The 230,686-nt window shown below is 40.0% G+C and carries 235 protein-coding genes, 1 pseudogene and 4 riboswitches (1 of these 240 only partly in view); of the genes and pseudogenes, 171 read left to right on the forward strand and 65 right to left on the reverse strand.

Going from position 1 to position 230,686, the window contains the following annotated elements; translation table 11 throughout:
- Nucleotides 1-60: 60 nt before the first annotated feature.
- The 4 genes from ABE41_RS04060 to ABE41_RS04075 all read left to right on the forward strand — a co-directional run bounded on the left by ABE41_RS04060 (nt 61) and on the right by ABE41_RS04075 (nt 4,471).
- Nucleotides 61-843, forward strand: coding sequence for an undecaprenyl-diphosphate phosphatase (locus tag ABE41_RS04060; RefSeq protein ID WP_066286767.1), 783 nt, complete (start codon nt 61-63; stop codon nt 841-843).
- Nucleotides 844-921: 78 nt separating this feature from the next.
- A riboswitch (cyclic di-AMP (ydaO/yuaA leader) is annotated at nt 922-1,078 on the forward strand.
- Nucleotides 1,079-1,215: 137 nt separating this feature from the next.
- Nucleotides 1,216-1,872, forward strand: coding sequence for a potassium channel family protein (locus tag ABE41_RS04065; protein ID WP_066286770.1), 657 nt, complete (start codon nt 1,216-1,218; stop codon nt 1,870-1,872).
- A gap of 3 nt (nt 1,873-1,875) precedes the next feature.
- The gene (locus tag ABE41_RS04070) at nt 1,876-3,222 is read left to right on the forward strand and encodes a TrkH family potassium uptake protein (RefSeq protein ID WP_301336199.1); all 1,347 of its coding nucleotides are present in this window, start codon (nt 1,876-1,878) and stop codon (nt 3,220-3,222) included.
- Between the two features lie 130 nt (nt 3,223-3,352).
- Nucleotides 3,353-4,471, forward strand: a complete 1,119-nt coding sequence (locus ABE41_RS04075) for a GerAB/ArcD/ProY family transporter (RefSeq protein ID WP_066286772.1) — start codon at nt 3,353-3,355, stop codon at nt 4,469-4,471.
- An 8-nt stretch (nt 4,472-4,479) separates the two neighbouring features.
- Here ABE41_RS04075 and ABE41_RS04080 read toward each other — a convergent pair whose 3' ends face one another.
- Nucleotides 4,480-4,938, reverse strand: coding sequence for a hypothetical protein (locus tag ABE41_RS04080; RefSeq protein ID WP_066286774.1), 459 nt, complete (start codon nt 4,936-4,938; stop codon nt 4,480-4,482).
- Nucleotides 4,939-5,374: 436 nt separating this feature from the next.
- Here ABE41_RS04080 and hutP point away from each other — a divergent pair, with 436 nt between their 5' ends.
- From hutP to ABE41_RS04115, 7 genes are all read left to right on the forward strand, one after another.
- On the forward strand, nt 5,375-5,809 hold the full coding sequence (gene hutP, locus ABE41_RS04085; RefSeq protein WP_066286775.1) for a histidine utilization transcription antiterminator HutP: 435 nt from the start codon (nt 5,375-5,377) through the stop codon (nt 5,807-5,809).
- A 330-nt stretch (nt 5,810-6,139) separates the two neighbouring features.
- Nucleotides 6,140-7,666 (forward strand): histidine ammonia-lyase, encoded by a 1,527-nt coding sequence (hutH, locus tag ABE41_RS04090; protein ID WP_066286777.1) that lies wholly within the window; start codon nt 6,140-6,142, stop codon nt 7,664-7,666.
- A 15-nt stretch (nt 7,667-7,681) separates the two neighbouring features.
- Nucleotides 7,682-9,343, forward strand: coding sequence for a urocanate hydratase (hutU, locus tag ABE41_RS04095; RefSeq protein WP_066286779.1), 1,662 nt, complete (start codon nt 7,682-7,684; stop codon nt 9,341-9,343).
- 284 nt (nt 9,344-9,627) lie between these two features.
- Entirely contained in the window at nt 9,628-10,899 is a 1,272-nt protein-coding gene (gene hutI, locus ABE41_RS04100; protein WP_066286781.1) for an imidazolonepropionase, read from the forward strand.
- Nucleotides 10,874-11,839, forward strand: a complete 966-nt coding sequence (hutG, locus tag ABE41_RS04105) for a formimidoylglutamase (protein WP_066286783.1) — start codon at nt 10,874-10,876, stop codon at nt 11,837-11,839. The genes hutI and hutG overlap by 26 nt, the downstream gene beginning before the upstream one ends.
- Before the next feature lies 1 nt (nt 11,840).
- A complete protein-coding gene (locus ABE41_RS04110) occupies nt 11,841-12,098 on the forward strand; it encodes a helix-turn-helix domain-containing protein (protein WP_066286785.1) in 258 nt (85 codons plus the stop codon).
- Between the two features lie 489 nt (nt 12,099-12,587).
- Nucleotides 12,588-14,273: a S8 family serine peptidase gene (locus tag ABE41_RS04115; protein WP_253805432.1), complete on the forward strand. Its 1,686-nt coding sequence runs from the start codon at nt 12,588-12,590 to the stop codon at nt 14,271-14,273.
- A gap of 59 nt (nt 14,274-14,332) precedes the next feature.
- Here ABE41_RS04115 and ABE41_RS04120 read toward each other — a convergent pair whose 3' ends face one another.
- From ABE41_RS04120 to ABE41_RS04130, 3 genes are all read right to left on the reverse strand, one after another.
- A complete protein-coding gene (locus ABE41_RS04120; protein WP_066286787.1) occupies nt 14,333-15,373 on the reverse strand; it encodes an acyltransferase family protein in 1,041 nt (346 codons plus the stop codon).
- Nucleotides 15,374-15,833: 460 nt separating this feature from the next.
- The gene (ytvI, locus tag ABE41_RS04125) at nt 15,834-16,868 is read right to left on the reverse strand and encodes a sporulation integral membrane protein YtvI (RefSeq protein WP_066286788.1); all 1,035 of its coding nucleotides are present in this window, start codon (nt 16,866-16,868) and stop codon (nt 15,834-15,836) included.
- 160 nt (nt 16,869-17,028) lie between these two features.
- Nucleotides 17,029-17,841, reverse strand: a complete 813-nt coding sequence (locus ABE41_RS04130; RefSeq protein ID WP_172827328.1) for a YihY/virulence factor BrkB family protein — start codon at nt 17,839-17,841, stop codon at nt 17,029-17,031.
- Between the two features lie 513 nt (nt 17,842-18,354).
- Here ABE41_RS04130 and ABE41_RS04135 point away from each other — a divergent pair.
- Together ABE41_RS04135 and ABE41_RS20895 are read left to right on the forward strand one after the other, a co-directional pair.
- A complete protein-coding gene (locus ABE41_RS04135; RefSeq protein ID WP_066286789.1) occupies nt 18,355-19,071 on the forward strand; it encodes a TerC family protein in 717 nt (238 codons plus the stop codon).
- A gap of 62 nt (nt 19,072-19,133) precedes the next feature.
- Nucleotides 19,134-19,277 carry a hypothetical protein gene (locus tag ABE41_RS20895; RefSeq protein ID WP_156774216.1) on the forward strand — a complete coding sequence of 48 codons (144 nt, stop codon included), beginning with the start codon at nt 19,134-19,136 and terminating at the stop codon, nt 19,275-19,277.
- A 398-nt stretch (nt 19,278-19,675) separates the two neighbouring features.
- On the opposite strand, the gene ABE41_RS04140 is transcribed toward ABE41_RS20895, so the two are convergent.
- Genes ABE41_RS04140 through ABE41_RS04150 form a run of 3 tightly spaced genes read right to left on the reverse strand, consistent with a single transcriptional unit; the run spans nt 19,676 to nt 22,363 of the window.
- The gene (locus ABE41_RS04140) at nt 19,676-20,656 is read right to left on the reverse strand and encodes an ABC transporter permease (RefSeq protein ID WP_066286791.1); all 981 of its coding nucleotides are present in this window, start codon (nt 20,654-20,656) and stop codon (nt 19,676-19,678) included.
- Nucleotides 20,649-21,563, reverse strand: a complete 915-nt coding sequence (locus ABE41_RS04145) for an ABC transporter ATP-binding protein (protein ID WP_066286793.1) — start codon at nt 21,561-21,563, stop codon at nt 20,649-20,651. Before ABE41_RS04145 ends, ABE41_RS04140 begins: the two co-directional genes overlap by 8 nt.
- Complete coding sequence (locus ABE41_RS04150) at nt 21,560-22,363, reverse strand: SGNH/GDSL hydrolase family protein (protein ID WP_066294596.1); 804 nt, start codon at nt 22,361-22,363, stop codon at nt 21,560-21,562. Before ABE41_RS04150 ends, ABE41_RS04145 begins: the two co-directional genes overlap by 4 nt.
- A 145-nt stretch (nt 22,364-22,508) precedes the next feature.
- On the opposite strand from ABE41_RS04150, the gene ABE41_RS04155 reads away from it, so the two are divergent.
- The 7 genes from ABE41_RS04155 (at nt 22,509) to copZ (ending at nt 30,350) form a co-directional block, all read left to right on the forward strand.
- On the forward strand, nt 22,509-23,720 hold the full coding sequence (locus ABE41_RS04155) for a DUF418 domain-containing protein (protein ID WP_066286794.1): 1,212 nt from the start codon (nt 22,509-22,511) through the stop codon (nt 23,718-23,720).
- Between the two features lie 120 nt (nt 23,721-23,840).
- Nucleotides 23,841-24,155 (forward strand): ArsR/SmtB family transcription factor, encoded by a 315-nt coding sequence (locus tag ABE41_RS04160; protein ID WP_066286796.1) that lies wholly within the window; start codon nt 23,841-23,843, stop codon nt 24,153-24,155.
- Nucleotides 24,156-24,173: 18 nt separating this feature from the next.
- Nucleotides 24,174-26,231 (forward strand): heavy metal translocating P-type ATPase, encoded by a 2,058-nt coding sequence (locus tag ABE41_RS04165; protein WP_066286798.1) that lies wholly within the window; start codon nt 24,174-24,176, stop codon nt 26,229-26,231.
- Nucleotides 26,232-26,572: 341 nt separating this feature from the next.
- Nucleotides 26,573-27,118, forward strand: a complete 546-nt coding sequence (locus tag ABE41_RS04170; protein ID WP_066286799.1) for a TVP38/TMEM64 family protein — start codon at nt 26,573-26,575, stop codon at nt 27,116-27,118.
- Nucleotides 27,119-27,197: 79 nt separating this feature from the next.
- Nucleotides 27,198-27,485 (forward strand): metal-sensing transcriptional repressor, encoded by a 288-nt coding sequence (locus ABE41_RS04175; RefSeq protein WP_066286800.1) that lies wholly within the window; start codon nt 27,198-27,200, stop codon nt 27,483-27,485.
- Between the two features lie 18 nt (nt 27,486-27,503).
- The gene (locus tag ABE41_RS04180) at nt 27,504-29,897 is read left to right on the forward strand and encodes a heavy metal translocating P-type ATPase (protein ID WP_066286803.1); all 2,394 of its coding nucleotides are present in this window, start codon (nt 27,504-27,506) and stop codon (nt 29,895-29,897) included.
- 243 nt (nt 29,898-30,140) lie between these two features.
- Nucleotides 30,141-30,350 (forward strand): copper chaperone CopZ, encoded by a 210-nt coding sequence (gene copZ / locus ABE41_RS04185; RefSeq protein ID WP_066286805.1) that lies wholly within the window; start codon nt 30,141-30,143, stop codon nt 30,348-30,350.
- A 62-nt stretch (nt 30,351-30,412) separates the two neighbouring features.
- Here copZ and wrbA read toward each other — a convergent pair whose 3' ends face one another.
- The 3 genes from wrbA to ABE41_RS04200 all read right to left on the reverse strand — a co-directional run bounded on the left by wrbA (nt 30,413) and on the right by ABE41_RS04200 (nt 32,373).
- Nucleotides 30,413-31,039 (reverse strand): NAD(P)H:quinone oxidoreductase, encoded by a 627-nt coding sequence (gene wrbA, locus ABE41_RS04190; protein WP_066286807.1) that lies wholly within the window; start codon nt 31,037-31,039, stop codon nt 30,413-30,415.
- Between the two features lie 97 nt (nt 31,040-31,136).
- Nucleotides 31,137-31,583 (reverse strand): hypothetical protein, encoded by a 447-nt coding sequence (locus ABE41_RS04195; protein ID WP_066286809.1) that lies wholly within the window; start codon nt 31,581-31,583, stop codon nt 31,137-31,139.
- A gap of 124 nt (nt 31,584-31,707) precedes the next feature.
- A complete protein-coding gene (locus ABE41_RS04200; protein ID WP_066286810.1) occupies nt 31,708-32,373 on the reverse strand; it encodes a phosphatase PAP2 family protein in 666 nt (221 codons plus the stop codon).
- 341 nt (nt 32,374-32,714) lie between these two features.
- Here ABE41_RS04200 and ABE41_RS04205 point away from each other — a divergent pair, with 341 nt between their 5' ends.
- The 8 genes from ABE41_RS04205 (at nt 32,715) to ABE41_RS04245 (ending at nt 38,436) form a co-directional block, all read left to right on the forward strand.
- A complete protein-coding gene (locus ABE41_RS04205) occupies nt 32,715-32,939 on the forward strand; it encodes a hypothetical protein (protein ID WP_066286812.1) in 225 nt (74 codons plus the stop codon).
- Nucleotides 32,940-33,014: 75 nt separating this feature from the next.
- Complete coding sequence (locus tag ABE41_RS04210) at nt 33,015-33,227, forward strand: hypothetical protein (protein WP_066286814.1); 213 nt, start codon at nt 33,015-33,017, stop codon at nt 33,225-33,227.
- 411 nt (nt 33,228-33,638) lie between these two features.
- The gene (locus ABE41_RS04220; RefSeq protein ID WP_066286818.1) at nt 33,639-34,880 is read left to right on the forward strand and encodes an MFS transporter; all 1,242 of its coding nucleotides are present in this window, start codon (nt 33,639-33,641) and stop codon (nt 34,878-34,880) included.
- 181 nt (nt 34,881-35,061) lie between these two features.
- On the forward strand, nt 35,062-35,619 hold the full coding sequence (locus tag ABE41_RS04225) for a DJ-1/PfpI family protein (protein ID WP_066286819.1): 558 nt from the start codon (nt 35,062-35,064) through the stop codon (nt 35,617-35,619).
- A gap of 219 nt (nt 35,620-35,838) precedes the next feature.
- Complete coding sequence (locus ABE41_RS04230; RefSeq protein WP_066286824.1) at nt 35,839-36,483, forward strand: FMN-dependent NADH-azoreductase; 645 nt, start codon at nt 35,839-35,841, stop codon at nt 36,481-36,483.
- 93 nt (nt 36,484-36,576) lie between these two features.
- Entirely contained in the window at nt 36,577-37,188 is a 612-nt protein-coding gene (locus ABE41_RS04235) for a nitroreductase family protein (protein WP_066286826.1), read from the forward strand.
- Between the two features lie 106 nt (nt 37,189-37,294).
- Nucleotides 37,295-37,480 carry a YtzI protein gene (gene ytzI / locus ABE41_RS04240; protein ID WP_066286831.1) on the forward strand — a complete coding sequence of 62 codons (186 nt, stop codon included), beginning with the start codon at nt 37,295-37,297 and terminating at the stop codon, nt 37,478-37,480.
- Between the two features lie 32 nt (nt 37,481-37,512).
- Nucleotides 37,513-38,436, forward strand: coding sequence for a DNA-3-methyladenine glycosylase family protein (locus ABE41_RS04245; RefSeq protein WP_066286832.1), 924 nt, complete (start codon nt 37,513-37,515; stop codon nt 38,434-38,436).
- A 271-nt stretch (nt 38,437-38,707) separates the two neighbouring features.
- Here ABE41_RS04245 and ABE41_RS04250 read toward each other — a convergent pair whose 3' ends face one another.
- The 7 genes from ABE41_RS04250 to ABE41_RS20500 all read right to left on the reverse strand — a co-directional run bounded on the left by ABE41_RS04250 (nt 38,708) and on the right by ABE41_RS20500 (nt 45,387).
- Nucleotides 38,708-39,640, reverse strand: coding sequence for an ATP-grasp domain-containing protein (locus ABE41_RS04250; RefSeq protein ID WP_066294599.1), 933 nt, complete (start codon nt 39,638-39,640; stop codon nt 38,708-38,710).
- Nucleotides 39,641-39,738: 98 nt separating this feature from the next.
- A complete protein-coding gene (locus ABE41_RS04255) occupies nt 39,739-40,950 on the reverse strand; it encodes a DUF4129 domain-containing protein (RefSeq protein WP_066286835.1) in 1,212 nt (403 codons plus the stop codon).
- Nucleotides 40,944-42,158, reverse strand: coding sequence for a DUF58 domain-containing protein (locus ABE41_RS04260; protein ID WP_066286837.1), 1,215 nt, complete (start codon nt 42,156-42,158; stop codon nt 40,944-40,946). The genes ABE41_RS04255 and ABE41_RS04260 overlap by 7 nt, the downstream gene beginning before the upstream one ends.
- Nucleotides 42,159-42,160: 2 nt before the next feature.
- Nucleotides 42,161-43,108, reverse strand: a complete 948-nt coding sequence (locus ABE41_RS04265; protein ID WP_066286839.1) for an AAA family ATPase — start codon at nt 43,106-43,108, stop codon at nt 42,161-42,163.
- Between the two features lie 372 nt (nt 43,109-43,480).
- Nucleotides 43,481-44,281 (reverse strand): undecaprenyl-diphosphate phosphatase, encoded by an 801-nt coding sequence (gene bacA / locus ABE41_RS04270; protein ID WP_066286840.1) that lies wholly within the window; start codon nt 44,279-44,281, stop codon nt 43,481-43,483.
- A 136-nt stretch (nt 44,282-44,417) separates the two neighbouring features.
- Nucleotides 44,418-45,005 (reverse strand): 3D domain-containing protein, encoded by a 588-nt coding sequence (locus ABE41_RS21585; protein ID WP_066286842.1) that lies wholly within the window; start codon nt 45,003-45,005, stop codon nt 44,418-44,420.
- A gap of 226 nt (nt 45,006-45,231) precedes the next feature.
- On the reverse strand, nt 45,232-45,387 hold the full coding sequence (locus tag ABE41_RS20500) for an aspartyl-phosphate phosphatase Spo0E family protein (protein WP_083207652.1): 156 nt from the start codon (nt 45,385-45,387) through the stop codon (nt 45,232-45,234).
- 212 nt (nt 45,388-45,599) lie between these two features.
- Between ABE41_RS20500 and ABE41_RS04280 the strand changes: the two genes are divergently transcribed.
- A complete protein-coding gene (locus ABE41_RS04280; protein WP_066286844.1) occupies nt 45,600-47,177 on the forward strand; it encodes a cation:proton antiporter in 1,578 nt (525 codons plus the stop codon).
- Nucleotides 47,178-47,201: 24 nt separating this feature from the next.
- On the opposite strand, the gene ABE41_RS20505 is transcribed toward ABE41_RS04280, so the two are convergent.
- Nucleotides 47,202-47,369: an aspartyl-phosphate phosphatase Spo0E family protein gene (locus tag ABE41_RS20505; RefSeq protein ID WP_083207653.1), complete on the reverse strand. Its 168-nt coding sequence runs from the start codon at nt 47,367-47,369 to the stop codon at nt 47,202-47,204.
- A 41-nt stretch (nt 47,370-47,410) separates the two neighbouring features.
- Nucleotides 47,411-47,496: riboswitch (cyclic di-GMP riboswitch) on the reverse strand.
- Nucleotides 47,497-48,016: 520 nt separating this feature from the next.
- Between ABE41_RS20505 and ABE41_RS04285 the strand changes: the two genes are divergently transcribed.
- From ABE41_RS04285 to ABE41_RS04335, 11 genes are all read left to right on the forward strand, one after another.
- Nucleotides 48,017-49,327, forward strand: coding sequence for a hypothetical protein (locus ABE41_RS04285; protein ID WP_066286846.1), 1,311 nt, complete (start codon nt 48,017-48,019; stop codon nt 49,325-49,327).
- Nucleotides 49,324-52,110, forward strand: a complete 2,787-nt coding sequence (locus ABE41_RS04290) for a DEAD/DEAH box helicase (RefSeq protein WP_066286848.1) — start codon at nt 49,324-49,326, stop codon at nt 52,108-52,110. The genes ABE41_RS04285 and ABE41_RS04290 overlap by 4 nt, the downstream gene beginning before the upstream one ends.
- 281 nt (nt 52,111-52,391) lie before the next feature.
- Nucleotides 52,392-53,321 (forward strand): hypothetical protein, encoded by a 930-nt coding sequence (locus ABE41_RS04295; RefSeq protein WP_066286850.1) that lies wholly within the window; start codon nt 52,392-52,394, stop codon nt 53,319-53,321.
- 12 nt (nt 53,322-53,333) lie between these two features.
- Nucleotides 53,334-54,104, forward strand: coding sequence for an SDR family NAD(P)-dependent oxidoreductase (locus tag ABE41_RS04300; RefSeq protein WP_066286852.1), 771 nt, complete (start codon nt 53,334-53,336; stop codon nt 54,102-54,104).
- Between the two features lie 127 nt (nt 54,105-54,231).
- Nucleotides 54,232-54,510, forward strand: a complete 279-nt coding sequence (locus ABE41_RS04305; protein WP_066286854.1) for an HU family DNA-binding protein — start codon at nt 54,232-54,234, stop codon at nt 54,508-54,510.
- A 288-nt stretch (nt 54,511-54,798) separates the two neighbouring features.
- Nucleotides 54,799-56,643 carry a PAS domain-containing sensor histidine kinase gene (locus ABE41_RS04310; RefSeq protein WP_066286855.1) on the forward strand — a complete coding sequence of 615 codons (1,845 nt, stop codon included), beginning with the start codon at nt 54,799-54,801 and terminating at the stop codon, nt 56,641-56,643.
- Nucleotides 56,644-56,697: 54 nt separating this feature from the next.
- Nucleotides 56,698-56,946, forward strand: a complete 249-nt coding sequence (locus ABE41_RS04315; RefSeq protein WP_066286859.1) for a hypothetical protein — start codon at nt 56,698-56,700, stop codon at nt 56,944-56,946.
- A gap of 73 nt (nt 56,947-57,019) precedes the next feature.
- Nucleotides 57,020-57,463, forward strand: a complete 444-nt coding sequence (locus ABE41_RS04320; RefSeq protein WP_066286860.1) for a helix-turn-helix transcriptional regulator — start codon at nt 57,020-57,022, stop codon at nt 57,461-57,463.
- A 107-nt stretch (nt 57,464-57,570) separates the two neighbouring features.
- The gene (locus ABE41_RS04325; protein WP_066286861.1) at nt 57,571-59,316 is read left to right on the forward strand and encodes a metallophosphoesterase family protein; all 1,746 of its coding nucleotides are present in this window, start codon (nt 57,571-57,573) and stop codon (nt 59,314-59,316) included.
- A gap of 149 nt (nt 59,317-59,465) precedes the next feature.
- A complete protein-coding gene (locus ABE41_RS04330; RefSeq protein WP_066286862.1) occupies nt 59,466-59,906 on the forward strand; it encodes a chemotaxis protein CheW in 441 nt (146 codons plus the stop codon).
- Between the two features lie 13 nt (nt 59,907-59,919).
- The gene (locus ABE41_RS04335) at nt 59,920-61,608 is read left to right on the forward strand and encodes a methyl-accepting chemotaxis protein (RefSeq protein ID WP_066286864.1); all 1,689 of its coding nucleotides are present in this window, start codon (nt 59,920-59,922) and stop codon (nt 61,606-61,608) included.
- 203 nt (nt 61,609-61,811) lie between these two features.
- Here the strand turns inward: ABE41_RS04335 and ABE41_RS20510 are convergent, their stop codons facing one another.
- From ABE41_RS20510 to ABE41_RS04350, 3 genes are all read right to left on the reverse strand, one after another.
- Complete coding sequence (locus ABE41_RS20510; RefSeq protein WP_083207654.1) at nt 61,812-62,042, reverse strand: hypothetical protein; 231 nt, start codon at nt 62,040-62,042, stop codon at nt 61,812-61,814.
- Nucleotides 62,039-62,359, reverse strand: coding sequence for a YbjQ family protein (locus ABE41_RS04345; RefSeq protein ID WP_066286868.1), 321 nt, complete (start codon nt 62,357-62,359; stop codon nt 62,039-62,041). The genes ABE41_RS20510 and ABE41_RS04345 overlap by 4 nt, the downstream gene beginning before the upstream one ends.
- Nucleotides 62,360-62,422: 63 nt before the next feature.
- Nucleotides 62,423-63,766 carry an FAD-binding oxidoreductase gene (locus ABE41_RS04350; RefSeq protein WP_066294603.1) on the reverse strand — a complete coding sequence of 448 codons (1,344 nt, stop codon included), beginning with the start codon at nt 63,764-63,766 and terminating at the stop codon, nt 62,423-62,425.
- Between the two features lie 144 nt (nt 63,767-63,910).
- On the opposite strand from ABE41_RS04350, the gene ABE41_RS04355 reads away from it, so the two are divergent.
- Nucleotides 63,911-64,450 (forward strand): BsuPI-related putative proteinase inhibitor, encoded by a 540-nt coding sequence (locus tag ABE41_RS04355; protein WP_172827329.1) that lies wholly within the window; start codon nt 63,911-63,913, stop codon nt 64,448-64,450.
- Between the two features lie 418 nt (nt 64,451-64,868).
- Nucleotides 64,869-67,010: an ATP-dependent Clp protease ATP-binding subunit gene (locus tag ABE41_RS04360; RefSeq protein WP_066286872.1), complete on the forward strand. Its 2,142-nt coding sequence runs from the start codon at nt 64,869-64,871 to the stop codon at nt 67,008-67,010.
- Between the two features lie 149 nt (nt 67,011-67,159).
- Here the strand turns inward: ABE41_RS04360 and ABE41_RS21500 are convergent, their stop codons facing one another.
- Nucleotides 67,160-67,243, reverse strand: a complete 84-nt coding sequence (locus ABE41_RS21500) for a putative holin-like toxin (RefSeq protein WP_226536613.1) — start codon at nt 67,241-67,243, stop codon at nt 67,160-67,162.
- A gap of 412 nt (nt 67,244-67,655) precedes the next feature.
- On the opposite strand from ABE41_RS21500, the gene ABE41_RS04365 reads away from it, so the two are divergent.
- The gene (locus ABE41_RS04365; protein ID WP_253805433.1) at nt 67,656-68,285 is read left to right on the forward strand and encodes a hypothetical protein; all 630 of its coding nucleotides are present in this window, start codon (nt 67,656-67,658) and stop codon (nt 68,283-68,285) included.
- A gap of 202 nt (nt 68,286-68,487) precedes the next feature.
- Here the strand turns inward: ABE41_RS04365 and ABE41_RS04370 are convergent, their stop codons facing one another.
- Nucleotides 68,488-68,676, reverse strand: a complete 189-nt coding sequence (locus ABE41_RS04370) for a hypothetical protein (protein WP_066286874.1) — start codon at nt 68,674-68,676, stop codon at nt 68,488-68,490.
- 264 nt (nt 68,677-68,940) lie between these two features.
- On the opposite strand from ABE41_RS04370, the gene ABE41_RS04375 reads away from it, so the two are divergent.
- The 3 genes from ABE41_RS04375 to ABE41_RS04380 all read left to right on the forward strand — a co-directional run bounded on the left by ABE41_RS04375 (nt 68,941) and on the right by ABE41_RS04380 (nt 72,348).
- The gene (locus ABE41_RS04375; RefSeq protein WP_066294607.1) at nt 68,941-71,283 is read left to right on the forward strand and encodes a penicillin acylase family protein; all 2,343 of its coding nucleotides are present in this window, start codon (nt 68,941-68,943) and stop codon (nt 71,281-71,283) included.
- An 86-nt stretch (nt 71,284-71,369) separates the two neighbouring features.
- The gene (locus ABE41_RS20900) at nt 71,370-71,654 is read left to right on the forward strand and encodes a hypothetical protein (RefSeq protein WP_156774218.1); all 285 of its coding nucleotides are present in this window, start codon (nt 71,370-71,372) and stop codon (nt 71,652-71,654) included.
- Nucleotides 71,655-72,009: 355 nt separating this feature from the next.
- Entirely contained in the window at nt 72,010-72,348 is a 339-nt protein-coding gene (locus tag ABE41_RS04380; protein WP_066286875.1) for a VOC family protein, read from the forward strand.
- Nucleotides 72,349-72,720: 372 nt separating this feature from the next.
- Here the strand turns inward: ABE41_RS04380 and ABE41_RS04385 are convergent, their stop codons facing one another.
- Nucleotides 72,721-72,975, reverse strand: a complete 255-nt coding sequence (locus ABE41_RS04385) for a hypothetical protein (RefSeq protein ID WP_066286877.1) — start codon at nt 72,973-72,975, stop codon at nt 72,721-72,723.
- Nucleotides 72,976-73,163: 188 nt separating this feature from the next.
- Between ABE41_RS04385 and ABE41_RS04390 the strand changes: the two genes are divergently transcribed.
- Nucleotides 73,164-73,415, forward strand: a complete 252-nt coding sequence (locus ABE41_RS04390) for an HPr family phosphocarrier protein (protein ID WP_066286878.1) — start codon at nt 73,164-73,166, stop codon at nt 73,413-73,415.
- Between the two features lie 61 nt (nt 73,416-73,476).
- On the opposite strand, the gene ABE41_RS20905 is transcribed toward ABE41_RS04390, so the two are convergent.
- Nucleotides 73,477-73,626: a hypothetical protein gene (locus tag ABE41_RS20905; protein ID WP_156774219.1), complete on the reverse strand. Its 150-nt coding sequence runs from the start codon at nt 73,624-73,626 to the stop codon at nt 73,477-73,479.
- Nucleotides 73,627-73,865: 239 nt separating this feature from the next.
- Between ABE41_RS20905 and ABE41_RS04395 the strand changes: the two genes are divergently transcribed.
- A complete protein-coding gene (locus ABE41_RS04395; RefSeq protein WP_066286880.1) occupies nt 73,866-74,456 on the forward strand; it encodes a YitT family protein in 591 nt (196 codons plus the stop codon).
- 47 nt (nt 74,457-74,503) lie between these two features.
- Here ABE41_RS04395 and ABE41_RS20515 read toward each other — a convergent pair whose 3' ends face one another.
- Nucleotides 74,504-74,677: a YjcZ family sporulation protein gene (locus tag ABE41_RS20515; RefSeq protein ID WP_083207658.1), complete on the reverse strand. Its 174-nt coding sequence runs from the start codon at nt 74,675-74,677 to the stop codon at nt 74,504-74,506.
- A 182-nt stretch (nt 74,678-74,859) separates the two neighbouring features.
- Between ABE41_RS20515 and ABE41_RS04400 the strand changes: the two genes are divergently transcribed.
- On the forward strand, nt 74,860-75,159 hold the full coding sequence (locus ABE41_RS04400) for a hypothetical protein (RefSeq protein ID WP_083207659.1): 300 nt from the start codon (nt 74,860-74,862) through the stop codon (nt 75,157-75,159).
- A gap of 265 nt (nt 75,160-75,424) precedes the next feature.
- The gene (locus ABE41_RS04405; protein WP_253805481.1) at nt 75,425-75,562 is read left to right on the forward strand and encodes a Spo0E family sporulation regulatory protein-aspartic acid phosphatase; all 138 of its coding nucleotides are present in this window, start codon (nt 75,425-75,427) and stop codon (nt 75,560-75,562) included.
- Here ABE41_RS04405 and ABE41_RS04410 read toward each other — a convergent pair whose 3' ends face one another.
- A complete protein-coding gene (locus ABE41_RS04410; protein WP_066286883.1) occupies nt 75,563-75,757 on the reverse strand; it encodes a hypothetical protein in 195 nt (64 codons plus the stop codon).
- Between the two features lie 299 nt (nt 75,758-76,056).
- Here ABE41_RS04410 and ABE41_RS04415 point away from each other — a divergent pair, with 299 nt between their 5' ends.
- The 8 genes from ABE41_RS04415 (at nt 76,057) to ABE41_RS04450 (ending at nt 87,210) form a co-directional block, all read left to right on the forward strand.
- The gene (locus tag ABE41_RS04415) at nt 76,057-76,893 is read left to right on the forward strand and encodes an aldo/keto reductase (protein ID WP_156774334.1); all 837 of its coding nucleotides are present in this window, start codon (nt 76,057-76,059) and stop codon (nt 76,891-76,893) included.
- A 275-nt stretch (nt 76,894-77,168) separates the two neighbouring features.
- Nucleotides 77,169-78,116 (forward strand): ring-cleaving dioxygenase, encoded by a 948-nt coding sequence (locus ABE41_RS04420; protein WP_066286887.1) that lies wholly within the window; start codon nt 77,169-77,171, stop codon nt 78,114-78,116.
- Nucleotides 78,117-78,725 (forward strand): alpha/beta hydrolase, encoded by a 609-nt coding sequence (locus ABE41_RS04425; protein ID WP_066286888.1) that lies wholly within the window; start codon nt 78,117-78,119, stop codon nt 78,723-78,725.
- A gap of 12 nt (nt 78,726-78,737) precedes the next feature.
- On the forward strand, nt 78,738-79,349 hold the full coding sequence (locus ABE41_RS04430; protein WP_066286889.1) for a flavin reductase family protein: 612 nt from the start codon (nt 78,738-78,740) through the stop codon (nt 79,347-79,349).
- Between the two features lie 621 nt (nt 79,350-79,970).
- On the forward strand, nt 79,971-84,317 hold the full coding sequence (locus tag ABE41_RS04435; RefSeq protein ID WP_066286890.1) for a S8 family peptidase: 4,347 nt from the start codon (nt 79,971-79,973) through the stop codon (nt 84,315-84,317).
- Between the two features lie 175 nt (nt 84,318-84,492).
- A complete protein-coding gene (locus tag ABE41_RS04440) occupies nt 84,493-85,515 on the forward strand; it encodes a Delta(5) desaturase DesA (protein ID WP_066286892.1) in 1,023 nt (340 codons plus the stop codon).
- 122 nt (nt 85,516-85,637) lie between these two features.
- A complete protein-coding gene (locus ABE41_RS04445) occupies nt 85,638-86,132 on the forward strand; it encodes a ParB N-terminal domain-containing protein (protein ID WP_066286893.1) in 495 nt (164 codons plus the stop codon).
- Nucleotides 86,133-86,397: 265 nt separating this feature from the next.
- Nucleotides 86,398-87,210: an alpha/beta hydrolase family protein gene (locus ABE41_RS04450; RefSeq protein WP_066286895.1), complete on the forward strand. Its 813-nt coding sequence runs from the start codon at nt 86,398-86,400 to the stop codon at nt 87,208-87,210.
- Nucleotides 87,211-87,254: 44 nt separating this feature from the next.
- Here the strand turns inward: ABE41_RS04450 and ABE41_RS04455 are convergent, their stop codons facing one another.
- Nucleotides 87,255-87,482: a hypothetical protein gene (locus tag ABE41_RS04455; RefSeq protein ID WP_066286900.1), complete on the reverse strand. Its 228-nt coding sequence runs from the start codon at nt 87,480-87,482 to the stop codon at nt 87,255-87,257.
- 383 nt (nt 87,483-87,865) lie between these two features.
- On the opposite strand from ABE41_RS04455, the gene ABE41_RS04460 reads away from it, so the two are divergent.
- On the forward strand, nt 87,866-88,309 hold the full coding sequence (locus tag ABE41_RS04460; protein WP_066286902.1) for a MarR family winged helix-turn-helix transcriptional regulator: 444 nt from the start codon (nt 87,866-87,868) through the stop codon (nt 88,307-88,309).
- A 400-nt stretch (nt 88,310-88,709) separates the two neighbouring features.
- Here the strand turns inward: ABE41_RS04460 and ABE41_RS21435 are convergent, their stop codons facing one another.
- A complete protein-coding gene (locus ABE41_RS21435; RefSeq protein WP_264191238.1) occupies nt 88,710-88,832 on the reverse strand; it encodes a hypothetical protein in 123 nt (40 codons plus the stop codon).
- A gap of 245 nt (nt 88,833-89,077) precedes the next feature.
- Between ABE41_RS21435 and ABE41_RS04465 the strand changes: the two are divergent.
- The 3 genes and pseudogenes from ABE41_RS04465 to ABE41_RS04475 all read left to right on the forward strand — a co-directional run bounded on the left by ABE41_RS04465 (nt 89,078) and on the right by ABE41_RS04475 (nt 92,090).
- Nucleotides 89,078-90,820, forward strand: a pseudogene (locus tag ABE41_RS04465) (carbon starvation CstA family protein).
- A 62-nt stretch (nt 90,821-90,882) separates the two neighbouring features.
- A complete protein-coding gene (locus ABE41_RS04470) occupies nt 90,883-91,146 on the forward strand; it encodes a cory-CC-star protein (protein ID WP_066286904.1) in 264 nt (87 codons plus the stop codon).
- Nucleotides 91,147-91,157: 11 nt separating this feature from the next.
- Nucleotides 91,158-92,090 (forward strand): ArsA family ATPase, encoded by a 933-nt coding sequence (locus ABE41_RS04475; protein ID WP_367642140.1) that lies wholly within the window; start codon nt 91,158-91,160, stop codon nt 92,088-92,090.
- Nucleotides 92,091-92,309: 219 nt separating this feature from the next.
- On the opposite strand, the gene ABE41_RS04485 is transcribed toward ABE41_RS04475, so the two are convergent.
- Nucleotides 92,310-93,083, reverse strand: coding sequence for an rRNA adenine N-6-methyltransferase family protein (locus ABE41_RS04485; RefSeq protein WP_066286911.1), 774 nt, complete (start codon nt 93,081-93,083; stop codon nt 92,310-92,312).
- Nucleotides 93,084-93,286: 203 nt separating this feature from the next.
- Between ABE41_RS04485 and ABE41_RS04490 the strand changes: the two genes are divergently transcribed.
- A complete protein-coding gene (locus ABE41_RS04490; RefSeq protein ID WP_083207660.1) occupies nt 93,287-93,997 on the forward strand; it encodes a vanadium-dependent haloperoxidase in 711 nt (236 codons plus the stop codon).
- A gap of 58 nt (nt 93,998-94,055) precedes the next feature.
- On the opposite strand, the gene ABE41_RS20520 is transcribed toward ABE41_RS04490, so the two are convergent.
- From ABE41_RS20520 to ABE41_RS04510, 3 genes are all read right to left on the reverse strand, one after another.
- Nucleotides 94,056-95,218 (reverse strand): IS3 family transposase gene (locus ABE41_RS20520; protein ID WP_156774220.1). Its coding sequence is split into 2 segments (ribosomal slippage): nt 94,056-94,942 and nt 94,942-95,218, totalling 1,164 coding nucleotides; the frame shifts between segments, so codons are not numbered across the junction.
- A gap of 98 nt (nt 95,219-95,316) precedes the next feature.
- Complete coding sequence (locus tag ABE41_RS04505; RefSeq protein ID WP_066286913.1) at nt 95,317-96,177, reverse strand: TIGR03943 family putative permease subunit; 861 nt, start codon at nt 96,175-96,177, stop codon at nt 95,317-95,319.
- Between the two features lie 17 nt (nt 96,178-96,194).
- The gene (locus ABE41_RS04510) at nt 96,195-97,106 is read right to left on the reverse strand and encodes a permease (RefSeq protein WP_066286915.1); all 912 of its coding nucleotides are present in this window, start codon (nt 97,104-97,106) and stop codon (nt 96,195-96,197) included.
- 205 nt (nt 97,107-97,311) lie between these two features.
- Here ABE41_RS04510 and ABE41_RS04515 point away from each other — a divergent pair, with 205 nt between their 5' ends.
- The 15 genes from ABE41_RS04515 to ABE41_RS04585 all read left to right on the forward strand — a co-directional run bounded on the left by ABE41_RS04515 (nt 97,312) and on the right by ABE41_RS04585 (nt 112,497).
- Nucleotides 97,312-98,139, forward strand: coding sequence for a VanW family protein (locus tag ABE41_RS04515; protein ID WP_066286917.1), 828 nt, complete (start codon nt 97,312-97,314; stop codon nt 98,137-98,139).
- Between the two features lie 211 nt (nt 98,140-98,350).
- Nucleotides 98,351-99,304: a magnesium/cobalt transporter CorA gene (gene corA, locus ABE41_RS04520; RefSeq protein ID WP_066286919.1), complete on the forward strand. Its 954-nt coding sequence runs from the start codon at nt 98,351-98,353 to the stop codon at nt 99,302-99,304.
- A gap of 65 nt (nt 99,305-99,369) precedes the next feature.
- On the forward strand, nt 99,370-99,801 hold the full coding sequence (locus ABE41_RS04525) for a general stress protein (RefSeq protein ID WP_066286921.1): 432 nt from the start codon (nt 99,370-99,372) through the stop codon (nt 99,799-99,801).
- 105 nt (nt 99,802-99,906) lie between these two features.
- Nucleotides 99,907-100,530 (forward strand): phosphatase PAP2 family protein, encoded by a 624-nt coding sequence (locus ABE41_RS04530; protein ID WP_066286923.1) that lies wholly within the window; start codon nt 99,907-99,909, stop codon nt 100,528-100,530.
- Between the two features lie 82 nt (nt 100,531-100,612).
- A complete protein-coding gene (locus tag ABE41_RS04535) occupies nt 100,613-101,134 on the forward strand; it encodes a hypothetical protein (RefSeq protein ID WP_066286924.1) in 522 nt (173 codons plus the stop codon).
- A gap of 86 nt (nt 101,135-101,220) precedes the next feature.
- Nucleotides 101,221-101,451, forward strand: a complete 231-nt coding sequence (locus ABE41_RS04540) for a hypothetical protein (protein ID WP_066286927.1) — start codon at nt 101,221-101,223, stop codon at nt 101,449-101,451.
- Nucleotides 101,452-101,538: 87 nt separating this feature from the next.
- Entirely contained in the window at nt 101,539-102,186 is a 648-nt protein-coding gene (locus ABE41_RS04545) for a nitroreductase family protein (protein WP_066286929.1), read from the forward strand.
- Between the two features lie 244 nt (nt 102,187-102,430).
- Nucleotides 102,431-103,537 carry a hypothetical protein gene (locus ABE41_RS04550; protein ID WP_066286931.1) on the forward strand — a complete coding sequence of 369 codons (1,107 nt, stop codon included), beginning with the start codon at nt 102,431-102,433 and terminating at the stop codon, nt 103,535-103,537.
- A 176-nt stretch (nt 103,538-103,713) separates the two neighbouring features.
- A riboswitch (SAM riboswitch) is annotated at nt 103,714-103,830 on the forward strand.
- 189 nt (nt 103,831-104,019) lie between these two features.
- Nucleotides 104,020-105,810 (forward strand): PLP-dependent aspartate aminotransferase family protein, encoded by a 1,791-nt coding sequence (locus ABE41_RS04555; protein WP_066286933.1) that lies wholly within the window; start codon nt 104,020-104,022, stop codon nt 105,808-105,810.
- Between the two features lie 56 nt (nt 105,811-105,866).
- Nucleotides 105,867-106,853 (forward strand): aliphatic sulfonate ABC transporter substrate-binding protein, encoded by a 987-nt coding sequence (locus ABE41_RS04560; RefSeq protein WP_066286935.1) that lies wholly within the window; start codon nt 105,867-105,869, stop codon nt 106,851-106,853.
- 24 nt (nt 106,854-106,877) lie between these two features.
- The gene (locus ABE41_RS04565; protein WP_066286937.1) at nt 106,878-107,723 is read left to right on the forward strand and encodes an ABC transporter permease; all 846 of its coding nucleotides are present in this window, start codon (nt 106,878-106,880) and stop codon (nt 107,721-107,723) included.
- A 15-nt stretch (nt 107,724-107,738) separates the two neighbouring features.
- Nucleotides 107,739-108,467, forward strand: a complete 729-nt coding sequence (locus ABE41_RS04570) for an ABC transporter ATP-binding protein (protein WP_066286939.1) — start codon at nt 107,739-107,741, stop codon at nt 108,465-108,467.
- Nucleotides 108,464-110,155 (forward strand): acetate--CoA ligase, encoded by a 1,692-nt coding sequence (gene acsA, locus ABE41_RS04575; protein ID WP_066286941.1) that lies wholly within the window; start codon nt 108,464-108,466, stop codon nt 110,153-110,155. Before ABE41_RS04570 ends, acsA begins: the two co-directional genes overlap by 4 nt.
- Complete coding sequence (gene metX, locus ABE41_RS04580) at nt 110,133-111,230, forward strand: homoserine O-acetyltransferase MetX (protein ID WP_066286943.1); 1,098 nt, start codon at nt 110,133-110,135, stop codon at nt 111,228-111,230. Before acsA ends, metX begins: the two co-directional genes overlap by 23 nt.
- Nucleotides 111,217-112,497, forward strand: coding sequence for a homoserine dehydrogenase (locus ABE41_RS04585; protein ID WP_066286944.1), 1,281 nt, complete (start codon nt 111,217-111,219; stop codon nt 112,495-112,497). The genes metX and ABE41_RS04585 overlap by 14 nt, the downstream gene beginning before the upstream one ends.
- A 278-nt stretch (nt 112,498-112,775) precedes the next feature.
- Here ABE41_RS04585 and ABE41_RS04590 read toward each other — a convergent pair whose 3' ends face one another.
- Nucleotides 112,776-116,888 (reverse strand): phosphodiester glycosidase family protein, encoded by a 4,113-nt coding sequence (locus ABE41_RS04590; protein ID WP_066286946.1) that lies wholly within the window; start codon nt 116,886-116,888, stop codon nt 112,776-112,778.
- Between the two features lie 364 nt (nt 116,889-117,252).
- A complete protein-coding gene (locus ABE41_RS20525) occupies nt 117,253-117,381 on the reverse strand; it encodes a YjcZ family sporulation protein (protein ID WP_083207661.1) in 129 nt (42 codons plus the stop codon).
- Between the two features lie 201 nt (nt 117,382-117,582).
- On the opposite strand from ABE41_RS20525, the gene ABE41_RS04595 reads away from it, so the two are divergent.
- The 4 genes from ABE41_RS04595 (at nt 117,583) to ABE41_RS04610 (ending at nt 119,531) form a co-directional block, all read left to right on the forward strand.
- Nucleotides 117,583-117,849, forward strand: a complete 267-nt coding sequence (locus ABE41_RS04595; protein WP_066286948.1) for a hypothetical protein — start codon at nt 117,583-117,585, stop codon at nt 117,847-117,849.
- Nucleotides 117,850-117,853: 4 nt separating this feature from the next.
- Nucleotides 117,854-118,396, forward strand: coding sequence for a 2'-5' RNA ligase family protein (locus tag ABE41_RS04600; protein WP_066286950.1), 543 nt, complete (start codon nt 117,854-117,856; stop codon nt 118,394-118,396).
- A 64-nt stretch (nt 118,397-118,460) separates the two neighbouring features.
- Nucleotides 118,461-118,922, forward strand: coding sequence for a large conductance mechanosensitive channel protein MscL (gene mscL, locus ABE41_RS04605; RefSeq protein WP_066286952.1), 462 nt, complete (start codon nt 118,461-118,463; stop codon nt 118,920-118,922).
- Nucleotides 118,923-119,048: 126 nt separating this feature from the next.
- The gene (locus ABE41_RS04610) at nt 119,049-119,531 is read left to right on the forward strand and encodes a hypothetical protein (RefSeq protein ID WP_066286954.1); all 483 of its coding nucleotides are present in this window, start codon (nt 119,049-119,051) and stop codon (nt 119,529-119,531) included.
- Nucleotides 119,532-119,820: 289 nt separating this feature from the next.
- Here the strand turns inward: ABE41_RS04610 and ABE41_RS04615 are convergent.
- Both ABE41_RS04615 and ABE41_RS04625 read right to left on the reverse strand, forming a co-directional pair.
- Nucleotides 119,821-120,983, reverse strand: a protein-coding gene (locus tag ABE41_RS04615) for an IS3 family transposase (protein WP_156774198.1) whose coding sequence is annotated in 2 segments (ribosomal slippage) — nt 119,821-120,707 and nt 120,707-120,983 — 1,164 coding nt in all. Because the reading frame shifts where the segments join, the coding sequence is not laid out codon by codon here.
- A 108-nt stretch (nt 120,984-121,091) separates the two neighbouring features.
- Nucleotides 121,092-122,051, reverse strand: coding sequence for an isopenicillin N synthase family dioxygenase (locus tag ABE41_RS04625; RefSeq protein ID WP_066286959.1), 960 nt, complete (start codon nt 122,049-122,051; stop codon nt 121,092-121,094).
- Between the two features lie 214 nt (nt 122,052-122,265).
- Between ABE41_RS04625 and ABE41_RS04630 the strand changes: the two genes are divergently transcribed.
- Nucleotides 122,266-124,548, forward strand: a complete 2,283-nt coding sequence (locus ABE41_RS04630) for an ATP-dependent DNA helicase (RefSeq protein ID WP_066286961.1) — start codon at nt 122,266-122,268, stop codon at nt 124,546-124,548.
- A 203-nt stretch (nt 124,549-124,751) separates the two neighbouring features.
- Here ABE41_RS04630 and ABE41_RS04635 read toward each other — a convergent pair whose 3' ends face one another.
- Nucleotides 124,752-125,447, reverse strand: a complete 696-nt coding sequence (locus ABE41_RS04635) for a class I SAM-dependent methyltransferase (RefSeq protein ID WP_066286962.1) — start codon at nt 125,445-125,447, stop codon at nt 124,752-124,754.
- Between the two features lie 117 nt (nt 125,448-125,564).
- On the opposite strand from ABE41_RS04635, the gene ABE41_RS04640 reads away from it, so the two are divergent.
- A complete protein-coding gene (locus ABE41_RS04640) occupies nt 125,565-126,074 on the forward strand; it encodes a GNAT family N-acetyltransferase (RefSeq protein ID WP_066286965.1) in 510 nt (169 codons plus the stop codon).
- Between the two features lie 319 nt (nt 126,075-126,393).
- On the opposite strand, the gene ABE41_RS04645 is transcribed toward ABE41_RS04640, so the two are convergent.
- The gene (locus ABE41_RS04645) at nt 126,394-127,020 is read right to left on the reverse strand and encodes a class I SAM-dependent methyltransferase (protein WP_066286967.1); all 627 of its coding nucleotides are present in this window, start codon (nt 127,018-127,020) and stop codon (nt 126,394-126,396) included.
- 258 nt (nt 127,021-127,278) lie between these two features.
- On the opposite strand from ABE41_RS04645, the gene ABE41_RS04655 reads away from it, so the two are divergent.
- Nucleotides 127,279-128,847 carry an AbgT family transporter gene (locus ABE41_RS04655; protein ID WP_066286971.1) on the forward strand — a complete coding sequence of 523 codons (1,569 nt, stop codon included), beginning with the start codon at nt 127,279-127,281 and terminating at the stop codon, nt 128,845-128,847.
- A 25-nt stretch (nt 128,848-128,872) separates the two neighbouring features.
- The gene (locus ABE41_RS04660) at nt 128,873-130,075 is read left to right on the forward strand and encodes a M20 family metallopeptidase (protein WP_301336200.1); all 1,203 of its coding nucleotides are present in this window, start codon (nt 128,873-128,875) and stop codon (nt 130,073-130,075) included.
- 106 nt (nt 130,076-130,181) lie between these two features.
- On the opposite strand, the gene ABE41_RS04665 is transcribed toward ABE41_RS04660, so the two are convergent.
- The 4 genes from ABE41_RS04665 to ABE41_RS04675 form a co-directional block, all read right to left on the reverse strand.
- The gene (locus ABE41_RS04665; protein ID WP_066286973.1) at nt 130,182-131,537 is read right to left on the reverse strand and encodes an IS1182 family transposase; all 1,356 of its coding nucleotides are present in this window, start codon (nt 131,535-131,537) and stop codon (nt 130,182-130,184) included.
- Nucleotides 131,538-131,692: 155 nt separating this feature from the next.
- A complete protein-coding gene (locus ABE41_RS20910) occupies nt 131,693-131,863 on the reverse strand; it encodes a hypothetical protein (protein ID WP_156774222.1) in 171 nt (56 codons plus the stop codon).
- Nucleotides 131,864-132,224: 361 nt separating this feature from the next.
- On the reverse strand, nt 132,225-132,440 hold the full coding sequence (locus tag ABE41_RS04670; protein ID WP_066286975.1) for a hypothetical protein: 216 nt from the start codon (nt 132,438-132,440) through the stop codon (nt 132,225-132,227).
- A 145-nt stretch (nt 132,441-132,585) separates the two neighbouring features.
- The gene (locus ABE41_RS04675; protein ID WP_066286978.1) at nt 132,586-132,765 is read right to left on the reverse strand and encodes a hypothetical protein; all 180 of its coding nucleotides are present in this window, start codon (nt 132,763-132,765) and stop codon (nt 132,586-132,588) included.
- A 171-nt stretch (nt 132,766-132,936) separates the two neighbouring features.
- Between ABE41_RS04675 and ABE41_RS04680 the strand changes: the two genes are divergently transcribed.
- Both ABE41_RS04680 and ABE41_RS04685 read left to right on the forward strand, forming a co-directional pair.
- Nucleotides 132,937-134,370, forward strand: coding sequence for an FAD-binding oxidoreductase (locus tag ABE41_RS04680; protein WP_066286980.1), 1,434 nt, complete (start codon nt 132,937-132,939; stop codon nt 134,368-134,370).
- A complete protein-coding gene (locus ABE41_RS04685; RefSeq protein WP_066286982.1) occupies nt 134,367-134,939 on the forward strand; it encodes an MFS transporter in 573 nt (190 codons plus the stop codon). Before ABE41_RS04680 ends, ABE41_RS04685 begins: the two co-directional genes overlap by 4 nt.
- A 426-nt stretch (nt 134,940-135,365) precedes the next feature.
- Here the strand turns inward: ABE41_RS04685 and ABE41_RS04690 are convergent, their stop codons facing one another.
- Nucleotides 135,366-135,866 (reverse strand): hypothetical protein, encoded by a 501-nt coding sequence (locus ABE41_RS04690; RefSeq protein WP_066286984.1) that lies wholly within the window; start codon nt 135,864-135,866, stop codon nt 135,366-135,368.
- 21 nt (nt 135,867-135,887) lie between these two features.
- Complete coding sequence (locus ABE41_RS04695) at nt 135,888-136,124, reverse strand: transporter suffix domain-containing protein (protein ID WP_066286986.1); 237 nt, start codon at nt 136,122-136,124, stop codon at nt 135,888-135,890.
- Between the two features lie 200 nt (nt 136,125-136,324).
- Between ABE41_RS04695 and ABE41_RS04700 the strand changes: the two genes are divergently transcribed.
- From ABE41_RS04700 to ABE41_RS04730, 7 genes are all read left to right on the forward strand, one after another.
- The gene (locus ABE41_RS04700; RefSeq protein WP_066286988.1) at nt 136,325-136,831 is read left to right on the forward strand and encodes an NUDIX hydrolase; all 507 of its coding nucleotides are present in this window, start codon (nt 136,325-136,327) and stop codon (nt 136,829-136,831) included.
- Entirely contained in the window at nt 136,832-137,233 is a 402-nt protein-coding gene (locus ABE41_RS04705) for an HIT family protein (protein ID WP_066286990.1), read from the forward strand. It begins immediately after the preceding gene.
- A 56-nt stretch (nt 137,234-137,289) separates the two neighbouring features.
- Nucleotides 137,290-138,135 carry an aldo/keto reductase gene (locus ABE41_RS04710; protein WP_066286992.1) on the forward strand — a complete coding sequence of 282 codons (846 nt, stop codon included), beginning with the start codon at nt 137,290-137,292 and terminating at the stop codon, nt 138,133-138,135.
- Between the two features lie 63 nt (nt 138,136-138,198).
- Complete coding sequence (locus tag ABE41_RS04715) at nt 138,199-138,384, forward strand: hypothetical protein (RefSeq protein ID WP_066286993.1); 186 nt, start codon at nt 138,199-138,201, stop codon at nt 138,382-138,384.
- A 60-nt stretch (nt 138,385-138,444) separates the two neighbouring features.
- Complete coding sequence (locus ABE41_RS04720; RefSeq protein WP_066286994.1) at nt 138,445-139,107, forward strand: type 1 glutamine amidotransferase domain-containing protein; 663 nt, start codon at nt 138,445-138,447, stop codon at nt 139,105-139,107.
- A 109-nt stretch (nt 139,108-139,216) separates the two neighbouring features.
- Nucleotides 139,217-140,026 (forward strand): alpha/beta fold hydrolase, encoded by an 810-nt coding sequence (locus ABE41_RS04725; protein ID WP_066286998.1) that lies wholly within the window; start codon nt 139,217-139,219, stop codon nt 140,024-140,026.
- Between the two features lie 58 nt (nt 140,027-140,084).
- Nucleotides 140,085-140,570, forward strand: a complete 486-nt coding sequence (locus ABE41_RS04730; RefSeq protein ID WP_066287000.1) for a GNAT family N-acetyltransferase — start codon at nt 140,085-140,087, stop codon at nt 140,568-140,570.
- 7 nt (nt 140,571-140,577) lie between these two features.
- Here the strand turns inward: ABE41_RS04730 and ABE41_RS04735 are convergent, their stop codons facing one another.
- Nucleotides 140,578-141,279, reverse strand: a complete 702-nt coding sequence (locus tag ABE41_RS04735; RefSeq protein ID WP_066294631.1) for a DUF421 domain-containing protein — start codon at nt 141,277-141,279, stop codon at nt 140,578-140,580.
- A gap of 143 nt (nt 141,280-141,422) precedes the next feature.
- Nucleotides 141,423-141,533: riboswitch (SAM riboswitch) on the forward strand.
- Between the two features lie 231 nt (nt 141,534-141,764).
- Here ABE41_RS04735 and sfnG point away from each other — a divergent pair.
- The 12 genes from sfnG (at nt 141,765) to ABE41_RS04795 (ending at nt 155,544) form a co-directional block, all read left to right on the forward strand.
- A complete protein-coding gene (sfnG, locus tag ABE41_RS04740) occupies nt 141,765-142,853 on the forward strand; it encodes a dimethylsulfone monooxygenase SfnG (RefSeq protein WP_066287002.1) in 1,089 nt (362 codons plus the stop codon).
- A 329-nt stretch (nt 142,854-143,182) separates the two neighbouring features.
- Nucleotides 143,183-144,529 carry an aspartate aminotransferase family protein gene (locus tag ABE41_RS04745; protein ID WP_066287007.1) on the forward strand — a complete coding sequence of 449 codons (1,347 nt, stop codon included), beginning with the start codon at nt 143,183-143,185 and terminating at the stop codon, nt 144,527-144,529.
- Nucleotides 144,530-144,538: 9 nt separating this feature from the next.
- Nucleotides 144,539-146,032, forward strand: a complete 1,494-nt coding sequence (locus ABE41_RS04750) for a pyridoxal phosphate-dependent decarboxylase family protein (RefSeq protein WP_066287009.1) — start codon at nt 144,539-144,541, stop codon at nt 146,030-146,032.
- Complete coding sequence (locus ABE41_RS04755; protein ID WP_066287013.1) at nt 146,029-147,810, forward strand: IucA/IucC family protein; 1,782 nt, start codon at nt 146,029-146,031, stop codon at nt 147,808-147,810. Before ABE41_RS04750 ends, ABE41_RS04755 begins: the two co-directional genes overlap by 4 nt.
- A gap of 16 nt (nt 147,811-147,826) precedes the next feature.
- Entirely contained in the window at nt 147,827-148,378 is a 552-nt protein-coding gene (locus ABE41_RS04760) for a GNAT family N-acetyltransferase (RefSeq protein WP_066294632.1), read from the forward strand.
- A complete protein-coding gene (locus tag ABE41_RS04765; protein ID WP_066287015.1) occupies nt 148,353-149,702 on the forward strand; it encodes a lysine N(6)-hydroxylase/L-ornithine N(5)-oxygenase family protein in 1,350 nt (449 codons plus the stop codon). The genes ABE41_RS04760 and ABE41_RS04765 overlap by 26 nt, the downstream gene beginning before the upstream one ends.
- A complete protein-coding gene (locus ABE41_RS04770) occupies nt 149,678-150,883 on the forward strand; it encodes an MFS transporter (protein ID WP_083207663.1) in 1,206 nt (401 codons plus the stop codon). The genes ABE41_RS04765 and ABE41_RS04770 overlap by 25 nt, the downstream gene beginning before the upstream one ends.
- Nucleotides 150,867-152,666 (forward strand): IucA/IucC family protein, encoded by a 1,800-nt coding sequence (locus ABE41_RS04775; protein WP_066287019.1) that lies wholly within the window; start codon nt 150,867-150,869, stop codon nt 152,664-152,666. The genes ABE41_RS04770 and ABE41_RS04775 overlap by 17 nt, the downstream gene beginning before the upstream one ends.
- 338 nt (nt 152,667-153,004) lie before the next feature.
- Complete coding sequence (locus tag ABE41_RS04780; protein ID WP_083207664.1) at nt 153,005-153,418, forward strand: DUF2500 domain-containing protein; 414 nt, start codon at nt 153,005-153,007, stop codon at nt 153,416-153,418.
- Nucleotides 153,419-153,435: 17 nt separating this feature from the next.
- Nucleotides 153,436-153,738: a DUF2087 domain-containing protein gene (locus ABE41_RS04785; protein ID WP_066287020.1), complete on the forward strand. Its 303-nt coding sequence runs from the start codon at nt 153,436-153,438 to the stop codon at nt 153,736-153,738.
- A gap of 4 nt (nt 153,739-153,742) precedes the next feature.
- Complete coding sequence (locus ABE41_RS04790) at nt 153,743-154,747, forward strand: phosphotransferase (RefSeq protein ID WP_066287023.1); 1,005 nt, start codon at nt 153,743-153,745, stop codon at nt 154,745-154,747.
- 110 nt (nt 154,748-154,857) lie between these two features.
- Entirely contained in the window at nt 154,858-155,544 is a 687-nt protein-coding gene (locus tag ABE41_RS04795; RefSeq protein ID WP_156774336.1) for a YqcI/YcgG family protein, read from the forward strand.
- A 42-nt stretch (nt 155,545-155,586) separates the two neighbouring features.
- On the opposite strand, the gene ABE41_RS04800 is transcribed toward ABE41_RS04795, so the two are convergent.
- Nucleotides 155,587-155,808, reverse strand: a complete 222-nt coding sequence (locus ABE41_RS04800) for a hypothetical protein (protein ID WP_066287027.1) — start codon at nt 155,806-155,808, stop codon at nt 155,587-155,589.
- Nucleotides 155,809-155,930: 122 nt separating this feature from the next.
- Between ABE41_RS04800 and ABE41_RS04805 the strand changes: the two genes are divergently transcribed.
- The 3 genes from ABE41_RS04805 (at nt 155,931) to ABE41_RS04815 (ending at nt 159,095) form a co-directional block, all read left to right on the forward strand.
- Nucleotides 155,931-156,773 carry a DUF4037 domain-containing protein gene (locus ABE41_RS04805; protein WP_066287031.1) on the forward strand — a complete coding sequence of 281 codons (843 nt, stop codon included), beginning with the start codon at nt 155,931-155,933 and terminating at the stop codon, nt 156,771-156,773.
- 196 nt (nt 156,774-156,969) lie between these two features.
- Complete coding sequence (locus ABE41_RS04810) at nt 156,970-157,836, forward strand: dimethylarginine dimethylaminohydrolase family protein (protein WP_066287034.1); 867 nt, start codon at nt 156,970-156,972, stop codon at nt 157,834-157,836.
- A gap of 119 nt (nt 157,837-157,955) precedes the next feature.
- Nucleotides 157,956-159,095, forward strand: a complete 1,140-nt coding sequence (locus ABE41_RS04815) for a zinc-dependent alcohol dehydrogenase (protein ID WP_066287036.1) — start codon at nt 157,956-157,958, stop codon at nt 159,093-159,095.
- Nucleotides 159,096-159,137: 42 nt separating this feature from the next.
- Here ABE41_RS04815 and ABE41_RS04820 read toward each other — a convergent pair whose 3' ends face one another.
- Nucleotides 159,138-160,274, reverse strand: coding sequence for a histidine kinase N-terminal domain-containing protein (locus tag ABE41_RS04820; protein WP_253805434.1), 1,137 nt, complete (start codon nt 160,272-160,274; stop codon nt 159,138-159,140).
- A 404-nt stretch (nt 160,275-160,678) separates the two neighbouring features.
- Between ABE41_RS04820 and ABE41_RS04825 the strand changes: the two genes are divergently transcribed.
- From ABE41_RS04825 to ABE41_RS05020, 39 genes are all read left to right on the forward strand, one after another.
- Nucleotides 160,679-161,428, forward strand: a complete 750-nt coding sequence (locus ABE41_RS04825; protein ID WP_066287042.1) for an IclR family transcriptional regulator — start codon at nt 160,679-160,681, stop codon at nt 161,426-161,428.
- Nucleotides 161,429-161,466: 38 nt separating this feature from the next.
- On the forward strand, nt 161,467-162,486 hold the full coding sequence (locus ABE41_RS04830; protein WP_066287044.1) for a TRAP transporter substrate-binding protein: 1,020 nt from the start codon (nt 161,467-161,469) through the stop codon (nt 162,484-162,486).
- Nucleotides 162,487-162,509: 23 nt separating this feature from the next.
- A complete protein-coding gene (locus ABE41_RS04835) occupies nt 162,510-163,061 on the forward strand; it encodes a TRAP transporter small permease (protein WP_253805435.1) in 552 nt (183 codons plus the stop codon).
- Entirely contained in the window at nt 163,058-164,341 is a 1,284-nt protein-coding gene (locus ABE41_RS04840) for a TRAP transporter large permease (RefSeq protein WP_066287046.1), read from the forward strand. The genes ABE41_RS04835 and ABE41_RS04840 overlap by 4 nt, the downstream gene beginning before the upstream one ends.
- 455 nt (nt 164,342-164,796) lie before the next feature.
- Entirely contained in the window at nt 164,797-166,284 is a 1,488-nt protein-coding gene (locus tag ABE41_RS04850) for a 4-hydroxyphenylacetate 3-hydroxylase family protein (RefSeq protein ID WP_066287048.1), read from the forward strand.
- Nucleotides 166,285-166,299: 15 nt separating this feature from the next.
- Nucleotides 166,300-166,842, forward strand: coding sequence for a 3-hydroxyanthranilate 3,4-dioxygenase (nbaC, locus tag ABE41_RS04855; RefSeq protein ID WP_066287050.1), 543 nt, complete (start codon nt 166,300-166,302; stop codon nt 166,840-166,842).
- Nucleotides 166,830-167,876 (forward strand): amidohydrolase family protein, encoded by a 1,047-nt coding sequence (locus ABE41_RS04860; protein WP_066287052.1) that lies wholly within the window; start codon nt 166,830-166,832, stop codon nt 167,874-167,876. The genes nbaC and ABE41_RS04860 overlap by 13 nt, the downstream gene beginning before the upstream one ends.
- A complete protein-coding gene (locus ABE41_RS04865) occupies nt 167,848-168,318 on the forward strand; it encodes a RidA family protein (RefSeq protein WP_066287054.1) in 471 nt (156 codons plus the stop codon). Before ABE41_RS04860 ends, ABE41_RS04865 begins: the two co-directional genes overlap by 29 nt.
- A gap of 3 nt (nt 168,319-168,321) precedes the next feature.
- Entirely contained in the window at nt 168,322-169,791 is a 1,470-nt protein-coding gene (locus ABE41_RS04870) for an aldehyde dehydrogenase (RefSeq protein WP_066287056.1), read from the forward strand.
- Between the two features lie 295 nt (nt 169,792-170,086).
- A complete protein-coding gene (locus ABE41_RS04875) occupies nt 170,087-170,872 on the forward strand; it encodes a 2-keto-4-pentenoate hydratase (protein ID WP_066287064.1) in 786 nt (261 codons plus the stop codon).
- A gap of 27 nt (nt 170,873-170,899) precedes the next feature.
- On the forward strand, nt 170,900-171,811 hold the full coding sequence (locus ABE41_RS04880; protein ID WP_066287066.1) for an acetaldehyde dehydrogenase (acetylating): 912 nt from the start codon (nt 170,900-170,902) through the stop codon (nt 171,809-171,811).
- Nucleotides 171,798-172,826, forward strand: a complete 1,029-nt coding sequence (dmpG, locus tag ABE41_RS04885) for a 4-hydroxy-2-oxovalerate aldolase (RefSeq protein ID WP_066287068.1) — start codon at nt 171,798-171,800, stop codon at nt 172,824-172,826. The genes ABE41_RS04880 and dmpG overlap by 14 nt, the downstream gene beginning before the upstream one ends.
- 3 nt (nt 172,827-172,829) lie before the next feature.
- Nucleotides 172,830-173,630 carry a 2-keto-4-pentenoate hydratase gene (locus tag ABE41_RS04890; RefSeq protein WP_066287070.1) on the forward strand — a complete coding sequence of 267 codons (801 nt, stop codon included), beginning with the start codon at nt 172,830-172,832 and terminating at the stop codon, nt 173,628-173,630.
- 16 nt (nt 173,631-173,646) lie between these two features.
- A complete protein-coding gene (locus ABE41_RS04895) occupies nt 173,647-173,829 on the forward strand; it encodes a 4-oxalocrotonate tautomerase (RefSeq protein WP_066287072.1) in 183 nt (60 codons plus the stop codon).
- A 500-nt stretch (nt 173,830-174,329) separates the two neighbouring features.
- A complete protein-coding gene (locus ABE41_RS04900) occupies nt 174,330-175,226 on the forward strand; it encodes a manganese catalase family protein (protein WP_066287073.1) in 897 nt (298 codons plus the stop codon).
- Nucleotides 175,227-175,308: 82 nt separating this feature from the next.
- Nucleotides 175,309-176,127 carry a sensor histidine kinase gene (locus tag ABE41_RS04905; RefSeq protein ID WP_066287075.1) on the forward strand — a complete coding sequence of 273 codons (819 nt, stop codon included), beginning with the start codon at nt 175,309-175,311 and terminating at the stop codon, nt 176,125-176,127.
- Nucleotides 176,124-176,756: a response regulator gene (locus tag ABE41_RS04910; RefSeq protein ID WP_066287076.1), complete on the forward strand. Its 633-nt coding sequence runs from the start codon at nt 176,124-176,126 to the stop codon at nt 176,754-176,756. Before ABE41_RS04905 ends, ABE41_RS04910 begins: the two co-directional genes overlap by 4 nt.
- A gap of 121 nt (nt 176,757-176,877) precedes the next feature.
- Nucleotides 176,878-178,251 carry a PepSY-associated TM helix domain-containing protein gene (locus ABE41_RS04915; protein WP_066287078.1) on the forward strand — a complete coding sequence of 458 codons (1,374 nt, stop codon included), beginning with the start codon at nt 176,878-176,880 and terminating at the stop codon, nt 178,249-178,251.
- A gap of 30 nt (nt 178,252-178,281) precedes the next feature.
- Nucleotides 178,282-178,917, forward strand: a complete 636-nt coding sequence (locus tag ABE41_RS04920) for an SCO family protein (RefSeq protein WP_066287079.1) — start codon at nt 178,282-178,284, stop codon at nt 178,915-178,917.
- A 206-nt stretch (nt 178,918-179,123) separates the two neighbouring features.
- Nucleotides 179,124-179,405 (forward strand): DUF3817 domain-containing protein, encoded by a 282-nt coding sequence (locus ABE41_RS04925; RefSeq protein WP_156774223.1) that lies wholly within the window; start codon nt 179,124-179,126, stop codon nt 179,403-179,405.
- A 342-nt stretch (nt 179,406-179,747) separates the two neighbouring features.
- A complete protein-coding gene (gene egtB, locus ABE41_RS04930; protein ID WP_066287082.1) occupies nt 179,748-181,022 on the forward strand; it encodes an ergothioneine biosynthesis protein EgtB in 1,275 nt (424 codons plus the stop codon).
- Nucleotides 181,019-181,984: an L-histidine N(alpha)-methyltransferase gene (gene egtD / locus ABE41_RS04935; protein WP_066287084.1), complete on the forward strand. Its 966-nt coding sequence runs from the start codon at nt 181,019-181,021 to the stop codon at nt 181,982-181,984. The genes egtB and egtD overlap by 4 nt, the downstream gene beginning before the upstream one ends.
- A 76-nt stretch (nt 181,985-182,060) precedes the next feature.
- A complete protein-coding gene (locus ABE41_RS04940; protein WP_066287086.1) occupies nt 182,061-182,387 on the forward strand; it encodes a YnfA family protein in 327 nt (108 codons plus the stop codon).
- A gap of 97 nt (nt 182,388-182,484) precedes the next feature.
- Nucleotides 182,485-183,456 (forward strand): ring-cleaving dioxygenase, encoded by a 972-nt coding sequence (locus ABE41_RS04945; RefSeq protein ID WP_066287089.1) that lies wholly within the window; start codon nt 182,485-182,487, stop codon nt 183,454-183,456.
- Between the two features lie 355 nt (nt 183,457-183,811).
- Nucleotides 183,812-184,750 carry a VanW family protein gene (locus ABE41_RS04950; protein ID WP_066287091.1) on the forward strand — a complete coding sequence of 313 codons (939 nt, stop codon included), beginning with the start codon at nt 183,812-183,814 and terminating at the stop codon, nt 184,748-184,750.
- A gap of 52 nt (nt 184,751-184,802) precedes the next feature.
- Nucleotides 184,803-185,660 carry an MBL fold metallo-hydrolase gene (locus tag ABE41_RS04955; protein ID WP_066287093.1) on the forward strand — a complete coding sequence of 286 codons (858 nt, stop codon included), beginning with the start codon at nt 184,803-184,805 and terminating at the stop codon, nt 185,658-185,660.
- A 352-nt stretch (nt 185,661-186,012) separates the two neighbouring features.
- Nucleotides 186,013-186,783, forward strand: a complete 771-nt coding sequence (locus ABE41_RS04960) for an alpha/beta hydrolase (RefSeq protein ID WP_066287095.1) — start codon at nt 186,013-186,015, stop codon at nt 186,781-186,783.
- Nucleotides 186,784-186,796: 13 nt separating this feature from the next.
- The gene (locus tag ABE41_RS04965) at nt 186,797-187,030 is read left to right on the forward strand and encodes a hypothetical protein (RefSeq protein WP_066287097.1); all 234 of its coding nucleotides are present in this window, start codon (nt 186,797-186,799) and stop codon (nt 187,028-187,030) included.
- Nucleotides 186,982-187,251, forward strand: a complete 270-nt coding sequence (locus tag ABE41_RS04970) for a GNAT family N-acetyltransferase (RefSeq protein ID WP_083207665.1) — start codon at nt 186,982-186,984, stop codon at nt 187,249-187,251. The genes ABE41_RS04965 and ABE41_RS04970 overlap by 49 nt, the downstream gene beginning before the upstream one ends.
- Before the next feature lie 25 nt (nt 187,252-187,276).
- A complete protein-coding gene (locus tag ABE41_RS04975; protein ID WP_066287102.1) occupies nt 187,277-188,029 on the forward strand; it encodes a sugar phosphate isomerase/epimerase family protein in 753 nt (250 codons plus the stop codon).
- A gap of 12 nt (nt 188,030-188,041) precedes the next feature.
- Nucleotides 188,042-188,440 carry a GNAT family N-acetyltransferase gene (locus ABE41_RS04980; protein ID WP_066287105.1) on the forward strand — a complete coding sequence of 133 codons (399 nt, stop codon included), beginning with the start codon at nt 188,042-188,044 and terminating at the stop codon, nt 188,438-188,440.
- 23 nt (nt 188,441-188,463) lie between these two features.
- Nucleotides 188,464-188,856 (forward strand): VOC family protein, encoded by a 393-nt coding sequence (locus ABE41_RS04985; RefSeq protein WP_066287106.1) that lies wholly within the window; start codon nt 188,464-188,466, stop codon nt 188,854-188,856.
- Nucleotides 188,857-188,875: 19 nt separating this feature from the next.
- On the forward strand, nt 188,876-190,282 hold the full coding sequence (locus ABE41_RS04990) for a bifunctional metallophosphatase/5'-nucleotidase (protein ID WP_066287110.1): 1,407 nt from the start codon (nt 188,876-188,878) through the stop codon (nt 190,280-190,282).
- A gap of 3 nt (nt 190,283-190,285) precedes the next feature.
- Nucleotides 190,286-190,618, forward strand: coding sequence for a hypothetical protein (locus tag ABE41_RS04995; protein WP_066287114.1), 333 nt, complete (start codon nt 190,286-190,288; stop codon nt 190,616-190,618).
- Between the two features lie 127 nt (nt 190,619-190,745).
- A complete protein-coding gene (locus tag ABE41_RS05000; protein WP_253805436.1) occupies nt 190,746-192,416 on the forward strand; it encodes a M3 family oligoendopeptidase in 1,671 nt (556 codons plus the stop codon).
- 409 nt (nt 192,417-192,825) lie between these two features.
- Complete coding sequence (locus ABE41_RS05005) at nt 192,826-193,011, forward strand: hypothetical protein (RefSeq protein ID WP_066287121.1); 186 nt, start codon at nt 192,826-192,828, stop codon at nt 193,009-193,011.
- Between the two features lie 489 nt (nt 193,012-193,500).
- Nucleotides 193,501-194,253 carry a gamma-glutamyl-gamma-aminobutyrate hydrolase family protein gene (locus ABE41_RS05010; protein WP_066287123.1) on the forward strand — a complete coding sequence of 251 codons (753 nt, stop codon included), beginning with the start codon at nt 193,501-193,503 and terminating at the stop codon, nt 194,251-194,253.
- A 180-nt stretch (nt 194,254-194,433) separates the two neighbouring features.
- Nucleotides 194,434-194,757 carry a hypothetical protein gene (locus tag ABE41_RS05015; RefSeq protein WP_066287125.1) on the forward strand — a complete coding sequence of 108 codons (324 nt, stop codon included), beginning with the start codon at nt 194,434-194,436 and terminating at the stop codon, nt 194,755-194,757.
- A 302-nt stretch (nt 194,758-195,059) separates the two neighbouring features.
- Nucleotides 195,060-195,446, forward strand: a complete 387-nt coding sequence (locus ABE41_RS05020) for a gamma-glutamylcyclotransferase family protein (protein ID WP_066294638.1) — start codon at nt 195,060-195,062, stop codon at nt 195,444-195,446.
- Nucleotides 195,447-195,519: 73 nt separating this feature from the next.
- Here the strand turns inward: ABE41_RS05020 and ABE41_RS05025 are convergent, their stop codons facing one another.
- Nucleotides 195,520-195,747 (reverse strand): hypothetical protein, encoded by a 228-nt coding sequence (locus ABE41_RS05025; RefSeq protein WP_066287127.1) that lies wholly within the window; start codon nt 195,745-195,747, stop codon nt 195,520-195,522.
- Nucleotides 195,748-195,879: 132 nt separating this feature from the next.
- Nucleotides 195,880-196,326 (reverse strand): OsmC family protein, encoded by a 447-nt coding sequence (locus ABE41_RS05030; protein ID WP_066287129.1) that lies wholly within the window; start codon nt 196,324-196,326, stop codon nt 195,880-195,882.
- A 258-nt stretch (nt 196,327-196,584) separates the two neighbouring features.
- On the opposite strand from ABE41_RS05030, the gene ABE41_RS05035 reads away from it, so the two are divergent.
- The gene (locus tag ABE41_RS05035) at nt 196,585-198,108 is read left to right on the forward strand and encodes an MDR family MFS transporter (RefSeq protein ID WP_066287130.1); all 1,524 of its coding nucleotides are present in this window, start codon (nt 196,585-196,587) and stop codon (nt 198,106-198,108) included.
- 43 nt (nt 198,109-198,151) lie between these two features.
- On the opposite strand, the gene ABE41_RS05040 is transcribed toward ABE41_RS05035, so the two are convergent.
- The 4 genes from ABE41_RS05040 to ABE41_RS05055 form a co-directional block, all read right to left on the reverse strand.
- Nucleotides 198,152-198,430 carry a DUF3784 domain-containing protein gene (locus ABE41_RS05040; RefSeq protein ID WP_066287132.1) on the reverse strand — a complete coding sequence of 93 codons (279 nt, stop codon included), beginning with the start codon at nt 198,428-198,430 and terminating at the stop codon, nt 198,152-198,154.
- A gap of 19 nt (nt 198,431-198,449) precedes the next feature.
- The gene (locus ABE41_RS05045) at nt 198,450-198,821 is read right to left on the reverse strand and encodes a hypothetical protein (RefSeq protein WP_066287134.1); all 372 of its coding nucleotides are present in this window, start codon (nt 198,819-198,821) and stop codon (nt 198,450-198,452) included.
- Nucleotides 198,822-198,842: 21 nt separating this feature from the next.
- Nucleotides 198,843-199,055 carry a helix-turn-helix transcriptional regulator gene (locus ABE41_RS05050; RefSeq protein WP_172827331.1) on the reverse strand — a complete coding sequence of 71 codons (213 nt, stop codon included), beginning with the start codon at nt 199,053-199,055 and terminating at the stop codon, nt 198,843-198,845.
- Nucleotides 199,056-199,403: 348 nt separating this feature from the next.
- Nucleotides 199,404-200,054, reverse strand: coding sequence for a hypothetical protein (locus tag ABE41_RS05055; RefSeq protein WP_083207667.1), 651 nt, complete (start codon nt 200,052-200,054; stop codon nt 199,404-199,406).
- Between the two features lie 245 nt (nt 200,055-200,299).
- On the opposite strand from ABE41_RS05055, the gene ABE41_RS05060 reads away from it, so the two are divergent.
- Nucleotides 200,300-200,611, forward strand: coding sequence for a hypothetical protein (locus ABE41_RS05060; protein ID WP_066287137.1), 312 nt, complete (start codon nt 200,300-200,302; stop codon nt 200,609-200,611).
- A gap of 38 nt (nt 200,612-200,649) precedes the next feature.
- Here the strand turns inward: ABE41_RS05060 and ABE41_RS05065 are convergent, their stop codons facing one another.
- On the reverse strand, nt 200,650-201,459 hold the full coding sequence (locus ABE41_RS05065) for an undecaprenyl-diphosphate phosphatase (RefSeq protein ID WP_066287139.1): 810 nt from the start codon (nt 201,457-201,459) through the stop codon (nt 200,650-200,652).
- Nucleotides 201,460-201,700: 241 nt separating this feature from the next.
- Between ABE41_RS05065 and ABE41_RS05070 the strand changes: the two genes are divergently transcribed.
- The 3 genes from ABE41_RS05070 (at nt 201,701) to ABE41_RS05085 (ending at nt 205,800) form a co-directional block, all read left to right on the forward strand.
- The gene (locus ABE41_RS05070) at nt 201,701-203,050 is read left to right on the forward strand and encodes a hemolysin family protein (protein WP_066294642.1); all 1,350 of its coding nucleotides are present in this window, start codon (nt 201,701-201,703) and stop codon (nt 203,048-203,050) included.
- An 87-nt stretch (nt 203,051-203,137) separates the two neighbouring features.
- Nucleotides 203,138-203,371, forward strand: coding sequence for a hypothetical protein (locus ABE41_RS05075; protein ID WP_066287141.1), 234 nt, complete (start codon nt 203,138-203,140; stop codon nt 203,369-203,371).
- Between the two features lie 590 nt (nt 203,372-203,961).
- On the forward strand, nt 203,962-205,800 hold the full coding sequence (locus ABE41_RS05085) for a PAS domain S-box protein (protein WP_066287145.1): 1,839 nt from the start codon (nt 203,962-203,964) through the stop codon (nt 205,798-205,800).
- 32 nt (nt 205,801-205,832) lie between these two features.
- Here the strand turns inward: ABE41_RS05085 and ABE41_RS05090 are convergent, their stop codons facing one another.
- Nucleotides 205,833-206,540, reverse strand: coding sequence for a DNA alkylation repair protein (locus ABE41_RS05090; RefSeq protein WP_066287146.1), 708 nt, complete (start codon nt 206,538-206,540; stop codon nt 205,833-205,835).
- Nucleotides 206,541-206,662: 122 nt separating this feature from the next.
- Between ABE41_RS05090 and ABE41_RS05095 the strand changes: the two genes are divergently transcribed.
- Nucleotides 206,663-208,078 carry a VWA domain-containing protein gene (locus ABE41_RS05095; RefSeq protein ID WP_253805437.1) on the forward strand — a complete coding sequence of 472 codons (1,416 nt, stop codon included), beginning with the start codon at nt 206,663-206,665 and terminating at the stop codon, nt 208,076-208,078.
- Nucleotides 208,079-208,114: 36 nt separating this feature from the next.
- On the opposite strand, the gene ABE41_RS20915 is transcribed toward ABE41_RS05095, so the two are convergent.
- Nucleotides 208,115-208,273, reverse strand: coding sequence for a hypothetical protein (locus ABE41_RS20915; RefSeq protein WP_156774224.1), 159 nt, complete (start codon nt 208,271-208,273; stop codon nt 208,115-208,117).
- Between the two features lie 523 nt (nt 208,274-208,796).
- On the opposite strand from ABE41_RS20915, the gene ABE41_RS05100 reads away from it, so the two are divergent.
- Nucleotides 208,797-210,545 carry an alkaline phosphatase D family protein gene (locus ABE41_RS05100; protein WP_066294649.1) on the forward strand — a complete coding sequence of 583 codons (1,749 nt, stop codon included), beginning with the start codon at nt 208,797-208,799 and terminating at the stop codon, nt 210,543-210,545.
- 543 nt (nt 210,546-211,088) lie between these two features.
- On the opposite strand, the gene ABE41_RS05105 is transcribed toward ABE41_RS05100, so the two are convergent.
- Nucleotides 211,089-213,185, reverse strand: a complete 2,097-nt coding sequence (locus ABE41_RS05105) for a DNA topoisomerase III (protein WP_066287148.1) — start codon at nt 213,183-213,185, stop codon at nt 211,089-211,091.
- 190 nt (nt 213,186-213,375) lie between these two features.
- Between ABE41_RS05105 and ABE41_RS05110 the strand changes: the two genes are divergently transcribed.
- The 12 genes from ABE41_RS05110 to ABE41_RS05170 all read left to right on the forward strand — a co-directional run bounded on the left by ABE41_RS05110 (nt 213,376) and on the right by ABE41_RS05170 (nt 224,796).
- Nucleotides 213,376-214,593: an MFS transporter gene (locus ABE41_RS05110; protein WP_066287150.1), complete on the forward strand. Its 1,218-nt coding sequence runs from the start codon at nt 213,376-213,378 to the stop codon at nt 214,591-214,593.
- Between the two features lie 689 nt (nt 214,594-215,282).
- On the forward strand, nt 215,283-215,837 hold the full coding sequence (locus tag ABE41_RS05120) for a bifunctional transcriptional activator/DNA repair enzyme AdaA (protein ID WP_156774337.1): 555 nt from the start codon (nt 215,283-215,285) through the stop codon (nt 215,835-215,837).
- Nucleotides 215,824-216,732, forward strand: a complete 909-nt coding sequence (locus ABE41_RS05125) for a DNA-3-methyladenine glycosylase family protein (protein ID WP_066287158.1) — start codon at nt 215,824-215,826, stop codon at nt 216,730-216,732. Before ABE41_RS05120 ends, ABE41_RS05125 begins: the two co-directional genes overlap by 14 nt.
- Entirely contained in the window at nt 216,725-217,210 is a 486-nt protein-coding gene (locus tag ABE41_RS05130; protein ID WP_066287162.1) for a methylated-DNA--[protein]-cysteine S-methyltransferase, read from the forward strand. Before ABE41_RS05125 ends, ABE41_RS05130 begins: the two co-directional genes overlap by 8 nt.
- 193 nt (nt 217,211-217,403) lie before the next feature.
- Complete coding sequence (locus tag ABE41_RS05135; protein WP_066287164.1) at nt 217,404-217,943, forward strand: hypothetical protein; 540 nt, start codon at nt 217,404-217,406, stop codon at nt 217,941-217,943.
- Between the two features lie 69 nt (nt 217,944-218,012).
- Nucleotides 218,013-218,531 (forward strand): GNAT family N-acetyltransferase, encoded by a 519-nt coding sequence (locus tag ABE41_RS05140; protein ID WP_066287167.1) that lies wholly within the window; start codon nt 218,013-218,015, stop codon nt 218,529-218,531.
- A 60-nt stretch (nt 218,532-218,591) separates the two neighbouring features.
- On the forward strand, nt 218,592-219,101 hold the full coding sequence (locus tag ABE41_RS05145) for a DUF1572 family protein (protein WP_066287168.1): 510 nt from the start codon (nt 218,592-218,594) through the stop codon (nt 219,099-219,101).
- 294 nt (nt 219,102-219,395) lie between these two features.
- Nucleotides 219,396-220,406, forward strand: a complete 1,011-nt coding sequence (locus ABE41_RS05150; RefSeq protein ID WP_066287170.1) for a phosphotransferase enzyme family protein — start codon at nt 219,396-219,398, stop codon at nt 220,404-220,406.
- Complete coding sequence (locus ABE41_RS05155; protein ID WP_066287175.1) at nt 220,403-220,960, forward strand: cysteine hydrolase family protein; 558 nt, start codon at nt 220,403-220,405, stop codon at nt 220,958-220,960. Before ABE41_RS05150 ends, ABE41_RS05155 begins: the two co-directional genes overlap by 4 nt.
- An 81-nt stretch (nt 220,961-221,041) precedes the next feature.
- Complete coding sequence (locus ABE41_RS05160) at nt 221,042-221,515, forward strand: DinB family protein (protein WP_066287177.1); 474 nt, start codon at nt 221,042-221,044, stop codon at nt 221,513-221,515.
- Between the two features lie 428 nt (nt 221,516-221,943).
- Nucleotides 221,944-224,256, forward strand: coding sequence for an RNA polymerase recycling motor HelD (gene helD, locus ABE41_RS05165; protein WP_066287180.1), 2,313 nt, complete (start codon nt 221,944-221,946; stop codon nt 224,254-224,256).
- A 93-nt stretch (nt 224,257-224,349) separates the two neighbouring features.
- On the forward strand, nt 224,350-224,796 hold the full coding sequence (locus ABE41_RS05170) for a DUF4385 domain-containing protein (RefSeq protein WP_066287182.1): 447 nt from the start codon (nt 224,350-224,352) through the stop codon (nt 224,794-224,796).
- Nucleotides 224,797-224,824: 28 nt separating this feature from the next.
- Here ABE41_RS05170 and ABE41_RS05175 read toward each other — a convergent pair whose 3' ends face one another.
- The 4 genes from ABE41_RS05175 to ABE41_RS05190 form a co-directional block, all read right to left on the reverse strand.
- Complete coding sequence (locus ABE41_RS05175; protein WP_066287184.1) at nt 224,825-225,010, reverse strand: hypothetical protein; 186 nt, start codon at nt 225,008-225,010, stop codon at nt 224,825-224,827.
- A 342-nt stretch (nt 225,011-225,352) separates the two neighbouring features.
- Nucleotides 225,353-225,655 carry a hypothetical protein gene (locus tag ABE41_RS05180; protein ID WP_066287186.1) on the reverse strand — a complete coding sequence of 101 codons (303 nt, stop codon included), beginning with the start codon at nt 225,653-225,655 and terminating at the stop codon, nt 225,353-225,355.
- A gap of 180 nt (nt 225,656-225,835) precedes the next feature.
- Complete coding sequence (locus tag ABE41_RS05185; protein ID WP_066287188.1) at nt 225,836-226,210, reverse strand: DUF1428 family protein; 375 nt, start codon at nt 226,208-226,210, stop codon at nt 225,836-225,838.
- Between the two features lie 18 nt (nt 226,211-226,228).
- Complete coding sequence (locus tag ABE41_RS05190; RefSeq protein ID WP_066287190.1) at nt 226,229-226,693, reverse strand: GNAT family N-acetyltransferase; 465 nt, start codon at nt 226,691-226,693, stop codon at nt 226,229-226,231.
- 174 nt (nt 226,694-226,867) lie between these two features.
- Here ABE41_RS05190 and hmpA point away from each other — a divergent pair, with 174 nt between their 5' ends.
- A complete protein-coding gene (gene hmpA, locus ABE41_RS05195) occupies nt 226,868-228,094 on the forward strand; it encodes an NO-inducible flavohemoprotein (RefSeq protein WP_066287192.1) in 1,227 nt (408 codons plus the stop codon).
- A gap of 43 nt (nt 228,095-228,137) precedes the next feature.
- Here hmpA and ABE41_RS05200 read toward each other — a convergent pair whose 3' ends face one another.
- Nucleotides 228,138-228,470 (reverse strand): hypothetical protein, encoded by a 333-nt coding sequence (locus ABE41_RS05200; RefSeq protein ID WP_066287193.1) that lies wholly within the window; start codon nt 228,468-228,470, stop codon nt 228,138-228,140.
- A 117-nt stretch (nt 228,471-228,587) separates the two neighbouring features.
- Between ABE41_RS05200 and ABE41_RS05205 the strand changes: the two genes are divergently transcribed.
- Nucleotides 228,588-229,067 carry a hypothetical protein gene (locus ABE41_RS05205; protein ID WP_066287194.1) on the forward strand — a complete coding sequence of 160 codons (480 nt, stop codon included), beginning with the start codon at nt 228,588-228,590 and terminating at the stop codon, nt 229,065-229,067.
- Between the two features lie 207 nt (nt 229,068-229,274).
- Here ABE41_RS05205 and ABE41_RS05210 read toward each other — a convergent pair whose 3' ends face one another.
- Nucleotides 229,275-229,598, reverse strand: a complete 324-nt coding sequence (locus tag ABE41_RS05210; protein WP_066287195.1) for a hypothetical protein — start codon at nt 229,596-229,598, stop codon at nt 229,275-229,277.
- A 141-nt stretch (nt 229,599-229,739) separates the two neighbouring features.
- Between ABE41_RS05210 and ABE41_RS05215 the strand changes: the two genes are divergently transcribed.
- Nucleotides 229,740-230,231: a lactoylglutathione lyase family protein gene (locus tag ABE41_RS05215; protein ID WP_066287197.1), complete on the forward strand. Its 492-nt coding sequence runs from the start codon at nt 229,740-229,742 to the stop codon at nt 230,229-230,231.
- A 303-nt stretch (nt 230,232-230,534) separates the two neighbouring features.
- Here the strand turns inward: ABE41_RS05215 and ABE41_RS05220 are convergent, their stop codons facing one another.
- Nucleotides 230,535-230,686, reverse strand: partial view of a hypothetical protein gene (locus ABE41_RS05220; RefSeq protein WP_066287199.1) — the 3' end only. The gene runs 880 nt beyond the window's last position; 152 of the gene's 1,032 nt are visible here — the last part of the coding sequence; its start codon lies beyond the right edge, outside the window; the stop codon is at nt 230,535-230,537.

A 230,686-nucleotide genomic window follows, 5' to 3' on the forward strand; every position in this document is an offset into this window, starting at 1 on the left:
ATAGAAAGTCCTCCTTGAGAATAGGGTTGTACGAGACCATCTATTGAGGGGGATTTTTTTATGGACTGGCTTGAAGCCCTTATATTAGGTATTGTACAAGGATTAACAGAATTCTTGCCGGTAAGTTCAACTGGGCATCTGCTGCTGGGAAGACAGATCTTCAATCTGGAAGAAGCGGGACTATTTCTCGACAGCATGCTTCATATCGGTACATTGCTTGCTGTTATGACGGTTTATTGGAAAGATATTCTACAAGTCATAAAAAAGCCATTTAGCAAAACAGGAATATTACTTATTGCCGGTACCATTCCAACGGCTATTATTGGACTTGCTTTTAAGGACTTCTTTGAAGAAATTTCAAAAACCGGTATAACGGTTGGATGGGAGTTCTTGGTAACAGGGCTGTTGCTTTGGTGGGCAGATTCTTTTAAACGAAACGGTTATAAAGGAATAGAGGAGATAACGATCCGGGATGCTCTTGTAATTGGTACCTTTCAGGGTGCGGCTATTCTGCCAGCGGTTTCGCGTTCTGGTCTGACGATTGCGGCAGCCTTGTTTTGTAAGATTGATAAAAAAGCCGCAGCTTACTTTTCTTTTCTTTTATCGATTCCGTCAATCGCTGGCGGAGTGGTTCTGCAGTCTAAAGATCTTTTTACTTCAACAGCACCTTCCATAGCTTACTCATCCTTACTTATCGGTACAATCGCCTCCGCTTTATTCGGATACATCGCTGTAAAATGGATGATTAAATTATTACAAACCGGTACTTTAAAAGGCTTTGCAATCTATGTGTGGCTGATCGGTTTAATCGTTCTTGGATTGCAATTTTCAGGAAAAATGTAAAGTGTTTGTTAACACGTAAAAAATGGATTGACAATTAAAAGACGGAGGATTACAGTATATGTAATTCAAAATTTAGCAGGCTTTAGATCGCTGAATTTACAGTCAATTTCTTTATTTTAAGAAGACTGTGAAACGGGGGAACCAATCTTTTGGGGTGAATTTTGCAAGCAGCAAAAAGGGATACTCCATTCCCTAATCCGACAGCTAACCCCGTAAGCGTCATGTCACTGGAGAGGTCAAATTGGTGAAAAACCGGACCCGCTTTTTTGTGTGGTCTTTTTTTTGTTTTTTACAGCTTTTTGAGAACCTCTTAACCAGCAAGGCTAGAAAACAACGAAGGAAAACTTCATGGATTTTAAGGGGAGAAATAAAATGAAAAAACAGTTTGCAGTAATAGGATTAGGCCGTTTTGGGGGCAGCATATGCCGGGAGTTTGCAAAAATGGGGTATGATGTACTCGCGATTGATAATGATATGGAAAAGGTCAATGAATTTGCGACAGTTGCCACTCAAGCCGTTCAAGCTAATGCGACAGATGAAAAGGTAATGAAATCGCTTGGGATCAGGAATTTTAACCATGTTATCGTCTCGATCGGTGAAGATATTCAAGCAAGTATCTTAACAACTCTTTTATTAAAAGAATCAGGTGTAAATAAGGTATGGGTAAAAGCTCAAAATGACTATCACCATAAAGTATTGGAAAAACTAGGAGCAGACCGAATTATTCACCCAGAACGCGATATGGCACTTAGGGTTGCTCAGCTTATCTCTTCAGAAAAGATTATCGACTTTATTGAACTGTCCCATGAACATAGTATTGTAGAGATTGGTGTTACAGATAAATTAGTGAATAAAACATTGACAGATTTAGACGTTCGAGCTCGCTTCGGATGTAATATCGTTGCGATTAAGCGCGGTGATGACATTCTAGTCTCTCCGATTGCAGATGTATCTCTTCAATATGGAGATGTCCTCGTGGTGATTGGACGCAATGAAGACTTGAACCGCTTTGAGGATGAGGGAGTGTAAGCAGTGGCGCTGCATGTCAATAAATCCAGGTTGCATAATCCGATAAAATTGAACCCTCCTCAATTTTTAGCATTACTTTTTTTGTTCTTGATCATAGCAGGTGCTTGTTTATTAAAACTGCCAATAGCCCACGAGGAATCATTGCGCTGGATTGATGCGTTATTTATAGCAACTTCTGCGGCTACTGTAACCGGGCTGGCTTCAGTCGATCCGGGTTCGACGTTCACTCTATTCGGAGAGATCGTCATTTTATTTTTAATACAGGTTGGCGGACTTGGTGTGATGTCCTTTGCATCTCTCGTCGTAATCATGATGGGGAGAAAGATCTCCGTAAAACAAAGGGTTTTGATGCAAGAAGCGCTAAACCAGCCCTCAATCGGCGGAGTGATAAGGCTCGTTCGTAACTTATTCGTTTTTTCGATCAGTATTCAAATCATTGCGGTATTCTTTTTATCATTTAGATGGGTGCCTGAGATGGGCTTTGGTAAAGGGATATATTACAGTGTATTCCACGTCATTTCTGCTTACAATAATGCAGGCTTTGCGCTTTGGTCTGATGGATTGATGGGTTATGTCGGTGATCCGATGGTTAACATTGTAATCTCTCTGCTTTTTATTACAGGGGGAATCGGGTTCACCGTTCTTGTGGACCTCTGGGTAAGCCGGAAATGGAAAGACCTTTCGCTTCATTCAAAAGTAATGCTGCTGTCAACGTTTGCGATAAATATTATTGCTGTTCTGCTTGTCTATCTATTTGAATTTAATAATCCAAAAACATTAGGCATGTTATCCGGAGCTGAAAAGCTTTGGGCAGCATATTTTCAAGGAGTATCTCCTAGAACAGCAGGGTTTAACTCGATCGATATGACAGCGATTAATCCGGATACGTCCCTTTTAATGATCCTATTGATGTTTGTCGGTGCAGGAAGCACTTCAACAGGCGGGGGAATTAAGCTTACAACATTCGTAGTCATTCTGTTTACGGTTAGTGCGTTCTTAAAAGGAAAAGATGACACGGTTGTCATGAAACGAACGATTCGTAATGCAGTTGTATACCGTGCCTTAGCAATTACGACCATTTCAATTTTATTTATCTTTGCAGCATTGTTCGTAGTAACATACGTGCAAAAAGGCGATTCCTTTATGATCATTCTGTTTGAAGTGATCTCTGCATTCGGAACTGTTGGACTAAGTATGGGATTAACACCAGATCTGACCATTATCGGAAAAATTGTAATCTGTATCGTGATGGTCTTTGGGAAACTCGGTCCCTTAACACTAGCGTTTAGTCTTGCAAAACAAACAAGAGAAAATATTCGATATCCAGATGGTGAAGTATTCACCGGATAAAAAAAGCTAACTCGAAAGGCGGCTATAGCCTTTAAGAGTTAGCTTTTTTTGGCTAAAAATGGGATAAACAGCGTTCTGTTGGGAATGCTAAAACAAGATTTAATGAGTGTTCAAGAAGGGGTGAGCTGAAATGCAAAAAATTAAAGAAATATTTCTTGTTTCTCCCTTTCTTGTCTTCTTTCTCGTGCATTCAGAACAAATAGGGGTAGGAGTACTAGGCTATCAGCGGGTCATTGCAAAATTCGCAGGTTATGATTCTTGGCTTTCCGTTATCATCGCGGCTATTTTCGTTCATATTCTGATTTGGATGATCTATTACGTACTTGATAATGGCGGAGGAGATATCGTCACAATACACAAAACATTGTTTGGCGGAATGCTGGGGAACATCTTTAACTTAGCTCTAGTTCTCTATTTTCTGTTATGGTCGATAACGGTTTTAAGAACATATATCGAGGTTGTACAAGTATGGATGTTTCCAACACTAAAAACGTGGACAATAGCAGTAGTTTTTCTTATCTTAACTTATTATGTGGTTTCTGCAGGATTCCGTACGGTTGCAGGCGTTTGTTTTTTAGGTGTTGTTATTCCTTTGGGACTAATACTCCTTTTAATTTATCCGCTTGAATACACCCACTTTTCAAATTTGCTGCCAGTTTTTGATGAGAGGATGAAAGACTATTTTACAGCTTCAAAAAATATGATGCTGAGTTATCTTGGGTTTGAAACATTACTGGTATTCTATCCTTATATAAAGAATGCAAAAAAATCACAAAAGTTTGCACACCATGCTAATATCTTTTCCTTTATGATGTATCTTTTAGTAACATTGTTTTCTTTTGCCTTTTTCAGTCAGGAGCAGCTTGCCCGAAATATTTGGGCAACACTTTCAATGGTTAAAATCGTACAAGTATCCTTCGTAGAACGTTTTGATTTTGTTTTCGTTTCCATGTGGTGTCTTGTCATCTTACCGAATATAGCCCTTGCCATATGGTGTTCCAGCCGTGTTGCGAAATTGATGCTGAACATCAGGCAGCACGTAACACTAATCGTTTTATTATGTATAGTCCTTTTAGCTTGTATCTTTTTAGATACTCGTTTCAAAATCAACATGCTCAACAATTATACGAACATCATTGGATTTTATCTTGCAATCAGTTATATACCTTTCTTATTTGTAATGACCTTTATTAAGAAAAAAATTAAACAGAAAAGGACGAATAACGGTCAAACGTCTTCGTCCACTTGATTGTTATATTAAGCCTGTAAAAGGAGTGTCAGCCTGTCTTTATGCTTTTCTCGCTGCTGGCTGTCTGAAGTATTATGCCAATCCTGAAGTGTCTCATTAATCAGCTGTTTAACCATATGTTTTGTCCAGACTACATATGCACCATACGTATCACCTTTAAAGAAGCTTTTGAGCATATTGTTTTCAGGACCGAAAAAGAAGCCTAGCTGATCATGAATTAATGTAGATCCATCAATGGAGAATGGTATGATTTTATCTGAGAGCGTGTACTGATATGAATTGTTTTCTTTTTTTATAAAAGAGATGCTGTAAAGCTGTCTTTCCGGGAGAAAACCTTTTGTTGTAGGCAATAGCAATAAAGGGTTATGTTCTTTGTCATAAGCAATAAAAAAATCATTAACATCTTCTTCAAAATGTGGAGTTCTTAACATTGAAGCAAGCGTGATCTCTTTTTGTACGTCTAACATTTCGCAGCCCTCATTCCGTTTATTTTCTTACAAACAGTCTTGCCGCTAGATTGCTAGTTTATACCTCATTTTATTAGGCTGATTTCGCAATCGTTGTTGTTCTTGTAAGTGGTTGATTTCCGCTCCAGGATGCTATAAGAGAGACTTTTGAGCGAAACTAAAGGTAGTTTGAGCGTAGCAAGAAAATCTTGAGCGTAACTCGACGTTTTTGAGCGAACCTCAATGAGTCTGAGCGAACGTGTAATAAAAATAAGAACACGTACCGTAAAATTACATTTTCAAAAGATATGACATATCACTCATAAAAACAACAAGTGTCTTTTTATTTCTTTATTGTACTGCTGTGATAAGTTGTTGAAAGGGAATTGACGGACAAAATGTAAACGCATACACTAGAGGTAGTTAATAGTCGCGAGCAGAAAGAGTGTATAAATATATGGCATTATCTAATGAAAAACTTATCGGAAAAATGGCGATTTTAGGTGTACTGGATGAGAGCTATCTATCTGAGATTAAAAAACAGGGCTGGAAGTATTGCGTAGGCAAAGCCGGTTCTATGGACTCTCAGAAGGTAGTAGCAGCAATCGAGACAGCGGCCAAAAATGAAAAGGTTATTCAGAGCGGTATTTATAGGGAAACTCATTCTCTTTATCATGCCATTATGGAAGCCTTTCATGGTGTGACAAGAGGCCAGGTTCAGCTCGGAACGGTACTTCGGACAGTAGGTCTGCGTTTTATCGTTGTCCGTGGGAACCCTTATGAGAAGAAAGAAGAAGGTGACTGGATTGCAGTCGCGCTATATGGAACGATCGGTGCGCCAGTAAAAGGGCTGGAGCATGAGGCGATCGGACTTGGAATCAATCATATTTAAAAACTGCCCATAGTTATTAGTGATGAGGGGGCGTATTCGAAAGAAGTTTTCTTTCGGGTGCGCTCTTTTTTGTTTGTAAATTAGAAAAGGCTGTTTTCGTGAAACTTTGTAGCTATTTGAAAGTGGTTGATCTCCGTTTCAGATGCTCGCTTTCCGGGGGGCGTGCGGTGAGCCACCTCGGCGCTTTGCGCCCTTAGGTGTCTCACCTGTCACACTGATCCCCCAGGAGTCTCGCATCTTTCACTCCAATCAACTTCAACGAAGGGCGCCTACGAGAGAATCCAAAGCAACAATTTTTCAGAAAAGAGTCTAAGAAAAAGAGGGATGAAGATGGTTACTTTAACTGGAAATACGCTTTCTATGGAGGAGATAAAGCGTATTCTGCACGACAATGAACCGGTAGAAGCGTGTCCGTTAAGCATGAAAAAGGTGGCTGACAGCCGTAAAGCGGTGGAGGAGATTGTTGCTTCAGGCAAGGTTGTATACGGTATTACAACAGGGTTTGGAAAGTTCAGCGATGTATTCATTTCAAGGGACGATGTGGAAACCTTGCAATTAAATCTGATTCGAAGCCATGCATGCGGAATTGGAGAACCGTTTCCTGAGACCATCAGCAGATTGATGCTTATTTTAAGGGCAAATGCGCTTTTAAAAGGTTTGTCTGGTATCCGCCCGGTTGTTATTGAAAGATTGTTAGACCTCGTTTCACACGGTGTTCATCCCGTTGTACCTCAGCAAGGTTCATTAGGTGCAAGCGGTGATCTCGCTCCGTTGTCTCATTTGGCTCTTGTTTTAGTAGGAGAAGGCGAGGCTTATTACAAGGGAGAACGTTTGTCAGGACAGGATGCACTGAAGAGAACAGGCATTGAACCAGTTGTACTTACAGCGAAGGAAGGACTCGCGCTGATTAATGGTACACAGGCAATGACTGCTCAAGGAATAGCAGCCTATATAGAAGCTGAAAGAATCGGATTGATGGCGGATGCGATCGCTTCCTTAACGACTGAGAGTTTAAGAGGAATTACGGATGCGTTTGATGAAGATGTCCATATTGCGAGAGGATACAAAGAGCAAGTTGAGGTAGCCGAAAGACTTCGAAACTACTTAGAGGGCAGCCAGCTCACGACCAAGCAGGGAGAAATCAGAGTGCAGGATGCTTATTCGTTACGCTGTATTCCTCAAGTTCATGGCGCTTCGTGGCAAGTGCTCGGCTATGTAAAAGAAAAGCTTGAGATCGAGATGAACGCAGCAACAGACAATCCGCTCATTTTTGATGAAGGAAACAAGATTATCTCAGGCGGAAACTTTCATGGACAGCCGATTGCGTTTGCGATGGACTTCTTGAAGCTTGCCGCAGCAGAATGGGCTAATATTTCTGAACGCCGCATCGAACGGATGGTCAATCCTCAATTAAATGATCTGCCTGGGTTCTTAAGTCCGAATCCTGGTCTGGAGTCAGGTGCCATGATTATGCAATATGCAGCAGCATCACTCGTGTCCGAGAACAAGACACTAGCTCACCCGGCAAGTGTGGATTCCATACCGTCATCAGCCAATCAGGAAGATCATGTGAGCATGGGTACGATCGCTTCAAGGCATGCAGCGCAGATCATCGCTAATGCCAGACGTGTACTTGCGGTTGAATTAATTTGTGCGATGCAGGCTGCTGATTTCAGAGGCCCTGAAAAACTCGCACCTAAAACAAAGAAAGTATATGAACATGGCAGAAAAGTGTGTCCGACGATTCAATGTGACCGTATGTTCCACCGTGATATGGAAGCAGTAGCATCCTGGATCTTAGATGGTTCGTGGAATGACATTTTAATAGGAACTAAAACTCAAAAGCTAGCACATTAAGGGGAGGTTTTTTACATGTCAAACGTAAAACATTCAATTTCAGCTGCAAGAGGCACTAAATTATCTGCAAAGGGCTGGGTGCAGGAAGCAGCTATCCGTATGCTCATGAACAATCTCGATGCACAAGTGGCAGAGAATCCGGATGAGCTTGTCGTTTATGGAGGAATCGGAAAGGCTGCGCGCAACTGGGTTTCTTATCATAAGATCGTTGAAACATTAGAAAGACTTGAAAATGATGAAACACTTCTCGTACAGTCCGGAAAGCCTGTTGCAGTTTTCAAGTCACATACGGATGCACCGCGTGTACTGCTTGCAAACTCTAACCTTGTTCCGGCATGGGCAAATTGGGAGACATTCCGTGATCTCGAAAAAAGAGGTCTCATGATGTATGGCCAGATGACAGCCGGAAGCTGGATCTATATCGGCACGCAAGGAATTCTGCAAGGAACATACGAAACTTTTGCAGAAGCAGCCCGCAAGCATTTTAATGGTTCGTTAAAAGGAACGATTACGCTTACAGCAGGACTTGGCGGTATGGGCGGTGCTCAGCCTCTAGCTGTAACGATGAACGATGGTGTAGTAATAGCGATCGATGTAGATGAAACAAGAATTCAGCGCCGTCTTGATACAAGATACTTAGATAAAAAGACAGACAGCTTAGATGAAGCTTTAGCAATGGCAAAGGAATTTGCGGCAAAAGGAGAGCCGTTATCAATCGGACTCTTAGGTAATGCGGCTGAACTTTTACCGAAAATGATCGAGATGGGTAAAATCCCTGACCTTGTAACAGACCAGACATCTGCGCATGATCCTTTGCATGGTTACTTGCCAGTGGGTCTTTCCATGGAAGAAGGCGCAGAACTGCGTAAACGAAATCCTGAGCAGTATATCGAAAAGTCAAAGCACTCGATGGCTGTTCACGTTCAAGCAATGCTGGAAATGCAAAAGAAAGGTGCCGTTGTTTTTGATTATGGAAACAACATCAGACAAGTAGCCTTAGATGAAGGTGTAAAGAACGCATTTGATTTCCCTGGCTTCGTTCCAGCGTTTATTCGTCCGCTCTTCTGCGAAGGAAAAGGACCGTTCCGCTGGGTAGCCTTATCAGGTGATCCGGAAGATATCAGAAAAACAGATGAAGTCATCTTAAGAGAATTCAGCGACAATGAGCACCTTTGCAAATGGATCAAGATGGCTCAGGAAAAAGTACAGTTCCAAGGGCTTCCTTCCCGTATCTGCTGGTTAGGATACGGAGAGCGTGCGAAATTTGGAAAAATCATTAACGAAATGGTAGCTAATGGTGAATTGTCAGCACCGATCGTTATCGGACGTGACCATCTGGATTGCGGTTCTGTAGCTTCACCGAACCGTGAGACTGAGGGAATGATGGACGGCAGTGATGCAGTTGCAGACTGGCCGATCCTGAACGCAATGATCAATGCTGTTAACGGTGCAAGCTGGGTTTCTGTCCACCATGGCGGCGGCGTAGGAATGGGCTACTCTCTTCATGCAGGAATGGTAGTTGTGGCAGACGGGACAGAAGAAGCAGCACGCCGATTAGAGCGCGTATTAACGAGCGATCCTGGAATGGGAATTGTCAGACATGCTGATGCAGGTTATGATCTAGCAATTAAAACAGCGGAAGAAAAAGGCGTTGACCTGCCGATGATCAATAAATAAGACTGTATTTGGGTTGTTGCTAGTAGAATTGGCTGATTTACGCTCATATATGCTCGCTTTCTCTCGCGGCGTATGGTGAACCACTCGAGATTGTCCTCGTTTTCGTTACTTTGAGCGAAAAAGGAAGATTTTGAGCGAAACGATAGTCAGTTTGAGCGCAGCGAGAGAATCTTGAGCGTAACTCGGCTTTTTTGAGCGAAACCTCAATGAGTCTGAGCGAACGTGTAATAATTATAAGAACACGTACCGTAAATGAGGGACATAACTAAAAAGGAGTGTGACGAATGCTAGATACATTAATCTTTGCTTCACAAATTGTCGTTCCTGCCGGAGAAGGCAGAGCACTTCGCGGAGCGGAAATGAATAAGCTCAAAGTAATTGATAATGGAGCTGTCGGAATAAAGGATGGCAAGATCGCTTTTGTTGGAACACGTGAAGAAGCGGCTGATCTAAAAGCTAACGAAACGATAGATGCTGAAGGGAAATTATTATCACCTGGATTAGTTGATCCCCATACACATTTAGTGTTTGGGGGATCGCGTGAGCATGAACTGGCGCTGAAACAACAGGGTGTTCCTTACCTGGAAATCCTGGCGCAAGGCGGCGGAATTCTTTCCACAGTAAGAGCAACAAGGGAAACAACTGAAGATGCACTTTTTGAAAAAGCGATGTTTCATTTAAACAGATGTTTAACTTATGGTGTTACGACAATGGAAGCGAAAAGCGGCTACGGCCTTGATAAAGAAACAGAATTGAAGCAGCTTCGCGTAGCCAAAAAGCTGAATGAATCACATCCGATGGATCTCGTTTCTACCTTTTTGGGAGCGCATGCTATTCCGGAAAATTATAAAGGAAGACCGGATGCCTTTTTAGAAGAAATGCTATCTATGCTGAGTGTTATCTCGAAAGAAGGTCTGGCTGAATTTGTAGATATCTTCTGTGAGACAGGTGTCTTTTCGGTTGAGCAGTCCAGAACATTTTTACAAAAAGCAAAAACAGCCGGGTTTGGCGTGAAGATACATGCTGACGAAATCGATCCGCTTGGCGGAACAGAAATGGCGTGTGAGATCGGTGCTGTTTCAGCTGATCACCTTGTTGGAGCAAGCAAGGAAGGCGTCCGCATGCTAGGCGAATCAGATACGATAGCTGTTCTGTTGCCTGGAACAACGTTTTATTTAGGAAAAGATCACTTTGCACCTGCAAGAGAAATGATCTCGAGCGGAGCAGCGGTAGCTCTTTCAACAGACTTCAATCCTGGCAGTTCGCCAACCGAGAATATTCAATTCATTATGAATTTAGCAGCTCTAAAGCTGAAGATGACACCAGAAGAAATCTGGAACGCAGTAACGGTTAACGCCGCTTATGCGATCGGGCGCGGTGATGTTGCCGGGAGTTTGATAAAAGGCAGAAATGCGGATCTTGTGCTTTGGGATGTCCCGAATTACAAATATGTTCCTTATCATTATGGTGTTAACCACGTAAATAGAGTTTGGAAAAACGGTGTATTGGTGGCTGGAAAGGCGGATTCACATGCAAACTATACCCTTTCTTCGTAAAACAGGTGAAGCGCCGTTTACTGACCGAGGAATTAAGAAGGCAGGACAGCTTCTGAAGCCATGGACAGGTGAGGGTGTGAAAGGGGTAGCGATCACAGGCGCACCTCTTTCAAAAACATCTATATCCCACTCTGGCGCGTTTATGGCACCGCAAACGATCAGACAGATGATGCACTCTTTTTCGACCTATAGCATTGAGCAGGAAACTGACATGTGGGATGGGGTTATCACCGATTTTGGTGACATTGAGATGCATGTAACGGATTTGATTCAATCCCAAAACCGCATTTATTCTGCGTTAAAAGAAATTCAAAGTCAGCATAATGGGGCATTGATTATCACATTGGGTGGCGATCATTCTGTTTCTGCAGGTGCAATTAAAGCCTTTCAGGAAACAAGGGGTCGTGTAGGAATCATCCAGTTTGATGCGCATTTTGATCTAAGAAATACTGAGGATGGCGGTCCATCAAATGGAACACCATTCCGCCAGCTTATCGAAAATGGAGTGATAAGCGGTGATCAGCTCGTGCAGCTGGGTATTCGGGATTTCTCAAACGGGAAGCTTTATCATGATTATGCAAAGGACAATGGTGTAACCGTCTATACGATGGGAGATATCAAACGTGAAGGGCTCCTCACCTTGCTTAAAAAATCAGTTGAACAGTTAAAACAGACAACAGATAACATATACATTTCTTTGGACATGGATGTACTGGATCAGGCGTTTGCCCCAGGCTGTCCAGCGATTGGACCAGGCGGATTAGACAGCGATTCATTAATTGAAGGCATTCAATGGCTTGGTGAGAATCCTTCTGTAAAAGGAATGGATATTGTCGAAATCGATCCGACTCTCGATTTTCGAAATATGACAAGCCGGCTGGCCGCTTATATCATCATGCAATTTTCGCTTTTTTATTCAAAACGAGAAGGAGGAAAATGAAATGAGTGAGTTTGGAAGATTCATTGAAAACTCCAGAAAGCAAAAAAGCTTAAGCAAGTCTGAGCTTGCCAGGAGATTAAGCATCACGCCACAGTATATGGCAGATATTGAAAAGGGAAGAATGATTCCTTCTGAAGAGAAGATCGAGAAACTAGTGACTGCTTTGGAGCTGAACGAAAAAGAAGCGTTTAAACTAGCTGATAAACTTCCTTTGCGTGTGCTTGCAGAAGCAAAACAAGAATACTATAAACATGGATAAACGGATTAATTGGAAGCCTGCCTGGTGTGGCAGGCTTTTTTGATTGTCTTAGAGTTGTTGTCCTCATCATAAGGACATTGATTTACATATTATATAAAAATGATTAGCGAGGTTTTTTATGTGATGATTCTCATTTTTTATGTGATCTATTACTGAAGGGTACATGATGTATTTCTCCAGAGGAATTACTCTGCTAGGATCTCTTCGATCTGATAATAAAACTAGTGAAATCCTACTAAAAAAAGAATCCAGACGTATTTTAATAAAACGGTAGTACATTTACAGTAGATTTATCACCTTTTTAATTGAATCTTATCTACTAAAAAAAATTTTACGTATCCAATCGACTAAAAAACTAGCTCTAAAGTCTGTGGAAGAAAATAAATCATCTACCTTATCCTCATTCATCCGAATTCTGATTAATATGGAAGTAATCACCAAGAAATGACACAATTTTCAGACTACATATTAAGCAGGAGGTTATTTAGGGTGAATAAGAAATTCGTGGCGACAACACTTTTAGCGACATCGATCATGCTGACACCGTTTTCGGTAATGGCGGAAAGTCCAAAACAGGTAACGGATCAAAAGATAACGGAGGCACTTGTAAACTTAAATAAAAACAAACTTTTCGATAATCTGGAAAGTAAACTTCAGCAGCTGACAGACGAGGAGAAGGTGCCGGTAATTATTCAATTCAATGAGGAATTCGCCGGTGGAAAGGCCTTTGAGAAACTCGCCTCAAAAGTCGGGGTGTTCAAAAAGTCCTTCGAGTACAAAGTCATCAATGGAATGGCAGCAACGATGACAAAGAAGCAGATAATGCTGCTGGAGCATCTTCCGTTTGTAAAACAAGTAGAATATGATGCACCGATACAAATGAACTTGGAAACAGCGAACAGCTGGTTCGGAACGGCAAAAGCCCGTGCCGATTATGGTGTGACTGGTGATCAAGATGGGAATGAGCGCTCATATTCAAAAGCCGATAGTGTTGTAGCAGTCATTGATACAGGGATTGATGCTGCACACGTTGATCTGGATGGCGGAAAAGTAATCGGGTGGAAAGACCTTGTGAACAATCGTACAACTCCTTATGATGATCAAGGACATGGAACGCATTGTGCCAGCATTGTTGCGGGTGAAGGAGATTCAAATTCTGCACATAAAGGCGTTGCACCAGGAGCTGCTTTAGTTGGTGTTAAAGTGCTGGACAGTCAGGGGTCAGGCAGTATGAGTACCGTTACAGCGGGGATCGACTGGGCCGTACAAAATAAAGATACTTACGGCATTGAGGTTCTTTCATTAAGCCTTGGGACTTCAGGGAGTTCAAACGGACAAGATGCTACATCTGTTGCAGTAAATAATGCATCAGCAGCCGGACTTGCTGTTGCCGTTGCAGCAGGTAACTCAGGGCCATCGGCTTCAACGATCGGATCACCGGGAGCAGCTGATAAAGCAATCACGGTTGGCGCAGGTGCTGATCTAAACGAAGGCGGCTTCAATATCACATACTTCTCTTCTCGCGGCCCAACAGCTGACGGCAGAGTGAAGCCGGATATTTTTGCACCAGGCTATAATATCACAGCAGCAAAAGCTAATTCAGGAAATCAATATGTAACATACAGCGGTACGAGTATGGCTACACCATTTACAGCAGGAACTATTGCCCTTATGCATGATGCGAACCCGTCAATCACTGAGCTGCAAATTAAGAATGCTCTCTATTCAACTGCGATTGATTTTGGGAAGGCTGGTAAAGACAATGAGTATGGATACGGACGTTTAGACGGATATGCTGCAGTAAAAACGGCTGGAGGCCTAACGGGTTCTGGACCTGCCGTGCCGGATCATTTTTATAAACGCGGGACTTTAAGTTCTGGCGGATCACAGACATTCTCACTGAATGTAACATCTGCGGCATATCCGATTTCTATGACTGTCATTACCGAAAACTACAGCCCAGGGTGGTTCATTTTCCCGGCATCCCATAACTACTCTGTTTCATTAATCGATCCAAGCGGAAAAACAGTTGTTAGTTCTTCACAAAATGAGCGCCAGGATCATGCATTCTTCAAGCCGACACAAACAGGTGTTTATCAAGTGAAGGTTTCATCAAGCAGAGGAAGCGGAGCGTATGATTTAGATGTAAGTGCAGGCGCTTCAAGCTTAAACTAATAAAGAAAAGAAACACCGCTGTTGACACGAAATGTCCAGCGGTGTTTTTTGAATGAATATTAACTTTCGCTTTCTTGAGGCTGAGAAGGTTTTGGTTTTAACATACGCTTCAATTTGGACCATCGTAGTTCAATAAACGGCTGTGTCAAAGCAATTACTGGTTTGCTTGCTAAAAACAGCGTTACAATAACCGCTAGGAAAAGAAGCATAACATAAGCTCCGTTTTCTTCAATTGATGCAAACAAGTCTGTTGTGAACAAATACTTTAACACAAAGCCGTGCAGCAGATAAATGTACAATGTCCGCTCGCCAAACTCTGTGAAAAACATTTTTCTCCTTGGAAGGAGTGCTAAAAAGCTAAATGTTGCGGCAAACATGACACCATACATTGCAAGCCGAATGAGTCCTCCATACCAGTCGTTATATCCGAGAATTTCAGAATAGGAAGACGAGGCAAGAAGCCATTCCTTTGTTCCGTTTGGGAATATAAAGTGATAGGTAATGAATAAAACGATTAAAAAAGCAGCAGCAGCAGCTTTTGCAGAAGGCTTCAATATTTTTTTGAAGTCTCTTTTTTCAAGTAAATGACCAAGTAAAAAAACCGGAAAAAATACAAAAGTACGGAGCAGGCTTAAATAGGTCCCAATTTCGTGAATATAGCCAACAGCAACACCAATACCAATTGCCAGTACTAAAGGATACTTAATTTTTACGAATATCTTTAAAAGAATGTTCCAGAATACAAGACTCAGTAAAAACCATAGAGTCCAATGCGGTGAAAAGAAGTCTAGTTTCACTTCACTTTTTCCGTAGAGATCATAATAAAATAAACTATACACCAACTGAAATACCAGGTAAGGGATCAGAACCTTTTTAAAGATCTTGGGAAGGTAACCGTCGCGCCAAACACCTTTAGTAAAGAATCCGCCAATAAGAATAAAGGCAGGCATGTGAAACGTGTAAATAAAGTTATAGATCGTGTAAAGCCACTCGTTTTGACCTTTTATCGGCGAAATAAAGTGTCCGAACACGACCAGAAAAATAAGAATAAACTTTGCGTTGTCAAAATAATAATCGCGTTCTTTCGCTGCAGTACTCATCAAGATTCCTCCAATAAAAATTCACCATATAAAGTGTTCGTATGAATTTCACGTTTTTCTTCCTACCCTCTATAATTCCCAATCTTTCATAGTTTTCTAACCTCAAAATTAAAAAAACGCATTTCCTGAATACAGGAAACACGTTTTTTCATTTAGATCTTCTCTAAAAGATGGTTGCTTTTGGTTCATTTTTCTAACTTCATAGGTAAGTTGATTGGAGAGCAAGGTACGAGACTCCTGCGTGCCAACCACCTGAATAAACTTCTTGCAAGGCATGCGACGAGGAACACGCCGCGTCAGGATTCCCTTGTAGACGCAGGAGCACATAAACTACCTTGTAGGTGAGACCCCGTCAGCGCGAAGCGATAGGGAGGCTCACCGCCCACCCCGCGGAAGCGAGCATCCTGGAGCGGAAATCAACCACTTTCAAGGGCAACAAAGTTTGCGAAACTGCCTTGGATTAAAAGTCTATTTTGATTTTAATAAAACCGGCACTTCGAAGCGCTTCGTAAATAATAACTACAGCTGGCCCCACAATCAATCCTATCATGCCAAGAAGCTGAAAACCTATATATAAGGATACGAGAGCTGCCAATGCGGAAATACCAAGACTTGATCCAAGGATTTTAGGTTCAATGATTCTTCTGACAATTGTAATCACACCGAACATGATTAACAGACCAAAAGCGAGGTGGTCATTATTGTTGATAAAGAACGAGTAAGCCGCCCAAGGTACAAGGAATGAACCTGTTCCCAAAATAGGGAGGATATCAACAATGACAATTAATAGAGCGATGATTACCGCGTATTCTACATCTAAAATCATAAGTCCCACTATTGCAAGGATATATGTAATAAAGCTTAAGATGATCTGTGCTCTAAAAAAGCCAACAGTTGCTCTTGAAAGCTGACTGAATACAAGTTCAACCTTTTCGCGGGCAGAAGTTGTAAATAAGTTCAGAAATTCTGCATACAAGCGAGGCAGATCCAATGAAAATAAAAATACAGCAACGACATAGATAATAAAATAAATCAGCATACCTGGTATTGCAGTTATAAGGCCTAAGATTCCCGTCGTTAATCCCTTTGCGGTTTCAACTCCATATTCCTTTAATGCTACCAAGCCTTCTTCAAGGGTTCTAACCACTTCCGGCGGTAGAGTGGCATAAAAGTTTTCCATTTCATAAAACGTATCTTCAGCCACTTCAAACAGGTGGACAGAGTAGGATGGAAGAACAGTAATGAACTCGATCACTTGAATAACAAGTGTTGTAGTCAGCCAGTATGAAAGAATTCCAAAGCCAGCTAAAAATAGCACGAACGAAATAGTAACCGACAGCAATCGTCTGCCTTTAAATAGTTTGATGAACAATTTCACTACCGGTTCAAGCATTATGGCGGTTAATAATGCGAGAAGGAGAGGTATACTGTAAAAGACAAATATGACGATTCCAGCGAGCAAAAATAGTAACAAAACAACGTTTTTTACAGTCATTTTCCGGCTCCAATCTCCGTAAAATTATCCGGTTTACTCATGAATAGGGCTAGTACCCATTATGACCGGAAAAAGAGATGAAAATTCTTAATATATAAACAATGATGTTACGATAAAGTGAAAAAGTCAATTGCAGAAAGAAAAGTTTTTTGAAAATCTTTTATTTTCTTTCTAGCCTCCTCATTGCCAATATTGCATTCAACTGTCCTCCTGCTATTAAAATCAATGCGGAAAGATAGAACCAGATCATAAGGGTTAATAGTGCTCCCATATTTCCGTAAATTTGTCCATAATCAAAAATGGATACATACGAAGAAAAAAGATACGAAAATAAATGCCATCCAGCTGTGGAAAATACTGCGCCAGGCCAAACATTACGAAATGAAAGCTTTATGTTTGGAGCGAACATGTAAAGCGCTGAAAAGATAAAGAGCAGGACGGAAAAACCAATCACATATCTTGCCGTTTCCCAAATGTGCCATACCGGATGAGAATATCCTGTTTGCTCAAATATATAGACTCCTATGGTCCGTCCAAAAACAGGAAGCAGTAATGCAGTGATCACTGCCACTACTAGACCGAAAGTCAAAAACATCCCAAGAATTAATTCTTTAATGAAAGGTCTGCTTTCTTCCACTTGGTAAGCGAGATTAAATACCCGTATAATGGCATGTGTACCAATGGTTGCAAGCCAGATCATGATAATTAAGGAGATCGAAAATACATCTCCGCGGTGTTCGTCTAACACGGCAATTAAATTATACTCTAGTAAGGTATATGCTTCTTCTGGTGCAATAGACTGAAAAAGAGAGAGAACATATGAAGAAGAAATCGGCAAAAAACCCATAACAGTAAATATAAGAAAAATAAAAGGAAATAAAGAAACTAAGAAATAATATGCTAACTGAGCCGAAAGATCGAAAACTTTATCTTCAAAAAAACGGCGGAACCACTGTTTCAAAACCCATCGCATATGTATGCCTCCATGACTGCGGCGTATGATTCTATCCTGCATTATTCCCGTAATCAAAAAAAAGAACGCTTATTTTGAAACAAAACGTTCAATTGCACGTATGAATTAAAGTCGTAATTGAATTTCTATATTTATCATCCTAAGAACTACAGCAGGATGAGGACCTTCTTGTTGGGCTCGAACAGCAACTGGATTGGCAGCAAAGAATAAAAGGAGAGGTTGAAGGTGTAGATGGCGTTGGGCAGATTGGACAGCAGCAAGGATTTACATCTCGGCAAAATAAAGGGACGCCACAAAATAAAATACATGATTTGCACGTAACAGAACATCCAGAACAGCACATGAAAAAACACCCCCTTTCATTATATATATGAAAAAATGGATAAGCCTGTAAGGGCAATAGAGGTGTTAGGACAGCCTTTTTTAGTGTGATATACAAAGCAATATTATTATCTTTTTACAAAATCATGGGGTATACTATTATACAGATGTTTAACAGGGAGGATTTTTTTAATGGAGTTATTTGCACCAGATTTTTGGTCAGCTTTGCTCGCAATTGTCATTATTGATTTGGTTTTGGCTGGAGATAATGCAATCGTTATAGGTTTAGCAGCTAGAAACTTACCGAAAGAAAATCAGAAAAAAGTAATCATTTGGGGTACAGTGGGTGCCATCGTGATTCGTGCGGCAGCGACACTCGCTGTTGTATGGCTATTAAAAATTCCAGGTTTGCTGCTGGGCGGCGGACTAATTCTTTTATATATTGCCTACAAGCTAATGATAGAAGAAAAAGATCATGATATTGAAGCACAAAATAATGTTTTTGCAGCAATTAAAACGATAATCATCGCCGACGCAGTTATGGGTCTTGATAACGTTCTTGCGGTAGCTGGTGCAGCACATGGTGACTTCCTGCTTGTTGTTATCGGACTATTAATCTCAGTTCCGATCGTTGTTTGGGGAAGTACACTCTTTCTGAAGCTGATGGAAAAATATCCTTTTATTATCACCATCGGAGCAGGTGTTCTTGCTTGGACAGCTTCTAAAATGATCGTAGGCGAGAAATTCATGAAGCCATACTTTGAAAACGACTTTATTAAATATGGTTTTGAAATTTTAATGGTTGTTATTGTTTTAGGGCTTGGAACTCTTAAGAAGAAAAAAATGGCTGAAGAAAAAGCAGCAGCATCTAATGAAAAAGTGCCAGAGCCTTCAAATAACGAAGCATAAGGCAAAGACCTGTATGGGATATTCCTGTACAGGTCTTTTTTATGTTTATGGGGGCCGGAAGAATGAGGAATGAAGAAGTAGTAGCTTCAATCAAAAGCATAGCTGCTGTTGCTGAACAATCAGCCGCAGCTAGTGAAGAAGTAAGTACTTCATCGGAAGAACAAGTCTCGCACTGGCAACCGTTTCACAATCGGCAGAAGAATTGAATGATGCTTCTACAGCCTTAACGGAAATGATCAAACATTATAAAATTTAGCTCAGAGCTATAAGAGGGATCTAGCAATTATGGATGGTCTTGAAAGGGGTTGATTTCCGTTACAGGTTACTCGCTTTTCGTGGGGCGGGCGGTGAGCCTCCTTTACCCTTTGGGTAATTAGAAGTCTCGCCTGTCCCACTTCATAGAAGTATCCTTGCTCCTGCGTCTACAAGTAATTACTAACGATGTAAGCTTCCTCGTCGCATGCCTAGCGAGAAGCTTCTCATGTGGTAGGCACGCACCTTTCACTCCAATCAACATGTCAGTGAAGAGTCTTTAAAGCACCTGTTTGAAAAATACTAAATAAAAAGGAAACGGAGCTATAATTCCGTTTCCTTTTTTCATCTATTAATAGATATCCCGTTTTGAGAATGTAACAAATGCGATGATGAACCCGGCGAGTCCCCAGACAGCAAGGACGGCCATTGAGAATCCTAATGACATGCCTTCGATCGGAGTAGCCATTCCGCTAACATAGTTTGTGAGATTCAGGTTCACCATGAAAAAGTATTTAGCACTTTCCCATGAGGAAACCATGTTGACTAATATAGCTCCTGCGATGAGTGAAGCTAGCATGATTCCCATTACGGCTGCGGTGCTGCGCAGTAAAACCGACAGCATGAAAGTTAATGTGCCTACGATGACACATACATACCAGACAAGGCCGAACTCCATCAGAATGTATTGCCACTGAGGCACGATGTGGACGTTGTCTGTCAGCAACTCATCACCTGAAACGGCGAACCCTGTCAAAAGAGGCATATTCCAGCCGCCGTACCCGAACACCATTCCGGATATTGCATAAGACAGCACAGCAACTGACAATACGATGAAAGATACCGAGAGCAGCATGGCTAAGTATTTGCTTAGCAAAATCCGCCACCTTTTTACCGGTCTTGTTAATAAGAGTTTAATTGTACCTCCGCTAGCTTCAGAGGAAACGAGATCAGCAACGATTACCATAACTAGAAGCGGCAGCAAGAGGTCGATCGAGTTCTCAACGAAAATGCGCATGAAAGTTGGTGCTCCTGGTGCCCGTGGATCGATATCATTTTCGAGATAATATTGCTGCTGAGACAATCTGATCTTTAAATATTTCCGCCATTCATCTTGAATTCGGCTCGAGCTTAGTCTGTTTTGTGTATCTGTGATCTCTTGCTGAAGCACAGTGCGCCAGTCCTGAGTACCCATCTTTTCCCGCTGATCCTGAATCTCTTTGAACTGTGCATATGTAAATAACGGCACTAGAAAAGCGATGATGAGGACGATGACATACAGCCTTTTTTTACGCAAAAGCTTCAGCATTTCGTTGCGTACAAGATTAATCAATACTTTCGCCTCCTGTCACTTCTAAGAACAGATCTTCAAGAGAAGGAAGCTGAGTTCTCATTTCTTTTACTTTTACGCCAGCCTGGACAAGTTTTTCGTTCCATTCAGGCAAAAGCGGTTCGTTATAAAGCGTGATCAGCGTACCATCCAGACCTTCCTGAACTTCTGTCTCATTTTCTAAAATCTCTTTAGCGAGAGAGAGCGGCTCGGCTTTCCAGATGACTCTTTCTTGTTCAGCTAAAAGGTTTTGCACAGAGTCCGTCCGGATGACTGAACCTTTAGAAATGATCGCGACTCGATCACACATGAGCTGAATTTCACCCAGCAAGTGGGAAGAGACTAGCACGCTTAATTTTTCTTCTCTCGCAAGCTTTCGGATAAACTCACGCATCTCACGGATTCCAGCAGGGTCAAGGCCATTCGTCGGCTCGTCCAATATGAGCACTTTCGGTTTTCCTAATAAAGCCTGTGCAATTCCTAAACGCTGTCTCATACCAAGTGAATATGTGCTGACGCGGTCGTGAATCCGGTTTGTTAAACCTACAAGTGTAACGACTTCCTGAAGCCTGCTCTTTGGAATAGAAGCATCCATTTTTGCAAAGTGCTCTAAGTTTTCCCATCCTGTTAAATAAGGGTAGAGTTCAGGGTTTTCAACAATACAGCCAAGATGCCGCATCGCTTCTGTAAACTCTGTCCGAACGTTTTTGCCGCCAATTTTTATAGTTCCTGAAGTAGGAGAAATCAAGCCGACAATCATACGGATCGTTGTCGTTTTGCCGGCGCCGTTTGGCCCAAGAAAACCAAACACTTCACCAGGGTAAAGGGTAAAAGAGACACCTTTAATGATCAGTTTCCGCTTGATTTTTTTCGTCAGATTTTCAACTTCCAATGCAGGGATATGACTCATGATTCATCTTCCTCCTGTTCAAATGTGATCAGTGAGGCTACACGTTCTGCCATTAACTTATACCCTTCTGTATTTGGGTGGAATTGATCAGAGTATAAGTAGTTTTCAAGCTGCAGCTGAAAAAGATCAAACGTTGGTACATAGACAATGTTTTCAAACTCAGCTGCGGCTTCGGCAGTCTGAAAATTCCAGTCCCTAACAACAGATGAGGTTGTTTTGGCATCCGGAAGGTTGCTAAAAGGATTATAGAGTCCGACATGATAGATGACAGCATCCCCGTTTAAATCCCTGAGCTGTTTATAGATGTTATTTACATTTTTTAAGTAAATTTGTTTTTTTCCATTAATCGCATTCATATCCAAAGATTCAAGTGCTGCGCCTTGCTGAAACAAATCATTCCCGCCGATCGTCATCACGATTACATCAGCTTGTTTGGCTTGCCTCTGTATTTCCTTTTGCTGAATCTGTTTCAGAAGACCTCGAGATGTTTCTCCTTTAATAGCTGTATTAACGAGATTGATATCCTGTTCTGATTTTTCCTTTAAAAGATCAGATAAATATCCTGTGTAGCCCTTGCCATCAGCATCTCCTGTTCCGCGTGTCAATGAATCCCCTAGCGCGAAAATGGTAAGCTTGCCATCGTCAGTTTTTGATGTGGCAGACTCTGTTTTTTCTGCTGGCTGTTCGAATTTTTCATTGGCTGAAAATTGATCTTGCAGTGTCCAGCCAAGACCAAACAGCCATAAAAGACTTGCAGCAATGGAAACTGCCGAAACAATCGTTAAGGTGTATTTTTTCAAAACAGGTTTCATCCTTCCCAATTCTCATTATCTGTTCTTTCTAGGATAGCAAAAATTGCTTTGTATTCTAACTTTTTTGCCTATTTGAGGTAAAATAAACCAAAGGGAGTGGAATCATGAAAAATTTTTTTGAGATGATTGCATTATGAAGTGGTCACCAGTTGGAGAATCACAAAGAATTGTATCGCTGGACATTCTGAGGGGAATTGCAATTTTCGGGATTCTGCTCGTAAATATGAAGTCGTTTTCCGGACCAGATTCACCCATAAGGGCATTAAGCTATGAATATTTTAATCAGCCTTATGATATTTGGACAAACGTGCTGCTTGAATTTTTCGTTCAAGGAAATTTTATTACGATGTTTTCGTTCTTGTTTGGTTTTGGCATGATACTGATGTCAGAAAGAGCAGAAGCTAATAACCTGAGTTTTTTGCCTGTCTTTTTAAGAAGACAGTTCGTACTGTTATTGTTCGGTGCAGCTCATGTTCTGTTCTTTTGGTACGGTGATATTCTAGTTACGTATGCCGTAGTTGGGATGATCATGCTTTTGTTCTACAGATTGCCGAAAAAAGCATTGTTGGTCACTGGATTGGTTATGATTGCCGCATACAGTTTGTTCATGTCGGTTTTAACGTATGAATACTGGACAAGCGGGGCGGCTTTAAGCTATCAGGAATCATTGAACGCACAGCATGAAAATGAGATTCGGAAATCCATTCAGATTTATAGCGAGGGTACTTATTCAGAGATCATGCAAGAGAGAATTCGCGAATGGACTGATCTCAATCAATATTTCCTGTTCTTTTTATTCGGTATATTGCCTATGTTCTTGTTTGGTGCATATGCCGCTAAGAAGGGGCGCTTTGAAAATAAAGCGTTATGGAAGCTTTGGGGACTGACTCTTGTTTTGGGTCCAGGGAGTAAAATGTTCGCCGTGCTTTTCTTTCCTTATAAAGGAGAAGACTGGCGGTATGATACAGCTATGTCGTGGGGATATGAATTTGGCGGAGCAATGATGAGCATTTTTTATATATGTTCGATTGTGCTGCTTTATAGAAGCGGCAAGTTTAAACGATTGTTTAACTTGTTCCGGATTACTGGAAGGATGGCTTTCACGAATTACCTGACTCAATCGATCGTCTCTACTTTTATTTTTTACAGTTATGGACTCGGTCTTTATGGAGAATACGGTCCGTTAACCGGTGTTATGATTGCTGTTATCATCTTCGGTTTACAGGTGCTTTTTTCAATGTGGTGGTTAAAGAACTATAAAATGGGACCACTTGAGTGGATTTGGCGCACGCTAACCTATGGGAAGAGGCAAAAGTTAAAAAGAACAGAAGAGAGTGTATCTTAAAGAAGCTGGAGGAATCCAGCTTTTTTTTGCATGTTTTCTTAACTTCCGCTACACTAGTAGTTACATATATGAGCATATATTCATATACTAAAAAAGAACAATATCTGGGGGTGCTTGTTCATGAAAGAAAATAACGAAAAATATGAACAACTTGATGAGGAAACACTATTTATTGTATCGCAAACGTTTAAAGCACTCTCAGATCCGACAAGGATTCGGATCCTTCACTTATTAGGAGAAAAAGAATGCAGTGTTTCAGAAATAGCTGAAGAACTGTCACTCATGCAGTCAACAGTCTCGCATCAGCTGCGTTTTTTAAAAAACCTCAGACTTGTAAAATTCAGACGTGCAGGAACAACCCTGTATTATTCGATAGATGATGAGCATGTGATGACTCTCTTGCATCAATCGATTCATCATGCGAGACACGACTAGAGAGAGGAGGAAAAGCAGATGAAGGAACACAAGATTACCGGATTATCCTGCGGCCACTGTGCATTGAAACTGCAGGATCAAATTCAGCAGCTTCCAGGCGGGGAAGAGACTCAAGTCCAATTTAATTCAAGTAAAATTATTTTAGATGAAGAAGTCGATATGGATGCTGTCCGTTCGATACTTGCATCAGAAAAGGTTCGTCTTGAAGCAGATGGAAAACCAAAAGGACCGAACTGGCTCATGATTTTTCTGTATGTTTCAGCTGCATCATTTATCGCTGCATTAACGGCTGAATGGTATACGGAGCAGCCGGCTTTACCCATAGTCTTTTACGGAATTGCGACGATTCTCTCTGGATATCCCACGTTCATGAAAGGTCTGCGCAACTTAACAAAATTAAAATTCGATATTAATACTTTGATGACAGTCGCTTTAACAGGTGCTGTCGCTATTGGAGAGTGGCGAGAAGCTGCTCTTGTAGCGATTCTTTTTGGAATTAATGAACTGCTTGAATCCTATGGTATGGAAAAAGCACGCAGGTCGATGGAAACTCTTCTAGAAGTCGCTCCTAAGGAAGCTGTCTTATTAAAGGATGGAAAGACTGAAATCATCTCAATAGAGGAATTAAACGTGGACGACATTGTACTTGTAAAAACAGGTCAAAAGATTCCTTCAGATGGAGTCGTTGTTCATGGTAAGAGCTCTGTAAACGAAGCAGCTATTACCGGAGAATCTCTGCCTGTTGAAAAGGAAAGCGGGGAACCGGTCTTTGGCGGAAGCATCAATAATGAAGGAGTTCTTCATGTTAAGGTGACGAAAACCTATAAGCAATCCGCTCTTTCTAAAATCCTTGCTCTAGTCCAGGAAGCGCAAGAATCCAAGACACCTACTGAATTGTTTATCAACCGGTTTGCGAACTACTATACGCCGGCAATCATGATTATTTCAGCACTTGTAATGCTTGTTCCGCCTCTTTTATTTAATGAAGCATGGGGTGAATGGTTTTATCAGGGATTAGCTGTATTGATTGTCGGATGTCCATGTGCTCTTATTTTATCATCTCCTATCGCTATCCTTTCAGGGATTACAGTGAATGCCCGAAACGGCATTCTGATTAAAGGCGGAGCATATTTAGAGCAGCTTTCCAAAATTGAAGTAATCGCTTTTGATAAGACAGGGACGTTAACATTAGGGGAACCGCATGTTGTTGCAGATGCTTCGTTTCATCCTGATTTTTATAAAGTCGCATATGCTATTGAAAAATCCTCGTCTCATCCTTTAGCGAAAGCTGTTATTAAACGCTGTGAAGAACTAGGTACAGAAGAAGTCGAGGTTGATGAGATCAAAACAGTATCAGGGCAAGGGATTACGGCCATAGTTGAGGGTTCCACGTACCGACTGGGCAACGAAAAGATAATTGGTGAAACGGAACCAGATGAAGAATCTGCAAAAGTAATTGAACAATATAAACAAGAGGGCAATACCATAGTGCTTGTTGCCAAAGATAGAGAGATATTAGGTATTTTCGCAATCGCTGATGAAATTCGTAAAGAGAGTGCAAATATCATTCGTGATCTTCATAGAAACGGAATAAAAGAAACGGTCATGCTAACAGGAGATCACCCTTTAGTTGCAGAAAAAGTGGCAAAGAAAACAGGGGTATCTGCTTTCTTTGGCGGAATTCTGCCAGAAGAAAAGGTTAAAAAGGTTAGAGAATTAAAAGAAAAGCATAAAGTAGCCATGATCGGAGATGGGATCAATGATGCGCCGGCACTTGCCACAGCGGATCTTGGGATAGCTATGGGTAAAGGAACGGACAGTGCTATTGAAACAGCTGATATCGTGCTCATGCAGGATCACTTAGGAAAACTGCCTGATGCGGTAGAGGTATCTCGCAAAGTGAACACGGTCATTAAGTGGAATATCGGCCTCTCGCTTGGATTGAAAATGTTTGCCCTTCTGCTGACAATTCCAGGCTGGCTGACCCTATGGATCGCTATACTTTCAGATATGGGAGCAACCATCCTTGTTACACTGATCAGCTTAACCGTCTTGCTTCATAACAGAAAAAAATAAAGGCAGTGCTTCATTGATACAAAGGATTTATTCTAAAGATTGTTGTATTTTTGCCTTTCTTCACTGCTAAGTTGATTGGAGTGTAAGGTGCGAGACTCCTGGGGGAATAGCGGGACAGGTGAGACTCCTAACGGTGCAAAGCGCAGAGGAGGCTCACCGCACGCCCCCCGGAAAGCGAGTACCTGAAACGGAGATTAACTACTTCCAAAACAACAGGAAGATTCTGAAGAACGTGCTTTTCTAAAGAGAACAGTCTCAAAAAATCTAAGCCATGCATTTGCGTGGCTTTTTTAGTACGATTAATGTGGATAAGGGAGAGTTTTTTTAGGAGGACTTTATAAATGTCTGAAACGTTATTAACGTTTTTCAAAGAATACAGTGGATGGGCAATACCTATTTCCATTTTCTTAAATGTGATTATCGCAATATTAGGTGTTGTTCCATCTGTATTTTTAACTGCAGCTAATATTCTTTTCTTTGGCTTTTGGTATGGTACCTTAATATCGTTTATAGGGGAAGCAGCGGGTGCAGCCATTTCATTTCTGTTATATAGAAAAGGATTCAAGATAGTTTCAAGACAGAAGCTAGAGGGGTACCCCCGGGTGGTTAGGCTTTTAGAAGCAAAAGGAAAAGAAGCTTTCATCCTGATCTTTTCGTTGCGTCTGCTTCCGTTTGTACCTTCTGGTCTCGTGACATTTGCAGGAGCGATAGGAGCAGTTTCAGCATTTGTATTCGTTGCAGCAAGTTCAATCGGCAAAGTTCCTGCGCTGCTATTAGAAGCCTATTCAGTTTATAACGTTACAGAATGGAATACGGAAGGCAAGATTATTTTAGGTATTATAGCAGCCATAGGTATATATGCAATTGTAAAAAAAATAAGATCATAATCAAATTATTTGCATACTATAGGGGGGTATAGTATATTCTAAGTAAGAAAGCATCCCTGTATGGAAGGATGATGGAAAAATGGATCAAAAAACACATCGCTGTGAAAGCGATAAACAAGATTTGAACAACCGTTTAAAAAAGATAGAAGGCCAGGTCCGGGGACTGCAAAAGATGATCGAGGAAGACCGCTATTGTATTGATGTTCTTGTTCAGATTTCTGCGGTTAGCGCGGGATTAAAAAAGGTGGGCTTTCAACTGATGGAGAATCATACTCACCATTGTGTGGCTGATGCGATCAAGTCAGGTGACGGCGAAGCATCAATCGATGAACTAATGAAAGTGATTAAGCAATTTTCCAAATCTTAAAAAAGGCTGGTGAATACCATGAGCCAAAAGGAAACGAATTTAGATATAACCGGAATGACATGTTCGGCATGTGCAGTTCGAATCGAAAAAGTTTTAAACAAAATGGATGGTGTTGACGCAAATGTTAACTTAGCCATGGAAAAAGCCTCAGTAAAATATGATCCGGATGTAACATCACTAACAGATTTAGAACAGAGAATTGAAAAGCTGGGTTATGGAGTCACGAAGGAGAAAGTGGAACTTGATATCTCTGGTATGACATGTGCAGCATGCTCAACTCGTATTGAAAAAAGTCTCAACCGGATGGAAGGTATCTCTAACGCCTCTGTTAACCTGACAGGTGAAACAGGTACGGTGGAATATAATCCAGCTGTTGTATCAATAGATGATATGTTAACGAAAATTGAGAAGCTGGGTTACAAAGGTTCGATTAAACAAGACAGGGAAACAAAAAAGTCGAAGAAAGAAGAGGAAATCGCTTCAAAGAAAAGAAAACTGTTTCTTTCCATTCTTTTATCGCTTCCTCTTCTCTATACGATGCTGGCTCATATGCCTTGGGATACAGGGCTCCCGATGCCCCATCTTTTAATGAATCCATGGTTCCAGCTGGTGCTGGCATCTATTGTTCAGTTTTATATAGGCGTTCAATTCTACGTCGGAGCATATCGTGCTCTTCGTAATAAGAGTGCCAATATGGATGTGCTCGTAGCATTAGGGACATCAGCAGCATTCTTTTATAGTGTTGCTGAAGCATTTAAGACGATCGGCAACCCTGAATATATGCCGCAGCTGTATTTTGAAACGAGTGCGGTGCTCATTACATTGATTTTAGTAGGTAAATATTTTGAGACACTCGCTAAAGGACGAACGACAGAAGCAATTTCAAAACTATTGAACCTTCAGGCGAAGGAAGCAACTATTATCCGGGATGGCGAAGAAGTAAAGATTCCTTTAGATCAAGTTGCTGCTGGTGATACATTGATAGTAAAACCAGGAGAAAAGATCCCTGTCGATGGCAAGGTGATTTCAGGAAACTCCTCTGTAGATGAAAGTATGATTACCGGAGAATCCATCCCTGTTGAAAAAGCGGAAGGTGATTTAGTGATCGGATCAACTCTCAACAAAAATGGAACACTTCGGATGGAAGCCCAGAAGGTCGGAAAAGAAACCGCACTTGCCGGTATTATTAAAATTGTAGAAGAAGCTCAAGGATCTAAAGCACCGATTCAAAGAATGGCTGACTATATCTCCGGGATTTTTGTACCGATTGTCGTTGGTATTGCGATTATGGCGTTCCTTGTGTGGTATTTCTTTGTTTCACCTGGAGACTTGCCACAGGCTCTTGAAGTTGCTATTGCTATATTAGTAATCGCATGTCCTTGTGCATTAGGGCTTGCAACACCTACTTCCATTATGGTTGGAACAGGTAAAGGAGCAGAACAGGGAATCCTTTTTAAAGGTGGAGAGTACCTGGAAGGGGCACATAAAATCAATGCGGTTCTTCTGGATAAAACGGGTACAGTTACAAAAGGTAAGCCAGAAGTAACAGATGTTATTGAATTAAAAGAAGGATTTATAACTGAGGTAATTTCAGCAGAGAAAAATTCAGAACACCCATTGGCTGAAGCGATTGTGGAGTATGGAAAGAAAAATGAAATTGAATCGCTGGATGCAGAATCGTTCTCAGCAATTCCAGGTCACGGGATTGAAGCTGTTGTTAATGGGAAAAACATTCTTGTCGGGACCCGAAAGCTGATGAAACAAAAAGCTGTTTCTTTCGATCAATATGAAGAAACCATGAGTAACCTTGAAGCTGAAGGGAAAACAGCTATGCTTGCTGCAGCAGATGGTGTGCTGGTTAGCATCATTGCTGTAGCAGATACGGTGAAGGTTTCATCTAAACAAGCGATTAAACGGTTGTTTACTATGGGTATTGATGTATATATGATCACGGGTGACAATGAAAGAACAGCCCAAGCAATCGCAAAACAAGTCGGTATCCAAGGTGTTTTTGCAGAAGTGCTTCCAGAAGAAAAAGCGAACAAAGTAAAAGAGCTGCAGAAACAAGGGAAAAAAGTGGCCATGGTTGGTGACGGCATCAATGATGCCCCAGCCCTTGCTACAGCCGATATTGGAATGGCCATCGGAACAGGTACTGATGTAGCGATTGAAGCAGCAGATGTTACGCTTGTCGGCGGAGACTTGAATCATATTCCTAAAGCGATTGAGTTAAGCCGGAAAACGATGAGAAACATCAAACAGAACTTGTTCTGGGCATTGTTTTATAACACTGCAGGAATTCCTATCGCGGCATTCGGATTGCTTGAGCCTTGGGTAGCAGGTGCCGCGATGGCGTTCAGCTCTGTATCCGTAGTTTCAAACGCATTACGATTAAAAAGAATAAAACTTTAGGCTTATTTCTAACAGATTGATGCACATTTTTTTAGAGTTTGCTTCATTGACAAGTTGATTGGAGTGCAAGGTGCGAGACTCCTACGGGACGAGTGGGACAGGTGAGACTCCTAAAGGCGCAAAGCGTCAGGAGGCTCACCGCCCGCCCCGAGGAAAGCGAGCATCCTGTAACGGAAATCAACTGCTTTCAAGAGCATCAAACCTTGAGAAACAGCTAATCTTAAAAAACAGGAGGAATAAATGATGGAAAAGAAAACATTAAAAGTAGAAGGTATGACATGTGGACATTGCAAAAGTGCGGTAACAAATGCACTGACAGAACTTGAAGGGGTAAAGAATGTTACTGTACACCTTGAAACAGGAACTGTAGATGTCGAAGTTGATGAATCAAAAGTGTCTGAATCAGAGATGTGTGAAGCGATTGAAGAACAAGGGTATGACGTAAAAGCATAATGTGAAAAAGCCTCCCCAGATCAGGATCAGGGGAGGCTTATTTTATGAAAGGTTGTCCAAATTTAAATGTTACCCTTTAATGCTTTAGCAACTCTAGCTACACGAGCTCCCAAACGAGATGCCATTTTTTTCTCAGCATCAACAGGCTGTTTTGAGCCGTCAGCTCCTGCAACAGTTGAAGCAGCGTAAGGTGAACCGCCAATACCATCTGCTGTCATCTGTTCGGGGTTCTCACCATAAGGCAGACCAACATAGATCATGCCAAAGTGCATTAACGGAACGAAAGAGGTAATTGCTGTAGATTCCTGGCCTCCATGTATCGTGTTTGAGCTTGTAATAACAGCCGTCGCTTTGCCTTCAAGATCACCATTAGCCCAAAGACCGCCTGCAGAATCCAATAGCTGTTTGATTTGTGCTGGCATCATACCGTAACGAGTCGGGATTCCCCAAACGATTCCGTCAGCCCATTTTAAATCATCCAAAGTCACTTCAGGAATGTCAGCTTGTGCTTCTTGCGCTTTTACATAAGCGTCTTGCTGAGACATATATTGTTTTGTCACTTCAAACTCAGGAACTTTTACTACTTTCACTTCAGTACCGTCTACTTGCTTAACTCCTTCAGAAGCGGCAAGTGCCATCTCATAAATATGTCCATATGAACTGTAGTATACAACCAAAATATTTGCCAAAATGTTTCCTCCTTTAAAGTTATGACTTTAATACTCTTCCCGAAAATTCATATGGGAAATCATAAAAAAATCCGCCTGAGCGTTCAGGCGGTCATTTTTAATAATAAGGATATGGATAAGGGTAGTAAGGATACGGATACGGCGGGTATGGATAAGGCGGGTAATAAGGATAAAGAGACAAAGCTGCAAGTGTAGCCAGCGGAAAGATCTGACGGTAAAATCTTCGGTATCGAGGTCTTCCATACCCTTGACGCTGATTTTGTTGCTGAGTTCCTTGCTGCTGCATAGTCTGCTGCGGTCCAGAGGCTTGCTGGCCTGTTCCTTGTCCCTGGGTCATTTGTGGGCTTTCTTGTTCATCTGCAGGCATCATGTCCTGTGGAACAAGCATATACACATTTTTCTTGTCTAAATCCGTTATGATTCCTTCTGTTTGCTGGCCATCGTTTGTTTTAACAATCACATGGTAATACATATGATGCTGGCATGTTTGGTGCATATTATTAGCGCGTACTTGTTCTTCAAATTCATTTTGATTATTGCTCATTTGTTATCACTCCTTCCCATTTTATTTCTATTTTTAATTTTTACTTGTTATGCATAACTAAATAAAATCCGTATTTTTACGCAAAAAAAAGAACCGCGAATAAGCTGCAGTTCTTTTTTCTGAATTAACTTTTTTCAGTACTTTGAAGTTTAGTTTTAAACATGCGTTTAAAAAAGTTAGCCACTGCTTCGGCTTCGAGGTAATAGAACAGCTTAAATAATAAGCTTCCTAATAAGACACCAGCAACTACATCTAGTACAACGTGCTGTTTAACAAAAAGAGTGGATAGGATAATACTGTAAGCAATGGTTGAAACGATCATATCTTTTTTTATGGTCCAAAGTTTACTATGGCGTATGCCCAAAATCATTAAATAACTGCTTAACACGTGGATGCTTGGGAAACAGTTAAAAGGCTGATCTGCTCCATATACATATTTGACCATACTCGTTAATATCCCACTTCCCATCAGCTCTGGACGTGGAACCGTAGTTTGGAAAAAGAAATATATAACGTAGCAAACCAGCATGCCTACACAAAAACTCAATAATGTCCGGTAATAAATAGCTCTGTCATATATACAGAAATAAACAAACATTAAAAAGATAAACGCATACCATATCAGATAAGGTACTACAAAAATTTCTACAAATGGTATTTGATGATCTACTGCTGTAATGAGTTGTCTCGCTCCACGTTCCCCATCATTTAACACCTGATAGATGATATTCAGCAAAGGGATAGAGAGGAGAAGACATAATGCTAAAATATTTTCTTTTACGATACGCAATACGAACTACTCCTTTGTCTATATCATCAGCTTTTAATTCTATACCCGTTTAACAATGTTTTACACGTTTTTAATATACCTTTTAGACATTACCATAATATGGTTGTTTTGTCATAGGAATTGAGGCGTATTTTTATAAAAATTTTTCAGCTTTTTTTGACTCTATTTGTAGTGTTCCCTGTAAGGCTGTAAAAAGGGTTTCCACTATTTGCGACAAGTAGTAATTCTATCCGTAATCAGTCCTGATAATTATTTTGACTTTTCTGACAAAAGTCTTATAATGAAGGTACAACCGTGTAGACCTATTGCATAATTAACCTCTTTGAAAGGGAGTGTTATGGATGTATGTAGGCAATACCATTAAGGTTAACCGCTATAACGGAGAGTATTTTGAGATCAGCCAAAAGTGGCTCATGGAAGTGGTATGGAACAAGTATAATATGCCTTTGCATGAGTTTTTGCTGTCATATGACAAGTTTGACAGTGATTATATTTATTCGCTTGCTGTTCGCAACTCTGTAGATTTTAAGCTGGAATTTGACGAGGACTACCTGTATATCGGGTAGTTTTTTTATTTTGCTTATGTCAAAAGCCCACCTTCCTACATACAATGGTTTAGGATTCAGGGGGAGGGCACAAAAATGGCGAAAAAGAGTGCGAAAAAGAAAGTTAATAAATATGATAGCGCAATAAACAAATATCAGCATACGCTGAAGATGGTCACAAGTGAAACATGTATTGCCTGCAAAACGCAATGCGCAAGAGGTTTGGATTATATAGAGCGAATGTCAAAGCCAGGGGCACTAGGAAAAGGCGTAGCGTGCCATCTTACAAAAGGAAAAGGATATAAATAAGCGGATTTTAGAGCTGACCCATGAGGATGTGGGTCAGTTTTTTGCTATATTAAGGGCTGAGTTGCTTAAAGATGGGGGATTTTGCTCGCCCGGGAGGATTTATGCTCGCCCGGGAGGATTTATGCTCGCCCGGGAAGATTTATGCTCGCCCGGGAAGATTTATGCTCGCCCGGGAGGATTTATGCTCGCCCGGGAGGATTTATGCTCGCCCGGGAGGATTTATGAGCGCTCGGGAAGATTTATGCGCGCTCGGGAAGATTTATGCGCGCTCAGTGAGTTTTAGGCTCGCCCGGCAAGATTACTGCTCCTTAGGACTGGACCACCAAGAATCCAAGCACAAATAAAGCGTTGCCTCATTTTCGTATGCTATCATTTAAACAAAGAAATTACCATAATAAGGATGGTGCGCATTTGATCAAAGCAAAACGTTCATTTCATTTTTTATGGAGCGGTCAAACATTTGGGAATTTAGGAGATATTCTTTATATCATATGTTTGATTACTCTTGTCTATAAAGAAACGGGCTCTGTCCTGCATATGGCATTGATTCCTTTTGCTAAAACGATGTCCTTGCTGGTCTCAGGGTTTATCGCGCCGATATTTATTGAAAAGTACAGAAGATATACCTTACTGACAATAACATTGACCCTTAAGACTATACTTTTGCTTCTCCTTTGTTTGCTAGCCAGCTATGGGATAGATACTCAAATAACTTATATCCTTTTATACATATTAATTATCATTATTTCAATGCTCGAAGGGATCGGAAACCCAGCACGCCGTTCTATGATTCCGGATTTAGTGAAAGAAGAAGAACTTGTAAAAGCAAATAGCTTTATCAGTATTACAAATCAAACTTCAATGCTGCTTTCATGGCCATTGGGGAGTATCCTTCTAGTGGTTTGGGGTGAACAGAATATGCTGTGGCTTACGTTTGGACTTTTTTTGATTTCTTCTACTTTAACTGCTCAAATTCAAATTGGAGAAGTAGATAACAATGAACAACAAAATGATTCTAAATGGAACACGATTAAAGAAGGCTGGCACCTGATTTTCCAATCAAAAAAGCTAACTACACTTACATTAATGGATGTCTTAGAGAATTTCGGTCATGGTGTATGGATCGCAGCTATTTTATATGTATACGTAGACACAGCTATTGGTAAAGGCGAAGAGTGGTGGGGGTATATTAATGCTGCGTTTTTTGCCGGTATGATGGTTGCGGGTATTGTCGTTTACAGATTCTCGAAAAAAATGGAACCGCATCTGGGATTAGTTATTATGACTTCAACCTTATGTTTGCTCGGTTTAAATTTATGGTTTGGGCTAACTTCGTCTGCATGGGCAGCATTATTGGTATCGTTTATTTTCGGATTTCCTCAGATGGCAAGAGATGTATCGCAAAATACACTCATTCAGCAAACTTATAGAGATAAACAGCTTGCAAAGGTCTATGCGTCACACGGTACACTCGTATATGGTACATTTGGTATTGCAACTTTAGTGCTTGGCTGGTTTGCTGAGGAGTATGGGATTCGTGCGACCTATATGCTTGTCAGCGCCATGTTTTTACTCTCATATATCATTGCGTTTACTAACCGAAAAGTATTACATACAAACAGACAATCAGATGCTTTTCATCAAGCAAATTGATGGTTTCCGGAGACTTCATACCATCATAAGTTGGGAAAACCGCATGTTTTATACTAAAAAGAAAGCACATGTTCTCCTTCAATTTTCCCAATACAAAGCTAGCCAGCTCCCTGTTAAAATAGGATTACACCCACTTTCAAACGAAAGACGGGGAAAATGGTAACAGGAACGGGTGAATGATGTGAAAAAGAAAGTACTTGTCTATTTATATCCGCAATTTAGAGAAGTGGAGATCATGACAACTTTATCTATTATAGGTAAGAAATATGAAGTGCTCCCTTTTTCGCTTTTACCGGGAACAGTTACTAGTGAATGCGGATTAATGATGCAGCCTACGATCAAAATGAAAAATATAAGCCCTATGGATTATGAAATGCTTATTATCCCAGGAGGGAAACAAGCTTTTACTCAAGGTAATCCGAGGCTTTTGCATCTTCTGCAGGTATTTGATCGTGAGGGAATTAAGATAGCGGCGATTGGTAACGGAGCTGCTATTTTAGGACGAGCTGGCATTCTTAACGGCAAATCATATACGATTTCGTTGCGTGAAGAGGAGTTTACAAAGACAGCAAACTGGCTGAATGGCACTTATGTAGCTAAACAGATCGTGGAAGACAAAAACTTATTAACAGCCAAAAGTCATGCTTATATTGACTTTGGGTTAATGATAGGGGACCGTTTGCAATGCTTTGACGGCCTCGAAGAATATAACTTTTTTAAAGGTACGAGTTCTTTTTAACTATGCTCCCCTTTTCGCTCTCTGGTTTAAAACTGGAGAGCGTTTTTTAATGGCAATAATTACTAATTAAATTTTTGATAATAAAAAAAAGTTCATCACTTGACAAAAGTAAGTTAAACTTTTAAGATATAAAAAGAATTAACTTACTAAAAAGAAGTTGATTCTAAACGTGTACTTCAAATACAAATAAAACATATAACTCAAAGGAGAGAACTACTCATGAAAGTACTTTACATCAATTCAAATCCAAAGCCATTAGATCAGTCATTCGGACTTCGTTTAGGGCGTCATTTCTTAAATGAACTTTCTAATCAAAATGAAAACATTGAGATTGAAACAGTTAATCTTTATGAAGAAAATATTCCTTTAATCGATGCAGATGTTCTAGACGCTTGGGGTAAGTTAGCTGCTGGTCTTGAGCTTTCACCATCACAAGTAGAGAAAACAACTCGAATGGGTGAGATTTTAGAGCAATTCCTTTCAGCTGATATGTACGTTTTCAATACGCCTATGTGGAACTTGAGCTATCCGCCAATGCTTAAAGCTTATATCGATAACGTTGTAATGGCTGGAAAGACTTTTAAATACACAGAAAACGGACCACAAGGACTTCTTGGAGAAAAAACAGCTGTACACATTCAATCACGAGGCGGTGTATACTCTGAAGGACCTGCGCAAAGCTTCGAATTTACAAATGGCTACCTTCGAGGAGTAATGGCATTTATCGGGATTACAGATTACCACCATGTATACACAGAAGGCATGGCAGCAGCACCAGATCGTGCTGAAGATATTCTGGATGCAGCAAGAGAGACTGCGTCAGTTTTAGCAAAAGAACTAGTATCTGCTAAAAGAAACGCATAAATTTTACACTGATAACGAACAGTTTTAAGAGGAATTATAAAAAAGGTGTCTGAAGTTTAGACACCTTTTACTGTTTTAAGGAGTGGTGAGAGAATGAACGAAACTTTTAAAGTAATGGAAGAAAGAGCATCAGTAAGACTTTATCAAAAGGATAAAGAGATCCCTAATGAAACTCTTCATAAAATTTTAGAAATGGCAGGAAAGGCTCCATCTGCATGGAATCTTCAGCACTGGCGCTTTATCGTAGTTACTTCACAAGAACAAAAAGAAAAATTGTTTCCGATCGCCTACAATCAAAAGCATGTTCTTGATGCATCTGCAGTGGTAATAGTCGTAGGTGACACAGAAGCCGATAAAGTGGCTGCAGAAGTGTTTGAAAAAGCACCTGAAGAAGCAAGAAACATTTTATTAAAGAATATTAAAAGTGCTTATTCACAAGGACGCCCATTAGGTGAAAGGGAAGCTCTTAAAAATGCTTCACTTGGTGCCATGCAGCTTATGCTGGCGGCAAAAGCTTTAGGGATTGATTCATGTCCGATGACAGGCTTTGATCACGAAGCTATTCTGCCTGCACTTGGTATTCCTGAACGATTCATTCCTGTAATGATGATTACTTTAGGCTATGCAGACGGACCAGCAAAGCCAACGGAACGCTTTGATATTAACCGTTTAATCATGCATGAAAAGTACGAAGAAAAACTTTAAAACGTATGAGCAGTCTATAGTCATATCCATGGCTAAGGCTGCTTTTTTAATTGCAAGATATGCTATTATACAAGTATAAAGTCAATATTTTGAAAAAGGAGCACCTATGAGCACGCTAATGATATCAATACTCATTTCACTTGTGATTATCGTGTTTGTAATCATAATTTTTGCAGCTGCAATAACAAGAGGATATTCATACAAACATACTGTAGACAAATTGGAAGACAATCCTTATTTAAAAAGTAAAAATGATGATGATCAAAAAGAACCAGAAGAAATGAAAAGATAGTCTAGAAAGTCTTAGAGGAGATGGAGCGAAGCATGAATTTTACGATTTCACCTAAGCCGCCATTTGATTTTCAAAAAATGATGAAGCGTTTAACAGTCACTGGAAAGACGCATGTTTTAAAACTTTCTGATGATTTTACACAGTATGAAAAAATTGTTCATATTGAAAATGTATCTTGCTACGTGAAAATTAACGCAGAAGGTTCTGTTGAGAAACCGCTTCTTAGGTGTCAGGTCATACCGATAGACGGAAAAGTTTCAGAATCAAAAGCAAAGATGAAAATTCAACAGCTCTTCTCTACAGAAATAGATCTATCACCACTTTATGACCATTTTTCTGATCATAAAGAATTAGGTTTAGTGCTTAACCGTTTTAAAGGTTTGAAGCTTTTAACTGAAACCGATCTTTTCGAAGCTATTATTAAAATCATAATCGGCCAGCAAGTAAACTTAACGTTTGCGGGTACATTAACAGAACGACTGATCAAGCTTGCCGGGAAAGAGATAGAGGTAGAAGGGAATGTCTTTCAAATTTTTCCTTTGCCAGAAAGGACTGCAAAATTAACTTATGAAGATCTGCGAGAACTTCAGTTCAGCCAGCGGAAAGCAGAATATATCATAGACCTTGCACGAATGATAACTGATGGCAAACTCGATTTAGAAGCTTTGTGGAATAAGTCTGATGAGGAGATTATTAAAATACTTCTTCCAATCAGAGGGATCGGGAAGTGGACGATCGAGTGTCTATTGATCTTCGGAATGGGCCGTCCTGATATTCTGCCTGCTGCAGATATCGGATTAAGGAATGCAGTTCGTAACATCTGGAGTCTCGAAAATCAGCCTTCTGAAGATGAAGTTCGACAATTTGCTGAAGACTGGAAACCGTGGAGAACTTATATTACATACTATTTGTGGGAAAGCTTGAATCAAACGCCAGAGGTTGTTGATCATACATAAAGGCTGTTTTCGCATACTTTGTAGTCTAGGGTGGTTGATTTCCGTTTCAGGATGCTCGCTTTCCACGGGGCGGGCGGTGAGCCTCCTTGCGCTTTGCGCCTTTAGTAGTCTCACCTGTCCCACTGATCCCGCAGGAGTCTCGCACCTTACACTCCAATCAACTTGTCAGTGATGTCTTTGAAAAAATAGCTTAAAGCAACAATTTTTTAGAAAACAGTCTACGTAAAAAAGGTGAAGAGCTTTTCAAGAGTTCTTCACCTTCGTTTTGTATTTATTGATTCAATTCTTTTCCTAAAAACTCTGCGATGGCTTTCATGCCAAATATACCAGCTTTCTCTTCGGCTTCACGGTTGTAATTCGTGTTCGTATTTACATCATAAGCAAATACGTTTCCGGATTTATCGGTAATGATTTCAATGCCAGCGAATGTTATGCCATTGGCTTTTAAGAATGCCTCAAAGTTTGATTGATAAGGCAGTGTGAAGTTTTCTAGGATTTTAAACTTTGGTTCAGGTTCTTGGGGCTGATCGGCAATTGGACAAAATTGATCCCCAATCTGGCAGGCATCTGCTGGACAAAGTTCAAACCCTTCGGAAGTATCCACTTTTACCGCATAAAGAAATTTTCCGCCGATAAATTCGCAGCGCACGATATAAGGTTCAGGCGCCTCAATGTAATCCTGCAGCAAAGTAATTCCATCTATGGACTCATCAAAAGTGTTCCCGTTCACATAAGTTCCGATAGCGGCTTTAGTTTGAAACAATTGTACCCCAAGCCCTTTGCCAGCTCGGTTATGCTTTGTAATAAATGGACCATCAAAGTGTGCCGAGGCCTTTAAAAGTTCATCTTTTCCATAAGCCGCGATAGTCCGGGGCACTGGAATATCAAAAGCCTTCAAAGCGCTGTATTGATTTACTTTGCTGATCTCAAGCTGAAGTGCCTGGCTGTTATTAAACACTTTTCTGCCGTAGCTTTCAAGCCATGATAAAACAGCTGAAGTATATTCTGGCGCGTAACGGTGACCACGTGTATGAGAAGAAGCACTCATACGATTATAAAAAACGCCTTCGGGTGGTGCTTGCGTTAAATCAATATAACCTTTTGACATATGCCAGTCTTCATAGGGGAGACCTAATTCTTCAAAGCGCTGGAATAAAGGCGCAGTCCATTCGCTATTTTCATGGATAACATATATTTTTGGGATCATTGTAATCCTCCTTAAAACTTAATTCCGACTGTTTCTATATACCTAGTCTAATATAGAAGAATTAGAATGAAAAGAAAGTACACAAAAAAGAAGCCTTATTTAGACTTCTTTTTCTGAAGATGCTCTGATTTTTCGAATTTTTTTATCGCTTTTGCGTAAAGGCTGAAATCATCATTTGTTATTTCTTCCTCACCATAACGCACCTTTTCATAGACCTGTAATACGGATTCGGCTTCATCACCAGAGAGTTTTAAGCGTTCAAACCAAAGATGAGCTGACTCTCCAGGTAAACGTCCATACCCTCGTTTATCCATCGTCTTTTCAAAGTGAAGAAATTTTTTTCTTGTTCTGTCTTTAGGCTGCAGCCATCTTCTCTTCCCAAAAGCAGATCCGTTTAGATCTGAGCTGGTTAATGCTGATACATTACCCGTTAAAGCAGCGTCTGTTCGAAGATTAAACAATAATTTTTTTCTCCAAATATAAATGGCTACTATAAGCACGATTACGGCAGCAGCAGTCCACCAGAGAAGTGAAAAATCATTTACAAACTCTTGAGGCTGTTGTTCGAGAATCTCTTCCTTTATTCCCAGTTCTGATTTACCGTTTTCATCATCTTTTTTAAAGAGTTTTATCAAATAAGCAATTGGTATAGCCAGCAAACTAAATAATTTCCATAGTGGAACCGCCACGATGTAATACATCAAGAAAAGAACACCATCTAAAACCCAGTAGATAAATTGTTTAAGAGGTCCTAAAAAAGCAAAAACAACACCGCTCAATGCAACAAGGAAAAGCGGAACAGAAAAGTCTTTCCATACTTTATCACCATCTGAATTCTTAAAATAGTGAACAGTCATTTTTATGGCAAGCATGAGCATGAATTGTATCCATACTGCTCCATACATGACTGTGAATCCATCTTTGAAAAAGAAACTAAAAACGAGTGCAAACACCGCACTAATTGTTAAGATGATTTCCAAATCGGTTTTAAAAGGATCCTGCCAATTCTCTGAACTTCTCCAAGTAATAATTACAGCAAGTATTGCAGAGAAAAGTATGGAAGACGTCATAAACCAAAAAGACAAGGTAGATATGAGAAATGTACATACCAATGTCAGTTTTAATAGATTGGGTTGGTAAACATATAAAGCTCCACTTACAGCAATAATGGGCAGCAATACTGCTGCATAAAAGGCTAGATCCAGCCATGAAGCTCCTTGTACAAGGAGAACATAGAATAAAAAGAGAAGCATGGCATCAAAGGTTACGTTCAGTCCATACAAAATCAATTTCTGGCTATTTAACATGGGACGCCCTCCTTAGATAAGTAAGGCATCAAGTACGCTTCTGTCCCGGTCTGATTAACCAAAAAGATCTTACCGCCGGACTTAATCCATTTTTTCGTAATGAATTGTGTATTTGTATCGCTTGGAATAGTTCCTAGAAGAATAATAAAAGGAACAGATCCAGCGAAGTTACGATCCATTTTTGTCCACATAATGGTCGGTTTGACAGTAACATTTGAGCGGTCAATTCGAGCGAGTCCTTCTAACACTTTACTTAAGTGCTGCGGACCGCTTCCGGTTGTTACATGATACATCCCTAATGGACCAGGTACTTTAAAGTTGATGTAAACCTCAAATGGAATATTCTTCTCGGCAGCAAATTGGCACATATAGGCAAGATAACTTATTTCGTTTTCCATTTGCTCAGAAGATTTCATATCTTTATGATCAGGCAAGATTGTATATACGAATGTCCAATGGTAGACTACCGTTTTTTCGAAAACTTTTGTTTGAAGAGTCCCTGTTCTAGCAGTCGCTTTCCAATGCAGTTTATGAAAGGAATCGCCATACGCGTAATCACGGTTTCCGGCAGGGAGTGACATATTCTCAAACAATGCAAATGGACGTGCTGCCTCGCCGCTTCCTTGATGGAAAAGGTGTTCAATCTTATGAACAGGAAGTGGTCTAGGATAAACAATAATCTCAGCAGGAAAAAGTTCCTGAAATGCTAGAGCTTGACCACTGGTCTGCAGCGGATCATGAATTTGAAGAGAAAGGTTAGAAATTCTTGTAGTACCTCTCTTTCTTGCTGTAAAAGGAATGTTTTGTGTATACGCTGTTTTTCTATAAATAGCAAAAGGTCTTTTCAGCTCAATTCTTCCTTTTGAACTCTCCACGTCACCTTTGTTCGTTTCGGAAATAACATCTCGATGAGATAAAAAGAGCTCACCTCTAAATGATGGCCATCTTCCCGTATGAAGCAGTTTTATATAAAATTCATCTGAATCACCAGGAAACAAACGGTAAATCTGCTTGTTTGAATCTAGTTTTAAATCTTGAGCAGCTGATTTGAATTGTAATAACGTTGCACCATACAAAAATATAATGACCAGACCTAAAACAAAAAGAAAGGATATATTTCGGTAAAATCCGATTACGAGAATTAAGGGACTGAATAAAACAAGCGCTTTAAAGATCGGCTTGATCCAGATCTGATTACTCCATTGCATGATTATCTTCCTGCCTCAGATTCAACAGGGACATCAATGGATTCAAGGATATCTTTTAGTACCTGCTCTTTTGTTTTTCTCATTGTTCCTTCCATTGACAATACTAAACGATGAGATAGAACATGAGGAGCAACAAGCTGAACGTCATCCGGTGTAACAAAAGTTCTGCCATTTACATATGCAGCACCTTGAGCAGCTTTCATGAAAGCAAGTGTTCCACGGGGAGAAACACCGTTTTCGATAAACTCATGCTGGCGTGTAGCATGGACAATTGATAATAAATAATTTTCAATTTCATCACTTACAAAGATCTGCTGGACTTCTTCTTGCATTTTTATAATGTCCTCTAGAGTAAAGACAGGTTCGAGCAGCTCTTGCGGGTTTTGAGCACGATACATATGTAGCATCTCTTTTTCCTGAGAAAAGTCTGGATAACCTGATGGCAATTTCATAAAGAATCGGTCAAGCTGTGCTTCAGGCAGTGGGAACGTACCATGTGACTCAATGGGATTTTGTGTTGCAATTACTAAAAAAGGGGAAGGCAGTTTAAGTGTTTCTCCGTCAATGGTTACTTGCCGTTCTTCCATTACTTCTAATAAACTGGATTGAGCACGCGGGGTAGCACGGTTAATCTCATCGGCTAATAAGATGTTCGTCATAACTGGGCCGGGCCGCATTTCGAATTCTTGATGTTTTGGATGAAAGAACTGAATCCCTGTAATATCTGCTGGAAGGATATCGGGAGTGAATTGTATACGTTTGAATTCTCCATCTATTAAACGTGCAAGACTTTTAGCAAGCACAGTTTTTCCGGTTCCTGGCACATCTTCTAATAAAAGATGTCCTTTATTAACTAAAGCGATCATAGTTAGTTCAACAAGTTCATCTTTCCCTGTTAATACTCCAGCAATGGCGTTTTTAACAAGGTTTACTTGATTTACAATATTCATTAATGATCTTCCTCTCAATGGTTAGATAAGTTAACCATACCATTATTAAAATATTTAGAAAATAAGAATTGTAATATTTTTGAAATTTTTGTAATTAATAAAATCTTTTTTCGCAATCAATTACGCTAGTGGAAGTGGTTGATTTCAGTTCCAGGATGCTCGCTTTCCTCGGGGTGTGCGGTGAGCCTCCTCGCGCTTTGCGCCTTTAGGAGTCTCACCTGTCCCACTGATCCCGAAGGAGTCTCGCACCTTGCACTCCAATCAACTAGTCAATGAAGCATACTCAAGAAAATGTTCAAAAGCAACAATCTTTTAGAAAAGAGCCAAAATAAAAAAGCTTACCGCACAAAGGGAGCGGTAAGCTTAAAAATTTTAAAGATAGAAGAACACAGCTAACACAGCAGCTATAATAAATCGATAATATGCAAAAGGCGTTAATTTTACTTTTGCGATGAGTTTTACAAAGAATAAAATAGCTACAGCTGCTACTAAAAATGCTGTAACAAATCCTGTTAAAAAGAATGGAAGATCAGCTGCACTTAATATGTCACGGCTTTTATAAAGATCGAGACCGGATGCTGCGATCATGATCGGAACGGCTTGAATAAATGAAAAATCTGCAGCTGTACGATGATTGAGCCCTGAGATCAATCCGCCTGAAATGGTTGCTCCAGAACGTGAAAAGCCTGGCCATAAAGACAGACATTGAAACAATCCAATTTTCAAAGCTTGTTTATACGTCATGTCATCAAGGTCTGATGCATTAACACCTTTTTTATTCTGCACCTTCTCAGCAATCAGCATTAAAAATCCGCCGATAACAAGGCCGACAATGACTGTTTTAGGAGAGAACAGATGCGCCTTAATAAAATCATGAACAAGAAGTCCGATGATTACAGCTGGCATTATTGCAATAAAAATATGTCCAAGGTTTAAGCTGTTTTCCTTTTTAGCCATTTTGCCTACACCCAATAAACTCCAAAGGCGGTTCCAGTAGAGAACAACTACAGCCAGAATGGAACCAAGCTGAATAACAATTTCAAAAGTCTTTGCTTTGTCTCCCGTAAAATCTAGCATATGTCCCGCAACAATTAAGTGACCAGTTGACGAAACCGGAAGAAATTCTGTAATACCTTCTATAATACCCATTACGATTGCAACCCAAAGAAACATACATTCACCTTCACTTATTTTAAATTCATGAAATCTATTATAGTTGAGAAGAAGAGTATTGTCATATTCTTTTTCTAGTTAATTATGTAAGATTTTGTACAAATGAAAAAAGATGGGGAAGAGAACCCCATCTTCATTAGTTAATGATTGTGATATTTACGTTCTTTCTGCCCCAGTTAATAGCATCTGAGTAGTTCTGCATATATACATCAATTTCGTTTCCGTTGATGCCTCCGCCAGTATCAGCAGCTACAGCATACCCATAGCCTGGTACATATACAACTGAACCCATTGGAATTACATCTGGATCAACTGCGATTACTTTTGCGTAAGGGATCTCTTTAAGGTTTGTCCCGCTTGAAGTAGTTCCGCTGCAGCCTTCGCAATTTGCTGTGTAAGCTGTTGCAGCGACAGTCATACCCTTTCTTTGAATGTTGTTTTGAATGCTGTTAAATGTTTGTTGTCCCGCAATACCATCTACTAATAATCCTTTAGCTTTTTGATATTTAATAACTGCATCTTTAGTGACTGTACCATAATACCCTGTCGTTACAGCAAAATCAAAATATCCCATGGCCTTTAATTTACCTTGAAGTTCATATACATCATTATCCCATGTGCCAGGTCGAAGAGTGTGATCACCCATTGCTGCGAATCCGCTAACGGGAGCAGAAACGAGCAATCCGAATGCCATGGCCCCTGTAATTACCCATTTTTTTATCATAATAACTCCTCCTAATATGTATAATTGGTTAAATACGCCTCGGTTGCCAATTATACTAATCGAATATGACAGAACCATTAGGAGAAGGTAACAAAGAGATTACAATATTATATTTATATAATAATAGGTAAATTAGTAAGTAAATGGATTAGAGATGGAGAATGCTGAAAAATGATAGAGGTTTCTGTGGTTCTCGACAAATTTCCCAGGAAATAGACAAGGATTGTTAATTATCGTTCCTTTCATCATTCCATTCATCAAGACGGTTTAATAACTGATCTAGTTCTTGACTGCATATAACTGTTTCCTTCGCTGTAAGCCCATATGTTTTTCCAAGACAAAGCAAGACTTCGCGTTTTTCTTCAATTAATTGTAGCAACATGTATTATTCACAACTTTCATGAAAGATTTTGTCTCAATAAATATGCATTATTTTTAAGAAAAGAAAAAGGGTTTCGTGGAAAGAAGTGATAATGTTACAAGGTTCAACAACGCTCGATGATAGTATGTCGATTTATCTGAGTATCCTGTTGACTAGTTTTTGGAGAGGAAGGGAAATATATAGCTAGAGAAATAGTTTGAGAGGAGAAAATTATGCATCACTCGTTGAATATTGCGTTCATTTTATTAGCTGTTGCGGTTGGAGTAACTGCTTTGGCAAAGAAAATAAAAAAACCTTATCCAATTGCACTTGTGATAGTAGGAGCGATCATCGGGCTTGTACCTCTTCCGGCTCTGGACCCTTTAAAAGGATTTGTTGAAGAGGGTTACACATTTCAATTTATTATCATTTCGCTTTTGTTGCCTACTTTACTAGGAGAGGCAAGTTTGAAACTTCCTTTCAGCCACTTGAGAGAAAATACAAAAGCTATAGGGGCACTAGCTGTTGGAGGAACCTTTCTTACCTTTTTGATTATCGGTGCTGGATCTTATTACATATTGGATTTAAGTCTTCAAACGGCTTTTGTATTTGCTGCTTTAATGAGCGCGACAGATCCTGTATCCGTTTTAAGCATTTTTAAAACTCTTGGAGTGAACCGAAAACTTTCAACTGTAATTGAAGGAGAGAGTTTGTTTAATGATGGATTAGCAGTTGTGCTTTTTATGATTGCCTCAATCTACCTGCCTTCTTATATTGAAATGGGTGCAGGGGGAATACTGGCTGCTGTTCTGATGCTTTTTAAAGTTGCGATCGGCGGAGCTATTGTAGGTGGAGGATTAGGATATATTTTTTCTAAGTTTACAAGCTGGTACGATGATTACCCGCTTGAGATTTTGTTTTCTATACTATTATTTTATGGTAGCTTCCTAATCGCAGAGTCCATACATGTATCGGGGGTAATTGCTGTTGTAGTTGCAGGTCTTGTCTTCGGAAATTATGGTGCCAAAATAGGGATGAGTCCAACTACTAAAATAAACATTCATTCTTTTTGGGATGTTTTGGCGCTGTTTGCGAATTCACTAGTGTTTCTGCTTGTCGGACTGGAAATCGCCTATATCGATATCAATGATAAATGGGGATTAATTGCAGTAAGTATTCTATTAGTACTTGCTGCAAGAACGGTGGCAGTATACACCTCGATGCTTCCTTTAAAAGGTATACCAGCAAAATGGAAACATGTGCTTAATTGGGGCGGACTAAAAGGATCTTTGTCAATCGCTCTTGCGCTAAGTTTACCAGGAGATTTTCCGGGTCGGGAAAATATTATTATTTTAGCATTCTCTGTCGTTTTCTTTTCTTTGTTAGTACAAGGCATGACAATCTCCTCATTAATCAACAAACTGAACATAAAAGGCCCAAATAAAGAAAGAACAGATTATGAAGAGGCAATGACCGCTGTTCATAGATATGATTACGCTATAGAAAGACTAGATCAGTTAAAGAACGAGGCTGTTATTTCCACAATCGTTTTTGAAAGAATGAAAGCATTGTATGATCATAAACAAAAGGAAGCGAAAGAAACACTGGATGTGATGTATGAGGAGCACCCCGAGTGGAGGAAGACACAAGAACATATTGCTTCAATTGAGGCTCTTTATGCAGAACATGAGGCGATAGAAAGATTGCTAAGAAAAGATATGATATCCAGCCAGCTTGCAGAAGAAGAAATTGAGCGGATTATTGATCATATTGAACAGAAGAAAAATAAATATTATGAAGAAGAAAATTAAAAAATGGCCAAAAGGGGCCATTTTTTATATGTTTTCTTGTCTTGAAAGAGTGAATTGATTGAGAAGCTGATCGAGCTGCTGACTGACTTTAACTATTTTTGGATGTGCCAGTTCATGGTTCAACTGGAGTGAAGTGCGATATAGTTCTTCTCTTAATAGGCTAATTCGGTCTTGAATCGTATGCTCCTTCATATGTATATCTCCCTAGCAATTATTACCGACGAAGGAGTTCATTCGGCACTGGCTGGCATATCTTTTTAAAGACTTAGCCCCTGTAGCTTTGCGTCCTTCCCTTTCGAAAAGTTTGCCCTTTCGTCGATTGAATTCATAAGTATAGCATAATGACTCAACTTTTTTACAAATAATTACAAAATAATACAACAGTAGAGTTTTTGGTCAGTGAAAACCATTCCTGTCACTAATGATATCGGATGTGATCCTAATAAGTTTAAGCTCATTTCTATAAGATTGTTGCTTTGCTTTTAAAGGTTTTTTGGAGGATGCTTCTTCGACTAGTTGATTGGAGCGGAAGGTGCGAGACTCCTCGAAAATGAAAATCAATTTTCTTCGTGCGATGTAACGCTCTCGAAGCCTTCCTTGTCCTGCGGGAGCAGCGGGACAGGTGAGACCCTGGCAGGCTTGATTAGCCTAGGGGGCTCACCGCACGCCCCACGGAAAGCGAGCATCCTGGAGCGGATATCAACTACTTCCAATAGCAACAAAGTTGTTTTTTTGGTCAACTTAAGGAATTTCCTTTAAAATAGAAATGATATGCAATGAATGAGCAAACGACTAATTTGCTATAATTGGTAATAACAACTTGAAGGAGGGGAGACGGAATGAAGCAACCAGAGGAAGACGATGAAAGAAATCGTACACAATATGATTCCCCTGAAAAGAAAGTTCAAAATACACATTCGGTTAAGTTGTGGAGTGAGTATTTTTCAGAACGATTCGAGACATTCGAAAGACGGAAAATGCAAACCGTCTCCTTTCGGGATCTTGCTGACGGAAAAGATACGAGTTACACATTTGTACATATCTACCGCGATTATTATCCTGCACTTTTAAATGCTGGACAATTTTTTGATGAAGATATTGCATTGCTATATAGATATCATGTACAAATTGAAACGCTCATCCGCTTATTTTCGTTTGAAGCACAATATGGGATAGCAACTTACATGCAGGCTAACTTTGATGCTACAGTTGAAAAATTATCTGATCAGATCTATGTGGCATTAAAAGAGATGAATAGCAAAAAACTTCTAAATGAGAATAAAAAACTCGTCGAAGAGAGTCTCCGAAACTTTCAAAGTCTTTATGAGATCCCTCCAAAATGGGGTTATTTATTATTTTATCTTTTTCAGATCAGCTGGTCTCTTCTTTATTCTGAGAGAACATGGATCGAAAAGTATGAAAAACAATTACTGGAAGAAAAAGAATCGGGCAAAACATCTCAAATGCTTGAGCTAGCTCTAGTGCATTTTGCTTTTGCACGTCAGCAGGATGATCTTGCTTTTGAACGTTTGGGTCAGAATGATAAGAAAGTGGAAATGGTGCATTACCTCGTCTGGATGAAACTTTTGGTTGATAAGCAGGAATGGGAGCGTCTTTTGTCATGGCTTCTTTATTTAAAACCAAATTTCCTTGATGGTGTCAGTTCTTATTATTATCATTCAGACGCTCGTGAATTTTTCCACGAATACCTAAATTATTTCTGGAAGTATGCACAGCATACTGGTGACGAAGAACAATATGAAGAAATGCTCATTGAGTTTCTGCCGATCACTTTCTATGAGTACGGCGAATATTTAATGGTAATTGGTGAACATGAGAGATGGGTGGAGCTTCAAGTGATCATGGGCTATTCACCAGAGCTCATTCAGCGAAAGGATTTAAAAGAAGTTCTTTCTTTTGAAAAGGAAACGGTTTTGCCGATCTATCATCAAACGATTGACAGGCTGATTAATGAACGGACGAGAAAATCATATCAATCGGCTATAAAGCATTTAAAAACGCTCCGGACAATTTACTTTGATATTGGTGAAGAAGAACGATTTTCTCAGTATATTAAACAAATCGCCACGATCTATGGACGGTTAAGAGCGTTTCAGGAAGAGTTAAGGAAAGGAAAGTTTATTTCATGATCGATACAAGCAATCTTTTACTTCACGCAAAATGGCTTCATGGAAATATGGTTTTATGGGCCACTAAAGATAAGAAAAGAGTGCATGTGAACGATTGGAAACCTCTTTTATTTACGTGGCATCAGCCATCTTTTTATGGAACGCTGCTCGATATAGATGATGATCAAAATATATATTTAAACGCGGGAGAAGCTTTTGTGCTGTTCAATCGCTATCCGGTTTTTTTTCTTTCTGAAAATACGTGGGAAAAAGATGCTTGGCAAGTGGTGAATGAAGCAAATCATTTTGATAAGTTAATGAAATCCGATCTCGTGTCTCCTGACTTCGAAGCATGGAAATCAGGTGATTGGTCATGGAAAGCTGAAGGAAAACGCATCGAGTCTCCTTGGATAAATGAGGCTCTGTCCACTTTGCCTGATGCTGGCTATTCAGCGATGCCAACATCTTTTAACAAAGAACTGGTTAGAGGTAATTCAAGACAAATAATCTCTGCATTAGGGCATTTGGATGAAGAAGAATGGCTGATCAAAATCGGGTGGAGGGAAGATCCTAAACCTTTTAAACTGATTTTTGAATTATCTGAGCCTGCTGATGAGGAAGATAAGGACATATGGAATCTGAATGTATTTCTTCAGGAAAAAGAAGAAGGTATTCGTGTTCCTTACAAAGGAAAAAGCACTCTCTTGCCTGATGAATGGAAGCCTTATCAAGCTATGCTGGAAAGTGATATGGAGCTTGTTTCTAAGCTTATTTCCTGGCTTAAGGTTGGCAGCCGTAAAGAAATTCGGGAAGAGATTACGGAAAAAGAAGCATGGGATTTCCTTACTCTTAAAAGTGATTTGCTTCGCCAGATAGGTATATCAAGTATTCTTCCCGAATGGTGGCAGACGGTTCAGGAACTGCAGCCGAAAGTTAAAGCAAAGATAAAGACTAAGCCGCAAACTGGCGGAGGAGCACCGTCCTTTTTGGGATTAAATGCAATTATGCAGTTTGACTGGAGGCTTTCAACTGGAGATGAAGAGCTATCGGAAGAGGAATTCCGCAAGCTGGTCGATGGCAGCAGAAGGCTTGTCCGCAGGAATGGTCAATGGTACAGAGTAGATCCTGAATGGATGAAACAAGTCCGGCACCTCATCAAAAACGTGGACCGTACTGGCATTCAGTTAAAAGATGTATTAGAGCAGCATCTTTTAAATATGGAATCAAATCCTGCTAATGATGATCTTGATGGTATTGAGTTTGAAGGACCAATGCTTGATATGGAATGGGATGAGCCGCTCAATCTATGGATGGATCAGCTTTCCGAAATCAAAACGATACCTGTTGATCCAAAAGCTGAAAATCTGCAAGGAACACTTAGGGATTATCAAAAGACAGGAAGCTCCTGGATGTATTTTCTTCGGAAGTTCGGGCTTGGCGGATGCCTCGCAGATGATATGGGACTCGGTAAAACAGTCCAGACAATCGATTACTTTTTAAAGGTAAAAGAAAAAGGGGAGAAGGAAGGCACCTTTTTATTAGTGTGTCCTACATCTGTTATTGGAAACTGGCAAAAGGAACTTGAGCATTTTTCCCCTTCTTTAGCAGTTGGTTTGCACTACGGCTCTAACCGAAAAAAGGGAGAAGAATTCGAGGCATGGTATAAGAATTACGACGTGGTTATTACTTCTTATACAACTTGCCAGCTTGATTTCACTGAAATGGGTGGAACGTTTTGGGAGGCAATTGTCCTGGATGAAGCTCAAAATATCAAGAACAGCTACACAAAACAGTCCAGAAGTATACGCAAGCTGAACGGGCGTCACAAGATTGCATTAACGGGAACACCTGTTGAAAATCGTTTGCTTGAACTTTGGGCGATCTTTGATTTTCTTAATCCTGGTTATTTAGGAAGTGAGCCTTCTTTTCAGAAGAAGTTTGTCCTTCCGGTTGAAAAAGAAAACGATAATGTGAGGCTGCAGCAATTAAAGAGGCTTGTTCAGCCATTCTTGCTCAGACGTACGAAGACAGATCCTGCTGTTCAGCTGAATCTGCCTGAAAAACAAGAAATCAAAGAATATTGTCCTTTATCAAAAGAGCAGGCTTCTTTATATGAAAGACTTGTTCAGGATACATTCGAACAGCTTGAAAAAGTAACAGGCATGCAGCGTCGCGGCTTGCTGCTCGCTATGCTAGGCAAACTGAAACAGATTTGTGATCATCCTGCCCTTTATACGAAGAATGACAAATTAACGAAGCTAGAGGAACAATCAACTAAATTTTCGAAGACGATTGAGCTCCTTGATGCCATTTTAGAAAAAGATGAAAAATGCTTAATCTTTACCCAGTTTATCTTTATGGGTGAGCTCATTAAGAAGTACGTTGAGAAGAAGTTTGGAAAACCTGTTTTGTTCTTACATGGAAGCTTATCAAAGCAAAAACGTGATGAGATGATAGACAGTTTCCAAAATGGGGATAACGCTATCTTCATCTTATCGTTAAAAGCAGGCGGAACAGGTTTGAATCTGACAGAAGCAAATCATGTTATCCACTATGATAGATGGTGGAATCCTGCCGTTGAAAACCAAGCAACTGACCGTGCTCACCGAATCGGGCAAAAGAAGTTTGTTACGGTGCATAAGATGATCACACTTGGCACACTCGAAGAAAAGATCGATATGATGCTCGAAAGCAAGAAAGAGCTATCAGAGAAAGTGATCCAGAGCGAAAACTGGATTACCGAATTATCAAGGGATGAACTGAAAGACTTATTTACTCTGCGTAAAGAGTGGGTAGAGACTTGATGGGTATGAAGACATGCGAGCTTGCATGTCTTTTTTTTGTTGTACGACGGGGGTATGTCAAATTATCTTTTAATTTTCGTCAAATTATATACGAATATTGTCAATTTATTATCCAAGTTCGTCAAATTCTTTTCAATGCAAGTGAAATTATTTCCTAAATCGCAGAATTATAGCCTAAATAAACCGGTTTAACCTTCTTCAAATAAAATAAAAGGTCTTTTGAAGCTTCATTTCTGATAAACTATCATCAAATATCCAAAAAATAGGAGTTGGTGTACGAAGTGTCGGTCGAATCGCTTCTTCGTTGGGGAATTTCAGTTGGATTTATTGTACTTTTAATACTGGTTTATGAAAGAAAAACAAATCCAGAAGAGAAGCATGTTGGGTGGAAGCTGATTGGCTACTTCTTTTTAGGAACATTTACATTTACGTTTGAAACCTGGGTTTTACCAGTCGGAATAGTTGTTTTCATATTCTTTTTTCTGCCTAACCTTAAAGTCAATAAAACTTCGAAAAAGTGGGCTGCCAGTTTAGGTGCAGCATCCTATGTATTCGGCCTTCTTATCACCTATTCTGTACAGGCATATTATGAAAAAGAAATAAGGATTCAAGCTTCTACAAATAATGCTTATGAAATGAATTTTTTTGAAGAGTATGAGAAAGTTAAATCATCTATAAAAGCAGATGAAGAGCTAGCCATTATCAACTTCGATTTCTCATTTAAAAAAGATGGAAAGATTAAGGATTTTAACTATACAGCCTCCTATTTGATAGACGGGAGAAGTATGGTTGCTTGGGTTAAGCTAAAGGACGGGCAATATGAAATTTCAAAACATCTTATTCAGCCAGATGACGAGGAAACACAAATGTTGATGCAAGAAAATACTGTTTCCACACCTGCTGTTTACTTTAAGGCACTAGATTTACATGGGTTAAAAAAGATGGTTCGAGAAACTGATTTGCATCACGTTAATTTTTTTAATTCAGGAAGTGTTACATTAAATGAAGAAGGAAGCACACTTTGGTATATTGAGAGTACTGGAATTAGCAGGCATGACGCAGATACAGTTTCTGCTGATGACCCTTCTTCCCAAGAGGAATCCTTTCCTTATCATGTTGCTATTAGCAGTTTGAAATACACTGGAGCAGGTACATATACAGCAGATCAACATCGTTATTTTACAATCTCAACTGAACTTTTAAATGAATAGGAGGCAGCACTCATGTACTTACCATCATTCTCGCTAGAAGGAAAAACGGCGCTCGTTACAGGGGCGGGCAGAGGAATTGGACGAGCGATCGCAATCGGTTATGCAGAAGCAGGGGCTGACGTTGTGATCGTATCAAGAACGCAATCAGATCTAGAAGAAACCGCTGAACACATCCAGCAAGCGGGAACGAAAGCATATACATTTGAAGCGGATGTGACAAACAAAAGCCATATCGAAGCGATCTTTGAGAAGCTGGATACCCAAAACGTAAAAATCGATATTCTGGTCAACAATGCCGGGATGAACATTCGCTCTAAGGCACTTGAGGTTTCAGATGAGGAATGGGATACGATCATGAATACAAATCTTCGTTCAGCTTTCTGGTTTTCACAAAAAGCCGGGGAAAGAATGAAGGAAAATGGCGGTGGGAAGATCGTAACTATTTCTTCCGTTGCAGGTCATGTAGCGCTGCGTACAGGAGTAGTCTATGCATCTACGAAAGCGGCTATCATACAGATGACGAAAAACCTTGCACTTGAGTGGGGGCAGTACGGCATAAATGTAAACAGCATCGGTCCGTGGTATTTCAAAACGCCTCTGACTGAGAAGCTTCTCGCGGACAAAGATTACTTGAATGATATTTTAGCTGTAACACCACAAAAAAGGGTAGGAGAGCTGTCTGACCTTGTGGGACCAGCTGTCTTCTTGGCAAGTGATGCAGCGAATTATGTTAATGGACAGACGCTGTTTGTTGATGGCGGTATGACGATTCAAGGTTTTTAAACAACGAATTACTAAACTATATAAATATTTTTCGGAATTTTGTATCTTCCTGTATGAAAACTTCATTATCCGTTAATAATGTTGCTACACAAGCAATAATTTTAATGTTTGAAGGGAGATATTAATAATGAAAAAAATGGATTTAGTAGATGCAGTACGTAATGCAACAAGTATGAACAAAAAGGAATCAGCACTTGCTGTTGATGCGGTATTAAACGCGATTACAGATGCTTTGAAAAATGGTGAAAGCGTACAGCTCATCGGTTTCGGAACATTTGAAACACGTAACCGCAACGCGAGAAAAGGACGCAACCCGCTGACTGGTGAGGAGATCATGATCCAGGCAAGCAATGTTCCTGCATTTAAGCCAGGAAAATCGCTGAAAGAAGCTGTAAAAGCAGTTTAATCGCAAGTTAATACAAAAGACGCTTTCAAAATTTGAAAGCGTCTTTTTGCATTGAATGCTGACAAAAATTTTCGACACTAAAGAGTGGGTTGTTGTAATAAGTTGAAGAATATCGTACAAGTTATGCAAAGAAATTTCAAAAAAGCTTGTCGCTGTTAAGTATTCTTTGTCATATTTAGACGAAAAACAGAATAATTTGACGTGCGAATTATCAAAAAATTTAAAGGAAACCAGCACCTTTTATTTAATAATAAACAGTACGAAGTTTTAGTAAAAGGGTGGATAAAAATGAATGTAACAAGCCAGGACGACCTTCTTGCAGTTACTACTTTTAAAGAAATGATCGATGTCCTGCCTGAATTTGTATGTATTAAATATCCTGATGGAACTTGGGCAGAAGCAAACCGGTTCGCGTTAAATATCTACGGAATATACGATAATGACTACAAAGGAAAAAGTTTGGAGGAAATGGAGAACAGACTCTCGAGTGAAGTTGTTGAAAGATGCAATCTATCAGATCAGAAAGCTTGGGAAACGAAGAAACCTACTAAAACAGCTGAAAAGATAAAAATGAAGAACGGCCGAGTGATTATGCTCGAACTGATCAAACAGCCGACGTTTACAAAAGACGGCAAACCGCAAATGCTGGTCGTTACCGGAAGAGATATCACCCCGCATAAGCAGAAGGAAGAAGAATTAAGCGTTGCGTTAGACCTTTTGGAATCCGTTCTTAAAGGTACTACAGATGCGATTCTTATATTAAATACGAGACAAGAAGTAATAAAAGTAAATGATGCGTTTGAACAAATGTTTGGGTGGGAAGAAGAGGATTTTTCTGAAGAAAATGATACCATTCCAGTCATTACACCGGCTCATTTGCAAGATGAATCGATAGAGATTATCAACCTATTAAAGCAAGGTCAGTCTGTTCCTCTACATGAAACGCAGCGAATTCATAAAGATGGAACAGTATTTGACGTGTCTGCTTCCTTTTCTAATATTTGTGATATGGATGGGAAAATAATGGGGTTTGTTATCGTTTACCGTGATATTACTTCACAGAAAAAAGTAGAGCGGGCTCTACGGGAAAGTGAGGCGAAATATCGTTTGATCGCAGAACATTCGACGGATTTAATCACTGTTATTGACCCTTCAGGACTGATTCAGTATGTATCTCCTTCACACTTTACGGTTTTAGGCTATGAGGAAGGAGAGATTAAGGGAGCTATTCTTGATCTCGTTCATCCTGATGATATGGAAGGGCTGTCCGACCAGTTTATGAAGGCACTCGTTAAAAAAATTCCTTTTCAGACTGAATTTCGGCTGCGCCACAAAAACGGTGATTGGATTCTATTAGAAGCAAGAGGAGTTCCGGTCATGACGAAAGAAGGTCATGTAGAGAGTCTGGTTACATTCGCGAGAGATGTCACGAAAGCTAAGCAGACAGAAGAGCTGATGCTTAAATCAGAGAAATTATCTGTACTTGGTGAATTGGCTGCCGGTGTTGCACATGAGATTCGAAACCCGCTTACTTCATTAAAGGGGTTTACGAAACTTTTGTCAGATGCTGATGATGTAATCCGCCTAGAGTATTTACGTATTATGGAATCCGAGCTTAACCGGATCAATGATATTGTCGGAGAATTGATGCTCGTTGCAAAACCACAGGCGGTAAGTTTCGAACTTACAAACATAAGAGATCTGATCTTTAGTGTTGTAAGGCTGTTAGAAACCCAGGCAATTATGAGGAACATTCAAATCTGGGTGAATATAGCTGATGATATTCCGCCAGTTTACGGTGTCGAAAACCAGTTGAAGCAGCTGTTCATCAATCTGCTGAAGAATGCGATTGAAAGTATGGATTCAGATGGAGAAATTCACATAAAAATTGGTACAAAAAATGAGAGAGTCACGATTGAATTAAAGGATCAAGGCTGCGGAATCCCTGCAGACAGACTAAAGACTTTAGGAGAACCTTTTTATACAACAAAAGAAAAGGGGACAGGATTAGGTTTAATGGTGTGTTTTAAAATTATTGACGAACACGGCGGTGCAATTCATTTTTCTTCTGTTGAAGGTCAGGGAACTCGTGTTGAGATTGAATTGCCTACAGCTTCGGTTCATATAAATTAGAGGTTTATTCCATAGGAAAGCCGACCACACTGTTATTAAGGGAGTGTGGAATCTGTGGGAAAATACCGTATCTTTTTTATATACCGGATTAAAGATCTAAATTACGTTCATGTTCATGGGATGAACATAGAAAACAAAAAATTGTTTACAGTTCTCGTTTCATCGCCAGACGACCGCATCGACGTGGATAATCATCATGAACAGCTGCCAGAAGAACTTCTTTCCGTACTCAAGAATGAGAGCGGCCGCATTAATGCAGGGCTTTACGATCTAGCCCATTGGGAACCGTATACGTATAGTTAGACTCCTTTCCAATTTTGTAGAAGGGAGTTTTTTTGTGTAAAATGTTCCTAAAAGGATAAAAGGAGATCTTCAGATGACACAGGATGAAATTGTCGACCTGTTAACAGGGAAAATTAAACTTGTTCGGACAGAGCTCGGATACACTCAAGATAAAATGGCGGATATATTAGGAATCTCAAAGAAAACATTGGTTCAAATTGAAAAAGAAAGAATTAAAGCTAGCTGGACAGTCATTGTAGCTTTATGTGCTCTTTTTCGAAACTCTGAAATTCTGTATAACTCGCTTGGCGGCGATCCTCTTGATGTAATGGAAGTTGTTGTCCATGAATATGTAGCAGCACCAAAAGAAAAGACTTGGGGCGGTCATGTATGGTGGAAAGAAGTACATAATTATAATGGCTATAAACTACAGCAAAATGTTATCAGTAAGCATTACCGGATTCTTGATAATAACAACCATAGAATCTATAGTTCATTTGATGAAAAAGAAGCTAAGGACCGTCTGAAAGAAATATAAATTAATGTTTCGTTAATAAAATGTTTAAATTGTTGTCACATTATATTTACCTTGTGCTGTTACTTTTAATATGAAAGTTGTTTCATATATAGAAAGGAGTGCAGCACATGGGATGGAAAACAAAGCTAACCGCTTTCGTTATAGCTTCTGCTTTATCAATTCCTGCAGGACATGCTAACGCTTTAACAAGCGTTGATAAAAAAGACGACGGAATAGGGAATACAACGAACTATTTAGATGAGATACCAAATATTTCACTTGATCCAAAAGTCGAAAATATTATTTACCCTCTTATGGCCACACCAGCTATTAAGAAAAATGGATCAGAACTTACCGTTAAAGTCGATTCTAAAGGAAAAGAGCCAGCAGGCTGGGACATTTCTCTTAATCCTACTGAAGCTGCACAGGTGGAAGGAAAATATAATCTTCCTGTTAAGAGTGTTCAAAAAGGATCTTCCTATTGGAAAGACAGCTCTTCTATTTATGAAGTCACCGTAACGATCCCAGAAGATGTACCTGAGGAGCTTTTTGACCTTGAAGTTTCTTATACAGGTGATGGTACACGTATTACAGATGATGAACCGAATTCGGTAAAAGTTGTTAAAGAGTATAAAAAAGACTTTAAATTCATGCATTTAACAGATATTCATGTTGGATCTCCAAGGAATATTGCAGATCCTGCAAATGCAACTGAGGCAGGAATGTGGGATCCGGATAAGTCAAAAAGATGGAGTTATCTGCAAAAAACAATTAAGCAGGTGAACCTGTTAAAACCTGATTTTGTAGTGATGACAGGAGATTTAATGTACGGGCAGATGAATCCTCAAGAGTATATTTATGAATATGAAGAGACGTACCGTATGCTGAAACAAATTAATGTTCCAGTGTACATCGTTCCAGGAAACCATGATTATTATGCTCAAGATGCAACTTTAGCTGATGGGGCAAAATATTGGGAACAATACTTTGGACCACAGTATTTCTCATTTGATTACGGACCATATGCACATATGATCGGCTATAATTCTTATGACTGGCATAAGTTTGACCGTCAGGGACACGGAACCGTTTCAGTGCCAACATGGGGCGGCCAAATCCGGGATCAGCAGATAGAATGGATTAAAAAAGACTTAGCAGAGAACAAGGCAACTGCTCAAGAAGGCCAGACTTCAGGGCTGTTCTCGCATCATAATCCAATCTGGCGTGACCGGGACATCTGGCCATCATCCGATCCAAATGTCCAAGAGTATTGGAAAGAGTATGATGCTAAACATAACCCGCAAGACTTAAGCACACTTTTAAAAGGTGAAAAGCTTGGAATAGAATATGACCAGCAATGGCATGGTGAAGGGTCACACGAATTGATTGATGTAATGAAACAGAATGATGTAGATATTTCATTTCATGGCCACACACATATCGATAACATCACAGAGCAAGACGGTATTTTATATTCAACAACTGCATCGATCGAATTATCCGCAAAGCCTTGGGTAGGTTATCGCTTGTTTGAAAAAGATGCTGCAGCAGATACGTTTAATTCGTACGTATTTGAAGGTCCGGATAAATCGATGCCTGTTTATCAAGATGGAAACACATCAGCGGGAGTCGTTTCATTTGAGAATGCCTTTAAGCTGCCAAATGATGGGTCACAGGTTACACAAACAGCGACTGTGACTAATCGACTAAATAAACCTGTTACAGTAAATATTCCATTTTATATGAAGCAAGGGACTTATACTCCATCAGCAGGTGAAATAATTGAGACTCAGCTTTATGGCACGAAGCAGTTTGTCGAAGTACAAATCACCGTGCCTGCTAACAGCACGAAAAATATTGAATTAACTCGATAGAAAAAACTTTAAACCGCCTAGGCTAAAGCCTGGGCGGTTTTTCTATTTTCATATTTAAAAACTAAAATAAAATCAATCTTTAACCGATAAGAAGTATGGGACTTGAGACTATTCATTAAGCCGAAATACCTAGAAAAGGAGCAAGTGAGATGTCACTTAGCACTCAGACTTTGAAAATTGTTATTGTTTCAAACGAAGATGAAGAATTTGGTCTGCCGATTCAGTATGTTGCTTCCATTGAACGTGTTATGGAGATTACACCAATGCCAGAGATGCCTCAAGAAGTTTCAGGGGTTATTCATCTAAGAGACAATGTCATTCCGATTATTGATTTCGGACAGCTGATCGGAAACCAAAAGTCATTAAGAACGGATTCTTCAAGAATTGTGGTTCTGCAAAAGGATGAAAACTTTTTAGGTCTGCTGACTGAAGCGGCAACAGATGTTATTGATATTGACACAGCATCGATTCAGACTCCAGGAAGCTTTGCACAAAAGGAAGATTCGCTGATAGAGGGCGTGGCTAAACATAACGATCGTCTGATTGTAGTTTTAAACTGCCCGGTGATTTTTAATAATAGAAATTTTTAAGAAGAGGTGACACATGAAACTGACATTAAGGAAAAAATTAGTAGGTTCATTTTTAATCGTTGCCGTATTGTTCACTGCGACATGCGGTATTTTCTTTTATTTCTTAAAAGACATGCAGAATACATATAGCGAGCTTTTAGACAGAAGAGCAGTCATTCATGAAAATGCAAAAGAGATTGAGCTGAATGCTACAATCCAAAACAATAGTGTACGTGAGTATTTACTTGAACAGTCATCAGACAGTAAAGCAAAGCTGCTGGAATCTACGGATCGAATTGATGCACTAGTTAATGCAACTATGAAATTAGTTAAGGCTGATGCTGATAAGGAAAGACTTGAAAAAATCTATTATTTAAACAACGATTATCGTACAGAATCTGGAAGAGTGCTGCAAAACTCCATGAGCAACATGGAAGCGGCAAATGAATATGCAAAAAGTTCACTGTTCCCGATAGGAAGAGAAATGCGTGATGTCACAGCAGAAATGGCTCAAAGACAAGCTAACCTTATGGATGAAGGCGAGATCACAGTTAAATCAGAAGAAAAGTTCGTCGTAACCTTAGTCACTATATTAGGTATTGTTATTGTCATCTCAGCACTTTTAATCGGCTATTTTATTTCAAGAAATATTTCAAGACCTGTGATAAGAATGGCAGATATGCTCAATGAAATAGCGGACGGAGACCTTACAATGGATCCGATCAAAGTGAAAAATAAAGACGAGATCGGAATGCTCGCAGATGGAATCAATCATATGGGAATGAACCTCGCCAGTCTGATCAGACAAGTAAGAGTAACATCTGAACAAGTGGCTGCATCTTCAGAAGAATTAACAGCAAGCGCCGAGCAGACGAGCCTTGCTACTGAACAAATTGCAGGTACCATTCAACAAGTCGCAGGCGGGTCACAGGAACAAGTTAGAACCGTTGAAGATATCGTTGAAGCGATGAATCAATTATCTGCCGGTATTCAGCAAATAGCAGTAAGCATGCAGAACATGTCAGAGTCATCGTCGAGATCTCTTCATGTTGCTGAAGGCGGTAACGAAACAATCAAGGAAACGATTGGACAGATGGATGCTATCCATGCATCAATCACGAATACATCTCATGTAGTTAAAGATTTAGGTGAGCAGTCGCAGGAAATCACAAAAATCGTAGATGTTATCACAGACATTTCCGGTCAGACGAACTTGCTAGCATTAAATGCAGCGATCGAAGCTGCACGAGCTGGAGAGCAAGGCAGAGGGTTTGCAGTAGTTGCGGATGAAGTAAGAAAGCTTGCAGAACAATCTTCTGCGTCAGCTCAGCAAATCGGCCAGCTTATCACTGCGATTCAAGAACTTACGGAAAAAGCTGTAGAGGCGATGGAAAGCGGAACAGAGGAAGTAACAGGCGGACGTGAGCTTGTTTACCGTTCAGGTGAAGCATTCAAGAGCTTATATGACAGTGTTGCAGAAGTATCGAATCAAGTCGGAGAAGTATCTGCAGCGACTCAGCAAATGTCTGCTAGTACAGAGCATGTTGCAGGAGCGATCGATGTAATTTCATCTATGGCTGAAACAGCAGCGTCTTCTACACAAGAAGTATCTGCATCTGCAGAAGAACAGCTTGCAAGCATGGAAGAGATTTCATCATCATCTAATGCACTTTCGCAGCTGGCAGAAGAAATGAACGAAACGATTAATAAATTTAGAGTATAAGATGAAAGAAGCCGCCAATTCAGGCGGTTTTTAATTTATCATAAAAATTCGTATGGCGCTCATAAAACTTCCAACGCGTTCATAAAATTCGTATCGCGCTCATAAATCCTTCCAGGTCGATCATAAAACCTAACATCGCAATCCAAACAACAAAAAATGCTGGCTCAGTAAGGTGATTCACCCTACAGTCAGCATTTTTCACATTATTCTTCTTTATAAAACCTATCCCCAGTATCCGGGTTATAATACACCCGTTCTTTTTTGCCGGTTGATGGATCAATTGATATTTCTTCAGTCCAAATATAGCCTGAAGGGACTTTGGTCTCGCTTTTTTTATAGCGCTTATCGTAATAAAGCCAAGATAAAACCGCAAGAACGATTATCACTAGAAAAGAGACCACTTGCCATCCGATTAAGATACTTATCCAATTCATTGTTTTTCAGCAATAACGGCAGTTCCATAAGCGACAATCTCACTCATATTGTTGCCCATTTCACCAGAGTCAAAGCGCATCATAACGATTGCGTTAGCACCCATTTCAGATGCGTTTTTCACCATGCGGTCAACCGCTTGCTTACGAGCATCTTCAAGCATGCTTGTATATTCCTTGATTTCTCCGCCCATAATTCCTCGAAGTCCAGCCATTATATCGCCGCCAATTCCTCGGGCCCGTACAACAATACCAAATGCAGATCCCTTAACTTCTTTAATTTCATACCCTTTAATGTTTTCTGTCGTGACAACGATCATAATGATATCCCCCTAAATTTAATACTTCTTTATACGAAAAATACAAGCCTATAGTTTCATTATCTATACTATGATTTTACCTGGATTCAAAATGTCATTTGGGTCCAATTGTTTTTTTATCCCTGACATAATAGGCAAGGTATCTGCGTGCTCTTTTGCCAAATACTTCGCTTTTCCGATACCGATTCCATGTTCGCCAGTGCAGGTGCCGCCTTTGTTTAAGGCGTACTCCACTATACTTGAATTAACCTTGTCCGCCTTTTCCCGTTCTTCTGATAGTGAAGGGTCATACATCAGGATGGCATGGAAATTTCCATCTCCCACATGGCCCAAAACTGCTCCAGGCACACCGATTGCATCCATCGTTTCTCTCGCGTGTACAATCGCACCAGACAATTCGGATAAAGGGAGACAGACATCTGTGAACATCATGGATTTACCTGGGTAGCCGTGTTTAAATGCATAAGCTAAATGATGTCGTGCTTCCCAAAGTTTTGCACGTGCTTTGGAATCTCGTTCCTCTACCCATTCTACACCTCCGAAACTCTCTAAAAGTTCTTTTGTAAGTGAAGCTTCATATGTAACGCTTGCAGGGTTTCCATGGAATTCTAAAAAGAGAGTAGGCGCTTCGGTATAAGAAGTATCACTGTTATTGTTCACCTGTACAATAGAACGTTCATCAACTAGCTCAATACGCGCTATCCCTGTCCCCGATCCAAGAACGGCAGAAGCTGCTTCAACTGCTGATTGGACAGAAGGGAACGTACATCGTGCTGCTAGCAAAGCTTCAGGTATTCCGTACACTTTTAAGGTAATTTCGGTAAAAACCCCAAGTGTTCCTTCTGAACCGACAAACATGCCAGTAAGGTGATAGCCCGCTGAAGACTTTGCCGCAAGACCGCCAGTTTGAATAACTTGCCCGTCTGCTAAAACAACTTTCAGGTTTCGGACTTGATCACGCATAATTCCATATTTAACACTTGTTGTTCCACTTGCATTTGTTGCTGCCATACCGCCAATGGTTGCATCAGCACCAGGATCGACTGGGAAGAACAATCCATATTTTTTTAGAGCAAGATTCAGTTGAGTGCGTGTCACGCCAGGCTGTACTTTTACTAAAAAATCATCAGGGCGAATTTCAAGTATTTCATTCATCTCCTGAAAGTTAAGAGAGATGCCTCCTTTAACAGGAATACAATGACCTTCCAGGCTGGAGCCTGCTCCAAAAGGCACGACAGGAATTTTGTTTTCATTTGCGAATGACATAATAGAAGAAATTTCTTCTGCCGAAGCAGGGTATACTACTACATCAGGCAATACAGGGCTGTGGTAAGATTCATCACTGCTATGCTGTCTAAGGATTGTTTCATTTTGTGTGGCTCGTTTTTCAGATGTGCGTTTTTTCATTTCGAGCAAAAGATCCGCTTGTGCAATATTCAAGAAAAACACGCTCCTTTTGTTGTTATAGTTCTATTTTACATAAACACATACAAAAATCCTTTCTAAACATGAAAATCAGCATATATGCCCAAACTAACTGATGAGGTGATCATGGTGCCAAAACGCACAAATGTGTTAAGTGTTATACTTTTAGCAATATGTATTTCAATAGCCATATCGGGCTGCGGAAAGACTGACAGCTCGAACCAATCCGAGGGGAGAGAAGAGCCGGTGATGGGTGATGGGAAACAAAATCAAAAGAAAGATCGTCCTGAAGAAGGCCAGAATGGAATCGTTGCAGGAAGTATCGAGTCTTCGATTCAAGTGTTGGAGCAGCAGAATGAAAAAGGAATTCTATTTCGTTATGAATTGAAAAATCAAACAGAAAAAGAAAAAGTATTTCAATTTCCAACAAGCCAGAAGTTTGATTACGTGATCAAGGACAAGAATGGCAAAATCGTCTACCAGTATTCGAAGAACCATATGTTCATGCAGGTGTTATCTTCTTTAAAGTTAAAGCAGGCGGATACGTTTAAACAAGACATTTTAGTCAAAGATTTAGAAGCAGGAACATATGAATTAGAGGTCTGGCTGACTCCAAAAGGCGAAACAGAAGATTATCGTCAAAAAATTACTTTTAATTGGCAGTAAATTGGGGAAGAGATGAGTTAAGAGCTCATCTCTTTTTATTTTTTGAAGGTCTTCGTAAAACATGTTGCTATTGAAAGTGGTTGATTTCCGCTCCAAGTACTCGCTTTCCGCGGGGCGGGCGGTGAGCCTCCTCGCGCTTTGCGCCCCTAGGAGTCTCACCTGTCCCACTGATCCCGCAGGAGTCTCGCACCTTACGCTCCAATCAACTTGTCCACGAAGCTCTTCAAAAACAAATATAAAACATGGAATAGAAAGTAAATTAAAGTGAAACAAAATACTTGAAAGTCAAAAAAGGTCAAAGTATAATATGATTAAAGATGAAAGGTCAAAGAAAGTCAAAGTCAAACTTTCATCGAAAATTATAATCAGCGCAGCGTTTATCGCAAGCTAAATAAAATAATTTGAGGGGGTTACAAATATGCGTTGTGAACAATGTGAAGTTAATCCTGCTACAATCCAAATGAGTATTTCCATGAATAAAGAGAAGAAGCAATTTGTACTTTGCTCTGATTGTTACCATAAAGTAAAACAAGAGATGAATACTGGGGGAGGAATGAACATGAACTTCTCTTCTTTCGATGATATATTTCAGCAAATGATGAGTGGTCAGGCATTTACTGATCAAAACAATCATCAGCATCAGCAAACTCAAAAAGGAAAACGAGGCGGAGGCTTTTTAGATAAATTCGGCCGAAACTTAACAGACGCTGCTAAGGCAGGAATCATTGATCCTGTTATCGGGCGTGAAAAAGAAGTACGCCGTGTGATTGAGATATTGAACAGACGTACAAAAAACAACCCGGTACTAATTGGTGAGCCTGGTGTCGGTAAGACAGCAATAGCAGAAGGACTTGCTACTAAAATTGTAGAAGGCAATGTGCCGGGTAAGCTGTTGAATAAAGAAGTCTATCTGTTAGATGTTGCTTCATTAGTAGCAGATACAGGAGTAAGAGGTCAGTTTGAAGAGCGTATGAAGCAGCTGATTGCTGAACTTCAAAAGCGCAAAAATGTCATTTTGTTTGTAGATGAAGTCCATCAGATCGTAGGGGCAGGTTCGGCAGAAGGTTCAATGGATGCCGGAAACATTTTAAAGCCTGCATTAGCCCGCGGTGAACTTCAAATGGTCGGTGCTACTACAATTAAAGAGTACCGTCAGATCGAGAAAGACGCTGCACTGGAGCGCCGATTCCAGCCGATTATCGTCAATGAACCTACAGTAGATGAAGCAATTGAAATCTTAAAAGGTCTGGCTCCTCGATATGAAGACTATCATCAAGTTAAGTTCACTGAAGATGCACTAAGAGCATGTGTTCAGCTTTCACACCGCTATATTCAGGATCGTTTCTTACCTGACAAAGCGATTGATCTAATGGATGAAGCAGGTTCAAAGAGCAATCTTCAGCATATTAAGATTGAAAAGTCTTCGATTGAAGAGAGATTGGAAGAGATCGTTAAAGAAAAGGAAAAAGCAGCTGCTGATGAAAACTATGAATTAGCTGCGAAACTGCGCCAGGAAGAACTTATGCTCGAAGAAAAACTGAAGACACAGGAAGAAGATAAAAACGAAGCAATCATTCAAATTGAGGATATTCAAAACATTGTAGAATACAAAACAGGCATTCCGGTTCGCAAGCTGCAAAATGATGAACAATCTAAAATGAAAGAATTGGCTTCAAAGTTATCATCACAAGTTATCGGACAAGAAGAAGCGGTAGAAAAAGTCGCAAAAGCGATTCGCAGAAGCCGTGCAGGTCTAAAAGCGAAGAAACGTCCAATCGGATCGTTCTTGTTTGTAGGACCTACAGGTGTTGGTAAAACTGAATTAACGAAGACATTGGCTAAAGAGCTTTTCGGTGATGAAGACAGCATGATTCGCCTGGACATGAGTGAATACATGGAGAAACATGCCGTTTCTAAATTGATTGGTTCACCTCCAGGATATGTAGGACATGAAGAGGCTGGTCAATTAACAGAGCAAGTGCGCCGAAAACCATACAGCATTCTATTACTGGATGAGATTGAGAAAGCACATCCTGACGTTCAGCACATGTTCCTTCAAATCATGGAAGACGGAAGATTAACAGACAGCCAAGGACGTACAGTAAGCTTTAAAGATACAGTAATCATCATGACAAGCAACGCAGGAGCATCTGTTAAACAAACAAAGAAACTTGGTTTTAACGCTGAACAATTGGAAAAAGAAACTCACATCCTTGATTCATTAGGCGGATATTTTAAACCTGAATTTCTTAACCGTTTTGACAGCATCGTTCAATTCCAATCATTAAAAGAAGAACATCTTGTGAAAATTGTTGACCTGATGCTTAAAGAACTGTCTGAACAGCTGCAGGAACAGAATATTACTTTAACAGTAACATCTGCAGCTAAGCAAAAACTGGCGAAGTTAGGGTACCACCCGTCATTTGGTGCTAGACCGCTCCGCCGCATCATTCAAGAACACATCGAAGATAAGATTGCTGACGTACTTCTAGATGAAGAAAATGTAGAAAAGCTGGCAGTAAATGTTGTCGACGGACAAATTATAGTGAAAAAAGCGTAAAACAGAAAAACCTTGCTTGAGTATATCTCCAGCAAGGTTTTTGTTTTACAATTTAAATAGAAGGTAATTCTATTACATAGATGGTATATCAGAAAAAATAAGCCATGCGCCTGCATGGCATAATCTAAACAAAAAACTTCTCTCTATTCTTAGGAGTTGTCTTTGGAGCGGATAATGGTAAGAACAAGCATTGAAAAACCAATCATGAGCGACATTGCTTCAAATACCGTCATCCCAATCCCCCCTTTTTATAATAGGTAAGACTCGTACAAGAATTAGAGAAGGAAAAGTATTGTATGTTTTCCATTTTATCCCGAATGCGTTATTCGTACAAGAACCGGAATAACTATTTCTAATAAATCGAATTAGGTCAATAGGTTTATTTTCCTAATATTATCCTGCGATATTTCTATTTATAATTTCTATATTAATTTCAAATGGTCATAATTACCTAGAAATAATACAATTCTGTTTTATATAACGGGAGAAGCAATAAACAGAGTCAGAAGGAAAATGAACACACCAAGTAAGACAACTAAACATTTTCTAGTCATTTTATTCAATCCCCCTTGTGTATTCCAATGTATAAAAAAAACGGGGACTTCATGACAGTTATTCAAGGAAAATTTCGAGGAGGAAAAAGGTTTGGATACATCTTATGTATGGTATGTAAGTTATGGATCAAATCTGATGGAGCATCGCTTTTTATGTTACATTCTTGGCGATCAGCCTGAAGGTTCATCACAAAAAGAAAGAGGCTGCAGAAATCCAGCAATGCCTTTAAAGAACGGGAAAGCTGTTCTTCCATTCCCTCTATATTTTGCAAGAGAACGTACAAAGTGGGGCGAGGGTGGAGTGGCTTTTATCGGTCACGAAAAAAATGAGAAATATAAAACATATGGAAGAAAATATCTAGTTACAGTTGAGCAGTTCCTGGATGTAACAGCCCAAGAAAACAGCTGTGATGAAATAGAGGCAGATCTCGAAGAAGTAATCGAGAAAGGGTATATTCATTTTGGTTCAGGATGGTACAGCAGGATGGTTTATCTAGGTGAGGAAGAAGGCTATCCAATGGTCACATTCACATGTAATCTAGATCTGCATGAGCAGAATCTAAATCCGCCGCCAGCAACTTATATGACGACAATTGCAAAGGGACTGAGTCAAATAGGATTAACCTGTAAAGAGGCTGTGGAATACTTTGCTGAAACTCCGGGGATTTCAGGGAAAATGAAGGAAGAAGAGATTGAGAGTATTATTTGCTCCCATTTCTAACATGCCAAAAGTTTTATAGCTTGGCCGTTCTTTATAAAAATTACCGATAAAAGGTATGGAAGTAGGTCGACCGTTATATGACTTATGGAACTTTTTTTACCTTTGTATAGGTGAGATAATAAAGTCCCCTATACATAGAGAGGTGCTTTTGATTAAGCACCTCTTTTTTTATTTTCCATCGATAAGCTTCGAATCTCCTTTTCTAATTGTTCATCTTAATTTCTTTGATAGAAATGATTCCGGCAGAGCAATTGAATTGTTCAGCAATCAGTTTCCTTACTTGATCATGGAGATTCGATTTTCCAGGGTTGATATCCACAATAACAATATTGCCTTGAGTGACTTTCTCCTGGCCATGGCTGAGTTCAAAATCTACGAGAAGTTTAGCCATTATAAATCTCTCCTTTTTTTCTTTGATATAAACTGCTTGTTGAAATATTCGACATATTTCTGAAAATTCTGTCTGTTTAAATACAAATAAGGCGGAAAGTATCGCAGAATCCCTCGATATTGTACTTTTCTTACTTTTTTCACAGGTAATACCATCCTTTCGGAGAATTTTAATAGGTAGATTGTCAGATAAAGGGGGATCTGTGTGGAGGGAGCACTTCAGAGGAAAAGCATTCGTAAAAGGTTGTCTTGGAAAAAGAGTTTAATGATTATGGGAGCAGCACTTATTGTTATTTTAGGAGCGGCAGCGGGTACTGCATATTTTTTACTGCAAAAAAGTGAACCTAAAGTAAAAGGAACGCTTGTCTTAAATGGATTGACTTCAAAAGCAGATGTGTACAGAGACAGTCATGGTGTCCCGCATATTAAAGCAGGGTCTATTAAGGATCTGTTCATGGCTCAAGGATATGTAACCGCGCAGGACAGGATGTTTCAAATGGACCTTAGCCGAAGACAAGCTTCTGGGATGCTAAGCGAAGTCATTGGGGAAAAAACACTTCCGCGTGACCAATTTTTCAGGACCCTTGGTTTGAGAAGAGCGGCTGAAGCTTCCTATAGCGAGTATTCTTCTGAAACAAAAAAATATCTTCAATGGTATGCAGATGGAGTAAATGCATATATGGACCAGGCAAAAGAGCAAAATACTTTGCCGATTGAATTCTTGCTGGTTGGCTACAAACCTGAAAAATGGACACCTATCGATTCGCTGGTAATCGGTAAATATATGGCTTTTGATCTCGGGGGACATTGGGAAGGCCAAGCTTTTCGCTACTATTTAATGGAGAAATTCTCAAAAGAAAAGGCACTGGATCTATTTCCAGGCTATCCGGCTGACGCCCCGTCTATATTAGAGGATTTAAAAGAGAGCGGTCTCGATTTCGATAAAAGTTTCGCAGATGCAGTGATTCCAAACTTTCATAACGGAAGCAACAACTGGGTAGTATCCGGCAGTAAAACAGAATCGGGTAAACCCTTACTGGCAAACGACCCGCATCTTCAGCTTGGAACTCCATCAATATGGTACCAGACACATTTATCAGCACCAGATTATGAAGTGAGCGGAGTTATCTTTGCAGGAATACCAGGAATTATTGTGGGTCATAACAAACAAATTGCTTGGGGTGTAACAAATGTAGGTCCTGATGTTCAGGAATTGTATGTAGAAAAGAGGAATCCTCATAATCCTTATGAATTTCAGTACATGGCCAACTGGGAAAAAGCCGATGTGATAAAGGAAGTAATTAAAGTAAAGGATAAACCCAATGTCGAGCATGAAGTTGTGATTACAAGGCACGGGCCGGTGATCTCAGAATTTGCTCATCAAGATAAACCGGGAACAGCATTAGCTTTAAAATGGACAGCACTCCAGCCATCAAAGGAATTAGAAGCTGTCATTCAAATGAATCGGTCAAAAAATTGGCAGCAGTTTGAAAAGGCTCTAGAATCATTTCACACTCCTGCTCAAAACTTTGTTTTTGCGAGCACGGATGGGACAATTGCGTATAAGGCAAATGGTCTTATACCGATAAGGAAACAAGATTATACGTCTCTTCCTGTACCAGGCTGGACGAATCAATATGAGTGGAGCGGCTATATTCCGTGGGATAAGCTTCCTACAACTGTAAACCCCGAAAAAGGCTTTATTGCAACAGCTAACAACAAAGTTGCATCTGATTCGTATCCTTATCACATATCAGATACGTTCGCTCAGCCCTACAGACAGCAAAGAATCGTTGAAGTGATGGGAACTAACCAAAAATTGACGATAGATGATATGAAAGCTCTTCAGTTCGACCAAGCGAATAAACAAGCTGAGGAAATGCTTCCGATTCTTTTAGAACAGGTATTGAACGAACCGTTATCAGAAAAGGAAACAGAAGTCGTAACAGTCTTGAAAAAATGGAACAAAAATGACAGTAAGGATAGTGCAGCACCTCTAATTTTTCATATTTGGATGGAATCCTTCAGTAATGAGCTCTTTGAGGATGAGATCAGTGAAGAAATGATGAAGATGTTTGACGGCCGGGAACAAATAGTTGATGAGCTTATTAGAAAAGCATATGCAGGGACTCCTGGACCTTGGATCGAACAGAATGGGGGTCTGGAAAAAGTAACTCAGAAATCCTTTTCAAGTATGATCACTGAGCTCTCAGATAAATACGGAGAAGATCTTTCCGATTGGAGATGGGGCAAATTTCATTCTCTGACCTTTGAACATCCATTAGCTGCAATTAAGCCTCTGAATCTTTTGTTTAATCCAGATACAGAAGAGATGGGAGGCAGCCGTATTACAGTCGGAGTAGCCGGCTGGAATCGTGAAACAGGTAACATTACCCATGGCGGCGCATGGAGAATGATTATCGATATGTCTGACACATCAAAGGCATATCATGTAGTAGGACCAGGTCAATCAGGGCATGTCCTAAGCCCATGGTACAGCGATCAAGTAAAAGATTGGGCAACTGGCAAGTACCATGTTACAGAATTAAAAACAAAAAAAGAAGATGAAAGCAGACACCTCGTTTTACAGCCAGCTGAAGAAAATTAATAACAGCAAGACACTTGTCTCTGTCAAAATACAGGGTTGGACATATGGTGGAGAGAAAGGCAAAAACAAGCTGGGAGGTTTACCCTTTGTCATACCACACGTACCACCTGTGCCGCCGTTATATTGGCAGATCCGTCTACATTGATTGCCATTGCGGAACAAGGTATCACGGTGTCCTAAAGCATGTCGATGAGAAAAAGGCCTACATTCTGCCGTATAGTTCAGATCAGCAGGATGAGAGCAGCGGCCGTTTCTTTGCACCAGCTCTAATAGGTCTAACACTAGGAACCATCGCTGGATTAGCATTGGCACCGCGCCCCTATCCAATCTATCCTGTTTATCCGCCATATCCGCCGTACCCTTATTATTAAACATTGAAGAGACTGACCTAAAAAGGTCAGTCTAAATTTTTAAAGATAAGAAAGAAAATACATGCTGGTTACATAAAAAGAATAAAGTTAACACAAGAAACGACTAGTAGATGAGGTCTTAAAAACAGTAATCGAACCGTTATAAGTCCTCAAAAAAATTTATAAGTCCTTAACCATTTGATACTGAAATTACCACTACTAATAGCAATAAAGATTTACGAAATAGCCTTTTTTATCATTTTTCGCTTTATGGTGCAGGAAAATAAATAGCATAGATGGAAAGTAACGTATACACAAATCAGATGCGAATACAATTTAAGACATACTACAGAATTTTTTACGAGGGGGTTTGGGAATGAAGCTTGCATTTTTGTTTCACCCGGTAAAAGATTTACAAGAATCACAACGATATTATGAAGGGCTCGGAATGACTGAAGCCTGGCGTGAAGGCAATCAAGTGATGGGATTATCTATGCCTGATTGTGAAGTTCAATTAATGATTGAAGAAGATGAACTGGAACTTGGACCTGGCGGGGTATTTGTTGTTGACAGTGTTGATCAATTCTATGATGACAATGAAACAAGACTCCATTTTGTTAAAACACCTTGCAGCATTCCTCCTGGAAGATATGCGATCTATAAAGATGAGGCAGGCAACCCGATACGCATCATTGATTTTACGAATAAAGATTAATCTGAAAGACACGCCAGGATGCAGACTATTCCTGGCGTGTTTATTGGGCTCTTTACGGTACGTGTTCTTATATTTATTACACGTTCGCTCTGACTCATTGAGGTTTCGCTCAAAAACGCCGAGTTACGCTCAAGGTTTTCTCGCTACGCTCAAACTGCCTTTAGTTTCGCTCAAAATCTTCCTTTTTCGCTCAAAGTCTCTCTTCTTTAGATAAAAAAAGAAGACAGAACTCGAGAGGCAGCTGCTGCTAGACAGTAATACTCTATAGGTGCACAGCGCTGAAATGGCTCACTCACCTCGCTCCGCGGAAAGCGAGCGACCTGGAACGGAATCAACTACTTTCAAAAACAACAAAATTAGCAAACAGCCTATTTAAAAGAGGTGAAAATCCGGACCCTCATCTAAGGCAGGATCATGCAGATCTCCAACGTAATTCAATAAACTTTCTCCTTCATAATAATAGGGCTCAGTATCTTCTAGCCAGCTTTGATACTCTTGAAAATCATGATCGAAATTACCGGAGTAGAAGCGGTGCGCTACTTCATTCGTTAAAGTATCAATGATAACGATACCCCTGTACGTCTGACGGTCGGGTTCATCATAATCACATGCAATATAGTACGCCATTGTAATAACTCCTTAGATGATAGTTCTACACATAATGTTGCAAATTAGTTCTTTTTTCATACCATTATTTTTTACTTCTCTCATAAAGATAAAACGATAAGCCACAAAAATCTTACACAGTGTTTATACGGAGTTTACATTTTATCTGTACGATTAAAATGAGGCGGATTGAAAAGAGGGAATTTAAAATGAAAACGTACTTTATGATTCAGGAAAAAATTAAACCTGCTTGGATTCAAGAAATGGTGATAAAGGCTAATGAGTTTGAAAAATGCCAGATCTATTTGGAATGCAATGCTCTAAGGATTAACGCAAAAAGTCAGCTGAGTATGAGTTTATTAAATGGGATGCAAGGAGTATGCTGTGTTTCAGCGCATGGCGAAAATAGCAGGACAGCAGTTGATGCATTGCGCAGTTTAGGAACCAAAGTTTTAAATTAGTTTATTAAGTCAAAAAGTAAGGCTGGCTCTTATTGGAAGCGTCCTTCCGAGCCAGCCTTCTTTATTTTTTATCTTTGCCGCTTCTGTTTGTTTGGACTAGTTTTTGCAAAAGAACGTCTTGTACAGCTGATCGCGCAAGATCTGCCTCCTTATGTTCTTCTTTGGCTTTTTGTTCAATAGCCTTAATATCACTAGAATTGTGATGACTCAATATATTGTCCACCTTTCTGCTGTTTCATAATGTGTTATTTCCGCAAAAGAGATGAACAGGGCCCTATTCCTCTAAAAAGGAGAAATTATAATAAACCTATGCACAATCATATAGAAATATGTTTGATAAAACTCTAAAATCAAAACTGAATACAATTTTTGCAAACCCCCTTGCAATCTCATGAGAAGAGTCTAAAATGGATAGTTGAAACGACGCTTCAGGAAAAGAAGGGATTAAGTTTGCATAAAGTAATTTGGTTTACAATTGGGGCTTTTTTACAAGGACTTGCGATGGCCGTATTTTTATTTCCACACGCTATACCATCTGGCGGAGTGGCAGGCATTGCAATTTTAAATGATTTTTTCTTTCACGTACCTCTAGCTCTGACCTTATGGATTATTAATTTTGGCTTACTGCTGCTGGCGGTAAAGAAACTTGGAAAACAAACAGCATTGTGGACGATATATTGTGTGGCTATCACTTCAGTAACGGTTGATTGGCTGGCTTCTCTGATTCAAAACCCTGTAAATAATATCTTTTTTGATGTAATTTATGGTGCTTTCATTTTTGGGATAGGGGTCGGTATTCTGTTCCGTTATGGAGCTTCATCTGGAGGAATGGATATTCTTGCATTGATTATTGCGAAGTGGACAGGAAAGAAACCTGGCATCATTTTATTTTGGATCAACAGTATTGTGCTGCTCTTAACGGCTATTACCATCGGGGTTGAAATCATTTTGTTTGCAGTGCTATGTCAGTGGATGAGTACAAAGATTATTGATTATGTCAGGACTGCGCAATTTCAGAAAAAAGCGAAGCAATATATGTAAAAAGGGTACGGTTATAATAACCGCACCCTTTTTTTGAAGCGTACAAATTAGCAATCTTTGCCTTTGTGCGCCCACGTAGTACCAACGATAATGAGAAGGATGAATAGAACTACTATGATCGCAAAACTCTTGCCATGACCTCCGCCACCACAATAACCATATCCGCCACCATACATTGGTGCGTTCGCTAGTGAAGCATTTACCGGTGAATTTGCATACATTCTAAAACTCCTCCTTACGATTTGTACTTTCGACTTCGATACAGTATATGTGATAGGTATTAAGCGTGTATGGACAAAAGCTTAGTTTTTTTGGAATTAGGCGGAATGTAATATTTTTGATAAAAAATTAATGTTACGTCTTAAGTGAATTGGGGTAACTTAAAGCAAAGGAGGCGTTATACATGCAAACTGCAACCCAAACTCAAATGAAAACTACAAGCAGACTATTAAAAACTCAATCATGGGCTCTGATCGGTCTTGGTACAGGTGCATTGGTCTGGCTCTCTTTTAAACCAAATCGTATAAAAACTAAAATGAAAATTAAAGATCTTAAACGAAGAGTTCGTCCGGATCATATTGAACGAACTCAGCTGCCAATTAATAAGGCGGGGCATCCAGATCCAATGGATGTTGATGATAACAAGATGGTAGAAGAGGGAGCTATGTACTCGGTAAACTATTATAACAATCGGAAACAATAAAAGGATGGGGGGAACCCATCCTTTTTTATTCTTTATTTGTATTGAGCAGACGAATGCGGGTGAATATTGCATAACTCTGTAAAAAATTTTAGGCCTTTATGACGATAGCCCGTGTAAAAAAATGTCCGGTTTTGTAACATTACTTCTTCTTTTGTGGAAACTATTTTCAAGTCCGGAAAAAGCCGTCATAATAAGCAAGAAGTATAAAATGACAAAAGAGGAGCCGATTTTCGTGGAGAAAAAAGAATGGAATAACTCTCTTCTAATGGAATGCATAAAAGAAAAAAAAGAAAAGCTGGTAGAAGTTGCAGACCGTAAAGGATTAACCAGCAAAGAAACTGTAAGATGCAGTCAGGAATTAGATGTATTATTAAATGTCATTCAAAGACAAGCCACTTATTAATCAGCGTTTGTTGAAGATGAGTTCATCTGTTAATTGATCTATGCGAAGTAAAATGGCCTTTTTTGTTACTAAAGGATAATTACAGTGAAATTCCGATAACAATTCTCTAATCTCCTGAATAAGGGTAATTTCTTGTTCAGGCATATGCTTTAATGATTCGGTTTTCGATTTAAATTGAATCAAGTTGTCCTTCACGATAACACCCCATTTTAAATATTATGTTGGATACTACTTCCATAGAAGGATTTAAATCCCTTCTAAAAGTCGAAATGTTTCCTTTCTACAGCAGAATGTGACAATATCTTATTATAAAGAAAGGCTGTTTTCGCAAACTTTGTTGCTCTTGTTTTCGGCACGCTGATCCCGTTAGGAGTCTTGCAACATGCACTCCAATTAACTTGCCAAGGATGAGAAAAAATTTGACCCAAAAGCAACAAACTTTTAGAAAAGAGCCTAAAGAAAAAACAGTTGTAGAAATGGGAGGCTATAAACAGATGACAGCGATTAAAACATTGCAGGATACTACCGTTTTACATAACGGCATAAAGATGCCTTGGTTTGGCCTTGGGGTATTTAAAGTAGAAGAAGGACAAGAAGTTATTAATTCTGTTAAGTGGGCAATTGAAGCTGGATATAAGAGTATTGATACAGCTGCGATCTACAAAAACGAAGAAGGCGTTGGACAAGCCATCAAAGAAGCTGGCGTTCCGCGTGAAGAATTATTTATTACAACTAAAGTTTGGAATAAAGATCAAGGATATGAGAGCACACTTGCTGCTTTTGAAACAAGCATGGAAAAGCTGGGGCTTGAATATTTAGATCTTTATCTGGTTCATTGGCCGGTTAAAGGAAAGTACAAAGAAACATGGCGTGCTCTAGAAAAGTTATATAAAGATGGAAAAGTAAAAGCGATTGGTGTATCTAACTTCAATGTGCACCATTTAGAAGATATCTTAGCTGATTGTGAGATCAAGCCGATGGTGAACCAGGTAGAATACCATCCGCGTCTTGCACAAAAAGAACTGCTTCTATTCTGTAAAGACAATGGTATTCAGATGGAAGCGTGGAGCCCTTTAATGCAGGGAGAATTGCTGGACGAGCCAACACTTGTTGAACTGGCGCAAAAATACGGGAAATCCGTAGCACAGATTATCCTTCGCTGGGATCTTCAAAATGGAGTTGTAACGATTCCAAAATCTATTAAAAAGCACCGCATCGTTGAGAACGCTGATATCTTTGACTTTGAGTTATCACTTGAGGATATGGCGAAGATTGACGGTCTTAATGAAGACCGACGCATCGGTCCAGACCCAGATAACTTCGACTTCTAAAAGGGGTCTGACCCCAAACAAATACAAAAACTCACTTTTTGTCCACGTGGAAAATACATTCCACGTGGACTTTTTGGTTGATGTTAACCTCCCGTTTCCGCATTCTCTTTAAGGGTAAAGGCTAAGTAAAGAGTTAGTCGTACATAATTAAGAGGAACCTGAGTTATTTATTACCTAAACCACAATCAAATATAGTTACTTGACAAAAGTAAGTTAACTTTTATATACTTAACTTACAAAAAATAAGTTAGTTTATTGAAAGGAAGATAAACGTTATGACGATGCATACAGATGGAATTCATCATATAACAGCGATTGTAGGAAATCCTCAGGAGAATGTGGACTTCTATGCTGGAATACTTGGTCTTAGGTTAGTTAAGAAAACCGTTAACTTTGATGATCCAGGAACATATCACCTATATTTCGGTGATGAAGGTGGAAAGCCTGGAACGATAATGACTTTCTTTCCTTGGCCTGATGCTTACCGAGGGCGTGTCGGGTCCGGACAGGTTGGGACTACTTCTTTCGTAGTTCCAGAAAGAGCCTTACCATTTTGGGAAGAAAGGCTTCTTCAATTTCATATTGAATATAAGAAAACTGTACGTTTTAATGAAGAATACCTTGAATTCATTGATCCGCATGGACTGCAGCTAGAGATTGTTGCAAGAAGTGAAGGTGAAAACAGTACGTGGCCGTTTGGTAAAGTAACACCACAATACGCTATAAAAGGTTTTGGCGGTGCTGTTTTATTATCAGCAGCTCCTCATATGACAGAGAAAGTGTTAACAGAGGTTATGGGGCTTGAAAAAATCGGTCAAGATGGGGATTACCTTCGTTTTAAAGCAGCGGGTGATCTTGGAAATGTCATTGATATCAAATTGTCGCCAGAAGCTCGAGGCGTGAGCGGGGTGGGCACTGTCCATCATATTGCATGGCGCGCCAGCAGTTATGATGAACATGAAATGTGGCAAAAGCACGTGAAGGAAAATGATTTCCATGTTACGGAGATTATTGACCGTCAATATTTTAATGCCATCTATTTCCGTGAAGAAGGTCAGATTCTCTTTGAAATCGCAACAGATCCTCCAGGATTTACACGCGATGAGACAGAAGAGGAACTAGGTAAGAGCCTGCTTCTGCCACCATGGCTTGAACCTCACCGGGAACAAATACAAAGTCACTTGCTGCCTGCAGAGGCAAGAATTTTAGAGGAGGACAAATAAATGAAACACTTGTTTAAAAAAGGATCAGATGAAAGAAAGCCAGTACTTCTCTTATTGCATGGTACTGGAGGAAATGAAGAAGATTTATTAGCTCTGGCAGATATGATTTCGCCTGATTCTGCTGTGTTAAGTGTACGGGGCAATGTTTCAGAAAATGGCATGCCTCGGTTTTTCCGCAGATTAGCAGAAGGTGTCTTTGATGAGGAAGATCTGATTTTCCGTACAAAAGAACTTAACGATTTTATAGATGAATCCGCAAATAAATATCGTTTTGATAGAAACAATGTTGTCGCAGTCGGATATTCTAACGGTGCTAATATTGCAGGAAGCCTGATCTTCCATTACGAAGATGCGTTAAAAGGAGCTATCCTTCATCACCCGATGGTACCAAGAAGAGGTATTAAGCTGCCCGATCTTACTAATCTTCCTGTATTTATTGGAGCAGGTAAGAATGATCCGATCTGTCCAGCTGCAGAAACGGAAGAGCTTGAAAATTTGCTCACCAATGCTGGTGCAAAGGTACATGTGAAATGGGAGAACATGGGGCATCAGCTTTCTAGAGCAGAAGTAGAAGAAGCGTCAGAATGGTTTGCCAAAAATTTCAGCTAAAGAGGTGAGAGAATGAAATCAATCGATCCGGACACTCTTTCCATAAAAGAAAACTATAAATTTTTAACTGGCAGCATCATCCCGAGACCAATTGCATTTGTAAGCACCCTATCGACCGATGGAGTCTTAAACGCTGCACCATTCAGCTATTTTAATGCTTTAACTTCTAATCCGCCTTTGATTGCTATTTCGATCGGCAGAAAGAAAGGTGTTCAAAAAGATACGTCACGAAACGCTGAGGCACTAGGTGAATTTGTCGTTCATATTCCAGATGAAACCTATATTGAAGCAGTAAACATCACATCAGCTAACCTTGGTCCAGAAGAAAGTGAAGTGGATCTTGCAGAATTAACAGCTGTGGATTCTGTAAAAGTAAAGGTTCCAGGGATTGCTGAAGCAAAAATCCGGATGGAATGTGTTGTAGAACAAATCTTGCCGCTTGGCGGAACACCTGATCAGCCAGCAACCGATCTTCTTATCGGAAGAGTGGTTCATTATCATATAGCTGAAGAATTATACAGCGACGGTAGAATAGATGCAGAAAAATTGCGGCCTCTTGGAAGGCTTGCGGGAACCAATTATGCAAAGCTGGGAGAAACCTTCTCATTAGACCGGCCAGAATAATTAACAGAGTCTCTCTCTTTTAAAGGGGGAGATTTTTTTGTGTCAAAAAACGACAAAAAGGATTCGGAATATAACAATGAGTCCTTTGATATATATCCTTTGGGATAATGAGCGCAGCTCTTTTTTAGGTATTATCTATCGTTTTGCCTGAAATAAACCTGGGCAATGTGGAGGGGAAAATATGAAAAGGATTGAAAAAAACATTGAATTTCCAAGTTTATAAAAAAGCATAAAGAAAAATTTGGAAGATAAATAGAAAATTTATAACATAAAAAGAGTGACATAGTTCACATTTTTTTACAAAGATTTCTTATTTTACTAAAATAAGTTCGTTTGTCCTGAGCCATAGGTCTGTATTATTTTCGATAACTAAATAGATTAAAATTTTTCTTGTCCAATAGTCACGGAATTACGAATATCGTCTCAGACAAAGGATTTATTTTCCAATTAATAGGTAAAAAAGCGACATATTATTACATTAATTTACAGAAGTTATGCTTTATCCTTTAAATAGCAACAAAGAATTACTAGTTTTTATCTAAAAAAGCAGGAGGTGTGACAGGGATTTACTTTTACTGGTTTGATCTGTACGACAAAAAAGAATAGGGAGGGAAAAGCAACATGGGTAAAAAACGAAAAAAAGTACGATGGCTATCCGTATTTTTAGCTTTTTTAATGGTTGTTCCATTGATGTTCCCGTCTCAAGCTAATGCCGTATCGAAAGACAAACCTTCTACTTCGGCAAAAAAAGCAGCATTGGAAGGTACTAAAAGTAAGGTCTCCAAAAAACTAAATGAACAATTCAGCAAAAAGGATAAGGTCACTTTCCTTATCAAATTTAAAGATCAGGTGGATACAGCCGAAGTAGCTAAAAAAGCTGCTAAAGAGGCTAAAGCCCAAAAGTTAACTTCGAATCAATCAAAATTAATGAAGCGTTCCACAGTAGTATCCTCTCTTCGCGCAAAAGCGCTTGAAACTCAACAACACACAAAAAACTACTTAGAAAAGCAGCAAAAAGCTGGAAAAGCTGCTGATATCCAATCTTTTTATGTCGTTAACGGTATGGCAGTAACGGCTACAAAAGAAGTTATGGAAGAAATCGCAGCATTCCCTGAAGTTGAAAAAGTCCTTCCGAATGAAACAAGACAGCTTATTCAGCCCGTAAGTTCAGTTAAGCTTCCAGAAAAACCACAACAAAAAGCAGGTTTACAGGTTGAACCGAAAAATGAAACATCATCCATAGAATGGAATATCGAACGTGTAGGAGCTCCTGCCGTTTGGAATATGGGAATAGACGGTGCTGGTACTGTAGTAGCATCCATTGATACAGGTGTACAGTGGAATCACCCAGCCCTGAAAGAGAAGTATCGCGGATTCGATCCGGCAAACCCTGATGCTGCAAACCATGAATACAACTGGTTTGATGCAGTTGGCGGACAAGCTGCTGCATATGATGATCTGGGCCATGGTACACACGTTACAGGTACAATGGTAGGTTCTGAAGCGAACGGAGCTAACCAAATCGGTGTTGCGCCAGGTGCAAAATGGATTGCTGTAAAAGCTTTCTCTGCAAATGGCGGTACAGATGTTGATTTGCTTGAAGCAGGTGAGTGGATCCTTGCTCCGAAAGATGCCGCTGGAAATCCTCACCCAGAAAAAGCGCCAGACGTTGTTAACAACTCATGGGGCGGCGGACCTGGACTTGATGAGTGGTACCGCGAAATGGTTGCAGCATGGCGTGCAGCTGAAATCTTCCCTGAATTTTCAGCTGGTAACACAACCATCTTTAACCCAGGCGGTCCTGGATCTGTAGCAACACCTGCAAACTATCCTGAATCGTTTGCAACAGGTGCTACAGACATCAATGACAGTTTAGCAAGTTTCTCACTTCAAGGTCCTTCGCCTTATGATGAAACAAAGCCTGAAATCTCAGCTCCTGGGGTGAATATTCGTTCTTCTGTTCCAGGAAGTGCCTATGAAGGCGGCTGGAATGGTACTTCAATGGCAGGACCGCACGTATCAGCAGTTGCTGCATTGTTAAGACAAGCTGATGCGAGTTTAACCGTAGAAGAAATGGAAGAGATTTTATTATCAACAGCAACACCGCTAACGGATGCAACATTCCCTGAATCTCCTAACAATGGCTATGGACATGGGCTTGTAAATGCATTTACAGCTGTTTCTTCTGTAGTAACAGGTTTAGGAAGAATCGAAGGGACAGTTACGAAAGAAGGAGAGGACACAGAAGCTCCTTCAATTACACACGAAGCACCAAGCGAGTCTTACAAAGAAATGCCTTTAACTCTTGAGGCACAAGCTTCAGATAATATCAGTGTTACTTCTGTTCAATTAAGCTACCAAAATACCGATGGAAGCTGGACAGAAACAGCTGCTGAACGTACAGGCGGAGACTATAAGTCTGGTACGTATACGGCAACTATTCCTGGTTCAGCATTAACCGGTGACCAAATCGTTTATAAGTGGATTATAAATGATTTTGGCGGAAATGAAGTTTCAACAGATAACTATACGGTAGCTCTTCTAGCAGGTATTTCAGTTGGCTACGAGGAAGATTTTGAAGGTAGCCCTACTGGATGGACTTCTTATGGAACGAACAACAGCTGGGAGCATGGTACACCAACAAGCGGACCAGGTGCAGCACATTCTGGTGAAAAGGTGTATGCGACGAATCTAGAAGGAAACTATGAAAATAGTGCTAACATGACACTCGTAATGCCTCCAGTTGATCTGCCAGAAGGCAACAGCTATCTGCAGTTTAAACAGTGGCACGATTTAGAACGCAACTACGATTATGGACATGTGTTCGTTTCTACGGATATGGAAAACTGGACACAAAAACTGCGTGTTAACTCTACTTCCGGCGGATGGATCGATGGAGAAGTAGACTTAAGCGAGTATGCTGGGCAACGCGTTTATGTGGCGTTCAATGTAACAACAGACGGTTCAGTTTTAAAAGCTGGCTGGTATTTAGACGATGTGAAATTGGTGGATCAGCCATTAGCACCTGCGCAAAAAGCAAAATTAGGCAAAGGTTCTGTTGATAAGGCTCCTTCATTAGAAGCGAAGGCAAAGGTAGACCCAGCGAAAATTTTACCAGTGAAACCGGTTGAAGAAAAAGAAACATCAAAAGACGGTGAAGCTGCACCAATGGCACTTCCGATGCGTGCACAAGTGAGTGTACTCGAGTCTGGAAGATCTGTTTACACAAATCCTCAAGATGGAACTTACGGGTTGACGCATGCTGCAGGAACATTCACTGTTCAGGCTGAAGCATATGGATTCCGTTCCGCAACACAAACTGTAAATGTTGAAGCAGATGGTACAGCCACTGCAAACTTTACATTAGAAGAAATTCCTAGAGGTACTGTTTCAGGTACAGTAACAAACGAAGTAACAGGAGAACCAGTTGCTGGAGCTACTGTAATGCTTATGGAAGATGCAGCAGTTGCACCAGTAGAAACAAATGCAGATGGTTCTTATGAAATTGAAGCTTATGAAGGAGAGTATACGCTTAAAGTCGTTGCGCCTTCATACTACAGCGAAGAAGCATCTGTTACGATCACAGGCGGAGAATCTGCTGAACAGAACTTCGAATTAAAACCTTTCATCGGTTATCCTGGCGAGATCGGATATGATGATGGAACCGCTGAAAACGCACGTGCATTCTATGATGCAGGCAATGGATGGGCAGTGAAAATGTCCCTTGCTGAAGGAAATGATAAAGCAGCAGTAACGGGCGGATTGTTCCGATTCTGGGATACCGAGTGGCCAGTACCAGGCGGAACTGACTTCCAAGTGGCTGTTTACGATGCAAGCGGTCCAGACGGTACTCCTGGTAAGAAACTAGCAGGTCCTTTTGATGCCACTGCGCTTCGAAACGGCGAATGGACACATGTGGACTTAAGTGAGCATGGCATCATGGTAGAAGGAGATTTCTACATGGTGTATATCCAGAGTCACCCGAATCCGAATACACCAGGTCTTGGAACAGATGAAGACGGTGAATGGTCAGGTAGAAGCTATCAGCTGGTTGGCGGTGCATGGTCACAGTCTCCTGAAGATGAAGGGAACTATATGATCCGTGCAACGGTTAACTACGAGGTAACGGCTCCTGTTATTACTTCACCGGCAGATGGTTCGTTTACAAATGTAGAAAACGTAACCGTATCTGGTACAGCTGCTCCAACAACAACCGTTGAGATTTATAACGACGGAGAAGAAGTAGCGAGTGTAGCAACGACAGATGAAGGAACGTTCTCTGCAGATATCACACTTGAGGATGGTGCGAATAGACTTACAGCGAAAGCCGTTACAGAGCAAGGTTCAACGGATGAATCGGCTCCAGTAACAATAACGCTTGATCAGACAAAACCGAGAGTGAGCATCACTTCACCAGAAAACAATATGAAAACAAATCGTGAATCTGTAACAGTTACAGGTACAGTTGATGAAGCTAACCTTGACTGGGTAAAAGTAAATGGTCAAAGAGCTCAAGTTGACGAAGAAGGCAACTATAGCCACCGTATGCTCCTAAATGAAGGAGAAAATGTGATTAAGGTTGTGGCTCTTGATAAAGCTGGAAATCGTCATGCTAAGACTGTAAAAGTGTATGCGAAGTTTGAAGCACCAGTCATTGAGAACTTAATGCCAGATACAGACAAAGAGCTGAAGAGCGGAGAGTCTGTAAAAATTGAGTTTGACAGTGAACCTGGACTGGATGCAGTATTCGTGATCCACATGCCGCTGACAAATGCAGGAGGAGTGGCTAACGCTACTGAGCTTCCAATGCGTGAAACTTCAGAAGGACATTATGAAGGATACTACACAGCAACTTCTAATGTAAAAGCGCCGGGAGCCGTAATTGAAGTTATCGCTTCTGACGACTACGGTAACGAGACACACGAAAGAGCAGCAGGTAAGCTGTATATCAATGAGAAGAAAAAGTAATAGTATTAGTAAAAAATAATCTTTGCCGGTTCCTTCTTTTGAGGAGGGGACCGGTTTTTTGCGTTTATTAGTACCTGGTCATATAATTTGTTCATAATTCGACAAATATAAGTGGATGCTAAATACATAATCTGTGTTAAGATAGTTAAGATGTGAAATAAAGGAGACTGATTTAATGAGCGAACATTCGAAGTACGACATTCGTGAATGGAAGAAAAAATTAGCACCATTTGAACGGCCGCGTATATCAGCAAGCGTATGGCAGTTAATTAATTCAGTTGGGCCATTCCTGATCTTATGGGTTTTAGCTTATCTGAGTTTAAATATATCGTTTTGGTTGACACTTCTTTGTGCAGTTCCAGCTGCAGGCTTCTTAGTCCGCACATTTATCATTTTTCATGATTGCACACACTATTCATTTTTTAAGAGCCGACGAGCTAATCAAATCGTTGGTATCTTCACAGGGCTATTTACTTTCTGTTCATATGAACAATGGAAAAACAGCCATGCAACTCATCACGCTACAAACGGAAACTTGGAAAAGCGCGGCGTTGGTGATGTCTGGACGATGACTTTGCAGGAATATGCAGAAGCTTCATGGTTTAAAAGATTACAATACAGAACATATCGCAACCCGATCGTTCTTTTCTTGATCGGCCCATTATATATCTTTTTAATCGATTACCGTTTTAATGCGAAAAATGCTTCAAAAAAGGAAAAAATGCATGTATGGCTGACAAACGTTGCATTAGTGGCAATCGTTTTATCAGTAGGCTTTGCGATTGGATGGAAAGCATTCCTGCTAGTTGAACTGCCAATCTTTTATATTGCTACATTTTCTGGCGTTTGGCTGTTTTATGTACAGCATCAGTTTGAAGATGGGTATTTCGAGCATAACGAAAAGTGGAACTATGTAGAAGCTGCATTAAAGGGAAGTTCGTTCTACAAGCTTCCTAAAGTACTGCAATGGTTCACAGGAAACATCGGATTCCACCATGTGCACCACTTGAATTCCCGAGTTCCTAACTACCACCTTGAAAAAGCGCATAAGAGTGATCCAAGGCTTCAGGATGTTCCAACACTTACGCTTTTAACAAGCTTAAAGTCATTGACGTTTAAGCTGTGGGATGAACAGTCTAAGAAATTTATCGGTAACAGAGACATCCGTAACTTTATCCGGAAAAATAAAACAGCGTAAGTTGAAAGAGTCATCGGCAATTTTTTTTTTGGTAGCCGAGGGCTCTTTTTTTTTTGTTCCAACTGCTTACATCTGTACATATATTGGATATATGCCTACTCACTATAAGGAGGAGGGTGAAGATGAAGTTAAATGTACAATATATTCCTGTGAGTAAAATTAGACCTAATCATACCGGTAAAATAACAGAGCACATAAAAAAACTTAGAAATATAATGTGGGATTGTATGCACATTTTAGTTGTGAAAAAAGAAAAGGATGGTAATTACACAATTATCAGTGGTAACGAACGTTATGCATATATTCAAAAACATACTAAAAATAAGTTTGCTCCGTGCATTATAGATGAAAATAAATTGTGCACAGAGCTAAGATATTGGATTTACCGAGTTTTCATTGTACACTTACAAGAAAAAGAAAGTAAGGATATTTTCGATAAAATAAGTCCGAATAGTGTTTCAATCATCCGCTATTTTTTAAAAGAAGAACCTCGTTTTAGAAGTTTGTCTCGTTTGGAGAAAACAAAAGTACTCATTTTAGCTTTACGGTACAAAAAAACAGTAATTACTTCAATGAAATTAAAAGTGGATGAATGCTTTAAAAAAACTATACAATAGATAAAAACAGATGATATAATTTTACTGTTAGGAAAATATAGGGAATAAAGGAGGGGACTGTTGTGACAAAAAAACAATTTCAGAACAAACCAATTACGATGTGTGTGTTACACAGCCTGCCTCTTTAAAATAGAATTGTAATTTTCGATAAATGCTAGAGACCATCGTATTAAATGAAGGTCTCTTTTTTATATAAAAACATCCATCATTACCTTCCTAACATTGGTTTGTTCAGATTCAGTTTATATAAAGGGAGATTAGATGGATGAAAAGAAATAAAAATGACGGAAAAATGATTTCAAAAATTGAAGTACCTGTTCATAATGATTTCGAGGGGAAAATTACAATATTCAGGATTGAATATTTGGTAGACGAGTTAAAAGTAGTTGGTTTTATTATTAGACCAAAATCTGATACCAAGCTGCCTGTTCTCATCTATAATCGTGGAGGAAATTGTGAATATGGAAAACTTGATGATGAGCGGTTATATCGGTTGAGCAAATATGCTTTAGAAGGGTATGTTGTTTTAGCATCTCAATATAGAGGGAACGATGGTGGTGAGGGCAAGGATGCTTTTGGGGGTGATGATGTCCGGGACGTATTCGCACTCTCATGGCTGGGGGATGAGCTTCCATATGCAGACAAAGATAATAAAGTTATGATTGGACATTCCCGTGGCGGAATGATGACTTACCTTAGTATTAAGAAAGGAATTGATATAAAAGCTGCTGCAGTGATAGGAGCCCCGACAAATTTACTGCGCAGGCCATTAGCATTTCCTATGGAAAGTGTCTTAGCTGAGCTCGTTGGTGATTTTACAGAAAAGAGAAGTGAATACTGTGACCGATCTGCATTACTTTGGCCTGATAAAATTAAAACGCCTATTCTAATTCAGCATGGAGATGCAGATTTACGCGTGAATTATGAGGACGCTGAAGAACTTGTAGAATTACTTAGGAAAAATAATTCAGAGCATAAGTTCATTCTTTACAAAGATGGAGATCATGCACTGAATAATTATGGAAAAGACCGAGACAGAGAAATTTTTGATTGGTTTTCATTATATATAAACGATTAAAATAGAGCATAAAAACGTGCACTCAATATTCTTGAGTGCACGTTTTAGTTCATATCCCATAAATCACTAACTTTTATGGTTGGATCGACTCTTTTAACAGCGGATAATATTTTTCGTATGGTTATCATTCTTGGACTTTTTCTAGGATTCGATGCTAATTCTTCTATTGTTTTTCTTTCTAAACCTGAAGTTCGTGTTAACCAGTCAGTATCTCTATTATGCCGTTCGAGCCAAATGCCAAGCTTACTGCGTTTCTGCTCCACTCTATTCATTTCGATGATACCCCCCAAGTCATTTGCTTTTTCTCTATACTATTTGTTACCCGCTTGTAAAAAAGATAAAACCTTTTTATACATTTTTCTACATCTTTTGGACTAAAATGGGAACTGCTTGGAGTATATTAGGTAAAGCTTTTATAGTAAAAAAATCCTAAAACCAATGGAAGAAACCCTTTTTATTTGAAGCAGGAAATCGTTTAAAGATAAAGAAAAAGCTTTATTAGAAGGCTTTTGGAATGTTGCTATACAAAAGTACATGATAAGCCGTTAATTATTCTTGTGGAAAAATTTGTGGGTACAAATGGTGTATTAAAGAAGAATTTTCTTTTCTTTTTGAAAGATCTTCACTTATAGTGATAACAAAGGTGGTGTCATAAATGGAGGATGTCAGAAGCTTATTTCATGTTCTGAACAGAAGATATAATCGTCTAGAGAAAGATTGCTGCCGTATTGAGGGGGCAGGCATTTCACTTGTACATAATCATATACTTTATGAAATTGATAAGCATAACGCACCTTCCATGCAGCAGATTGCAGATTTGCTTGGGATTGATATTACAACTTTCAGCCGGCAGATCCAAACTCTTATAAAAATGGGACTTGTGATTAAAAGTGCAAATCCGTCAGATAAACGATTTTATTTTTTATCTTTAACGGAAAAAGGGAAGCGGACTGCAGATGAGATTAACGCCTTGGTTATTTCAAACTTAGAAGATATTTTTTCGCAGATGAATGAATTTGAACGGGATACTGTCATTCATTCACTAAAGATTTTAACTAGGTCTATGGGGCAATTAGGGAGCAGCAAGGTATTCCGATAGCAAATTCATTTTCAAAACTTCTGAAAACCAATGTTGGGTTTTCTTTTTTTTGACTCTACTCTAAAAAAATTCATTTCTTCATTGACAAGTTGAATGGAGTGGAAGGTGCGAGACTCCTCGAAAATAAAAATCAATTTTCTTCGTGCGATGTAACGCTCTCGAAGCCTTCCTTGTCCTGCGGGACAAGCCGGACAGGTGAGACACTGTAGGTGCAATGCGCCAAGGAGGATCGCCGCACGCCCCGCGGAAAGCGAGCATCCTGTAACGGAAATCAACTACTTCCAAAAGCAACAAAGTTTGCGAAAACAGCTTTTTTTCAACAAAAAGAGCACCTGAATATATCAGATACTCTGTTAAATGATTTATAAGTAAAAATTGCAAAGCTGGCTATAAATTATATCTAATTTCGTTCTTTCCTGACTGAAAGAAGAAAGTGAACGAGCAGCTGCTGTAATTGCGGATCTTGGATGTTTTTCTTGGTGAAATGACGTCTTACCAGATTTCGAATAATCACTTCACTCATTTTCCTTTTCCCCCTCTCTTTGTTTTCTCCATAATTCTCGCCTAATCGATAAAAATCCTCCAAAATGTCGAAACAATAGTACTCGTTCCCTAGATAAATAAACGAAAAGCAAATAGCAGGACAATGGATGGAGAAATGCTTTGGCTATTTTATAGAAGTAAATATTCAGAATATATTGACTAGTGCGAACGCTTTCAATTATGATTTAGATGTAAGACCAGGTCATAAGGAGGGGGTTTTCAAAGATGAATTCCATTTGGTTAGCCATTATTGGAATGGTAATGTTTGCGTTCGGGTACAAGTATTACTCTAAGTTTGTAGCTGAAAAAATCTATAAGCTGGACCCGAATTATGTAACACCGGCACACAAGTACAACGATGGGGTGGACTTTGTTCCAACAAACAAATTTGTACTATGGGGGCACCACTTTTCATCAGTAGCAGGGGCATCGCCAATTGTAGGTCCTGCAATTGCCTTGTATTGGGGCTGGCTGCCAGCATTTTTATGGGTATTACTTGGTACTGTGTTTGCTGCAGGTATCCATGATTTCGGTACTCTTGTACTATCGGCAAGACACAAAGGCCAGTCGGTAGGATCGATTACGAGCACGATCATTGGTAAACGTGCAAAGATTATGTTCTTATTCATTATTCTTATCTTGATGTTAATGGTTAACGCTGTATTTGCTTGGGTAATTTCAAATCTTTTTATTAAGTTCCCGGCAAGTGTACTGCCAATCTTTATCGAGATTCCACTGGCGGTTTGGATTGGGTATGCAGTTTATAAAAATAAGAAAGAGATGCTTGTACCATCCATCATCGCATTAGTTATTATGTATGGAACTGCCATTCTTTCAAGCAAAGTTCCTTTTTTACAAATCGATCTAGTATAATATTTTGGCGGTGAAGGAGCCGCAGGAGTATTTGGCCTTGGAGCAGTAGGGTCGTCATTTTTAGTCTGGATCGTTATTTTAATGGTGTATTGCTACATTTCATCCGTTCTTCCGGTGTGGAAGCTTCTGCAGCCTCGTGATTACATCAACTCCCACCAATTAGTTGTAGGTTTATTAATGCTTTACTTAGGACTCGTTTTCCTTCAGCCTAAAATTACAGCACCAGCTGTGAACGCTGCTGCAGGAGATGTTCCTTGGTTCCCATTATTATTTATCACAATTGCCTGCGGTGCGATCTCAGGATTCCACGGTCTCGTATCTTCAGGAACAACGTCTAAACAGCTTGATAAAGAAACAGATGCACGTTTTGTCGGTTATGCAGGTGCTGTTGGGGAAGGAACGCTAGCATTGATCGCAATCATTGCTGTTTCAACCGTTTTTGCTACTCAAGGTGACTTTTTAGCAACGTACAACAGTTTTGCTGCTGCAAGTTCAGGCGGTCTTGGAGCCTTCATTCAAGGGGCAGCACAACTCGCTACAGGACTATGGATTCCGGCAGATATCGCTGCTACGATCGTTGCGGTTATCATCGTAAGTTTTGCTGCAACATCACTTGATACATCTTTCCGTTTAATGCGTTATATCATTTCAGAGCTTGGCGTTGAATACAACATGCCATCATTAGAGAAGAAACACGTTGCAACATCCATTGCAGCTGTGTCTTCAACAGCTCTTGTTATTCTTCCGCAGGGGCCGAACGGTTTTGGATCAGGTGGATACCTGCTATGGCCATTATTCGGAACGAGCAACCAGCTTTTAGCAGGAATAAGCTTGCTTCTTATCACGATCTGGCTGAAACGCCTTGGCCGAAACTACATGGTGACTCTAATCCCTATGCTGTTCGTGTTTTTTATGACATTATGGGCGATGATTCAACAAGTCGTCTTCACATGGTCTGGTATGGGAGATAACGATGCGAACATGCTTCTGTTTATCTTCGGAAGCTTGATTCTAGGCTTTACGCTCTGGATCATTTTAGAAGCGTTATCTACATTTAGGAAAAAGACGGTTGAACCATTATCTACGGATATGTAAAAAAAGAGTAGAGGCTATTTGATAGTCTCTACTTTCTTTTCAAGGAGGAGGCGGCAGGCATCATGTCTTTAGTAGAAAAATTAAAAGCTGCGGTAGATTTGTATGATCAAATTCTAAAGCAGCCGCACCGTGCAGAGATTGCAAGAGAGTTAAGAGACGATGAGGATCTGTTCATGCTTTTATGCGTATCAGAAATGCTCGGAATCCCAAATCCAGCCTATTATTATACACTTGAACTATATCCGCTGCTTCTCGATAAATTTCACGACTGGCATGTAAGAATGGGCATGGATAAATCACCTTTAGAAGGAATTCGCTGCTGTTAGGAGAGATGAAAATGAAGGTATATTTTATTGGGGGAAAAGGCGGAGTTGGTAAAAGTACAACGGCTTCTGCATTTGCTGTAATGTGTGCAAGAGAAGGAAAACGGACATTGCTCGTTTCAACTGACCCGGCACATAATACAGGAGACCTTTTTCAAGTAAAAAAGGTAAAGGGAACAACACAGGTAGCACCAAATCTGGATCTGATCGAAATTGACTCAGACCAAGAGGCCATAACGTACATGGCACAGGTGAAGCAAAACATAAAAGGGCTGGTTAAGGTTACGATGCTTGAAGAGGTTCACCGCCAGCTTGATCTAGCAGGTAAATCACCCGGTGCTGCAGAAGCGGCTGTATTTGATAAGATGACCTCGATTCTGCTGGAGGACAGCAAGGACTATGATGCAGTTGTGTTCGATACGGCACCGACAGGACATACTTTAAGGCTGCTGCTTTTACCGGAATTCATGGGAGTATGGATGGACGGTCTTCTAGAAAAAAGGAAGAAGGTACAGGACAACTACACACAGCTTCTGTACGACGGTGAAACGAGAGAAGACCCAATCTATGATGTGCTCCAAGCCAGAAGGCAGAAGTTTAGTAAGGTAAGAGAATTAATCATTAATAAAGAAAAAGTAACCTATATGATGGTGCTGAACCCTGAACGGCTTCCGATCTTAGAGACGGCTAGTGCCGTGAATACCTTAAAAGAACATGGAATCTCAGTAAGCAAGATCATCGTGAATAAGGTGATACCGGAAGACGTAGAAGGGTCGTTTATGCGTAACCGTAAAGAAGCAGAGAGGCCGTATCTAGAGGAAATTAAACAGATGTTTAAGGATACGGACAAAGTGTATGTGCCGATGTTTGACCATGACATCGCCACAAGAGATGGATTGGAAGAGTACAGCCGGTTTCTTGAAACGGTTAAATTGCAGAATGTATAAGTGAAACCAGCGTTCGGATTTAGAGTCCAACGCTGGTTCTTTTTTGTTGTTCTTTTGAGGAGGACATTAATTGGATGTTATTGGAAAATTATGTGATGAAGTATCATTTTTATGTGATGAAGCCGGTTTTTTATGTGATTTGTTGTGATATATATGTGATTGAACTGTTTTTTTATGTGATTGTAACGCTCGAATTAGAAATTGTATTTTTAGGAGGGATTACTTTTTCCTGGCTAAAAATAAGGCTACAGCGTGCTTTTTTGTAATGGTTTCCCCGTGTTTCAGAATTGCTTCTTCAATTCCTCTAAATAACGTATCTTTTTGCACTTGAGGAAGCACCTGATGTCCTGAATGTGTGTTTAATAGTTCGATATAGTCTCGTGGTTTGTAGATATGATCCCATTTGTACGTTTGAACTTGTAATTGATGAAAGTGACCGGAGTGCAGAGTGAGATCGCTTCTTTCGTGAATGAATTCTTCTAAAGAAGGTATGCTGCTGTCATCCAAATGCGGTGCATGCTCTTGGTAGACACTTCTTATAGATTGATAGACAGGTTCATCTGAAGCAATGTGAGCGAACCAAAAAAATGCGGAAACCCCGTCTTTTTTTAAGAGAGAAGCTGTTTTGGGATATCCGGTCTCAGCTGAAATGAAGTGAAAAGCTGTACCAGAGAAGGCAAGGGTATACTGATCAGCTGAATTCCAGTCCTCAAAAGCTGAATGAACGATTTTAACGTTCGGATATGCTGAAAACTTGTCTTGTGTGAGCTTTGCGAGGTTCTCTCCATATTCGATACATGTAATGTTCGTGAAGTCTTGTTCAATAAAACCTTCCGTTGCTTTTCCAGTTCCGCAGCCGATTTCAAGAAGTTGATCATCTGGCTGTAAATTAGCGTAATGGATAATATCTTTATAAAGTTGATCAGGGTAATTGGGACGATATTTTTCATAGGATGACGCAAAAAAATTAAACGATCGTTTAAGAGCATTCATATTTAATCAGCACCTTCTGAGAGTTTTAAGGAAAATGATACCAAATTTAAGGCTGATTGAATAGGGTGAATTGTGTCTAAATTGTAGGGGGTCTGACCCGGGTCAGACCCCCTTTGATGTTTCTTTCATTTTCCCTTCTGTTCTAAAGGATTTGCCTGCCTACATATGATGGGATGATGAATAACTTCTGAGGGGGAGGAAAAATGAGCGGCAGAAATTACTTAAGGTGGTCTCAAATTCCTTATCCAGGAGAGCTATATCCCCCAATGAATGCTGTTACGCCTGAAGCAGGATCGTGGCCGATGTTTTTTATAGCATGGAGAGGTCAAGAATTCCTGGATCCCTTTGGGCAGAAAATACGATGGAATATTAAAAACCCAAATACGATTAATTGGGAAAGTGAGCTAATCATAGTAAAACAAACACTTCAAAACCTAACACCTCAGCAGATACGTATTGCTCAAAGCTGGGGCACAGGTGAGGTAAGTAAACAGGTCTTGCCAGTCATATATAACATGATGGAAACATATGAACTTGCCTCTACGAAAGCTGCCAGGTTTTTAGGTTTTTATCACGCGGCTATTAATGATGCATTTGTAATGGCATGGCACTTTAAGTATCTTTGGGATGTGGCACGTCCATGTCAATATGACCGCAATTTGGTCCCCGTTTTGTTCACACCTCGTTTTCCGGGTTATCCTTCAGCACATGCTGTTATGGCTGGCTGCTCAGAGATAATATTAAGTTATTATTTTCCTCAAGAGAGGTATCGGATCAATCAATGGATGGAAGAGTGTGCGATGTCCCGTCTATATGCAGGAGTACACTTTAAAGTGGATAATGATGAGGGTTTATCGCTCGGCAGGCAGCTCGGGCAGATTGTTGTAAACCTGATAAAATCGCAGAATATATAAAGAAAAACCGGATGCAACTAGACTGACCTAGTCATTTGAGACAATAATAAAACACCCTTTAGGCTGCCATACTACCAAATTCAATTGGGGTGTGGTAGCCTAATTTTTCTTGGATACGTTCTTCATTATAATACTTCATGTATTGATCTACTTGTTCCCTGATTTTATCCATCGACATAGAATTAAACTTCACATACTGAAATCCTTCAGATTTTAGATTTGAATGGAAGGACTCGATAACCGCATTATCCCAACAATTTCCCCTTCTGGACATACTGCTAATCAATTTTCTTTCGTTTACTAAATGTTGATACGTATAGGATGTATACACACTTCCTTGATCAGAGTGAATAATGACCCCTTTGGGGTTCCCTCGTGATTCCAAAGCTGCTTTTAACGTATCTGCCACAAGAGGGGTTTGTTGATGGGTATAGAGCTTGTAAGCCACAATTTGATTATTAAATAAATCCATTATGGTTGATAAGTACAATGTGGTTGAACCATACTGAATATACGTTATATCTGTTACCCATTTTTGATTAGGCAAAGTTGCTGAAAAATCTCGCTGTAAAATGTTTGGTGCGACAATGATTGATTCCCCTTGAGATTTCCACTTGCGCTTTGGTTTTACACGGCACTGTAGATGATGCTTTTGCATAATACGTTGAACAGAATTTCGATTCAAACTAATTTGATGTCGACGCTTTAGTAAATTCTTAATTTTACGATGACCATAACGATAGTTAGTCTGTTCACAAAGGGAGATAATGGCCTGCTCTGATTTAGACAGTTCATCAGATGGAGCAGACAACCAACGATAGTATGTGGATCTTGGAACGTTTAAAGCGCATAGAACAGCCGTAACTGTGTACTTTTTTCGTAATCTTTTTACTAAACGGAGAACTACTTCTTTTTCAGCTCCTTTTCGATCTCCAAATACTTTTTTAAAATCTCATTCTCCTGTTTATAGTGATTGAATTGACGTTCTTTCTTTTCCTCTTCACTAGCTGAATCAGGCCCTTGACCATAAGAGTATTGCTTGCCTATTGGCTGATTAAACCGATGTACTTGATTTTCCCGATACCATTTCATCCATGTTTTTATTTGAGAAACATTTTTAATGTCATACTTATTCATGATTTCTTCATTCGTAAATTGGCCACTCATTTTATCCTTAACTACAGCCCACTTTGTTTCTTTTGAATAAACGTTTTTGCCCACGCAAAAACACCTCCGATTATCACTTTTAATAAGTGTATCATTTCGAAGGTGTTTTATTGTGTCCCATTTATCTAGGTTAGTCTACAACATCCGGTTTTTTAATACCCTCGATAAACATATTCCTCTTTAGGCTTGTCAATTTCTTTCCAGCTTTCCACTTTTACATAAGGGATATCAGCTTTAAAGGGCTGATAATACATCGTTTCAATGGTGCCATCGACTTCGATCCACTTATCGTTAGGGAACGTAGTCCCTTTTGGGAATTCAACCATCATGCCGAAAACCCCAGAATCTGCAATACAATGAATTACACCAAAACGAAGAAGAAAGAGTTCATTGCTTTTATTTTTCGATTGATCCTCAGCGTTATAGGTAAAACCCTTAAACTGAACATCCTTTCCAAGGAAAATCCCTGGCTTGTAATAGATGCTTTCCATCCCTTTTAAGTAGTTCTTGTCATTAAGCACGACTTTATCGCCTTTTGTAAAAGGCTTTAACTCTTTATCCATAATGGTGTTGTAGCTTTCTTTCCCGTAATACACACTGGTATCAGGTTTTAAAAACTGGTGCTCTCCAAAATCACCTTCGTTCTCGAGACCTTTAAAGTGAAATCCTTTTGTTTTAACTGTCTCTGAGTCCAGAGAAGCGATAGGGAAAAATAACCCTGATATGATTGGGAAAATCAGAATGCTATTCACCGTCACATTTCTTAATCGGGACGGTTTTTTGTGATGATCGTGGCCGCAATCAGGCACTGCGCATGCTTCGTCATGCTGATGATCATCGTCTTCGCTTTTTCCGTAAATATAGAACTGGACAAGCGTTAGAAAACCTAAGATAAAAATAGCTGAAAAAGAGATATAAGAATATTTCATGTTGATGTATTTGCTGATATCACCTGTGGCATGCAGATGCATAAACAAAAAGGTAAATCCGATTAAAATAAGGATGCGTATCATTTAATGGCACCTCCTTTTTATAAAAATAATGATCCGATCAATACAAGCACAGTTATATATCCAATAAGACTTAGTACTAATTTTTTCTTAAAAGCAGCGAGCATCATAAGCACATTTTTGATATCAAGCATCGGTCCATAAACTAAAAACGCCACGATGGAACCTATTGTAAAGGTGCTTTGGAATGAGGAAGCAATAAATGCATCGGCTTCAGAACAAAGAGATAATACGAAGGCTAATCCCATCATAACAAGGGATGAAGACACTTCCCCTTGTCCAATCGCTAAAAGCGTTGATGTCTTCACGTACGTCTGCATTCCAGCAGCAATTAAAGCACCGACCACGAGGTACTTTCCAACTGAGAAAAATTCTTCAACCGCATGTACAAACGTACCTTTAAGTTTGTTGAAAAATGAAACAGGCTGTGCTTCGATTGTTGCAGCGGTTTCGTTAGCTGCTGGATTCTTGGACAAATGATGAATCTCGTTTTTAAGGACTTTTGCATTCTTAAATTGAACAGCTAGAAGAAATCCGACTAATACAGCAACAACCATCGCGAGTCCGCCTCTGTAAATCATAACGTCCCACTGATTTCCGAAAGCAACAAAAGTAGAAAATAAGACAACAGGGTTAATGATAGGACCTGTAAGCATAAATGGAATCGCTGCAAAAACAGGAACCCCTTTTGCGATCAGCCTGCGTGTGATGGGGACGATACCGCACTCACAAGCAGGGAATATCGCACCTAAAAAAGCTGCAAATAAAACAGCCAGCACTTTATTTTTCGGCATGATGCGTGCCACCATTTCTTCGGTAACAAACATCTGAATAACTCCGGCAATGAGCACTCCTATAAGAACAAAAGGGAGTGCTTCAATGAGGATGCTAATAAATACCGTATTCATCTGTAAAAATGTTTTGTCGAGCATCGAATATCCTCCAAACTCGTAACTTCTTTAACGTACAAAATATAAATTTAAAAAACAAGTTAATAATCAACTAAGCATATACACTATAACTCAAATATCAAAGGAAAATAAATGGTAAATGAAGAATTAGAATAAAATGGGAAAAGGGGACTGGTCCCCCTACAATTTATTTCCCACCACGAAATCGAGAAAAGGGTGTAACAGTATGAACCATTTTGAACTGCGACCGAAGCAAAGATCTTCATTTCGAATTTCACTAGGCAAAAAGTATTATACCTTTAAGAGATTTCTTGAATGGTATATAGATAAGAAAACGTACGCTAAAACCATAAAAAAAGAAAAACTGCCTTTTGTCAGTTTTTCACATCAAACCATTCTTCTTCGGAAGCTTAAGGATGTTGAAATGTGGTATCAGCATAATAAGGTAAAGAACCTTAAAATCGCGATACAGCGTTTAAATGGGATACTTATAAAACCAGGGGAAACTTTTTCGTATTGGAAAGGTATTGGTACGACAACGAAAGCAAAAGGGTATGTGGATGGAATGGTGCTTTTTTATGGAAAGTTCAAGAAAGGTACTGGGGGAGGACTCTGTCAGCTTTTTAATCTGATTTACTGGATGACTCTTCATACACCGTTATCCGTTACTGAACGTCATCGGCACAGTTATGATGTGTTTCCAGATTCTAAACGAACACAGCCGTTTGGAAGCGGAGCGACGTGTGCATATAATTACTTGGACCTGCAGATCACTAACCATACAGAAAATACCTATCAGCTCCATCTATATTTAACTGATACACATCTAGTGGGCGAATGGCGGTCAGAGCAGGAGCCTTTACAAAGCTACGAAGTGTATGAGAAAGAACATTGGATTACACCTGCATATTGGGGAGGCTTTCTGCGCCACAACATGATTCACCGAAAAGTGTTTAACCGTCAAAAACAGCAGATTGACGATGAATATGTAACAGAAAACCATGCCATCATGATGTATGAACCTTTACTTGAATCCAGTCAGAAAGAAGCATGAAAAAAACCTTAGCCGAATTCGAACAGGCTAAGGTTTTTTACTTAGCTTATAAATTCTTTAATCCGGTAGCTAGGTTTCAGCTCCTTAATTTCACTTTTCGTTTTAGCTCTTCTCTTGAAAATATCACCTTCCTGAATTATTGTAAATGAATGCTCAAAGATTATGACAAAAAGGGTAATGATAATAAAAAGAGATGAGAGAAGGGCTGCCTATGATTCGCACGTTAGCGGTAGTTGATCAAAAAGTAATAATAAATCCGCCTTTAGAGCGTTTAGATGAAATCCAGGCAGACTGGGTTTGGGTAGATTTTGACAGTCCGATAAAAAAAGAAACGAACCTGCTGCGATCGTTTTTTGATTTCCACCCGCTAGCTGTGGAAGACTGTGTAAATAACTTGCAGAGACCAAAAGTAGAGTTTTATGAAGAGCACTTGTTTTACGTCGTACATGCACTGGATGAAAAAACTCTGGAAGCTACAGAAGTAGATTTCTTTACAACAAAAAACATGGTGGTCACTTTTCATAAAACAGAAGTTCCTGAGATCGATTTTGTGTGGAACTATCTAAGAGGTTTAAAGTCTGTTCCGCCTGAACTTGGGAAAAATGAACTCATTCATAAATTAATGGACAAGCTTGTAGATATGTATTTTCCGATCATGCATAAACTTGAAGAGCGCGTTATTTCGATTGAAAGCAACGAGGATGATGAAGCACCTAAGCTGATCAACCAGATCTTTGATATTCGTGCTGATCTTCTTTCATTGCGGAAGACCGTGGTACCTATGCGGGAACTTCTTTATCGAATGCTGGAGTCAAAGCGCGTTGGCCTGGATGCAGATGAAAGGTCCTACTTTCATGATATCTATGATCACCTTCTGAGATTAACGGATATGATGACCTCTGCCCGTGAGATGACGTCTGATATTCGTGACAATTATATATCTCTTAACTCATACCGGATGAACAACATCATGAAAACATTAACGGTAATCACAACAATCTTCATGCCTTTAACCTTTATTGCAGGTCTCTATGGGATGAACTTTGTTAATATGCCAGAACTGAAATCTGAAAATGGGTACTTTTATGTGCTGGGGATTATGATTCTATTAGGAGTCATGATGTCATTATGGTTTAAGAAAAAAGGCTGGTTTGAACAGGATTAACTCACTGTTTAAAACCCTCTGAACAGGGGAACCTACTTGTAAAGAACCCGTTTGGAGGGAAACAGATGAAAAAAGATATTATCGGTACATATTCAAGAGAAGAAGAGGCAGTTGGGGCTATTAAAGCACTTGTTGAAAAAGGCTACAAGCCGTCTGAAATTTCGATCGTCGCTAAAGATGATGAAATCGTTGACAATGTGGCAGATGAAACACATGTGAATGAAGAAAAAGTGCTGGATGATGATATGGATAGTGCTACATATGGCACCATCGCAGGTTTCTTAACTGGCATCGGCGGGGGAATCGCCGTTCCTGGGCTGGGTGTTCCAGGAGTAGGACCGCTTCTTGCCGCAGGTCCTTTTGCAGCGATGTTTGATGACGGGGAAAACGATATGAAAGAAATTCTTTTGAAAATGGATGTGTCAGAAGAGGAAGCAGATCGTTATATGCAGGATTTAGAAGACGGAAAAATTATCGTGATGGTCGAACATAAATAATCGTTGAAACGAGGGTGCCTGAAAGGGTGCTCTTTTTTATTCGAATAAAATACAAGCTTAGGGAGAAAATAATCTCAAACTTTGACCTAAGCAGGGTGATGCTATATGTTACGTCGGAAAAAGAGAACAAGTTATACACTGCTTCCTTTATTGGGCCTTGTATTTACCGGTGGATTTTTTGCGTTTTTAACATTAATCAGAAATAAAGAGCCTTACCGTTCACTTGATAAAAGGTGGAGTCGTTCCATTTATGACTCGAATACCTTTTCGAATCCATTAATGGTGTTTTTTTCTCGAATGGGATCAGGATTTTTCACTGTACCTCTTGGCTTAATACTGTTCTTCAGCTATCAAAATACAGGGAATCGAGACAAAAGCAAATTAATTCTTTTTAATGTGATTGGTATAAGAATTTTGAATGCACTTTTTAAACAGCTGTTTAAAAGAAAGCCTCCGGAATGGGAAAGATTAATTAAAGCAAGCAAGTATGGCTACCCAAGTGCACATACAATGAATGCTGCAGGGTTTTACGGATTAGTGCTCTTTTTATCGGGAATGTGGAGAAACTTGTGGGCTCTTTTAGTATCATTCGTTTTTTTGATTATGATTGGAGTCAGCCGTGTGAAGCTGGGAATTCACTATATTCTCGATATGATTGCTGGACTGGCCGGCGGTTTGTTTTTAAACCTGCTAGGCATTAAAACATACAAATGGCTCTTCAGACGCTGATTTTTTTGCAGCGTCTTTTTGCTTGAAACTTTTTCCATTATAAAAACGTTATACAAAGTAGAGAGAAAAGGGGGAGATATTGATGGGGGCGATGTTAGATATTGTTTTTGCAATTATCATTTCCGCTGGTATCGGAATGTCCATTTATAATTTTTTTAAGAATATAAATGATAAAAAGAAATCAGAGCCGGTGTATGGATTATCATATAGCGGTGAATATACGCAAAAGAACTTTTGGACGAATAAGATTGTAATATTTGTGATTATTACACAAGGATTTGGTTTCTTAAAATTGTCTTTAACCGTAAACATAATGATGCTTTGTTTGATTGTAATTCTTACCCTTTTATACTTTACACAAATTTTGCGAGGTGCGATCGGTAAGAACGGCATTGTGTCAGCAAAACATTTTTATGAGTGGAGACAGGTTGATTCTGTTGAATGGATAACAGGTCTGCAAGCAGAAAATCCAGGATATCCTAGCTGGGGGCTGGTTCGCTTTCATACAGGCAGCCGTTACGTTGAGTTTATTATTAAGAAAAAGGCAGAAGAAGAAGTACGGTCATTTGTAGAAGAGAAAATGAACTTCGCAAAAGCGAACTAGTTCAAAGGATTTGTTTTTGTTGTAAAAGGTATTCTGTTTTTTCCCTCGAATAAGTTAAATGTAAAAGGGAAAAGGTGGTTTTAAATATGAAACCATGGATCAAAGCAGGGTTAATCACAGCTGGTGTAATCGTTCTTGTCAGCACATTTTTTATTGGTAACCAAGCAGAAAAAGCAGTGGTTCAGCAAGGCAGCTTTAATACGGATTCACTTTACATCGTCAGTGTTTTATTAGGAGCTTCTCTTATAGCTGTTGGTTTAAGGATTAAAGGTAATAATAAAAATAAAGCAATAACCCCAAAGAACAGTGCGAAATAAGCACTGTTTTTAACGTTTTTTGTAGGTCATTCCAATCTTTTGTATAATACGAGTAGTTAACTATTAATTGTGTCAGAGGAGACAAACATGAAATACGAAGATTTTAAAGAAATTGTACACGGCAGAAGAAGCGTCCGTAAGTTTACAGATGAAGGTGTTGCAGAGGAAGATCTATACGAAATCATGGATTGTGCCCGGTATGCACCCAGTGACACAAACTCGCAGACGTGGGAATTTATTGTGATCCGTAATAGAGATAAAGTGAAAAAGATTGAAGAAATGACTTGGGATGCCATTCATAAACTTGCGGCAAAAGCAGAAGAGAACGGAAAGACGAAGGAAGCGAAACTGCTGACACGTTCATTTGGTCCATATGCTACTGCATTCTCGGGAGCTCCCGTTTTAATCATTTGTTTAGCTACTCCGTATGAATCTAAATTCCGTGAAAAAATCTTTGATCCGATCGAGCTTGCAGAAGATGCCGTTTGGGAAGAAGAAGGCATCAAGAGCAGCTGTCTTGCTATCCAGAACTTAATGCTCGCAGCCCACGCGCGCGGTCTAGGATCATGTCCGATGACGGGTCCTGTTTTATTAGCACAGGAGGCCATCCGTGAATTTTTAGATATTCCTGCTCAAAAGCAGATCAATATGGTAATCTCACTCGGCCATCCCCAAGACCAGCCAAAAAAACTGGCTAGAAAAGCAGTTGAAGAGATAGTAACGTATGTAGATTAATATGAAACCGGCTATCTGGGTTAGTTATTGACCTGGAGCAGCCGTTTTTTTGTTTTATAAGGGAAATTGGAGCTCGTTCGCGAGTATTTATGCTCGCTGAACGAGCGCTTTTTGAGATTTATGAGCGCTATTCGGAATTTACGAGCGACATCTTCATCAGAAAAAAATGGAAAAAGGATTTTTTTCGACACTTAGCGAATATATGCAGGATAAAAGTATGATGAACAAAGAAAGAGGAACATCTATGAAAGAAACATTTGATTTAATAGACTTTGCGCTGCAAAAGAGCGGGCTTGAATCTCTTAAAGATACCACGCAAGTTCAATACTTAGGTGAAGGCGCATGGCATCAGGCATATCTTGTTCAGCTGCGTGTTGGAGAAGCAGTTGTTGTAAGGTTTCCAAAGGCGGAAGCTTACGGGAAGAAGGTAGAGTTTGACGAGGCGGCAGCATATGCAGAATACGCAGGAACAAAAGCCTATTACGAACTGGCAAACAGCGTGAAACCTGGTATCTGTCCGGAGTTTTTTCATTATCATGTTGAAAAAGATAAGACGTTTACCGTTGAATCATATGCTGGAAAAGCGATAAAACTTGAGAGCTTTACGTTCATGGAAGCATTTCAGGCTGGTGCAGAAATGGGTGAATTTTTCCGAAATATGGACACTGCCCAGCACAGTTTAAAGGGATTCGGATACTTGAAATGGAATGGTACAGCTGTTGAAGGACAGTTTCAGTCGAGTGTCACTGATTTTATGAAGGAAGAGAACGAAGAGTACTTAAGCGATTTTAAAGAGTTCATCCAAAACTATGATCAGCCGATTCTCCCATTTGCAACGACTCATTTAGAAGAATGCATGAATAACAGGGAGATTGATGAATCACACATTATACTTACAAACCAGGATACCTCTCCTGAAAATATATTGCTTCATGCAGATGGAAGGATAAGTCTTATCGACCCCGTTCCGCTCCTATACAGCGGAGATTCTTTAGCTGGTAACTTTATAAACAATTATCACACACTGTATCCTTCATTTTTTAATGCACCTCGTTATGCGAAGCATCAGTTTGACCGTTTTGAAGAAAAGCTGCAAACCATAGCTGACGGATTTATGGAAGGCTATTGTAATGGTGATGCTGCTGTAAGGAGACGGGTGAAACAAGAGGAATTTATTAAACTGACAAGCTTAACTGCTTTTCAGCAAAAAGTCTTGCATTCTGACATGACGTTAGAACAAAAAATTCGTTACGGCGAAAAAGCTGCAATCGCCAACAGAATTCCTGTACTTGTTAAAAGAATAGAAGAATTTCAATGGGAAGATGAAAAAAGCGGAACGAAGTTGGCATAACGCGCATAGCATAGGCATATTCTTAATTTGAAAACTGACAGTTGAACGATAAGCTTTTTGTACGACTTTTAAAAGTTTTCAAAAAACGGTTGACTTTTAAAAACCGAATGGACTATAATCCTATTCAAGAACAATACAAACATCAACACGTTAATGTGTTAAACATAATTTGATATCTCTTATCCAGAGAGGCGGAGGGACTAGGCCCGATGAAGCCCGGCAACCAACAAACCACATTCGGTTTGGAAAGGTGCCAATTCCTACAGATCATTTTTCGATCTGACAGATAAGAGGAGGCCAAAACCCTCTTCTTAGGAAGGGGGTTTTTCTTTTTTTCCTCTTCTAAACTTCACAACAACTTCATCTCAAATTTTTATTTTTCATTTTAAAAATTGAATATCGTTCAAGGGAAAAGTTATAACCTTTATCCCTAGTTTTCCTATACATTTTATCGATATAAAACACAAAAAGGAGAGATTTATATGACAAAATCATTTGATGGATACGACATTGACACATTGCTTTTACACGGAGGGCAAGCGCCTGATCCAACAACAGGCTCGCGGGCTGTACCAGTCTACCAAACAACGTCTTATGTTTTTTCGGATACGGACCACGCACAGAGCTTATTTGCTCTTGAAGAGCCAGGGAACATTTACAGCCGAATCGGTAATCCGACAGTTGACGTATTTGAAAAAAGAGTAGCCCTTCTTGAAGACGGAGTGGCCGCAGTGGCAACTTCTTCAGGTATGTCAGCGATCGCGCTAGCTATATTGAACATTGCAGAAGCGGGTGATGAGATCGTAGCTGCAACAAACCTTTATGGCGGCACTTACAATCTATTTTCTATTACTCTCCCGAAATACGGAATCAACGTAAAATTTGTTGATGCCGAAGATCCAGAGAATTTCAGAAAAGCCGTAACTCCGAACACTAAAGCGTTCTTTGCTGAAACAATCGGTAATCCCAGTTTGAACGTACTTGATATTGAAGCTGTTGCAGATATTGCACACGAAAACGGAGTGCCGCTTTTAATCGACAATACGTTCGCAACTCCATATGTCACAAAGCCATTAAGCTGGGGAGCAGATATTGTTATTCATTCAGCTACGAAATGGATTGGCGGACATGGTACAGCGATCGGCGGGGTGGTCGTTGATGGCGGACGCTTTAATTGGAACTCAGAAAAATTCCCAGGATTCACTGAACCGGATCGCAGTTATAACGGTTTGAGATATGCGGTTGATTTTGGAACACTCGCATTCGCTACGAAACTTCGGGTTCAGCTTTTACGAGATTTTGGTGCTTGTTTGAGCCCTCACAATGCATTCCTCCTTTTACAAGGATTAGAAACGCTGCACCTTCGTGTTGAAAAACATGCGAAAAACGCGCAGGAGATCGCAGAATATCTCGATAAGCATCCTGCAGTAGATTGGGTTTCATACCCTGGGCTTGAGGAACATCCAAGTCATGAGCTGGCTAAAAAATATTTAAGCAACGGTTTTGGTTCGATCGTGAACTTCGGAATAAAAGGCGGGCGTGATGCTGGGCGTAAAGTGATCAACAACATCTCATTATGGTCACATGTAGCGAACGTTGGTGATGCAAAATCTCTGATTATCCATCCAGCATCTACAACTCATCAGCAATTAAGTGATGAAGAGTTAAAAGCGACCGGAGTAACTGAGGAACTTATCCGTTTATCAATCGGTCTTGAATCAGTAAAAGACTTAACGAACGATCTGGACCGGGCGATTCAAGCAGCAACGGGGATCGGATCGAAAAAAACAGAGATTACGATCAATGATGAAGGTGTGATTCGCTGGGCATTGCAGTCCTCATTATACAGAGCAGTTGAAAACGGCCAGGAGATTCAGCGGCCAAAGACACTTGCAATCGTCGGGTTAAGTTCCAATCCGGCAAGACCTAGCCACAGACTTGCACGCAAAATGCAGCGTCTTGGATATAAGATCGTCCCGGTAAATCCGAGAGAAACGGAAGTGCTCGATGAAAAAGCTTATCCAGATCTAAAGTCCATTCCGTTCCCGATCGATGTTGTTCAAGTGTTTAGAAGTCCTGAAGCAGCTATTGAACTTGCGAAAGAAGCTGCGATCACCCAGCCAAAAGTATTCTGGCTTCAAGAAGGAGTCATTTCACCGGAAGCTGCGAGGATCGCAAAAGAAGCGGGAATTGATGTGGTTCACAACAGATGTACCTATAAGGAAGCGCAGCGTTTAAGAGGTACGATCGCAACGTATGCGTGTGAAGTATAAGAAATAAAAAAATAAAAGCCAAAAATAGAGATAACAAAAGTGGAGGGAAACTGATTATGAAGAATTGGTGGAAAGGAACGCTGCTCGTTAGTTTAGCAGCTGCACTGTTATTAGCGGGCTGTTCGAGCTCAGCAAAAGAAGGAGAAAAACCAGAAAAGATCAGATTGGATTACGCGTTCTATTCGCCAACAAGTCTGGCACTTAAAAAGTTTGGCTGGGCAGAGGAAGCATTTAAAAAAGATGGCATTGAAGTAGAGTGGGTGCAAAGCCAGGGAAGCAATAAAGCGCTGGAGTTCCTGAATTCCGATAGTGTGGACTTCGGTTCAACTGCCGGAGCTGCTGCACTTATTGCAAAAGACAAAGGTGCACCTATCGAATCTGTATATATCTATTCACAGCCTGAATGGACCGCATTGGTAGCAAAAGATGGAGGCCCGATTAAGGATGTAAAAGATCTTAAAGGAAAAAAGGTAGCGGCAACCTTCGGAACAGATCCTCACATCTTTTTATTGCGTGCTCTAAGTGAAGCTGGACTTTCAGCAAAAGATGTTCAGATCGTAAACCTTCAGCATGCTGATGGTGCAAACGCTCTAATCAAAGGTCAAGTAGATGCCTGGGCAGGACTTGATCCGCATATGGCAAGAACAGAGTTAGAATCTGGAGGAAAATATATCTACCGAAATCCAGATTTTAATACGTACGGAACGCTGAATGTTCGCTCAGAGTTTGCTAAGAATCATCCGAAGCAAGTGGAACAAGTGATTGAGCTTTATGAAAAAGCAAGAAAATGGACACTGGAAAATCCAGAAGAAGCAGCAAAACTTTTATCTGAAGAGGCGGGGATAAAAGAAGATGTCGCTAAAAAACAACTCGAACGAAATAACTTCTCGGAACCTGTTCCAGGATCACAGCACGAAAAAGCTATATCGGCTGCAGGCGAAGTACTTCAGACAGAAGAGATTGTCAAAAAGGATACAGACATCCAGAAACTCGTAAAAGAATTGATTAACCCTAAGTTTGCTGAAAAAGTAATCAATAAATAACACAGAAGGAAGGAGGAAGTGCCAGTGATTTCAGAAACTCAAAAATGGAAAGCGGGAGAGAGAGCAGCTGCTGCTAAGCTCTCTTCTCCAAAAGGTTTATTCAAAAAAGGACGCGGTATCGTTCTTGGTTCAATTTTGCCAGTCGTCCTGCTTATTGCTTGGGAGCTGGCTGCGAAAGCTGGATTGCTGGCGCCTCACCTGCTTCCAGCACCAAGCGTTATTTTAGAGAAGATAATAAGCATGTATAGGGATGGTTCTCTATTCGGTCATGTTTCTATTACGTTAACACGCGTGTTCTTAGGATTTGCGATTGGTACAGGAGCCGCGGTTGTGATTGGAGCCGTCGTCGGGTATGCCAAAACTGCTGAACAGCTTCTTGACCCATTGTTTCAAGCGGTTCGTTCCATTCCTTCTCTCGCATGGGTACCGTTGTTTATTTTATGGATGGGAATAGGTGAACCTTCCAAGATCTCATTGATTGCAGTCGGCGTGTTTTTCCCGGTGTATTTGAATATCGTGGCAGGCATTCAAGGGGTTGACCGAAAGCTGATAGAAGTAGGCAAGATTTATCAGCTATCTCCATTTCAGCTGACGAAACGCATTATTTTACCAGCAGCATTGCCATCTTTTATTACAGGGATGAGAAGCGGTCTAGGACTTGGCTGGATGTTTGTTGTCGCAGCCGAACTGATGGGAGCAAGTGAAGGATTAGGGTATTTGCTGGTCGTCGGCCAGAACACGTATTCACCAGACACGGTCATTGCCAGTATCCTGCTTTTTGCCGTATTAGGGAAAGTGACAGACGCGATACTAAAATGGATTGAATACCGCTCTCTTAAATGGCAGGACAGCATAAGCAACCAAGCGTAGAAGGAGGGAAAACAGATGCTTCAGATTAACCGTTTAAAACGGACGTTTAACAATAACCAGGCTGGATTTCAGAACATTAATTTTTCCGTCGATAAGGGAGAAATCATCGGGATCTTGGGCACAAGCGGATGCGGTAAAAGTACACTGCTGCGTGTGCTTTCCGGACTTGATTCGAACTACGAAGGAAAGATTTCATCAAAAGATGGAAACGACAATATTGGAATGATGTTTCAGGAACCGAGACTTCTGCCATGGCTGTCTGTTAAGAACAACATCTCATTCGGTTTAGAAAAGGAAGAACGAAATTCAAACAAATATCAAACGTATTTAGACCTTGTAGGATTGACTGGTTTTGAAAATCATTATCCGAAAGATCTCTCTGGCGGGATGGCACAGCGGACAGCAATCGCGAGAGCGCTGATCACAGATCCTGAGGTATTGCTTTTAGATGAACCCTTCAGCGCACTAGACGCATTTACAAAAATGCAGCTGCAAGATCTCCTTCTATCAATCTGGCAAAAAAAGCAAACGACGATGCTGCTTGTCACACATGATATTGATGAAGCTCTCTACCTTTGCGATCGAATCTTCATCTTAAAAGGGCAGCCAGGAGAAGTATTTGCTGAAGTAGCTGTTGAGAAACCAAAGCCGAGGACGCGTGGAGATGCTTATCTATCAAAACAGAAGGCACATATATTGAATCTATTAAATGTTGAAAAGAAAGCAGCAGGTGACGAGCGATGACAAAACTAGCAGCCATTGAGCCTGTAAACGGGACCTATAATGTTGTGACTGACAGAGATGACGCACCATTTTCATGGATCTCCATAACAGAAAAGTTTAACAGAAGAGATGACGGAAGGACGAACATGGCGTATGAATGTGTGGACCGCCATGTGGAAGAGGGACGCGGTGAGAAGGTTGCTCTTCATTACTTGGATGATTCACAGGAATTTAAGATCACTTATCAGGAACTCAAGGAAACAACAGATAGATGGGCAGCAGTGCTTTCCAAGCATGGTGTAAAAAAAGGGGATTTCGTATTTGTCTTTTTGCCAAAACACCCTGATTGCCATATTGCAATGCTAGCAGCTATTAAACTAGGAGCAGTTGTCGGTCCTCTGTTTGAAGCATTTATGTCAGATGCAGTTAGAGACCGCATTGCAGACTGTGACGGAACTTTTTTAATTACAGACCAAGACCTCAATAAGCGCGTTCCACGGGATGAGCTGCCGAGTCTCCATACTGTCTTTTTAACAGATGGAGCCGGTGAAAACGGAGAGATTTCGCTGCAAGAGGAGCTTAATAGAGTAGGAGATGTTGGAAGCCAGATAGAGTGGGTCGATCCTGAACATGGTTTGAATATCCATTATACCTCTGGTTCAACAGGAAAGCCGAAAGGAATTATACACGCTCACCGCGCGATGACACAGCAATATTTAACAGGCCGGTGGGTGCTTGATATACAAGCGGATGACGTGTATTGGTGCACAGCGCATCCGGGATGGGTAACTGGAACGGTGTACGGAGTTTTTGCACCACTTTTAAATGGAGCAACGATCGTGGTTCATGGCGGACGTTTTAAAGCAGAACAATGGTATGAAACGCTGCAAAATGCCGGCGTAACCGTCTGGTATAGTGCTCCTACTGCGTTTCGGATGCTGATGGCAAAAGGGAATAAGCTTCCTGAACAATATGATCTATCGAAACTGCGTCATATTTTAAGTGTCGGTGAACCGTTAAATCCAGAGGTTATTTATTGGGGAAAAAATATTCTTGGAAAAAGAATTCATGATACGTGGTGGATGACAGAAACGGGTGCGCAGCTTATCGTGAATCTGCCGAATGAAACGATCAAGCCAGGATCGATGGGAAAAGCGTTTCCGGGAATTACGGCAACCGTTTTAGATGAAGAAGGAAAAGAACTGCCTCCGTTTTCTGTTGGCCATTTAGCGATCAAGGCACCTTGGCCGGCCATTATGAGGGAAGTGTGGCAGAACGCTGAGAAGTATAATTCATATTTTGGATGGGGTGACTGGTACGTTTCGGGTGATCTTGCTTACCGTGATGACGATGGCTATATCTTTTTCCAAGGACGTTCGGACGACATGATCAATTCATCTGGTGAAAGAATCGGTCCGTTTGAAGTCGAGAGCAAGCTCATTGAGCACGAAGCGGTGGCTGAAGCAGGAGTGATTGGAAAGCCTGATCCGATCCGGGGAGAAATCGTTAAAGCATTTATTGTACTGAAAGATGGCTATTCACAGAGCAGTGATCTGTTAGAAGAGATCCGTGTCTATGTTAGAGGGGAGCTTGCGGCACACGCTGCACCGCGCGAGATCGAAGTGGTAGAGGAACTCCCGAAAACAAAGATCAGCGGAAAAATTTTACGAAGAGAGCTGAAGGCCCGTGAGTTACAAAAACTTGCTTGAAACAAACCGGAAAGTCGGCAAGGTGAAAATCGGTGATTTTGCCTTAGAGTCTGGCCAAGTAATTACGGATGCTGAGCTGGCATATGAGATAACCGGAAATACGAAGGGGCCAGTGCTCCTTCTATGTCATGCTCTTACTGGAAATCAGCATGCATACGGTTCAGAAGAAGAGCCAGGCTGGTGGAGAGGACTGATCGGACCCGAAGGATACATTGATACAAACCTCTATCAGGTGATTACATTTAATGTTCTTGGAGGATGCAGCGGTTCAACAGGTCCAGCGAAGGTTAATCCGGAAACCGGAAAGCCTTATCACAAAACGTTTCCCTTTGTTACGGTCCGAGACATGGTTCGTGCTCAGCGCCAGGCATTAGATGTTCTAACCGTACCAAGACTTTTTGCTGTTTTAGGCGGTTCCCTTGGCGGCATGCAGGCGATGGAATGGGCCGTTCAGTATCCATATTTTATGGAAAAAGTATTCATTTTCGCAGCTACTCCATTTCTAAGTGATTATGGTGTAGGTTTTAACCGGATGGCGATCCACGCGATTGTGAATGATCCTGTCTATAGAAGCGGCAGGCGAGCTGAAGGAGAAAGATTAGTAGGTTTGGAAATTGCAAGGATGGCGGGACTTCTAACGTACCGTCAGCCGAAGCTCTTTAATGAAAGATTTCAAAGAGAAGTACGTGAGACAGATATTGAAGGGAAGCCTTATTTTCAAGTGGATTCTTATTTAAATTATCAAGGGGAAAAATTGACGAAACGATTTGATGTGGACAGTTATTTGACCCTTTTATATGCGATGAATGCTTATGATATCGGTGATAAGCTTGGGGGCTGGAAACGTGCAGCCTCACAGATTCAGGCGGAAGTCCATGCTTTTGGATACGAAGGCGATCTGCTTTATCCGCCAGAAGTGATTGAGGGCTTTGTTAAACACACGCGTTATGGAACTTTTTATTCGATTGAAACAGACTTTGGCCATGATGGTTTCTTAGTAGAATTCGAAAAGTGGGGACCTTATGTAAAGAATGCATTAGATCAGGAGAGGAGGCTGCAATATGGCACCTATTAAAGCGGCATTGCTTGGTTTTGGAACAGTCGGGCAAGGTGTTTATGAAGCGTTGAAGACTCACAGGGAACAGCTGAAATCTGTACTGGGTGAGGAAGTCATTATTGAAGCCATCTTAGTAAAAGATGGTGCAAAAAAGCGGGATGTTGATGAACATATCCTTGTAACGACTGACTTTGATGAAGTTTTAAACATTCCAGACCTGCAGATTGTTTTCGAAGCTATTGTGGGAGAAGAGCCAGGATTTACGTACTTAAGCAAAGCCATTGAAAAAGGGTGCCGCGTTATCACGGCTAACAAAGTGATGTTTGCCAGGCACGGTAAAACATTGCTGGAAAAGGCAGAAGCAGCCGGGGTTTCAGTAGGCTATGAAGCAACGACAGCTGGGGGAACACCGATTATCCGCAGCATTTCACAGCTCTTGCAAGTGAACGATATTCTCTCGGTCGAAGCTATTTTAAATGGTACATCTAATTATATTTTGACTAACATGCGAGAAAAAGGTTCAGCTTTTGAAGATGTGTTAAAAACAGCTCAAGATCTTGGATATGCAGAAGCTGATCCCGTTAATGATGTAGAAGGGTTTGACGCTTTTTATAAGCTCATGATTCTTAGCGAATTGTCTTTTGGAAGTTCTCCAAACTGGGATGAGGTAGAAAGAAAAGGAATTACTGAAGTTTCATCTGAGCAGATTGAAGTGTTTACCCGCTGGGGCTATAAAGTGAAGCATTTGGCGCGGATCAGAAGTGACAGCGGTCTATTCACAGCATCCGTAAAGCCAGTGCTTGTAGATTCTGAACATCCTCTATACGGAGTGGAAGATGTTCAAAACGCAATCATGGTAGAAACTAGTCTTGCTGGCAAAGTGACTGTTCAAGGTGCCGGCGCAGGCAAACTCCCAACGGCAAGCGCGATGGTTGAAGACTTAACTTACGTGCTTCAATCTCATTCAGGAGCAGCTGTGAGGAAGAAGCAGTCAGTATTGAAAGTTGATTCTTCGAGTAGTGAATCTGGCAGTTCTTCTTTAGTAGGGGAATATGTCGTAATCGGTTCTTCCGTTGGTTTTAATGGTTCGGATGATATTCAGCTGTTAAAACAAGATGTTAGAGGAGACTTGGTTTATTTACTGATCAGATGTCACGAAGAAACAGCTAAATCGTTAAAGGCAAATTCAGAGCTTGTTGTTTATGAAGTGGCAGGGAAATTGAAACCAGCAGAAGTTAAAGTCGAAGATAGAGATCTCGTGCTTCAAAGAGTGATTAATCTTTAAGGTGATAGCCTCATCAAGTGGTTGTTGAAAACATTGCAGAGTGTCTCCTGCAGTGTTTTGTGTTTGGTGTGCTGGATGGCTGGATGAGTGGAAAAACTCAGAAGGCACTCATAAATTCCGTAGGGCGCTCATAAACATCGTATCGCGCTCATAAATTTCAGATGGCGCTCATAAATCTCCGAAGACGAGCATAAATGAACGAAATCCACTCAATACGTATATAAAGCTGGCTCAATAAATGAATATCGAGCCAGCTTTTACTTATTTTTTATCGTAAATTATTCATTTTCTGCCTCATACTCCTCATTCACAACAGTAAATTCGTCAATTAAATTTCCATCAGAAGAGGTTGTTGTAAACGTTATACGACCTTTATCTACATGTGCACTCATAGAAACTGCGATATTGTCTGTGTTAACAAAATCGAACTTCTCATCAACCACAGCATCATAATGCTTGTTACCTGTAGTTCCTGCAACGACATATACAGTTCCATTTGAATCTTCTTGTCCATTTTTTAATTTCTTTGTTCTGCCATAAGAATGATCATGGCCCGAGAAGACGATGTCTATTCCTAATTCATCAGCTACTGGCGGTATTTTTTCTTTCATCGATTCGTTTCCGCCAAACGGATTGGTGTAATATGGAGGTTGATGGGTGACAAGGATTTTCCATGGCTTATCTGAATGATTCATATCTTCTTTTAGCCATTGAAGCTGCTGATCTAAAACATTGGCATTTGTTGAATAACCTAAGACACTGATGTGCATGTTATTGTAGTCGACGGAATACGTTCCGCCTTTATCAATCTCAGGTCCATTTTCCGGGAAGTTTAAGATCGCTTTTGCCAGCGAACCATCGCCATCTCCCATATATTCATGGTTACCCAGAGCGGCAACTAAGTCGGTTGAATTAATATTTTCGTATTTGTTAAATACTCCTAGCGTTTGATCCCATTGATTGAACTTTGAAGATTCATCAATTATATCTCCAACATGAATCATGAACGCTGATTCTTTTTTATCCAACTCCCCAAGAATTTTGTCTAAATGACTTAAGTCAGAAGGGGACTGGGTATCACCTAATACGGCAAAATCAAAGGTTTGCTTTCTTTTTAAAGTAGTAAATTCCTTCAACTCCGACCAGTGTTCACCATCACCTACGCGGTAAACATAAGTCGTGTCTTGCTGAAGCTTTTTAAGTAATACTTCATTAACCCTTACGATCCCATTTTTCTTAATATCCAGTTCACCACTGAAAACCTCATCACTTGAAGATCCGACTTGCTTTATAAAAATAGAGGCACCTTTTCTTTCAAAGTCATCCTTCTTAGCGTATTGGACGAAAGCTGATTGATCCAATGCAAGCGGGCTTGACATCCATGTGAATCCTTTTGTTTGATACGGGTTGCCCGTGGTGGTAGAAATGATATTCTTAAATTCAGATTCACTAAGTAGGGCAGGGTAAGACTGGGTTTCGGTTTTAAATGAATACTTTCCGTCTTTAACTGCATATAAAGTGATTTTCTTAATTTCATCTGTGAGAGATTCAACTCGAAGTGTACCGTTTGAGTCTGTCGCTCCAAGTGAAATTTGATCTTCTTCTCCTTCAATAGCAGCTAATATCTCTGCATTCTCTACGGGTCCACCATTGTTATCTTTAACTGTAAGAAGTGTTGATTTTCCGATTAATATGGGTTCATGATCCAATCCAAATGCTGCTTTAATAGGTATACTTACAGGCTTCATTGAAAAAGTGGAAATGAAATTTTCTTCCTTTGGTGCACTGTAAATAATGTCTCCTTTTAATAGTTCGTAAGTTAATTGGCTGCCTTCCTTCGTTGTAGCAGGGACTTCAACTTTTATCGTGGCAGCATCGGCACTTTCAGCCGTTTCACCTGAATTTACCAGATCTAATGTAAGGATTCCAGTTTCATCGTTATAACTTGAAGTACTTGACTTGAAGTGATCTGAGAACAGAACTTCTTTTACAGGATAGTTTTTATCGATCTTCATTTGAATAGAAGAACTTGAGAGTTTATCGTTTTGGACTGTATTCAACACTAGGTTCAAATCAGCTCCTAAATATGCTTGTTCCTGTCCGTGATGAATTTCAATTTTTGCAGATCCTGTATTCATTGTAAAATAACTTGTATGAATCGCCTGATTTCCAAACTTATCGGGCACAATCAGAGTTACCTTATGAGTGCCGTCAGCCCATTTATAGCCGCTTAATGAAACAGAACCGTCCATGTCGTAAGAAAAATGTCCTTCTGCTTTTGCGTAGTCTACGCCATCCACAAGAAAACGAATTTTCTCCCAGTCAATACCCGTTTTAAAAGGATCTTCTTCATATTCGTTTACTTTTGCTGTGATCGTAACTTCGTTAGCTGTAAAGTCTTTTCCGTCCGTATTAACGGAATGTATAACCGGAGGGAACAGGTCATCCACTTTTTCACCGTATACTGCCCGGATATTATCAAAATAGATAGACCCTTTCGTCATAGGACCTGTTATACCTGACTTCGTAGACATCATTCTGATTGCCTGTGTTCCTGAGATTTTAAATGGACCGGTAAAAGAAGACGGAATTTCTGCCTCGATATATTTCCACCCAGTCCAGTCAATACCTGGGTTTTCTTCGGTAAGGTTAATGGTCTGATTTTTACCATTCCCATAAACGATATACATTCTGAGCCAGTATCCTTGTGCTTCTGGTGTTCCATAAACCCACATTCCAATACTTGAAGGATTGCCTTCAATTGCTGTATGTGAGCCAGAACCTGCGTAAACACCTAGCGTGGTTCCTTTTTGGGCATTTGTAAAATCAAAATCTAACTTTAAAGACTGTTCATCGAATCGGACTGGATCAGGATATTCAGATAGGGTCAACATTCCTTTTTCACCGCGATTGGCAGTCGATGTTTTCCAGTTTCCTAAACCATTTTCAAAATCATATAAAACGATCGGGAGCTGTCCAACCGTTACGTTTATGCTTGCTTCAAGAGATGAACCTTTTAAACGGGCTGTAATGGTGCCTTTGCTATTTTGATCACCGGTATGAAGAACCCCATTTTCATCAACAGTTCCCATTCCCTCAGGTATTTCAAATTCAATATCCTGCAAATTCCACTTCACGTTTCTTTTTTGAAAACGAGTCATGAGGTCTAATTGTGTATCGCTGTTTCTGGCTACGGTAAGCTCATTTGAACCAAAAAACATTTCATCCGGGTTTTCAATTTCAATGATACTTCTGCCAACCTCTAAACCATCATGTTTTAATAGGATATGAAATTGACCGGTTTTTCCATTTGAAATGAACTTCTCATTTTCCATTGTTCCAAAAGAGGAATCAGATAACTCCCAAGTCAAACCATTGTCAGGGAGCGGAGCAGAGGCAAAAGACTTGTCCCGTCCTTTAGCTTTGAATTCTATTGTTGATCCCGGGGTAAAAGATTTGTCGTATGGTTCAACGTATGCTGAATGGAAAACGTGATCAGAAGGTTCTTTTGTTACAACAAGCCAGGAGTTTGCGACACCTCTTTCGTTTCTGTCAGAAGGCTGATTGTCGACTTCAAGATCGTCACCGCCAAGCTGGCGTGTTGTAAATGTTGATGATCCTCCACCGTCCAGATTAAGTGCATGAACTGCGCCAAGATCAATCATTAGTTGTGCTAAGTCTTTCATGGAAATGCCAGCTGAATAGGGTTCCTGCCGTCCATCAATAACTGCGAAGAAAACATCTCCGTCTTCTTTTATTCCGACAGCCGTTCTAGGTTCTTTATCTTGTCCAGTTTGTGGGGTTTGATAGATTTGTCTATTTTTAACGAGGATTGCATTGCCGCCAAGTGCTTCTTTTAGTTCATTTTTTACTGCTTCATAATCAGTGGAGTTACCGATAATCGCGTCACCGTCTTTCTTTATTCCAAAGAAATTCCACGTACGGCCGTTGTAATCTTTAATGGCTCTTCCATCCTTATAGACGATTCCATGCGGTTCACCGGTAGCCATGTTATAGAAGTCTGCATTTACAGCTGCAACTACTTTGTGGTTTTCTCCATCTGCAGCATTCGCTTGTGCCCGGACCGGCTGCAGACCAAAACCGTCTCCATCATTAGGTGTACCTGCTTCTATTGCTACATTAGGATTATGTACATCAACGTCTACTACAAAACTCTCAATCTTTTTACCTTCTTTTCCTTCAAAACTATAGTGCTTTTCTTTTACACCTGGAGCCAGGTCTGCACGGTATTCATTAATAGGTGTTTGAACAATTTCAGATGTTAAGTCGAACTCTCCTAAAGCCGATGTTAAACCTGGTGAGATTGTACTGCTAATGACTGATAAAGCAAGAACAGAGGGGAGCATTTTCTTTTTCCAACTATTTTTCATTTCTTCCTCCTGTAAACATTTTTTTGGACTTGCAAGTTTATTCATACAGGTTTACGATAATGGAAAAATATTAATTTACTGTTATTAATTTGTAATTATGTTATATAGTTATACTAAAAAACTAACTTGCTAGAAACAATAGGGCGAAAGTTGTTCAATTTTAATAGGTTAGGAGTCACATATACGAATATGTTTATTTTCTGGCGAAACCCTAATGTTTAAAAGACCTGCCCTCCTAAGAGTGCAGGCCTTTTTTCTCTCTCTAGTTCTCTATCTGTCGAGGGGTTGTTCTAAGCAAAAGGTTTTAACGCAATTGATTGCTAGATTAATTCAGCGCATTGCTCCCTGCTAGGAAGCAAATTGATTAACACCAGCCGTGTCCGCCGCCGTAACCGCCGTCGTATCCACCGCACCAGCAGCACCCAACGATGATTAACAAGATAAATAGCACTACGATCAAAGCAAAGCTGTTTCCGTGTGACTTAAATCCCATATAACCCACCTCCTTCTTTACAATGACAGATTATTAAGCGTACAAGTTAAAGGTTTGGGCGGAATTAGCCCATTTTTTCGGGACAAGAGCGGAATAGTGATAATACTTGAAAAGATGAAAGGTGTATTTACCGAAATTTGGATTAAGGTATAATTACATCAGCGGTAATGTAGATTATAGGATTTATTTCGGGGGTATTTTATGTTAGATATAATGCTTTATCTGTTCTTCGTCTTTCCGATTTTAAGCTTATTGTTAGGTCTTATTGGAGGTCTTATGAACGTCGCCAGCTGGAAGACGGCATTAGCCGGAGCTTTAATTTTTACTGCTTTCTATATCTACTGGTCATCGTCACTGACACCTGAAGGAGATTTAGGTGGTACAGCGGCATTTTTAATAATCGATGTGTTATTGATCTACGGTGTAAACCGTCTTGTACTTTTAATAAAATCTTTTTTCAGGAGTTGATACGATGTATGGAATTCTTGGATTTTTAGATCGTGATACAGAAGAAAAAATAGATGAATTAAGGCAAGGGATGAAAGAGGCTGGCATAACTGATTATGGGATGAGACCGCACGTTACAATTGCCACTCACCATGAGCTGGAAGTTGAATTTTTCAAAAAAGAAATGGAAGAGTACTTTAAAAATCAATCTGCTATAGAGTTGTTTTTTCCGTCAATAGGAATGTTTTTAAACAGCGGTACATTGTACGCAGCTCCAACTAAAGATCCAAGTTTAACAGACTTTCACTCTAGGTATCATAAACGGTTTATGGGAATAACCGATTCTAAATCTTTGTATGTACCAGCACAGTGGGTGCCTCATTGTACCATCGCCAGCCATCTGACACATGAAAAGCTGGTGGAAGCCTTTGATTACTCGGTAAAATATCTGGAGCCTTTCACTGCCAAAATTGAAAGTGTAGAATTGCTTGAGCTTGTGTTTGATGATGATGTTTGTACAGAAATGAAGGATATTTTCACAGTAGATTTAAAGGGATTTCATAGCTGACGTTTTATAGGATCTATTGTATGGTTATACATATAAATAGCCATATAGAAAGGAATCGAATTAGATGTGGAACGAATTTAAGACTTTTATTATGCGGGGCAATGTGATGGATCTTGCCATTGGGGTAATCATCGGGGCAGCATTCGGAAAGATTGTAACTTCTTTAGTTGAAGATGTGATTATGCCTCCGATCGGTCTTTTGCTAGGGAAAGTAGACTTTAGCAACTTATACATAAACCTCGGAAAAGGGGATTATTCCTCATTGGCTGAAGCCCAAAAAGCAGGAGCAGCAACGCTGAATTACGGCCTTTTTATTAATACGCTCATTAACTTTTTAATTATTGCTCTTGTTATTTTCTTGGTAGTAAAGCAGATCAACCGTTTAAAAAGAAAAGAAGAAGTGAAAGAACCGGATACGAAAGAATGCAAGTATTGCTTATCGACAATTCCACTAAGAGCAGTTAAGTGTCAAAATTGTACAGCAGATTTAAATGATGATGCAGTAGTTAGACAGCCCTCAGAGTAAGAGGGCTGTTTTTTGTAATTTAAGGCGTCAGCAAAGTTTTCTTTATCATGTATCTATCATAGAATTAACATAGAAATAATTACAATAAATGGATAATATGAAGAAAACAGAATAGAGGTATTTTTTATGAAGAACTTCAGAAAAGTCATTTGGATAGTAACCGGATTTTTCTTAGTCGGTTTTTCTTTCCTTTTTGGTCCAGACCTATTGGTGAAATTCCAAGCGAACCAGCAGGCGTCACAGTTTTTAAAACATGCTGCGAATCAAAATTTTGATGATGCGTTTGAACAAATTTACTTTTTTAATGGAGCATATGACGAGGACGTAACTATAACGGAGGATGCGGCAAAAAAAAGCTGGATTAAAAGAAACAAACAATTGTTTACAGAGGGTACGTATATAAAGTCATACGAGAACTTAAAAATCAGGACGAATGATGGTTGGCCATCCGGCAATGTGGATCTAGTGATGGTGGAGAACGGAAAAGGAATAAAATATAAAGATGTATATTTAGCGTTTAATAAAAGAGATAAGTGGAAGATAGGAATTATGCAAAGCATGCATGAAAGAGATTGGGAAAAAGCTTTCAGCGGGCATGTTGTTCAATAAAATAGTAGATTCGAACATTTTTACGTCAAAATTTACAGATAGAATCAGCGTTTGGGAGCGAAAGAGGAGAGGACTTTGAGGAAAGCACTTCCTGAAAACTAGGTATGTTTTGCGTGAAACTCCAGGAAGTCTGCGTGGAACGAGATGGATTCGGAGTGGAAACTTACTCTTATTGAGCGAACGTGTAATAAAAATAAGAACACGTACCGTAAAAAAACCAGCAGTAAAAGTAAAAAGCTGATCCCTTAGACTGGCCTAGTCAAATGAGACAATAATAAAACACCACCAGTTAGGCTGCCATACTACCAAATTCAATTGGGGTGTGGTAGCCTAATTTTTCTTGTATACGCTCTTCATTATAATACTTCATGTACTGATCTACTTTTTCCCTGATTTTATCTATCGGCATAGAATTAAACTTCACATATTGAAATTCTTCAGATTTTAGATTGGAATGGAAGGACTCAATAACCGCATTATCCCAACAATTTCCTCTTCTGGACATACTGCTGACCAATTTCCTATCCTTTATTAGTTGTTGATACCCATAGGATGTATACACACTTCCTTGATCTGAGTGGATTATAACCCCTTTGGGGTTCCCTCGTGATTCCAAAGCTGCTTTTAAGGTATCTGCCACAAGAGGAACTTGTTGATGGGTATAGAGCTTGTGAGCCACAATTTGATTATTAAATAAATCCATTATGGTCGATAGGTACAATGTAATAGAACCATATTGAACATATGTTATATCTGTTACCCACTTTTGATTAGGTCGAGCTGCTGAAAAATCTCGATTTAAAATGTTTGGTGCGACAATGATGGATTCCCCTTGAGATTTCCACTTGCGCTTTGGCTTTACACGGCACTGTAGATGATGCTTTTGCATAATACGTTGCACCGAATTTCGATTCAAACTAATTTGATATCGACGTTTAAGTAAATTCTTAATTTTACGATGTCCATACCGATAGTTAGTCTCTTCACAAAGTGAGATAATGACCTTCTCTGATTTAGACAAATCATTAGATGGAGTAGACACCCAACGATAGTATGTGGACCTTGGAACGTTTAGCGCGCTTAGAATAGCCGTAACCGTGTACTTTTTTCGTAATTTTTTTACCAAACGGAGAACTACTTCTTTTTCAACTCCTTTTCGATCTCCAAATACTTTTTTAAGATTTCATTCTCCTGTTTATAGTGATTGAATTGACGGTCCTTTTTTTCCTCTTCACTAGCTGAATCAGGTCCAAGACCGTAAGAGTATTGTTTGCCTATTGGCTGATTAAACCGGTGTACTTGATTTTCACGATACCATTTCACCCATGTTTTTATTTGCGAAACATTTTTAATGCCATACTTATTCATAATTTCTTCATTCGTAAATTGGCCACTCATTTTATCCTTAACAACAGCCCACTTTGTTTCTTTTGAATATACGTTTTTGCCCATGCAAAAACACCTCCGATTATCACTTAGAATAAGTGTATCATTTCGGAGGTGTTTTATTGTGTCTCATCTACCTAGGTTAGTCTACCTTGAGACCAGCTTTTTCTTTGCTTATTTTTTGATAAGACCGATTTCTACAAGACGCTCATATAAGAAGTCACCAGCTGTGATCGGCGGATACTTCTCAGGATTATCTTCAGTGATGCATGAAGGAATCGTCTCCAACAATGAATTCGGGTATGGGTGTACGAAGAACGGCATGGAATAACGAGATGTGTTCTCGCCTTCAGGATTTACTACACGGTGAGTAGTTGCCGGGATCACTTCGTTCGTGATACGGGAAAGCATGTCCCCAGCGTCAACGATAATTTGTCCTTTTTCAGCTTTAACAGGTACCCATTCGCCTTCATGAGTTAGAAGTTCTAAACCAGAAGCTGTTGATTCTACTAAAAGAGTGATCAAGTTAATGTCTTCATGCTCACCTGCACGAATCCCACCTTTATCCATTGAATCATCAAGTGGCGGATAGTGGATTGCACGAAGAATGCTGTTTCCGTCTTGGATCATGTCAGCAAAGAATCTTGGACGAAGGTCCATTTGAATCGCAAGTGCTTCAAGCATGTTGCGAGCAACACGCTCTAACTCACGATAGAAGTTCAACGCATATTGACGAAGCTCTGCTACTTCTTCAGGCCAAACGTTAGCTGCATAATCACTTGAAAGCGGGTGTCCAACAGGAAGCTCTTGACCCACGTGGAAAAATTCTTTTAGATCTCCAACAGAACGATTCTTTGCATGTTCTTTTCCGAATCCAGTGTATCCGCGCGCTCCGCCTTCAACACCTTCATACTTTTGCTTAATTTCTGTATCAAGTGTGAAAAACTTTTCCCAAAGTTCATAGTTTTTTTCGATTAGGTGAGTGTTCACACCATGACCTTCTAAAATGATGAAACCTGTTTCTTTCAGACCTGCTTCAAATTCAGCGGCGAATTCTTTACGCTGTTCAGAAGTGCCGTGCGTAAAGTTTTTCAGGTTTAATGTTTTAACTAGTGATGCAGTTTGTGTAGACATATTATATAGCCCCCAGACTTTTATGTAATCGCTTTCAAACAGTTTAAATTTTATCATAAAAGTATTGAGTAGCAATAGCTATTTTCAAGAATAGTACTATTTTTAAACATAGGTAGCAGGGAGATACAAGATACTGGAAGTGGTTAAATGAAATTCAAGTGCTTTGTGTTACTATTAAACTACAAATTATTGATTGGAATCGGTAGGTGAATTCATGCCTCAATCTGTAAAAATATCCGTTCGGACACTTGTCGAATATGTATTCCGTTCAGGTAGCATTGAATCAGGATTTAAAACGACATCCTCATTAATAGAGGGAACGAAAGCTCATCAAACGATACAAAAAACTTATGGTGAAGCAGATGCTGCAGAAGTATTCTTGCAGATGAGCTATACGTATGAAGAGATTGATTTCATGGTGGAAGGCCGCTGCGATGGTCTTTTGTTTGAGGAAGATCATGTGACGATTGATGAAATCAAATCAACCGCAAAACAGTTAGATGATATAAAGAAAGATTCTTATCCCGTCCACTGGGCTCAGGCAAAGTGCTATGCCTATATGTACTTAAAAAAAGAAGAAAAAGAGAAGGTTAGGGTTCAGCTTACATACGTACAGGTGGAGTCAGGTGAACAAAAAAGATTTCATGAAAACTGTACCATGGCAGAGCTAGAGGAGTTCATGCTTAATCTCGTAAAAAGCTATGCTCCTTATGCGAAACTTCGATTAGAGAATCTGCAGCTGAGAAACGAGAGCATCCAAGAACTTCCTTTTCCGTTTGATCATTATCGAAACGGACAGCGGAATTTTGCAGGTGCCGTTTATAAGACGATTGCGGATAAAAAAACACTGTTTGCTAATGCGCCAACGGGGACTGGGAAAACGATTTCTACCCTATTTCCTGCTGTTAAAGCCATGGGAGAGGAAAAGGCAGAAAAGATCTTTTATCTTACAGCAAAAACGCTGAACCGGAAGAATGCGGAAGAAGCCCTTTCGCTGATGAAAGAGAAAGGGTTGTTTTTTCAAAGTGTAACGATTACGGCGAAAGACAAGGTTTGTTTCAAAGAGGAGACGCGCTGTGATTCTTCCTATTGTGAATTTGCTGACGGGTATTTTGACCGAATCAACGATGCGGTACTAGATATTTTAAAAAATGAATCGATAATGAATCGTGATGTCATCTCTCGATATGCACAAAAACATAAAGTCTGTCCGTTTGAATTTTCGATTGATCTGGCATATGCGGCAGATGGTGTGATCTGTGACTACAACTACGTGTTTGATCCGCGAGTATCTTTTAAACGTTTGTTTGAAGAACAAAAGAAACGTACGGTGCTGCTCATGGATGAAGCGCATAATCTCGTAGACCGCGCTCGTGGCATGTATTCTGCAGAACTGCAGAAATCAGCATTCTTGCAGCTGTCCAGAGAATACAAAGGAAAGAATGACGGGCTATGGAGGACTGCAAAGGCGATAAATGATGAGATGCTGAAACTGAAAAAAGAATATGGGGAGAAACAGGTTGCCGTTCCTGATCTTCCTGAAGATTTTATCGGCTGTTTGGATGATTTTCTGGTGCAGGCCGAACAGCTGCTGGCAAGCGGTGAAAGTGATGAACAGCTGCTTGAAGCCTTTTTTGCTGCGCTTCAAATGGTAAAAATATCAGATTTTTATGATGAGCGGTTTGTTACATTTATTGATGTGTTTAAGAGCGAAGTAGAGGTTCGCTTATTCTGTATGGATCCGTCACAGCTTCTTTTTCAAACAGGGAAAAAATACGGCTCCCGCATTTTCTTTTCTGCGACACTTTCTCCGCTATCCTATTTTCGGGAGATGCTTGGCGGCGGGGAAGAAGACTATGTAATTCGCATGCCATCACCTTATGAGAAGGAACAGCTGGATGTTTTTATTCAGCCTCTTTCTACTCGTTTCAGAGATAGAGAAACGACAATTGAACCTATAAAGGAAATGATTATCGATCTTGTGGATAAGAGGCCGGGGAATTATCTCGTCTTTTTCCCGTCCTATCGTTATATGACCGATGTGGTTGATCGGCTTCTGGAAGAAGATCCAGCATTTCATCCTATTGTTCAGCACCCTGCCATGTCAGAGGACGAGCGTGAGAAATTCCTGGCTAACTTTGATACGGCTGGAGAGCAATCTCTTGTTGGTTTCGCTGTCATGGGCGGTATTTTTTCAGAAGGAATTGATCTGAAAGGCGACCGCCTAACAGGAGCTGTAATAATTGGAGTCGGTTTGCCGCAAGTCGGATTAGAGCGAGATACGATGAAGGATTATTTTCAAAACGCTGGGAAGAATGGCTATGATTTTGCATACGTTTACCCGGGCATGAACAAAGTGCTGCAGGCTGGGGGCAGGGTAATAAGGTCTGAAGAGGATCGCGGAACACTCGTACTTGTGGATGACCGGTTTTTAAGCCGCAAGTATGTGGAGATGCTGCCGGAAGAATGGAGGGATTTTGTTGTGCTAAAGGGGTAGGATGTTTGTGGGTAGTTTGTCGAAAAGTCTATAAAACATTTTGAAGGCTCATAAAAATTTTTGAAGGTCATAAAAAAATTTTGAGGACCATAAATTTCCTCGAAGGCTCATAAATGAAATCATACTTATTGTTAAGTTGCTTGGCACCGGCCAATCCTTCCTAAATCAAAAATGAAAACACTTGGAGTCACCGCTCCAAGTGTTTATTTTTTATATAATCCAGCCCATAAAAATGGCAAACCAAATGTATCTGCCGGCTGCTTTATTTCTTTCATTTTACGAAGTTCGAGCTCTTCAAAATCTGAAAACACCTCACGAATCTTTTTAAATGTATAACCGAGGCCGCCTTTCATCGTTCGTTCCCGATAAACTTCCTCATCTGGTATATCAAGTCCCATGCCTTCTGCATCAAAACACGTAATCGCAAAGTGCCCGCCTGCTTTTAAACAGTTGTTTAATAGATGAAGATAGCTCACCCTTCTGTGAGGAGGGACATGGTGGAAACAGCCAGAATCATAGATTAAATCGTATTCATCATGAGGAATATCGAGTTTGAAGATATTGCCTTGAATCAAATTTACATGAACATTTTTTTCTTCCGCTCGTTCACGTGCCCATTGAAGTCCTTCACTCGAAAGATCAACAGCATCAACCTTAAACCCTAGTTCTGCAAGATAGATAGCATTTCGTCCAGGTCCGCATCCCAGTTCAAGAACCCGTCCGGGCTTAATAATCCCGTTTTCAATATAGTTCACTAGATTCTCGTCCGGTGCGTCAATAAAAAAAGGAATCTTCTTATTTCGATCTTCATAAAAAGAATTCCAGAATGCACCTTCATCACGTAAAAGTGAGTCCAGCATGTCATAAACATGTTCATTTTTAGTAATTAATTTTGTCAAAAAATCGTCCGCCTTTCATAGGTTAAATAGGCCGTTGACTGACTGAGATGTATATCTCTATTTTACCAAAAAATAGATTATAATTGGGGTGAAGAGTGAATAAAAGAGGTGGAAAAAGTGAAAGATTTAGCGGGTCTTACATTAAAAAAAGCAGGAACTGAGCATGTGGCAGGAATAGCTAAAGTTTGCTCAGAAGGATGGAGAGCAACATATGGTTATTTGGAAGATGAAGCGTATGTAGAGCAGGTTATTGAAGAGTATTTTAATCAGGATAGGGTCTTGAAAGAAGTCACCGAGTTCAGTGAACAGTGGCACGGCTACTTTATTGCGAAAGAGGAAGGTCAAGTTGTAGGTGCAATTGGCGGCGGAACAACGGGTAGCCAAAGGGGTGAAATCTTCGTCTTTTACATGGATCCAAATAAGCGAGGATTAGGAATCGGAAGTAAGCTATTGAGCTTTTATACGGATTATCAAAAAAGTCTTGGTATAAAAGAGCAATGGCTTTCAGCGCAAAAGGGTAATGAAAAAGGTATTCCTTTTTATGAAGCGAGGGGATTTGTAAAACAATCCGAAAAGGTAAGTAAACGAACCCATCACATTTCTTTCCGTTATATGAGAAAAATATAAGCCCTCCATCGAGGGAGGCCACTGAAAATCCGGTTGATTACACCGGTTTTTCTTTTTTTGCCTACAAACATGTAAGGATTGTAGCGGAAGGGTACTGACTCCTCGAAAATGAAATTCACATTTTCTTCGTGAGAGGCAAAGCTGTCGAAGCCTTCCTTGTCCTGCGGGACGAGTGGGACAGGTGAGACCCCTAAAGGCGCGTAGCGGCAGGGGGCTCACCGCCCGCCCCACGGAAAGCATGTACCCTGGAGCGGAGATCCCCGCATTCAACAGATTATTTAGAGACTTTTTCAAAGCCCTCCATCGAGGAGCTTTTTTGTTATTCATCCACGTTTTTTTTACGCAGCAATAAGGATTGAAAGTCCATGCTTCCACCGGCTTCAGGAACGACATGAAAGTTCCGCACTTCAAATAATGGCGATACTACGTCTTGAATGTCTTCGTTTGTATAAAAAGAAAAGAATCGTTTTGGTATATATGTGTCGTCTTCCCAAACTCCTTCTGAATCTTTTCCGCCGTATACTCCCATATAAAACAATCCATCGTCTTTAAGTACCGTATGAATGTTTTTGAGAACAGCAGGCAAGCTCACTTTTGGAACGTGAAGCAGTGTATTCATCGCCCATACAGCATCAAAGGATTCAGCATCAAAATCGAGTGTATAATAATCCATCGCTTCTGCTTTTAATCCTTTCATACGGCATGTTTCGACCATGCTTGGAGAAAGATCGATACACGTTACATCAAAGCCGTGATCCAGCAAATATTTCCCGTGCTGTCCAGAGCCTGCGCCGATATCAAGAACTGTACGTAATCCTTCATTGCTAAGAGCATCTATGTAAGATTTCAGCTCAACAATCTTCCACTCTTCTATATCGGCTTTATCTCTTGAATCAGCCTGCTCGTTATAGCTTGCTTTCAGACTTTCTTTTAACAAAAGATCCATGTAGTTCGCTCCTTAAAAAAGATATGTTCGAAAAGCAAAATGATAGATTTATTATAGCGAAAGATGTCAGACTGGTAAATTTTAAAATGAAAGAAAATTCTGCGAAGGAAAGCCCTTACATTCTCCTCCCGCCTTGTCAGTTCTGCTTTGTAGTAAAAAAGTTGTGTTCTTAATTCCCCCTTGAAAGCATGACGAGCAGCCTGTAGAATGTTAAGAAATTCAATTTTCTGAATAATCATAACAAAAAGGAGGATCATCATGGCACGTTCAGCAATTAAAGCAGTACCAACACCAAAACCGCCAGAGCCGGATCAAAAACCAAAGAATTTTTTTAACAGGCTATTGGACTGGGTAGAGAAAAACGGAAATAAGCTACCTGATGTTCTTACTTTATTTGTGATTATTACAGCACTTATTCTTCTTGGATCTCTTATAGCTGGAGTATCAGGCTGGAGTGCAGTGAATCCTGCCAACAATGAAAGAATTGCAGCTGTCAATTTATTAAACGAAGAGGGCATTAAACGGATGCTGACAGAACTGGTCAGCAACTTTGTAAACTTCCCTCCGCTAGGACTAGTCCTAGTTGTCATGCTTGGAGTTGGACTAGCTGAATCAACAGGTCTTATCTCAGCATTTATGCGCAGAGTCGTTCTAGCCTCGCCAAAAGCACTTATCTTGCCAATTATTATATTTATCGGAATCGTAGGAAACGCTGCTGCTGATGCCGCATTAATTGTACTTCCGCCTGTTGCAGCCATGGTGTTCTTAACACTTGGACGTCATCCGATTGCAGGACTTGCAGCAGCTTATGCAGCCGTTGCTGGCGGATTTAGTGCAAACATCATCATCAGCATGCTCGATGTCATGCTTGCCGGATTTACAGAATCAGCAGCACATCTGCAAGATAAAGAGTATATAGCGAATCCTGCAATGAATTATTACTTCATGCTTACTTCCACATTTGTTCTTTTGCCTGTAGCCGTTTGGGTTACTACAAAGATCGTAGAGCCGAGACTTGGTGAGTACCATCCACCTGACGATCTTGAAGTTAAAAAACAGGCTCTTTCTTCAGATGAAAAAAGAGGCTTAAAGTGGGCGACTATTTCTCTCCTCGTTTACACAGGTATCATACTTCTTGTTACGGTTCCTGAGGGAGCAATGCTTCGTCATCCGAAAACAGGCGAGCTTATCGACTCCCCATTTATGGATTCACTCGTACCTATTATGCTTCTATTCTTTTTAGTTCCAGCAATGGCTTATGGGTTTGGCTCTAGGGCGTTGAAGAACGACAAAGATGTAGCCGAGCATTTAACGAAAGCGATGAGCGGAATGGGGTACTATATCGTCCTTGCCTTTATCGCAGCTCAGATGATTGCTTATTTTAGCTGGAGCAACTTAGGATCAATTATTGCTATAACGGGTGCGGACTTTTTAAAGGAATCAGGATTTACCGGATTGCCGCTATTGCTGGCTTTCATTCTATTCACAGCACTTGTTAACTTGCTTATTGCAAGCTCATCAGCAAAGTGGGCAATTCTTGGTCCGGTCTTTGTACCGATGTTTATGGCCTTAGATTACAGCCCGGCATTCACACAAATGGCGTATAGAATTGGAGATTCGATTACAAACACGATCACGCCGATGCTTGCATACTTTGCGATATTGCTTTCTTTTGCTAAAAAGTTCGATAAGAATATGGGGATGGGGACACTCATTTCGTCCTTGCTTCCGTACACGATCGCCTATACGATTTTCTGGTGCATCTTATTTGCTGTCTGGTACGTGCTAGGACTTCCATTAGGTCCTGGCGAATATATAAAAATGTAGAATCTAAAAGAAGGAGTGAGCGGATTTGGAACAATTATTCAACCGGTTGGCAAACTATCAAGATGAAATGGTGGAGATCCGCAGGCATCTTCATCAAAATCCTGAACTATCATTTGAAGAAGTGGAAACACCAGCTTATATTGCTGCTTATCATGAAAAATTAGGATTAGACGTTCGAACAGGAGTAGGCGGTAGAGGTGTAGTGGCTACATTAAGAGGCGGAAAGCCTGGCAAAACCGTCGCACTTCGGGCTGATTTTGACGCACTTCCAATTCAGGAAGAAAACGATTCTCCTTATAAATCAAATGTACCGGGTGTGATGCATGCATGCGGACATGATGGCCATACAGCTACACTTCTTGTATTGGCAAAAGTATTAAATGAAATGAAAGATGAGCTCGAAGGAAATGTTGTATTTATCCATCAGCATGCAGAAGAATTAGCACCAGGCGGAGCGATTGTCATGATCGAGGACGGCTGCCTGGACGGAGTTGACGTCATTTACGGAACTCACCTTTGGGCAACAATGCCAACCGGAACAATCGGGTACAGAACAGGCCCAGTGATGGCAGCTGCCGACTCTTTTACAATAAAAGTTCAGGGGAAGGGCGGACACGGCGCTCAGCCTCATAAAACGAAAGACAGCATCGTGATCGGAGCACAGCTTGTTTCAAACTTGCAGCAAATTGTGAGCCGCCGAGTGAATCCGCTTGACGCAGCAGTAGTATCAGTAGGCGCATTTGAAGCGAAAAATGCGTTTAACGTAATCGCAGACTCAGCTAAACTCACTGGTACAGTCCGAACCTTTAAAGAAGATGTACGTGTTGCGATCGAAAACGAGATCGACCGCATTGCAAAAGGGACCTGTCTCGCTTCGGATGCTTCTTATGAATATGTATTTAAAAGAGGCTATCCTCCGGTTGTAAATCATAAAGACGATACAGAGTTTGTCGTAGACGTTGCGAGAAAAGTGCCAGGAGTTTTAGAGCTGGAAGAGATCGAGCCTCAAATGGGTGGAGAAGATTTCGCATACTACCTTGAAAAAGTACCAGGGACATTCTTCTTCACAGGCGCAGAAGACACAGCATGGGACGACACTTTTCCGCATCATCATCCTAAATTTAAGATTAATGAAGACGCATTATTGGTAGCTGCTAATTTATTAGGTGCTGCAACTCTCACTTATTTAAAACAAAATACAGCAGAAAAATTGGAAGTGACAAAATAAATGTAAAAAGCCCCTGAAAAGGGGCTTTTCAGACCGTAGACAAACCCCTTTTCACTATAAATTGAAAAGGGGTTTGTCCTGTTTTTAGCTTTTTTTAGTTAAGATATCAAGCTGGGCATGGCTCTCGCCATGTCCAGTTTGCCAGTTTTTTAAGGTTCATGGCAGCGAAAGTAAGCATCGCCTGCATGGACACTTTTTTAAGCCCTCTGAGCTTCGTCCATCGCATACCATGCTTTTCTTTTGCATCCGCAAAAACACGTTCAATCGTTTCTTTTCGCTTTGCATACATTTCTTTATTCTCTTCAGTATGTCGGAGGTGATTGGCTTCTTCGAGATAATCCTCCCAGATGTGCCTGTGAATCATCTTTATGTGCTGTTGGCTCTGTGTACATTGAGAGAGTACTGGACAGTTTTGGCACTTCAAAGGATTGGAAGCGTATTGACGATAGCCCTCACGGGTCGTCGTTCTATACGATAAAATCTCACCTTGTGGGCATATGTATTGATCATAGTATTCATCGTAGACGTACTCGTATTTCTTAAAGAAACCATCTTTTGTTTTGGGTCTGGTATATGGCATCACGGGACGGATTTCCTGATCTATTAAATACTTAGCGATAGCTGGCGTTTTATATCCTGCATCAACGGCAAGGGCAGTTGGTGTTCCTACATTTTCGATCAACTGATTCATCAATGGCTCGAGCATTCGACTGTCATGAACATTGGCTCCTGTGACTAAACTTCCTAATATAAATCCTCTCGAGTCGCTGGCTGTATGAAAGGAATAGGCAAACAATTTCTCTCGTTCATCCTTCACATAGTAGCCACTCTCAGGATCAGTCGTACTTATTTTCACTTCTTTAGTTTCAATCTTCGTTTGAGGGGGTAATGGCTTTTTTCCGTGTTCCTCACGGTCAACATTAATTTCTTCTTCTAATAAGTTCTGATAGCTACGCGTTTCAACACGAACTGTTTTCTTATCGAACTTCTTTTTATTGGCGTTTGCTTTCACATGTGTGGAATCAATAAACGCAACAGTTGGATCAACCAATCCATGATTCATCGCTTCACGAAGAATACGGTAGAAGATTTGTTCAAAGAGATCACTATCGTGAAAACGGCGTGCGTAGTTCTTACCGAAGGTTGAAAAATGAGGTATCTTCTCACTAAAGTCATAGCCTAAAAACCATCGATAAGCGACGTTTGTTTCAATCTCTTTAATCGTTTGACGCATGGAGCGAATACCAAACAGGTACTGGATTAAGACCATTTTGATAAGAACAACTGGATCTACACTCGGTCTGCCATTATCTAGTGAATATGTATGTTTTACTGCATCATAAATAAAATCAAAGTCCATAACTTGATCAATTTTACGTACTAAATGATCCTGAGGTACAAGCTCGTCGAGAGCTGCTAAAGTTACTTGATGACGTCCTTCAGTAGAATGCTTAGATAACATGTTAATTTCTCCCCTCAAACATTATCTAGTTTAATTCTACAATAAAAAAAGCTTGTAGACATATACTTTGTCTACAAGCTGAAAAGCCCCTGAAAAGGGGCTTTTTGCTTTAGAAGAAAAGAATTACTCACAACAGCTAATAGATTTTATCTGAATTAGTTTTTAGAGTTCTTTTTATATGATTCTAAAACATTTTTAATAGCTTCAACTAGGTCTGTCTCAGAAGAAATACCTTCAGCAGGAACAGTGCTGTTACTGCTAGCTTCGATTGTAATCTTTAATTTACTTTCAGCTGAACTTTGATTTTCTTGGTTTTTAGCCAACATAATCACCTCCACTAATACTATATGAAGTGGCAGAATGAGTGCTTGTACGTATCACCATTTTTTAAAAATTTTAGTGATTATGCAGGAATGATTGCAGCGGTTTATTTTAAAGGCTGTTTTCGTTTACTCTGTTGCTCTTGTAAGTGGTTGATTCCAGTTCCAGGATGCTCGCTTTCCGCGGGGCGTCCGGTGAGCCCCTGGCACGTTGCGCCTTAGGGGTCTCACCTGTCCCGCTCGTCCCGCATGATTCTCGCACCTTGCACTCCAATCAACTAGCCAAGAAGCGAATTTAAGAGAAAAGAGCGATTTTGAATGATAAAAAGCCCCTTAACTGGGGGCTTTTTACTTTAGAAGAAAAGAATTACTCCCAACAGCTGTCACTAATATTTTTGCTCTTGTTAGTGGCAGGGGTCTTCTGTTTTAGATATTTGTCTAAAACAGCTCTAAGTGCTTCAACAAGATCGTTGTTATTAGCAATACCTTCAATAAGAGAACCGGTATTGCTGCTGTCAGCTTCGATTGTAATCTTTAAATTACTTTCAGCTGTATTTTGATTTTCTTGGTCTTTAGCCAACATAATCACCTCCACTAATACTATATGAAGTGGGAGAAGCTGTGCTTGTACGTATCACCATTTTTTTAGTGTTTAACCAGATAAATTTTGTTTTATAGTTTTCCAGTTGTTTTTGAAAATCAGCCGTCGTTTTTTTATCTGAAAGGCATTACTCCCAACAATTTTCATTAGAAGCTGAAAGCCCTATTCCTCCAGGGCCATTCTTTTTGCCTTTTTCAGCAGAAGCTTTTTTATCAGTCTGTTCAACTTGTTCAGCAGAAGCGTTTGTATCAGTCTGTTCAACTTGTTCAGCAGACTTTTTTGCTTTTTCGTTTTTTTTCTTGCCCAAAAGATCACCCCCACTATCACTATATGTATCTGGAGAGGGAGTGCTTGTACAAATCACTATTTTCTTTTTAAGTTCCGTAAAGTTCTGTAAAAAATTTCTTGTATAATAAATGGATTCCTTTTATAATAGTGTAAAATTACACTTTTTTATTTTGGAGGCGGTGTCGGTGAATTGAAGAGGAAATGGATATTATTATGCATACTAATCTACAGTTCTGCCATTTATTTAAGCTTGCGTGTTTATTCCGATCAAAACGAAACACATATGGTAACAGATGCAGGAAAACTTTTACCGACAAAAATGAAATTTGTTCAAAATGTCCAATCCACACGTGAATTACAGCAGTGGATAAAAGAAACCAAAAAAACTGGAGAAACGATCGCCATTGCAGGCATGCAGCACAGTCAAGGAGGTCATACACTCTATCCAGACGGTACACTTTTGGATATGAAGGGGTACAATAAGATTCTTGCATTTCATCCAGAGGCAAAAACAATTACCGTGCAATCGGGTGTGACATGGGCTGACATTCAGCAAAAGATTAACTCGTATGGTCTCTCAATAAAAGTGATGCAATCACAAAATATTTTTACCGTTGGCGGTTCATTAAGTGTGAATGTTCACGGACGTGACATTCGATATGGTTCATTAATTGATTCAGTAGACTCGTTTCGGTTGTTAAAGCCTGACGGAGAAATAATTAATGTCAGCCGGACTGAGAATAGTAAATTGTTTCCTTACGTAATAGGAGGATACGGTTTATTCGGTGTCATACTTGATGTGACCTTTGAACTTGCAGATGATGAACTGTATCAGCATCGATCAGAAGCTATGAATTATGAAGCGTATGAAACTTATTTTAATGAAAAAGTGAAACAAGATGATTCAGTCAAGATGCACCTTGCCCGAATATCAGTCGCACCTGAATCTTTTTTAACAGAGATGTATGTAACTGACTATATGCTTGCTGCCGATCAACATGAACGAGAAAAATACATGGAATTAAAAGAAGAAATTGTCGCTCTGCCAAAGTTTATGCTGGGTTTATCCAGATACAGTGATTGGGGCAAAGATCTTCTCTGGGAAACTCAAAAAGAATATTTTATGAATAATGATGGGAAGTATGAGACGCGGAATAATGTGATGAGGTCAGACAGTGAATTTATGGAATACGAGAATCCAAACAAGACAGAAGTTCTTCAAGAATACTTTGTCCCTATAGATCAGTTTGCTGAGTATATTGATGACTTAAGACCAGTTTTAGAAAAGGAAGAACTAAATTTATTAAACATAACAATAAGATATGTAGACCATGACGAGGATGCGGTTCTCTCTTATGCGAAGGACGATATGTTTGCTCTCGTCATGCTGATCAATCAAGGCCGTTCAAAACAAGATATCCAGAAAACAGAAAAAATTATACAAAAGCTGATAGATATAACTTTACAGCATGATGGAAGTTATTATCTGCCGTACTACTCCTATCCAACAAGAGCACAGTTAGAAAAGGCATATCCCCGAATTGATGAATTCTTAAAAAAGAAAAGAGAGTTTGATCCCGAAGAACGCTTTAAAAATCTGTTCTATGAGAGGTATGGACAATGAACTATCGAACATTCGTAGCATCGCAGAGTATTTTAATGACGGCTAGCTCTATGGTGTTTCCTTTTTATTTGCTTCTTATAAGGAATATTGGTGACAGCTACTCGCAATTTGGATTGGCTTATGGACTCTTTGCACTTACAGCAGCACTGATTCATCCTATAATCGGAAGACTATCAGATAGAATAGGAGACCGTTCATTATTGCTGTTATATACGTGGGGGATGGCTGGAGTAATGATTATTGTTCCGCTTATTGAAACCATCTCAGCGCTTTATATTTTACAAATCATAATGGGTATTTTAGGAGCGGTACAGAAAACCACTGAAAAGACAGCTCTTGCAAGGCAAACAGCTGGAAAACATACTGGACAGAAAATAGGAAACTACCATTTATGGACGAGTGTATGGGGAGCTGCTGCGGTAATGGCAACTGGATATTTAATAGATTTCCTGACGATTGGAAGCCTTTTTTATATCGCTTCATTCTTATATATGATATCTGCTGTGATCTTAATGAGATCTGATTACATTTTGACGGACCAAATGAAAGAAAAGCCCGTGCAGCCATAAGCTGACGGGCTTTAGTATAAAAGGAGGCTGTTTTCGCAAAAATTGTTGCTCTTGGAAGTAGTTGATTTCCACTCCAGGCTGCTCGCTTTCAACGGGGCGTACGGTGAGCCTCCTGCCGCTTTGCGCCATTAGGAGTCTCCACCTGACCGCTCGTCCCGTAGGACAAGGAAGGCTTCGACAGTGTTACATCGCACGAAGAAAATGTGATTTTTTCATTTTCGAGGAGTCTCGCATCTTGCGCTCCAATCAACTATTCAACGTTGCCCATTTAATAAACATCCAAAAGCAAATCTATCAGAAAGCAGTCAAGAAAAGCAAGCTGATGACTAAGCATTATTGAGTATTTTGCTAAAAATGGTTTCAAAAGAGATGACAATCAAAAAAGTATAAATAAAACCTAGAAGGATTTCTTCCATATTTAGCTCCTTATTTCATGGATTCTGCAATGTTTATCATATCTTCTGTTGTCCATGGATTGTTCGTTTGCGGAACAACATTCAATGTAATCTTGTAAGTCAGCTTCTGATTCTTTTCCGACCAGACTAATTCCCGCGTATCCACATGATTCATTCTCATATCTGCAATCGAACCATCTTTTAGTTTGAATGACAAGGGTAAGTCAGGATCAATATTTTCAACTCTATTAAAATAGGTAGTAGCAGTTAAACTGGCATTGTTGTCTTTATGGAATACGATTTCTGCAAACCTTGGCTGAAATCCGGCATTCTTTTCAACTGTTGAGGAGATTGAATCAGGTATGAAGGGCAAATGGCTGGGAATTTTCACTTGTGATAATTCTTCGTCTGGAAGAGTGTGCAATTCTTTTTGTATGTCAGGGTATTCCTTCATTAAACTTTCAAGCTCTGGTGAAGGAGATGAACAACCGAACAAAAACAGCAAAGTAACGATTCCAGCCAACCTTTTCATATAAAAGCCTCCTAAATGGCATTAAGAGAGATCATCCTCTCTTTCTTTCTTACGCCAATATTTTTGGATAAACTTTTTCACAATGTCTTTCCCGGCTAAAAGCGCACCTAGCCAGAAGAAGACTTCTCCTCCAATAAATAATCCACTCACGATGCCTGTCTTGGCAGCAGCACTAAATGATAAAAAGGGAATAATGGGAATAAAAATCCATAGGACAAATGAGAGTATGATAAATATAATTCCAGTTTTCTTTTTCATGGTTGAAAACTCCTTTATATATGTCTAATAGTTAATACGAAAAAGTCTTCATAAAAGTTCCCTCATATCCATTTATAGTATAAAACCGCTTGTTTTTTTCACAAGAAGACTTGTCAAAATTCCCAATTTATTCTTAGTTGTAAAATTTTCCAACTTTGGATAATGTTAAGAGGACACTGTTATAAAAGGTGGGGGACCGATTGAAGAAAGAACTTGTATATCAAAGCAAAGATAAAGAGATAGAAGTTTTTGAAGATGAGTTTGGCAAGATTACTTTAAAAGAGATACCACACGAAGCAGCTGTAATGGTTGCCCTTGAAAATAATAGTTTAATATTGATCAGTCAGTTTCGGCCAGCGGTAGAAGAAATTATCATCCAGCTTCCAGGCGGGGGTATAAACGTTAATGAAGAACCTGGGGAAGCAGCGAAACGTGAGCTGCTTGAAGAAACTGGTATTGTATGCGGGGATGCTATGTTTTTAGGCAGCATTCAGCCGAGTGCTTGCTACAGTAATTGCGTTACACATGTATATTTTACGAAAGACATTCTTGAATATAGGTCGCAGAAACTGGAGAAAAAAGAAGCTTCTATTCAAGCTTTTCATATTCCTATAGAGCGGGCCTTTCGCAATATTGAGCAAGGCATCTGGAAAGATAGTGAGCTGGCGCATGGATTGCTGCTTGCACGATTGAAGGGATTGATCTAAATGAGTTGCCTAGGGTGCGATTTAGCAAATGCTAAAATGCCTGTACATACCGTATATGAAGATGAACTTGTTCGTTGTTTTCTGGACATTGATCCTTTTAATGAAGGGCATACATTAATATTACTGAAAAGACACGTAAGAGAACTTATTGAATTAACGCACCAAGAAACACTTGCCGTTATGAATGCAGCCAAACTGATCTCTGAAAAGTTAAACACTTGTTTAAAACCGGATGGGATTACAATTAACCAAAATGGGGGAAAATTTAGTGATCTGACTCACTTTCACATGCATGTTATTCCAAGGTATGAAAATGACGGGTTTACGTGGAGTGAATCAACGATTCAGGATGGTGCTCATAAGAGATTAGCTGAAACAGCGGATAAGCTACATGGAGTCTAATCTTTTTATCTGTTAGATAAAGTGTGCCACAATGGTGACTAAGGAGGGATTCGTTTATGGTTACGAGTGTTCATGATCGAGCGGTGCTGCATAACGGTGTTCAAATGCCTTGGGTTGGTTTAGGTGTTTATAAAGCAGAAGATGGTGATGAAGTCATCCAGTCCATTAAATGGGCACTTGATGCAGGGTATAGAAGCATCGACACAGCCAGTCTTTATAACAATGAAGCAGGAGTCGGGCAAGCTATCGCTGAGTCAGATGTACCGAGAGAAGACCTTTTTATCACGACAAAGGTCTGGAACTCAGATCAAGGGTTTGACGAAACACTAGCGGCTTTTGATGCCAGTTTAGAAAGGCTTGGACTGGAATATGTTGACCTTTACCTCATACACTGGCCTGTTCCTGGCAAGTATAAGGAAACATGGAAAGCTCTTGAGAAGATTTATAACGAGGGCCGAGCAAAGGCTATTGGTGTAAGTAACTTCAAGCAGCATCATCTTGAAGATCTAATAGCAGATGCAGAGATTAAGCCGATGGTGAACCAGGTGGAATATCATCCTCGTCTGACACAAGAAGATCTTTTAACATACTGCAAACAGCAGGGAATACAGCTTGAGGCTTGGCGTCCGTTGCTAAAAGGTGAAATTTTTGAGGAACCAACTTTAGTAGAAATTGCTGATAAGCACAATAAAACCGCTGCACAGATCATTTTAAGATGGGATCTCCAAAATGGAGTTGTAACGATTCCAAAATCGATAACGCAACACCGTATTGAAGAAAATATTGATATTTATGATTTTGAGCTGACGAATGAAGATATGACGCGGATCTCCGCCCTTAATCAGGACAAGCGGAACGGTGCTGATCCTGACGATCCAGAATTTTATAAGCAGTTTGAATAAATACAAATGCAGTCTTTCTCAAATGAGGGGCTGCTTTTTTATCCATAAAAATGAGGTGGATATATGAATTTTACTGCAGGAGATAAATTTATCTTTGAAGAGATCAAAGTCAAGGTAATAGAGGTGAAAGCAGATTCCGTTATATTTGAAGTTTCAGAAACCGGTTATGAAGGAGATGAAGGAGGCTTGATGGAAGTGCCAAACGCCTATTTAAAAGAGAAAAAAGATCAGATTAGACGATGCCCTTAGTTTTAAAAAAAGAATAACGGGAAAAATGATATACGTAGATGACAGAAAGGAAGTGCTAACATGTCAAAACGCGTATTGATTGTCGTAACAAACCACCAAAATATCGGAAATAACAAAACAGGTCTCTGGCTCGAAGAGTTTGCAGTCCCTTATAATGAATTTCGTGATAAAGGATATGACATTACAGTCAAAAGTATTAAAGGCGGCAGTATTCCTTTAGATCCCAACAGCTTAGAAGAAGTCGAACAAGATCAATATAAGGAGGCATTATCACTTCTGGAGGATACAGCTGAACTTAGTGCAGACGATGCAGTAAGTTATGATGCGATCTTCTTGCCTGGCGGTCATGGAACAGTCTTTGATTTCCCGAAAAGTGATGCGCTAAAAGAAGTGGTAAGCCAGATGGCGCAGACAAATAAGGTGATCGGCAGTGTTTGTCACGGACCTGCTGGACTTACAACAGCGACACTGAAAGATGGATCTTCTATTGTAAAAGGAAAGATCGTTACAGCCTTTACCGATGAAGAGGAAGAAGAAATGCAGCTTACGAAAGAAGTGCCATTCTTGCTCGAAACAAAACTTCGTGAGCTTGGTGCAGAATTTCAGAGAGCTGGTAAATGGGAAGATTTTGCCGTTACAGATGGAAATCTTGTTACCGGACAAAACCCGCAGTCCAGCAGAAGTGTAGCGCTTCGCATGATCGAAGTCCTTGATAAGAAGTAATATATAAATTTACAAAACGGCCGGCTTCTGCTGGTTGTTTTTTTAGTTATTCACCCATTAAAAAAATGTGAGTATTTTATTAAAGACATTTTAAAATGGGGGAATTCTTGTGGGGTACTATATTAGAGTTGAGGAGAACGTCAGGATTTATGTGGAAGATGTTAACCCTGGCGCTGAAAAAACAATTCTTTTTATTCATGGATGGCCTGCGAATCACAAGCTGTTTGAGTATCAGTTTAATCAGCTGCCATCGATGGGTTTTAGATGTATCGGCATTGACCTTAGAGGATTCGGCAAGTCCGATAAACCGTACTCGGGCTATTCATATGATCGATTGGCAGATGATATTTATGCAGTTGTTCAGACATTGAAATTACGGGATTTCACGCTTGTCGGGCACTCTGTTGGTGGGGCGATTTCAATCAGGTATATGGCAAGACATAATAGCTTTGGGGTTTCAAAACTTGCTTTGCTTGGTGCTGCAGCTCCTAGTTTTACGAAGCGCGCTGATTTCCCATTCGGTCATACCGTTGAAGAAGTTAACACTTTTATCTCTGATACGTATAAAGATCGGCCTAAAATGCTTCAAGGATTCGGTGATATTTTTTTCTTTAAATATGTAACGGCTCCTTTTTCCGACTGGTTCTTTCAGTTAGGTTTAGAAGCTGCAGGATATTCGACTGCAGCAGTCTTAGGCTCTTTGCGTGATGAATCGCTTTTTTCTGATCTAGGTAAAATTCAAGTCCCGACCCTTATTCTGCATGGTGTTCATGATCAGGTTTGTCCATATCCTTTAGCTTTGGCGATGCAGAAAGGAATACGAAATTCCAAACTTGTTCCGATAAATAACAGCGGTCATGGGCTGTTCTGGGAAGAGTGGGAAGAAGTTAACAGAGAAATTGTCCAGTTTATTGGATAAGGAGGAACGAGCAGTTCTATATAGAAAAAAGAGGAAAGTACAATTTAGGAGATAAAAGATGAAGATAGAGTTAAAAAAAGTAACTCGCGACAATTGGGAAGAAGCATTAGGACTGCGTGTAAAGGAAGAACAAAGCAAGTTTGCACCGATTCCTGCTGTATCACTAGCCAAAGTTATTAAGCCAGACGGACCTGATGTTGAGTATCTGCCCTTTGCCATCTATGCTGAAGATAAAATGGTTGGTTTTATTATGCATGCATATGAAAAAGAAACATCAGATATGTACTGGATTAACGGGTTTATCATTGATAAAAAATATCAAGGAATCGGCTATGGAAGGGCAGCTATTATTGAAATGATCGCTTGGATCAGAAAGTCATTTAATCAGTGCTGCGAGATCCGGATAACCGTATATCAGGATAATCATCATGCAAAAAAGCTATATGAGAGTTTAGGATTCATTAAGACCACTCTAATGTCTGGAGAGGAAGAAGTGTGGCGTTTGCCTTTGGAAAAAGCTATGCGTAAAAAGAGTACAAAATAACATGTAATTACTTGTAATACATCACGTGAAGGTGTTCATGATGATCGAGTGTTGCGAGCAGAATATCAGGCAGTATAGTATTCTGTTTTTGAATTTGATCTAACAGCCAAGCCTCATTTTTTCCTGTTTCCAAAAGTTCTTGTTGATTGATTTTTCCTTCTTTAATGACAACCTGAGGATAATCGAATGGCTTTGGCGGCAAGTTTATATCTTTTTGAATAACGGTTTGGTATTGCGGCTGTAAAAATGAAGTAATGGTGCCATTGGATTCAAACAAAGCGAGTGCGACTTCTTGAATATCTATTACCCTATGTTTTCGCAGTTCAGAAAATAAAACATCCATTGAAATTCGGGCTTTTTTTAAGTTCTTATATAAAATTTGTCCATTCTTTACTAACGGAATAGGTGCCGGATCTATTAATTTTCTTAGCGGGTGCCAATGAAGGCCAGTCATGGTTGTAGTCACATAAAGAATAACAAGAACGGACATTGTGATAAGAGAACCTTTAAGCCCAAGATGCTGGTCAGAAAGCGGATGGGCAATGATGTTTCCAAAGATGAGAGCCATAATGAAATCTAATAAACGAAGCTGTGAAAAAGATCGTTGTCCCATCAATTTTACAGCAAACAGCATAAAGAAAAAGGCAACGATTGCCCTTAGAATCCATTCGATCGCCAATAAATTCTCTTGAGCTTGATAAAAATCCAGCATACTAGCACCTCGTAAATTCTTGATGCATATAGTATGGTCGTAAAAAATGACTTTTTAACCAGAAATAAATTATAAAAATAGTTTGACTATTCGTGCAGGTATGCTACAATCAATTTTAAATTAAAACTTAATCGAATTTCTTCTTATCCAGAGAGGTGGAGGGACTGACCCTGTGAAGCCTCGGCAACCAGCACATTTGTGCACGGTGCCAATTTCAGGGAAGCTTAGGGAATAAGCTCCGAAGATGAGAAGCAAGTGGGTACTTTTTTCGATATTCGAACCCCTTCGCTCTTTTCTTGGAGTGAGGGGTTTTTATTATTTTAAGGAGGTGGACGGCATTAAAAAAGGAGTGAAAGTATGGCAGTACTTTCACCCCGGCTGCGATTATCATCCTTGAGGAGGACACAGTATCGCTTAAATATTTTATCATTTTAAGTGAAATGGCGTCCAATTCAGGGAAAAATCCTTGAGGAGGAAAATAAATGAGTGAGTTGAAATTTGCGTATTGGGTACCGAATGTAAGCGGAGGTTTGGTCGTATCTAAGCTGCCGCAGGAAACAGACTGGACATTTGAAGCGAATAAACGTTATGCACAAATCGCGGAGGAATCAGGATTTGACTTTGCACTTCTTCAGACGCGATTCTTTGCCAGCTATGGTGCAGAATATCAGCTGGAGGCGGCTACACTTGCAGCAGCACTGGCAAGTGTAACGAAAAAGATTAATCTTATTTCAGCCGTTCATCCTGGTCTATGGCATCCTGGTGTTTATGCGAAAATGATGGCTACACTGGATAATATCTCTGGTGGCCGTGCTGCGATTAACGTAGTAAGCGGCTGGTTTAAAGGCGAGTTTACAGGCTACGGGGAACCGTGGCTGGAGCATGACGAACGATATCGCCGTTCTGAAGAATTTATTAGAGTTATAAGAAGTCTTTGGACAGAAGAAGAGACAACTTTTAAAGGTGATTTTTACAGAATAAATGGCGCTCCTTTGAAGCCGAAACCTGTTCAAAAGCCAACCCCTCCAATCTTTCAAGGAGGAAACTCAAAAGCTGCTAAAGAAATGGCAGCGAGAGTTTCAGATTGGTATTTTATGAACGGCAACACGACTGAGGGTTTTAAGAATCAGATCGAAGAAGTAAAAGCATTAGCTAAGAAAGAAGGTCGTACTTTGAAGTATGCGGCCAATGGATTTGTCATTGTACGAGATACAGAAGAAGAGGCTGTTCAAGTACTGCGTGATATTGTATCGAACGCTGATGTTGAAGCCGTTGAAGGATTTGGAGAGGCTGTAAAAGAAGCGGGGCAATCTTCTAAGGAAAAAGAAGGTATGTGGGCAAATTCAACATTCGAAGATCTCGTCCAATACAATGATGGATTTAAGACAGGATTGATCGGGACGCCTGAACAAGTAGCTGACCGCATTATTGAGCTGAAACAACTTGGAGTGGACCTTGTTTTGACAGCCTTTTTACATTATGAAAAAGATTTGAAGGACTTTGGGGAGAAAGTGATACCGCTGGTGAAAGAAAAAGAAACCAGATTGAAGGAAGAAGGAGTGCTTGTTTAGATTTGATACGAATATTGAGAAAAAGTCGCCATTGGCGGCTTTTTTGTTTTGTATTGTATAGAATTTACGAGCGATTCTGGAATTTTACGAGTGATTCTAAAATTTTTACAAGCAATTCTCAGTTCACGGGTTAAAATCGTAGTTCTTCTTCAGTTTGTAAGACTTAAGACCCAGGCGCCACTACCAGCCTTAAAAATTTATGGAAAGAACTTAGGGAAAATTCATCATTGACGATGATAATCATTATCATTTAAGGTTATACATGTAATTAATAATGAGAATCATTTTCAGTAATCTAAATTCAATCAAAATCTCAAGGAGGAGCAAACATGAGCACCTTACAAATGGAAATGAACGAACTTTATCTGAAGCAGCAGGAAAAACGGGAATCAAACGCGAGATCCTACCCTAGACGCATACCGATTGCTATAGAAGAAGCTGAAGGAATCTATGTAAAAGATGCAGATGGAAGAAAATTCATAGATTGTCTGGCCGGGGCAGGGACGCTGGCACTTGGGCATAATCATCCGGTTGTGATCGATGCGATTGAAAAAGTGCTACATGACAAGCGTCCATTACATACACTGGATTTAACGACGCCAGTAAAAGAAGAATTCGTAAGTGAAGTGTTTGATAGTTTACCAGAAGAATTCGCGAAACGAGCAAAGATTCAATTTTGCGGACCAACTGGCGGAGATGCGATTGAAGCTGCGATCAAACTCGTAAAAACAGCGACGGGAAGAAGAAGCATTCTATCTTTCCAAGGTGGGTATCACGGAGCAACACATGGAACGATGGCTCTATCCGGTAACTTAGGGCCGAAACAAAATGTTCAAGGGCTAATGCCAGATGTTCACTTCATGCCTTACCCGTATGCATATCGCTGTCCATTTGGGATGGGTGGAGATGACACTCATAAGATCAGTGCCAAATATATCGAAAACCTTTTATATGATCCGGAAAGCGGAATCTTGCCTCCAGCAGCAATGATCTTGGAAGTCGTACAAGGTGAAGGCGGATCCATCCCTGCACCGGTTGAGTGGCTCCGTGAAATACGCAGAATCACGAAAGAGCGCAATATTCCGCTTATTATCGATGAGGTTCAAACAGGTATTGGCCGTACAGGCGAGCTGTTTGCCTTCCAGCATGCAGGCATCATTCCTGATGTTGTTGTTTTATCAAAAGCTATTGGCGGAAGTTTGCCATTATCCGTTGTGATCTATGACCGTGAACTGGATAAATGGGCACCAGGAGCACATATCGGAACGTTCCGTGGTAATCAGATGGCGATGGCCGCTGGTACAGCTACTCTCAAATACATCAAAGAAAACAACTTATCACAGCATGCGAAAGAGCTCGGTGAAAAGCTCATGCTGGAACTAACTATTCTTCAAAATGAAATTTCTGAGATCGGTGATGTCCGCGGACGTGGATTGATGGTTGGGGCAGAAATTGTGAATCCAAAAATCCCGTCGGGGCAAAAAGGAACATTTGCGGCAAATCCTGAACTAGCGAGCCGCATTCAAAAAGAATGCTTTAAAAGAGGCTTGATTTTGGAAGTCGGAGGCAGATATGGAAGTGTCATCAGATTCCTGCCGCCACTTATCATTACTGAAGAACAGCTGGATGATGTGATAGCGATATTTACAGATGCGGTAAGAGCCGCGCTCAAATAGGGGTGCAGAATGAACACAACTGATTTTGACCGTTTTTTTCTAAATAACAGTGAAGCAGGATTGCAAAGTTTTCAGCACATCCTGTTTGAATCACAGCATTTGCTGAGCCAATTTTATAAAAACAATACAGATGCCTTTAACGGAAAGCATCCACATGACATTGAAAAAGAAATTCTTGCCATGCCTATCGCTTCAAAAGATGGAGATGATCCTCTCATGGTCCTTGAAGAAGTGAAAGAAAAGATCGTTAAAAACAGCATACACGTATCACACCCGACAAGTATAGGGCATCTTCATTGTCCTCCGCTTATTCCAGCAGTTGCAGCTGAGCTGATCATCGGTGTACTAAATCAATCGATGGATTCTTGGGATCAAAGCTCAAGCGCCACGTACCTGGAAGAACGGCTGATCCAGTGGGTGAGCGAAAAACTGGGACTTCCGAATACGGCAGATGGCACATTTACAAGCGGAGGCACACAATCCAACTATATGGGATTACTGTTAGCACGTGACCATTTCTGCGAAAAAGAGTGGAGCTGGAACGTGAAGATGGAAGGTCTTCCGCCTGAAGCAGGCAAGATGCGTATTCTTTGTTCTGAAGATGCTCATTTTACGGTGAAAAAGTCAGCGTTCCAGTTAGGAATAGGTGAACAGGCAGTTGTAACCATCGAAACCGATCACAACAAAAAGATGAATGCCAATGTATTAAATGAAGAAATAAATCGGTTAAAGTCTGAAGGCTTATATCCGATGTGTGTCGTTGCCACAGCGGGAACGACTGATTTCGGGAGCATCGATCCGATTCAGGATATAGCGGTGATAACTGAGAGGAACGGTCTATGGCTGCACGTTGATGCTGCTTATGGAGGGGCATTGATGCTGAGTAAAAAGCATTCGAACAAACTCGCTGGTATTGAACAAGCTGATTCAATCACCATTGATTTTCATAAGCAGTTTTATCAGCCGATCAGCTGCGGTGCATTCTTCGTGAAAAATAAAGAAAACTTCCGTTATGTTGCGCATCATGCTGATTACTTAAATCCTGAAAACGATGAGGAAGACGGACTCTTTCATCTGGTAAGCAAATCGGTTCAGACAACAAGACGATTTGACGCATTAAAACTTTTTATGTCACTTCGAATCGTCGGTGAAAAGAATTTTGCAAGCATGATCGATTATACACTTCACCTTGCGGAACAAACGGTTAAAGTGATGAATCAAAAAGATACATTCGAAGTGTGCAATATGCATCCGGAGATCAATGCCGTTGTATTCTGTTACAGAAATGATGACCTTGAAGAACGGGACAATATTAACACTTTTATTTATAAAAAACTTCTTCATACAGGTACGGCATTGGTTGCAAAAACAAAAGTGAAGAGCCGAGTATTTTTGAAATTTACATTGCTGAATCCGCGAACGACTATCGTGGATATTGAAGATATTCTTCATAGCATTTCTCAATTTGCAGCAGAGTACGAAAACAGGGGGATCACCCAATGACAAATCATAAATTACGAGCAGAAAATGCAAGCATGCAAAGTTTTTTAAACTGTTACCTTAGAGAAACACAAAATTTCACGGAAGATCATCCAGCTAGGGTGGAATGGCGCGGTGACACACCAGAAAAATGGCTGAAGATCTCATTAACAAATCAAGAAATATCCCTATTTGCAGCAGTTAAGCATTATTCATTAACAGGGCGTCATTTATTCCACTTCCCGGTTTTTTATAAAACGGATGAAAAAATGATTCCGCTTGATTACGTCACATTGGTTTCGCTTCTATCTAAAGAATTATTAATTGATCAAGAACGGGAAGATGCAGAAGATGAGCTGCTGCTTCGCACAATACTTAGCTGCCGAAACATTCACCGTTATTTAGAAGAACGTAAAGATGACGCAGATCAGTTAGAGCAAAGTGAGTTTACGTTTATTGAAGCAGAACAGTCTCTTTTATTCGGCCATCTGCTTCATCCGACACCAAAGAGTAAGCAAGGCATGAATGTGGAGCAAGAAGCACTTTATTCACCAGAACTAAAAGGTGCGTTCCAGCTGCATTTCTTTAAAGCAGACCGTTCTATTGTTGCTCAAGATTCGGCTCATGATTTGACAGCAGAAGAGATTACGCTGGAGCTTCTTAAACAAGATGAAAAGTTTACCAACACAATTGAGCAGGATGACCAGTCTGTCTTTATACCCGTGCATCCTTTACAAGTACCGGTTTTATTAAACGATCAGCACGTACAAAGATACATAGAAGTGGGCAAGCTGAGCTACATGGGACCATATGGTGAACCATTTTCAGCTACTTCATCGATGCGATCTGTGTACAACCGAAATTTTAAATACATGTTCAAATTCTCTGTTCCAATAAAAATCACGAATTCTCTTCGTGTGAATTTAGAAAAAGAACTTCATCGTGGAGTAGAAGTGACGAGGCTCATGCAGTCCCAGATCGGGCAAGAACTTAATGAGGTATTTCCCACTTTTAAAATCATTCAAGATCCAGCCTTCTTAAACATACCTTTGGAAAAAGAATCGTCGGGCTTTGAAGTAGTAATCAGAGAAAATCCATTCTATGAGAACGATCAAAATGCTAGTTTGCTAGCGGGGCTTTGCCAGGATCATGGATTTGGCGGACGTTCGCGAATTGCAGCCATCATTCAGGATCTTGCCGAAAAAGAAAACAGATCAACCGAAGAAGTAAGCAAAGAATGGTTCTCAGAATACTTAACGATTTGCTTAGATCCTTTGTTATGGCTGTATGAAACATATGGTGTGGCACTTGAAGCTCACCAGCAGAACTCTATTGTTCAGCTCGAAGGAGGCTATCCATCTCGATTCTATTATCGTGACAACCAGGGCTACTATTATAGTGAATCAAAGGCGGATTTATTGGTGGAACAAGTGCCTGACTTGAATCGGAAGAGCGTTACGATCTGCAGCGATGAAGTTGCCATAGAACGGTTCCGCTATTACTTTTTCATGAATCACCTGTTCGGACTGATCAACGGATTCGGTTCAGCAGGTCTTATAGAAGAATCAGAGCTTATGAAAATGTTAAGGAACAGGCTGCTGCATCATGATAACCTGACTGGCGGCAAATCCGGATTATTAAGAAGTTTGCTAGATTCTGAACATCTGCCATGCAAAGCTAACTTGCTTACACGCTTTCATGACATGGACGAGCTTGTTGGTTCAATGGAAACTCAGTCAGTCTATACGAACATCCCAAACCCATTGCAAAAGGTGTTGACTTTAGATGCAACCAGAATTTAGTTTCTACGACTCAACGATTGGAAAAACACTATCATTTGTAAAAGTAGATTTGGAGCGGGATGTTTCACTTTTGCATAAGTGGCAGCAGCGGCCTTATGTTATTCCGTTTTGGAAACTGAATATTTCGTTTAAAGAATACGAAAAGCATTTAGAGAAATTTTTGTCAGATAAGCATCAGACCTTGTATTTGGGCTTGATCGATGGCGTTCCAATGAGCTACTGGGAAGCATATTGGGTAAAAGGGGATATCGTTGAAGATTACTATGATCCTCACTCAGAAGATCAGGGAATTCACCTTTTAATCGGAGAGGAAGCATATCTTGGGAAAGGATACGCACTCCCTTTATTGCGGGCGATCGTACATTTTCAGTTCCTGTCGCAAGGGACAGAGAAAGTGATCGCAGAACCTGACATACGAAATGAAAAGATGATTCATGTTTTTGAAAAGTGCGGCTTTACAAAAGTGAAGCCGATCGATTTGCCGGATAAGACCGGAATGCTCATGTATTGCCATAGAGAAACGTTTGAGAGGAGGTGGGAAGATGTCTTTGAAACAGCCACAACTTGAAAAAGTGTATGACATCATCGGTGTTGGCATCGGTCCATTTAATCTTGGACTCGCGGCAATGCTCGATGAAACCGGAGGAAAAGAAGCATTGTTTTTTGAGAAAAAAACAGAGTTCAATTGGCATAAAGGGATGCTGATCGACGGTACAACTCTGCAAGTTCCTTTCTTCGCAGATTTGGTAAGTATGGCAAATGTAAAAAGCAAGTACACTTTCTTGAACTATCTTCAGGAACATAACCGATTGTATCACTTTTATTTTCTGGAAAACTTCCATATCCCAAGAAAGGAATACAATCATTATTGCCGCTGGGCAGCAAGTCAGCTGAACTCATGCCGATTTGGAATGGCAGTGGAACACATTCTGCCTGTTGAATTTGCAGAGTTTCCACTTTATGAAGTCATCGTAAGATCTGAAGAGACAGGGGAAACAGAAACATATTACACGAAGCATCTCGCTGTTGGAATCGGGACTATTCCTTCTATACCTTCACATCTTGAAAAGAAACTTGGTGCAAAAGTCATCCATTCTTCACAATATTTAGAATGCAGAGAAGAGATATTGAATGCTAGATCAATTACAGTGGTCGGATCAGGACAGAGTGCTGCTGAGGTGTTCTATGATCTTGCTCAGCTTCAGGATAATGATGCGTATTCGTTGAATTGGTTCACTCGCTCAAAAGGATTTTTCCCGATGGAGTATTCAAAGCTTGGGCTTGAATATTTTTCACCGGATTATACGAATTTCTTTTATCAGCTTCCCTCAACCAAGAAGGACGAGCTTTTGCAAAAGCAAGACCTTTTATACAAAGGAATCAGCATGGATACGATTGCGGATATCTATGATCTGCTTTATGAAAAATCAGTTGGGCAAAAGAAACCTGAAATTCACTTACAGGCGATGACTGAACTTGTTCATTTAGAGAATGATGCAGATACGCATCTGCTCTCACTTCGCCAAAATGTTACGAGGGAAGTCTTTGAGCTCGAATCTGATGTTGTCATTTTAGGTACAGGCTATGCACCTTCATTCCCGCACTTCTTGATGGATATGCAAGAAAGAATCCAGTGGGATCACAAGAACCGCTACCAGATCACTCAAGACTACCGATTGCAGACGAAAGATCTTGAGAACAACCATATCTTTATTCAGAATGGTGAGCTTCACACTCACGGTGTCGGTGCTCCAGATCTTGGTCTCGGTGCACACAGAAACGCAGTTATCATCAATAAACTTTTTGAGCAGGAAATCTATCCTGTAACTCATAGGAACGTGTTTCAAAACTTTGGAACGGAACCGGCATGGAAGCCCGCAACCGTACGCTAAACCTATTTCTATTAAGCTGTGTCTTTCTGTTCGTATGTACAGAAGTATTGTTATCACCGTTCTATCCGCAATTTTTCAGGAAGGTATTTGGTATAACAGACCCGGATTTAACGGGATTTTATATTATGACGTGCAGGCTAGTTGTTGTGGTCTTCACCCCGATTTGGGGACTGATCGCTAACAAATGGCAAAACAGTTCTACTCTGCTGATCATCGGCCAATGTGGAACAGGACTTTCCTGCTTCTGGATGGCGGTTTCACAGACGTTTGAGATGTTCGTCGCAGCGAGTGTTCTTTTGCTCATTTTTAAGAGCAGTTACTTTTTGCTGTACACGATACTGATGCAAGAGAACCGAAAAGAATCGTCAGGTGCTGCTGCAAGCTATCATGCTGTTCTGCAAGGTGCGATCGTAACGGCGACCTTATTGTCAGGATGGGTCATACAGATGAAAGATCCGCTGTTGATCTTTTGGATGGTTGGAACCATGGAATGTGCATTGGGTCTCGTCAGTTATTTCATGTTAAAAAAGGTGGATACAAGTGAAGTGATAGATGCATCGTTACAAGACAACAGTAAGCACAGTTTGCTGCCGCAATTTTTGATGTTCGGAATTGTCGTGCTGACCTTACATTTAGCTGTAAATATGATTCGTCCGTTTTTTACAACGTTCACCGAAAATGTGTATAACACTGATACAATGACGAGCAGTGTATTGTACTTGATACCAAGTCTTATGGCGATCGTATCTTTGCCGCTTATTCGTAAATACAGTGAGAGGCTTGGCTGGAACGGCTATATAGCCGCAACCGTTATGATTATTACAGGATTGTTTTTTCAGGGAATTGAAACGGGCATCGTTGGTTTGATCCTGTTCCGCTGTATGTTTGGAATAGGAGCTGCATGGTGTCTATCAAAATTGGATGTGTTTATTTTTCAATGGAGTCAGAACTCCCATGGAGATTACAGCAAGGTCTCTGCAATTCAAAACGTAGGACTCCTGCTCGCACCTGTAGCGGCATCATCGATCGTTAACACCCGTACGATATCAAACGTGTTTATCTATGCAAGTTTGTTTGTCGTTCTCCACTTAATTGTTTTCTTATGGGGAACGTTCACGAGAGAAAGAAACAGAGGGAAACTTCAGTTACATAAGGAGGAAAAGCATGCTTTATATAAATGAAACAGAATCGATTCTTAAAAAAGATACGTGGGAAACGGTAAACAAAAATTTGCTGGCTAAGATGCTGGCTGAGTATATGTATGAAGACATGATTCTTCCTGAACAAAATGAAGACGGATTTGTTTTCACCGTTAATGAAGAGCGTAAATACCGTTTTACTGCTGAAAGCCGTTTTTTTGACAGCTATGATGTAGATGCGTCATCGATTGAAGTGTTAGAAGAAGGTGAGTGGATTCCGGCAACGAGTGCGATCCGTTTCTTAATGGATATTCAGCCGATGATCGGAATGTCTGCCGAAACCGCCGGTCATCTTATTAAAGAATTGAATCATACACTGATCGCTGATGCCAATCTATTAAACAATCATAAAAAAACATCTGATGAATTGGTGGATCTTGATTATGCGGAGTTAGAAGGCGAGATGTCAGGACACCCATGGATCACGTACAACAAAGGGCGCATCGGTTTCGGCTTTGATGACTATAGCGAATATGCACCTGAAAATCAGCAGGAAACAAAACTGTTCTGGATCGCTGTTCACCGCGACCGAGCACAATTTCAATCAGTGAGCGCATTACATTATGAAAAACTGATCATAAGAGAGCTAGATGGTGTTCTTGTTCAGCGATTTAATGAAATTTTACGTGAGAATGGGAAACTGCCGATGGATTACTATTTCATGCCTGTTCACGAATGGCAGTGGAAAAATGTTCTGATTCAAAACTTCCCTGAAGATTTGGCAAAAGGCATGATCGTTCCATTAGAAGAAGGAACGGATCACTATTTACCACAGCAGTCGATCCGTACGTTTGTGAACAGAACGAATCCGTTGAAGGCACATGTGAAACTGCCGATGAGTATTTTAAATACGCTCGTGTATCGCGGCCTGCCTTCAGAGCGGACAGTAATCGCTCCTCAAGTTACAGAGCATATAAAAGGAATTTATGAGAAGGACAGTTTTTTACGGGATGAGTGCGAAGTTGTGCTGCCTGGCGAAGTGGCGAGCATTAATGTTAATCACACGCATTACAGCGAATTAAAAGGTGCTCCGTACCAATATCTAGAAATGCTCGGAACAATCTGGCGAGAAAGCATCTACACCTACTTGAAGCCGGGGGAACAGCCGATTACACTCGCTGCTCTTCATCATGTTGATGGGAATGGAAAGCCATATGTACAAAGCCTAATCGAAAAGTCTGGCATAAGTGCGGACGAATGGGTGAAAAAGTTCTTTGGTGTTGTCATGCCGCCGCTGCTGCACTTCTTGTATCAATATGGAACGGTTTTCTCACCGCATGGTCAGAATACGATCTTAATTTTAAAAGATTACCAGCCTGAAAGACTTGCGGTAAAAGATTATGTGGATGATGTGAACATTTCAGATCAGCCTTTCCCGGAGTTAGAAGGTGTAACGGAAGAACTGCGAAAGGTTTTGCGCAGTGAGCCGCCTGAAGGTTTAACGCAGTTTATTTTCACAGGACTCTTTATCTGCCATCTCCGTTATATGTCAAATGTGCTTGTACGAAACGAGCTGATTGAAGAGACCGCATTCTGGTCACATCTAGCTGACAGCATTGAAGCGTATCAAGAGAGGTTCTCTCACTTAGAAGAACGTTTCAAGCTATTCGATTTCTTTAAGCCAGAGCTGACAAAACTATGTTTGAACCGAAACCGGATGGTGGATTACGGCTATGGTGATGGAGATGACCGCCCGCACGCATCAGAATTCGGAAAAGTAAAGAATGCGCTTCATGAAATACGTGTAAGCAGAGTAACTGTTTAAAGATGAGTTTAAATTAAGAAAGGACTGCATTTTTGGAATGCAGTCTTTTTTAGATTGCAGTGCTGATGATGATGCGGGGGGACAGAGGAGCAATGGTGTCGGCGGATTTCGGTGAATGTCTAGTCGTGGATAAACCTCGAAAATTTTTGGATTGAGGTCCATTTTTTGTGGATAAATGGCCAAATCTTGTGGATTCACCGTCCAAAATTTTGAGATCACTGTTTGCGCGAACGTGTATCAGATTAAAGAACACGTACCGTAAATTAAAACTGAAACTTCTGTCTTTTTATTTTCGTATGTAATAATATGTAAAAGAGGTGTGATGGGGGGGCAATTGTATGGATGATTTTGAAGACTTTCAAGAGTTTCAAGAACCTGGTTTTGGTTCAGGAGATTGGATTTTTGATTTTGGACCAATGTTCATGGGAGTTATCTTTGTACTTGTTATAGGGGCGTTTCTTTTTGTGATTTTTAAAGGAATCAGTCAAAGGAGCCACAATAACAAACAACCGCAGTTGACGGTTCCTGCTGATGTAAAAACAAAAAGAAGCAGAGTTAGCGGAGGCGGTAATGATAGTTCAGCGCATACAAGCTATTTTGTGACATTCGAAGTGGAAAGCGGAGACCGTATGGAATTGCAGGTGAAACCGCAAGATTATGGACAGCTGGTTGAAGGCGACAAAGGCAATCTTACTTTTCAGGGCACGCGTTATCTGGATTTCGAGCGAAATAGACAAATAGAATCTATATAGATGGAGTTGGGAATAAAATGGCAAAAGAACTTGAGAATTATCAATCAGGTGTTTTAAATGCTTTCTTAAATAAAGAAGGGAAACTGAAAAGCATACCTTCACAGAAGAAGAAAAAGTTAGTGGTACTGGAGTACTTGGTGCGCAAATTAGAGGACGAAACTTACAGTGAAGTTCAGATCAATCAATTCATCAAACAATACCATGAGGATTTTTGTACAATTCGTAGAGAGTTTATTGTAAATGGATATATGGATCGAGACGTAGGCTTTTATAAAAAAAGAGAAGAATCATTGTGGGTGAAGTGGCAGGAGCTGAAGTAAACCGATGGGTGTCGTTAGTTTAGATAAACAAGCTTCAGAACAATCGTTATGGGAACATCTAAAAAACGATGCAGAAAGCCGTTTTGATTTGCACATTTATAAAAGTATGCCAATTAAACGCGGCTGGCTGAATCAAAAGTGGAAAATAGAAACGAAAAAAGGGACCTTTCTTTTAAAGCAATACAATAGGGAACGCATTAAAAAATATGACCTTGATACCATTCGAACGGCACTTCAGACTCAAAACCGCTGTCTTCATCATGGAGTTCCCTGTCCGGAACTGCTGGAACTTGGAGGTGAACTTTTACATGAGACTGCGGATGGTGAGCTTTATACGATTATGCGCTTTATGGAAGGAAACTTAATGAAGGCTGGAAATACTAACCTTCAACAGATGAAATCATTAGGATCAGCTGCAGGAAAGCTTCACAAACGATTAAATGATGGAACTCTTCCTCCCAAAAAAGAAACAATGTTTAATCTGCCGGCTATCCAAGATCGTATTGATTATTGGAATTCTGTTTTATTGGAGTGCGATGAAAAAGATTTAACAGAATTAAGACCCTTAATACTTTATCAAAAAGAGGCAACCAATAAAATGGTTAAGGAAGACTTTGAAAACCTGACTCCAGGATGGTGTCATCGGGATTTATGGGTCGATAATGTATTATTTTCGGCTGACTCCGCAACAGCTATCTTGGATTTTGACCGAATGAATTATGACTATCTTGAATTAGATATTGGCAGAATTATTATCTCAGCCTGCTTACATAACGATACTCTAAATAGAGAAGCAGTACATGCATTTATTGAAGGATATCGCCATACAAATGAATTATCGCTTGAGAGGTTAATTAGGTCGTTAAGGCTAGTTTGGTACATGGAGAGCACGTGGTGGATATCCGTTACCGAGCATGAAGGTGAGCCGCCTAAAAGATTTGCACACGAAATGAACTGGCTGGCACAACATTTAGGCAATCTAGAAGAGATTTTAGCTTGGAAAAAATAAGCAAGGCAAATCACGTTTTAATCATTCAGCTTAAGGGAAATTCCTCATTATCAGATCAGAGGAGTGGTTAAGTGGAAACGAAACAATTAACTTTGCTTACTAAAGAAGATATGACAAATCCAGATAGAGTTCCAGCTTGGGTCATTGAAGAGTATAAGACCTTTCATGAAACAGTAACTGACAAGACGTTTCCTTGTTACTTTGGTATGGCCGCTGAGAAAAAAGGTGAGCTCCGCTATGCTTATGTGACTCATGATGACTGGTCAAACCTGCCTGAAGCTATTAAAGAATTCAATAAACTATTTGACACGCCTAAACTGATTCGCCATGGTTTATTTGTGTTCGTCGAACCTGAAAAAGAAGAGAAAGACATTCCGCATTATCGTGAATATTTCTGGAACATCCTTAAATACCTTCACGAAACAGATGATCAACCATGGCCAGAACATATTCCTAAAGATCCTGATCATCACTTGTTTGCCTTTTCAGTGGATAATGAACCCTACTTTGTGTTTGGCAACGCACCAGCATATAAACAGCGTAAAACGAGGGATCTCGGAAACAGCTTAGTATTAGGATTCCAGCCAAGACGTATTTTCGAAGGCTTAGAAGGAACATCCCCAGGCGGAAGCATGTCACGTGAAAAAGTACGTGAACGTGTAGAGAAGTGGGATAACTTGCCGACACATCCGAACATCAGCCATTATGGTGACCCTGAGCATCGGGAATGGAAGCAGTACTTTATCGGAGATGACGTAGAACCGATTACAGGAAAATGTCCGTTTCATCATAAGTAAAAATGAAATAAATAAAGTAGGACTCTTTTGCTGGAGTCCTTTTTATATGGAAACCTTCTGCTTTTTATCTTTGTGATATCTGACATTGCTGATGAAAATAACGATACTAATAATAGTAGCTGTAAAATAGGCTTTGTTAAAATCGAAACGTTCAATACTACCGTCTTTAATCCAAATATGATAGCTAAGCTTTGCTGCCATAATCAAAGGAACAGAAAGAATCATTAGAAGCACATAATAATATAAGGTTTTTTTTGAAATCATAAAAGCCTCCTCAAACTTTCTAAAAACGAATTCTATAGGGAACAGATGAATTCCTATCATTTAATAAATTTTTTTCTTAAAATAGAAATAGAATGTTATTTAATAAATGGGAGATTACTTTTATGAGATTAAAAGATATTGCAATAAATATGGCATCAATTTATCAGCAAAATCCAAAAATAGAGGCTGTTTTACTCGCAGGCTCCGTTTCGAGAGGATGGGAAGATAAACATTCAGACATCGAGCTGAATATCTTCTGGTCTGAACCGCCAACAGATGAAGACCGAATGCATCCCATTCAAACTATCAATGGATCAGTGATTGATTTTCACCCATTTGAGGAAGAAGAATGGGCAGAGAGCTATTTAACACCTGAGAATGTGAAGCTGGAAATCAGCAGCTTTTTAACAAGTACTGCTGAAACTTGGATTAATGATGTGGTGAATGAGTTTGATATGGATTACGGAAAACAATGTATGGTTTCTTCTATCTATTACGGACGGAGTTTATATGGAGATCAATTGATTAATAAATTAAAAAGAAAAGTTCAAATTTATCCAGCTGAACTTGCAGAAAAGATGATTGAAGAGAACTTGGCGCTCTGGTACAGATGGAACAATCGCAAAGCATTATTAGACCGGAAAGACTGGCTAATGCTGTATGATCTGATGGGATCGGTTCAGAAAAAGCTAATGGGTGTGCTATTTGGATTAAACAAATTGTATATTCATCATCCATCGTTTAAATGGATGCACAAATATAGTGAGATTTTTAGCATTAAGCCAGAAAATATGGATGAAAGATTTTCTGCAATTTTTATAGGAGATGTACATAACAGTGTGCAAGAGTTGGAACTTTTAATCCACGAGGTTTTCCTTCTTGTAGAAAAGCATAATCCTCATCTCGAATTTTTGAAATTATACAAAGGAAAACTGGATTTTGTCCGACCTGAAAACAAGGTATAAAAAATGTGTAATAAATACAAAATAGTGATAGCCATCCGGGTGGATTCGTCCGCTCGGGTGGTTTTTTTATAAAGAGAGATAACTTTTAGCCATTATTGGCAAAAATGAAAATAGAATAGTTGAAAGTGTAAAAAACGTTTACGGTACAGATGATTTAGGGAAGAGCCTTATATATACCTTAAATGGAGGATTATGAATGGCTACCGTAATTAAAGGAGAATATAAGCTCGTGAACTGTGACAGTGAATATGGAACGTTAAAAAAAGTAATTGTTTGTGAACCTAGATATATGAAGATCGATGAAATCATCAATGAAACGCAGCGTCATTTTGCGAAAGACAATATAAATATGAAACGTGCGATGAAACAGCACCAGGATTTTGTGAAAATGATGGCCAATCATGGTGTAGATGTTTATAAACTTCCTCCAATGGAAAAATTCCCGGAACAGGTTTTTACACGGGATATCGGTTTCACAATTGGTGAGACGGTATTCGTTTCGAGAATGGGAAGCAATATTCGTGATGGTGAAGAAAAAATCCTCCGAAACTGGCTTCTGGAGCATCAAGTGAACCTCTCTTTAATAGAAGGAGACCGAATTGAAGGTGGAGATGTAATCGTTCATGGCCATAAAGTATATATCGGAGTAAGCGGACGGACTTCAGAAGAAACCATTCAACAATTGCAATCTCAGCTTCCGGATATGGAAGTTATCGCTGTTCCATTCGATCCAATTTATTTACATTTAGATTGTGTGTTTAACATCTTATCTGATAAAGAAGCACTTGTATATCCGCATGCGTTTGAAGAAAATGACTTTAAACTTCTCGCATCTCATTTTGAATTAATCGAAGTGAATAAAGACGAGCAATTTACGATGGGAACAAACGTATTATCGATCGGAAACAAAAAAGTATTAAGTCTTCCGTGCAATAAAGATGTAAATAACGCATTACGGGAACGAGGATATGAAGTCCTAGAAGTAGATATTTCGGAAATCATAAAATCAGGGGGATCGTTCCGCTGCTGCTCGATGCCTTTATATAGAGAATCGGTATATTAAAATAAAGTCTCTGCCACTAGGCGGGGACTTTTTTATTATTTATTTAAAACTGTTTCATAGGAACATAATTTTCTTAGTTGAGGGAAAAGAGTAAGTATTCTACATAATAGGAGGTTATTATGAGAGCAGTTACTTTCCAAGGTACAAAAGACATCCAGGTGAAAAATGTTGCAGATCCGGTAATTCAGAAAAAGGACGACATTATTGTACGAATCACTTCAACAGCTATTTGTGGTTCTGATCTTCATATTTATCAAGGTGCCTTGCCTACTACGAAAGATTACGTAATTGGACATGAACCAATGGGAATTGTAGAAGAAGTTGGTCCAGAAGTTACACGGGTAAAAAAGGGGGATCGAGTAGTACTTCCTTTTAATATTTCGTGCGGTCAATGTTTTTATTGTAATCATGATATGGAAAGTCAATGTGACAATTCCAATCCAAATCCAGCGATTGATACAGGGGGATATTTTGGATTTACGGAAAGGTACGGGAACCATCCAGGAGGACAAGCAGAGCTGCTGCGTGTACCTTATGGAAATTTCATGCCATTTGTCATTCCTGAATCATGTGAACTTGAGGATGAAGCTTTGTTGTTCATGTCGGACGTACTTCCAACAGCTTATTGGAGCATCGAAAGTTCGGGTATGAAAGAAGGAGATACAGTAGCTGTGCTCGGATGTGGACCTGTCGGTTTAATGGCCCAGAAATTTGCTTGGATGAAAGGGGCTAAACGAGTTATAGCCATTGATAATATCAATTACCGTTTAAATCATGCTGCAACAAAAAATCGTGCGGAAGTTTACAATTTCGATGATTTCGATAACATGGGTGCTCATCTTAAAGAAATAACAAGCGGCGGTGTCGACGTGGTAGTCGATTGTGTAGGTATGGATGGAAAAAAATCGGTTGTTGAGAAGGTTGAACAGAAATTGAAGTTGCAAGGAGGTACACTCAGTCCCATTGAAATTGGCCTTTATGCAGTGAGGAAATTTGGAACGATACAGCTTACAGGTGTTTATGGATCTATGTATAACATGTTTCCCTTAGGAAATATCTTCGAGAGAAATGTAACGTTGAAGATGGGGCAGGCACCAGTCATTCATTACATGCCTTTGCTTTTTGATAAAATTATTAATCAGGAATTTGATCCAACAGAGATTATTACACATCGAATTCCATTAGAGGAGGCAGGGAATGCCTATAAAACATTTAACGACCATGAAGATGAATGTATTAAAGTTGTACTGAAACCTTAAAAATAATAAAAAGGAGCTCGGCAAATCCGAGTTCCTTTTTATTTATAATTGATGTATTTCTTTATGAACTACAGCATGAAGCGGCAGTAGGATCGAAAATGTTGTAACTTCATCAGAAGAAGTGCAGCTGATTGTTCCTTTATGCTTTTCTATGATCTTTTTGCACACAAAAAGACCTATTCCGGTACCTAACTCCTTTGTTGTGAAAAACGGTTCGAAAATCGTTTTAATCGTTTTAGGAGGAATAGCAGGACCGTTGTTTGAGATCGTAATATGTACGTTCGAATCTGACTCGGTTTTGCTGTAAATCATAATACGGCGATCGTGTTTCTTTTGCCGCAGAGCATCTATGGAATTCATGATCAGGTTAAGCAGAACCTGTTTCAACTCATCTTTGTGTGCCCACAACGTAATGGTCGGGTCAATCCGAGGGACCACATTCACATCAGCATCTACCAGACTCGGATACATAAAGTCCAGTATGTCTGAAAATAAATCCTCGAGCGCAAATTCCTCTGCATCTCTTTCCTGAACCCCTTTTCTAGAAGCATGAAGAAATTGAGAGATACGGAAATTAAGTTGAGTTAGCTCATGGCTGATGATGTCGATATACTTCATTCGCGGGTTTTCTTGCTGCATGAGTTTTACAAACCCCATAACCGCAGTTAGCGGATTTCGGAACTCGTGAACAAAGCTCGATGACATCTGTCCGAGAATGGTCAGGCGCTCTTTGTGGCTTTGGTCGATAAAGTGCGTCTTCTCTTGAATTTCAGCGTCTTTTAATTGGGTATACTTTTTAACGGCGTGGTATAAAAACTCATCAAAAAGAGAATTAATCGTTTCAATGACCGGCTGAAGCTGTTCAATAGAAATACCTGAACCCGTGACGAACCTGACAATTTCACTTCGGCCTAAATTTACATTATATACGAATTCGCCAATATTAATTTTTGCTTCTAATCTTTGAACGGCAACTTCACGTGCGAGCTGCTTAATTTTTTCAGGTGAAAGCTGGCCGCGTAAGGAAAGCTTTACGAGCTCAACCATGTGCAAAGCATTTTCGATGACCTTATCCTTATGTATATCATGGTTAGAGATCACGACTTTTTTATGCCAATCGTTTAAATAATTCGGCAAATTTTCATCCATATATGTAATCAGACTCTCCGTAATGTCCAACGCCTGCACCTCTTTCAACATGAAATGATGAAATATGAAGAGAATTTATTTGCTATGTAAAAGGATCCCTACTACATATAGTAATTGATAAAGGAATTAAATGCTATATGCAGTTTACAATTTTTTCATTGAAAAGGGAAAAAATAAGGTAGGTAATTTGATAGTTTATAACGAAATCTATAAATGAACTTCAATACCTATACTTCTTCTTTACTAGCAAAAGCTATCCTTCAATAGTCTGCTAAATTTTCTAATAATTCTAAAAATATTTTAAGAGATTTCATATTATGAAATTATTCGATTGTATCAAACCATCTTTTTAAATACGATGAACGCATATTGAAAGGGGTGGTTGTCTTTAAGCTGACATTCTAAATAACGTATCCGTTTGAGGGGGAGAATTTGTGATCTCATCTGTTCAAAAAATTTCAAGGATATTAAATTGCTTTACCAAGGATGAACCAGCACTAGGAAACTTGCAGATTGCTGAAAAATTAAATATGAACGCAAGTACTGTCCACCACCTTGTAAGGACACTTTGCTCTGAAGGCATACTAATTCAAGACAGTCAGAAAAAATATAGATTAGGATGGAAGCTTCTAGAATGGAGCAACCATGTCATGTATCAGCAAGACATAAACACTGAAGCTCTTCCGCTGTGTGAAGGTCTTGTCAGAAGGTTCAATACAACTGTACATATCGGAATGCTAGATAGTGGAGAAGTGAGATTTGTTCTGCGTGTTGCATCATCGAATTCAGTACAAGTCCCGACTTTTATTGGTGATACGAAGCCTGCTTATTGTACGAGTACTGGAAAAGTCTTGCTTGCTTACAATACCTCAATGATTAAACCGACGATATCAAGAGGACTGCTTCGACGTGCACCTAACACCATTACATGCGTTGAAAAACTAAAAGATGAGCTCGCCGTAATAAGAGCAAACGGATATGCCATTAGTAATAATGAAAACGAAATGGGGCTGTATGGTATAGCAGCACCCATAAAGTCGTACACAGGACAGACGATTGCGGCACTTAATATGGTAGGACCCGTGTCTTATATGCTCGGACAGGACACCCCTTCCATGATTCATCATGTCGTGAAGACAGCAGAATCCATTTCAAAAGAACTAGGTTTTATCAGTGTTTTATGATAGCGCTTACATTTTAAATCGTATTGGAGGAGTTAAATATGAAGAAAAGGTTAAAGGTAGTACTTGCTCTTTTTTTAGCATTAATCCTTCTGACATCATGCAGCAGCGGAGCAAAAGATTCAGCTAGTTCTGGAGATGCATCATCTGATGGGAAAACGTATAAATTCAAGCTGGCTCATATTACACCGCCTTCACACATGTGGCACAAAGCTGCTGAAAAATTTAAAGAGGAACTTTCTAAACGTTCTGATGGAAGAATTGAGCTCGAGATCTATCCATCATCTCAGCTTGGGAGTGAAGCAGACATGATGCAGCAGATTGAATCTGGATCGGTTGATTTTGGATTTATTACAGCAGCTTACACAAGTTCACGTTCTCCGTCTTTTGCGGCATGGTTTGCTCCATACGCATTTGAAGATCTAGAAGCAGCACACGAAGCAAGAGAATCAGAACCCGCAAAAAAGATTCTGGCAACACTTGATGAACAGGGAATCACAGGCTTGGATTATCTGTTTGCAGGACAGCGTGTAATGCTTTTTAAGGACAAGCATGTAAAGAAGCCTGAAGATATGAAAGGTTTGAAACTTCGTGTAACACCAAGTCCGCCGATGCAGGATTTCTATAAATCCACTGGAGCATCAACAGAAGGACTTCCGCTTCCTGAGGTTTATTCTGCAGTTCAGACAGGAGTAATCGATGGTATGGATATGGACTTGGATGCAGCGATCACAAACAAATATTATGAAGTAGCTAAATACGGAGCGGTCACGAACCACATGGTGTGGCCAGCGGTTGCTATGGTTAATAAAAGCACGTTTGAAGGCATGTCAGACGAAGATCAAAAGATTGTACGCGAATCATTAAAAGCCGCAGCGGATTATGCGGTTGAAACGAGAGCAGGGCAAGAAGAAGAGTTCAGAAAAGAATTGGCTGACAACGGGATGAAAATCTATGATATCGATCCTGAACTATTCAAACCATATATAGAAGAATTTGATAAAAAATATGGACCTACTGACCCGCTGATTCAGGAATTTATAGATTCTGTAAGAAAGTAGGCTCTGAGATTGGGGTGTTTTTAATGAAGATTAACTACGATGGAAAAATGAATGAAAATATAAAACGCCCAATTAATGGGGGAACTGGAATAATCCAAAGTGTCAGCAATGGAATTTCTCAAATCGAGAAATTCCTTGCTGCAATCCTCATGCTCGCACTTGCAATAATCGTAGCGCTTTCAGTAGCATTTCGATATTTCCTGAATTCACCCTTATCATGGTCAGGAGAAGTTGCCGTATTTTTATTGATTTGGATCAGCTTTATCGGCGGTAGTCTGGGACTAAAATATAAGTCTCAGGCTGCTGTTACGCTGCTGCTTGATTATTGTCCGCAAAGAGTAAAAATGTGGATTGCCGTTTTCAGCCAGGTGTTTATTATCATATTTCTCGTCTTAATATTGTCATACACGTATACATGGATATTGTCAGATGGAGTGGCTTTTCAAAAGTCGACAGCTATTTTGCTACCCATGTGGATTCCTTACAGTGCCGTTCCGATCGGCTTAACGTTTGCGTGCATACATGTACTTGCTCAATTAGTTCACGTTATTAAAACAAAGGGGGCAGAAATATGATAACTGCTCTCATTATAGGGATCTTTATTCTGTTTTTATTGATGGGAATCCCGATTTCTCTCGTATTAGGGATGATAACAGTCGTTTACTTTTTCTTGAATGGAAACACTGCTTTATTAGATTCAACCCCAATGAGACTTTATTCTGGACTTGATAATTTCGGCTTGCTGGCTATTCCTTTGTTCATGCTCGCAGGTGAGCTTATGAATGGAGGAGGAATCACTACCCGTCTTGTGAAATTCGCAAAAGTTTTTGTTGGTCATGTACGCGGCGGACTGGCTTATGTAACGGTAGTTGCGAACATGTTCTTAGCCTCGATCTTAGGATCAGCGAATGCACAGGCAGCCATGATGAGCAAAATTATGGTGCCGGAGATGGAAAAGGAAGGATACAACAAAGAATTTTCTTCTTCCTTAACACTTGCGTCATCCATCATTGCACCTATCATTCCGCCAAGTATGATTTTTATCATTTATGGAACCCTTTCTGGAACATCAATCGGCGGCTTGTTTATGGCAGGGATTGTTCCAGGACTTATTTATGGGGCTGCGTTTATCAGTGTAATCGCTTATATGGGCTACAAATACAATTTTCCTAAAAGTAAAAAAGCTACGGGTAAAGAAATGTGGGAAAGTACAGTAAAAGTACTGCCAGCACTTGTTGTACCTTTTGTTATTATCTTTGGGATTTTAAGCGGTGCCTTTACAGCCACTGAATCAGCAGCAGTAGCTTGTGTGATTGCCTTCTTGGTTGGGATGTTTTTTTATCGTGAACTCAAGTGGACGTCCATTCCTCAAATTTTAATCAATACGGTTGTAAGCACAGCTACGGTTACATTCTTAATCGCTATGGCTAATATCTTCGGCTGGCTGATCGCGTTTGAACAAATTCCGCAGGTTTTTGCGGACAGCATGTTATCTATTTCGGAAAATCCGTTTGTGTTTTTGTTGCTCGTTAACATTATGCTGTTGATTGTTGGGATGCTGCTGGATGGGATTGCGGCGCTGATCATATTAGTCCCTGTATTTATGCCTTTAGTTACATCCTTTGATATCGATCCGATTCATTTTGGTGTAATTATCTGCATTAACTTAACAATCGGTCTGTTAACACCGCCAGTTGGAACAGGGTTATTCATTGTTTCATCGATCGCTGAAGTTCGTTTTGAGAAGTTAGTCAAATCTTCAGCACCATTTTTAGTAGTAGCGATCGCTATTTTATTTTTAATCACATATTTAGAAGATGCGGTTCTTTGGATCCCAAGAATGATCGGTCTTTAAAAATGAAAAAGAGCCATTCTGCATGAGGGCTCTTTTTTCATAAGGGTTTTCTCTATAAGGTTGTTGATTTTGACTCATGTCTTCATTGGAAAATTGATTGGAGTGTAAGGTGCGTGCCAGCCATATGGATATACTTCTTGCAAGGCATGCGACGAGGAAGCACGCTTCGCTGGGTTTACGTGAAGACGCAGGAGCACAAATGCTTCCTTTATGTGAGACTCCTAAAGGCGCAAAGCGGCAGGAGGCTCACCGCACGCCCCTAGGAAAGCGAGCATCCTGGAACAGAAATCAACAACTTTCAAGAGCTACAAAGTTTTTCAAACCTTAATTTTTCATAATATTAAATTAATTTTCTGATAATTTCATAATATGAAATTTCAGTATTGAGAGTTGAAAGCGCTTTCTTATATAGTGGTTACAAATTCAATCATCTATTCATAGAGGAGGCAGATGGTATGGGAATTAGAACTGGTGCTCAATATATTCAAGCTTTGAAATCTCGTTCACCAGAAATTTGGTTAGAGGGCAGGAGAGTTACAGATGTAGTGAACGAACCTGTTTTTAAACAGCCTATTCAAGAGATTGCCAAACTTTACGACATGCAGCATGATCCGCAATATCAAGATTCCATTACTCATATTTGCAAAGAAACGGGCGAGAGGGTAAACAATGCGTTCCTGCACCCGACGAGCTATGAAGAAATGATGGCGAGAAGCCAGCTGTTTGAAATCTATGCAAAATCTACTTTTGGACTCATGGGACGTACACCTGACTTTTTAAATGTTGTTGTAACAGGCATGGCCCATAATGGATGGTTCCTAGATCGGTACAATCCCGAATGGTCTGTAAATATCAAAAACTACTATAACTACATAAGAGATAATGATCTATTTTTGACACATGCGATCATTAATCCCCAAAATGACCGCAGCAAAAACTCTCATGGACAAAAAGATATGTTCACACATCTTGGAGCTGTTGAAGAAACTCCAGATGGGCTGGTCGTTCGCGGAGCAAAAATGCTGGCGACACTCGCCCCGATCACGGATGAAGTAATCATCTATTCGTTTCCTGGATTCGCACCTGGAGACGAGCGCTACGCTCTTGCATTTGCGGTGCCGGTGGACACTCCAGGACTTAAGCTTATTTGCCGTGAGCCTATGCAGGACGGCAAGCGTTCACAGTTTGACCATCCATTGGCATCACGCTTTGAAGAGATGGACGCACTTCTTGTCTTTAACGACGTACTTGTTCCTTGGGATCGTGTATTCCTTTATAACAATGTTGAAGCTGCTAATCTTCTATATCCGAAGACAGGAATTGCACAGCAGCCTGCTCACCAGTCAGGTGTTAGAGGCTATGTGAAACTGGCATTTGCAACTGAAGTCGCTTGTAAACTAGCAGACTCTATCGGTGTTGACGGATATCTGAATGTACAGAATGACCTTGGTGAACTCGTCCAGAACGTCGAAGTAATCCGATCATTATTACGAGTAGCAGAATATGAGTATGAAACGACATCTTCAGGTGAAGTAATGCCGAATGCCGCAGCCCTGGAGACAATTCGCGGCATGCTTCCAAAAATGTATCCGAGAGCAATTGAAGTAATCCAGATTATCGGTGCGGGCGGGCTGCTCATGTCACCGACAGGAAATGATTTTAATGCACCGGAAATCCGAAGTGAGATTGATAAGTATTACTTAGGCCGTGAAGGTGTAGATTCGCTCGAACGTGTAAAGCTGTTTAAGCTCGCTTGGGATCTTTGCGGAGAAGCTTTCGGACAGCGACTTGTGCAATATGAGCGCTACTACACAGGAGATCCAATCCGCAAGAGAGCGATTTTCTATAACGGATACAAAAGAAAAGCTAAGTTTTCAATGGTTGATGAAGCACTTTCTGTAACACATGATCTTGTAGCTGACCAGCCTAAGCTGGCTAAATAAAAGGAGGCAATAAGGATGAGTACAACGACAACTTTAAAATCTTTTAACCTATTAAAATGGATTGAAGAAAACAAGGATCTTCTTAAGCCGCCGGTAAATAACAAGGTAATTTGGCAGGACTCAGAATTTATCGCGATGATTTTAGGTGGACCGAACAAAAGACGTGATTTCCATGTGGATCCTTCAGATGAGTTCTTCTATCAGATCAAAGGCAGCTGTTATGTAGAAATCATCAACAAACAAGGCAAGCGTGAAGTAGTGGAAGTAAAAGAAGGCGATGTGTTCATGCTGCCAGCAATGGTTCCTCACTCACCTCACAGGGTTGCTGATTCTTATGGACTGGTTATTGAGAGAAAGCGTGCACAAGGCGAGCTGGAAGACTTTGTATGGTTCTGTGACCGCTGTGACTCTGAGATGCACCGCGTGACAGTTCAGTTAAGTGATATTGAAAAGCAAGTTAAAGAAGCGATTCACAGCTTCAACTCCAACGAGCGTGTCCGTTTGTGCAAGGACTGCGGCTATCAGATGCCTGAGAACGTGGAGGAATGGAAGTGCTAAGAATCGACTTTCACACACATATCATTCCAGAGTCGTTTCCTGACTTTGCTGAAAAGTATGGTGGGGAGAGATGGCCGGTTCTAAACAGAACGTGTGCATGCGGTGCTGCAATTATGGTCGGAGGCAAAAACTTTAGAGACGTAACGGACCAAGTGTGGGATCCGAAAAAACGGATCGAAGACATGGATCGTGAAGGGGTAGACATTCAAGTTCTATCCCCGATCCCCGTGACGTTCTCTTACTGGGCGCCGCCAGAACAAGCCGAAGCGATGGCAAGAATCCAGAACGATTTTATCGCAGAAACGGTGAATGAATATCCAGACCGCTTTGCTGGACTTGGGACTGTTCCGATGCAAGACGCAGATACCGCAATCAGGGAAATGGACCGTTGCATGAACGAACTTGGTCTTCATGGAATCGAGATCGGAACGAACGTTAACGGACAGAACCTGGATCATCCTTCTTTTCTTGAGTTTTTTAAGAAAGCAGAAGAGTGGGAAGTGCCTCTGTTCATTCATCCATGGGAAACACTAGGGAAAGAACGCATGCCGAACCATAATTTTATGTACACGATCGGTATGCCGAGTGAAACAGCACTAGCTGCTGCGTCTTTGATCTGGAGCGGCATGATGGAGAAGTTTCCAAAGCTGAAGATCTGTTTTGCTCATGGCGGAGGGTCTTTTCCTTACTTGATTCCGCGCCTCGACCAAGGCTGGCATGTGTGGCCGCACCTTCGTTTGACTACACATCCTCCGAGTCATTATGCAAAGCAATTTTATTTTGATTCGCTGAATTACGACCCGATGAACATCCGTTATATGATGCAGCGTTTTGGTTCTGACAAGATCTTTATGGGATCTGATTATCCGTTTTTGCTGCGTGAAGTGAATCCAGGAAAAGTGCTGGATGAAACAGTGGATCTTACAAATGAACAGCGCAAGGCAATGCTTGGCGGTAACGCAGCAGCCTTTTTAAATCTCGAAAAACGAAAGCGGGGTGCAGCCGTTGCAAGTCATTCAAACACCGGAGGATAAGCTTGAAAGTCTGGGGCTTATTTTGCCAGAAGTGCGCCCGTCTGTCGGTAATTATGTGAGCTGTGTGAGAGTGGGTAACCTCCTTTTTACAGCAGGACAGGGTGTTGATCAATATCACGGAAAGCTTGGTGAAAACCTGACGCTCGAAGATGGATACGCGGCTTCGAGACAGTCCATGCTCAATCTGCTGGCTGTTGTTCAGCATGAGCTCGGAAGTTTAAACAAAGTAAAGCGCATTGTGAAACTTCTTGGATTTGTGAACTGTACAGAGAATTTTACAGACCAGCCAAAAGTCATCAACGGTGCGTCTGACCTTTTAGTTAATATTTTTGGTGAAAAAGGAAAACACGCCAGATCCGCAGTTGGAATGGCACAGCTTCCGGGCGGAACAGCGATAGAAATTGAGATGATTGTTGAGATAGAAGAAGAGAAGGGGGACTAGGAAGTGAAAGCAGAAACCCTTGCACAGACGGTAAAAGTTAAAAATGCGAAACTGTTCATTGATGGAGAATACGTCGATGCACTTTCTGGTGAAACATTTGAATCCATTAACCCGGCAACTAATGAAAAACTGGCACTTGTAGCAAACGGCAGTGAGCAAGATGCGAAGCGGGCCATTCAATCGGCTAAAACAGCTTATGACAGCGGAGTGTGGAGCAAGATGCCGGTAGAAGAACGGTCAGATATTCTTTGCAAGATGGCCGATCTCATCATGAAGAATGTCGATGATCTGGCGATGGTCGAAACTCTTGACGTTGGAAAGCCAATTAAAGAAAGCCGGGGATTTGATATTCCCCGTGCTGCATCTAATTTCCGATTTTTTGCTGAGATGTCAAAATACATGGTAAGTGAGCATTATGACAAACACAACATTATGTCCTATGCCAAGTATAGTCCTGCAGGGGTTACGAGTCTGATCATCCCGTGGAATCTTCCTTTTATGCAGATGACATGGAAAGCTTCAGCGGCACTTGCTTCCGGAAATACAGTCGTTGTAAAACCAGCTTCGTACACGCCTCTTTCTGCCGTTATGTTTGGAGATATTGCGAATGAAGCAGGGCTCCCGCCAGGTGTTCTGAATATCATTACAGGTCCGGGAAGCACAATGGGAGCAGCGATGACCACTGATCCAAACGTCCGCCGCATCTCATTTGTCGGAGAATCAAACACAGGAAAAACAATTATGAAAAACGCCGCTGAAAATTTAATACCTGTATCGCTGGAGTTAGGCGGCAAGTCAGCAAATATCGTATTCGAAGATGCTGATTTAGACGAAGCGGTTAAAGGATCCATTGATGCCATCTACCGGAATCAAGGAGAAATATGCTTGGCAGGATCCAGATTGCTTCTGCAAGAAAGCATCTATGACGAGTTTTTGGACAAGTTTGTTGCAGCTGTTAAGAAGATTAAGGTTGGAGATCCAACCCAGGAAGATACCGATATGGGAGCGCTTGTATCGAAGAGTCACCTTGAAACGGTTGAAAGCTATGTAGATATTGGGTTAAAAGAAGGTGCAAAGCTCGCGTGCGGAGGTAAGCGAGTTAAAGGATTCGAAGCAGGGAACTTCTATGAACCTACCGTTCTGTATGATGTGAACAATAAGTGGCGTGTGGCACAGGAAGAAATCTTCGGACCGGTGCTTGTCGTCATTCCATTTAAAACGGAGGAAGATGCGATCCGAATCGCAAACGATTCACAGTATGGTTTGGCAGGAGTTGTCTGGACAAACGATATCCGCAGAGCACAGCGAGTTTCAGCCGCTGTAGATTCAGGTTTGCTCTGGGTAAACTGCTGGTACATACGTGATCTTCGCACACCATTTGGCGGTTCAAAAGCGAGCGGAATCGGACGTGAAGGCGGGAGACACAGCTTCGAGTTTTATTCAGAAGCGAAAACAATAACGATGAAACTTTAGTTTTTGGAAAAAGATTTTTCTTTGGAAAGGATTTTGTAATAGCTTCGATGAAAGTTGATTGGAGCGAAAGGTGCGAGACTCTGCGGGATCAGCGGGACAGGTGAGACTCCTAAGGGCGCATGGCGCCGAGGAGGCTCACCGCACGCCCCGCGGAAAGCGAGCATCCTGTAGTGGAGATCAACATCTTACATTAGTTTTTAGATATCAACAAAGTACTTATACAGTCTTTTATTAAAACGTGATTGGAATCCAGTCGCGTTTTGATCTTTGAATAGAGAAGGGAGGATCTACAAAGATGCAACAACAAATCATTTCTAAGTTAACAGCAGAACTAATGGAAGCAGAAGAAAAGTTGGTCCCTGTTAAGCCGTTATCTGTACGATATCCTGAACTGTCCGTCAAAGACTCTTATGAAATTCAGCTGGAATGGGTTCAGAAGAAGCTGGAAGAAGGACGTGTGGTAATCGGGAAAAAGGTTGGTCTGACGAGTAAGGCAATGCAGAACATGCTCGGTGTCAATGAACCAGATTATGGTCACCTTCTTGATCATATGAAAGTTACGACTGGCAGTGTGCTTTCCAGAAAAGATTTTATTAAACCAAAAGTGGAAGCTGAGATTGGTTTTATTTTAAAAGAAGATCTGAGCGGCCCGAATGTAACGTATGTCGATGTTCTGATGGCAACTGAAGCGTTAGTTCCTACGTTAGAAATCATAGACAGCAGAATAGAAGATTGGAAGATTCAGCTTGTGGATACGGTTGCCGATAACGGTTCATCAGCAAGAGCCGTTATAGGTGAACCATTTTATGAGATTGAGCAAATAGATCTTCGTACATTAAGCATGACACTCATAAAAAATGGGGAAGTAACCGCGACAGGATCAGGGGCTGCAGCTCTTGGACATCCGGCACATGCGATTGCATGGCTTGCTAACAAACTAGCAGACTACAATATATCTTTAAAAGCAGGAGAACTCATTCTTCCAGGTGCCTTGTCTGCTGCAATCGATGTAGATTCAGGTGATGAAATAACCGCAGCTTTCGGAAAGCTAGGTTCAGTAACCATCTCGTTTCGTGACTAAAATTATGTGCAGAAAGGACTAAAATCAGTGAAGAAGATTAAAGCAGCTATAATCGGATCGGGTAACATTGGCACTGATCTTATGTATAAGCTTCAAAAAAGTGATTCTCTGGAACTTACAGCAATGATCGGCATTGATCCTGAGTCTGATGGTCTAAGACGTGCAAACTCTGCAGGTTATCGAGTATTCACGAATGGGATCGATGATTTTATTGAAAGACCGGATCTTGCTGACATCGTGTTTGATGCCACTTCTGCTAAAGCGCATTTAAGACATGCTGACATTTTAAAAGATATGGGGAAGACAGTGATCGATCTTACTCCGGCTGCTGTCGGTCCGTTTGTATGTCCACCCGTTAACTTAGGAGATCATATGGAATCATGTAATATCAATATGATCACGTGCGGAGGACAGGCTACGATTCCGGTCGTGCATGCGATAAACGAAGCAGCTGATGTAACGTACGGTGAAATTGTTGCGACGATTTCATCATTAAGCGCGGGTCCTGGAACTCGTGCGAATATTGATGAATTCACCATCACAACGCGGCGGGGAATTGAAGAAGTCGGCGGTGCAGATCAAGGAAAAGCGATTATTATCTTAAACCCTGCAGACCCTCCAATTTTGATGAGGGCAACCATTTACTGTGAAGTGAAGACTCTGGATGAAGAAAAAATCAGACAGTCAATCGCTGAAATGGAGAAAAAGGTTAAGAGTTATGTACCAGGTTACCGCTTAAAACAGGAACCATTATTTGACGGGAGCTGTGTAACTGTTTTTGTTGAGGTAGAAGGAGCTGGAGATTATTTTCCAAAATACGCAGGCAATCTGGATATCATGACAGCTGCTGCAAAACAAGCTGGAGAAATGGTAGCTAAGCACCTGCTTGGCCATGAGAAACATTTGAACAAGGCGGTGGCAACTCATGAAACGAAATAGTTCTTTGCCGCTGAAATTTACAGAGGTATCCCTTCGTGACGGCAGTCATGTGATGGCCCACCAGTTCACGGAAAAACAAGTGTTTGATGCAGCTAAAGCTCTTGATGAAGCTGGAATGCATTATATCGAAGTGAGCCATGGTGACGGGCTAGGCGGATCAACGCTTCAGTATGGCCGGTCTCTAACTGATGAGATGAAACTGATCGAAACTGCGGTTGGTGCTTGCCAACAGGCTAAAGTGGCAGTGCTTCTTCTTCCGGGCATCGGTACAGTCTCAGAGTTAAAGCAAGCAAATAAATTAGGTGCCAGTCTCGTCAGAGTGGCTACTCATGTTACTGAGGCTGATGTTTCCGCTCAGCATATCCACATGGCACGGGAACTTGGCATGGAAGTAATGGGCTTTTTGATGATGGCGCATTCTGCTCCGGCAGAAAAACTGATCGAACAAGCAAAACTCATGGAGTCTTATGGTGCACAAGGTGTGTATGTAACGGACTCGGCAGGAGCCTTGCTTCCTCATGAAGTGAAGGAGCGGATATCTGCGTTAAGAAACTCACTTGATATTGAAGTCGGATTCCACGCACACAACAATTTATCTGTTGCTGTGGCTAACACTTTAGTGGCAATCGAAGAAGGTGCGACCCGGATCGATGGAAGTGTTCGCTGTCTTGGAGCAGGTGCAGGGAATACTCAGACGGAAGTGCTGCTTGCAGTGCTGGACAGAATGGGGATTGAGACAGGAATTGATTTATATAAAATGATGGATTTAGCTGAGGATGTGATCGGACCGATGCTTCCGGGATCGCAGGAAATCCGGAAAGGCAGTCTCGCGATGGGGTATGCAGGCGTTTATTCTAGCTTTTTGCTGCATGCTGAACGAGCGGGTAAACGATTTGGTTTAGACCCAAGAGATATTTTAATAGAATTAGGTAAACGAAAAGCGGTAGGCGGACAAGAAGATCTCATTATTGAAGTTGCTGCTGAATTAGCAAAGAAATCGAAACTGGAGGTGTAAAGCATGACAGTAACGAACAGGTCTGATATTGAAGTGGTCGATTATCTTTTGCGAGCGGAAAGCGACGTGAAAGAAGTAGTGAAAATAACCGATCAGTACCCTGAACTGTCTATTGATGAAGCGTATGATCTGCAAAAGAAGCTGATTGAAAGACGAATGGAGAAAACGAAAACAAAACGGCTCGGAATCAAACTTGGTCTGACGAGTAAGGCGAAGCAGGAGATGATGGGTGTTCATGAGGCGATTTATGGATATCTTTTAAGTGACATGCTTGCTTTCGAGTGGGAACCGCTTCAGCAGCACAGACTGATTCATCCAAAAGCAGAACCAGAGATTGCATTTATTATGAGTGAAGATTTGATGGGGGAACATGTAACGGCAGATGATGTGATGAAAGCTGTAAAGTATGTTGTAGCAGCTATTGAAGTGATCGACAGCCGTTATAAGGATTTCCGCTTTACACTTCCAGATGTCGTAGCAGATAATTGTTCATCTGCGAAACTGATCCTAGGCAGCAAGATGGTTAAGCCGGAGGAGCTGGATTTGGCAAGCATCGGAATGGTTATGAGTAAAAATGGCGAAATGGTTGCAACAGGTGCGGGATCAGCCGTTCTTGGCCATCCGGCAGAAGCAGTTGCATGGGCGGTGCAAAAGCTTGCTAAGCGAGGCGAAGGATTGAAAAAAGGTGATATCGTACTTAGCGGAGCATTATCAGAAGCCGTTGCTTTTGATATGGATGACACAATCATTGCTCAATTTGATGGATTAGGTTCTGTCACGCTTTCGTCCAGATATGTAAAGTAGGAGAAGTGAAGTTAAGGTGCCGATTATTCACGTACATGTTATAAAAGGCAGAACAGATGAGCAGCTGAGTGAGCTGATGGAAAGCTTAACTAATGCAGCGGCGGAAAGTTTAGACGTGAAAAAAGAGCAAGTACGCGTACTGATTCAGGAGGTTCCGAATAAACACTGGGGAGTAGGCGGAAAACCAAAGCAAAATTGAGCCCCTTTGAGGACTGGAGCCGGTGAAAAAGCCGATTTGAAGAAGCTGATATGATTGAAGATGAAAACGGAGAACAGAACGTGATGTAGATGTCCCTTCTGATTATTTTCAGGGGGGATTTTTCAATTTTGAGGGAGAAAATGAGGTGAGTTTACCAAAAACTAAGCTGGTCAGGTTGAACCCTTCGAAAACGCTCAAATCAGGTACAGTTTCGATGACCGAAACTGTTTCCGGACGATACCCGACGTGGTATTCAGCCTTCGCCAAGAGTCCGATTCCAGAACAAAACGGCATTAATCCAGAAATTTGGGCAGTTTATCCACATGTTTTAGCCCTCAATCAAAAAATTTTAGCTGTTTATCCACGAGTCTGCAATCCTCGACAAATTCTTCCCCTACCCCCCCTTGTATACCCCTGTCCTAACTTCATGTAATACTGGAATAGTACAATCGTCAATTCTCATACCCTTAAACGATATGCTATCGTGAGGAGGGACCTTGATGATTAAGCGTTTTAATAGACTGGCTATCGAATTGCCGACGCCTACCAACCCTGATGCAAATGCTGCGGCAGCTGTTCAGGAGCTATTAGGCGGTCGATTCGGAGAGATGTCTACGCTCAATAACTATATGTATCAATCGTTTAATTTTAGAAAAAGGGGAAAGCTTAAGCCGTTCTTTGATCTCGTTTCAAGTATTACTGCAGAAGAATTTGGCCATGTTGAACTCGTTTCCCATACGATTAATCTGATGATTTACGGTACAACGCAGCCGGGTGATGTGAATTCGGCACCGATGGCGGCAGCTACTGACAAAAGAAACACGCAGCATTTTATTGCAACCGCACAAACTTCATTTCCGTTTGATTCGATGGGGAAAGCATGGAATGGAGATTATGTGTTCAGCAGCGGCAACTTATTGCTGGATCTGCTTCATAACTTTTTCTTGGAATGCGGGGCGCGGACTCACAAAATGAGAGTATATGAAATGACCAGCAACCCGGTAGCACGTGAAATGATTGGCTATCTGCTCGTTCGCGGCGGCGTTCACGTTCTTGCTTATGCAAAAGCGATTGAAATGGTAACAGGTGTAGATATCAAGAAAATGCTGCCTGTTCCGGATCTTGAAAACGCAGCATTTGAAACGACAAGAAAGTTTGAGGCGGAAGGTGTCCACCGGAAACTTTATACGTTCAGTGATACGGATTATCGGGATATTGCCTTGATCTGGGCAGGCGAGCATCCGCTTGGGGGACAGCTGGAAACCATAATCGGTGCTCCAGAAGGTGCTCCAATGCCTGAATTAAGATCAATATCAGAAGAGTTTGCACCAGGTATCTCGCAGGAAGATTTTTATCAAATCTATGAACGGTTAAAGAAAAATGCAGGAATTACCTAAACCGGCGTAATATGCGTCCGGTTTTTTTATGTTATATTTTAAATGTTTATCTCAAATGACCTCAATTGAAGGGACTTACCTTATGACATATCGACAAATTAAATGGCTGATTCTATTGATTCCAACGATCTCTGTCGGGTTGTGGGAATATGTCCGGCATACGGTGCTGCTGCCTTATATATCTATGAATGTGGGAAACTGGCTGTCTGCCATTATCGTATTTCTTGTTACGTTATATTTTTTAAATATCCTGTTTGGCCGCTTGGAGCGAATGGTGCAGGAATTGCAAAAAGAACGTGCTGAAAAAGCAGTGCTGGAAGAACGCGAAAAAATCGCTAAAGAACTGCATGATGGGATCGCACAGTCACTCTTTTTCCTATCCGTTCAAGTCAACAAACTAGGAAATGAAGTAACAGATACTGAAAAATATAACAAACTAAAAAAGACACTGCAGCACATACATGAAGATACGAGGAGTGCCATTCAAAACCTTCGAAGTGTGCCTGCTGAATCAGATATTACGTGGACCAGATCTTTAAATGCTTTTTTTGATGAGATGGAAAGTCAGCATGATCTTACAATACATCGAGATTGGCAGCTGACTGATGAGGATCTTACTTCGAAAGAAAAGGTTGAATTGTTTGCATGTGTTAGAGAAGCGATTGTTAATGTTATCAAACATGCCGGAACATATGAAGTATGGGTGGAAGCAAAACCAATGACAACCGGGTGGACATGTACAGTTTTGGATAATGGGTCGGGATTTGATCAGAACCAAAATACGGATGGATATGGTTTGAAAATCATTCAGGATAGGGCATCTTCCCTGGATTGGAAGTTAACGATAGAAAGCCAAAGCGGAAAGACTTTTATTTCGATTCAAAAGGAGGAAACGGCATGACACAGCCTATCCGGTTATTGATTGTGGATGACCACTTGCTTGCGCGTGAAGGAGTTAAAGAAATTCTAGAAGATCAAAAAGAATTCGTGATTGTTGGGGAAGCAGCGAACGGTATTCAGGCGATCCAAAAAACGGAAGAGCTGTTGCCGGACCTAGTTCTTATGGATATTTCCATGCCGAAGATGAATGGGTTTGATGCGACAAAAGAAATCAAAAGTAAATTTCCAAATGTGAAGATTGTAATGATGACCGTGTCTTATGATATTACGGATTGGTTTGAAGCCTTAAAGCGCGGTGCTCAAGGGTATCTCCTTAAAAATTTGAATACGGAAGATATGCTCAATGGATTAAAAGCTTACTCTATGGATGAAATTCCAATGTCGAAAGAGATGGCATTCCGCATATGGAAAGAATTCAAAAAAGATGGACAAGCAGAACAAACCCTTTCTGTTAGAGAGCAGGAAGTGCTGCAGCTAGTCGCAAAAGGAAGTTCCAACAAGGAAATCTCTAAACAGCTCAGTATTTCAGAGAATACAGTAAAAACACATATGAAGAATATTCTTGGAAAGCTTCATTTGGAAAACCGTGTGCAGCTTGCAAGTTATGCTTACGATAATGGAATCGTTTGATAAGGAGTGTGACATTAATTTGACACACTTTTTTTGCATGCATCACCCATTCGAGTGATTACCTATTTCCGTGCATTGATTATAATCTTTCATATCGAGTACTACATAAGGAGAATATGATATGCAATCAGCGGCTAAACAATTGCCAGTTAAAAATGAAAATAAAGCAAGGGGAACGAATAGTCTTTACCAGACATTCTGGAGATGGCATTTTTATGGCGGAATTATTTTTGCCCCATTTTTAATTGTATTATCAATAAGCGGTGCTCTTTATTTGTATCAATCTGAGATCGAAACAATGATTTACAAAGACAAGCTAATTGTCCAGCAGGGAGATAAAACCTTGCCGCTTTCAGAACAAGTTGATGAGGTAAATAGGGAATATCCGGAAGCTGAAATCGGTTCTGTTCGTTTGCCGAAGGAAGATAATAGGGCGACTCTAGTTAAGATAAGCGAGAATGAAGTGGTGACTCAAGTATATGTGGATCCATATACAGCGAAAATTACAGGTACAATATTGGATGAAAAGCATTTTAAGAATGTGGCTGCAAAACTTCATAGTGAATGGATTGTAGGCGGGACGTTTGTTAATCGTTTAGTCGAACTGGCAGCTTGCTGGACGATTATCATTTTAGTGACAGGTCTGTATATTTGGTGGCCGAGAAACAAATTGTCACTCACGGGTACGATTGTTCCAAGATTTAAAAAGAATGGGCATGTTTTTTGGCGTGATCTGCATGCAGTAACTGCATTTTGGCTGTCATTCATGATTTTAATCTTAATTGTTACAGGATTGCCATGGTCAGGTGTTATGGGTGAGCAGATCAACAAACTTGCCACTTCTGCTAAAGCTGGTTATCCGACCTATGCATGGACTGCACCTAAGGCTGAAAAAACAACGAATGAAATCGCAGAAGATATCCCTTGGGCAACTGAAAATAATCCTGCTCCAACATCAGAGCCAGCAGACGGAAAACTTTCACTTGATCAAATTATGTATCTTGCTCAAGAGAACAATATTCAAAAACCGTATACGATCTCTTCGCCTATAGGAGAAGACGGTGTTTTTACAGTAGCATCTTCAAGAGATAAGCCGGAAAATGAAGCGACGGTTTATTTTAACCAGTACAATGGCGATATTGTAGAGGATGTTAGATTCAGTGATTATGGATGGATGGCTAAAACGATTTCGATTGGAATTGCGCTGCATGAAGGTCATTATTTTGGACTAGCTAATCAGCTTTTAGGTACAATTGCTGCACTTGGACTAGTCGCGATCGTAATCTTTTCACTGATCATGTGGAAAAAGAGAAAGCCTGCAGGAAAATTAGGTGTACCGAAAAAATCCGATAAAAAGTTGCGACCATGGCTAATTGTAATCATGATTATAACCGGTATTGTGATGCCGCTTGCGGGAATTTCCTTTATTACTGTGTTCGTTTTCGATCGATTTATTATCCCAAGAGTGAATCCGCTTCAAGAATGGCTATCGTAAATGTAAAAATAATTATAGAGGTGAAAGATAATGAAAAAAATTATGATGATTTTAAGTTTAGTTTTTGTGATGACTGCATTATCAGCATGTGGTGGTTCAGGCGGATCACATGATGAGCATAAAGATCACAAACAACACGAAAATAACAGTGAAGAATCGTCTCAGTCATTAGACTGGGACGTTCAGTCGTTTTCTTTTAAAGATCAAAATGACGAAGCGTTTGGAAGTGAAGATTTAAAAGGGAAAGTATGGATGGCAGACTTTATATTTACCAATTGTGAGACTGTATGTCCGCCGATGACGGCTCATATGGCGAAACTTCAGCAGATGGCAAAAGAGGAAAATGTTAATGTGGATTTTGTCTCTTTCTCTATCGATCCAAAGCGTGATGATGCAGAAGCAAGAACAAAATTCGGAGAGAACTATGATGCCGATTTTTCAAGCTGGCATTTCGTAGGAGGGTACAGTCAGGAAGAAATCGAGAAGTTTGCAAAAGAATCGTTCAAAACACCAGTTACGGCTGACCCTAAATCAGATCAGTTCATACATGCCACATCTTTCTTTTTAGTCGATCAGAACGGAAAAGTTGTATCCAGATATGACGGTGTGGAAAATACTCCTTATGAACAGATCATAAAGGACATAAAGAAACTATCGGAAAAATAAAACGGCTGAGATGTGCTGGTTGTTATTGAGCAAACACCCTATAGAAATACTCAATAAGGACAAGGGAAATAAATTGTTTGGGGACTGACCCCAACAATCTATTTCCCCTTCATTTGTTCACACAATAGTTAGGGTTAAGGAGTCTATCTTTATGCGATTTATGATAAAACTAAAGATAGATTTGTAATATTGGAGGTATTTATTTTATGAACCCAATTAAAATGCTGAAAACAATTGGATTTTTAGAAGGCTGGTCATTCCTTATCCTTCTATTTATCGCAATGCCTTTAAAGTATTTTATGGATCAGCCGATGGCAGTAACGATTGTCGGTGCACTGCATGGTCTGCTGTTTGTCCTTTATGTCTTAGCCATTCTTTATGTGTGGAACGTTAAAAAGTGGCCGTTCATGAGAGCGTTTCTTGCTGGACTTTCATCTGTAGTGCCGTTCGGTCCTTTTATATTTGACCGTAAATTTTTAAGAGATTAAATGGGAGGGGATAACTGCTTTTGCGGATATTCCCTTTTTGTTTAATGAGTATAATTTTTTGTTCGGTAAAACTCTTTTTTTGTAAGGTCCCAACAAATTTTTGTTCGGTTCGCTCCAATAAGTACACTTCCACATCAGCTTCTTTCCTTAATCGCCTCCAATATTGTTAAGAAATCGTTTAGATTGTTTTAATTTCCTATATTTCGGTTATTTATAGTTTAATATGTTCTTTAAAAGAAAAAGCAAGATGAACCTTTTACTCAAGTGGAATGACGACTGAGCGATATCAATATATATATCAAGATGCAATGTCATGAAATGAAAAGTTAAGGGAGGATATTTATGCCGATTGAGCATGCTGCAGCTGTAAAGTTAAGCGAACAATATCAACAGGTCAGGTCCTTATCAGAAAAACTAGCATCAAAACTTCAAAATGAAGATACGATCATTCAGGCAATGCCTGATGTCAGTCCTCCAAAATGGCACCTTGCCCATACAACATGGTTTTTTGAACGATTTATTTTAAAAGAAAACGATTCTTCTTATGTCCCGTTTAACCCTCAGTTTGATTATCTATTTAACTCCTATTATGAAACGATTGGTTCCTATCATCCGCGTCACTCCAGAGGGGTGTTATCCAGACCGTCAATGGATGAAATCTATGAATTCCGTAATCATGTAGATGAAGCCATCATTCAACTCGTCAATCAATTTGAAAGTCAGCTGCCTCAGGAGATACACGATCTGATCGAGATCGGTCTTCAGCATGAACAGCAGCATCAAGAACTTCTTTTAACAGATGTGAAATATAATTTTTCATGCACTCCTTTATTGCCTCAATTTGCTGAACCTAAGACTTTCCAGCTTCCACAATCAAATACCGAAACAACGTATATCAATATTGAAGGCGGTCTTGTAGAGATCGGATATTCTGGTGCAGGTTTTTCGTTCGATAATGAACGGCCGCGTCATAAAGTATGGCTTGAGCCTTACCGGCTGGCTTCTCATCCTGTAACGAATGGTGAATACATCTCATTTATAGAAGCCGGCGGTTATGAACAGCCGGAGCACTGGCTGTCTGATGGCTGGGCCACCGTAAAAAAAGAGAAGTGGAAGCACCCCCTTTATTGGAGGAAAACCGAAGACGGCTGGTATACATTTACCTTAACAGGCGAAAAGAAACTCAGCCTGGATGAGCCGGTTTGTCATATCAGTTTTTATGAAGCAGATGCGTTTGCAAGATGGAGCGGGAAAAGGCTCCCGACTGAAGCCGAATGGGAACATGCGATGGCTTCAATTCCAATCGACGGGAATTTTGCGGAAAGTGAGTGCTATCATCCTGTTGTGGATCATTCAGAAAACTTAGCTCCATTTAAACAAGTTTACGGAGATGTGTGGGAATGGACGAGCAGCCCGTACACATCTTATCCACGGAGCAAACCGCTTGAGGGTGCACTTGGCGAGTACAACGCGAAGTTCATGTGCAACCAGATTGTTTTACGAGGCGGATCCTGTGCATCCTCACAATCCCATATTCGTCCGACATACCGCAACTTCTTTCCAGCAGACAAAAGGTGGCAGTTCAGCGGATTGCGTTTAGCGGAGGACCAATCATGAAAGCCGTTAAACAGAACGTGCATTATCATGTCGGGAATGAAAACGAAACAGATATGTACAGTGAAATTTTGAACGGTTTAAAATCATCACCTAAATCAATCTCACCCAAATATTTCTATGATAAAAAAGGTTCCGAGCTTTTCGAATCGATCACAATGCTGCGGGAATATTATCCGACAAGAACAGAGTTATTTATTTTAAAAAAATATAAAAACGATATAGCAAATGCAGCAGGAACAGACAGTGCGCTTATTGAGTTTGGGAGCGGCAGCAGTGAAAAAGTAAGGACACTTTTAGAAGCGATGCCTGACTTGAAAGAATATGTGCCGATTGATATCTCGAAAGATTTTCTTTATCAATCTGCTAGAGCGTTATCAATGGAATACCCAGATTTAAATGTTCATGCAGTCTCAGCGGATTATACCGCTAAATTTGCAATGCCAAAACTTGAATCAAAACGAAAAGTTGTATTTTTTCCAGGTTCAACAATCGGAAATTTTGAGCCGCATGAAATGGAGGAGTTCTTGAAACAAACGGCTGACCAATTAAAACCAGGCGGAGGTCTATTGATTGGTGTGGATTTGAAAAAAGATCACGCCGTCTTAAATGCTGCTTACAATGATAAAAAGGGAGTTACACGTGAGTTTAATTTGAATCTGCTCAATCGATTAAACCGTGAACTGCTGGCAAACTTTAAGCTTGAAGATTTCAGTCATCATGCTTTTTACAACGCTGAAAAAGGCCGGGTTGAGATGCATCTTGTAAGCTTGAAGAATCAGGTGATCACCATTGGTGACGTTCAGATTGCCTTCCAAGAAGGAGAGACTATTCACACAGAAAACTCCTATAAATTTACGATTGAAGAGTTCCACCAGATCGCCGCCATGTGCGGATTTAAATCAAAGAAAGTCTGGTGCGATGAAAGGCAATGGTTCAGCATGCACTATCTTGAAGTCATTTAAGGTAAAAAGGACCGAATTTTGTTTTCGGTCTTTTTTTCTTTTACAATGAATGGAGAATGCTTTAAGGGAGGTCAAGATGTTTGCTGCCATTTTTTTATTTATAATTGCTGGAATTGCCGAGATTGGCGGAGGATATCTCGTATGGCTTTGGCTCCGCGAATCAAAGCCGATTACATATGGAATAGCTGGAAGTTTAATTTTAGTCGCCTATGGCGTGATCCCCACTTTACAGAATTTCCCGACGTTCGGAAGGGTCTATGCTGCATATGGCGGTGTATTTATCATATTAGCGGTACTATGGGGCTGGCTGATAGACAAGAAAACACCAGATATGTATGACTGGCTTGGTGCAGGAATCTGCTTAATAGGAGTTTCTGTCATGCTTTGGGCACCGAGGAGTTAGCTTTTTTGTATATATATTAAAACACTGGGCCGTTTCATTGGGCATTTTTCACAAAAAAGCAGATAATATAGAAAAAGCGTGAAAGAAGGTTTTATAGATGGAACTAAAAGGAATTCACCACGTCTCAGCGCTTACGGCAAATGCTCCTGAGAATTTTAAGTTTTATACAGAAGTGATGGGGCTCAGACTGATCAAGAAAACCGTGAACCAGGATGACACGAGTGTTTATCATTTATTTTATGGTGATGAAAAAGGAAATCCAGGAACGGAGCTTACGTTTTTTGAGATACCGATGGCTGGCCGCAACCATGATGGAAACAATTCGATTTCTGCGATCTCACTTCGTGTAAAAGATGATGCATCATTAAATTACTGGGAAAATCGATTAAAAGAACATGGAATTGAAACAGAAGGGATCAAAGACCGTGCAGGACGGCAGACTCTCGCGTTTCGTGATTTTGAAGGGCAGCGTCTTATCTTAGTTTCTGATGAAAATAACAAAGGTGTAGCAGGCGGAACTCCTTGGAGTAAAAGTACAACTCCAGAAGAAACAGCGATTATTGGACTTGGTCCTGTTCGATTAACTGTTCCTGCAGCTGAGCCAACCATACAAGTGTTAACAGAACTTTTAGGGTTCCGTAAAAGAGGATCATACTCTGCAGAAATTTCTGGTCAGCCTGATATTATTGTTTTAGAAACTGGAGAAGGCGGATCTGGGGCTGAGATTCATATTGAAGAACGGACAGATCTGCCGCAGGAACGTCTTGGCCGCGGGGGAGTGCATCATGTCGCATTCCGTGTAGATAATGAAGATGAACTGCGTGAATGGATTGAAAAAGTAAGAACATCCAGATTCCCTAACTCTGGATTCGTTGATCGTTTCTATTTTAAATCACTTTATTTCCGGGAGCCTAATCGCATTCTTTTCGAGCTTGCGACAGACGGACCAGGTTTTGATACAGACGAGGAATTAGAGCATCTTGGAGAATCATTGGCACTCCCGCCGTTTCTAGAACCGCAGCGTGAAGAAATAGAAGCACGGCTTAAACCGCTGAATACAAAAGCTTAAATAAGGAATGACGCTTGAATCAAACTTGATGATTCAGGCGTTTTTTTTTTAAATCTGTAATAAAAACTGCAAATTAGGAAAAAGTAAAAAACGCTAGGTATGACTTATATAACCTTTTCTAAAAGATTGTTGTTTTGGGTGGTTTTTTGTAATTTGCCTCCATTGGCACGTTGATTGGAGTGTAAGGTGCGAGACTCCTGCGGGATCAGTGTGACAGGTGAGACCACTCATGGTGCAAAAGCACCGAGAGGGCTCACCGCACACCCCGCGGAAAGCGAGCATCCTGAAACGGAGATCAACTTCTTTCAAAAACAACAACGAAAACAGCCTATTTAAAAGAGTGGAGGAGAACTAAATGTTCCTAAAGTGGTTAACTGGATTGTTATTAATCGCACACCCCGTCAATCAGCCTGATAGCTTAACAGTGAGCCAGCAAGGGAAAATAATCGCCGAGGTGAATCGCACTCAATTTTCTGCCTCGATTCCAGGCATACCTATGATCGATGATGAAAAATACGACCGATTTGTAGATAAGCTCGAGAAACAAACCTACAAAGCCCCTGTTAACGCCAAGATCAATGATGTCGGAGGTGTCGTTCCTGGAGAAGTAGGCTACAGATTAAATCGGCTCATGTTTAAAGAAAGCTTTTACACCTATTTTTTCAGTAAAGGCTCCACGAAGATAGATGTTCCCGAGGTTAATATTTATCCAAAGGTGGATACAGAGCTCCTTGCACATATTAAAACTCAGCAGATTGGACAATACATAACCTACTTTAATTCTAACAATAAAAGCCGTTCCAACAATATTGAACTAGCTTCAAAAGCATTAGACAGCCATGTCGTTTTCCCTGGCGAAACCTTTTCTTTTAATCAAGTTGTTGGAAATCGAACAATAGCTAAAGGGTATATGCGTGCCCCTATTATTGTCAGGGGTGAATTATCTGAAGGTGTTGGCGGAGGAATATGCCAGGTATCCTCTACTCTTTTTAATGCTGTTGATCGGGCAGGATTAAAGATCGTGCAGCGTTATTCTCACAGCAAGAGGGTTCCGTATGTTCCTTCTGGCAGAGATGCAACGGTCAGCTGGTACGGTCCTGATTTTCAATTTAAGAATCAATACAATCAGCCTATTTTAATTAGAGCTAAGAGATATGGCGGAAGTATGATGGTCAAGCTCTATTCCTCTGATGTGATCAATATGAAAACAAGAAAAGTACCAAATGCACCAACCAGTCTTCCGAAAGAAATCCATATCGAGCAGAATGTGCATTTTTCTAACCCAGAGAGATAATAAAAATGTACAATAATGTAATTAGAGATCGTGATTTGGGGAGTTGAAGGTATTGCAAACGTTAGAGAAATTAAGCGAAAGATTCTGGTATCAAACACCTGTCTCTGAAACAGACAGACCGATTTTAGGAGCAGTAGTTGGAGACAATATGACGCTGATGATCGATGCTGGGAACTCAGAAAATCATGCAAAATACTTTTTAAAAGAATTAAGCAAAAACGGTATACGCAAGCCGGGTCTTGCTGTTATTACGCATTGGCACTGGGATCACATTTTTGGGATGTCAGCCTTAGACTTTCCGTCAATTGCCTTCAGCCAAACAAAAGCTAAAATGAAAGAACTTAAACCTTTTTCTTGGGATGATGCAGCGCTGGATGAGAGGGTAAAGCAAGGAATTGAAATTGAGTTTTGTGCAACCGCTATCAAAAAAGAATTCCAAGAACACCGAAAGATTAATATAAAGCTTCCAACAATTACGTTTGATGAAAAAATAGACATTGACCTTGGCGGTGTGACCTGTATCGTGCAGCATGTTGGGGGAGATCATACGGCGGATTCTTCAATCGTTTACATAAAGGAAGAGAAGATTTTATTTTTGGCAGATTGCATATATGCGAACATGTACGCACCGCAAAATAACTACACGGTATCGAATACACTTAAGCTTTTGGATGTAATCGATACGTTTGATGCAGAAACGTATATTCTATCTCATTGGAAACCAGTTTCAAAATCAGAGTACAGCCAAGAGGCGAAGACATTAAGAAGTGTGGCAAATCTTACTGAAAAATTTAAAGGGGAAAAGCAAGCCATTACAGAAGCCTATAGAGAGTGGATAGGCCGGGAACTGAATGGAAATGAAATCGAGACGATTCAGTTTTTTGTGAATGGCTATGAGTTATATCAATAACTTACAGCAACTTTTCTAAAGGCTGTTTTCTAAAAGATTGGTAGGTACCTTGGTGTATATTTGTTATCTATCTCCATTGACTAGTTGATTTGAGAGCAAGGTACGAGACTCCTGCGTGCCAACCACCTGAAGATACTTCTTGCAAGGCATGCGACGAGGAACGCACTTCGTAAGGATTTGCTTGTAGACGCAGGAGCACACATACTTCCTTGAAGGTGAGACTTCTAAAGGCGCAAAGCGCGAGAAGGCTCACCGCCCGCCCCGCGGAAAGCGAGCATCCTGGAGCGGAAATCAACCACTTCCAAAGGCATCAATGATTGCGAAATAAGAAAATCAAGATTAGGAGAATAAGATGATACAAGAATTTAAGATTATGATAGAACAGCTTGGTGGTATTGAAAGACAGATCCGGGTCTTCCTCCCAGCTGGGTATGAGGAAACTGAAGAAACCTATCCGGTTTTGTATATGCATGACGGACAAAATCTTTTTCGTGATGAAGATGCTAGTTATGGCGTATCTTGGGGTCTTGCTGACTATCTGGAAGAAAGTAAAACACCGCTTATAATTGTAGGGATTGACTGCAATCATGAAGGATTTGAGCGCCTTAATGAATATGGTCCTTGGGAAAACCCGACTGTAGGACCAGAACTGCTTCAGATAGATGGTGTTTTTGGAGGAAAAGGGGAAGCGTATCTTGAATTTTTGCTTTATACATTAAAGCCGTTCATTGATGAAAAGTACCGAACGAAACCCGAAGTGACTTTAATGGCAGGGAGTTCAATGGGCGGGCTGATTTCAACCTATGCAGCATGCCGATATCCGCACATTTACAGCAGAATAGCAAGCTTGTCGTCTGCGTTTTGGTTCAACCAGCAGGAAATTGAAAGCTTCATAGAGGAAAGTGACTTGAGTGCTGTAGAAAAGTTTTATATGGACATAGGAACAGATGAAGATACTTCAAAAGTCGATGCAGGACATTACATTCGTTCTTCAGAAAAAGTATATGAAAAGCTCAAGGAAAAGGGTATTGAAGTACGCTTTGAAGTAGCAGAGGGCGGAAAGCATCATGAATCAGCTTGGCGTGAAAGAATGCCGGAAATCATTGATTACTTGATGAAATAAGGAGCTGGAAGTATTGATCACATTTGAAAAAATGAGCAATAAAGAATTTAAGAGCTACATAGAGTTTATGATTCCGGATTACGCAAAAGATACGGCTGAGCACTATCTGATGTCGATGGAAGAGGCAAACGAAAAAGCAGAAAAGCAGATCGAAAGCCTGCAGATCAAGAGAATACAGAGGGACAAAATCTTTATCATATTAAGAATGAAGAAAGACTCGCAGGCTACCTTTGGTTTCATGTTATGAAAGAGGAGAAAAAAGCATTTCTCTATCATATTTACATCCTTGACGCTTTTAGAAAACAGGGAATTGCACGTGAAGCGCTGCGTTTTTTTGAAGAAGAAGCCAGAAAGCTTGGTGCAGCGTCACTAGGTTTACATGTATTCGGAAGCAACGAAAATGCGATAGAACTTTATAGAAAGCTAGGGTTTAAGCAGGCATCTGTTTCGATGAACAAAATTTTGTAACCGTTTAAAAAAGGAGAGGGTAAACATGCGCAAAATTGGATTACAGCTATACTCCATACAAACAGAGGCTGAAAAAGATCTGCTTGGAACTTTGGAAAAAGTTAGTGACATGGGCTATGACAGTGTTCAGTTTGCCGGACTTTTCGGAATATCAGCCAAAGAAGTGAAGAAAGTGCTCGACTCAACAGGCCTGACCGTTGCGGGCGCACATATTCCTTTGGAACGTTTTTCAGGAGATGCTTTTAAGCGGCAACTGGAAGAACAGATGGTGCTCGGAAATGACTTGATGATCATGCCATATTTAACAGAAGAACAGAGACAGTCGATTGATGATTATAAGCGCGTAGCTGATACGCTTAACGAAGCAGGCGTTAGAAGCAAAGAGTATGGGATAAGGGTGGCTTATCATAATCATGATTTCGAGTTTTATAAGTTAGAAGGAAAACTGCCGTTTGATGTTATTTTTCAAGAAACCGATTCTGAACTTGTAAAAATGGAGCTTGATACATACTGGGCAAAGTATGCAGGATTTGAACCGGAAGAACTATTAAACAAATATAAATATCGCTGTGTTTCCTTTCACTTAAAAGATATGACAACAAAAGACGATAAGAAAGTAAGTACGATCGCGGGTTCAGGCATTTTGGACATGAGGGGATTTCTAGAGATTGCGGATGAAGAAAGAATTGATTACTGCGTTATCGAACAGGAGTATTTTGAAGGAAATCCGCTTATGGAAGTAGAAAAAGGGGTTCAGAACATTAAAGCACTTTTATAAGGAGATAGATTAGTGGAAGAACTAAAGATTGTACCTTTTTCTGAAAAATACTTTTCGGAAATACAGGAACTGAACAAAAAGGAAGGCTGGAATCAGCTTGTTGAGCGTTATAAAGAAACATTTGATGCATGGAAAAATTCAAATGCAGCGTATGTCGTAATCGGACCGAACGAAAAAGCAGCAGGTTATATTCGTGGTCTGACAGACAAGAATGTCACGATTTATATTTGTGAAATGCTTGTTTCAGAAGAGTTTAGAGGCAAAGGGTTAGGCGGAAAGCTTTTAAAGTATGTGCATAGTTTGTATCCGCGGGCAAGAATGGAAATGCTCGCATCAAGTACATCGCATACTTTCTATGAAGCTAAGAATTTCAGACCTTTTTACGGTTTTCGCAAAACGTATGAGGAATAACAAATTATTAGGAGGCGTTTGCTATGAGTGAAAAAGTAACGAGTATTGCTCCGATTCAAAGTCACATTAATAATGTTTTTGTTCACGTGTCTGATCTGAAAAAATCAGTAGAGTGGTATGCGAAGCTGCTCAGAATCACGATTGAAATGGATAAAGTACAGTCACCTGTTCATAACATCCCTGTCACTGGTCAAACCGGTTTATCACTTGATGATCACACGTTTGATCCGACGTTTCATCGCACGCCAGGAACAGGGCCGATGTTTAATTTATTTGCTCCAGACATCGATGCTGCTTATGCCGATATAAAAGAAAAAAACATCAAGGTCATCCGTGAGATCGAGTGGCATGTGGAAGTCGCTTGGTTCAATGTGGAAGATCCGGATGGTAATGTTGTCATGATATGTAACTGCTAACAAAAACGGGGGTTGTTTTATGAAAGAAACGCTGACGATTCTTCACACAAATGATTTGCACGGACATTATGAACATGCTTCAAGACAGTCTGCTTTTATTAAGAAAAGAAAACAGGAACTATTGAGTCAAAATCAAAACGTTATCGTTGTGGATGGCGGTGATCATATGGACATGAGCATGAATGAGTGCCTTGCAACGGATGGATACATCCATCTCGATATGGTCTCAGCTACGGGCTATGACGCGATGTCAGTTGGTAATAATGAGCTGCTTCGTCTGCCAAAAGAAAAAATCAGGCAGTTAAGCTTGGATTCAAAAGTACCATGGCTGCTGCTTAATCTTGAAGAAGCCGATGGTTCACAAATTGGCGGCACGAAAAAATCGATGATGCTTGAAGCGGGAGAACATCTGAAAATCGGTTTATTTGGTGCGACTGATCTGTTTGAAGATCTTTATGAGAGAAAACATGGCTTTAAAAACCGGGAGACGTTAACAGAAATAAAAAATGAAGTTGCACATCTAAGAAATGAAGGAGCAAATCTAATTGTTTTCCTTTCTCATTTGGGACTTGAAGCTGACCGAGAACTAGCTAAGGAACTATCTGGATTAGTAGATGTAATAGTCGGTGCCCACACGCATAACATCTTGCTTCAGCCAGAGACCGTTTCAGATGTAATCATCGTACAAGCAGGCTGTTACGGTCAATATGTTGGAGAACTAACGATAACTGTGGATCTTGAAACTAAGAAAGTTACCGATCATTATGGCAAGTTAGCAGAGATAAGCCTGGATGATGAATCGGATGCTGAATTAGAAGAAGTGCTGAAGAACGGGAGAATGAAAGCTGAACAATTCTTATCAGAAGTCCTTATAGAATCTGAGGATGATCTTTCACACGAACAGCTTGTGATGATGACAGCTCATAGTTTAAAAGAGTATTGGGATGCAGATGCAGGAATCATGTATGGCGGCGGATTTATTGATGGCTTAAGCTGCGGGAAGATAACAAAGAGAAGTGTTCTGAACGTTTGTAAAAGCATGCATACACCAATCATCATGGAGCTAACCGGGAAACAGCTTGCTGGTCTCATCAAAGAGACATATATCGAGGATGTGACGAACAAACGCGTTTACGGAGGCGGTTTTCGTCCTCATGGAATTCCAATTGGAAAGCTTCAGTTTTCAGGAATAAGCTGGAACAGTGAGGCTGAAAATGTGTCGGACATCCGTGTGGACGGAGAAGAGATCGATTTTACAAAAACGTATAAAATCGGGACGGGGACACCGCTCTTGTATGAAGAGGTCTGCGGTTATCCGAGTGTTGAAGGAAACAAACTGATCGAACTCGGTAAAGATATCATGATAAAAGATGTACTTATGGATTATATGAAAAAACAATCTGAAGCAAAAAAAACGACGGTGTGATGTGTGAGAAAACTCATTTTTATTGTCATAACAATCATTGCGATGATTTTTGTGATTCGCTCATGCAGTGATAATAATGAGAAAATTGGGAGCTCTATTCCAGAAGCGGTATTAAACATTGTTAATAAAGACGAAAAAAATACCGTAAAACTAGCAATTTCTTCTGATGATAAACCGGAGTATACAATAGCTGACAAAGACTTGTATAAAATCTTCAACATGAATGGAAGTTACATTGTACAAGAGTTTGAAGATTATAAAAACGATGAGAAAATTGATTTTCAATACGAAATAAACATATTTGAATACGGGATCTTATCGTGGTATTTAGACTAACGATTCTAAGCTAACTCAAAAAGGCAGTTTTGATGCTGAAGAGTTAGCTTTTCTTCATACTTCGTAATTACATATTTTACCTTCTATGTGATAAAGTGATAAATAGAATGACTTGGGAGGGATTAGGTTGAACGAGTTAAACCTTGAAAGTTTAAAGGTAGAGTTTGATAGCCTTGTAAACGTGCAAATCGGTTCTGCTGAAGACTTGAAAGCTTTTTTGTCTGATCAAAAGAAACTGTACGAAAAAGTTGAAGAAAAAATGATGAGGCATTACATCGCCTTTCAATGTCAGAGTGATGATGAGGAGAACAAAAGGAAGTATGAGTTCGATCAGCAGCATATAAAGCCGCTTTACAAAAAGTATCAATCTTTACTAGATGAGAAGCTGTTAGAATCACCTTTCTTAAGCGATCTTCCGGACAATGAATATGGGGAATTTAAAAAGAAGCTGCGTGTACAGTTTGCACTTTTTCAGGAAGCGAACCTCGAGATTGAAAAGCATGAAGATGCCCTGGTCAATCAGTATTTCGAGATTGCAGGGAGCTTGACCGCAAATTGGGAAGGCGAAGAGGTAACGTTAAGTGACATATATGTGCATGCTAGAGATTCCAATCGGGATACGAGAGAAAAAGCCTGGGATGCAATGTACACTCCAATTTTGAAGGAAGAAGAAAAGGTTCAAAAAATCTTGGATGAACTGATTCAGCTTCGTGTGAAAAAAGCAGAGAACGCTGGCCTTCCAAACTTTACAGAGTATATGTTTAAGAAATACAACCGTTTTGATTACACGCCAGAGGATTGCAATCAGCTTGCTGAATCGATCAGAGAAAATGTCGTGCCCCTTACCTTGCAGTTAGAAAAGGAGCATAAGCAAGAACTGAATGTAGAGTTATATAGACCGTGGGATGTTACGGGTGTATCTGACAGCAAAAAGCCTTTGAAACCCGTAGATTCTGCTGAAGATTTAATAGGAAAATCAGCCAAAGTTCTAGGTGAACTTCATCCGTCTTTTGGTTCCCTCGTACATGAGATGAATGAAAAGGGACTTCTGGATTTAACGAGCAGAAAGGGGAAAACACAAGGGGGTTTTTGTGAATCGTTGCCGGAAACAGGACTTTCTTTTATCTTTATGAACCTGTCGAACACAGACAGTGATTTAATTGTCTTCATGCATGAGATGGGGCATGGCATTCATGATATGCTGAAAAGAGATCAGGAAGTTTATGCGAACAAACAAATACCGATGGAGTCAGCTGAACTCGCAAGTATGAGTATGGAGTTGCTGACAGCAAACCGCTGGAATGAATTTTATAAAAGTGAAGAAGAACTGAAGCGTTCAAAAAAAGAACATTTAAAATCAGCAGTGATGCTTCTTCCTTATATCATGGTAGTTGACCAGTTCCAGCATTGGCTCTACAAAAATCCGAGTCATTCATGGGAAGAGCGAAATAAGAAATTCGGTGAGATACAGGATAGATACGCTGCTTCGATTGTCCAATGGGATGGCTATGAGGATTGGAAAGAAAAGAACTGGCTGAAAATCCTTCATATCTTTGAGGTTCCTTTTTATTTTATTGAGTATGCAATCGCACAGCTTGGTGCACTGCAATTGTATAAACAATACAAAGAGAACCCTGAAAAAACAATAGAGAATTATATAGAAGCACTGAGGCTTGGAAGTTCCAAGTCTTTGCCTGAAGTGTATGAGGCCGCAGGGGTGAAATTTGACTTTTCATCAAAAACAATAGCGGAACTAATGGAATTTGTAGCTAAGGAATTAGATCTCCTGACTGTGTAATAAATATACACTTGTAAATAATTAAAGAATTTAAATGTTTTTAAAGGTATTCAATAGACTTAGTAGAACTATAAAGAGTGAGGTACCCATTTTTTTACAAAATTCTTGTTTGTTTTTATATTAAAATTTTGAAGAGGTGCCCATAAATTCTTGTCAAAACCGGTTGGTGAGAGAGTTTCGTTCTGTTACACCGACATACCTTTTCCGATATTGAGCCGGATTCTATTTCCAGTGCCTAAAGAAGAGTGTACACTGGATTTCTCAATAACGAGACGTAAATTATGCATCATTAGACTTAAATGTTAAGTTTGACGGTTATTTTTCCTTTGAAGAGGGAAAATAGGGAAAAAGATGTTGTCTTGCATATTTACAGAGGCTATTTATTCGGAAGATTGAGGGGTGAAGGGTAATGAGAAAACAGGATGACGAGAAGATCTGGGATACTGGTACATCTGATTTTGAAGAGGGCGATAAAATAACCTTTCACAATACCGAACAAGGTGTTGAGAAGACATATATCGTCAAAAGTGTTAAAGAGAACGGTGACATTGAATTAGTATATTCAGCAAATAAAAATCAAACTCACATGCAATAATGGGTTCTGATAAGAACAAGCAAAAACAGCTCACGCGGGTGAGCTGTTTTTCTTTTTGGCTGTTAGATGTGGTTGATTTCTGCTCCAGGATGCTCGCTTTCCGCGTGGCGTGCGGTGAGTCTCATTCAAGGAAGCATTTGTGCTCCTGCGTATGCGGGCAAATCCTGCCGAGGTGGGATTCCTCGTCGCATGCCTTGCAAGAAGAATACTCAAGTAGCTGGCACGCTGCTCCCGCAGGAGTCTCGCACCTTCCGCTCCAATCAACTTGTCTACGAAGGGTCTAAACAAAAACGAATCGAAAGGAATATACTTTTAGAAAATAGCCTTCTTATTGGTTTGAGAATTGTGGCTAGAAAATATAGTTCATTTTGATGATTTATTATGGCATAAATATATACTCACCATTGGAATGATAAATAATGGGTGTTTAGTAACCGGTCAAAAGGGATACATATGAGGAAGTAATACAAATTGAGAGGAAGTATAACGATGAACAAGAAACCATTGATAGGACTTACAAGTACTGTTATGTCTATAAATACAATTGAAACACAGAATGAAAATGTAGATACAATCGTTGTTTATAATAAATTTGCGGAAACAGTCAGAGATGCTGGAGGAGTCCCTGTAGTAATTCCGATGGGAAAACCTGAGGAAGCTGATTACTATGCAAAACTATGTGACGGAATTATTTTTACAGGCGGTGAGGATATCAGTTCCATAACGTATGGGGAAGAGCCACATCCTAAAGTAAAAAAAGTGAATAAACATCGTGATGATTTTGAAATTGAATTAGTAAAAAAAGCACGGGAAAATGAAAGAGCGATTTTGGCGATGTGCCGAGGGTATCACTTATTGAATGTCTCTTATGGCGGTACGATAGTTCAGGATGTCGTAAGTGAATTCGAGGACAGCATCAACCACTTCCAATCATCTGCAACAAGAACTGAGCCATCTCACACTGTGACGATCGATGAAAATAGTAAACTTTATAAAATAGTTGGTGAGAAGGAAGTAGCGGTTAATAGCTTCCACCACCAGGCGATTGGAGAAGTAGGTAAAGGCTTGCGCGTAGCAGCAAGAGCTGCAGACGGTATAATTGAAGCGCTGGAGCTTGAAGACGAAAAGGCTACATTCTTGCTTGGAACACAATGGCATCCAGAAGAACTAAGACATGAAAACAAAAACATGATGGCGATTATCACAACCTTTATTGAAGCAGCAAGTAAGACTAAGAAATAAATTTTACAAAAACCTCCAATTGTTGGGGGTTTTTTGTTACGAAGAAAAGAAAACAGGGTAGTAACATCACAGAACATATATTGAAATGATTGTTTTGAAAAATTGCTAAATTTTTGCAAAAAGAAACTTTTTCTGTTGTAAGCCGTAAAATAGGATAGAAATTATTGAGGAGGTTGTCTCATGAATATATCGAGACTTTTGAAATGGGTAACAGGCGGAATTGAAGCGTTCCTTGGAATTCCCTTCTTAGGAGGCCTTATCATTGTAGGTTCTGGCTGGGCTCCGCTTCAGTTTATGTTCGTTCTCCACTTGGTTACATTGATAATTTGTGTTGTGCAAAAAGAAAGATTTTACGGCAGCGTTTTAGGATTAATAACATCTGTTGTAGGTTTTATACCAATTTTGGGAATGATCATGCACATCGTAACAGCTCTTGTCTTGTTTGTGGATGCTGCACGAGGCGGTCGTAAAAAGAAGAATGAACATATAATTGATGCGAAATAGAGATTTTCCAGTTCGGAGTTCCCACACAGCTGACTATTTTACAGCCTAAATAGAATATAATGAAATGAACCTTGAACATGGAATGTGTTTGAGGTTTTTGTATGTGCGGGGTATTCTTGACGGAAAAGGTTTTGGCTGGTGTCGAAAAGTCTATATAAGATTATTTACGGCTTAAAAAATAAAATTACAGCTTAAAAAATAAAATTACGGCTTATAAATTTTTTTTACAGCTTATAAAAGATATTCTCAACTCGTAGATACCTTTGGGGGTATAGACAATGGCCAAGGAGGTTTCTGTAAAAATGAAAGATCATCTTGTATTTGTGTATGGAACTTTGCGAAAAGGTGAGAAATATTCATATTACTTGAACAAAGCGGAGTGTTTAGAAGAGAATTGTACGATCGAAGGACAGCTTTATGATACTGGCTGGGGCTACCCGGCATTATTATTAGAAAGCGGTATAGTTCCTGTGAAAGGTGAGCTTTATAGAGTATCATCTGAACAGTTAAAAGAACTCGATAGGCTTGAAGATTATGAAGAGTATGGTGCAAATAATTTGTATGAGCGGATAATAACCAAAGTTACAACGGAAAAAGGAGAACAAGAAGCAATTGTTTATGTGATGGCTTCAATAAAAGACCATTTTAACAAGATAGACGGGAATGACTGGATTTTACGCAAAAAATAAAACGACAAACAAAAAAGAGGCTGCCATAAATCATGGTAACCTCTTTAATATGAAAGGTAAATCAACTGCTTTTCTATTTGATAATCATTGTGCTAATGGACTGAACGGCAGATTCTACGTCTTTAAACTTCTCTAGGGAGTTAGTCTCAATCTGAATAATCTCGAAAGTATTCTCGTTCTTGGAGTACTTGACAGAAAAAACGGCATTATTGTTTTCGCTAAAGGTGTGTGTAATATCAGATTCAATATATTGTTTGTTCTGCAAGTTTAAAAGTATAGCTTTCACATCTTGTTGGTTCATGATACATCGTCCCCTTCCTATTATGGGGGATCACCTAAGAACCCAAATAATAAAATATTTTCCTTGATTAACTTTTATGGTATCATAGTAAATTTTGAAAGTACAGGTAACACAAGACCTATTCTCCATGATTTACTGGGTTTTTATCGTCAAAATCGCTTCTACTTCGACATTACCTTTCAATGCTCGTGAAATCATACACGAATGCTCAGCCTTTATAGCGAGTTTTTGCAGCAATGTCGAAAATTTTTTTAACTGCTCTTCTTTGATGGTGACGACTGGTCTATGAGTGATCTTTTCATAAGTGATTACACCATCCGTAACATCTACAAATCCCTCTGATTCCATCGTTAAATCTATTTTATCCACCTTGCTTCGCTCTATCATGGCAGCAAGTGTGATGATATAGCAAGTTGCAGCAGCTCCTAATAGCATTTCGTCTGGGTTTGTACCAATTCCAGGACCGTCCATTTCTGGCGGGATCGATACAATCGTTTTAAGATTCTTCGTTGCAATCGATCCAGTGTCATTACGACCTCCAGGCCAATGTGCTTTTAAATGAAAAACATGTTGAGCCATCCGATATCCCACCCTCTTTAACATATCTCTAGTGTAAAGCATATTAACTTACACGTCACATTTGCTGATTATGGAGAAATATTTTTCGTGAAATGTTTAGCTTGAATGGCTGGAAAATAAAACTGAGGTCTAAATGTGTGTGAAATGGAGCAAACACCCTAAGCAAAAACTTAAAAACAGAGTGGGAAATAAATTGTTGGGGGTCAGTCCCTCATGTATACTTAAGCTTATTAAGGATAATTTAGGAGATGGCAAGAGATGGTACATAAGGAAAGCAATCTAAAATTGGTTGTTGCTGGTTTATTGCTGGGTATTTTAATGGCTGCCATGGACAACACGATCGTTGCTACCGCCATGGGGACGATTGTTGCAGATCTTGGGGGCTTTGATAAATTTGTTTGGGTAACAGGAGCTTATATGGTTGCTGTTATGGCAGGAATGCCGATCTACGGCAAGCTTTCAGATATGTATGGAAGAAAGCGGTTCTTTATCTTTGGACTTGTGGTATTCCTCCTGGGCTCTATGCTTTGCGGACTTGCTCAAAGTATGGAGCAGCTTATCGCGTTCCGTGCCATTCAGGGAATTGGCGGCGGGGCACTGATGCCGATCGCTTTTACCATTGTTTTTGACATCTTTCCACCTGAGAAAAGGGGGAAGATGACAGGGCTTCTGGGAGCTGTTTTTGGAACTTCAAGTGTCCTTGGTCCTTTGCTAGGAGCGTTCATTACGGATGCCATCAGCTGGCATTGGGTGTTTTATATTAATGTTCCGATTGGTGCAGCATCTTTTTATCTCATTTACCGTTATTATAGTGAAACCCTTGAACACCGCGAACAAAAAATTGACTGGTGGGGTGCAATCACTCTTGTTGTTGCGGTTGTTAGTTTAATGTTCGCCCTTGAACTTGGAGGGAAAGCATATGCATGGGACTCAACGCCAATCGTTGCTTTGTTCACGATCTTTACCGTCTTTTTTATCGTGTTTTTTGCAGTGGAGCAAAAAGCGACTGAGCCGATTATATCTTTTTGGATGTTTAAAAGACGCCTTTTTGCAACTTCTCAAATTCTAGGTTTTTTATATGGCAGCACATTTATAATTTTGGCGGTATTTATCCCGATCTTTGTTCAGGCAGTTTATGGCGGGTCAGCAACGAGTGCTGGAATGATTCTTACGCCAATGATGCTGGGATCTGTAGCGGGAAGTATGGTGGGTGGTATCTTCCAGACCAAGACAACCTTCCGAAATCTTATGATTGTTTCTGTCATTGCTTATTTCACAGGGATGTACTTGCTTAGTGGTATAACACCTGATACTACAAGGTTGATGCTTACCTTATTTATGATACTTGTTGGTTTTGGAATGGGCTTTTCGTTTTCATTGCTGCCTACCGCAACGATCAATGGTATGGAGTTCCGTCACCGCGGATCTGCCAACTCAACAAACGCATTCCTTCGTTCTTTAGGGATGACGATAGGTGTAACAATCTTTGGAGCACTTCAGAACCGCGTTTTCTATGAAAAATTAAGTGAGAACCTGCAAGGGCAGGGGGAAGCAGCGGAAGGAACATTCAGCAGCATAGATCCTCAAAAGGTATTCCAACCCGAAGAGAGATCCAAAATACCTGCCGATATACTTGAAGGTATAACTGCTTCGGTGTCAGATTCGATCGCTGCTGTTTTCACGTATGCACTTATTCCGATTGCTATATCAGCCGTTGTGATTTTGTTAATGGGGAATGAGCGAGTGAAAATCTCTGCAAAAGAAAAGATAAAATCTGAATAGTATTAAAAATGACGCTTGGATTCGATACCAAGCGTCTTCTTATTTATTTAACCATTTTTGTATTTACATAACCTAAAAGGATTACGTAACCGATTACCATAACAGGAAACAGAATTTGTGTATTAGGATGATCAATGAAAGCACCGACTAACATGGCTAGACCAATAATAAAAGTATAAGAACCTACAAGCTTAGCCAGCCGGTCTTGATCATGTACTCTTCGCTGATTAAAGCCAGATAAAATCCATGTTTGTTTCTTTACGCCTATCAGAAAGGCTAATACCAACAGAACAGCGGCAGTAATTAATAAAGTATTGTTCATCTTTTAATCCCCTCATTTTTTATCGTTTTCTAACAATAGAAGGTCCAATAAAAAAGCTAATCATGAAAGTTAAACTGATATAAATAATTAAGTAGTCAACTTGAATCAAGTGTTGTTTAAACAGAAGCTGGGAGACTAGTAAATAAACAAGAAGAATTAAATTGGAAAAAGCAAAAGATTGAAGGGTGAACTTTCTGAGGTTGTCATTGACTCTTTCGTCATACTCGATTTCATCATTTGCGTTTCTTTTTTGAACGCGGAAGTATTTTATCCCGCCAACTAAAACAACTAGACCTGCAAGAAAGCCCCAGCGTAAATCAGAGGTTACTAAACTCATTAAACTAAAGCAGACAACCGCTGAGATAAAAACATTAAAATAGTTTACGTTCATACCAAGACACCCCTTTTTGTATCATTCTTCAATCCAAAACAATTCATCTACTGGTGTTTCTAAGTACTTGCTTATGAGCAAACATACACGGATCGTCGGATTGTACTTCTGTGCTTCAATTAAATTCATCGTTTGCCGTGTGACTCCAACAAGTTTAGCAAAATCACCTTGAGTTAAGTTTTCTTTTTCAATTCGAACGATTTTTACTTTGTTTTTTATTGTGAACTCACTCAAGAAAAACACCAATCCTTTCCAATTATACACTTTAAATGTAATATATATATTAAAAATATCAATTATATATTACAGTGTAAACAATAAAACTTTTGCTAAACTCTTTTCTAAAAGATTGTTGCCACTGAGAGATTTTGCCCGAAAATCTTCATTGCATAGTTAATTGGAGCGAAAGGACGAGACTCCTGCAGGATGAGTGGTACAGGTGAGACCACTCAATGTCGCGAGGCGACGAGGGGGCTCACCGGCCACCCTACGGAAAGCGAGTCCTGTAGCGGAAATTAACCTCTTACATACAACAAAGTTTACAAAAACAGCTAAAAAAATACACCTCAGAAGAGATGCATTTTAAGCTGAATGTGTAAGTTGTTTTTCTTTTTTCGGAAATATGGTATACGACAATGAAATGACAAAATCAATGGCAAGAATGAGAGCCCATATACGGGTAACGTTATTGGCTGTATCATTTTTATAGAACAAATCTGTCTCCTCCTGGTCATACCAATCTTCAAACAGGGTATCGAGCTGAATAGATGAAACAGCATCAGATAAACCAAACATAAAAAAGAACAATACCTGGAAAGCTGTGAAAACAAGTAAATGTCCAAATAAGTTTTTTCTTTCTTGTTTAGCATGTTCTACTCCATAAAGCGGTTTTACGCTCGCTATTTCAGGTTCTGACAGCCCGCGCCAATTTGCCACTTTTCGCTGTATAAAACTATCAAGTTTTTGAAAATCACTTTTTCCATAAAGAAATGCATACGCGATTACAATTAAAATGATGATTTGATAAGCAGAAAATTCGCCTGTCCTCAAATAATCGAAATAACCCATCGTAGCAATCCATAAATCATTTACGATAAATAATACAAAGAAAGCGGTGCTCAGTCTTTTCAGGTTAAACCAGTATCTTACAACCAAAAACGAAAGAGTAGATACCCAGAAAATGACTTCTGCTAGAATAAGAAACGCCCACTTATTGTCCAAAACAAAATCCACTGAAGTCCGCATCCTCTCAAATATGGTATTTAATTTCCAATAATCAGAATACCACTTCTAAATGGATAAGTCTCCTATCAAATGTATCAAATTATAAAAAGTCATGTAACAAACTGATTGTATATAAGCACTTTTTTAATTAATATCATACAAATGCTCTTCTTCTTATAAGGTTAAAATAACAAGTTTATTCTAAATTCCTTTTTATGGTAAAATGAAAAGAGCAAAGAAAAGAGGGGACATGCATGTATTCTGACTTTAGTGATGAGCTTCGCAGGATTCGGATCACATTAATCGTGATTGCGATAATAATGGTATTCTTACCGGGCAGCAGCAATGTCACAGTTGACCATAATTACGACGATATGTCATACCAAGGAAGTAAATTTCATAAAAACCTTGTTCCGCTTGGAAATGGGTATTTTGGTTTGTTTAGCGGAGATACGGAATTGAAGGATGACAATGAAATGAAAGTCTATTTCTATGATGAAAAAGAAAACAAAATGATGCTTATGAGAGAGGTGAATCTGGATACGGTAGAATTGGCTGCAGAATAAAAAAAGTGCTTGAGAACACTTTCTCAAGCACTTATATTTTAGAAATACAACACAATAAACAATCCAGCGACAAGACAATATAAAGCAAAATAACCAAGGTTGCCGCGCTTCATAATCCCCATGAACCACTTTAGTGAAAAGTAGGAGAAGATGAGAGATGCAATAAATGCACCTGCATAAGGCAATGCCATCTCACTGAAGTTAGATGATCCAGCGATGTCTCCTATAGATAATAAAAAGGTTCCAAGACTTACAGGTATATATAAGAAGAAGGAGAAACGAAGGGCTGTATCCTGTTTCATGCCGAGCGCCATACAGGCTACAATCGTTGCTCCTGAACGGCTGATTCCGGGAATCAACGCAACAGCTTGTGCGAATCCAACGATAACAGCATCTTTTACAGTCAGGCTTTTATCTCCCTTATATCCTTTTAAATTTCGAATTAAATACAATGCAACTGCTGTTGCAAGCAGGGCAAAGCCAACTTGCTGGATTCCTTTTAAATGTTCTCCAATCATTTCTTCAAAAAGAATACCGAGAACCGCAACTGGAATGGTCGCAAGTACTAAATAAACAGAGAACATAAAATCCGATTTATATTCTTCCTTACGAGTGGATAAATAAGCGAACGTATTCTTAATAAGCTCATATAGGTCATGTTTATAAACAAGCAGAACAGCCAGAAAGGAAGCGAAGTTAACAAGCACCTCAAAGTTTAAGTCCTTCACTTCAATACCCATAAAGTATTGAACGATTACGAGATGGCCGCTTGAAGATACAGGGATAGGTTCAGTGAAACCTTGAACCATACCGAAAAAAATGTAAATCAATAGTTCTTTTAAATCCATATGTAAGTTCACCTTTCAATCTTAGAAATCAACGTAAATATAACATTTAAAAAAAAGAAAAGAAAATGTGACCTCTAATTTTTTCGGGAAAAATTTTGGCTGAAAGATATGGAAAGTCGTTTTTTCAGTCAGTTCCTGTATTTTATGATATACTTTTCTAAATAAATAAAATTTATAAACCCTAGGAGGTGACAACTTATATTCCAGAGTGTTTGGGGTATAAGGAGTCTTTTTGGACAGTTTGACCTTATTGAAATTATTTGCAGTAGCCGTATTAATTCTACTAACAGCTTTTTTCGTAGCAGCAGAGTTTGCGATCGTAAAGATCCGGAAATCACGGATCGATCAGCTAGCCGAAGAAGGAAACAAGCGTGCGATTGCCGCCCAGAAGGTCATTGAGAACCTGGATGGGTCACTATCAGCGTGTCAGCTAGGGATTACAATCACAGCTTTAGGACTTGGCTGGTTGGGTGAACCAACTGTAGAAGCCATACTCGGTCCGGTATTTAAAAGCATGGAATTAAGCTCGGCAGTTGTTCATACTCTGTCATTTGCTATTGCCTTTTCATCTATTACTTTTTTACATGTGGTTCTTGGTGAACTAGCACCAAAAACGGTAGCGATTCAAAAAGCTGAGTCAATTAGCTTGATGCTATCACCTGCTTTGATTGGTTTCTACAGAGTGATGTATCCATTCATTTGGTTCTTAAATGGCAGTGCACAGCTTCTAGTGAGAATGTTTGGTTTGAAGCCAGCTTCAGAACATGACATGGCACATACAGAAGAAGAGCTCCGTTTAATTTTGAGTGAGAGCTACAAAAGTGGTGAAATCAACAAGTCTGAATTCAGCTATGTAGAAAAAGTATTTGAATTTGATGACAGAACTGCAAAAGAGATTATGGTCCCTCGTACAGAGATGGTTTGTATGTATCTTGATAATACAATGCAGGAAAACATCGACATCATTGCTGAAGAAAAATATACACGTTACCCAGTCGTGGGTGAAGATAAAGATAATGTGCTTGGTATGGTTAATGCAAAAGAAGTATTCTTTGATCTGATTAAAGGAAAGGAATATCCACTTGAGCATTATATAAGGCCAACACTTAGCGTTTTTGAAAATACACCAATTAAAGAAACATTGTTAAAGCTACAGAAAAAAGGCTTTCATATGGCTGTCCTTGTTGATGAATATGGAGGTACAGCAGGTATCGTAACCATTGAAGATATTTTGGAAGAACTTGTCGGTGAAATTCGAGATGAGTTTGACGAAGATGAATCTCCTATGATTCAAGCTATAAGCCCGAATGTGAAACACTTTGACGGAAAAGTGCTGATATCAGAAGTAAATGATATTTATGGACTTCAAATGGATGATAGTGAACTGGACACGATTGGCGGATGGGTGCTGTCTCAGAATTCCGAGATTCAAGAACAGCAAGTTATCATATATGAAGGTTATGATTTCAAAGTAATTGAACTTGATGGACACCAAGTTAAGAAAATTGAAATTTCTAAAAGAGACGTGGATCAAGAAAGTGATGCGTCAGTTAAAGATGCTGAACATACACTAATTGAAAAAGAAGCTTAAGCCTTAAAAGATCAGTCAGAATTGACTGGTCTTTTTGTTTACAAATCTCGTAGTCGGGTACGAATGTATAAAAGGAGGAGATGTACAATGAAATCAATTACTGTCGAGCTTGAATATGATGAAAGAGTATTGCATGAAGGGCGAGAAGTAGAATCAAAACTTAACGAGCAGCTGTATGGCACGGGCTTCCAAGTTATATCTGTGTCACACCATTCCTCTAATAAAGAACGTGAGAATCCGCCTATTAAAGATGATAAGGATTCATCTGGAGCAGGTGGACAGGCATCACCTGACAATGAAAAACCGCCAAATAAAAATTAATAAAAGACGGGCATTGTCCGTCTTTTATCCTTTTTTATCGAAAATATTACAAAATAGCACAACTAATTTCCCAGGAAATCGACTAAAATTGACAGAATTTATTGATAAATCAACCGGCAAATTTATTATTTAGTTAATAAAACTTTTAAATACAAGTCATATAACTTGAAAAAATATAAAGGGGTTGAAGAAGATGAAAAGTTCCCCGCATTACCGTTTTTTTCGAGTGATTTCAGGAGGTGATTTACTAGACATTGAAATATTCCAATATCCCCACAAAACTACAGTGATTATCAGCATGCTCTACTATAAACAAGAGCACATCCTCATGGTCTCGCAAACAAATCCAGACAGAAGAACCGCAATAAGACTCGCGAGTTTTTCCTTTCTAAAAAGTAAGAACCTATACGAAAAAAAACTTAACATTCCTCCAGTACTTAGTTAACTCTCCGGTATTTTCTGATTGTAATTTTTTTCAACTTTAAGGAAATCATGTAAAAATTTCTTTATTTATAAAAGAACATAGGCTTATAATTTAGTTGATTAAATAAACGTCTATTGGAACAGACGTTTTGCGACGGAGGGTGGATATGAGAATTCCAGAAGGTCATCCAGCAGCAGACGTACTAATTAGCCAAATTAAAAGATATGCAAAGAATTTTGAGCATTCTGAGACTCCTTTTCTAATCCAGGAAGACCGTAAGTGGATTTATGTAAACCCCGCAGCAACAAAGATTTTAGAAGCAGAAGAAGACATCATCGGTAAGCCAATCTGGGACTATCTCCCCTCAGAAATACATGGTTTAGTCGAAGAAAGAATTCAGTCTTGTAAAAGTGGCGTTGTACCTATGCCTAGTGAACAGACATGGATTACTCAAAAAGGAAACCGTATTATCTTAGAAGTGATTGGATTCCCGCTCATGTTTTCATCAGATGCTACACAAATCATTATCCGGGATATCACGAAGCAAAAGCTTGAGAAGAAAGAAGCTTTAGATCACTTAAACCTAATTACAGAGAATATGATTGATATCATTGGACTGGTCAACGATAAGGGTGTTTTCACTTACTTGACCCCTTCTTATGAATGGGTTACTGGTTACTCACAAACTGAAGCAATCGGTACAACTCCTTTTACTTTAGTGCATTCTGAGGACCGTACATACGTGATCTCGGAATTTATGAGAATGATTTCTGAACAATCTCCTCTGACTGTAGAATACCGTTATCAGAAAAAAGATGGCTCATATATTTGGCTCGAATCACAGGGAACCCCAGTAAATGAAGAGAACTCCGTCCGATATGCCGTTGTGGCTACAAGGGATATTACAAAACGTAAAGAGGCAGAGTATGCCTTGAAAAAGAGTGAACATACTCACCGTATTATCCTTGAGCATAGCAACGATTTAATCTGTTTAATTGATTCTGAAGGAAAGTATATGTTTGCATCTCTTTCATATCAGAACATATTAGGCATCGACCCGAAAACTTTACTTGGACTAGACGCATTTAAGTTTATTCATTGTGAAGATCATGCTTCCGTTCAGAAGTATATAGAACGTCTTGCTGCTTCAGAGGATCTGCAACCGCTTGTATATCGGAAAATACATGCATCCGGAAAGGAAATTTTCCTTGAAGGTAAAGGGATGCCGATGCTTTCCGAAAACGGACAAGTTGAAGGGATTGTGTTTATTTCCAGAGATATCACGGAAAAGAAAAGGGCTGAAGAATATATACGCAACAGTGAAAAACTGGCTGTGTTAGGTGAACTTGCAGCAGGTGTAGCACACGAAATTCGTAATCCCCTCACATCTATCAAAGGGTTATTCAGCTTATTAAAGGACAGTGAGGTTGAAAAAGAGAAACAGTATTTTTATCAAGAAGTGATTTATGATGAATTGAACCGAATTGAACAGATTGTCAATGAATTTATGGCACTGGCAAAACCAGATGCACTTCAAATAGAGAAAGAAGTAAATCTTGTCCAGCTCCTGCAGGATACTGTCATGCTCCTGGCAACAGAAGCTAATCTATACAATGTTGAGATCCGTCTTTTATTCAAAGAGAAGACGTTGTTTGTATCGTGTGAAAAGAATCAAATTAAACAAGTGTTTATAAACATCATAAAAAACGCGATTGAAGCGATGAGCAGTGGCGGAGTTTTAACGATCGGTATTGAAGAGGAGAAGGATGGAGCTGTTAAACTTATCTTTGCTGATACTGGAGTCGGTATTGAAGAAGAACGCCTGAAAACGATTGGTGTACCGTTCTTTACGAACAAAGAAAAAGGTATAGGTCTCGGTCTTACAATCAGTAATAAGATTATTACGGAACACCAAGGGAGTTTAAAAGTTGAAAGCATTCCTGGTCAAGGTACAACTGTAGCTGTAACGCTAAAGAAAAATGCAAATAATAAAAAGCTGGTGTAACCATAGTGTGGTTAATCCAGCTTTATTTTTTCCTAACAGATGGCGGTTTTCTTTTTTTGACCAAGTTTGCCTCGAGCTATAGCTTTTTCAATATACTCAGGCGCATACGGGACTTTGCAGGCTGTATTGCCGACATCAACATGCACTTTGCCTACATGCTCTGCGACTCTTCTTGCTTCTTCACTCAATGATGTTGTACAAATTCCTGCCGCCATTACAAAACTGTTCATCGTATAGCGGACACGATTTTGTTGTGTGTGGATTGTTTCTTCAACTTTCTTGAGGAGCTTCTGGATCTCTTTTAGATCAAGTTTGTCATCAGGAGTAATGGTCACATAATTTGCAAAGGTGCTCCAACCGCATGTGGCAATCATTTCATCATCAGACTTTATCCATTCACGGGCAAGTTCCAATGCATATTCACTTTCAGAGGCCACACCTGCAACCGTATATTCAGCCAGCATGTACCAATTTGCTTTTTTCACCCATTCTTGCAGCGTTTCTTTTTCTATTTTTTTAGGGTCTACGGTAAGACCTGCTAAATACATCGCGTCAAAATTACCAGTTTCATATAGTGAGAGGGCAAGTTCCTGATTCTTCTTCACATGTTTTACGAGTTTCTTCATGTCTCCGATCTTCACACCGTAAACGGACCCTTGTGCTCCATGACGTATCCAAGTGCTGCGGGTCTGTTCATTGCTCATTTCTTCAAGTTTAGTCATTACTTCTTCGAGTTTCATCGATTCACACCCCATTCAATTCCATTTTATCATTTTAAAAGTCTTCCACAATATGTTACGATTTTCCTGTTTAGGGGAATGGATGAAACGGTATAATTTCTGTGAATAATTAGGGGGTTCATATGAACGGAAAAATACATATGATGGCTGTGCTCTTGTTTTTATCATTAGCAATGCTTGCCGGATGTTCTGAATCAGAAGAAAAGGCTTCTGAAAAAGAGATTAATATTAAAACAGAAAAAACATCAGAAAAGAAAGAGCCAGAAAAGATTCCCGATGCGCCAAAAGAGCTGGAGGATATGATCAAACAACAACCGGGTGTTTTGATGGAAAAATATATGGAACCTAAGCTGGAAGGATTAAGCGGCTGGGCAGGCTATGACTATATCAATTTCTATAAGGACGAGTTCCAGCCGTTAGCAGAAAAAGAGATTAAAAGTTACTTTTCAAAAAATAAAGATCTATCAAGTCAGGAGATTTACAATTATTTAGTCTATCAACTGGCATCAGGCCAGTATGAGTCTTATTATGAGCAATTGCTGTCTTATGAACACGGATACGAAATGCCCGAACTGCCATCTGGACCTGATGAAATTGAAGAAGAAAAGAAACCTAAGAAAACGAATGTTGTCATTCTAGTTGATGCCAGCGGAAGTATGAAAGCGGAAGTTGATGGCGGGGTAAAGATGGACCTCGCAAAAGAAACGATAAAAAAGTTCACGAATGACCTTCCTGATGATACAAGTGTTTCACTATTTGCCTATGGACACATAGGGTCAGGGGATGATTCAGACAAAGCGAAATCGTGTGAGGGCATTGAGGAAGTATATCCGTTAAAAGTATATGAAGCAGCAGCGTTAGATGCATCGTTGAATTCTTTTAAAGCGAGTGGATGGACACCTCTAGCAGGAGCGATTGAAAAAGCAAATGAGCTGTTAAGCAAATATCCTGAGAGTGAGTACGAAAATATTGTTTATATCGTCAGTGATGGGGTGGAAACGTGCGGCGGAGATCCAGTTGCAGCGGCAAATAAGCTGACAGACAAAAATACTAAAGCAAAGTTGAACATTATCGGCTTTGACGTTGATGATAAAGGTCAGCAGCAACTAATGAAAGTAGCGGATGCAGGTAATGGAAAGTATGCCTCTGTTCGTGATAAAGCATCTCTCGAAGATCAGGTTCTGAAGAAATGGCGCCCGACGATCGGCCAGCTCGTTTGGACGCAGGGAGTAAGCGGTCAGGACTATATTGATGCACAAAAACGAATGAATGATATTTATAACCCTTTATTTCATATCTCTACGAACGAAGGAAATCGCATAAGAAATGCTGTATACTTTCTTCAGCAGAATAACCTTATTCCACGGGAGAAAGGGAATGAAGTTATTGATCTTGCAGACGCCAGCGCAGAATTAAGAAATGAACATTTTAAGAAAATTAAAGAAGAAAAACAAGCTGAAGCTGAGCGTGTACAAAAAGACATTAACGCCAAAGTTGAGGCGTGGAAACAGCAATGGCGCGATGAAATTAATGAATAATAAAATGGACCGAATTTCTTATGAAATCCGGTCCATTTATATGCCGTCAAACATTTTCCAAATGCCTCTTCCAAGCAATCGGATCATCCCAATCAACAACTCTGGAACAAAGAACAATACATCACATAAGAAATCAAACCAAGTGTAATGCTGGTACTGTTCCTTTCTTTTTTTCCTTCGCTTAAAAGCCATCATGATCACCTGTTCCTTTGAAGGTATATGACTAATTATATCAATTTCCTGTAGAAAATATCTCTTGTTTTTTGTTTAGTGTCTTTTCTAATAAATAGTTGCTTAAAAAACATCACTGACAAGTTGATAGGAGCGTAAGACGCGAGATTCCTGGGGGATCAGTGTGACAGGTGAGACACCTAATGGCCCAAAGTGCCGAGGTGGCTCACCGCACGTCCCCCCGGAAAGCGAGTACCTGAAACGGAGATCAACTACTTCCAAGAGCAACAAAGCTTGCGAAAACAGCCTTTTGTTTAAAGGAATTGTTAAAAAAAATAAGCCGAAAGTGTCGATGCTTTTTAATCTTTTACTGGTGATTTCTTATTCTTTCATTCGATTTTCAATTCTTCTTATAAAAAAAGTAATGAAAAAGTCCCAGCTATTTCTTTTTCATATTTTTTTTTCGGTTTACAAAGGAAATGGTTTCTTAACAAACCATCTATATAATGAGTGTTGTTTGAAAATTCATTTTGAAAGGGGAAACATCATGAAAGATGAAAGACCAATGGATGAATGGATTAAGAAGCTGACAGAAGACAGCTTGGAGAAGCGAAAGCTGGACCGCCGAAAATTTTTAGCAGGTGCTGGAAAAATTGCTGGTCTCTCATTAGGGTTGACGATTGCACAATCAATTGGGGCGTTTGAAGTGAATGCAGCACCTAGGTTCAAAAACTATCCATTTACACTAGGAGTTGCCTCAGGTGATCCGTTATCAGACAGTGTTGTGCTCTGGACAAGACTTGCCCCAGATCCGCAGAATGGCGGAGGAATGCCAGATCAGGCATTTCCTGTGAAATGGGAGATAGCCAATGACGAAAATTTTACAAAGGTCATTCAACATGGGACAGAATTAGCACAGCCGAATCTTGCCCATTCTGTTCATGTAGAAGTAGAGGGATTAAAGCCGAATAAAGTTTATTATTATCGTTTCAGAAGCGGAAGTGAAAACAGTCCGATAGGTAAGACAAAAACTCTTCCTGAAAAAGGGGCCGAAGTTTCCAGCATGACTTTTGCATTTGCATCCTGCCAGCAATATGAACACGGTTATTACACGGCATTTCAGCACATGGCTGAGGAAGAACTGGATCTTGTCATTCATCTCGGTGATTATATTTACGAATATGGACCAAATGAATATGTATCTCCATCAGGAAATGTTCGCGCACATAGCGGGCCAGAAATTATCACACTAGAAGATTACCGTAACCGTCATGCGCAATATCGCTCAGATGCTAACCTAAAAGCTGCACATGCTGCTTTTCCTTGGGTGGTGACGTGGGATGATCATGAGGTGGAAAACAACTATGCAAATATGATTCCCGAAAAAGGACAGTCTGCAGAAGCATTCGTGAAACGCCGTGCGGCTGCCTATCAAGCCTATTACGAACATATGCCGCTGCGACGATCGTCATTGCCGCACGGTGCGGACATGTTATTGTATCGTGATTTCACCTACGGAAATTTAGCGGCGTTCAATGTCATGGACACGCGTCAATACCGTGATGATCAGGCGAACGGGGACGGAAGTAAACCGCCATCAGAGGAATCAATGGATCCAAACAGAACTCTGACCGGTCAAGAGCAGGAAGATTGGCTGCTTTCTAATCTAGGTAACTCAAAAACACATTGGAACATTCTCGCCCAGCAAGTCTTTTTTGCGCAGCGCAACTATGGAACAAGTACTGCACCTCGATACAGCATGGATGCTTGGGACGGATATACTGCTTCTCGCCAGCGCATCACAGATTTTGTTCAATCTAAAGATATGAATAATATCATCGTATTAACAGGGGATGTGCATGCGAGCTGGGCATGTGATTTGAAAGCAGACTATAATGATTCGGCTTCAAAAGTAATCGGGGCAGAATTCGTCGGCACTTCCATCACTTCTGGCGGTAATGGAGCTGATAAGCGTGCGGATACAGATAAGATCTTGGGATTAAACCCGCACATCAAGTTTTTTAATGATTATCGCGGATACGTTCGCTGCACGGTAACACCAGAAGAGTGGCGTGCAGATTATCGGGTATTGCCGTTTGTTACCTCGCCTGGAGCGGATATTTCAACCCGAGCATCTTTTGTGTATCAAAAGGATCAAACAGGGTTGAAACAAGTGGATTCAAATGTGGTGCCAGCTGGTGTTAAGTTATCAGCAGAAGTAGAAGAAGACCGCAACCGTGCACATGGAAAAGCGCATGAAAAGCAGATGAAGAAGAACGGAATACTGGTACAATAATGTTAAAAGTGACCAAGAGGCAGCTCTTCTTGGTCACTTTTTCATGTCTTTGATCGATGTTGAGCGAAAAACAATGATTTTGAGCGAAACGACAAGTAGTTTGAGTGAAGATAGAGATTTTTGAGCGTACAAAGAGTTTTCTGAGCGAAGAACAAACTTTTTGAGCGAACGTGTAATAAATATAAGAACACGTACCGTAAATTAGTTCTCTTCCAATAATAAAGGCCGGCTAAATTCTTGTTAGCCGGCCTTCCTGTTTATTTTTAGCTCTTTTCTAAAGCATTGTTGCTTTAGGCTTTTTCTATTCTCATCATTGCAAGTTGATTGGAGCGCAAGGTTGCCGACTCCTCGAAAATGAAAATCACATTTTCTTCGTGCGATGAAACGCTGTCGAAGCCTTCCTTGTCCTACGGGACGAGCGGTCAGGTGGAGACTCCTAATGGCGCAAAGCGGCAGGAGGCTCACCGCATGCCCCGTGGAAAGCGAGCAGCCTGGAGCGGAAATCAACTACTTTTAAAAGCAACAATGTATGCGAAAACAGCCTTATTTTTTATCCTTCATCGCAGCTTTCAAAGCATCAGCTAAACTGTTGCCAAAACCTTCGTCTTCTTTGTTGTTTGCACTGTATTTTTTCATAAGCTGCCGTTCTTCACGCTTTGTGACTTTCTTTTTCATTCCATCTGCTTTTTCAACGACGTTACATGGCTTGCACTGGAAGTACGTGCCGGCCTTTCCGTTATGCAACTCCATCTTTTTCTTGCACTGTGGACAGCGTCGGTTAGAAAGCTTCGGATCCTTACGGCGGCGGTATGAACATTCACGATCAGAGCATACGAGCACCTTGCCGTCATGCCCTTTAACTTCTTTAAGAAGCTTGCCGCAATCTGGACACTTTGAGCCTGTTAAGTTATGAGCACGGTATTCGTGTGAACTCGTTTTGATTTCCATTACCAGCTGCTTCGTCTGCTTGCGGATATTTTCTAAAAACTCTTTCGGATTGCCATTACCGCGTGCAATGGCTTCAAGCTGTTGTTCCCATTTAGCTGTCAGCTCTGGTGATTTCAACTCATCGTTCACAAGTTCAATGAGCTGTTTTCCTTTCGGAGTAGGGTGCAGCTTATTGTTTTTACGATCCAAAACTTCAGAACCAAGCAAGCGTTCGATAATATCAGCACGTGTGGCTGGCGTTCCCAGGCTGTATTTTTCCATTCGTGATAAAAGGTCAGCTTCAGTAAAGCGTGCAGGCGGTTCAGTCAGCTTCTTCTCCAGATTAACGTCTTTTACAGATAACGTTTGACCTTCTTTTAAACTAGCTAAAGCTCTAGGAGATTCTTCTTCTTTGCCTGATAATACTTTAAAACCTGCATCAACCACTAAAGTTTCTCTCGCGATAAATGATTCACCCGCAATGTTTAACGTAGCCGTTAACGTTTCGGACTTATATGCCGGGTAAAAGAGAGCAAGGAACCGGCGTGCGATCAGATCATACAATTTTCGCTCGTCATTATCTAGATCACCGAGGTGAAGCGGTTCGTCTGTCGGAATAATCGCATGGTGATCCGTAACTTTTGCGTCGTTAAAAACTTTCTTCGCAACGACTTTCCCTTTTTGCTTCAAAAGAGGCTGAACTTCTTCACGGTATCCACCCGATATTCCCTGAAGACGATCGTACATCGTGTTTTCCATGTCTTTTGTTAAGTAGCGCGAGTCGGTTCTTGGATACGTAACAAGTTTGTATTGTTCATAAAGTTTCTGCAGAACAGAAGATGTCTTCTTAGCTGAGAAACCAAATCGGCGGTTTGCATCTCGCTGCAGTTCTGTCAGGTCATATGGCATCGGGTGAGCTTCTGTTTTTTCTTTCTTTATAAGTGACTCAACAGTTGCTGACTGCTCCTTCACCTTTTTCACGATTTCTGCTGTTTTTTTCTCATCAAAGAGACGTTTTTCTCCGTTTCGTTCCCAGGAGGCTTTTAATATACCGACTGTCGCATCAATTGTCCAAAAGTCCTTCGGCTGAAATGAGTTGATTTCTTGCTCACGTTCTAGAATCATCGCAAGGGTAGGTGTCTGTACTCGGCCAGCAGACAATGGATCATTATATTTAGTTGTAAGTGCACGCGTCACATTAAGCCCGATCAGCCAATCGGCTTCTGAACGACAGACCGCAGATTGATACAAGTTGTCATATTGTTTTGCCGGCTTTAACTGGTTGAATCCATCACGAATCGCTTTATCTGTCTGCGATGATATCCAAAGACGCTTCACCGGCTTTTGCCATCTTACTTTTTCCATGATCCACCGGGCGACGAGTTCACCTTCACGCCCTGCATCAGTTGCGATAACAAGCTCATTTAGATCTTTTCTTTTGGCAAGCTGTTCAATCGACCGGAACTGGTGACTAACCTGGCGGATGATCTTCAATCCCATATGCTTCGGTATGATCGGCAGATCCTCTAAACGCCATTGCTTATACTGTTTGTCATAGTCCTCAGGCATCTTTAATTCTACAAGGTGTCCGAGTGCCCACGTTACAATGTGTTTCGGTCCTTCAATATAGCTTTTATTTTGTTGCTTGCATCCGAGAACACGGGCAAGATCACGCGCCACACTCGGCTTTTCAGCAAGAATCAGTTGTTTCATAACGTACCCCTTTCCAACTTCTACTTTAGTCATTATAACAGAGTATAAAAAGAGGAAAGAAATGAGTAGAATTTTCACGCCGGTTTTTCAAAATACTGGTATACTAAAACAAGAATACTTAACTTTGTTGAGTACTTTTCAAAGATGTTTTTTTATAGCAGTTTCGGTGGGCTGAGAGGGGAAAGTGAACATGTGGAGAAACCGGAATTTTTTAATTTTGATGTTTGGTCTGGCTGTATCGAGTACAGGATTGTGGGTTGGGATTATTGGCAATCTTGAATTTTTGCAAAAGAATGTGGAGTCGTCCTTCTTGCAAGCTCTCATTATTTTAGCTGGATTTCTTGTAGGGATTTTTCTGGCACCGATGGCGGGCAGGATTATCGACCGCAGCAATAAGAGGAAGATCCTCATTTATGCTGGGTTTGCGAGATGCGCAGCTATCTTTTTTATGTATTTGGCAATCGCCTACAATAATGTATGGTGGATGGTTGTTTATACGCTCGTTATCGGAATATCAGGCACCTTTTCGCAGCCTGCTATGCAGACGATGCTTCCATTAATCGTGAAAAAAGAAGAACTTTTAGATGCAAACGGCGTGAACATGAATATATTCACAGCTTCTAGAATCGTAGGAACAGCGCTCGGTGGTGTTATGTTAGTTGGAATGTCACTTTTTGCTGTATACACGGTAACGTTAATTTCCTATGTCATTCTTTTAATCTCAACTTTCTTTCTTAATGTAGAGGAAAAGCCGAAAGAAACAGATAAGAGTGGCAGAAAGGAAAACTTTTTCAGAACGCTTGGTGAGCTGTATCCAATCGTGAAGAAGCAGCCGAAAGTGGTTTATGGAATCTTTTTATTGATTCCTGCTTATCTATTTTTGGCAGGATTTAATTTGATGGTTATTGAAATCAGTGACCTGCAGGACAATCCAGGGATAAAAGGGATTCTTTATACGACAGAAGGGGTTTGTGTATTCATAGGAACGTTCTTGTCTAAGAAGTTCTTCCGTGATAACCCAAAGCTTTCATATATGTTTGCGATTACGTTTATCATCGCGACAGCACATACATCTTTGTACTTAGCGGATCATCCGGTCATGTCAATTCTGTCATTCGGACTGTTCGGTCTTGCTGCAGGAACACTTTTTCCAGTTGTTACAACGATCTTCCAAACGGAAGTACCATCTGACTATCATGGAAGGTTCTTCTCCATCAAAGGGATGGTCGATAATATTATCTTCCAGGCATTGATGCTTTTAACAGGACTGTTCCTGGATACGATCGGCTTCTTTAACATGGTGATCGGGTTTGGGATCACATCGTTTATTATCGCATCTGTCATACTTCTTCAATACATGGCTAAGGGGAACCGTAATAAGCGTGGACCTGTTGCAGTAACAAAATAATTTGTAATGATGCTGACTCTAATGGCCATAAATCGGCTTTATGGAGTCAGTTTTTTCGTTATTTTAGATATCTCGCTTTTTTACTAGCCAAGCATCCTTTTGGGAGGAAAGATGAGAGGTCATTAAGCGAGATTTTGCCATGTTTGCGTGGAACTGCATATCTACCGCGGGAAACTGGCTATGATCTGCGTGGAATACTATGTGTACCGCGTGAACTGATAGTTGAATGCGTGCAACTCTATCTTTTTGCGTGATCGTGTAATAAATAAAGGCTGTTTTCGCAAGCTTTGTTGCTCTTGTAAGTAGTTGATTTCCGTTCCAGGTTGCTTCGCTTTCCGCGGGGCGTGCGGTGAGCCCCCTCGCCGCTTCGCGCCTTTGAGTGGTCTCACCTGACCGCTCGTCCCGCAGGAGTCTCGCACCTTCCACTCCAATCAACTTGTCAGTGAAGGGAATGAACAAAATTATTTAAAAGCAACAATCTTTTAGAAAACAGCCTAAATAAAAGAACACGTACCGTAAAACTGCAGTAAGTAAGCAAGGAAACTAAAAATTTCTCTTACGACCATAACAGCAAGATTGAGGACGATTTTTGAAGAATGTACTGATAAAATTAAGATAAACAAGATAAACAAGATAAACAAGCGGATGGAGGGATGAAGTTGAATCATGTAAATATGTCATTTGATGAAATGTGGGATAAGATCATGGAATGTGACAGGTCTTATGACGGGTTGTTCTACACTGCTGTTAAAACAACCAAGATTTATTGCCGGCCATCCTGCAGGTCCCGTAAGCCGAAAAAAATCAATGTGGAGTTTTATGAGACGATTACAGAATGTCTAGAGTCAGGTTACCGCGCTTGCAAGAGGTGCCAGCCTGAGATTGAGCACTGTCCACAGATTGATTTGATTCGAAAAACAACCGCTTATTTGGTAAACAACTATAATCAAAAGATCAATCTGCAAAATATAGCTGACCATGTTGGTGTAAGTGCGTTTTATTTGGAGCGGCTTTTTAAAGAAGAGATGAGCGAAACACCGCGTGAATATCTTGAAAAAATCCGAGTAGATAAGGCTTCCTATCTTTTAAAGAAAACAAATCGAACAAATTTGGAAATCGCTCTTGAGTCAGGTTTCCATAGTTCTTCTAATTTTTACAAAGCATTTCGCCGTGTGAAAAAATGCTCACCGAGCGATTACAGGAAATCTGCAGGATTATCGGAGTCTAAAAATGCAGTGGATTGATCACGGAAACCATATCGAGATAATACTGCCTGAGGGATTTAATTATAGAGAATGTCTTGTTTTTCTTGGAAGGTCTGATCTGGAACTGTTGCATCATATTCATGATCAGTATCTGATGAAACTAGTAGACACAAGTGAAGAAGAGGTACTGCTGAAGATAAACAGCCGGAAGAGAAATCTTACCATAGAGTTTCCGTTCGGCGCGCCCTCAGACAGAAGCAAAGATGATGTTGCTCATTACATCTATGATTGGTTTGACCTTAAAAGAGACCTGAGCGCGTTTTATCAGATGGCTTCTAATGATGTTATTCTTCAGCCGTTGGCGGAAAAGTATAACGGATTGCGCATTATCGGCATTCCGGATTTGTTTGAAGCACTTACATGGGCAATTATGGGTCAGCAGATTAATTTGAAGTTCGCCTACACATTAAAGAAGCGTTTTATAGAGAACTTTGGTGAAAAGCGGGAATATAAGGACACGTCTTATTGGCTGTATCCCTCACCTGAAAAAATCGCAAATCTTAATACAGACGATTTAAGAAAATTGCAATTTACAAGCCGCAAAGCTGAGTATGTGATCGGTGCAGCTAAAGAGATGGCTTCAGGAAAGTTATCGAAAGGGATGTTGATGGATATCCGTGATCCAAAGAAACAGCATGAAACCCTTCTGTCTTTAAAAGGGGTTGGCGCATGGACCGCAGACTACGTTATGATGAAATGCCTGCTAGAGACAACGGCTTTTCCTATCGCGGATGCAGGGATTCATAATGCGATAAAAAAGCAATTGAATCTGGCTGCTAAACCGAAACAAGATGAAATTATTGAATTGGCGAAAAATTGGAGTGGCTGGGAGGCATATGTCACTTTTTATCTTTGGAGGTCATTGTATGAATAAGGGATATAAGCTAGACTATCAATCTCCTATAGGAGTCATTGAGATCATAGGCAGTGAAGAATGTATTCAATCTATTATGTTTGTTGATAGAGATTTATCGATGGGGCATCAGGCTGACATTCCAAGGGTATTAAGAGATTGCTATAACCAGCTCGACGAATATTTTAAAGGGGAGCGTCAAATATTTACGTTTCCTTATGAACAGAGAGGAACTTTATTTCAGCAAACAGTCTGGAATGCGCTTATTAATATTCCTTTTGCAGAGACGGCATCTTATCGTGACATCGCAAACTCTCTTCAAAACGAGAAAGCGATCAGAGCGGTAGGGAACGCGAACGGTAAAAATAAGTTGAGTATCATCATACCCTGTCATAGAATTATAGGTTCAAATGGAAGTTTAACGGGTTATGCAGGAGGACTTTGGAGAAAAAAATGGCTGTTAAATCACGAAAGGGAAATTAAGAAGATTACTTTATAATTATAGTGATAAAACTTTTAATTATAAATCAAGATTATTTAAAATAGTCCGATAATTCAATCATATTAAGCTTTAAGAGTGCTTTTTAAAAACTTTTATAAAAGTCGAAACTTTAATATTTACAATAGTAAGAAAAAGTATTAAAATGATAAAGTTCCAAAAAATAGAAATATAGATATAGGGGGCATTCTCAATGAAAAAATTCTTAGCAGTAACAGCAGCTGCAGTTCTAGCACTTAGCGTAGGTTGCAGCAAGGAAGAAGAAAAGCCGAAAGAAGAAGCGAAACCAGCGGCAGCTACAGAGAAAAAGGAAAATGATAATACAGAAAAAATCACTCTTCTAAACTTTGAAGGTGAATTGATGCAGCAGCTTAGAGAGTATCATGCAGCATTCAATGCATATGCGGCAGGTGCAGCAAAAGAAGGCGAAGAAGCACTTCCGAAAGAAGAGCTTGATAAGCTGAAAGCTGATGCAAAAGCAGCTGGAGAAAAAGCGGTAGCTGAAATTCCATCAGTTGAAGTTCCAGCTGAATTATCAGAAGAAAACCAAGCAACGGTTAAAGGTGCTTTAGAAGAGCTGAAGAAGTCATATGAAGCAAAAGTTGCCGGTTTAGAAGACGAAGCAAAAGCAACAGAAGCTGACGAGTTGTTCACAGCTTTTGAAGAGAAGTTAAACACGATTCATGAAGACTTAAAATTAATTCCTGGAAAATTCATCAACGAACTACAATAATAGAAGTAACTGAACTGCTGTCTCACATGAGGGAGCAGTTCTTTCTGTCTAAAGGAGGTTATATTTTGCATGATACAAATTAGAGCAGAAAGAAGCGGAGACCAAAAAGCCATTTGCCAAATAAACGATGCGGCTTTTAATGGTGACAATGAATCAAGATTAATAGATGCGATTAGGAATTCAGAGCTGTTCGTGCCAGAGTTGTCCTTAGTTGCTGTAGCTGATGGAAAGCTGATCGGGCATATTCTTTTCAGTATCGTTACGATTAAATCAGGTGAGAATGATGTCCCGACTTTGGCACTTGCACCTATGGCTGTTGTTCCTGAACAACAGAACAAAGGTGTCGGATCATTGTTAGTAGAAGAGGGGCTAAAGAGGGCAAAGGATCAAGGATTCGAGCATGCAGTTGTGTTAGGTCATCCAGAATTTTATCCGAGGTTCGGCTTTGTACCAGCATCAACTAAAGGAATTGAAGCACCATTCCCAGTTCCGGATGAAGTGTTTATGGCAATAGAGCTTAAAGAAGAGTCTTTAGATCAAATCAAAGGAAAAATTGTATATCCGTCTGCTTTTGATACGGTTTCATAGGATTTTTAAGACAAAAGCAGAAATAGATAAGAGATTCTATCTGTAAAGGAGCTGTGTATGATGAGTCTTGCTAAAACGGATGTTTCGTCTGAGTATATGCGTTCTGTAAAGACGCGTTTTCTGGATGCGAAAAACTATGTGGAAAAGACGTTTGATCAGCTTTCGGAAGAACAATTATTTTGGTACCCGAATGAAGATTCCAACAGTGTTGCAGTAATCGTTAAACACATGAGCGGAAACATGATCTCCAGATGGACAGACATTTTTGACACGGACGGAGAAAAACCTGACCGCAACCGTGACGGTGAATTCGAAAACACGATGTCTAACCGCGAAGAAATGAAAGTGTTGTGGAACAAAGGGTGGGAAGTATTCTTTGAAACACTAAACGGTTTGAAAGAAGAAGATCTTCTTCGTAAAATCTATATCCGAAATGAGCCTCACTCTGTCATGGATGCGATCGAGCGGCAGATGTATCACTATTCGTATCACATTGGCCAAATTGTTTATATTGCAAAAATGCTAAAGTCGGATCAATGGCAAACATTAACAATTCCTAGAAAAAAATAATAGGAATTTTATAAAACATGGTTTATACTGGAAATATCAAATGAAAGGGGTGATGACAAAATGATTAAGAAATTCAATAAGAACAGTCATATCTTGTCCTCGCCCAACGGTTATAAAAAATAAACATTTAATCGGTGTGCTCTGGATTCACTATGACTTCCAGGGGCTTTTTCTGATTAATAATGCTAAAGCCAAACGGGCATCCTGCTCTTTTGGCTTTTTCTTTTGCAGATATCTCTGGCTTATTGAAAGGTTTTAGTTTAAAAAATCTAATACAAGAGGTGCAATAAGCTAATGATGAAACTTAGTACAATGTTGAAAGTGGCAAGCACGGTTGACAGTGAATGGCGCAGTTCTATAGCAGAGAAAATCCTTGAGCATTGGGATTATGATGAAGGAAGTGTTTATGCTTTTCGTTACAGTGCGAACTTTATTTTCGTTTTTAAGAAAGATGAAGAGACTCATTTTTTGCGTTTCAATGAAGTTTCTGAAAGAGAACTTTCATTAATTGAAGCAGAAATGGAAATCTTAGATTATTTAGCTGGAACATCATTACGTACTGTTAGACCAGTCTTATCGTTGAACGGAAAAAAGATAGAGCGAATCGAAGCCGAGAACGGAATTTATTACGCTTCTGTATTTAAAGCTCTTCCAGGAAAACAGTATGAGATCAATGAACTTGAAAAATATCAGTTTTTTATATGGGGAATGACGCTAGGGAAACTCCACGGTGAAATGAAAAAATGCGATGAATCTGTTCATTTCAACCGCCTAACCTGGAGGGATCATTTAAACAGTGTCGAAAAGTTACTTCCGAAGCAAGAGACTGCTGCGAAAAAAGAGCTTGCCAATCTTGTAAGCTGGGCTGAATCATTGCCGGTTACTCGAGAAAACTTCGGATTGATTCATTATGATTTTGAATTAGACAATCAGTGCTGGGAAAATGACGTGGCAGGTATCCTGGATTTTGATGATTGTGCCTATTATTGGTATGCCGCTGATATCGCTTTTGCATTAAGAGATCTTGATGAGCAAAAGATGACGAACCCTTTGTTTGCTGAATTCGTTAATGGATATGAAAGCGAAACGACCTTGGATTCTGATTTAGTAGAGCAGTTACCGATGTTTAATAGACTTCATGAACTTACGATGTTTGTTAAATTACTTCGTTCAGTTGATATTCCAGATTCAGCAGATCATCCGGAGTGGATGTCGAATTTAAGAAAAAAGCTGGTTGAAAAAATAGAAAAATATCGTTTTTCCTTTGAACGATTACATGTTAATAATAAGGAGTTGTTAAAATGAAAAACGCACTATTAGTTATAGATGCTCAGCAGGAACTGATTGAAGGGAATAAAGAAGAACAAGCTGTTTTCAACAAAAATCATCTAATAAAGAATATTAACCTAGTAATTGAACAAGGAAAAGATGTGGGAGCGGAAATCATATTTGTTAGAGATCTGGACGTTGCAGAGGGTGAGGGAAAAGGTTTCGAAGTTCATTCGGAAATCCATGTACCTGAAGGAGCAGCATTTTTTAATAAAAAAGCCACAAATGCCTTTTACGGTACTTCTCTATTAGACGATTTAAAAGAAAAAGAAATTAGTCATGTGGTGATTATGGGATGCAAAACAGAGCATTGCATTGATACGGCAGTAAGAATGGCGACGGTAAACGGACTCGATGTGACATTAGTCGGCGATGGTCATTCAACGACAGACTCTGCTGTGTTAAAAGCTCAGCAGATCATTGAACATCATAATAAAATTCTTCATGGCCATTATAACATTGATTATTTCTCGGTAGTCAGGAAGACAAGTGAAGATCTTTTCAGTCCGATTCATAATCAATATCGATGAGCATCATTTTATTAGTCAACTGATTTTTCAGCTTGTATAATTAAAATTGAAATTGCTTTTAACTTTATGGGAGGCGTAAAGATGAGTGAATTAACATTTAAGAACTTTGAATTGTCACGAAGCTTTTTCCTGAAACATCTTGGGGAACTAGACAAAGAAACTGCAGAAGTTCAGCCAGAAGGATTCAACAACAATATCCTTTGGCATGTTGGTCATGTTTTAACAACGGCTGAATATTTTATGTTTGGATATCCCGAAAAATCAAATCACCTTCCATTAAATTACATCGATCTATTTAACAGAGGAACAAGTCCTGCTGACTGGAAAGGTGAAGTGCCATCCCTCTCTGAACTAACAGCACAACTGAAAGACCAAATGGCTCGAATAAAAGAAATTCCAGAAGACCGTTTGCAAGAAAAGTTAGAGAAACAATTTTTCGACTTCAAAACCTTCGGCGAATTGGTGAATTTCGCTGTGTTCCATGAAACGTATCACCTTGGACAGATGCATGCGATGAAGAAAGTGATTGAAAAATCAAAAGTGCAACAAGGATAAAGATAATAAAAGGCTGTTTTCGCAAACTTGTTGCTCTTGAAAGTGGTTGATTTCCGCTCCAGGATGCTCGCTTTCCGCGGGGCGTGCGGTGAGCCTCCTCGGCGCTTTGCACCGTTAGGAGTCTCACCTGTCCCGCTGATCCCGCAGGAGTCTCGCACCTTGCACTCCAATCAACTTGCCAATGAAGAGAATGAAAGAAATAACCCAAAAGCAACAATCTTTTAGAGAAGAGCCTAATAAAAAGAGTGGTTCCTTAAATGGAAACCACTCTTTTTGAGTAAATAAGTTATGTACTTTTTGCACATGATTATGCTATTATATAAAAGACGCGCGTTATTATTTTTGTATATATATAATATCCCTTAATTATATTATATAACAAAATGGAAAAGCGTGTCAACAGAAAATTTATTTTAGGGAGAGATCGGATGACGACATGGAATCGGGAGCAGCAGAATGAACAAGAAAGAGTAAATGAAGTAATCAAGGAACTTTCTCAAGCTACTTCTAGACTTCAAGAGCATTTAGGCGGAAAACTATCTGATGTGGTCCAAATCCGAAAAAACTTTTGGTCGGACGTTACGGTGAACCTAGATGATCCTGATGATGCCATCGAAACAGCAGCAAGTATCAAACAGCAATCTGAACTGTTATCTGAGATCGAGAGAAGTCATATTTCAGCGGAAAGCCGATTAAAAACATACGAAAAACTGAAGAATTCACCTTACTTTGGAAGAATTGATTTTAATGAAAATGGTGAAAGTGAAACGGAAAGAGTCTATCTTGGTATTGCTTCTTATTATGACGAAGCGACAAGTGAATTTTTAGTACATGACTGGAGAGCGCCGATCTCAAGTTTGTATTATGATCACTCCCTGGGTGAGGCAAGCTTCAGGGCGCCAAGTGGTACGATAAAAGGCGATTTAGAATTAAAGCGGCAATTTATTATAAAAAACGGCCAGATTCAGGGGATGTTTGACACCGGAGAAGCGATTGGAGATGAACTTCTTCAGCAAGTCCTTGGTAATCAGGCGAATACTCAAATGAAAAGTATAGTGGCGACCATTCAAAAAGAACAGAATGCCATTATACGAAACACGGAAAGTGATTTGCTTATCGTACAAGGAGCAGCAGGATGCGGAAAAACATCTGCTGCACTGCAGCGTGTAGCCTATCTTTTATACCGTGACAGGGAAACCCTACAATCCCATCATATTGTTTTGTTTTCTCCAAATAACATGTTCAATAGCTATGTCGCAAACGTCCTTCCTGAACTTGGGGAAGAAAATATGGAACAGACTACTTTTCAAGCTTATATCGATCACCATTTAGCCGAGGAATTTTCAGTTGAAACGCCATTTGAACAAATGGAGGCAATTCTTTCTGGTGTTGGTGAATCTTCACGGGTTGAAGGAATCAAATTTAAAGCGTCCGTTGATTTCTTAGAGGCCATCCATCAATATGTTGAAAAGCTAAGTGAATCTGGTATGCAATTTTTAGATGTTAAGTTTCGGGATAAAACAGTGATTCGAGCGAAACAGATCAGTGAATACTTTTATTCTTTAGACTCACGAGAAACAATTCCTTATCGCATGAAACAAACATCCCATTGGATTTTAAATGAATTGAAACTAGCTGAAAGAAAAGAACGCAAGAAACCATGGGTCGAAAAGGAAATTCAGTTTTTAGATAAGTCGGTCTACACAAAGCTTTATGAACAGCTGCAAAAACGAAACAAATATGATGCTGATTCCTTTAACGACTTGGCGAGTGAACAGAAAGTCTTGTCAGCATATGTAACAAGACTGGCGTTTAAGTCACTTCGAAAATCTGTTGAAGAATGTACCTTTTTAGACATGAAGAGTTTATATGCTAAGCTGTTTCAAAAAAATAATAAATTATTGCAAGAGTACGATGTATGGAGTGAAATCTGTAATCAAACGCTATTTAATCTAAAGCAAAACCATTTAGCAAATGAAGATGCTACACCATTTCTTTATGTAAAAGAGTTGTTGATTGGATTTCAAACAAATGCAGCTGTCAGACATGTTTTCATTGATGAAGCTCAGGACTTTTCGCCATTTCAATTTGCTTTTATACAGCGCATTTTTCCGAGAGCCAGATTAACTGTACTCGGTGATCTAAATCAATCCATCTATGCGCATGCTTCAGATCAGTCTTTTAGTATGCTGGAGAAATTATTAGACAAGAAGCATACGGAAACGATTACGCTTACGAGAAGCTACCGTTCTACAAAAGAGATTGTAGATTTTACGAAAAGTCTTTTAAAAGATGATAGCGGAATTATTCCATTTAACAGACCGGGAGAAAAGCCATCTGTTGTGAAGGTGGATGGAGAAGAGCAGATTCACGAGGAATTAGAAAGCCTTATTAATTCCTGGCTGAAAGACGGTCATGAAACGATTGCTGTCATTTGCAGGACTGCCAAAGAAAGTTTACATGTATATGAAAAACTAAAGTCAAAGTTAGATCTAAGACTAATGATTAATGAGGATGCAGCATTTCAAAAAGGCATTATTATCATCCCTTCCTATTTGGCGAAGGGAATAGAGTTTGATGCAGCAGCTATTTACGACGCTTCAGGTTATCAAAAGGAACGCGAGCGAAAACTTTTCTATACGGTTTGTACACGTGCCATGCATGAGTTGACCGTTTTTTACAAAGGTTCACCTTGTCCATTTATTAAAGAAGCTCCGAAGACTCTATATAAAATCAATTAATCATTACAAAAATTCGCTGTTCTGCTGAACAGCGGATTTTTTATTTTGAATTTCTTGAAATGGGGTAAGGATAAGAAAGAAGGAGGGAAATCTGTGCCGTTTGATTATGACCTTGATTTTGAACATATCGATTTTAGAGAGAACCGAGACAAATATAGAGTTGGCCGCGGAGAACAAGGAGTGCTTCTTGTAGAGCCATATAAAAGTGAGATTCTTCCTCATTGGCGTTTTAAAACACCAGACGAAGCTAAAGAGTCATCAGAGAAAATCTATGAACAATTTTTGGAGTATAAAAAGAATAAAGATTTCGTTGGCGCTGATATGGCAAGGAAGTTTTTGCAGATGGGTTATACCCGTGCAAGGCGATACACCAATTACAAGGGTGGCAGAAAATATGATGAAAACGATGAGGTCAATGAAAGACAGATCGATCCTGTCAAAGCAAAGTCAGCTGCGATTTTTGAAGAGAAGTGGAAACTCGCCAGAACAGATGAAGAGTATTTGAAGATGAAAAAGGCACATCAAAAAGAGTTTGGATAAACACCTCTATTCTTGTTAGAGGTGTTTGTTATTGTTCTCCGCCACCGCCAATTCCGCCGCCACCGCTTGTGAACCGATCACCCATCTGGTAGTTTGAATGTTCACCAGGTTTTGCTGAAGAATGATGGGAATGATTGTTGTTCTTTTTGCGCCGCCAATCTACAAAGAATGCAAACAATAGAATGAACCCAATAAAAAGAAAGAACCAAATCATGACAGACCTCCTTGAAATATTCATATACTAATAAGCTATGGTTATCAGCATGAAGTGTTCTGTATTGTTTAAATAAAAGGCTCTCTCTGGAAAAGATTGTTGTTTTTGACGAATTTGTTTCCTACTCTTCTTTGACAAGTTGATTGGAGCGGAAAGACGCGAGACTCCTGCGGGATCAGCGGGACAGGTGAGACTCCTAAGGGCGCAAAGCGCCGAGGAGGCTCACCGCACGCCCCGCGGAAAGCGAGTGTCTTGGAGCGGAAATCAACAACTTTCAAGAGCTCAAATTTTGCATAAACAGCCGAACAAAAAAACAGCAAAGACTTTTCACTCGTGATGTCTTTACTGTCGGCTTTTTCCCTCTAATTCGGTTTCAACTTTAAATATCCGTTTATTTAATACTTGAGCTGTATCATCAAAGTGGTGAATAATCTTATCTGTATAATCTCCCATACTTGTGATGACATTTGTATTGAGCTTGTCTAGCTTGTATTCGATCCGTTTTTGCCCAGCAATCAAAATGAATTGTTGTTTCTTGAATTCTTCCTGATTAGAAGTTAAAGCACCTTGAACATTTTTAATATCGTTAATATCATTTCGAATTTCTTTCATTTCGGTAAGGATCAGTTTTAGAGTATCTTCCATCTCAAATAGCTCCTCTTCAATAAAAATAGTATTTTCAGTATAACACCTGTTACTTTTTTATTGAGTACCTAAAATGCAGAAAATGTATGGTAAGTATTGCAAGGTTGGACTTTGCACATGTTGTGGTTTGCTGAAAAAGGAGTCGATTTTTTTTAAGATTTCGTCAGAAGGGCATAATTACTATCTCTTTATTGTAGTGTGCTCTGAAACAAACTCTCCAAACAAAATATGATCAAGAGGTGCAACATGGGCAACAAACTCGTTTAATAGTTCGTTCACTTCTTTGTCTGAATCAAAGTCTTCCATTGTAATGCGGACGTGTTCTTCTGATTGGAAGTGAAGCAACCCGATCCAGAGTTCCTCATCTTCTTTCACATCGAGTTTCTCTGGAATTAATGAAATTCCATAGTTTTTTGAAGAGGGTGATAATTTAAAGATTTGCTCAGTCACGCCTCCATATTCCTGAAACTTTTTATTCGTTTTCGCAGATATCTCCAGGAACTTTTCCTTCGCTTCAGGTTTGATCTTATAAAGATAGACAAGCAAATGTGCCATTTTCTAACCTCCTGATTTTTATATCATTTCTTTATGTACGACTTCACGGTTAATCACAAACCCCATTTTTTTATAGAAGTTTCTAGCAATCGTATTGTTAATCCAATAATCTAGCTCAAGCTTAGTGGCACCAAGCTCTATTCCCAATTGTTCGATATAAGCTATTACTTGTGAACCAGCGCCTTTGTTGCTGCTGTTTTTCTCTATGCTGATCTGATGTATGTATAAGGATCTGGAAGCTTTTTTGAAGGGTGTTTCTGCTGAATCACGAAGTGTCATCCATACATAACCGATTGGGTTTGAACCTTCTTCTACAAGTAAGAAGATTTGTTTCGGATCCTTCATGATTTCTTTATAAAAATCTCGAATCGGTTCATAGTTATAAGGTGTAAAGTATTCAGGGAAAAGTTCAACATGTACATCCTGAACGTTTTTATTAAGTTTTGCAATAGCCTCATAATCTTGTGTTTTAATAATTTCCATAAGAGTTTTCCTTTCAATTGCTGTAAGTCTTTTTCCAATTTTATCATATTGAGTGGTACAACTAACACCAAATTTTGTTCACAAAACGTCCAAAGGAAATGTGATTTAAATCACATTCCTCCTTCTTAAATTCTTTTACGATAGAGTTGTAAAAAGAACTGAGGGGGAATTGACATGTTACAAGCAAAAACGATTGAGATCATTAAGTCAACCGTACCTGTACTAGAAGTCTACGGAGAAGCGATTACTTCCCGTTTTTATCAACTGCTCTTTACGAAGCATCCAGAACTTTTGAATATTTTTAACCACGCGAATCAGAAAAAAGGACGCCAGCAAGCAGCACTTGCAAATGCAGTTTACGCTGCAGCTGCTAACATTGATAAGCTCGAAATGATTATTCCAGTTGTAAAGCAAATCGCACACAAACATAGAAGTTTAGGTGTAAAACCAGAACATTATCCAGTTGTTGGTGAAAACTTGTTAGAAGCGATTAAAGACGTACTAGGTGATGCTGCAACAGACGAAATTATTAACGCTTGGGCCGAAGCATACGGCGTGATCGCTGATGCATTTATCGGAGTTGAGCGTGACATGTATGAAGCAGCTGAACAGCAAAACGGCGGATGGGAAGGATTCAGAGCATTTGTTGTTGCTGAAAAGAAAGCAGAGAGCAGTGTAATCACGTCATTCTACTTAATACCTCAAGATGGAGGACCGATTGCGGAATTCAATCCTGGGCAATACGTAAGTGTAAGAATGGAAATCCCAGGGGAAAAGAACACGCATATTCGCCAGTACAGTTTATCTGATGCGCCAGGAAAAGAGCATTACAGAATTTCTGTTAAAAAAGAAGCAGGATTAAATTCTCCAGACGGTATTGTATCTGTTTACTTACATGAAGGTGTAAAAGCAGGAGATGTTCTATTTTTAAGTGCGCCAGCAGGAGATTTTTACTTAGACACAGAGAGTGCGAAACCAGCAGTTCTTATCAGCGGGGGAGTAGGTCTTACCCCAATGGTAAGTATGCTGAAAACAGCGGCAGAAGAGCAGCCTGAACGTGAAATGACGTTCATTCATTCGGCAATCAACGGCCAGACACATGCATTAAAAGATGAAGTTAAAAAAGTGGCAGAAGATGCTGAAAACATCTCAACTTATTTTGTTTATGAAAAACCATTAGAAGACGATTTCGGATACGATCAAACGGGTTATATTGATGAAGCATTGCTTCGCAAAGTATTACCATTAAATAAAGAAGCAGAATATTATTTCTGCGGTCCAGTTCCTTTCATGAAAGCTATCAACCATGCACTGCAAGAGTTAAACATCAAAAAAGAAAACATCCATTTTGAATTCTTCGGTCCTGCAAGTGATCTGGAAAAAGAAAAAGTAAACGCATAAAAATAAACGAAACACCTTCCTGAATTGTATGGAGGGTGTTTTTTTATGATGTGATCCAGTGTTCAAAGCTTTTTAATAAGGCTCTTCTTTTTAACAATAGCATGGTTATTAATAGGATTAAGCTAAAAGCGGTTATCCATGCTCCCAGATAAATTCCGCCCAGCGTAAAATAAATACTGATCGTTGGCGCGAAAAAAATCCATCCAACGATGCCGAGGATCCCAACGCATAGATTCAACATCATACCTATAAAAAAATGAGGGGCAACCATTCCTGTATGTTTAACCATAAAAACAGCATATTTGTAGCTGAGAGGCAGACCAGATATAAGGAACAAGATATAGAAGATAATGTTTAAATCGGCTTCACTGAGCAAGAAATCACTCCTTTTGTATTCTATTTATTCCACTTTCGAGAGGAACATTCCTCTGTTTTTCTGGATTGAAACGCATTTGGAAATCATATCGTCTAACGTTAAAAGGGGAGCTGAGGGATGAAGAAAAGATTTTTAGTAATCATGATGACGGTTTGTTCAGTAATTCTGTTTACAGGATGTTCTGCCAAAAAAGAACCTATTGATGGTAAGGTCTCTGGTGCGGTATTTGAAAGTGTACATTCGTTAATCGGGAGTAAGCCAATTGGTTTTGACTTAAAGGATATGAGTATTGATTGGGTGGAGGGTTCGTATAATGAAATTCAAACACTAGCTGATCCGTGGCTTGAAACGTTAACGCCTGCACATGAAATAAACAAATTTCCATTGAAAAGATACATTCATATTTACTACAGTGATCCTTATGATAAGAATGAAAACACTGATTTGTTCATACCGTATCCGAACGATAGAGAAGCTCATAAAAATATAATTCTTAAAGGGAAAGACAATGGAATGACGAAATATTACGTGTTTGAGGGCGGAGAGAAAGAGACGGCTGCATTAGTAGACTGGATGAAAGATCACGAACCGAATTAAGTAGGGGCTGTCCCAAAAGTAAGGTAAACTTACTTTTGGCAGCCCCAATTTTTTATTTTTACAAAATAAAAAATATAGACCCTCGATTTGCACCTTATCAGGAATTTTAGATAACTTACATCTTAGAATTAGGATATTCTCGAGAAAGGTTGAATCAGAAATGACCTGAAAAGTTTTTATGCTTTTGAGTCATTTCCTTTTTCTTTTTTATACAGTGTATGGTGCAAAGTTAGGAAACGGATGATTCGCTTCACCTAAGGATGAGAGACTTTTGATTTCAGCGATTTCCATAATTTCATTCCAGACCCTCATCACGCCCGGGGATTCGTGAGCAGCATCTTTTGCTTGCTCCGATCTCCACTCGAAGATCTCAATGACCGTGCCATTTGCTGCTCGAGCACGGATCGGTTCACGTGAAGTAATAAGATTTTCTGCTTCTAGCGTTTTGATATGGTTCCTTAAGACTTCATTAAGCTGTTCTTCTTTTCCCTCGTGTGGCTGGTAGAGCGCCATTGTTATTAGTGCAGACATTACGCTTCCTCCTAAGAAAGGCAGATTTCTTTACGGTTTGTTTATTCCTATTTTATCATAGGGAACATGTCTTAAAGAGGGTTAATCAGCCTCTCTTAAGTGAAGACTGTTTTACAGACTAGCAATAAAAGGAGAGATAAGATGAGATACCCGCGTTCTTTTTCACATATCGGACTATCCGTACCTGATGTAGAAAAAGCAGTGAAATTTTATGAAGATGTAATGGGCTGGTACACAATTATGCAGCCGACTATGATAGAAGAAGATAACAGTCCGATCGGTGAAATGTGTACCGATGTTTTCGGTCCCGGCTGGAAGAAGTTCCGAATCGCTCACATGGCTACATCCGATAAGATCGGAATCGAGCTGTTTGAATTCGAAAACAATGAAAAGCCTGAGAATAACTTTGAATATTGGAAAACAGGAATCTTCCATTATTGCGTGCAAGATCCAGATGTTGAAGGACTTGTTGAAAAAATTGTTGCTCATGGCGGAAAGCAGCGCATGCCGATTCGCGAATACTATCCTGGAGAAAAGCCGTACCGAATGGTTTATTGTGAGGACCCATTCGGCAACCTGGTCGAAATCTACAGCCATAGCTATGAACTGACCTATTCAGATGGTGCATATTAAGCAAAAAAAGGATGATTCCGGATGGGGTCATCCCTTTTTTTGATGGAATTTGTTTTTTAATTCTTTCGTGTCTTTTTGAGAAAGACAATTGAATGAAAAAGACTAAATAAATAGACATGGAAAAGGTAATAAATGGTTAATCCCACGTTGATTTCAAAATACCCACGTTATTTTAAATAATCCCACGTTAAGTGACCAAAATCCCACGTTAATTTTTATTTATCGAATTTTCGACATCTGCAGATAAAGTACAGGCAAAAAAGAGACTCATGCAGGTCAAACCGACCGCATGAGCCATCAACTTTATCCATCTGTCCCGGTCTTTATGATCTTCTCAAATTGTTCCTGGGTAAGCTTTTTTGCCGGAACAGGCTGTTTCTTCTTTAGACGGCTGGAACGTCTTGTTTTTGTATATGAACCTTGAGCAAGATACTGTTGTTTCATTGCTTCAACCA

The organism is Fictibacillus arsenicus (assembly GCF_001642935.1).
GTDB classification, from domain to species: domain Bacteria; phylum Bacillota; class Bacilli; order Bacillales; family Fictibacillaceae; genus Fictibacillus; species Fictibacillus arsenicus_B.

Coding starts and splice junctions, on each gene's coding strand:
- ABE41_RS04060 (WP_066286767.1), top strand. CDS start 61: ATGGACTGGCTTGAAGCCCTTATATTAGGTATTGTACAAGGATTAACA.
- ABE41_RS04065 (WP_066286770.1), top strand. CDS start 1,216: ATGAAAAAACAGTTTGCAGTAATAGGATTAGGCCGTTTTGGGGGCAGC.
- ABE41_RS04075 (WP_066286772.1), top strand. CDS start 3,353: ATGCAAAAAATTAAAGAAATATTTCTTGTTTCTCCCTTTCTTGTCTTC.
- ABE41_RS04080 (WP_066286774.1), bottom strand. CDS start 4,938: ATGTTAGACGTACAAAAAGAGATCACGCTTGCTTCAATGTTAAGAACT.
- hutP (WP_066286775.1), top strand. CDS start 5,375: ATGGCATTATCTAATGAAAAACTTATCGGAAAAATGGCGATTTTAGGT.
- hutH (WP_066286777.1), top strand. CDS start 6,140: ATGGTTACTTTAACTGGAAATACGCTTTCTATGGAGGAGATAAAGCGT.
- hutU (WP_066286779.1), top strand. CDS start 7,682: ATGTCAAACGTAAAACATTCAATTTCAGCTGCAAGAGGCACTAAATTA.
- hutI (WP_066286781.1), top strand. CDS start 9,628: ATGCTAGATACATTAATCTTTGCTTCACAAATTGTCGTTCCTGCCGGA.
- hutG (WP_066286783.1), top strand. CDS start 10,874: ATGCAAACTATACCCTTTCTTCGTAAAACAGGTGAAGCGCCGTTTACT.
- ABE41_RS04110 (WP_066286785.1), top strand. CDS start 11,841: ATGAGTGAGTTTGGAAGATTCATTGAAAACTCCAGAAAGCAAAAAAGC.
- ABE41_RS04120 (WP_066286787.1), bottom strand. CDS start 15,373: ATGAGTACTGCAGCGAAAGAACGCGATTATTATTTTGACAACGCAAAG.
- ytvI (WP_066286788.1), bottom strand. CDS start 16,868: ATGACTGTAAAAAACGTTGTTTTGTTACTATTTTTGCTCGCTGGAATC.
- ABE41_RS04130 (WP_172827328.1), bottom strand. CDS start 17,841: ATGCGATGGGTTTTGAAACAGTGGTTCCGCCGTTTTTTTGAAGATAAA.
- ABE41_RS04135 (WP_066286789.1), top strand. CDS start 18,355: ATGGAGTTATTTGCACCAGATTTTTGGTCAGCTTTGCTCGCAATTGTC.
- ABE41_RS20895 (WP_156774216.1), top strand. CDS start 19,134: ATGAGGAATGAAGAAGTAGTAGCTTCAATCAAAAGCATAGCTGCTGTT.
- ABE41_RS04145 (WP_066286793.1), bottom strand. CDS start 21,563: ATGAGTCATATCCCTGCATTGGAAGTTGAAAATCTGACGAAAAAAATC.
- ABE41_RS04155 (WP_066286794.1), top strand. CDS start 22,509: ATGAAGTGGTCACCAGTTGGAGAATCACAAAGAATTGTATCGCTGGAC.
- ABE41_RS04160 (WP_066286796.1), top strand. CDS start 23,841: ATGAAAGAAAATAACGAAAAATATGAACAACTTGATGAGGAAACACTA.
- ABE41_RS04165 (WP_066286798.1), top strand. CDS start 24,174: ATGAAGGAACACAAGATTACCGGATTATCCTGCGGCCACTGTGCATTG.
- ABE41_RS04170 (WP_066286799.1), top strand. CDS start 26,573: ATGTCTGAAACGTTATTAACGTTTTTCAAAGAATACAGTGGATGGGCA.
- ABE41_RS04175 (WP_066286800.1), top strand. CDS start 27,198: ATGGATCAAAAAACACATCGCTGTGAAAGCGATAAACAAGATTTGAAC.
- ABE41_RS04180 (WP_066286803.1), top strand. CDS start 27,504: ATGAGCCAAAAGGAAACGAATTTAGATATAACCGGAATGACATGTTCG.
- copZ (WP_066286805.1), top strand. CDS start 30,141: ATGGAAAAGAAAACATTAAAAGTAGAAGGTATGACATGTGGACATTGC.
- ABE41_RS04195 (WP_066286809.1), bottom strand. CDS start 31,583: ATGAGCAATAATCAAAATGAATTTGAAGAACAAGTACGCGCTAATAAT.
- ABE41_RS04205 (WP_066286812.1), top strand. CDS start 32,715: ATGTATGTAGGCAATACCATTAAGGTTAACCGCTATAACGGAGAGTAT.
- ABE41_RS04210 (WP_066286814.1), top strand. CDS start 33,015: ATGGCGAAAAAGAGTGCGAAAAAGAAAGTTAATAAATATGATAGCGCA.
- ABE41_RS04230 (WP_066286824.1), top strand. CDS start 35,839: ATGAAAGTACTTTACATCAATTCAAATCCAAAGCCATTAGATCAGTCA.
- ABE41_RS04235 (WP_066286826.1), top strand. CDS start 36,577: ATGAACGAAACTTTTAAAGTAATGGAAGAAAGAGCATCAGTAAGACTT.
- ytzI (WP_066286831.1), top strand. CDS start 37,295: ATGAGCACGCTAATGATATCAATACTCATTTCACTTGTGATTATCGTG.
- ABE41_RS04245 (WP_066286832.1), top strand. CDS start 37,513: ATGAATTTTACGATTTCACCTAAGCCGCCATTTGATTTTCAAAAAATG.
- ABE41_RS04255 (WP_066286835.1), bottom strand. CDS start 40,950: ATGTTAAATAGCCAGAAATTGATTTTGTATGGACTGAACGTAACCTTT.
- ABE41_RS04260 (WP_066286837.1), bottom strand. CDS start 42,158: ATGCAATGGAGTAATCAGATCTGGATCAAGCCGATCTTTAAAGCGCTT.
- ABE41_RS04265 (WP_066286839.1), bottom strand. CDS start 43,108: ATGAATATTGTAAATCAAGTAAACCTTGTTAAAAACGCCATTGCTGGA.
- bacA (WP_066286840.1), bottom strand. CDS start 44,281: ATGTTTCTTTGGGTTGCAATCGTAATGGGTATTATAGAAGGTATTACA.
- ABE41_RS21585 (WP_066286842.1), bottom strand. CDS start 45,005: ATGATAAAAAAATGGGTAATTACAGGGGCCATGGCATTCGGATTGCTC.
- ABE41_RS20500 (WP_083207652.1), bottom strand. CDS start 45,387: ATGTTGCTACAATTAATTGAAGAAAAACGCGAAGTCTTGCTTTGTCTT.
- ABE41_RS04280 (WP_066286844.1), top strand. CDS start 45,600: ATGCATCACTCGTTGAATATTGCGTTCATTTTATTAGCTGTTGCGGTT.
- ABE41_RS20505 (WP_083207653.1), bottom strand. CDS start 47,369: ATGAAGGAGCATACGATTCAAGACCGAATTAGCCTATTAAGAGAAGAA.
- ABE41_RS04285 (WP_066286846.1), top strand. CDS start 48,017: ATGAAGCAACCAGAGGAAGACGATGAAAGAAATCGTACACAATATGAT.
- ABE41_RS04290 (WP_066286848.1), top strand. CDS start 49,324: ATGATCGATACAAGCAATCTTTTACTTCACGCAAAATGGCTTCATGGA.
- ABE41_RS04300 (WP_066286852.1), top strand. CDS start 53,334: ATGTACTTACCATCATTCTCGCTAGAAGGAAAAACGGCGCTCGTTACA.
- ABE41_RS04305 (WP_066286854.1), top strand. CDS start 54,232: ATGAAAAAAATGGATTTAGTAGATGCAGTACGTAATGCAACAAGTATG.
- ABE41_RS04310 (WP_066286855.1), top strand. CDS start 54,799: ATGAATGTAACAAGCCAGGACGACCTTCTTGCAGTTACTACTTTTAAA.
- ABE41_RS04320 (WP_066286860.1), top strand. CDS start 57,020: ATGACACAGGATGAAATTGTCGACCTGTTAACAGGGAAAATTAAACTT.
- ABE41_RS04325 (WP_066286861.1), top strand. CDS start 57,571: ATGGGATGGAAAACAAAGCTAACCGCTTTCGTTATAGCTTCTGCTTTA.
- ABE41_RS04330 (WP_066286862.1), top strand. CDS start 59,466: ATGTCACTTAGCACTCAGACTTTGAAAATTGTTATTGTTTCAAACGAA.
- ABE41_RS04335 (WP_066286864.1), top strand. CDS start 59,920: ATGAAACTGACATTAAGGAAAAAATTAGTAGGTTCATTTTTAATCGTT.
- ABE41_RS20510 (WP_083207654.1), bottom strand. CDS start 62,042: ATGAATTGGATAAGTATCTTAATCGGATGGCAAGTGGTCTCTTTTCTA.
- ABE41_RS04345 (WP_066286868.1), bottom strand. CDS start 62,359: ATGATCGTTGTCACGACAGAAAACATTAAAGGGTATGAAATTAAAGAA.
- ABE41_RS04350 (WP_066294603.1), bottom strand. CDS start 63,766: ATGAAAAAACGCACATCTGAAAAACGAGCCACACAAAATGAAACAATC.
- ABE41_RS04355 (WP_172827329.1), top strand. CDS start 63,911: ATGGTGCCAAAACGCACAAATGTGTTAAGTGTTATACTTTTAGCAATA.
- ABE41_RS04360 (WP_066286872.1), top strand. CDS start 64,869: ATGCGTTGTGAACAATGTGAAGTTAATCCTGCTACAATCCAAATGAGT.
- ABE41_RS21500 (WP_226536613.1), bottom strand. CDS start 67,243: ATGACGGTATTTGAAGCAATGTCGCTCATGATTGGTTTTTCAATGCTT.
- ABE41_RS04370 (WP_066286874.1), bottom strand. CDS start 68,676: ATGGCTAAACTTCTCGTAGATTTTGAACTCAGCCATGGCCAGGAGAAA.
- ABE41_RS04375 (WP_066294607.1), top strand. CDS start 68,941: ATGATTATGGGAGCAGCACTTATTGTTATTTTAGGAGCGGCAGCGGGT.
- ABE41_RS04380 (WP_066286875.1), top strand. CDS start 72,010: ATGAAGCTTGCATTTTTGTTTCACCCGGTAAAAGATTTACAAGAATCA.
- ABE41_RS04385 (WP_066286877.1), bottom strand. CDS start 72,975: ATGGCGTACTATATTGCATGTGATTATGATGAACCCGACCGTCAGACG.
- ABE41_RS04390 (WP_066286878.1), top strand. CDS start 73,164: ATGAAAACGTACTTTATGATTCAGGAAAAAATTAAACCTGCTTGGATT.
- ABE41_RS20515 (WP_083207658.1), bottom strand. CDS start 74,677: ATGTATGCAAATTCACCGGTAAATGCTTCACTAGCGAACGCACCAATG.
- ABE41_RS04400 (WP_083207659.1), top strand. CDS start 74,860: ATGCAAACTGCAACCCAAACTCAAATGAAAACTACAAGCAGACTATTA.
- ABE41_RS04405 (WP_253805481.1), top strand. CDS start 75,425: ATGGAATGCATAAAAGAAAAAAAAGAAAAGCTGGTAGAAGTTGCAGAC.
- ABE41_RS04415 (WP_156774334.1), top strand. CDS start 76,057: ATGACAGCGATTAAAACATTGCAGGATACTACCGTTTTACATAACGGC.
- ABE41_RS04420 (WP_066286887.1), top strand. CDS start 77,169: ATGACGATGCATACAGATGGAATTCATCATATAACAGCGATTGTAGGA.
- ABE41_RS04425 (WP_066286888.1), top strand. CDS start 78,117: ATGAAACACTTGTTTAAAAAAGGATCAGATGAAAGAAAGCCAGTACTT.
- ABE41_RS04430 (WP_066286889.1), top strand. CDS start 78,738: ATGAAATCAATCGATCCGGACACTCTTTCCATAAAAGAAAACTATAAA.
- ABE41_RS04435 (WP_066286890.1), top strand. CDS start 79,971: ATGGGTAAAAAACGAAAAAAAGTACGATGGCTATCCGTATTTTTAGCT.
- ABE41_RS04440 (WP_066286892.1), top strand. CDS start 84,493: ATGAGCGAACATTCGAAGTACGACATTCGTGAATGGAAGAAAAAATTA.
- ABE41_RS04445 (WP_066286893.1), top strand. CDS start 85,638: ATGAAGTTAAATGTACAATATATTCCTGTGAGTAAAATTAGACCTAAT.
- ABE41_RS04450 (WP_066286895.1), top strand. CDS start 86,398: ATGAAAAGAAATAAAAATGACGGAAAAATGATTTCAAAAATTGAAGTA.
- ABE41_RS04455 (WP_066286900.1), bottom strand. CDS start 87,482: ATGAATAGAGTGGAGCAGAAACGCAGTAAGCTTGGCATTTGGCTCGAA.
- ABE41_RS04460 (WP_066286902.1), top strand. CDS start 87,866: ATGGAGGATGTCAGAAGCTTATTTCATGTTCTGAACAGAAGATATAAT.
- ABE41_RS21435 (WP_264191238.1), bottom strand. CDS start 88,832: ATGAGTGAAGTGATTATTCGAAATCTGGTAAGACGTCATTTCACCAAG.
- ABE41_RS04470 (WP_066286904.1), top strand. CDS start 90,883: ATGTCTTTAGTAGAAAAATTAAAAGCTGCGGTAGATTTGTATGATCAA.
- ABE41_RS04475 (WP_367642140.1), top strand. CDS start 91,158: ATGAAGGTATATTTTATTGGGGGAAAAGGCGGAGTTGGTAAAAGTACA.
- ABE41_RS04485 (WP_066286911.1), bottom strand. CDS start 93,083: ATGAATGCTCTTAAACGATCGTTTAATTTTTTTGCGTCATCCTATGAA.
- ABE41_RS04490 (WP_083207660.1), top strand. CDS start 93,287: ATGAGCGGCAGAAATTACTTAAGGTGGTCTCAAATTCCTTATCCAGGA.
- ABE41_RS04505 (WP_066286913.1), bottom strand. CDS start 96,177: ATGATACGCATCCTTATTTTAATCGGATTTACCTTTTTGTTTATGCAT.
- ABE41_RS04510 (WP_066286915.1), bottom strand. CDS start 97,106: ATGCTCGACAAAACATTTTTACAGATGAATACGGTATTTATTAGCATC.
- ABE41_RS04515 (WP_066286917.1), top strand. CDS start 97,312: ATGAACCATTTTGAACTGCGACCGAAGCAAAGATCTTCATTTCGAATT.
- corA (WP_066286919.1), top strand. CDS start 98,351: ATGATTCGCACGTTAGCGGTAGTTGATCAAAAAGTAATAATAAATCCG.
- ABE41_RS04525 (WP_066286921.1), top strand. CDS start 99,370: ATGAAAAAAGATATTATCGGTACATATTCAAGAGAAGAAGAGGCAGTT.
- ABE41_RS04530 (WP_066286923.1), top strand. CDS start 99,907: ATGTTACGTCGGAAAAAGAGAACAAGTTATACACTGCTTCCTTTATTG.
- ABE41_RS04535 (WP_066286924.1), top strand. CDS start 100,613: ATGGGGGCGATGTTAGATATTGTTTTTGCAATTATCATTTCCGCTGGT.
- ABE41_RS04540 (WP_066286927.1), top strand. CDS start 101,221: ATGAAACCATGGATCAAAGCAGGGTTAATCACAGCTGGTGTAATCGTT.
- ABE41_RS04545 (WP_066286929.1), top strand. CDS start 101,539: ATGAAATACGAAGATTTTAAAGAAATTGTACACGGCAGAAGAAGCGTC.
- ABE41_RS04550 (WP_066286931.1), top strand. CDS start 102,431: ATGAAAGAAACATTTGATTTAATAGACTTTGCGCTGCAAAAGAGCGGG.
- ABE41_RS04555 (WP_066286933.1), top strand. CDS start 104,020: ATGACAAAATCATTTGATGGATACGACATTGACACATTGCTTTTACAC.
- ABE41_RS04560 (WP_066286935.1), top strand. CDS start 105,867: ATGAAGAATTGGTGGAAAGGAACGCTGCTCGTTAGTTTAGCAGCTGCA.
- ABE41_RS04570 (WP_066286939.1), top strand. CDS start 107,739: ATGCTTCAGATTAACCGTTTAAAACGGACGTTTAACAATAACCAGGCT.
- acsA (WP_066286941.1), top strand. CDS start 108,464: ATGACAAAACTAGCAGCCATTGAGCCTGTAAACGGGACCTATAATGTT.
- ABE41_RS04585 (WP_066286944.1), top strand. CDS start 111,217: ATGGCACCTATTAAAGCGGCATTGCTTGGTTTTGGAACAGTCGGGCAA.
- ABE41_RS04590 (WP_066286946.1), bottom strand. CDS start 116,888: ATGAAAAATAGTTGGAAAAAGAAAATGCTCCCCTCTGTTCTTGCTTTA.
- ABE41_RS20525 (WP_083207661.1), bottom strand. CDS start 117,381: ATGGGATTTAAGTCACACGGAAACAGCTTTGCTTTGATCGTAGTGCTA.
- ABE41_RS04595 (WP_066286948.1), top strand. CDS start 117,583: ATGTTAGATATAATGCTTTATCTGTTCTTCGTCTTTCCGATTTTAAGC.
- ABE41_RS04600 (WP_066286950.1), top strand. CDS start 117,854: ATGTATGGAATTCTTGGATTTTTAGATCGTGATACAGAAGAAAAAATA.
- mscL (WP_066286952.1), top strand. CDS start 118,461: ATGTGGAACGAATTTAAGACTTTTATTATGCGGGGCAATGTGATGGAT.
- ABE41_RS04610 (WP_066286954.1), top strand. CDS start 119,049: ATGAAGAACTTCAGAAAAGTCATTTGGATAGTAACCGGATTTTTCTTA.
- ABE41_RS04625 (WP_066286959.1), bottom strand. CDS start 122,051: ATGTCTACACAAACTGCATCACTAGTTAAAACATTAAACCTGAAAAAC.
- ABE41_RS04630 (WP_066286961.1), top strand. CDS start 122,266: ATGCCTCAATCTGTAAAAATATCCGTTCGGACACTTGTCGAATATGTA.
- ABE41_RS04645 (WP_066286967.1), bottom strand. CDS start 127,020: ATGGATCTTTTGTTAAAAGAAAGTCTGAAAGCAAGCTATAACGAGCAG.
- ABE41_RS04655 (WP_066286971.1), top strand. CDS start 127,279: ATGGCACGTTCAGCAATTAAAGCAGTACCAACACCAAAACCGCCAGAG.
- ABE41_RS04665 (WP_066286973.1), bottom strand. CDS start 131,537: ATGTTATCTAAGCATTCTACTGAAGGACGTCATCAAGTAACTTTAGCA.
- ABE41_RS20910 (WP_156774222.1), bottom strand. CDS start 131,863: ATGTTGGCTAAAAACCAAGAAAATCAAAGTTCAGCTGAAAGTAAATTA.
- ABE41_RS04670 (WP_066286975.1), bottom strand. CDS start 132,440: ATGTTGGCTAAAGACCAAGAAAATCAAAATACAGCTGAAAGTAATTTA.
- ABE41_RS04685 (WP_066286982.1), top strand. CDS start 134,367: ATGAACTATCGAACATTCGTAGCATCGCAGAGTATTTTAATGACGGCT.
- ABE41_RS04690 (WP_066286984.1), bottom strand. CDS start 135,866: ATGAAAAGGTTGGCTGGAATCGTTACTTTGCTGTTTTTGTTCGGTTGT.
- ABE41_RS04695 (WP_066286986.1), bottom strand. CDS start 136,124: ATGAAAAAGAAAACTGGAATTATATTTATCATACTCTCATTTGTCCTA.
- ABE41_RS04705 (WP_066286990.1), top strand. CDS start 136,832: ATGAGTTGCCTAGGGTGCGATTTAGCAAATGCTAAAATGCCTGTACAT.
- ABE41_RS04710 (WP_066286992.1), top strand. CDS start 137,290: ATGGTTACGAGTGTTCATGATCGAGCGGTGCTGCATAACGGTGTTCAA.
- ABE41_RS04715 (WP_066286993.1), top strand. CDS start 138,199: ATGAATTTTACTGCAGGAGATAAATTTATCTTTGAAGAGATCAAAGTC.
- ABE41_RS04720 (WP_066286994.1), top strand. CDS start 138,445: ATGTCAAAACGCGTATTGATTGTCGTAACAAACCACCAAAATATCGGA.
- ABE41_RS04730 (WP_066287000.1), top strand. CDS start 140,085: ATGAAGATAGAGTTAAAAAAAGTAACTCGCGACAATTGGGAAGAAGCA.
- sfnG (WP_066287002.1), top strand. CDS start 141,765: ATGAGTGAGTTGAAATTTGCGTATTGGGTACCGAATGTAAGCGGAGGT.
- ABE41_RS04745 (WP_066287007.1), top strand. CDS start 143,183: ATGAGCACCTTACAAATGGAAATGAACGAACTTTATCTGAAGCAGCAG.
- ABE41_RS04750 (WP_066287009.1), top strand. CDS start 144,539: ATGAACACAACTGATTTTGACCGTTTTTTTCTAAATAACAGTGAAGCA.
- ABE41_RS04755 (WP_066287013.1), top strand. CDS start 146,029: ATGACAAATCATAAATTACGAGCAGAAAATGCAAGCATGCAAAGTTTT.
- ABE41_RS04765 (WP_066287015.1), top strand. CDS start 148,353: ATGTCTTTGAAACAGCCACAACTTGAAAAAGTGTATGACATCATCGGT.
- ABE41_RS04770 (WP_083207663.1), top strand. CDS start 149,678: ATGGAAGCCCGCAACCGTACGCTAAACCTATTTCTATTAAGCTGTGTC.
- ABE41_RS04775 (WP_066287019.1), top strand. CDS start 150,867: ATGCTTTATATAAATGAAACAGAATCGATTCTTAAAAAAGATACGTGG.
- ABE41_RS04780 (WP_083207664.1), top strand. CDS start 153,005: ATGGATGATTTTGAAGACTTTCAAGAGTTTCAAGAACCTGGTTTTGGT.
- ABE41_RS04785 (WP_066287020.1), top strand. CDS start 153,436: ATGGCAAAAGAACTTGAGAATTATCAATCAGGTGTTTTAAATGCTTTC.
- ABE41_RS04790 (WP_066287023.1), top strand. CDS start 153,743: ATGGGTGTCGTTAGTTTAGATAAACAAGCTTCAGAACAATCGTTATGG.
- ABE41_RS04795 (WP_156774336.1), top strand. CDS start 154,858: ATGACAAATCCAGATAGAGTTCCAGCTTGGGTCATTGAAGAGTATAAG.
- ABE41_RS04800 (WP_066287027.1), bottom strand. CDS start 155,808: ATGATTTCAAAAAAAACCTTATATTATTATGTGCTTCTAATGATTCTT.
- ABE41_RS04805 (WP_066287031.1), top strand. CDS start 155,931: ATGAGATTAAAAGATATTGCAATAAATATGGCATCAATTTATCAGCAA.
- ABE41_RS04810 (WP_066287034.1), top strand. CDS start 156,970: ATGGCTACCGTAATTAAAGGAGAATATAAGCTCGTGAACTGTGACAGT.
- ABE41_RS04815 (WP_066287036.1), top strand. CDS start 157,956: ATGAGAGCAGTTACTTTCCAAGGTACAAAAGACATCCAGGTGAAAAAT.
- ABE41_RS04830 (WP_066287044.1), top strand. CDS start 161,467: ATGAAGAAAAGGTTAAAGGTAGTACTTGCTCTTTTTTTAGCATTAATC.
- ABE41_RS04835 (WP_253805435.1), top strand. CDS start 162,510: ATGAAGATTAACTACGATGGAAAAATGAATGAAAATATAAAACGCCCA.
- ABE41_RS04840 (WP_066287046.1), top strand. CDS start 163,058: ATGATAACTGCTCTCATTATAGGGATCTTTATTCTGTTTTTATTGATG.
- ABE41_RS04850 (WP_066287048.1), top strand. CDS start 164,797: ATGGGAATTAGAACTGGTGCTCAATATATTCAAGCTTTGAAATCTCGT.
- nbaC (WP_066287050.1), top strand. CDS start 166,300: ATGAGTACAACGACAACTTTAAAATCTTTTAACCTATTAAAATGGATT.
- ABE41_RS04860 (WP_066287052.1), top strand. CDS start 166,830: ATGGAAGTGCTAAGAATCGACTTTCACACACATATCATTCCAGAGTCG.
- ABE41_RS04875 (WP_066287064.1), top strand. CDS start 170,087: ATGCAACAACAAATCATTTCTAAGTTAACAGCAGAACTAATGGAAGCA.
- dmpG (WP_066287068.1), top strand. CDS start 171,798: ATGAAACGAAATAGTTCTTTGCCGCTGAAATTTACAGAGGTATCCCTT.
- ABE41_RS04890 (WP_066287070.1), top strand. CDS start 172,830: ATGACAGTAACGAACAGGTCTGATATTGAAGTGGTCGATTATCTTTTG.
- ABE41_RS04900 (WP_066287073.1), top strand. CDS start 174,330: ATGATTAAGCGTTTTAATAGACTGGCTATCGAATTGCCGACGCCTACC.
- ABE41_RS04905 (WP_066287075.1), top strand. CDS start 175,309: ATGACATATCGACAAATTAAATGGCTGATTCTATTGATTCCAACGATC.
- ABE41_RS04910 (WP_066287076.1), top strand. CDS start 176,124: ATGACACAGCCTATCCGGTTATTGATTGTGGATGACCACTTGCTTGCG.
- ABE41_RS04915 (WP_066287078.1), top strand. CDS start 176,878: ATGCAATCAGCGGCTAAACAATTGCCAGTTAAAAATGAAAATAAAGCA.
- ABE41_RS04920 (WP_066287079.1), top strand. CDS start 178,282: ATGAAAAAAATTATGATGATTTTAAGTTTAGTTTTTGTGATGACTGCA.
- ABE41_RS04925 (WP_156774223.1), top strand. CDS start 179,124: ATGAACCCAATTAAAATGCTGAAAACAATTGGATTTTTAGAAGGCTGG.
- egtB (WP_066287082.1), top strand. CDS start 179,748: ATGCCGATTGAGCATGCTGCAGCTGTAAAGTTAAGCGAACAATATCAA.
- egtD (WP_066287084.1), top strand. CDS start 181,019: ATGAAAGCCGTTAAACAGAACGTGCATTATCATGTCGGGAATGAAAAC.
- ABE41_RS04940 (WP_066287086.1), top strand. CDS start 182,061: ATGTTTGCTGCCATTTTTTTATTTATAATTGCTGGAATTGCCGAGATT.
- ABE41_RS04945 (WP_066287089.1), top strand. CDS start 182,485: ATGGAACTAAAAGGAATTCACCACGTCTCAGCGCTTACGGCAAATGCT.
- ABE41_RS04950 (WP_066287091.1), top strand. CDS start 183,812: ATGTTCCTAAAGTGGTTAACTGGATTGTTATTAATCGCACACCCCGTC.
- ABE41_RS04960 (WP_066287095.1), top strand. CDS start 186,013: ATGATACAAGAATTTAAGATTATGATAGAACAGCTTGGTGGTATTGAA.
- ABE41_RS04975 (WP_066287102.1), top strand. CDS start 187,277: ATGCGCAAAATTGGATTACAGCTATACTCCATACAAACAGAGGCTGAA.
- ABE41_RS04985 (WP_066287106.1), top strand. CDS start 188,464: ATGAGTGAAAAAGTAACGAGTATTGCTCCGATTCAAAGTCACATTAAT.
- ABE41_RS04990 (WP_066287110.1), top strand. CDS start 188,876: ATGAAAGAAACGCTGACGATTCTTCACACAAATGATTTGCACGGACAT.
- ABE41_RS05005 (WP_066287121.1), top strand. CDS start 192,826: ATGAGAAAACAGGATGACGAGAAGATCTGGGATACTGGTACATCTGAT.
- ABE41_RS05010 (WP_066287123.1), top strand. CDS start 193,501: ATGAACAAGAAACCATTGATAGGACTTACAAGTACTGTTATGTCTATA.
- ABE41_RS05015 (WP_066287125.1), top strand. CDS start 194,434: ATGAATATATCGAGACTTTTGAAATGGGTAACAGGCGGAATTGAAGCG.
- ABE41_RS05020 (WP_066294638.1), top strand. CDS start 195,060: ATGAAAGATCATCTTGTATTTGTGTATGGAACTTTGCGAAAAGGTGAG.
- ABE41_RS05025 (WP_066287127.1), bottom strand. CDS start 195,747: ATGAACCAACAAGATGTGAAAGCTATACTTTTAAACTTGCAGAACAAA.
- ABE41_RS05030 (WP_066287129.1), bottom strand. CDS start 196,326: ATGGCTCAACATGTTTTTCATTTAAAAGCACATTGGCCTGGAGGTCGT.
- ABE41_RS05035 (WP_066287130.1), top strand. CDS start 196,585: ATGGTACATAAGGAAAGCAATCTAAAATTGGTTGTTGCTGGTTTATTG.
- ABE41_RS05040 (WP_066287132.1), bottom strand. CDS start 198,430: ATGAACAATACTTTATTAATTACTGCCGCTGTTCTGTTGGTATTAGCC.
- ABE41_RS05045 (WP_066287134.1), bottom strand. CDS start 198,821: ATGAACGTAAACTATTTTAATGTTTTTATCTCAGCGGTTGTCTGCTTT.
- ABE41_RS05060 (WP_066287137.1), top strand. CDS start 200,300: ATGTATTCTGACTTTAGTGATGAGCTTCGCAGGATTCGGATCACATTA.
- ABE41_RS05065 (WP_066287139.1), bottom strand. CDS start 201,459: ATGGATTTAAAAGAACTATTGATTTACATTTTTTTCGGTATGGTTCAA.
- ABE41_RS05075 (WP_066287141.1), top strand. CDS start 203,138: ATGAAATCAATTACTGTCGAGCTTGAATATGATGAAAGAGTATTGCAT.
- ABE41_RS05085 (WP_066287145.1), top strand. CDS start 203,962: ATGAGAATTCCAGAAGGTCATCCAGCAGCAGACGTACTAATTAGCCAA.
- ABE41_RS05090 (WP_066287146.1), bottom strand. CDS start 206,540: ATGAAACTCGAAGAAGTAATGACTAAACTTGAAGAAATGAGCAATGAA.
- ABE41_RS05095 (WP_253805437.1), top strand. CDS start 206,663: ATGAACGGAAAAATACATATGATGGCTGTGCTCTTGTTTTTATCATTA.
- ABE41_RS20915 (WP_156774224.1), bottom strand. CDS start 208,273: ATGATGGCTTTTAAGCGAAGGAAAAAAAGAAAGGAACAGTACCAGCAT.
- ABE41_RS05100 (WP_066294649.1), top strand. CDS start 208,797: ATGAAAGATGAAAGACCAATGGATGAATGGATTAAGAAGCTGACAGAA.
- ABE41_RS05105 (WP_066287148.1), bottom strand. CDS start 213,185: ATGAAACAACTGATTCTTGCTGAAAAGCCGAGTGTGGCGCGTGATCTT.
- ABE41_RS05110 (WP_066287150.1), top strand. CDS start 213,376: ATGTGGAGAAACCGGAATTTTTTAATTTTGATGTTTGGTCTGGCTGTA.
- ABE41_RS05120 (WP_156774337.1), top strand. CDS start 215,283: ATGTGGGATAAGATCATGGAATGTGACAGGTCTTATGACGGGTTGTTC.
- ABE41_RS05125 (WP_066287158.1), top strand. CDS start 215,824: ATGCAGTGGATTGATCACGGAAACCATATCGAGATAATACTGCCTGAG.
- ABE41_RS05130 (WP_066287162.1), top strand. CDS start 216,725: ATGAATAAGGGATATAAGCTAGACTATCAATCTCCTATAGGAGTCATT.
- ABE41_RS05135 (WP_066287164.1), top strand. CDS start 217,404: ATGAAAAAATTCTTAGCAGTAACAGCAGCTGCAGTTCTAGCACTTAGC.
- ABE41_RS05140 (WP_066287167.1), top strand. CDS start 218,013: ATGATACAAATTAGAGCAGAAAGAAGCGGAGACCAAAAAGCCATTTGC.
- ABE41_RS05145 (WP_066287168.1), top strand. CDS start 218,592: ATGAGTCTTGCTAAAACGGATGTTTCGTCTGAGTATATGCGTTCTGTA.
- ABE41_RS05150 (WP_066287170.1), top strand. CDS start 219,396: ATGATGAAACTTAGTACAATGTTGAAAGTGGCAAGCACGGTTGACAGT.
- ABE41_RS05155 (WP_066287175.1), top strand. CDS start 220,403: ATGAAAAACGCACTATTAGTTATAGATGCTCAGCAGGAACTGATTGAA.
- ABE41_RS05160 (WP_066287177.1), top strand. CDS start 221,042: ATGAGTGAATTAACATTTAAGAACTTTGAATTGTCACGAAGCTTTTTC.
- helD (WP_066287180.1), top strand. CDS start 221,944: ATGACGACATGGAATCGGGAGCAGCAGAATGAACAAGAAAGAGTAAAT.
- ABE41_RS05175 (WP_066287184.1), bottom strand. CDS start 225,010: ATGATTTGGTTCTTTCTTTTTATTGGGTTCATTCTATTGTTTGCATTC.
- ABE41_RS05180 (WP_066287186.1), bottom strand. CDS start 225,655: ATGGAAGATACTCTAAAACTGATCCTTACCGAAATGAAAGAAATTCGA.
- ABE41_RS05185 (WP_066287188.1), bottom strand. CDS start 226,210: ATGGCACATTTGCTTGTCTATCTTTATAAGATCAAACCTGAAGCGAAG.
- ABE41_RS05190 (WP_066287190.1), bottom strand. CDS start 226,693: ATGGAAATTATTAAAACACAAGATTATGAGGCTATTGCAAAACTTAAT.
- hmpA (WP_066287192.1), top strand. CDS start 226,868: ATGTTACAAGCAAAAACGATTGAGATCATTAAGTCAACCGTACCTGTA.
- ABE41_RS05205 (WP_066287194.1), top strand. CDS start 228,588: ATGAAGAAAAGATTTTTAGTAATCATGATGACGGTTTGTTCAGTAATT.
- ABE41_RS05210 (WP_066287195.1), bottom strand. CDS start 229,598: ATGTCTGCACTAATAACAATGGCGCTCTACCAGCCACACGAGGGAAAA.
- ABE41_RS05215 (WP_066287197.1), top strand. CDS start 229,740: ATGAGATACCCGCGTTCTTTTTCACATATCGGACTATCCGTACCTGAT.